At 48.5% G+C, this 230,686-nt stretch carries 178 protein-coding genes and 6 tRNA genes (2 of these 184 running past the window's edge); 93 read left to right on the top strand and 91 right to left on the bottom strand.

Going from position 1 to position 230,686, the window contains the following annotated elements:
- On the top strand, positions 1-1,253 hold the 3' portion of the coding sequence (locus CWC22_RS13840) for a helicase-related protein (protein WP_138537618.1). 1,078 nt of this gene lie to the left of the window's left edge; the window shows 1,253 of its 2,331 coding nt (coding positions 1,079-2,331); its start codon lies beyond the left edge, outside the window; it ends in the stop codon at positions 1,251-1,253.
- Positions 1,254-1,396: 143 nt separating this feature from the next.
- Here the strand turns inward: CWC22_RS13840 and CWC22_RS13845 are convergent, their stop codons facing one another.
- From CWC22_RS13845 to CWC22_RS13865, 5 genes are all read right to left on the bottom strand, one after another.
- Complete coding sequence (locus CWC22_RS13845; protein ID WP_125560003.1) at positions 1,397-1,645, bottom strand: hypothetical protein; 249 nt, start codon at positions 1,643-1,645, stop codon at positions 1,397-1,399.
- 496 nt (positions 1,646-2,141) lie between these two features.
- Entirely contained in the window at positions 2,142-5,012 is a 2,871-nt protein-coding gene (locus tag CWC22_RS13850; RefSeq protein WP_138537619.1) for a TonB-dependent receptor domain-containing protein, read from the bottom strand.
- Between the two features lie 482 nt (positions 5,013-5,494).
- On the bottom strand, positions 5,495-8,308 hold the full coding sequence (locus tag CWC22_RS13855) for a TonB-dependent receptor (RefSeq protein WP_138537620.1): 2,814 nt from the start codon (positions 8,306-8,308) through the stop codon (positions 5,495-5,497).
- Between the two features lie 491 nt (positions 8,309-8,799).
- On the bottom strand, positions 8,800-11,433 hold the full coding sequence (locus tag CWC22_RS13860) for a TonB-dependent receptor plug domain-containing protein (RefSeq protein WP_138537621.1): 2,634 nt from the start codon (positions 11,431-11,433) through the stop codon (positions 8,800-8,802).
- Between the two features lie 516 nt (positions 11,434-11,949).
- On the bottom strand, positions 11,950-14,292 hold the full coding sequence (locus CWC22_RS13865; RefSeq protein WP_138537622.1) for a DNA polymerase II: 2,343 nt from the start codon (positions 14,290-14,292) through the stop codon (positions 11,950-11,952).
- Positions 14,293-14,359: 67 nt separating this feature from the next.
- On the opposite strand from CWC22_RS13865, the gene dinG reads away from it, so the two are divergent.
- From dinG to CWC22_RS13900, 7 genes are all read left to right on the top strand, one after another.
- Positions 14,360-16,429 (top strand): ATP-dependent DNA helicase DinG, encoded by a 2,070-nt coding sequence (dinG, locus tag CWC22_RS13870; protein WP_138537623.1) that lies wholly within the window; start codon positions 14,360-14,362, stop codon positions 16,427-16,429.
- 3 nt (positions 16,430-16,432) lie between these two features.
- Positions 16,433-17,212, top strand: coding sequence for a TSUP family transporter (locus CWC22_RS13875; protein WP_125559993.1), 780 nt, complete (start codon positions 16,433-16,435; stop codon positions 17,210-17,212).
- Positions 17,209-17,808, top strand: coding sequence for a primosomal replication protein (locus tag CWC22_RS13880; protein WP_138537624.1), 600 nt, complete (start codon positions 17,209-17,211; stop codon positions 17,806-17,808). The genes CWC22_RS13875 and CWC22_RS13880 overlap by 4 nt, the downstream gene beginning before the upstream one ends.
- A 16-nt stretch (positions 17,809-17,824) precedes the next feature.
- Complete coding sequence (locus tag CWC22_RS13885; RefSeq protein ID WP_138537625.1) at positions 17,825-18,751, top strand: histone deacetylase; 927 nt, start codon at positions 17,825-17,827, stop codon at positions 18,749-18,751.
- Positions 18,752-18,855: 104 nt separating this feature from the next.
- Entirely contained in the window at positions 18,856-19,128 is a 273-nt protein-coding gene (locus tag CWC22_RS13890) for a late competence development ComFB family protein (protein ID WP_125559987.1), read from the top strand.
- Positions 19,125-19,289 (top strand): YbaM family protein, encoded by a 165-nt coding sequence (locus CWC22_RS13895; RefSeq protein ID WP_138537626.1) that lies wholly within the window; start codon positions 19,125-19,127, stop codon positions 19,287-19,289. Before CWC22_RS13890 ends, CWC22_RS13895 begins: the two co-directional genes overlap by 4 nt.
- Positions 19,290-19,373: 84 nt before the next feature.
- Positions 19,374-20,168, top strand: coding sequence for an NPP1 family protein (locus CWC22_RS13900; protein ID WP_125559983.1), 795 nt, complete (start codon positions 19,374-19,376; stop codon positions 20,166-20,168).
- A gap of 38 nt (positions 20,169-20,206) precedes the next feature.
- On the opposite strand, the gene CWC22_RS13905 is transcribed toward CWC22_RS13900, so the two are convergent.
- Positions 20,207-20,665, bottom strand: a complete 459-nt coding sequence (locus CWC22_RS13905) for a hypothetical protein (RefSeq protein WP_125559981.1) — start codon at positions 20,663-20,665, stop codon at positions 20,207-20,209.
- Positions 20,666-21,096: 431 nt separating this feature from the next.
- On the opposite strand from CWC22_RS13905, the gene CWC22_RS13910 reads away from it, so the two are divergent.
- From CWC22_RS13910 to CWC22_RS13920, 3 genes are all read left to right on the top strand, one after another.
- Entirely contained in the window at positions 21,097-24,219 is a 3,123-nt protein-coding gene (locus CWC22_RS13910; protein ID WP_138537627.1) for an efflux RND transporter permease subunit, read from the top strand.
- A gap of 9 nt (positions 24,220-24,228) precedes the next feature.
- Positions 24,229-25,317: an efflux RND transporter periplasmic adaptor subunit gene (locus CWC22_RS13915; protein WP_138537628.1), complete on the top strand. Its 1,089-nt coding sequence runs from the start codon at positions 24,229-24,231 to the stop codon at positions 25,315-25,317.
- 187 nt (positions 25,318-25,504) lie between these two features.
- Positions 25,505-26,422: a glycoside hydrolase family 16 protein gene (locus CWC22_RS13920; protein ID WP_138537629.1), complete on the top strand. Its 918-nt coding sequence runs from the start codon at positions 25,505-25,507 to the stop codon at positions 26,420-26,422.
- Between the two features lie 18 nt (positions 26,423-26,440).
- On the opposite strand, the gene CWC22_RS13925 is transcribed toward CWC22_RS13920, so the two are convergent.
- On the bottom strand, positions 26,441-28,072 hold the full coding sequence (locus CWC22_RS13925) for a winged helix-turn-helix domain-containing protein (RefSeq protein WP_171045029.1): 1,632 nt from the start codon (positions 28,070-28,072) through the stop codon (positions 26,441-26,443).
- Positions 28,073-28,477: 405 nt separating this feature from the next.
- Between CWC22_RS13925 and CWC22_RS13930 the strand changes: the two genes are divergently transcribed.
- From CWC22_RS13930 to CWC22_RS13945, 4 genes are all read left to right on the top strand, one after another.
- Entirely contained in the window at positions 28,478-30,439 is a 1,962-nt protein-coding gene (locus CWC22_RS13930; protein ID WP_138537631.1) for an FAD-dependent L-amino acid oxidase, read from the top strand.
- An 82-nt stretch (positions 30,440-30,521) separates the two neighbouring features.
- A complete protein-coding gene (locus CWC22_RS13935; protein ID WP_138537632.1) occupies positions 30,522-32,312 on the top strand; it encodes an alpha-keto acid decarboxylase family protein in 1,791 nt (596 codons plus the stop codon).
- A gap of 213 nt (positions 32,313-32,525) precedes the next feature.
- The gene (locus tag CWC22_RS13940) at positions 32,526-35,216 is read left to right on the top strand and encodes a PAS domain-containing hybrid sensor histidine kinase/response regulator (RefSeq protein WP_138537633.1); all 2,691 of its coding nucleotides are present in this window, start codon (positions 32,526-32,528) and stop codon (positions 35,214-35,216) included.
- Entirely contained in the window at positions 35,206-35,550 is a 345-nt protein-coding gene (locus CWC22_RS13945) for an Hpt domain-containing protein (protein WP_138537634.1), read from the top strand. Before CWC22_RS13940 ends, CWC22_RS13945 begins: the two co-directional genes overlap by 11 nt.
- 202 nt (positions 35,551-35,752) lie before the next feature.
- Here CWC22_RS13945 and CWC22_RS13950 read toward each other — a convergent pair whose 3' ends face one another.
- Together CWC22_RS13950 and CWC22_RS13955 are read right to left on the bottom strand one after the other, a co-directional pair.
- Entirely contained in the window at positions 35,753-37,072 is a 1,320-nt protein-coding gene (locus tag CWC22_RS13950) for a response regulator (protein WP_171045030.1), read from the bottom strand.
- 118 nt (positions 37,073-37,190) lie between these two features.
- Positions 37,191-38,564, bottom strand: a complete 1,374-nt coding sequence (locus CWC22_RS13955) for an MATE family efflux transporter (RefSeq protein WP_138537635.1) — start codon at positions 38,562-38,564, stop codon at positions 37,191-37,193.
- Positions 38,565-38,744: 180 nt separating this feature from the next.
- Here CWC22_RS13955 and CWC22_RS13960 point away from each other — a divergent pair, with 180 nt between their 5' ends.
- Positions 38,745-39,467 (top strand): hypothetical protein, encoded by a 723-nt coding sequence (locus CWC22_RS13960; RefSeq protein WP_138537636.1) that lies wholly within the window; start codon positions 38,745-38,747, stop codon positions 39,465-39,467.
- Here the strand turns inward: CWC22_RS13960 and CWC22_RS13965 are convergent.
- The 3 genes from CWC22_RS13965 to CWC22_RS13975 all read right to left on the bottom strand — a co-directional run bounded on the left by CWC22_RS13965 (position 39,415) and on the right by CWC22_RS13975 (position 41,741).
- Positions 39,415-39,921 carry a proteasome subunit alpha gene (locus CWC22_RS13965; RefSeq protein ID WP_138537637.1) on the bottom strand — a complete coding sequence of 169 codons (507 nt, stop codon included), beginning with the start codon at positions 39,919-39,921 and terminating at the stop codon, positions 39,415-39,417. The genes CWC22_RS13960 and CWC22_RS13965 overlap by 53 nt on opposite strands.
- A 309-nt stretch (positions 39,922-40,230) precedes the next feature.
- Entirely contained in the window at positions 40,231-40,698 is a 468-nt protein-coding gene (locus CWC22_RS13970; RefSeq protein ID WP_138537638.1) for a winged helix-turn-helix domain-containing protein, read from the bottom strand.
- Between the two features lie 137 nt (positions 40,699-40,835).
- Positions 40,836-41,741 (bottom strand): DMT family transporter, encoded by a 906-nt coding sequence (locus CWC22_RS13975; RefSeq protein WP_138537639.1) that lies wholly within the window; start codon positions 41,739-41,741, stop codon positions 40,836-40,838.
- 652 nt (positions 41,742-42,393) lie between these two features.
- Here CWC22_RS13975 and CWC22_RS13980 point away from each other — a divergent pair.
- The 17 genes from CWC22_RS13980 to CWC22_RS14060 all read left to right on the top strand — a co-directional run bounded on the left by CWC22_RS13980 (position 42,394) and on the right by CWC22_RS14060 (position 68,037).
- Complete coding sequence (locus CWC22_RS13980; protein ID WP_125559952.1) at positions 42,394-43,548, top strand: acyl-CoA dehydrogenase family protein; 1,155 nt, start codon at positions 42,394-42,396, stop codon at positions 43,546-43,548.
- 2 nt (positions 43,549-43,550) lie between these two features.
- Entirely contained in the window at positions 43,551-45,575 is a 2,025-nt protein-coding gene (locus CWC22_RS13985) for a DUF6041 domain-containing protein (RefSeq protein ID WP_138537640.1), read from the top strand.
- A complete protein-coding gene (locus CWC22_RS13990; RefSeq protein WP_138537641.1) occupies positions 45,575-48,223 on the top strand; it encodes a PEP/pyruvate-binding domain-containing protein in 2,649 nt (882 codons plus the stop codon). Before CWC22_RS13985 ends, CWC22_RS13990 begins: the two co-directional genes overlap by 1 nt.
- Before the next feature lie 145 nt (positions 48,224-48,368).
- A complete protein-coding gene (locus CWC22_RS13995) occupies positions 48,369-50,921 on the top strand; it encodes a biosynthesis protein PigD (protein WP_138537642.1) in 2,553 nt (850 codons plus the stop codon).
- The gene (locus tag CWC22_RS14000) at positions 50,918-53,470 is read left to right on the top strand and encodes an aminotransferase class III-fold pyridoxal phosphate-dependent enzyme (RefSeq protein ID WP_138537643.1); all 2,553 of its coding nucleotides are present in this window, start codon (positions 50,918-50,920) and stop codon (positions 53,468-53,470) included. The genes CWC22_RS13995 and CWC22_RS14000 overlap by 4 nt, the downstream gene beginning before the upstream one ends.
- Positions 53,471-53,537: 67 nt before the next feature.
- On the top strand, positions 53,538-54,557 hold the full coding sequence (locus CWC22_RS14005) for a methyltransferase (protein WP_138537644.1): 1,020 nt from the start codon (positions 53,538-53,540) through the stop codon (positions 54,555-54,557).
- Between the two features lie 27 nt (positions 54,558-54,584).
- On the top strand, positions 54,585-54,833 hold the full coding sequence (locus CWC22_RS14010) for a hypothetical protein (RefSeq protein ID WP_049866001.1): 249 nt from the start codon (positions 54,585-54,587) through the stop codon (positions 54,831-54,833).
- Between the two features lie 11 nt (positions 54,834-54,844).
- A complete protein-coding gene (locus CWC22_RS14015) occupies positions 54,845-56,791 on the top strand; it encodes an aminotransferase class I/II-fold pyridoxal phosphate-dependent enzyme (RefSeq protein WP_138537645.1) in 1,947 nt (648 codons plus the stop codon).
- A gap of 2 nt (positions 56,792-56,793) precedes the next feature.
- Positions 56,794-58,290 carry an AMP-binding protein gene (locus tag CWC22_RS14020; protein WP_138537646.1) on the top strand — a complete coding sequence of 499 codons (1,497 nt, stop codon included), beginning with the start codon at positions 56,794-56,796 and terminating at the stop codon, positions 58,288-58,290.
- Positions 58,291-58,306: 16 nt separating this feature from the next.
- Positions 58,307-60,598 (top strand): polyketide synthase, encoded by a 2,292-nt coding sequence (locus CWC22_RS14025; protein ID WP_138537647.1) that lies wholly within the window; start codon positions 58,307-58,309, stop codon positions 60,596-60,598.
- On the top strand, positions 60,595-60,909 hold the full coding sequence (locus CWC22_RS14030) for a RedY (protein ID WP_010382568.1): 315 nt from the start codon (positions 60,595-60,597) through the stop codon (positions 60,907-60,909). Before CWC22_RS14025 ends, CWC22_RS14030 begins: the two co-directional genes overlap by 4 nt.
- Positions 60,906-61,565, top strand: coding sequence for a 4'-phosphopantetheinyl transferase family protein (locus tag CWC22_RS14035; RefSeq protein ID WP_138537648.1), 660 nt, complete (start codon positions 60,906-60,908; stop codon positions 61,563-61,565). The genes CWC22_RS14030 and CWC22_RS14035 overlap by 4 nt, the downstream gene beginning before the upstream one ends.
- Positions 61,562-62,647: a prodigiosin biosynthesis protein PigM gene (locus tag CWC22_RS14040; protein WP_138537649.1), complete on the top strand. Its 1,086-nt coding sequence runs from the start codon at positions 61,562-61,564 to the stop codon at positions 62,645-62,647. The genes CWC22_RS14035 and CWC22_RS14040 overlap by 4 nt, the downstream gene beginning before the upstream one ends.
- Positions 62,648-63,465: 818 nt before the next feature.
- Complete coding sequence (locus tag CWC22_RS14045; RefSeq protein ID WP_138537650.1) at positions 63,466-64,644, top strand: multidrug effflux MFS transporter; 1,179 nt, start codon at positions 63,466-63,468, stop codon at positions 64,642-64,644.
- Between the two features lie 278 nt (positions 64,645-64,922).
- A complete protein-coding gene (locus CWC22_RS14050) occupies positions 64,923-66,740 on the top strand; it encodes a S8 family serine peptidase (RefSeq protein WP_138537651.1) in 1,818 nt (605 codons plus the stop codon).
- Positions 66,741-66,932: 192 nt separating this feature from the next.
- A complete protein-coding gene (locus CWC22_RS14055) occupies positions 66,933-67,568 on the top strand; it encodes a LysE family translocator (RefSeq protein ID WP_049865688.1) in 636 nt (211 codons plus the stop codon).
- A gap of 7 nt (positions 67,569-67,575) precedes the next feature.
- Positions 67,576-68,037 carry a methylglyoxal synthase gene (locus CWC22_RS14060; protein ID WP_125559923.1) on the top strand — a complete coding sequence of 154 codons (462 nt, stop codon included), beginning with the start codon at positions 67,576-67,578 and terminating at the stop codon, positions 68,035-68,037.
- 11 nt (positions 68,038-68,048) lie between these two features.
- Here CWC22_RS14060 and yegD read toward each other — a convergent pair whose 3' ends face one another.
- From yegD to sixA, 6 genes are all read right to left on the bottom strand, one after another.
- Positions 68,049-69,413: a molecular chaperone gene (gene yegD / locus CWC22_RS14065; RefSeq protein WP_138537652.1), complete on the bottom strand. Its 1,365-nt coding sequence runs from the start codon at positions 69,411-69,413 to the stop codon at positions 68,049-68,051.
- 88 nt (positions 69,414-69,501) lie between these two features.
- Positions 69,502-70,341, bottom strand: a complete 840-nt coding sequence (locus tag CWC22_RS14070; RefSeq protein ID WP_138537653.1) for a DNA ligase — start codon at positions 70,339-70,341, stop codon at positions 69,502-69,504.
- 87 nt (positions 70,342-70,428) lie between these two features.
- Positions 70,429-71,094: an HAD family phosphatase gene (locus CWC22_RS14075; RefSeq protein WP_326385175.1), complete on the bottom strand. Its 666-nt coding sequence runs from the start codon at positions 71,092-71,094 to the stop codon at positions 70,429-70,431.
- A 27-nt stretch (positions 71,095-71,121) separates the two neighbouring features.
- Entirely contained in the window at positions 71,122-71,415 is a 294-nt protein-coding gene (locus CWC22_RS14080; RefSeq protein ID WP_138537655.1) for a hypothetical protein, read from the bottom strand.
- Positions 71,416-71,546: 131 nt separating this feature from the next.
- Complete coding sequence (locus CWC22_RS14085) at positions 71,547-73,850, bottom strand: TonB-dependent receptor (RefSeq protein ID WP_049866084.1); 2,304 nt, start codon at positions 73,848-73,850, stop codon at positions 71,547-71,549.
- A 642-nt stretch (positions 73,851-74,492) separates the two neighbouring features.
- Positions 74,493-74,960 carry a phosphohistidine phosphatase SixA gene (gene sixA, locus CWC22_RS14090; protein ID WP_138537656.1) on the bottom strand — a complete coding sequence of 156 codons (468 nt, stop codon included), beginning with the start codon at positions 74,958-74,960 and terminating at the stop codon, positions 74,493-74,495.
- A 211-nt stretch (positions 74,961-75,171) separates the two neighbouring features.
- Between sixA and CWC22_RS14095 the strand changes: the two genes are divergently transcribed.
- Positions 75,172-77,859: an insulinase family protein gene (locus tag CWC22_RS14095; RefSeq protein WP_138537657.1), complete on the top strand. Its 2,688-nt coding sequence runs from the start codon at positions 75,172-75,174 to the stop codon at positions 77,857-77,859.
- A 303-nt stretch (positions 77,860-78,162) separates the two neighbouring features.
- On the top strand, positions 78,163-80,340 hold the full coding sequence (locus CWC22_RS14100) for an EAL domain-containing protein (RefSeq protein WP_230090575.1): 2,178 nt from the start codon (positions 78,163-78,165) through the stop codon (positions 80,338-80,340).
- Positions 80,341-80,550: 210 nt separating this feature from the next.
- Here CWC22_RS14100 and CWC22_RS14105 read toward each other — a convergent pair whose 3' ends face one another.
- A complete protein-coding gene (locus tag CWC22_RS14105) occupies positions 80,551-80,775 on the bottom strand; it encodes a hypothetical protein (protein ID WP_138537659.1) in 225 nt (74 codons plus the stop codon).
- 763 nt (positions 80,776-81,538) lie between these two features.
- Here CWC22_RS14105 and CWC22_RS14110 point away from each other — a divergent pair.
- The 3 genes from CWC22_RS14110 (at position 81,539) to CWC22_RS14120 (ending at position 85,009) form a co-directional block, all read left to right on the top strand.
- Complete coding sequence (locus CWC22_RS14110; RefSeq protein ID WP_049865405.1) at positions 81,539-81,931, top strand: MmcQ/YjbR family DNA-binding protein; 393 nt, start codon at positions 81,539-81,541, stop codon at positions 81,929-81,931.
- A 142-nt stretch (positions 81,932-82,073) separates the two neighbouring features.
- Positions 82,074-83,918 carry a choice-of-anchor I family protein gene (locus CWC22_RS14115; RefSeq protein WP_138537660.1) on the top strand — a complete coding sequence of 615 codons (1,845 nt, stop codon included), beginning with the start codon at positions 82,074-82,076 and terminating at the stop codon, positions 83,916-83,918.
- Positions 83,919-83,998: 80 nt separating this feature from the next.
- A complete protein-coding gene (locus CWC22_RS14120) occupies positions 83,999-85,009 on the top strand; it encodes an ATP-dependent 6-phosphofructokinase (protein ID WP_138537661.1) in 1,011 nt (336 codons plus the stop codon).
- Here CWC22_RS14120 and nhaD read toward each other — a convergent pair.
- Both nhaD and CWC22_RS14130 read right to left on the bottom strand, forming a co-directional pair.
- Positions 84,989-86,446, bottom strand: coding sequence for a sodium:proton antiporter NhaD (gene nhaD / locus CWC22_RS14125; protein ID WP_171045031.1), 1,458 nt, complete (start codon positions 86,444-86,446; stop codon positions 84,989-84,991). The two genes, CWC22_RS14120 and nhaD, sit on opposite strands and share 21 nt — an antisense overlap.
- Positions 86,447-86,668: 222 nt before the next feature.
- Positions 86,669-87,622 (bottom strand): DUF368 domain-containing protein, encoded by a 954-nt coding sequence (locus CWC22_RS14130; RefSeq protein ID WP_138537693.1) that lies wholly within the window; start codon positions 87,620-87,622, stop codon positions 86,669-86,671.
- 122 nt (positions 87,623-87,744) lie between these two features.
- Between CWC22_RS14130 and CWC22_RS14135 the strand changes: the two genes are divergently transcribed.
- Complete coding sequence (locus tag CWC22_RS14135) at positions 87,745-88,605, top strand: DUF3530 family protein (RefSeq protein WP_171045032.1); 861 nt, start codon at positions 87,745-87,747, stop codon at positions 88,603-88,605.
- An 18-nt stretch (positions 88,606-88,623) separates the two neighbouring features.
- Here the strand turns inward: CWC22_RS14135 and djlA are convergent, their stop codons facing one another.
- Genes djlA through CWC22_RS14150 form a run of 3 tightly spaced genes read right to left on the bottom strand, consistent with a single transcriptional unit; the run spans position 88,624 to position 91,197 of the window.
- Positions 88,624-89,502 (bottom strand): co-chaperone DjlA, encoded by an 879-nt coding sequence (djlA, locus tag CWC22_RS14140; RefSeq protein ID WP_125559898.1) that lies wholly within the window; start codon positions 89,500-89,502, stop codon positions 88,624-88,626.
- Entirely contained in the window at positions 89,492-90,169 is a 678-nt protein-coding gene (gene murU / locus CWC22_RS14145) for an N-acetylmuramate alpha-1-phosphate uridylyltransferase MurU (RefSeq protein ID WP_138537663.1), read from the bottom strand. Before murU ends, djlA begins: the two co-directional genes overlap by 11 nt.
- Positions 90,166-91,197, bottom strand: coding sequence for an aminoglycoside phosphotransferase family protein (locus tag CWC22_RS14150; protein WP_138537664.1), 1,032 nt, complete (start codon positions 91,195-91,197; stop codon positions 90,166-90,168). The genes murU and CWC22_RS14150 overlap by 4 nt, the downstream gene beginning before the upstream one ends.
- 97 nt (positions 91,198-91,294) lie before the next feature.
- On the opposite strand from CWC22_RS14150, the gene lptD reads away from it, so the two are divergent.
- From lptD to CWC22_RS14190, 8 genes are all read left to right on the top strand, one after another.
- Entirely contained in the window at positions 91,295-93,577 is a 2,283-nt protein-coding gene (lptD, locus tag CWC22_RS14155; protein WP_125559892.1) for an LPS assembly protein LptD, read from the top strand.
- A gap of 14 nt (positions 93,578-93,591) precedes the next feature.
- Positions 93,592-94,878, top strand: a complete 1,287-nt coding sequence (gene surA, locus CWC22_RS14160; protein WP_138537665.1) for a peptidylprolyl isomerase SurA — start codon at positions 93,592-93,594, stop codon at positions 94,876-94,878.
- Positions 94,879-94,891: 13 nt separating this feature from the next.
- Positions 94,892-95,884: a 4-hydroxythreonine-4-phosphate dehydrogenase PdxA gene (gene pdxA / locus CWC22_RS14165; protein WP_138537666.1), complete on the top strand. Its 993-nt coding sequence runs from the start codon at positions 94,892-94,894 to the stop codon at positions 95,882-95,884.
- A complete protein-coding gene (rsmA, locus tag CWC22_RS14170) occupies positions 95,881-96,687 on the top strand; it encodes a 16S rRNA (adenine(1518)-N(6)/adenine(1519)-N(6))-dimethyltransferase RsmA (protein WP_125559886.1) in 807 nt (268 codons plus the stop codon). The genes pdxA and rsmA overlap by 4 nt, the downstream gene beginning before the upstream one ends.
- Positions 96,671-97,060, top strand: coding sequence for a Co2+/Mg2+ efflux protein ApaG (gene apaG, locus CWC22_RS14175; protein ID WP_010382612.1), 390 nt, complete (start codon positions 96,671-96,673; stop codon positions 97,058-97,060). The genes rsmA and apaG overlap by 17 nt, the downstream gene beginning before the upstream one ends.
- Positions 97,060-97,857 (top strand): symmetrical bis(5'-nucleosyl)-tetraphosphatase, encoded by a 798-nt coding sequence (locus tag CWC22_RS14180; protein WP_138537667.1) that lies wholly within the window; start codon positions 97,060-97,062, stop codon positions 97,855-97,857. The genes apaG and CWC22_RS14180 overlap by 1 nt, the downstream gene beginning before the upstream one ends.
- Before the next feature lie 113 nt (positions 97,858-97,970).
- Positions 97,971-99,986: a methyl-accepting chemotaxis protein gene (locus tag CWC22_RS14185; RefSeq protein ID WP_125559882.1), complete on the top strand. Its 2,016-nt coding sequence runs from the start codon at positions 97,971-97,973 to the stop codon at positions 99,984-99,986.
- 206 nt (positions 99,987-100,192) lie between these two features.
- Positions 100,193-100,945 (top strand): hypothetical protein, encoded by a 753-nt coding sequence (locus CWC22_RS14190; RefSeq protein ID WP_138537668.1) that lies wholly within the window; start codon positions 100,193-100,195, stop codon positions 100,943-100,945.
- 305 nt (positions 100,946-101,250) lie between these two features.
- On the opposite strand, the gene CWC22_RS14195 is transcribed toward CWC22_RS14190, so the two are convergent.
- Together CWC22_RS14195 and tkt are read right to left on the bottom strand one after the other, a co-directional pair.
- On the bottom strand, positions 101,251-103,497 hold the full coding sequence (locus tag CWC22_RS14195; protein WP_138537669.1) for a zinc dependent phospholipase C family protein: 2,247 nt from the start codon (positions 103,495-103,497) through the stop codon (positions 101,251-101,253).
- A 948-nt stretch (positions 103,498-104,445) separates the two neighbouring features.
- Positions 104,446-106,440 (bottom strand): transketolase, encoded by a 1,995-nt coding sequence (gene tkt, locus CWC22_RS14200; RefSeq protein ID WP_138537670.1) that lies wholly within the window; start codon positions 106,438-106,440, stop codon positions 104,446-104,448.
- Positions 106,441-106,801: 361 nt separating this feature from the next.
- Here tkt and metK point away from each other — a divergent pair, with 361 nt between their 5' ends.
- Entirely contained in the window at positions 106,802-107,953 is a 1,152-nt protein-coding gene (gene metK / locus CWC22_RS14205; protein WP_010382626.1) for a methionine adenosyltransferase, read from the top strand.
- A gap of 63 nt (positions 107,954-108,016) precedes the next feature.
- On the opposite strand, the gene CWC22_RS14210 is transcribed toward metK, so the two are convergent.
- Genes CWC22_RS14210 through CWC22_RS14220 form a run of 3 tightly spaced genes read right to left on the bottom strand, consistent with a single transcriptional unit; the run spans position 108,017 to position 111,112 of the window.
- Positions 108,017-108,868 (bottom strand): HDOD domain-containing protein, encoded by an 852-nt coding sequence (locus CWC22_RS14210; protein WP_138537671.1) that lies wholly within the window; start codon positions 108,866-108,868, stop codon positions 108,017-108,019.
- Positions 108,869-108,924: 56 nt separating this feature from the next.
- Positions 108,925-109,569 (bottom strand): START domain-containing protein, encoded by a 645-nt coding sequence (locus tag CWC22_RS14215; protein ID WP_138537672.1) that lies wholly within the window; start codon positions 109,567-109,569, stop codon positions 108,925-108,927.
- 25 nt (positions 109,570-109,594) lie between these two features.
- On the bottom strand, positions 109,595-111,112 hold the full coding sequence (locus CWC22_RS14220; protein ID WP_125559870.1) for a CYTH and CHAD domain-containing protein: 1,518 nt from the start codon (positions 111,110-111,112) through the stop codon (positions 109,595-109,597).
- A 287-nt stretch (positions 111,113-111,399) separates the two neighbouring features.
- Between CWC22_RS14220 and CWC22_RS14225 the strand changes: the two genes are divergently transcribed.
- On the top strand, positions 111,400-112,023 hold the full coding sequence (locus CWC22_RS14225; protein WP_125559868.1) for a TIGR04211 family SH3 domain-containing protein: 624 nt from the start codon (positions 111,400-111,402) through the stop codon (positions 112,021-112,023).
- Positions 112,024-112,067: 44 nt separating this feature from the next.
- On the opposite strand, the gene CWC22_RS14230 is transcribed toward CWC22_RS14225, so the two are convergent.
- The 3 genes from CWC22_RS14230 to CWC22_RS14240 are packed head-to-tail and all read right to left on the bottom strand — an operon-like array spanning position 112,068 to position 115,506.
- Positions 112,068-112,547, bottom strand: a complete 480-nt coding sequence (locus tag CWC22_RS14230; protein ID WP_125559866.1) for an FKBP-type peptidyl-prolyl cis-trans isomerase — start codon at positions 112,545-112,547, stop codon at positions 112,068-112,070.
- A 14-nt stretch (positions 112,548-112,561) separates the two neighbouring features.
- Positions 112,562-114,994, bottom strand: a complete 2,433-nt coding sequence (locus CWC22_RS14235; RefSeq protein WP_138537673.1) for a Lon protease family protein — start codon at positions 114,992-114,994, stop codon at positions 112,562-112,564.
- A 53-nt stretch (positions 114,995-115,047) separates the two neighbouring features.
- Positions 115,048-115,506 carry a zinc ribbon-containing protein gene (locus CWC22_RS14240; RefSeq protein ID WP_010382634.1) on the bottom strand — a complete coding sequence of 153 codons (459 nt, stop codon included), beginning with the start codon at positions 115,504-115,506 and terminating at the stop codon, positions 115,048-115,050.
- 209 nt (positions 115,507-115,715) lie between these two features.
- Here CWC22_RS14240 and leuS point away from each other — a divergent pair, with 209 nt between their 5' ends.
- The 17 genes from leuS (at position 115,716) to CWC22_RS14325 (ending at position 136,683) form a co-directional block, all read left to right on the top strand.
- On the top strand, positions 115,716-118,304 hold the full coding sequence (gene leuS / locus CWC22_RS14245) for a leucine--tRNA ligase (RefSeq protein WP_138537674.1): 2,589 nt from the start codon (positions 115,716-115,718) through the stop codon (positions 118,302-118,304).
- Positions 118,304-118,837 carry an LPS assembly lipoprotein LptE gene (gene lptE / locus CWC22_RS14250; RefSeq protein ID WP_418949203.1) on the top strand — a complete coding sequence of 178 codons (534 nt, stop codon included), beginning with the start codon at positions 118,304-118,306 and terminating at the stop codon, positions 118,835-118,837. The genes leuS and lptE overlap by 1 nt, the downstream gene beginning before the upstream one ends.
- Positions 118,837-119,874 carry a DNA polymerase III subunit delta gene (gene holA, locus CWC22_RS14255; RefSeq protein ID WP_138537675.1) on the top strand — a complete coding sequence of 346 codons (1,038 nt, stop codon included), beginning with the start codon at positions 118,837-118,839 and terminating at the stop codon, positions 119,872-119,874. Before lptE ends, holA begins: the two co-directional genes overlap by 1 nt.
- The gene (nadD, locus tag CWC22_RS14260) at positions 119,871-120,515 is read left to right on the top strand and encodes a nicotinate-nucleotide adenylyltransferase (RefSeq protein ID WP_125559858.1); all 645 of its coding nucleotides are present in this window, start codon (positions 119,871-119,873) and stop codon (positions 120,513-120,515) included. Before holA ends, nadD begins: the two co-directional genes overlap by 4 nt.
- A 99-nt stretch (positions 120,516-120,614) precedes the next feature.
- On the top strand, positions 120,615-120,932 hold the full coding sequence (gene rsfS, locus CWC22_RS14265) for a ribosome silencing factor (protein WP_010382639.1): 318 nt from the start codon (positions 120,615-120,617) through the stop codon (positions 120,930-120,932).
- A 1-nt stretch (position 120,933) separates the two neighbouring features.
- The gene (gene rlmH / locus CWC22_RS14270; RefSeq protein ID WP_010382641.1) at positions 120,934-121,404 is read left to right on the top strand and encodes a 23S rRNA (pseudouridine(1915)-N(3))-methyltransferase RlmH; all 471 of its coding nucleotides are present in this window, start codon (positions 120,934-120,936) and stop codon (positions 121,402-121,404) included.
- 8 nt (positions 121,405-121,412) lie between these two features.
- Complete coding sequence (mrdA, locus tag CWC22_RS14275) at positions 121,413-123,284, top strand: penicillin-binding protein 2 (protein WP_138537676.1); 1,872 nt, start codon at positions 121,413-121,415, stop codon at positions 123,282-123,284.
- Complete coding sequence (gene rodA / locus CWC22_RS14280; RefSeq protein ID WP_138537677.1) at positions 123,281-124,387, top strand: rod shape-determining protein RodA; 1,107 nt, start codon at positions 123,281-123,283, stop codon at positions 124,385-124,387. Before mrdA ends, rodA begins: the two co-directional genes overlap by 4 nt.
- Positions 124,387-125,148 carry a septal ring lytic transglycosylase RlpA family protein gene (locus CWC22_RS14285; RefSeq protein WP_416365155.1) on the top strand — a complete coding sequence of 254 codons (762 nt, stop codon included), beginning with the start codon at positions 124,387-124,389 and terminating at the stop codon, positions 125,146-125,148. Before rodA ends, CWC22_RS14285 begins: the two co-directional genes overlap by 1 nt.
- 53 nt (positions 125,149-125,201) lie before the next feature.
- Positions 125,202-126,365 carry a serine hydrolase gene (locus tag CWC22_RS14290; protein ID WP_040644641.1) on the top strand — a complete coding sequence of 388 codons (1,164 nt, stop codon included), beginning with the start codon at positions 125,202-125,204 and terminating at the stop codon, positions 126,363-126,365.
- 140 nt (positions 126,366-126,505) lie between these two features.
- A complete protein-coding gene (ybeD, locus tag CWC22_RS14295; protein WP_040644649.1) occupies positions 126,506-126,784 on the top strand; it encodes a DUF493 family protein YbeD in 279 nt (92 codons plus the stop codon).
- Positions 126,785-126,798: 14 nt separating this feature from the next.
- Positions 126,799-127,452: a lipoyl(octanoyl) transferase LipB gene (lipB, locus tag CWC22_RS14300; protein WP_058796031.1), complete on the top strand. Its 654-nt coding sequence runs from the start codon at positions 126,799-126,801 to the stop codon at positions 127,450-127,452.
- Positions 127,449-128,414: a lipoyl synthase gene (gene lipA, locus CWC22_RS14305; protein WP_010382649.1), complete on the top strand. Its 966-nt coding sequence runs from the start codon at positions 127,449-127,451 to the stop codon at positions 128,412-128,414. Before lipB ends, lipA begins: the two co-directional genes overlap by 4 nt.
- 1,384 nt (positions 128,415-129,798) lie before the next feature.
- A complete protein-coding gene (locus CWC22_RS14310; RefSeq protein WP_138537678.1) occupies positions 129,799-131,001 on the top strand; it encodes a cytochrome P450 in 1,203 nt (400 codons plus the stop codon).
- Positions 130,998-132,128, top strand: coding sequence for a cytochrome P450 (locus CWC22_RS14315; RefSeq protein WP_138537679.1), 1,131 nt, complete (start codon positions 130,998-131,000; stop codon positions 132,126-132,128). The genes CWC22_RS14310 and CWC22_RS14315 overlap by 4 nt, the downstream gene beginning before the upstream one ends.
- A 272-nt stretch (positions 132,129-132,400) precedes the next feature.
- The gene (locus CWC22_RS14320) at positions 132,401-135,520 is read left to right on the top strand and encodes a LodA/GoxA family CTQ-dependent oxidase (protein ID WP_138537680.1); all 3,120 of its coding nucleotides are present in this window, start codon (positions 132,401-132,403) and stop codon (positions 135,518-135,520) included.
- A gap of 11 nt (positions 135,521-135,531) precedes the next feature.
- A complete protein-coding gene (locus CWC22_RS14325; RefSeq protein WP_138537681.1) occupies positions 135,532-136,683 on the top strand; it encodes a tryptophan 7-halogenase in 1,152 nt (383 codons plus the stop codon).
- 85 nt (positions 136,684-136,768) lie between these two features.
- Here CWC22_RS14325 and CWC22_RS14330 read toward each other — a convergent pair whose 3' ends face one another.
- Together CWC22_RS14330 and CWC22_RS14335 are read right to left on the bottom strand one after the other, a co-directional pair.
- Entirely contained in the window at positions 136,769-137,551 is a 783-nt protein-coding gene (locus CWC22_RS14330) for a hypothetical protein (protein ID WP_125559838.1), read from the bottom strand.
- A gap of 406 nt (positions 137,552-137,957) precedes the next feature.
- Complete coding sequence (locus CWC22_RS14335) at positions 137,958-138,194, bottom strand: hypothetical protein (protein WP_230090576.1); 237 nt, start codon at positions 138,192-138,194, stop codon at positions 137,958-137,960.
- A gap of 64 nt (positions 138,195-138,258) precedes the next feature.
- Between CWC22_RS14335 and CWC22_RS14340 the strand changes: the two genes are divergently transcribed.
- Both CWC22_RS14340 and CWC22_RS14345 read left to right on the top strand, forming a co-directional pair.
- Positions 138,259-139,434 carry a type III PLP-dependent enzyme gene (locus CWC22_RS14340; protein ID WP_138537683.1) on the top strand — a complete coding sequence of 392 codons (1,176 nt, stop codon included), beginning with the start codon at positions 138,259-138,261 and terminating at the stop codon, positions 139,432-139,434.
- Between the two features lie 588 nt (positions 139,435-140,022).
- Complete coding sequence (locus tag CWC22_RS14345; protein WP_125559832.1) at positions 140,023-141,162, top strand: S8 family serine peptidase; 1,140 nt, start codon at positions 140,023-140,025, stop codon at positions 141,160-141,162.
- A gap of 89 nt (positions 141,163-141,251) precedes the next feature.
- On the opposite strand, the gene CWC22_RS14350 is transcribed toward CWC22_RS14345, so the two are convergent.
- A complete protein-coding gene (locus CWC22_RS14350; protein WP_230090577.1) occupies positions 141,252-141,602 on the bottom strand; it encodes a helix-turn-helix domain-containing protein in 351 nt (116 codons plus the stop codon).
- A 277-nt stretch (positions 141,603-141,879) separates the two neighbouring features.
- On the opposite strand from CWC22_RS14350, the gene CWC22_RS14355 reads away from it, so the two are divergent.
- The gene (locus CWC22_RS14355) at positions 141,880-142,584 is read left to right on the top strand and encodes an XRE family transcriptional regulator (RefSeq protein WP_125559830.1); all 705 of its coding nucleotides are present in this window, start codon (positions 141,880-141,882) and stop codon (positions 142,582-142,584) included.
- 66 nt (positions 142,585-142,650) lie between these two features.
- On the opposite strand, the gene CWC22_RS14360 is transcribed toward CWC22_RS14355, so the two are convergent.
- From CWC22_RS14360 to CWC22_RS14370, 3 genes are all read right to left on the bottom strand, one after another.
- A complete protein-coding gene (locus CWC22_RS14360; RefSeq protein ID WP_195879827.1) occupies positions 142,651-143,310 on the bottom strand; it encodes a calcium-binding protein in 660 nt (219 codons plus the stop codon).
- A 675-nt stretch (positions 143,311-143,985) separates the two neighbouring features.
- Positions 143,986-144,147 carry a hypothetical protein gene (locus tag CWC22_RS14365; protein WP_164487840.1) on the bottom strand — a complete coding sequence of 54 codons (162 nt, stop codon included), beginning with the start codon at positions 144,145-144,147 and terminating at the stop codon, positions 143,986-143,988.
- 98 nt (positions 144,148-144,245) lie between these two features.
- Positions 144,246-144,713 carry a VOC family protein gene (locus CWC22_RS14370; RefSeq protein ID WP_125559826.1) on the bottom strand — a complete coding sequence of 156 codons (468 nt, stop codon included), beginning with the start codon at positions 144,711-144,713 and terminating at the stop codon, positions 144,246-144,248.
- A gap of 238 nt (positions 144,714-144,951) precedes the next feature.
- Between CWC22_RS14370 and CWC22_RS14375 the strand changes: the two genes are divergently transcribed.
- Together CWC22_RS14375 and CWC22_RS14380 are read left to right on the top strand one after the other, a co-directional pair.
- Positions 144,952-145,707 (top strand): Nif3-like dinuclear metal center hexameric protein, encoded by a 756-nt coding sequence (locus tag CWC22_RS14375; RefSeq protein ID WP_125560227.1) that lies wholly within the window; start codon positions 144,952-144,954, stop codon positions 145,705-145,707.
- Between the two features lie 3 nt (positions 145,708-145,710).
- Entirely contained in the window at positions 145,711-146,532 is an 822-nt protein-coding gene (locus CWC22_RS14380) for a methyltransferase domain-containing protein (RefSeq protein ID WP_138539476.1), read from the top strand.
- 212 nt (positions 146,533-146,744) lie between these two features.
- Here the strand turns inward: CWC22_RS14380 and CWC22_RS14385 are convergent, their stop codons facing one another.
- The 3 genes from CWC22_RS14385 to CWC22_RS14395 form a co-directional block, all read right to left on the bottom strand.
- Entirely contained in the window at positions 146,745-147,626 is an 882-nt protein-coding gene (locus tag CWC22_RS14385) for a winged helix-turn-helix domain-containing protein (RefSeq protein WP_138539475.1), read from the bottom strand.
- Positions 147,627-147,788: 162 nt separating this feature from the next.
- Positions 147,789-148,475: a DUF4336 domain-containing protein gene (locus CWC22_RS14390; RefSeq protein ID WP_138539474.1), complete on the bottom strand. Its 687-nt coding sequence runs from the start codon at positions 148,473-148,475 to the stop codon at positions 147,789-147,791.
- A gap of 141 nt (positions 148,476-148,616) precedes the next feature.
- Positions 148,617-149,198 carry a TetR/AcrR family transcriptional regulator gene (locus tag CWC22_RS14395; protein WP_138539473.1) on the bottom strand — a complete coding sequence of 194 codons (582 nt, stop codon included), beginning with the start codon at positions 149,196-149,198 and terminating at the stop codon, positions 148,617-148,619.
- Between the two features lie 126 nt (positions 149,199-149,324).
- On the opposite strand from CWC22_RS14395, the gene CWC22_RS14400 reads away from it, so the two are divergent.
- Positions 149,325-150,368, top strand: a complete 1,044-nt coding sequence (locus CWC22_RS14400; RefSeq protein ID WP_138539472.1) for an alkene reductase — start codon at positions 149,325-149,327, stop codon at positions 150,366-150,368.
- A gap of 65 nt (positions 150,369-150,433) precedes the next feature.
- On the opposite strand, the gene CWC22_RS14405 is transcribed toward CWC22_RS14400, so the two are convergent.
- The gene (locus tag CWC22_RS14405) at positions 150,434-150,823 is read right to left on the bottom strand and encodes a rhodanese-like domain-containing protein (protein WP_138539471.1); all 390 of its coding nucleotides are present in this window, start codon (positions 150,821-150,823) and stop codon (positions 150,434-150,436) included.
- A gap of 608 nt (positions 150,824-151,431) precedes the next feature.
- Between CWC22_RS14405 and CWC22_RS14410 the strand changes: the two genes are divergently transcribed.
- The 3 genes from CWC22_RS14410 to phaC all read left to right on the top strand — a co-directional run bounded on the left by CWC22_RS14410 (position 151,432) and on the right by phaC (position 154,514).
- The gene (locus CWC22_RS14410; RefSeq protein ID WP_125559813.1) at positions 151,432-152,181 is read left to right on the top strand and encodes an SDR family oxidoreductase; all 750 of its coding nucleotides are present in this window, start codon (positions 151,432-151,434) and stop codon (positions 152,179-152,181) included.
- A 90-nt stretch (positions 152,182-152,271) separates the two neighbouring features.
- Entirely contained in the window at positions 152,272-152,619 is a 348-nt protein-coding gene (locus CWC22_RS14415; protein WP_010382711.1) for a phasin family protein, read from the top strand.
- Positions 152,620-152,744: 125 nt separating this feature from the next.
- Positions 152,745-154,514, top strand: a complete 1,770-nt coding sequence (gene phaC, locus CWC22_RS14420; protein WP_138539470.1) for a class I poly(R)-hydroxyalkanoic acid synthase — start codon at positions 152,745-152,747, stop codon at positions 154,512-154,514.
- A 29-nt stretch (positions 154,515-154,543) separates the two neighbouring features.
- Here the strand turns inward: phaC and CWC22_RS14425 are convergent, their stop codons facing one another.
- The gene (locus CWC22_RS14425) at positions 154,544-155,410 is read right to left on the bottom strand and encodes a M1 family metallopeptidase (RefSeq protein WP_138539469.1); all 867 of its coding nucleotides are present in this window, start codon (positions 155,408-155,410) and stop codon (positions 154,544-154,546) included.
- A gap of 304 nt (positions 155,411-155,714) precedes the next feature.
- Between CWC22_RS14425 and speA the strand changes: the two genes are divergently transcribed.
- The 3 genes from speA (at position 155,715) to CWC22_RS14440 (ending at position 161,218) form a co-directional block, all read left to right on the top strand.
- Complete coding sequence (speA, locus tag CWC22_RS14430) at positions 155,715-157,628, top strand: biosynthetic arginine decarboxylase (RefSeq protein WP_138539468.1); 1,914 nt, start codon at positions 155,715-155,717, stop codon at positions 157,626-157,628.
- Positions 157,629-158,549 carry an agmatinase gene (gene speB / locus CWC22_RS14435; RefSeq protein ID WP_138539467.1) on the top strand — a complete coding sequence of 307 codons (921 nt, stop codon included), beginning with the start codon at positions 157,629-157,631 and terminating at the stop codon, positions 158,547-158,549.
- A gap of 275 nt (positions 158,550-158,824) precedes the next feature.
- Positions 158,825-161,218, top strand: a complete 2,394-nt coding sequence (locus CWC22_RS14440; protein WP_138539466.1) for a hypothetical protein — start codon at positions 158,825-158,827, stop codon at positions 161,216-161,218.
- An 894-nt stretch (positions 161,219-162,112) separates the two neighbouring features.
- Here the strand turns inward: CWC22_RS14440 and CWC22_RS14445 are convergent.
- The 3 genes from CWC22_RS14445 to cysS form a co-directional block, all read right to left on the bottom strand.
- Positions 162,113-166,939, bottom strand: coding sequence for an RHS repeat-associated core domain-containing protein (locus tag CWC22_RS14445; protein WP_138539465.1), 4,827 nt, complete (start codon positions 166,937-166,939; stop codon positions 162,113-162,115).
- A gap of 2 nt (positions 166,940-166,941) precedes the next feature.
- Positions 166,942-167,406, bottom strand: a complete 465-nt coding sequence (locus CWC22_RS14450) for a hypothetical protein (RefSeq protein WP_138539464.1) — start codon at positions 167,404-167,406, stop codon at positions 166,942-166,944.
- Positions 167,407-167,576: 170 nt separating this feature from the next.
- Positions 167,577-168,956 carry a cysteine--tRNA ligase gene (gene cysS / locus CWC22_RS14455; RefSeq protein WP_138539463.1) on the bottom strand — a complete coding sequence of 460 codons (1,380 nt, stop codon included), beginning with the start codon at positions 168,954-168,956 and terminating at the stop codon, positions 167,577-167,579.
- A gap of 206 nt (positions 168,957-169,162) precedes the next feature.
- Here cysS and CWC22_RS14460 point away from each other — a divergent pair, with 206 nt between their 5' ends.
- Together CWC22_RS14460 and CWC22_RS14465 are read left to right on the top strand one after the other, a co-directional pair.
- On the top strand, positions 169,163-169,657 hold the full coding sequence (locus tag CWC22_RS14460; protein WP_125563452.1) for a peptidylprolyl isomerase: 495 nt from the start codon (positions 169,163-169,165) through the stop codon (positions 169,655-169,657).
- Positions 169,658-169,739: 82 nt separating this feature from the next.
- On the top strand, positions 169,740-170,462 hold the full coding sequence (locus CWC22_RS14465) for a UDP-2,3-diacylglucosamine diphosphatase (RefSeq protein ID WP_138539462.1): 723 nt from the start codon (positions 169,740-169,742) through the stop codon (positions 170,460-170,462).
- A 1-nt stretch (position 170,463) separates the two neighbouring features.
- Here the strand turns inward: CWC22_RS14465 and miaE are convergent, their stop codons facing one another.
- Complete coding sequence (miaE, locus tag CWC22_RS14470; protein ID WP_125563456.1) at positions 170,464-171,255, bottom strand: tRNA isopentenyl-2-thiomethyl-A-37 hydroxylase MiaE; 792 nt, start codon at positions 171,253-171,255, stop codon at positions 170,464-170,466.
- 340 nt (positions 171,256-171,595) lie between these two features.
- Between miaE and CWC22_RS14475 the strand changes: the two genes are divergently transcribed.
- On the top strand, positions 171,596-172,195 hold the full coding sequence (locus CWC22_RS14475; RefSeq protein ID WP_058796058.1) for a Yip1 family protein: 600 nt from the start codon (positions 171,596-171,598) through the stop codon (positions 172,193-172,195).
- Positions 172,196-172,315: 120 nt separating this feature from the next.
- Here the strand turns inward: CWC22_RS14475 and purF are convergent, their stop codons facing one another.
- The 10 genes from purF to CWC22_RS14525 form a co-directional block, all read right to left on the bottom strand.
- A complete protein-coding gene (gene purF / locus CWC22_RS14480; protein ID WP_125563458.1) occupies positions 172,316-173,842 on the bottom strand; it encodes an amidophosphoribosyltransferase in 1,527 nt (508 codons plus the stop codon).
- Positions 173,843-173,860: 18 nt separating this feature from the next.
- On the bottom strand, positions 173,861-174,355 hold the full coding sequence (locus tag CWC22_RS14485; RefSeq protein WP_010382727.1) for a CvpA family protein: 495 nt from the start codon (positions 174,353-174,355) through the stop codon (positions 173,861-173,863).
- Positions 174,356-174,416: 61 nt separating this feature from the next.
- Complete coding sequence (locus tag CWC22_RS14490; RefSeq protein WP_138539461.1) at positions 174,417-175,115, bottom strand: SPOR domain-containing protein; 699 nt, start codon at positions 175,113-175,115, stop codon at positions 174,417-174,419.
- 12 nt (positions 175,116-175,127) lie between these two features.
- On the bottom strand, positions 175,128-176,390 hold the full coding sequence (gene folC, locus CWC22_RS14495; protein WP_138539460.1) for a bifunctional tetrahydrofolate synthase/dihydrofolate synthase: 1,263 nt from the start codon (positions 176,388-176,390) through the stop codon (positions 175,128-175,130).
- A 21-nt stretch (positions 176,391-176,411) separates the two neighbouring features.
- Positions 176,412-177,287, bottom strand: coding sequence for an acetyl-CoA carboxylase, carboxyltransferase subunit beta (accD, locus tag CWC22_RS14500; RefSeq protein ID WP_125563464.1), 876 nt, complete (start codon positions 177,285-177,287; stop codon positions 176,412-176,414).
- 166 nt (positions 177,288-177,453) lie between these two features.
- Positions 177,454-178,251 (bottom strand): tRNA pseudouridine(38-40) synthase TruA, encoded by a 798-nt coding sequence (gene truA / locus CWC22_RS14505; protein WP_138539459.1) that lies wholly within the window; start codon positions 178,249-178,251, stop codon positions 177,454-177,456.
- A 94-nt stretch (positions 178,252-178,345) separates the two neighbouring features.
- The gene (locus CWC22_RS14510) at positions 178,346-184,399 is read right to left on the bottom strand and encodes a FimV/HubP family polar landmark protein (RefSeq protein WP_195879828.1); all 6,054 of its coding nucleotides are present in this window, start codon (positions 184,397-184,399) and stop codon (positions 178,346-178,348) included.
- A gap of 325 nt (positions 184,400-184,724) precedes the next feature.
- Positions 184,725-185,741 carry an aspartate-semialdehyde dehydrogenase gene (locus CWC22_RS14515; protein ID WP_049865004.1) on the bottom strand — a complete coding sequence of 339 codons (1,017 nt, stop codon included), beginning with the start codon at positions 185,739-185,741 and terminating at the stop codon, positions 184,725-184,727.
- Position 185,742: 1 nt separating this feature from the next.
- A complete protein-coding gene (locus CWC22_RS14520; RefSeq protein ID WP_138539823.1) occupies positions 185,743-186,876 on the bottom strand; it encodes a 4-phosphoerythronate dehydrogenase in 1,134 nt (377 codons plus the stop codon).
- A gap of 62 nt (positions 186,877-186,938) precedes the next feature.
- A complete protein-coding gene (locus tag CWC22_RS14525; protein ID WP_125563472.1) occupies positions 186,939-187,229 on the bottom strand; it encodes a DUF6419 family natural product biosynthesis protein in 291 nt (96 codons plus the stop codon).
- Positions 187,230-187,438: 209 nt separating this feature from the next.
- On the opposite strand from CWC22_RS14525, the gene fadE reads away from it, so the two are divergent.
- On the top strand, positions 187,439-189,889 hold the full coding sequence (gene fadE / locus CWC22_RS14530; RefSeq protein WP_138539824.1) for an acyl-CoA dehydrogenase FadE: 2,451 nt from the start codon (positions 187,439-187,441) through the stop codon (positions 189,887-189,889).
- Between the two features lie 61 nt (positions 189,890-189,950).
- Here the strand turns inward: fadE and CWC22_RS14535 are convergent, their stop codons facing one another.
- The 4 genes from CWC22_RS14535 to CWC22_RS14550 all read right to left on the bottom strand — a co-directional run bounded on the left by CWC22_RS14535 (position 189,951) and on the right by CWC22_RS14550 (position 194,946).
- On the bottom strand, positions 189,951-191,027 hold the full coding sequence (locus tag CWC22_RS14535) for a DUF6136 family protein (RefSeq protein ID WP_138539825.1): 1,077 nt from the start codon (positions 191,025-191,027) through the stop codon (positions 189,951-189,953).
- A gap of 7 nt (positions 191,028-191,034) precedes the next feature.
- Entirely contained in the window at positions 191,035-191,616 is a 582-nt protein-coding gene (locus CWC22_RS14540) for an ABC transporter ATP-binding protein (RefSeq protein WP_138539826.1), read from the bottom strand.
- Between the two features lie 67 nt (positions 191,617-191,683).
- On the bottom strand, positions 191,684-192,589 hold the full coding sequence (locus CWC22_RS14545; protein WP_138539827.1) for an SMP-30/gluconolactonase/LRE family protein: 906 nt from the start codon (positions 192,587-192,589) through the stop codon (positions 191,684-191,686).
- A 95-nt stretch (positions 192,590-192,684) separates the two neighbouring features.
- On the bottom strand, positions 192,685-194,946 hold the full coding sequence (locus CWC22_RS14550; protein WP_138539828.1) for a DUF5916 domain-containing protein: 2,262 nt from the start codon (positions 194,944-194,946) through the stop codon (positions 192,685-192,687).
- Between the two features lie 274 nt (positions 194,947-195,220).
- On the opposite strand from CWC22_RS14550, the gene CWC22_RS14555 reads away from it, so the two are divergent.
- The gene (locus tag CWC22_RS14555) at positions 195,221-197,248 is read left to right on the top strand and encodes a winged helix-turn-helix domain-containing protein (protein ID WP_138539829.1); all 2,028 of its coding nucleotides are present in this window, start codon (positions 195,221-195,223) and stop codon (positions 197,246-197,248) included.
- A gap of 10 nt (positions 197,249-197,258) precedes the next feature.
- Here the strand turns inward: CWC22_RS14555 and CWC22_RS14560 are convergent, their stop codons facing one another.
- From CWC22_RS14560 to dnaQ, 12 genes are all read right to left on the bottom strand, one after another.
- Positions 197,259-198,026 (bottom strand): substrate-binding periplasmic protein, encoded by a 768-nt coding sequence (locus CWC22_RS14560; protein WP_138539830.1) that lies wholly within the window; start codon positions 198,024-198,026, stop codon positions 197,259-197,261.
- Between the two features lie 303 nt (positions 198,027-198,329).
- A complete protein-coding gene (locus CWC22_RS14565) occupies positions 198,330-198,677 on the bottom strand; it encodes a hypothetical protein (protein ID WP_138539831.1) in 348 nt (115 codons plus the stop codon).
- A gap of 77 nt (positions 198,678-198,754) precedes the next feature.
- The gene (locus CWC22_RS14570) at positions 198,755-199,123 is read right to left on the bottom strand and encodes a hypothetical protein (RefSeq protein WP_138539832.1); all 369 of its coding nucleotides are present in this window, start codon (positions 199,121-199,123) and stop codon (positions 198,755-198,757) included.
- Positions 199,124-199,229: 106 nt separating this feature from the next.
- A complete protein-coding gene (locus tag CWC22_RS14575) occupies positions 199,230-199,631 on the bottom strand; it encodes a hypothetical protein (RefSeq protein ID WP_138539833.1) in 402 nt (133 codons plus the stop codon).
- A gap of 592 nt (positions 199,632-200,223) precedes the next feature.
- A tRNA-Asp gene (locus CWC22_RS14580) sits at positions 200,224-200,300 on the bottom strand.
- A gap of 37 nt (positions 200,301-200,337) precedes the next feature.
- Positions 200,338-200,414 (bottom strand) — tRNA-Asp (locus tag CWC22_RS14585).
- A gap of 87 nt (positions 200,415-200,501) precedes the next feature.
- Positions 200,502-200,578: transfer RNA gene (locus CWC22_RS14590), tRNA-Asp, on the bottom strand.
- 35 nt (positions 200,579-200,613) lie between these two features.
- Positions 200,614-200,690, bottom strand: a tRNA-Asp gene (locus CWC22_RS14595).
- A 27-nt stretch (positions 200,691-200,717) separates the two neighbouring features.
- A tRNA-Asp gene (locus tag CWC22_RS14600) sits at positions 200,718-200,794 on the bottom strand.
- Positions 200,795-200,821: 27 nt separating this feature from the next.
- Positions 200,822-200,898 (bottom strand) — tRNA-Asp (locus tag CWC22_RS14605).
- Between the two features lie 107 nt (positions 200,899-201,005).
- On the bottom strand, positions 201,006-202,352 hold the full coding sequence (locus CWC22_RS14610) for a TIGR03503 family protein (RefSeq protein ID WP_230090656.1): 1,347 nt from the start codon (positions 202,350-202,352) through the stop codon (positions 201,006-201,008).
- An 86-nt stretch (positions 202,353-202,438) separates the two neighbouring features.
- A complete protein-coding gene (dnaQ, locus tag CWC22_RS14615; RefSeq protein ID WP_138539769.1) occupies positions 202,439-203,149 on the bottom strand; it encodes a DNA polymerase III subunit epsilon in 711 nt (236 codons plus the stop codon).
- A gap of 69 nt (positions 203,150-203,218) precedes the next feature.
- Between dnaQ and rnhA the strand changes: the two genes are divergently transcribed.
- Entirely contained in the window at positions 203,219-203,686 is a 468-nt protein-coding gene (gene rnhA, locus CWC22_RS14620) for a ribonuclease HI (protein WP_138539768.1), read from the top strand.
- A gap of 4 nt (positions 203,687-203,690) precedes the next feature.
- Here the strand turns inward: rnhA and CWC22_RS14625 are convergent, their stop codons facing one another.
- Positions 203,691-204,443: a class I SAM-dependent methyltransferase gene (locus CWC22_RS14625; RefSeq protein ID WP_125563499.1), complete on the bottom strand. Its 753-nt coding sequence runs from the start codon at positions 204,441-204,443 to the stop codon at positions 203,691-203,693.
- A gap of 51 nt (positions 204,444-204,494) precedes the next feature.
- Between CWC22_RS14625 and gloB the strand changes: the two genes are divergently transcribed.
- Both gloB and CWC22_RS14635 read left to right on the top strand, forming a co-directional pair.
- Positions 204,495-205,274 (top strand): hydroxyacylglutathione hydrolase, encoded by a 780-nt coding sequence (gene gloB / locus CWC22_RS14630; protein WP_138539767.1) that lies wholly within the window; start codon positions 204,495-204,497, stop codon positions 205,272-205,274.
- Between the two features lie 102 nt (positions 205,275-205,376).
- Positions 205,377-206,939, top strand: coding sequence for a lytic transglycosylase (locus CWC22_RS14635; RefSeq protein ID WP_138539766.1), 1,563 nt, complete (start codon positions 205,377-205,379; stop codon positions 206,937-206,939).
- Between the two features lie 56 nt (positions 206,940-206,995).
- On the opposite strand, the gene CWC22_RS14640 is transcribed toward CWC22_RS14635, so the two are convergent.
- From CWC22_RS14640 to CWC22_RS14650, 3 genes are read right to left on the bottom strand one after another with little or no spacing between them, the layout of a single operon-like run.
- Positions 206,996-207,445, bottom strand: a complete 450-nt coding sequence (locus CWC22_RS14640) for a flavodoxin domain-containing protein (RefSeq protein WP_138539765.1) — start codon at positions 207,443-207,445, stop codon at positions 206,996-206,998.
- Complete coding sequence (gene truC / locus CWC22_RS14645; protein ID WP_138539764.1) at positions 207,445-208,179, bottom strand: tRNA pseudouridine(65) synthase TruC; 735 nt, start codon at positions 208,177-208,179, stop codon at positions 207,445-207,447. Before truC ends, CWC22_RS14640 begins: the two co-directional genes overlap by 1 nt.
- Positions 208,180-208,185: 6 nt before the next feature.
- Positions 208,186-208,497, bottom strand: a complete 312-nt coding sequence (locus CWC22_RS14650; RefSeq protein WP_138539763.1) for a YqcC family protein — start codon at positions 208,495-208,497, stop codon at positions 208,186-208,188.
- Between the two features lie 134 nt (positions 208,498-208,631).
- Between CWC22_RS14650 and CWC22_RS14655 the strand changes: the two genes are divergently transcribed.
- Positions 208,632-209,663, top strand: coding sequence for a DUF3549 family protein (locus CWC22_RS14655; RefSeq protein ID WP_138539762.1), 1,032 nt, complete (start codon positions 208,632-208,634; stop codon positions 209,661-209,663).
- Entirely contained in the window at positions 209,660-209,962 is a 303-nt protein-coding gene (locus CWC22_RS14660; RefSeq protein WP_010382772.1) for a DUF3301 domain-containing protein, read from the top strand. Before CWC22_RS14655 ends, CWC22_RS14660 begins: the two co-directional genes overlap by 4 nt.
- 1,212 nt (positions 209,963-211,174) lie before the next feature.
- On the opposite strand, the gene CWC22_RS14665 is transcribed toward CWC22_RS14660, so the two are convergent.
- The gene (locus CWC22_RS14665) at positions 211,175-211,831 is read right to left on the bottom strand and encodes a GNAT family N-acetyltransferase (protein ID WP_125563512.1); all 657 of its coding nucleotides are present in this window, start codon (positions 211,829-211,831) and stop codon (positions 211,175-211,177) included.
- Between the two features lie 105 nt (positions 211,832-211,936).
- On the opposite strand from CWC22_RS14665, the gene CWC22_RS14670 reads away from it, so the two are divergent.
- The 3 genes from CWC22_RS14670 (at position 211,937) to CWC22_RS14680 (ending at position 213,395) form a co-directional block, all read left to right on the top strand.
- Positions 211,937-212,164, top strand: coding sequence for a DUF2789 domain-containing protein (locus CWC22_RS14670; protein WP_138538639.1), 228 nt, complete (start codon positions 211,937-211,939; stop codon positions 212,162-212,164).
- A gap of 180 nt (positions 212,165-212,344) precedes the next feature.
- A complete protein-coding gene (locus CWC22_RS14675; protein ID WP_138538640.1) occupies positions 212,345-212,620 on the top strand; it encodes a hypothetical protein in 276 nt (91 codons plus the stop codon).
- Position 212,621: 1 nt separating this feature from the next.
- Positions 212,622-213,395 carry a Zn-ribbon-containing protein gene (locus tag CWC22_RS14680; RefSeq protein ID WP_138538641.1) on the top strand — a complete coding sequence of 258 codons (774 nt, stop codon included), beginning with the start codon at positions 212,622-212,624 and terminating at the stop codon, positions 213,393-213,395.
- A gap of 37 nt (positions 213,396-213,432) precedes the next feature.
- Here CWC22_RS14680 and syd read toward each other — a convergent pair whose 3' ends face one another.
- Positions 213,433-213,978, bottom strand: a complete 546-nt coding sequence (gene syd / locus CWC22_RS14685) for a SecY-interacting protein (protein ID WP_125563520.1) — start codon at positions 213,976-213,978, stop codon at positions 213,433-213,435.
- A 61-nt stretch (positions 213,979-214,039) separates the two neighbouring features.
- Here syd and queF point away from each other — a divergent pair, with 61 nt between their 5' ends.
- Positions 214,040-214,885, top strand: coding sequence for an NADPH-dependent 7-cyano-7-deazaguanine reductase QueF (gene queF / locus CWC22_RS14690; RefSeq protein ID WP_138538642.1), 846 nt, complete (start codon positions 214,040-214,042; stop codon positions 214,883-214,885).
- Here queF and CWC22_RS14695 read toward each other — a convergent pair.
- Genes CWC22_RS14695 through CWC22_RS14710 form a run of 4 tightly spaced genes read right to left on the bottom strand, consistent with a single transcriptional unit; the run spans position 214,872 to position 222,091 of the window.
- Complete coding sequence (locus tag CWC22_RS14695) at positions 214,872-215,765, bottom strand: peptidylprolyl isomerase (protein WP_125563524.1); 894 nt, start codon at positions 215,763-215,765, stop codon at positions 214,872-214,874. The genes queF and CWC22_RS14695 overlap by 14 nt on opposite strands.
- The gene (locus tag CWC22_RS14700) at positions 215,695-216,633 is read right to left on the bottom strand and encodes a transporter substrate-binding domain-containing protein (protein WP_164517613.1); all 939 of its coding nucleotides are present in this window, start codon (positions 216,631-216,633) and stop codon (positions 215,695-215,697) included. The genes CWC22_RS14695 and CWC22_RS14700 overlap by 71 nt, the downstream gene beginning before the upstream one ends.
- Positions 216,633-220,355 (bottom strand): translocation/assembly module TamB domain-containing protein, encoded by a 3,723-nt coding sequence (locus CWC22_RS14705; RefSeq protein WP_138538643.1) that lies wholly within the window; start codon positions 220,353-220,355, stop codon positions 216,633-216,635. The genes CWC22_RS14700 and CWC22_RS14705 overlap by 1 nt, the downstream gene beginning before the upstream one ends.
- Entirely contained in the window at positions 220,355-222,091 is a 1,737-nt protein-coding gene (locus CWC22_RS14710; RefSeq protein ID WP_138538644.1) for an autotransporter assembly complex protein TamA, read from the bottom strand. The genes CWC22_RS14705 and CWC22_RS14710 overlap by 1 nt, the downstream gene beginning before the upstream one ends.
- Positions 222,092-222,273: 182 nt before the next feature.
- Here CWC22_RS14710 and CWC22_RS14715 point away from each other — a divergent pair, with 182 nt between their 5' ends.
- Complete coding sequence (locus CWC22_RS14715; RefSeq protein ID WP_138538645.1) at positions 222,274-222,600, top strand: ribonuclease E inhibitor RraB; 327 nt, start codon at positions 222,274-222,276, stop codon at positions 222,598-222,600.
- 39 nt (positions 222,601-222,639) lie between these two features.
- Here the strand turns inward: CWC22_RS14715 and CWC22_RS14720 are convergent, their stop codons facing one another.
- The 8 genes from CWC22_RS14720 to ribBA form a co-directional block, all read right to left on the bottom strand.
- On the bottom strand, positions 222,640-224,376 hold the full coding sequence (locus tag CWC22_RS14720) for a DEAD/DEAH box helicase (protein WP_138538646.1): 1,737 nt from the start codon (positions 224,374-224,376) through the stop codon (positions 222,640-222,642).
- 145 nt (positions 224,377-224,521) lie between these two features.
- Complete coding sequence (locus CWC22_RS14725; protein ID WP_125563537.1) at positions 224,522-224,827, bottom strand: H-NS family nucleoid-associated regulatory protein; 306 nt, start codon at positions 224,825-224,827, stop codon at positions 224,522-224,524.
- A gap of 196 nt (positions 224,828-225,023) precedes the next feature.
- A complete protein-coding gene (locus tag CWC22_RS14730) occupies positions 225,024-228,101 on the bottom strand; it encodes a ligand-binding sensor domain-containing diguanylate cyclase (protein ID WP_138538647.1) in 3,078 nt (1,025 codons plus the stop codon).
- A gap of 27 nt (positions 228,102-228,128) precedes the next feature.
- The gene (locus tag CWC22_RS14735; protein ID WP_125563541.1) at positions 228,129-228,614 is read right to left on the bottom strand and encodes a phosphatidylglycerophosphatase A; all 486 of its coding nucleotides are present in this window, start codon (positions 228,612-228,614) and stop codon (positions 228,129-228,131) included.
- Positions 228,615-228,626: 12 nt separating this feature from the next.
- Positions 228,627-229,586, bottom strand: coding sequence for a thiamine-phosphate kinase (thiL, locus tag CWC22_RS14740; RefSeq protein WP_125563543.1), 960 nt, complete (start codon positions 229,584-229,586; stop codon positions 228,627-228,629).
- Between the two features lie 44 nt (positions 229,587-229,630).
- Positions 229,631-230,041: a transcription antitermination factor NusB gene (gene nusB, locus CWC22_RS14745; RefSeq protein ID WP_010382792.1), complete on the bottom strand. Its 411-nt coding sequence runs from the start codon at positions 230,039-230,041 to the stop codon at positions 229,631-229,633.
- A gap of 11 nt (positions 230,042-230,052) precedes the next feature.
- On the bottom strand, positions 230,053-230,517 hold the full coding sequence (gene ribE, locus CWC22_RS14750; protein ID WP_010382793.1) for a 6,7-dimethyl-8-ribityllumazine synthase: 465 nt from the start codon (positions 230,515-230,517) through the stop codon (positions 230,053-230,055).
- 116 nt (positions 230,518-230,633) lie between these two features.
- On the bottom strand, positions 230,634-230,686 hold the 3' end of the coding sequence (ribBA, locus tag CWC22_RS14755; protein ID WP_125563545.1) for a bifunctional 3,4-dihydroxy-2-butanone-4-phosphate synthase/GTP cyclohydrolase II. Its footprint extends 1,060 nt past the window's final position; the window shows 53 of its 1,113 coding nt (coding positions 1,061-1,113); its start codon lies off the right edge, out of view; the stop codon is at positions 230,634-230,636.

Raw genomic sequence — 230,686 nt, forward strand, 5'->3', positions numbered from 1 at the left:
TTGACCCGCTGCCTGCAAGCTCCGGGCAACGCGCACTCGACCTGCTCAGGAAAATAGGTGCGCTAGACGAACATAGCCGTGCAACTGAACTTGGCAGACAGCTCTACCCTTTGCCCGTCGATGTCGAATTGGGCCATCTCATCACCTGTATGCCGGATAACCGTCTACGTCAGGCGATGATTGATGCCGTGGCCATTATGTCGGTACCGGCACGCGTATACCGGCTGCCGGGGTCAACGGAGCAACTTGAGGCACTCAGTAAGGCACTGCCCCACAATTGCGACCTGGAGCTGGTCATTGCATTACTGCGCGGAAAAGCCCCTGGCGTGCTGATTGAGGACGAAGCCATTCGTGAAGCTCGGCTATTCAGCCAGCAACTCAGAGACGCCTTTGCGTTACCACCGCTAGATAAAGCCGCCAGTTATGACCGAAATGCGCTACTTAGCGCCATTGCATCTGTCCGCCCGGACTGGTTGTTTATTAAAAAGGATAACCGTCGCGGTGGTTTTGGTAATGGCCACAGCGAAGTGGTACCGGCAAAAGAATCTCGTATTTGTGACACGAGTGAAGCTATCCTGGTGCTTGATACCTATGCGCTGGCAGGAAAAGGCGTAAAGCAGGCAACCACGCTGGCGACTCTCGCAGCCCCTATTTCGAGCGCCTTGGTCTCCCAATATGCATCAACAGACGCCAGGCTTGAAGGCGCATACCTGGAAGACGGCAAAATATGGGCTGAACTGACACATAACTACGCGGGAGCAGTATTGTCGCGGCAACAGCAGCTTGCTGAAGGACCACACCTGATCCCCGCGTGTGTTAAATTAATCGAGCAAGCGCTGCTTTTTGACGGTGTCTGGCAACAAGTAAGTATGATGCTGGACTACCAACACCTTTACCACCAGTATGAACAAAGTGAATTACCGATACTCCCGAATACAACCCAGTGGCTAACACAAACCCTCATGGATTTAGGCGTTGAAACACAGGATGACCTTGAATTAATTGAAGCACAGGATTTATTTTATTTACCCATAGAGGCCTGGATAATCGACCCCTTTATTGAGAAATACCCTCTGAGAGTCACCTTGCCTGAACTGACGATGGCAGTCACCTACAGCTTTACCGCCAAACGCATTGTACTCGAGTATATACAGGGTAATCGTAAAGACGCCCCGAAACGCTGGGAGCTTCCTGCCTGGGCAGGATTTAAAATTCGCTATAAAAAGGCCAGTAAGGTAGTGGATGTAAGGTAACCGAGGAAAATTTTATGGCGAGTCTAATTTAACTAGTGGTATCAGGTTACTTAAAAAATGTGCTTCATCAGCACCGGTTTTTAATACATATACAGACTTATAAACTGCGTAAGCCTGTATATGTGCTGGGAATTACTGCGTTACTACTGTCGGTTATTTGTTAAGCCACGCTGATTTTCTCGCATTGCATCTTGTGCATTCTTACGAGCTTCTGTTCTTTGCTTGGCGGTTGAACAACTTGTTTTGGGAATATTTGACCCCAGAGAACGAACTTGCTTACAACGATACCCGTTATTTGCCTGACTGCCGTCGTCTTTCGAGCTGCTGGTACTATTACACCCTGTCAAAAGTAAACCCAATGTAGAAACGAGAATTAGTGCTTTGGTTTTCATGACTTCTCCTTGCTTTAAGCAATCTTTTATAATTTCATTACAAGGTATATAACAAGTACCCAAAAAAGTCAAACCATGTGAGGGTTATTAATATATTAATGTTTTTTGATGACTTTCACTACATGATAAGCGATTTTTTCTCAACCCCCCATATGTATACCGTTAAACCAAGCATTAACTATTAGCGTTGGAAATTTAATAAATATAATTTATAACCTTTAAGACCATTATAAACACAAAAACAACATAGATTTAAAAGCCATTAAATAATTAAATGAACCCATATAAATCAAAATAAACCAAATAAAAATAAACCGATATAAATACGAAAAGAGTTATAAGCTAGCAATGCTTTCTTATTATTAGGAATAAAGGCTATCCGACATAAATACATTCAGGTAAATAACGCGAAAAATAATCACTATCCTCGCAAGCAGGGATAAAAACTAGCAATAAAAAAAGGCCGCAAAAGCGGCCTTTTTTATCTCTATACTACTTAGAAGCTGTAATCTACGCTCAGGTAGTATGTACGTAGTAGCTGGTCATAGTAACGACCTTCGTAGCCTACTACGTGACCTTCTGGATCACCCAGTGAGAAAGGTGGCTCTCTGTCAAACAGGTTGTTGATACCGAATGTAATAACAGTGTTTTCAAAACCGAAGTAATCGATCTTGTAGTCTGTCTTAACATATGAAGGAATCTTCAACTGTACATGCTCTGTCACAAATGCTTGTGAACCTACACCTTCTTCGTTGTACACAGTTTCCATCACTGGATTAGCAATAGTACCACGAACAACTTCTACGCGGTCATCTGAATAGCTAGACTTGTAGCTAATACGAAGAGAGTGTGAGAAATCACCATGTGTCAGAGTATTTTGGATCTGAGCAACGTTGCGGAATACAACTTCTTCGTCAGTACCATACTTACCAAGGCTAGATTCCCACTCATAAGGTACAACACCCGGCGCTGTGTACTGTGAGTCAATGATATGAGTGCCCTGAAGTGTCGTCTTCAACTGACCAAAGCTCAGCTCATTGTTGAATTCGAATTTCCAGTCAATACCTGACGTTTCTGTTTTACCCAGGTTCAAGTACTCACGCTCAACCGACAGAAGTCTCTGAGTGTCATCCGCTGTACTAGTGTGGATCTGGAAGCTATCGTTAAACAGGTTAACATTTTCGAACATGTAGTCAAAGTCAGGTGCTTCTACCTTACCTTCGATTTCAATGCTCCAGTAGTCCAACTGAATCGTTGTATCTGACGTAGGCGAGTAAACAAAACCGATTGACGATTGCGTTGACTCTTCAGGTGCCAGAGTTGGGTTACCTTTCAGGAATGCTTGATACTGTGTACTACCTGTAGGACAGAACGCTTCACGGTTTGCATCACCCAGATTTGGACACGTATAGCTTGCACCGGTTACACCATTGTAAGCCAATGGTTGAGCGTAACTACGAAGAGACGCAACTTTGAAACCAGTACCGTATGAACCACGCAGAACCAGGTTATCGGTCGCGTTATAACGCAAGCTCAGCTTGTACGTAGTATCGCTGTTAGACTCATATGTTTGCGTGTCTGAAGGATCGTTATTCTTAACTTTACCGATGCTGTCGTAACGTAATGCCAGGTTTGCACTCAAGTCTTCCAGAATTGGTACCTGGAATTCGGTGAACGCACCGTACTGACTACGCTCCAGGTCATAACCTGTATCGTTTGCTGGTGCATTTGATTCACGATTGATCTGTGCTTCGGTCAGGATAAGTGCATAGCTGTTTTCACGGTAGTCAATACCGTAACCTACATACACTTCACCTGCAGGTAATTCAAACAGCGGCTGAGACGCACGAATATCGAAAGACAACATTTCTGTTTCTACGGTATCCCAAAGACCACGCCACTGAACGCTCTCGATTGCATCTTTTGACGCCTGGTCACCAGCAAATTCTTCTGCCGTGGCAAATACGTCAATAGAACCACCAGCGATTGTCGGTGCAAAAGTAGAACGGTTGTAGTAACCGTTTTTAACGTGATCTTCACGCTCGTTCTTCGAGTAAACAACAGCAGTGTTGAAGTCGATATCGTTCAATACCGTACCTTCAAGGCCTAAGATAACATTGATAGCAGTGTTATCGTATTGGTTGGTACGGTTACCACCTGGTAGAGCACGCCATGCAGCACGGAACTCTGATGCATTAGCTTTTTCTTCTTCTGTCAGGTGCTTTTCAACGTATTTTGTGTAAAGTACGCTGTTTGCTGAGTCACCATTAATCGCACCCAAGTTCAACTGACCTGTTGGGTTTGGAGCAATACGTGACGTCATTGTGAAGTCGGTATAAGAAAGAGTTGAGAACGCTTGGATATCGTCAGTGATTGCAAAATCACCTTGTAGGATGAAAGCTGTACGCTCTGTCTCAGGGTAGATCTCTAGTGTGCTTGTGAAGTCGAAAACACAGTCTACACCGCCGGCATTACCAAATGGAGAGGCTGCTGTGTCTGGTGCACAAGAACCATTTTCGGCATAGTACGGGCTGAAGCTTTTAGTGTAAGCGCCGTTAATTGGACGACCTTCTTCATCACGCTCACCAATGAAAACGTGCGCAATTGCAGGGATCGCGTTACCAGAACCATTCAGCTGGAAGTAAGAGTTACCATCTACTTCAAACTCAAGGAAACCTGTTTTAGCAAAATCACGATCTTTAGAGCGAAGCGTTTCAGATTTTTCATGGCTAAGTGAAGCTACTAAGCTGAAACCATCTCTGTCGAAGTCACCAAAACCAGTTGTGAAGCTCAGGTTGTAAGACTCTGCGCCGTCTTTTGGACGGTCCATACGTGCTGATACTGTAGACTCATCAGCCTGATCTTTAAGGATAAAGTTAATTACACCAGCGATCGCATCCGAACCGTATAGTGCTGATGCACCATCAGTTAGAACTTCAACACGCTCGATAGCAGCAAGAGGGATAGAGTTTAAGTCAACCGCGTTGCCTGAGTCAAGAGGTGCAAGACGACGACCATTTAGAAGTACTAGTGTGTAGTCTTCACCAATACCACGTAGTGATGCTGTAGCCTGACCAGTACCGCCGCCACCAACTGAAGAAGTTGGAGTTGTGAAACCCTGCATCGATGGGATTTGTGCAACCAGGTCACCAACATTAGTAACACCAGTGTTTTTAATATCTTCTGCAGAGATGATATCAACAGGAAGTGCACCCGCAAGGTCTGTGCCTTTGATGCTTGAACCTGTTACCTCGATTTTCTCGATTTTCTCTTCTGATTCTTCTGCATTTACTGCAAAAGCTGTAGCAGATACTGCACCGTACATCAGTGCTAAGCGGACCGCTTTCGAGATCTTGCTATTTAACATTTGTTTTCTCCCTGGCTTTAAATAAATCTTTTAAAGCATTGTTTTTATGTATTTTCTTGATTTTATATGGGTAACAAGTGCGTACACTTTTAGCCATATTGGTGAAACATACTAATCGCATGAAAAACAAAAGGTCAACAACCTTTTTTAAAACGGAAACAAAAAACCCAAAAAAGAAACAAAAAAACACATTAAAAACAAAGGGTTATAGGGATTAAATTATCTGGCTCATATCTGTAGTGATTTTAGAGCCTTATTACATGTTAATTTGACGTTTTTTTAATCGCACAGATGGTTTTAAGACGACGCATCTAAAAGTGAATGACTAGAACCGAACGGGGTGGAACTTGACTGAGCGTAAGCACTTTGTAAACTAAACACTATTGCAAAAAACACAACAAGTATAATTGCGATTATTTGCAACAAAAAAGCCCCTGCAATTAGCAGGGGCTTGTTAGTTGTGTCTACTTAGTCAGGCAGAATTAGAATGTGTAATCTGCTTGTAGGTAGAAAGTACGACCATACGGGTCAGCATAACGCGGGTCGTAACCAACCTGGTGACCAGCTGATGCGTTCAGAGTGAACGGAGGCTCTTTGTCAAACAGGTTCTTAATACCGAATGCAATGTTTGCATTGTCGCCCCAAGCGTAAGCAAGACGATAATCGAAAGTCATGTAAACAGGGATGTGTTTCTGGATAACACTACCGTCTACCTCTGAATCCCAATTTTCAGCCTTAGCAACATAGAAGCTCACGTTTGCGCTCGCATCAGTATAGCCGCTACGCGCTTTAAGGTTCAGGCTGTGCGTGAAGTCGCCGTGCGTGAACGTGTTGTTAAAGTTAATGATGTTGCGGAAAGCCACTTCTTCATCTGTACCTACTTTACCAAGGCTAGTATCCCAAGTGTCTGTAGTACCTACACGCAGACTCTCATCTTCGATTAGGTATGTACCCATCAGGCTAGACTTCAGCTCACCAAACGAGAAGTTGGTTGTGAAATCAACATGCCAGTCGATACCTGAAGTGCGAGACTCACCAACGTTACGCGCAGGCTGGATGATAGCAAGAACGGTATCGCCTGTACCTCTGTCAACTTTAGTTGTGAACAGCTCGTCGTAAGTTACCGGATCGTCGAAGATTTGGTTCTGAGTCAAACGGCGAACTTCGTTCTCCATCTTGATGTTCCAATAGTCAATACCAAAGCTTGTACCTGTGTCACCTGCCCATACAAAACCGAATGTGTACTGCTTAGATGTTTCAGGCTGAAGGTCTTTTTCACCTTCACGGTATACATCATATTGCAGCTTATCCTGGTGACAGTATTGCGCCTTTTCAGGGGCCAATTTATCCGGACAATCGTACGGTGATGCAGTTACACCAAACTCAAGACGAGGCGCAGCAATTTGACGCATGGTCGCAGCCTTAAAGCCAGTACCGTAGCTTGCACGTAGTAGCAACTCGTCAGTTGGGCGGTAAGAAAGACTTATTTTATAAGTTGTATCATCAGCACTGTCGTTAACAGTCTGGTTACCAGTGCGTTTTGAATCAGTGATTTCACCAATTTCATCGTAACGTAGTGAACCAGTTACTTCTAAGTTTTCCAGTACTGGCACGATTACTTCTGCAAATGCACCGTAGCTGTCACGCTCAAGGTCAAACTCAGTACCAGCAGCTTCAAACAGAACAATCTCAGCATTTTGACCCGCACCATTGGTCAGTGAATAGCTTGACTTGCGATAGTCGAAACCAACACCTAAATAAACAGTACCAGCATCCAGCTCAGCGATTGCGCCTGAAGTCTTACCTTCAATTGCGAACAAATCAGTGTCAGTGGTATCCCAAAGGCCATTAAACATGGTGTTTGCTACCATCTGGTTTTGCTCGTCAGAAAGGTTTTCTGGAGCATCAAAGATGTTAATCTGACCAGACGTGACCAGCTCCATGAACTCTTTCTCTAACGGATAACCAGTAAGACGAACCTGCTCACGCTCAGCGCCTGAGCTAGTGATGGCGAAGTCGTAAGACCATTCGTTAAATTCACCACGCAGACCAGCAACGATGTGTGACGTAGTTGCAGTCCACTCATCAGTACGGTTACCACCTGGAAGTACACGCCAGCGTGCAGACACACCACCTTCAACCATATCATCTTTAACAGCGTCAGGTAGGTGCGTAATTACGTTGTCTTGTACAAACTGGCTATTTTCATCAAGAGAGAAACCACCAGTTGGGTACGGAGCGATACGCGTAATCATTTCAAACTTAGATGCAGACGCAGTTACATATGCTTCCATATCGTCGTTAATGGCTGCAATCGCTTGTAGGAACAAGTTGTCACGAGTACTTTCTGGTTGAATTTCTAGCGTGCTGGTGTAGTCAAATTGACACGCGTTACCAGAAGGTGCACTTGTTGTGTGACATGAACCGTTCACTTCTTTGTACGGGTTCAAAGAGTACGTTGATGTTTTACGGTTACCGTTGTCATCCAATACATATGCACCAGCATCATCGCGCTGATAGTATTTGACGTAAGCATTACCTGGGATCGCGTTTGAAGAACCAGCGATCGCAACTAGGTCCTGACCAGCGTGCTCAAACTCAACGAAACCTGTTTTTGCGAAATCACGGTCAACTGAACGTAGGTTGTCCTGCTCATCGCGGCTGTAGCTCACCATAACATTGAAGCCATCACTGTCCAGGTCACCGAAACCTGTTGTGATAGAGAAGTTTGAGCTAGACGTATCTGAAGGCTTGTCATAACGAGCGCTTACAGTAGTCGCTTGAACGTCATCTTTCAGAATGAAGTTAACAACACCTGCGATAGCATCAGAACCATATAGTGCAGAAGCACCATCTTTCAGGATTTCTACACGCTTGATCGCAGATAGTGGAATTGAGTTGATGTCGATGCTCGAACCTGAATCCGAAGAAGCCATACGGCGACCGTTAACCAGAACCAGCGTGTATTCAGCACCAAGGTTACGAAGTGACGCAGTTTGAATACCACCACCACCACCACCTACTGACTCACCAGCAGCTGTGAAACCCTGCATCGCAGGCAGGTTAGCAATAAGGTCTGGTACACTAGTAACACCAGATTTTGCGATATCAGAAGCGTCGATTACATCGATAGGCAAAGCACCTTCCAGGTCTGTACGCTTGATAGCAGAACCGGTTACTTCAATCTTTTCGATTTTCTCTTCGCCTTGTTCAGCATTGGCTGCGAACGCAGTTGCTGACACAGCACCAAACGCGATCGCTAAGCGAACCGCTTTTGTTACTTTGTTATTTAACATTGGATTCTCCCTGGACCATACAAGATGGTTATATTTATTTTTTGCGTTAACAAACGCTTTGTATTTTTACCAAAACGGTAACTTAGTGATGCATCTTAAACAACAACTAGACACTAGGTCAACATAGTCTGATGTGTTTTTTGCAATTACCTGAGCGAGGAACGACCTTATTTAACATTTTTTATATCATTTAATGATCTTAAATACACAGATAAGCACATATTAAACATGGGTTTGTGAACGAAACGTGTGAAATGGGTACAATTTTTCCAACCCGTCACACAAGTATTAAAAATGGCAGATTTAGAGTAAACAGAGAGCACTTATCCGCCTGTCACAGGCCGCTTTATAACCAAAGAAGATGCGAACGAGAAATGTTCACGAAAGTAAGGGGCAGAATACCAGACTCGTAATTGACTTAAGAAGGTGGCAAAAAAAAAGCCCCTGACGGGGCTTTTACTAAACTTTTACTAAATTAGTTCATCTGCAAATTAGAAGCTGATGCGGTATCCACCGAAGATTTCACGACCAATGTGACCTGCGTTATACAGAGGGTAATCTACGTAGAAACCATTGTTATTGTACACTACACCTTTATCGAACAGGTTACGTGCACCCAATGTAAATGTACCGTAACCGTCGCTGAAGTATTTGATGTTCAGGTTATGTGTTACATAAGTAGGCAGAGTTCCAGAGTATTCTACTACATGTTGACCAGAATCAAGACGCTGCTTAGTCTCAGTTTGATACGTGTTGTCGATCAGATCTGTCGTCCAGTTAACAGAGTAGTTATCAACAGCATAGTTCACAGTGAACTGAGAACGAAGCTCTGGCTGCTCTGGTGCCTTCTTCGCATTGATTGTTGGACCACTGAAGTAAATATCTTCACCAACTTCTGTCAGAAGTGTTGTTACATTTCTGAATTTGAAGTCACCATATGCGGTCTCTAGCTTGTAAGATACATCAATGTCGAAACCTTTACGCGACATGAATGCACCGTTTGAATACTGTGTGTAACCTTTATCGATTGAACCGTCAGCATTACGAACCAGTTTAACTGCTGGTCTTTCAGCAACCAGTGCGTCATATGCACCTGCGGACTGTAGGTCAACTAAGTCCTGAACCTCAATAAGGCTAATCAAGTTTTCTACTTCAAGCTCGAAGTAATCTACTTTAATAGATACATTTTCAAAGCCAGAGTAAACAACACCCAGGTTCATGTAGCTTGATTCTTCTGGACCCAGCTCTTTATTGCCCTGACGTAGCTCTTCATAGCTTGCTTCAGTACAATCAGATGCAGCAATACCTTGCTGATCACAGAATACATAGTCAGTTGCTTTCGGGAAGCCTGTTGAATCAGCTGCATTTAGCTCTTTAAGAGATGGTGCACGGAAACCTTCTGAGTAAGAAGCACGAAGTAGCAAGTCGTCAATTGGACGGTAGTCAAGCTTCACGCTTGGGTTACCTTCACCACCAAAGTCACTGTAGTCATCATAACGGTATGCTGCGCTCAGTGTCAGGTTATCAAGGATAGGGAAAGCCACTTCATAGAACACGGCTGTTACATCACGCTCACCCGCACCTGAACTACCAGCGCTACCACCAATCAAGCCAGCTTCGTTTTGTGCATCATAACGAGAATTCAGCGTCATATCGAAATATTCACCACCCACATAGTGGGCAATAGCACCGCCTTCCAGCTCACCAAACTCAAAACCGATACCGGCAAACACGTGATCTAGTTCACTTTGGTTTTCTGTGTAAGTTGTGGCACGCATGTTGGCGATACCTTGCTCTGAATCAAGCGCAATATCATTTAGTGTATTGTGAGACAGACCCGCTTTGCTCAGATAAAAACGGCCAACATCGCGATAGTCCAGGCGTGCTTTGTGGTAAGAAACTTCCCACTCAGCCGTATCACCGAAGGCACCTTTAAGGCCTAAAGTGTAATCTTGCTGGTAATCCGTTACTTCACCGTCACGGTTACCCAGTTGATACCAACGGAAATAGCCTTTAGTTACTTCGCCAGTAGGGTTATGTTCATTGTCTGCTGCCATATCATTCCAGTTTGCAGCTGCTGGTGCATAACGACCAAAAGAATCGTTACGGCTGAACATTGCACGACCGAAAAGCTCCAGGTCATCAGTGAGTTCATAGGTAATGCTCGCCATCGCCGAGTCACGTTTAGTCGACGCCATGTTGGCAGAAACGTCAGCATATGCATAACCACAAACCTGGCCACCGCCAACACCGCCTAATGCACTACCTTGATCAAGTACGCCTACGAAGCCGTCTACATTCTTGGTTAGCTCGTCACACTTTGGAGATGCAAGCATGCCGTTAGGACCTTTAACAGTCGCGCCAGAATAGCTGATGCCGACAGTTTCATCATAAATAGAGATCAGGCCATCTTTGTTTTTATCTTCCATTGACGCGGCAGTATAGCTGCGGTCACGGTCAAAAATAGGGTTACGCTGTTGATGATCGTAAACAAAAGTAATGTTACCTTTGTCAGAGCTTACACCAAATGCCATTGACATTTGCTTAGAGTCAGCACCTTCTGCTTCAGGACGTCCTACCTGAATATCGAAAGACACCCCTTCGAAGTCTTTTTTCAGGATAACGTTGATAACACCCGCAATGGCGTCAGAACCATAGATAGCTGAAGCGCCATCTTTCAGAATTTCAATACGCTCTACCGCTGCCATCGGGATTGAGCTCAAGTTGGCACCACCACCGTTCAGTGAAGGAGAGCTACCCATGCGCTTACCGTCGATCAGTACCAGAGTACGACCAGCACCAGCACCCAGCAGGCTCACAGTTGATTGTGACTGTGCACTGTTACCTGAGCTTGGGATAATAGAGCCAAAGCTATTAGAAGTAACGCTTTGAAGTGCTTCGGCAACAGAGACACGGCCCTGGCCTTCGAATTCAGCGGTAGAGATTACTTCAACCGGGCTTGCACCTTCCATGTCGACACGCTTGATACGCGAGCCTGTGATTTCAATGCGTTCTACTTTTTCAGCACCTTCCTGAGCAGTTGCAGACTGTGCGATCACAGCCGTAGACGCAGCACCAAATGCCAGTGCTAAACGCACGGCCTTAGTTACTTTAGTGTTCAACATGTGTTTTCTCCCTGGGCTTACACGTGGCGGTAAGCATGAGTATTGTTGGTATTTATAACGAGCTTGCCGAGTAAATTTCAGCAGTCTCTGAATTTTCGCGACGGATACTAATCGCGACCTGTGTTAAGCGTCAAACCAACCAGACTTAACAGATAGGCACACCAATAAAACAATGAAAACCCAAGATTTTAACAGGGCTTTAAAGTTAATTACCACTCACTTCAAAATAAATGTATTTTTTAATTGAATTCACATGAAAACTGTACACAAAGAACACAAGGACCAATATCAGGAAAGAAATGCAAGTCGCATTTAAGTTAAAAAAAATATTTTTAAATTTGGTTTGTTTGCTGCTTTTTTATGCGAAAAATAGTACCCAAACAAACCGTTACCAATTTTGTTAGTATGTATTTACATTCAAATAAAGCTTTGTTTCACTTGATTTTCTGTGATGAGCGTCAAATAAACGGAAAAAAAAATTTGCTTACAAGCAGCTAAAAAACCGCTTGCACGCTATTACAAATCTGAGGACCAATCCAGCGTTCGCTGACCATTTAAGGTAATGGCATCCAGGTCAACATCCGGTAGCATCTGGTAAATGGGTAAAATCTGTTTTTCTATATAGTGGCTGTAATCCGGGTTAGATAACACCCCCTGTATCAGCCTCGGACCTGTTGTACTTATATAGTAGGCAACCTGACTCCCTTTACCCAGGTTTCTCGCAGACCCACGACTGTGAGCTTCTTTCGCTGCCCTTACATGAGGCGGGATATTTTTAACATAGGCATTCAGCGGTTTGCCCAGGCGTTTTTTATAGACCAACTTATTATCAACCTGACCGCTGTTGATCAATGCGATGTATTGCTCCGTTACCGCAACCACATCTTCATTATCAAATAAGGCCCGGATCACCGCCTGCTGATACTCTTTGGCAATCTCAGTCCAGTCACTGCGCACCGTCTCCAACCCTTTGAACACCAACTCAGCCCCCCGCTCGGTTTGGATCTGACCGACATAACGCTTTTTGGATCCCGTTTCCTGACCTCGGATGGTCGGCATAAAGAACGGGCTATAGTGGGTTTCAAACTCAATTTCCAGATAACTGGGTAAACTAAACTGGCTGTCAACCTGCTGCGTCCAGCGCTGATTAATCTCTTTCATCAGGCGCTCACCGAGCTGCTGGCACAGCGCAGGAGACAAAGACTCTGGTACGCATACAAAGGTTGAATCTGTATCACCGTAGATCACCTCGTAGCCCATTTCTTCAATCCAGCGACGTGTGGTCTGCATAATTTCGTGACCACGCAGGGTGATGGAGCTGGACAAACGCGGGTCATAGAATCGGCACCCCCGAGACCCCAGCACCCCATACAAGCTATTCATAATGATCTTGATGGCCTGTTGCAGCATTTTTTCGCCACGATCTTTGGCTTCCTGCCGGGCTTTTGCCAGCTGGGCTACCAGCTTAGGTAAATGATGATAGGTTCTGGAAAAAGTACCTTCATTGAACCCGCTAATTGCATTGTCAGGAGAGTTGAGCCCTTCGATGAGTCCCATAGGATCGATATGGAATGTACGTATAATAGAGGGGTAAAGGCTTTTAAAGTCCAGCACCAGCACATTTTGATATAACCCTGGCCGCGAATCCATCACGTATCCTCCAGGGCTGTCGAATGTCAGGCCATGCTCACCTAAATTGGGCGCGATATAACCGCTGCGATGTAATAATGGCAGATACAAGTTTGTAAATGCAGCTACGGAGCCACCCATACGTTCCAGCTCAAGGCCAGTTAACTGAGTCCGGGCAATAGCGAACTCAAGCAAAGACAACTGGGTAAAAATATCCCAGACCAATACACAATCTTGCAGATTATAGGCTGCAAGCGCAGGCTTATCATGATGGAACAGGCGGATGATCTCTTCCAGCCTTTCATCCTGAGTGAGTAACTTGCTTTCTCCAAGTACCTGCTGGGCAACATAGCTCAACTTAAAAGTTTCAAAATGGTAAGTGGCATTCTTCATCGTATCTATGCCATCCAGCACCACCCGACCTGCTACCAGCACGCGGGTAAAATTCCCTTTGGATACCTGTATCGGGGTGCCATCTCGACCAATACTCAATGAGATACCCAATGCTTCTGAGCGCTCATGAAGTACTACACAGTCGAACTCAATCACGTTCCAGCCAATGATCACGTCTGGATCAAGGCGGTTGAGTTCCTCGACTAATGCCTGCAACAGAGCCAATTCATCATCAACCCAGCGGACATCCACATCACTTTTCTGGGGACCTCCAATCATGATGACGCTCCGCTGCGTTTGCGTCACCAAGCCAACAGAAAACAACACCCCCTCACCACTACATTCTATATCCAGCGACAACATAGACAACTCAGGAACATAATGTGGTGCCGGTTTCAGGCGCGCTTGCTGGATCTCAATATAGCCGCCTTTGTTTACTGCATGACCGGATACCCAGGCACCACCGCGTATAAAGCGCTCCATCAGATAACGATCCGCATGACGAATGTCAGCTTCATATAAGGTCACCTGAGCGCCCAGATGCTCCTTGCACTGGTAGTAGCTACTCAATGTAGGACAATAGAGGCCCGTCACAGCAGATTGATCAAAGTGTTTAAGTGCAAGCGGTCGGAACTCCACCCCTTTGACTTGCCCAGCCAGGAGAGCCTGCGCCTTTTCAGCCTCCTCTGTGCGAAGAAACAGCACCGCTTGTTGTGCTTCGGTGATCACCTTTAACAAGCCTTCGGCAGATTTCAGCCAATAACAGAGGTGTAACCGGTTGTTAAGGTGGATTTGCTGCCGTGAAAGGATAAAGCCCTGATATACCGCTTGTGCCAAAGGGGATCCCCGCCTAGAATAGAATACCTGTAATTATATCCATACTTTTTTGCTTAAGCGATCCTACATGCTGTCAGATTCTTTAAAAAAAACCATCCGCCAGGCACACACCAACATTGCTGAACAACTGGAAGGCTATCGCCCTCGCGCCGGGCAAAATTATCTGGTCGCAGAAATCGCTAAAACGCTGGGAGGCGACTACCACAAGTCTCAGCGTGTTTGCGTCATTGAAGCAGGAACCGGCACAGGTAAATCGCTGGCTTACTGCCTGGGCGCACTTCCCATGGCATTGGCAAAAAAGAAAAAGCTGATCATCTCGACTGCAACGGTAGCGCTGCAGGAGCAGTTGCTGAATAAAGAGCTGCCTTTTTTTAGAGAGCACTCCGGGCTCGACTTCAAATTTGACCTGGTTAAAGGGCGCCAGCGCTACATCTGTGTACAAAAACTACTGGCTGCCGTGAGCGGCGAAGAAACACAAATGTCCCTGATGCCCACCACCAGTGCACCTCTATCTGCCATGGAACAACGCTGTTTACAGGAACTGGCGAAAGCCTATCAGGATAAACGCTGGCAGGGAGACAGAGATAGGTGGGCAGATACCATTCCCGACAAAGTCTGGAACCTCATTGCCTGTGATAAGCATGCCTGCCAACGACAATTGAAATCTCATAATCTGTGCCCTTTTCACCTTGCTAGACAAAAAATTGCCCAAATGGATGTATTGGTGATCAATCACGCCTTGTTACTGGCTGATCTGGAACTCGGAGGCGGTACAATTTTAAGCGATCCCGAAGATACCTTTTACGTCATTGATGAAGCCCACCATTTGCCGCATATTACCCGCGACTTTTCATCGGCTGCCGCAACCATTAAAGGCACCATAGAATGGCTCGATAAGCTACTCAAATTCAGCGGCAAAATGGCCAATGTCGTGGTCTCTCAAAAAGCCATCGGACAGAACTTTAAACTCAACGATGCCGCCAATGACGCCAATAAGGTGTTACGTCAGGTCAGAGACATGCTGGATCAATCTGACTACAGCTATAATGATGATGACACGCACCGCTTCTTACATGGTGAAGTGCCAGAGCAACTCAAAGCACGGGCCAAAGACATTGCCGATGCAACTCAGGATGCACTTCGGGCACTGAGCAAAATGCATGATGCGCTAACACTGGATGTGAATGACGGAGATGTACAGGGGTTCATTGCCGATCCCATCTTGGCCGAAAGCGGCCAGTATATTAATCGTCTGGAGCAGCTCAACAAGCTGTGGTTCAGCTACGCAACAAAAGGCGAAGGCACTCCTCATGCTCGCTGGATCAAACGTCTCGACTACAAACATCACCATGACTATCTATTGTGCGACTGCCCGATAGAAGTTGGATTTTACCTCAAAGATCACCTCTGGCGTGAGTGCGCCGGAGCCGTGCTGTGTTCTGCTACCCTCAGTGCCATGGGCAACTTTGATCACTTCGCGCGCGAAAGTGGGCTTAGTAATGAGCCCGGCGTCAAATACATCAAAGCCGACTCACCATTTGATTATGCTAAACAGGCGCAGCTGCATATTCCCCAAACTAAAACCGATCCCACCGATAAAGCGTTTAGCGACTATCTGGCCGAGGCTCTGCCTGATTTCCTGGACAAGAAGAAAGCCAATCTGGTGCTGTTTGCTTCCTACTGGCAGATGGATCACGTGGTAGCTAAGCTGCGAAAACAAGACTGGCAGATTCTGGTACAAGGCGAACTATCACGGGAAGAACTATTAAAGCGTCATCAGACATCTATCGACCTGGGCGCGGGCAGTATTTTATTTGGTACTCAAAGCCTGTCAGAAGGACTCGATTTGCCAGGCAAATATCTCGAAAACCTGGTAATCACTAAAATCCCCTTTGCCGTGCCAACCTCTCCGGTTGAAGAAGCGCAGGCTGAATTTATTCAGTCAAAGGGCGGCAACCCGTTTTTATCTATCACTGTGCCGGATGCTGCCAAGAAATTAGTCCAAAGCTGTGGTAGACTGCTGCGCAAAGAAACGGATTCTGGCCGCATCACCATACTTGACAGACGCCTGGTTACTAAACGATACGGCAAGGCGATGCTGGATACGCTGCCACCCTTTGCGAAACAAATAGACTAATCCATGCTCGAATTTGCTTTAGACCCAGCTACCTGGGCGTTACTATGTACAGTTGCACTAGCCGCTGGTTTTATTGATGCGATTGCCGGTGGTGGCGGCATGCTCACAGTACCTGCCTTACTCACAGCAGGCCTGCCACCTCACGTGGCACTGGGCACCAACAAATTGGCAGCCAGCTTCGGCTCGTTAACCGCCAGCTTCACCTATTACAAACAAAACCTCTTTAACCCAAGGTTTTGGGCCGCCTCCGTATTGGCCACGGCCATTGGTGCTGCACTGGGCACTTTACTGGTTGATTCACTGAGCATCGAATTTCTCAATAAGCTCATTCCGGTCATCATTTTGCTGGTTGCTTTGTACAGCCTGTTTGGCAAAATGAGTCACAGCGACTCCATCGACTTACCGAAAAAAACCGGTGTGCTGAAAGTCAAACAGTGGCTACAAGGCTTGTCTCTGGGCTTTTTCGATGGTCTCGCTGGGCCCGGCACCGGCACTTTTTGGACTGCATCTAATGACATGCTATACAAAATGAGTCTATTACTTAATTGTGGCCTGGCACGTTCGATGAACTTTGTCTCGAACTTCATTTCCCTGATCACGTTTGTCGCATTGGGCCATGTCAATTTTCTGCTGGGACTGACCATGGGCACATTTCTGATGCTGGGCGCCTGGCTTGGTGCACATTCAGCGATAAAATTTGGCAGCCGACTGATTAAACCCTTGTTTAATGCTGTGGTGATCGTGTTGACCGCTAAGTTGATATTTGAGGCATACATGGTATGAGTCAACCACTAGAGAAACTCAGACAACGCGTTAACGAGTTGCAACATCATGCTGAGCAGTTTGATAAAGCTAAGTGGTTTGATAAAAACCGCTATATTCAGTCGCAGCCCAGCTTGTTTGACAGCCATGTGTTTCGTAGTAAAAGCCTGAAGCTCGGTGACTATGTAGACGAAGTGAAAGAGGCGCTCGTAAACTTGCCCCCACAATCGCAGCGTCATGCTTTACAATATGCGGTGGAGCACATTGGCGAACAAATTGAAGCCATTATTAAAGTGCTTAAATCAACCCCAGTCTGGGCCAAGGAAAACCGCTTTCGGCCGCATAAAAAAGCAAAAGTGTACCGCCAGGCTGTGAAAAAGATCATGCAACCTTCTCATGAACTCTATCAGGAGTTGTCTCAAAATCATGAATTCGAGCGACGACTGCAAGAAATGATCTCACTGCGTCAGGACCAATTGATTAAAGCCTCGCCCGAGCAGGCAAGCCAGCTAAACAAAGAAATCCTTACCCTGCATGGTCGACTTGGACGGTGCCGAAAAGCCATCAGTGCGACCGAGGATAAGATTCAGCTACAAGAAAAGCAGAATCGCTCCTGATCTGGGTGGTGCCGTTATGTTGTTTTATCACCCCAGCTACAGTGCGCTCTCATTGCCCCCAAAGCACAGGTTTCCGATTGAGAAATATCGCCTGCTCTATCAACAACTGTTACAAACTCCTTGTGCTAGCTGGCTGACACAACCTAACTTAGTCGCCTCACCTGCACAAATCACGTTATGTCATGACCCCGAGTATGTCACAGCGTTTCTCAGTGGTACCTTACCCGACGGCGCAGTCAAACGAATGGGGTTTCCCTGGTCAGAGCAATTAGTGGAACGCACTTTACGCTCTGTGGGAGCAGCATTAGAAGCTGCTCAACAAGCACTCCGCGATGGCTTTGCAGCCAACCTGAGCGGTGGTTATCATCATGCTTTTAGCGACCGGGCTGCCGGTTTTTGTATTTTCAACGATTTGGCGATTGCTGCCAAATATCTCATTCAAACCGGACAGGTCGATACAGTGTTAGTGCTGGATTGCGATGTACACCAGGGTGACGGCAGTGCTGAAATTCTTGCTAACGATACACAAATAATCACGTGCTCGCTGCATTGTGAGCAGAACTTTCCCAAGCTGAAACGTCAATCCGACTACGACTTTGCCTTGCCTGTGGATTGCTCAGATGCCATCTATCTGGCAACACTCAACGACGCCCTGTCGCTTTGCACCCGACTCCATCAGCCAGACATCATCCTTTACAATGCTGGGGCAGATATATATCGCTTGGATGAACTTGGGCACTTAGCGGTTAGCCTTGACGGCGTGCTGGCAAGGGATACTCAAGTACTACGCCATGCCAGGCAGCTGGGGATTCCTTTGATGGCAGCACTTGGCGGCGGTTATCAACGTGCGGTTAGCCGTTTGGTCGATGTGCATATGCAGCTCTTTATCGCATTGCAGCAGGTCTGGCCAGAACGTTTTGTAGCCTCCCAGTCCCAAACATAACACCCCATATGCTTATGCACCAGCCGTTAAAAATTGCCGCTAGCATTAACCACTGAGGTGGTTTATGTTGTACAATTACAATAACTTCAAAATGGAGCATGACAATGAAACTTCATGATGATTTGCACAATTATTACGAAAAAATTGTGCTCGAAAATATTGAGGAACGCGGCCTTGACCACAAGTATGATGAAGATGTCATGGCTGACCTGTGTTGTACCGCGTTAAACCGGTTACCTGCCCGCTATATCCGCTTCGATGTAGACATGGAATTTTATCTGCCGACAGACGAAAGAACCGAGATGGAAGCACGCGTTAAGGACGCCGTTGATTATGCGCTTTCACAAATTTCGAAAAAGAAACAATTTCAGCCATGACTCAAAGCACCTTAGAACACGCACCTGAGCACATTAAACTGGCCGTCGATCTGATCATGTTGCTGGAAGAAAATAATGTCCCGGCAGAGCAGGTACTCGCCGCACTGGAAATCGTTCAGGCAGATTTTGCCAAAAAGCTGGATACAGACAACTTACTCTAAAAAACAAAAAACTTCACATCACATTTACCCTTGTGTCATATTATCGTCTCACAATGACGACAATTTATGATGTAAGGAACAAACATGACAACACTAAACTTACGTGCACTCACTCTGGTCACATCCAGCCTGTTGAGCGGCGGGGCGCTGGCAAATGACTTTGCGGCACTCGATCAAGCCTTACCTTCTGGCTATGCAATCAATGGGACCGAACCTGTATTTGATTTTGATGGTGACGGGTGCTTGCCCAGTGCTGGGATCAGCCGCAGCGGACAGCAAAATGCAGGGTTAAAAACCTCAGGCAGCCTGGGCGGCAATTGCCGTGACAGCCAATTCTTAAACACGTCAAACACGGTTCATCGCCATGCCTGTAAAGAAACCGACCAAGGTCGTTTCTGTGGTCACTTCTATGCCATGTATTTCAAAAAGGATCAGGTATTCCCATACTTCGGCGGTGGGCACCGCCATGACTGGGAATATGCAGCGGTATGGACTAAAGATGGTCAGGTAACCCATGGCAGCTACAGCGCCCATGGTGACCTATATACTAAACCAGCCAATGAATTACCTTTCGAAAACGGCCATCTGAAAATTGTCTACCACAAAGATGGCATTCTGACCCATGCATTTCGTTTCGCCAAATCGAATGAGGTGGCTGAGAACGGTTACAACCGCTTTGTGACACCAAATATCATCAGTTGGTATACCATGTCGGGAGATGGCATAGACAATCAGGGTTTGCGTGACAAGCTGAACCAATATGACTACGGCTCAGCAACTTTACCGGTAAAAGACAGCCGCTTTCTGACTAACCTCAATCGATTCAAGCCTTCAGGCTATCCGACCTATAGCACGGCTGACGTTTTAGCGGCTCAGTAACCTGAGCATCTGGCCCACGGCAAAGGTGGGCCACACCACTAGGCTGATTTCGCGAGTGTCTCAGCGGAAGTTTGTAGTTTATACTGGGCGAAAAAGCGACTGTCTGCCTCTGAGTCTTTTGGGCAGGCAAAATAGGCGATATCATCGCGTACCGGCTCTGGCCGGGCGTGCTTACCATCTTCCCAATACAATACCGCATGTTTGACCAGCTCTTCCAGATAAGTGTGATCCCAGCTGTAGTGGCAGAAACCATGGTGATCAGACAGATAGGGCGCGTAATCGCCACTGGTTTCAATACCGGTTACACCGTTTTTATAGTCAGCGAATGCTTTTGCGTCTTCCTCAGCAGTGGCAGGGTCGACAAAATAGGCGACATCACGACGCGGTGGCAGGGCCTGAGGCAAGCCAAATTTTTCTCTTACGGCCGAACACTCAACGACAATCCAGGAAACAAAATGGGCCCCTATTTGGTGATCCCACTTCAACGCAACAAACATCTCAACTCTCCTTCTAAGCTCAATTCATCTTGGTCCGTTCGGTCTATCCCATACTAAATTAGGATTGTACCTAGGAATGCGCGCGAAGCTTACCGGAAATTATTGTCAAAAAGTAGTCAATTCACAGATTTTTTCATGACATTTTCTGATCTGGATTAGGAAATCAATGACTCATTCAGTACAGTTTCACGCTCACAGAACGAAGTATGCTTCATCTGAACTCCGTTTAAAAAAACCCAAAGCCTACCCGGATGTGGTGGTTTGAAATGTGTCTAAATCGATGAAATCGTTACAAGGTATTACAGCTTGGTCAACCACCGCTAATATGTTGCTATTTGTCGTGAAATTCAAAAACTCCAGCTTACCTAACGCTAGCAGTTTTTTGTCATTTCATTAAACTGCACAGTGAAGCTCAACACTTGGACGTTGTTATGAACCTGACACGCAATTCACTGAAAAACCCCGCTGCTGTCGTCGTGATCCTGGTGCTGCTAATACTGTTTGGTATTCTCAGTATTTTTAAGTTACCGATCCAACTTACGCCGGATATAGAACAACCACAAATAACCATATTTTCTGGCTGGCGGGAAGCGGCTCCCGAAGAAATCGAATCAGTGATCATAGAACCACTGGAAAACGCAGTTAAAAATACGCCAGGCGCGCTGGAGGTAAACACCACCATCAATCGCGGCAACGGCTTTATCTCCTTAACCTTTGCCGTCGGAACTGACATGCAGCAAGCAATGCTGGATGTACTAACCAACCTAAATCAGGCGCCGCCACTACCATTAGATGCCATAGACCCGGTTGTCAGTGCCGGTGGTAATGGTGGTCCTGCCGGACCAAATGCCGCTTCTTTGCTCATCACCCCGCTACACTTCAAAGGTGATGGTTTAGACCTGGATATGGCACAATACCAAAAAACCATTGAAGAGCTCATCGAGCCACGCCTCGCAAGCATTCCGGGGGTTGCCCGAGTCAACCTTGCCAGCGAAAGGCCAAAAGAGCTTCGTATCACGTTTGACCCTCATAAAGCGGCTGCTTTGGGGCTCACTTTAGGTCAGATCCGACAAACTCTGGCCAGCTCCAGAGATACCTCAGGGGGTCTGGCCGATGTTGGGCGACGTCAATATACAGTGCGCTTTACCGGTCAGTACGATCTCCAAGATATGCTGCAAATGCGTATTGGCTATTCTCAGGATCGCCCCATTTACCTGGGTGATGTCGCCACCGTTGCCGAAACACACTCCGACCGACGGGCGATGAGTGGCCGTAACGGCAAACCGGCCTATTACATCACCGTCTCCCGGGCTAATGGTGCCAACACAGTGGCCCTACTTGACGGTATCAACCAGGCGATAGCCGAACTAAATGCAGGTCCACTGCCAGAAGCAGGCATTGCGATTGAGCTCAGCTACGATGCCTCTATCCATATTCGAAATGCGCTACTCTTGGTAAAAAGCAATCTAGGGCTAGGCGTACTGTTATCCCTTGCCATTCTCTGGCTGTTCTTTAGAGGGATAAAAACCACACTGATCATCGCAGCGACGATCCCAGTCTCTTTAATGGTCGCCTTTTTAGCACTCAATGCGTTCGAGCGCAGTCTGAATGTGATTTCTCTGGCAGGTCTGGCCTTTGCTGTCGGGCTCGTACTGGATGCAGCCATCATAGTGCAGGAGAATATCGCGCGTCTAAAGTCCAACGGGTTCGACGACTATAAGGCGGCTTTGCGTGGTGCAGGACAAGTTGCCGGTGCACTGTTTGCCTCAACGGCGACCAGCGTCGCCATCTTTCTACCCATCTTGTTCATGGCGGGTATTGAAGGGCAGTTATTTTCCGATCTGGCATTGACCCTTTCCATCGCCGTTGTTGCTTCATTGTTATGTGCCCTGACCATTATTCCGGTCGCTAACCGTTATTTGCCTGATAGCAAAACGCAAATCGACCCTTACAAACACTATTGGCACAAACTCACCGCACTTATCATGCATCTGACCAACAGCAAGTTGAAACAACTCAGCTGGGTTTGTGCTTTACTCGGCGGCTCCGCACTCGTCACATTGACTATGTTACCAAAAACCGACTTTATGCCGCGGGCCCCAACAGATGGCTTTTTCTTCAACCTGATCACGCCGCCAGGTGGCAATATGGCCTACATGGAAGAAGAGCTGCTAAAACGTGTCAGAGCACGACTGATGCCTTACTATCATGGCGACAAACAACCTGGGATAAAAGACTTCAACTTTTACATTTTTGGCGCCAATGCCGGTGGTTTTATTTACTCCGCAGATCCGCAGCGCGTTGAGGAGTTGATGCAAGTAGCCCGAGAAGAAATCTTTGTCGACCTGCCGGATACTCAGGTGTTCTTTTTCAGGGGATCTATGATTAACATCGCTAATGGCGGTGACGGTCGCGATATCAATATTGAACTCACCGGGCCAAATATGGACGACCTGGTTGCCGGGGCAGAAGTTGCGCTACAAGCAGTAAAAACAGCAATGCCTGATGCCACAGCTCGCCCACAGCCTCGTCTGGATATGGCAGAGCCAGAGCTCAGACTCCACCCCAATGACCGTCGAATTACGCAGGCGGGACTGACTCGTCAGGATGTCTCGCAGGCAGTACAAGCGTTTACCGGTGGGCTATTTATCAATGAGTACTTTAACGGTAATGAGCGAATGAACGTTATTTTACGTGGCCAGTCGTGGCAAACACCAGAAGAACTCAAAGCCTTACCTTTGTTTACGCCAGATGCCGGGATCCAGACACTAGGCGAGCTTGCGCAGGTCACCCGTACTGTAGGACCCAGCCAACTTCAAAGGATCAATGGCCGTCGCACAGTCAGCATCATAGTTACTCCACCAGCAGAGATGAGCCTGCAACAAGCACAGGCTATCCTGACCGAGCAAGTGATGCCCAAAATCAAAGCACAGTTGCCAGAAACGGCAGGTGTTATCCTTGGCGGTAATGCCCAAAAAATGAACAGCGCCATAGAAGAAATGACCCTCAACTTCTTCCTCGCTCTGTTTATTCTATTTTTATTGATGACCGCATTATTTAAATCAGTCCGGGACAGTGCATTGGTGCTGCTCGTGATGCCGCTGGCCATTGCCGGTGGTGTTGTCGCACTCTATGTGCTCAACCTGTTTGCTTTCCAGTCTTTAGACTTACTCACCATGATCGGCTTTATCATCTTGCTCGGCCTGGTGGTCAACAACGCTATTTTGCTGGTTGACCAGACCCGTCATGCACAAGCACAGGGCTTGAGTCGCCGCGATGCCGTCGAGCAGGCAGTGCTGATGCGCGCCCGACCTGTCTATCTCAGTACGCTGACCAGTCTATTCGGCATGTTACCACTGATGTTGATGCCCGGCGTTGGGTCAGAGATTTATCGTGGCCTTGCCACGGTTATCGTTGGTGGCATGGCCATCAGTGCCTTGTTTACGCTGGTCCTGATGCCCAGTCTGCTACAACTTGGCTCAGATAAGAAACCAACCCCCAAGGTCAATAACAATAACGACAAACCTCAGTTAAATCTGGTCGCGAATCAGTAGGAGCCCACTATGTTTGCAAGTCAATATAAACGCGCTTTAGTCACCGCCCTTGTAGCCAGTGCCGTCAGCTTCAGTCAGCTAGTTAACGCAGCCCAGCCCGTGACAGTTGAGCCTGTATCTCAGGGCCAGCTTACCAGTCAGCTGGCCGTCAATGGAACCTTACATGGCAAGCGTGATATGGTCATCACGGCTGGTGTATCAGGCCGATTACAATACGTTGCAGAGCCCGGTTTGGAGGTTGCGCAAGGTGATGTTCTGGTGCGTATGGATACCCTGCCGCTTGAGCTTGAAAAAGCACGCCAGCTAGAGATGCTCAAACGCGCTCGAGTGAATTTACGATTTCAGAAACAAGAACTCGCACGCCTGACTGAACTGGCTAAAACCAGCAGTGCTGCAGCCAGTCAGGTAGACAAAGTACAAAATGCCCATGATTTGGTGCTCTCAGATATCGCGCTGGCGCAAGTTGAGCTCAGGGTGATTGAAGATCAACTCAACCGGGCAACGGTAACAGCCCCATTCTCAGGCATCATTAGCAAACGTTACCATCGCGCCGGTCGAGACGTCAGCCGGGCTGATGAATTACTGAACCTGGTAGACATCCACCAGCTTGAAGCGCGCCTGTATGTACCCGTGAAATACCTCAGCTATGTGCGCACTGGCCAATTCTTACCTGTTAGTGCCGGTAATCTGGATGCCCCGCAAACCACAACCGCGCAGGTCAGTGCCGTGATCCCAGCCACCGATCCGCGCTCGCAAACCTTTGAAGTGCGTGCAATGCTCGACCAGCCGGGAGAGTCAGAGAACCAGCAACACTGGGCTGTCGGACAACTGGTAGATGTATCCGTGCCACTGGCAGCCAGCGACCGGGCATTATTAGTTAATCGCGATGCACTGATCTTGCGCAAGCAAGGTATTCACGTGGTGAAAATCGATGCCAGTAACACGGCAACACAAATCCCCGTAACAGTCGGTCAGGGTCAGGGTCAGCAAGTGGCCATTACCCCCAAGCCAAACCATCAGCTCATTGCAGGAGACAGAGTTGCTGTACGGGGCGCAGAACGACTGACCGATGGTCAGGAAGTTGAGGTACAAAATTAACACAGCTTACTAGCCCAATGAGCCTGCTTAAGGAAGAGCTAAGGCTCATTTTTAAATTCAATCTAACAAAATCAAACATTTAATATTTTTTAATAAACGCACTTTTATCAATTTAAGCGTTTTTAACTGGTATATCCTGTTGTTTCGGTCAACGCTGGTGCTGTCCAATAACAACAAGGAATACGCGATGAAAAACCCCGTCTTTTTTTCTTTTTCAGTCTTAGGTGCCAGTATGCTGATTGCCTGTACCAGCCAACCTCTGGGTGCTCAGCCGGTCCAAATCATGTTTGACGATTTCACTTATACGCGTTTTGAGCAAGCACAAGATAATGGCTGGCAACTGCGCTCAGATGTCGGCCATCCCGGCATAAAAAATGCCACCTGGTGGCATGAAGGCGTGAGCTTTCATGCTGATCCACATAATCCGGATAACCAGGTCATGCGCTTAACCTCAAAAACCGATGGCAGTGCCGAAAATACCCGTCATGTACAGGTATGCCATAAACGAAAATACCTTGAAGGGACATATGCCGCACGGGTCTTTTTTACCGATAGACCCCAATATGGACCAGACGGTGACGGGGTGATCCAGACTTTTTATGCGATCAGCCCACTGGCTGCCCCCATGGACAAGAACTACAGTGAAATGGATTTTGAGTACCTGCCAAATGGAGGATGGGGCACCGACCGCCATGCCTTATTCGCAACCTCCTGGGAAACGTTTCAGCTCACGCCCTGGACCAAGGTCAACGCCTATGACTACGACATCAATCCACTGCAAGGCTGGAACACGCTGGTGTTACAAGTTGGCAACGACACGCTGAAATACTACATTAACGGCAAACTGTACGCAGAGCATGGCAGCGACGTATACCCGGAAGTGGCGATGTCGATAAACTTCAACCAGTGGTTTGACCCCAATAAAATCGTCAATTCCAACGAAATGCGTCAGTACTATCAAGATGTCGACTGGGTTTACTTCGTCAAAGATAAGATTGTCGCAGTCAATGAGGTCGGCAAGCAGGTTGAGCAATTACGCAAACAGAATGTGCGCCACAAAGATACCGTGCCATCCTCTGGGTATGATGACTATTGCAGCCTGTAAAAGCGCGGCACTGTGCCTTTAGTTAACCGTGTAAATGGGGGCTTTGGCAAACCAGGCCTCAACCCGCTCAATCAGTACCGGATCATCTGCATTTTTAGCCAAGGCTTTGGCACGTAATGCAAGCTGATTTGCCTGCTCAACCTGACGAGCCTGGCGCAGCAAATCAGCCTGTGCCAGCCAGATCCAAATCTGGTTAGGAACGGCGTTACTGGCCTCAGCCACCTGGTGTGCCTGTGCAAATAAACGCGTTGCTTCCTGATGCTCTCCCTGCTCAGTTGCAATCCGGGCCAGCTCAATCAATGCATTGGTCTGGCCATAAATCGCATCAAAGCGTTGATGATAGCTCAGCGCTGCGTGCAATAAACGAGAAGCCTCGCTATAGCGACCCTGAATGCGTTTTATCTTACCCAGCTCTTCCAGCGCGTAAGCAATAAACAAATGATCCGAATTATCACTGGCCTGCTCACGCGCAGTCGCTATATACTTTTCCGCCCTGATCAGTTCCTGCTCACGATCTGTTTGCTGAGGCCAGTTAATGAGCAAATAACCCATCATAAGATTGGCACGCATGCGCTCTCGCTCAGTCACGACGTCATCGCCGGTTGCCACAATATTTTGCTGCAACAGGGACAGCGCTGCCGCTACGTCGCCATTATTTGCCAGACTTGCGGCAAGGTAACGCCTGACCGTCAAGGGATCAGCAGCGTGACGCAAGGCAGAGCGCAACAAAGCAATCGCTTCCTGATAGTTACGCAATAAATACATCTGCAAGCCCCGGGCAAAGGCCTCATTGCTGAAATCCAGATTGCTTTGTATGTCCAACCTCTGATCATGTTCGCCGTATCGCGTAGCGAGCCGTGCTATCAATGCCTGGTAGGCCAGTTCAGGCTCTGACGCAAAGACCACCCCTTGTTCAGCCCCGCGATTAAAGTGCAGCGTGTATTGCAACTGCATATCTTGTGGAAAGCCACTGAGGCGGGTTTCGACCAGTAAATCCGCCCCCAATCGCTCCTGGAGTTGCAACACATCCTGGCGTCGGGATATTCGGATCTTCGCAGTATCGTTAGAATACCAGGGGCTGTGAGATAACGTTGTTAACACATGCTCTGCCGCAACGACGGGCAACCCCCCTTCTGCCTGAGTGTGTTCACTTAAATAGGCAAGACCATGCAAAGGCACAGCAGCATGCACATCGTCGAGCATGGCATTCTCTACCGGCAGAAACGCAATGGTTGGATATCGCGTCTCAGGCTGATTGACTGCGCGCATCCCATTTAGCCACAACCCGCTGATGATAAGCACAAGCACGACTGACACCACAGCAAAACGCCACTTGTCGGTCACTTTAGACCCCTGAATGGGAATTGGCGCCACAGCCAGTTGATAACCAATTCTGGGATGTGTTTTGATGCAATCTGCGCCCAGAATTTCACGCAGTTCGCGGATAGACTGAACCAACACTTGTTCCTGAACCACCACGCCCTGCCAGACAGTTTCCAGCAGCTGTGTTTTGGTCACCACCTGATCTGAATGTTGGATCAATATTTTCAGCACTGCCAACGTCTTAGCACGAATATCGTGCGATGCTTCGTGTGTGGTTGCGGTGCCTTTAAGTAAGTCTATTTCAACCTGGTTGAGCAGATAACGCATCGTTCCTTCTCTTGCAAAAACAGTTCTGGCACCGGACAGCACGGTGTTCCCGTCATGAGTGTGCAATATTTCTTTAACGGGCTCAAGTCCCCTAAAAGCAGACATAGTGGATAGGGTTAGTGAGGTGACAAATTTAACTGTTTTATATTCAGCGACCTAGTGTAATTACTGTGATTTTTTGGACACAAACCATATAAAAATTAACCCCTGTGCTACATTTTATGTGGATTATGTCTTTTTGGTGTCAGCATTGTAATAAGGCTGCTCTCTATTTTTGGCTCATGCCTGTCAGGCCTTCACCAAAAGACAGCGATAACAAGCCCACACAACTGAACAGAAGTCGTCGTAAAGATTGTTGCCGTCGTTTGTGACAAAAAACGGTAAATAACGAATTAAGGAACTACTATGACGCATTATTCTTTTGGCAATGAGATCAGCGACAAAAGCCTCCCTAAGCATCTGAAAGTGGCCATTGTAGGGGCTGGTATGGCCGGATTATACAGTGCATGGCGGCTACAAAATGAATCAGACTGTGACAACCTGGCAATCTTTGAGCGATCTAATCGCACCGGCGGTCGACTGGATTCAGATTTAATTCAATTCAAAAATCAACGCAGTGATACGCCCCCCACGATTACAGTAAAAGAAGAACAAGGTGGCATGCGATTTTTATTCGATGGCATGGATGACTTGATGGCGCTGTTCCTTAACCTGGACCTCCAGGACCAGATAGTGCCCTTTCCCATGAACAGTGGCGGCGATAACCGATTATTTTTCCGCGGTAAAAGCTTCAGCGTTAACACCGCGGCGCAAGATAACTATCAGATTTGGTCTGAGCTTTACAATCTGGCGCCGTCTGAGCAGGGCGTTAATCCTAAGGACATTATCAATGTGGTCTTCAATCGCATTCTTCAGGCTAATCCTCAGTTTAAGGCCCGCCCAGAAGTAAGGGGCCCGGAATTCTGGCAGGCATTCAGACTGGAATGCCAATGGCAAGGCAAAACGCTCAATGAGTGGACGTTATGGGACCTTTACACGGCCATGGGTTACTCTCAGGAATGCATAAACATGCTGTACCGTGTACTTGGCTTCAATGGCACTTTTCTGTCACAGATGAATGCCGGGGTGGCCTATCAGCTACTGGAAGATTTTCCGGCAGGTGTGCAATTTAAAACCTTTAAAGATGGATTCAGCACACTGCCAAATTCACTAGTCGATAAAATAGGCACCGACAACATTCACTTGCAAACCAGTATTGAAGAGATCTCTTTTGTAGAAGAGAGCAATCACTACGAACTGCACTACCTTCACACAGACGACAGCGGACGCAGCCACAAAGGCAAAGTCACTGCCGAAAAAGTCATTCTTGCCCTGCCCAGATTAGCACTGGAGAAGCTTTTTGTTCGCTCTAACGCGTTTAACACGCTGGATAAAGAGCGCTCAGAACAATTATGGAACACTTTGCAATCCACCTCAAACCAGCCACTGTTGAAGATTAACCTCTATTACGACACTGCCTGGTGGGGACGCGGCACCACCGGACGTCCAGCCGTCGAATTTGGACCCAATTTTGCCGATCTACCGACCGGTTCGGTATACCCATTTTATGCTGTAAATGAAGAGTTGGTCGCGGCCCTGATGTATCAGGAGCGTAAAACCGAACCTTCACAAAGCACCCAGGCTAAACTGGATCACATTAGCAGTGAAAAATACGAGCGCCCCGCTGCATTGACGATATATTGTGACTACCTGAACATTAATTTCTGGAGCGCACTGCAAAATATTGGAGAGACCTATCACCACCCACATCAGGACGACTATGTCACTGACGTCCCGGGTGATATCTATCCCGCATCAACCGCTGTGGTTGAACAAGCCACTCGTTTCTTCAAAGACATTTTCAATACACACTATGTGCCAGAACCAATCCTGACCAGTGCGCGGATCTGGCAAGGCAGTGTCCGTTTTGATGTGCCACCAAGTCAACAATTTGGCTTTGGTGTACACCAATGGGCGGTGGGTGCTGATGACAAGCAAGTGATGGCTGAACTCACCGAGCCCCTGCCAAACTTATTTACTTGTGGTGAAGCCTTTTCTGACTACCAGGGTTGGGTAGAAGGTGCATTGCGCTCTACCGATCTCGCACTCAAGCAAGGATTTGGACTCCAGCCGCTAAGCGAAGTGTATGAGCAAACGACACACATCAGCTCATCTGAAGCCATTAAAGTTGCCTATGAGGAAAACGCCAGCAAGCTTATTAATCACTATATTGAGCCAAACTTCTCAGCAGGCAGCGCCCCGATTGAGAAGCCATCAGAGGTTGAAAACGTACTGGGTGTGAACCTCAGCTACTTCGACCTTAAGTGATCCTGCTTTGGGCACCTGTTTCGGGTGCCCTCACTACCTACTGGCAGAAGACAACCTGCCAAGCTTGCTCTGGAGAGAATAAATGACTCAAATAACGCACCATTTTACAGTCGCGGACTATTTCAAAGCACGACTGGAAGAAATTGGCGTCGATCAAATGTTTGGTGTCGCCGGTAACTACACCGCGGCTTTACTCGACACCATACTGGCTGACAGCCACTCACCAATTAGAATTAATGGCAATGCCAATGAGATTTGTGCCGGATTTGCTGCCGATGCATATGCCCGATTAAAAGGCCCAAGTGCCTTGTACGTTACTTACAGTGTAGGCGCATTCAGCCTGCTCAACACCATCGCCGGATCTTTCGTTGAACAAGTACCGGTGATCCTGATCAACGGCGCCCCTACTAACAAAGAAGATCAGATCTCAAAGAATGCCGGACTGCTCTACTCACACACGACCGGTTATGAATTTGTCGATATTCACATGTTCAGACCAATCACCGTCGCGGCTGAACGTATCACCAATGCCAATCAGGCGCCTTATCAGATTGACTCAGCCCTGGCGGCTCTGCTGTCAGAGCGCCGACCCGTGTATTTCGAAGTCAGTGAGGATGTCTGGCGGGCAGAGTGCATCAAACCTGGTCAGCCTCTTGCACTGAATAATCCAGCCAGCGTCACCGTCAGCGAAGCACAGCAAGCAGCTAAAGCGACAGTAGAGCTGATGCTTAGCCAGCCAAAAAGTATTTTTTGGGCAGGCGTAGAGCTGCAACGTTTTGGCCTGCAAAATACCTTTTTGGAATTGCTTGAAGTGATCAATCGCAGTCATACGGTGCCCGAAGGACATATTCACTTTGTCACCTCAGCCTTAAGCAAATCGGTTATTGCTGAAACCCACCCGTGGTTTGAAGGCTGTGTCACTATGAGTCCCTCCGAAGTAGACTCCTTGGTTGGAGACGACGGAGTTTTAGTTGGTGTTGGAGCCTGGACGACCGGCAAAGATACTGGCAATCAGGATATTCGCAGCAACCGCACTGTGCTCGCTGCGCAAGGAGGGGTATATGTTGGTGCCAACTACTACGCCTCTGCGACCCTTGAAGATTACTTACAGTGTCTGATTGAGGAGTTCACTGCACTGGCAAAGCAACAACCTGCCAGTTTAAGAGGGTTACGTATGCAACAACCACTGATGAAGCGCGCAACAGCGGATGCCCAACTGGGCTATGACAGCTTCTTTGCTACCCTCAGTCAATGGCTTGATGAAGATGATGTTCTGGTCGTCGATGCCGGCTTCCCGCTAATTGGCGCACAGAGTGTAAAAATACCAGCACAAGATGGCTTTGTTGCTCAGGCAGCCTGGCTGTCCATCGGCTACTCTGTACCTGCCGGCACGGGCATTAAATGTGCCTTCCCGGATAAACGTGCGGTTGTTGTCGTTGGTGATGGCGCTTTTCATGAAACCTGCCAGGCCGTTGCTGACCAACATGCTTATGGACAAAACACCGTCGTGTTTGTATTGGCAAACGGTATTTATGGTATCGAGCAATACCTGGTCAACCCTAACCCGTTCAGAACGCCGCCGGTTGATTATCAGGACAAGCTACTCGACACTGTCTACAGCTACAATGACTTACCAGCCTGGAAAATCGCCAATATTACCCAGGCTTTTGGTGGTGAAGGACGGCGAGCGAATACCCTGAGTGAGTTGATGGCTGTGATGGAGGAGATCAGGACCGATACACACAACAACTATGTTGTAGAAGTATCCATTCCTAAAACAGATACACCTCACTCTATCAGCGTTGAAGCTAACAGCGCCGTCGGGGAAGACGAAATCGCGAACTCACAGTGGCCACCTGCCAACAAGTTCTGAGTCAAGTAAGCATTGGCCTCCGGATGCGGGGGCCAATATCAGGGCACAGACATCATAAAGCCCACTCCCTATGAGGCACTTTATTAACATAGCGTACGCCAGATACGCCGAACACGCTCAGGAACAGTTAAACGCATTATCTGAGTCGATTTTTCCCCAATCGTCGCAAATTGAACAATAATAAAGTTAGGCAAAGTCAGGCAGGGAAAAGAAATGGATATCCAGAGTTTGGATCTCGCGATACTTACCGTAAATAGCCAATGGCAAGTAATTGATTTCAATGAGGCTACAGAAACACTCCTGCAATTGAGCAATCATAAAGCGCAACCTGTCTGCTTTTTTGATCTGTGCCAAATTGCAGAACGTGGCGAAGCAGACAGTGACTTTCTCAGCCAGACAGCTGGTAGCACTGCGCTAGCCATCTTACCCTCGGGCATGCGGCTCAATATTACTGTCAGTAACCACCTCAGCGCTGATACCTGCCTGATTATTAATCCTATTAGCCATCACCACCTGCCACAACTCGGTGAACTGGCTGAACTGGCACTACAATGTGGTGATATAGGGGTCTGGCAGGTTGATACCACCTTCGAACGTCCTTACTTTTCTCAGACTTTTTGCGCACTCCTACACTGCCCATCCTTAACCGACTGGCATGATTTTACCAATTTGATTTATGAAGATGACCGTCCACTGGCACTGAGTTTCATTGAGGAGCATATTCAGTCTAACGTCCGGCTAAAATTTGAATTTCGTGTATTAATAGACGCTGTGCCACACTGGTTTGAACTCAGTGGCGACCAGCGCCATGGCTGCGGTGATCATCTGAGCTTGTTTGGTACCTTGCGTGAGTGCACTCAGGAAAAACAGATGCTCATCCACCTTAACAGCGCCCATGAAAGCCGTCGTATTGCCCTGGAAGCTGGCAAGGTCGGCACCTGGAGTGTGCTCAGAAAAAGCGCTCAGTGGTATTGGGACTGGGACCCACAAACCAGTAGTATCTTTGATTTGGCTGCACAGGATACCGGCCGCTATGAGAAGTGGCTTGAACGCATTCATCCGAAAGACCGGGAGCGAGTCTCAAATGGACTCAAAGAAGCCCTTGAAAGCGGCGATGATTTTGAACAGGTATTTCGGGCTATCCTGCCCAGTAACGAGGAACTGCACATATTCGCTAAAGGCGTGGTTGCACAGGATGATTATGGTAACAACTATCGCCTTGATGGTGTCTGCGTCGATCAATCCGAAGTATATCGTGCCAACATGGAGCTATCCAAATTAAATGCCGAGTTGGAAACCCGCGTCAAAGCCCGCACGTCAGATCTGAAATGTGCCGTCACTAAAGCCGAGCGCGCAAGCCGTGCAAAGTCTGACTTTTTGGCGATGATGAGCCATGAGCTAAGAACACCGATGAATGCCATCATCGGCTCACTAGAGCTGCTCTCACTGCAAAAGCATGATCCTGAAGAGATGGAGCTGCTCGAAACCGCATCCGTCTCAGCAAAGAATCTGGTCGACATTCTGAACGATATTCTGGATATCAACAAAATTGAAGCGGGCAAGTTAGAATTAGAGTTCAGAGAGTTTGATATTTCAAAAACGCTGCATAACGTACTGCTGACCTTTGCCTCCAATGCCGAAAAACGCCATGTCAGTCTCAAAGTCGTTGAATCACCGCAGCTTCCCACAATGCTTTATTGCGACGAAAACCGGATCCGTCAGGTGCTCTTTAACCTGCTCAGCAATGCCATTAAGTTCAGTGGTCCCCCAGCCAAAGGCAGTGGTAATGTCGTCATTGAAGTAGATTGGCAGCTCCAAAGCCACAGTCAGGGCGAGCTCTCTATTCTAGTGAAAGACAATGGTATCGGTATTGATGAAAAAACCCAGAGAAAGCTCTTTCACCCTTTTACCCAGGCCGATAAATCAACCACTCGGGTATATGGTGGAACGGGTTTAGGGCTCGCCATTTCAAGAAACATAATCAACTTGATGGGTGGGCGAATAGGACTAAAAAGCAAAGTGGATCGCGGCAGTATTTTCAGAGTCAGTATTCCAATCCACCGATTCTCACATCACTGTGACACCGCTTTATTCCAGGACATTTATGTCACGCCAGATCACCATAATCCGCCAGAATCATACCCATATTCAGTACTAGAAAGGCTAGCGGTACACATGCACCAGGTGGACTTAGAACAGCTTCCTTCTCCTATACCGGACAAGGCACTTGTGTGCTGCTTTATTAAGTCAGAACAGGACCTTACGGAATTATGTAACTATCAGGAAACACTTAAAACGCATCGAGTATTAATCTGCCACCAAACAAGTTTTACCGAACAACTGAAACACTTGCTACCCGATGCAACATTTCTGAATATCGACCTGGCAACCCGCTATGGCATCACACGCCAGGCGATGCATTTACTCACCTATTTAGCAGATAAACAACCTGTCTCGAGTGTTCCCCAGTCATCAATTCCCAACAGTTCATGCTCAGGTACTGACGAAACTGGTGCGGTAGCTGACCTTCGCCCTGGAATTTTGCTGGTTGAAGATAACACTTTTAATCAAAACCTGATGGTGAAACAGCTGGCGAAGCTTGGCTACACCTGCACACTCGCAGAAAACGGCCAGCAAGGATTCGAAAGCTGGCGTCAGAAAGAGTACAAATTGATCCTCACCGACTGCCACATGCCTATCGTTGATGGATATGAAATGGCGAAGCGTATTCGCCAGACCGAAAAGCAATTGGCGCTCAAGGCCATTCCAATTGTGGCTGTGACTGGCGCAGCGGTTAAAAATGAATTAGAAAACTGCCACTTGTACGGCATTAATGATTGTATTGGCAAACCCGTTCAGCTCGAACGTTTTAAAACCGTCATAGAGAAATGGTATGGAAAGTAACAACACACACCTAACCAGACTGAATCAACAAACGCTGATAGACTTAATCGGCGAGGACCTGCCCACCATAGCAAAATTTCAACGCGATTTTGTCACTCAGGCAGAGTCCAGTTGCAAGCTATTTTTAAGCGCCTACAGCAACGCAGCATATTTAGAACTAAAAGAACATGCGCACTTTCTTAAAACGTCCGCCCGGGCCATAGGCGCAGAGCGGTGCAGTGAATATCTGGCTCAGCTAGAAGAGGCAGCCCTGTCAGCTGATCGTCAACATTGTCGCTCGCTGTTGATCAATATAGCGCAGGAAGTCAAAGCCCTTAACGCGTTAATTAATTGAACTCAATTACACAACTCAACATTTGAAACCTGACAGAGTATTATACCAATTTGCTTCATTAAGTGTTCTATTTTGAGGCGAGGAAATAGGCTCGATAATCAGGCAGAATTTTGCTATTTAGTTGTTCTAAATGAGAAATTTATAACGCCGTAAGCGTCATATTTACTCCTTCAAATAGAGCGGGTATTGAGTGAAATTGGTATTACGCACACTCCGTGCCTAACAACTTATTTACCGCATCCAGAATACTGCGCTTTGTTGATGGCTTCACAATATAGCCACCTAGGCCCAAAGAGGCCCATTTCCTGATCAGGTCTTTGTTGCGATTACTGGTGAGCGCCACAATGGGTATGCCATGGCAATGTTCGATAGCCCGGACATTCTTTGTGGTATTGTAACCATCTAGACCCGGCATAAATAAGTCCATGAAAATCATATCATAGCGATGCTTTCTTAGCTCTTTGATCGCGGCTAGCCCGTTTTCCATGCCATCCACCGAAAAGCCCTGCTCACGAAGTATGCCTGAGATCATTTCTCGATAGATTTCATTGTCTTCAACTATCATAATCCGTTTATCCGTGGGCATCACGGGCTGAGACACCTGCGCAGCATCAAAGGCGTGATCGTGCTCTGAGTGTTCGTCATGATGATTCCCCGACACATGAGACGGTGCTATGGACTCGTGTGCATCAGGCTCACGTACCTCATGCTCAATGTGCGCCTGCTCGGCGTGTTCTAGCGCTTCTTTGTGCGCACCACCGTGGTCCAGAACAGACGTAAATGCCGACGCCTGTGAGCCACTGAACATGTCAACAAGTTCATTGAGGGTAAAATGACTGTCATTAAGTTGCTGAGTGATCTGTTGAATGTCTTTGATCAACTGTTGCTGCAACATGTCCAGTAAAGGTAAGACGTGTTTTTCTTTTAACTGCTGCAACATTTGCGCTTTTATTTCGTCTTCTTCTTGCGCTTCGTTTAATGATGCTCTGGCTTGCAGAAAAGACTGTTCAGTGTTAACCCGGTAGTTAGCCGCCTGATCAATCAATTGTTTCAACCCGTTATCAATTCGGCCGAAGTGCTCTTCTTTTAGTTCAGTGATCTGCTGCGTGTCTTCGGCTTGCTGCAACATATTATGTAAGATCATCCTGAGCCGATAATTTTCATACATAGGTTTAAAAACAAAGTAATCATTAAATATGTCTTTGATGCAGCACCGAAAAGCGACCCCCGATTCTTTATTTTCGCATAACAAGATACTCTTATGCGGGTAATCTAGCACGCCCCTGCGCGCCAAAGCACTGTATGACTCGATGCTTGCCTTAACGTGCAACATAGCAAAAATAAGCACAGGCGGCTTACCCGATTGGATTACTTTATATGCGTCTTGGGTCCCCTCCAAGGTTCTAAACGCTGTAACCTGAGAACTGATAACCTTGCAAACACCCACCATTTCGTGCGCATCATCACAAATCATTATCACTTTTGGATGTCGCTCTCCGTAATCCACCTCACCTTTATGCATACCTGTCTCCTGAGCCTCGGTGACCATCAATTCATTGACTGCACTTTAAGGATAGTCCAAGCAGAGGTGTTTATACTAATGCCTGTGCACGGCATTCATATATGAGATGTTTGCGCGATCAGCTACGCACAGGTGGTGGCATTAACTCGGCTTCGTTCAGCACCAATTTTTTGTTCATTTCTCGACGCAGTAGCAGATAGCTGATGACAGCCTGACAATATACAGTCGTTACAGAAAATACCCAGATCTGCTCAATCTCAAAGTCGTGCTGCCCTGCCAGCCAGACAACGGGCACCGCAAACAACACAAATCGACTGGCGGTGCTGTATAACGCCGGCCAAGTATTACCCAGCGCCTGAAACATACCCGAGGCTGTAAAGGTGTAACCTGCTGGGACAAAGTTCAAACACACATATCCTAAAAACGTCGCGGCAACCAATATGACCTGAGGTTCATCACTGAATGGAGCAAAAAACCAGCTTGCATTAACCAGGCATGCAAGCGTGAGTATGGTCATCAGCACGCATGTCAGTATACTGGTATAGCGGTAGGTTTGCTGTACCCGGTCATATTTACCAGCAGCATAGTTTTGGGCGGCAATGGCAGGGGCTGCAAATGCAACGGCCATAACGGGTAAAAAAAGCACTTGCATGATCCGGACACCCAACCCAAATCCAGCCTGAGCGCTCGCGGCAAACTGACTAAGTGCCCAGTAAATCACTGACATGTACATGAAAGTAAGTAAAAACTCGCCGCCTGACGGTAACCCCAGATTAATTACCTGAAGGATCCGTTTGCGATCAGGGCGCAGTGCTTTATTCGGCAGACTCAGATAATCGACTTTACTGATGAAGTACCACAGTGTCATCACCATAGCAGCGAACGCAGACAGAGAACTGGCCAGTCCTGCCCCTGTCACACCCAGGGCATTGCCCGTCCCCCAACCGGATATCAAAATGGGCGACAAAATAATATTCAGGACCACCGCCAGCATCGAAATCAACATAACGGGCTTAACAACTCCCGCTCCGCGCAGTGCAGCTGCCGTGACGGTGAGCCCAAACTGTAGTAATAAAGCGGGCAGAAACCAGTAAAAGTATTCTGTTGCTGCTTGGCGAGTCGCGGTGTCAGGCGTCATAAACTCGAAAAAAATGTGCCCAAATACATAGCCAAGCAAGGCAAACGCCACGGTGCAAAATCCGGCAATTAACATACTCTGATGGAATAATGCGTTTGCCTCAGCACGGTCCTTTTTGCCAACCGCATGAGCCACTAAAGTGCCACACCCAATGTTTAGAACCTGAGTCAGGGCCATGATAAAAAAGAACACACTGCCCGCATTACTCACGCCTGCCAGCGCAGTTGCCCCCAACGCCCCAACAAAATACAGGTCAACCAGAAAATACAGCGTCTGGATAAACATGCCAATCGCCATCGGAACGGCCATAGTAATAAGGTGGGTAACGATTTTCCCCTGAGTCAGATCCTTCATTAAAATCATTCCTGTATGATTCATTTATCCATTGTACCGTTTATTTTTAACTCGTCATTGACTATTTTGCGTCTCATGTGGGATAGCAAAAGGTGTAGCAGGCAAACTATGTCACTGTCATATCTATACAGACGATGAGTATGTGGCATACTGAACACTCTGTTGGTAAAGGTAATATTTATGGCAAAGTACACTAACAAAGCGCACACATCTCAAGATACCACTGTGGCGGTGACAGACATGATCCAGGCGATACATAGTCACAATCTGGCGCGCATAAAACACTGCTATGAACAAGCCACTGATACGCAACGCACGGCTCAGCTCAGGCACTGCTTTGAAGCAGCCAGCAATCACACATCAAACTATGAACATTACCAAAATATCACTGCCCACTGTATCAGCCAACATGGCCTGCCGACAGGAGTGATTGCGGGGATCAATACCACAGAGCGAGTCGACTTTTTTATGCCAGCGCTGCAGGCTGCAAGTGCATTTAACGCAACAAATCATCAAGGCAATACATTTTTGCACTGCCTGTTTGCCAATCCTGCAAACCCGCTTCCCCCATTTAATTATATCCGCTCACTGCTCCTTTTTGAGCGCAATGAATCTTTGGCCGAAGCATTAATTGTACGCAATCATCAGGGATTCAATGCACTGGAAGTTTATTTGAGTTTCAACCCACTCCCCCACGAACTCCCTCAGCACGAACTGACTGCCTGGCTGGCGTTATGCGAGGCCCTGCGCACCTTAAATGGGGTAAACAATGACAACCTGAATAAAGTGATGGCTCACCTGAGTGGTCCAAACATGGAAGGGATGCCAGGTAACCAGCATCGCCTCACGCTTATCGCCAGTTATTACCAGGTGCCAGTGAGTTCACTATCAAGGATGAATTAGACGTTATCGGCGTGTGTAGCCAAAGTGATCTTTCATCATGACGGTAAGTCATGACAGTCCCACCACTGGATTTGTCACGCAGGCAGGCGTATTCCACGGCCTCAAATGCAGAGCGGCCAAAGTCCATCGCAGCGATTGCCCAGTTGGCCCCACTGCCAATTGCCCAGTTTAAAGACAAGGGCTCCAGAAAACGACGGCCATGGCGAATTTCGCCAAAGAATACAGCCCCCTCATCATCAACAAAAAAGAAGGTGCAAGTGATTTTATCAAACTGATTATCGTGCCAGTGAGCCAGCAAATGTTCAATTTCGGCGCAATTGCCTGATGCAAACACATAGCCATCGTCTACACGATGGCACTTGCGTGTTGCCCAGGACACAATAGTTTGGCTGGTCGAGGTAAGGCTGTCAGTGCAGATGGTTCTTGAGTCATGATGGTAGGCGATGGTTGTCAAATGCGCTCCTTAGTGATGTTCCTTCAATTCAAAAATAACCTAATCTTATTGCTATGACCGGGCCTTTTTGACCTGATAATCACAATAAATTGCTGAACATCCGGTTTAAACATCAATATAAGGAGTAAAAAATTAATACAACATTAACAACCAATACATCATTGAAGACGAGTTGTCTGCACTTGACTTCACAAGCCCTACACTAGGGTGCGGCCACACCTGCGTGACAACAGCAACCCCTCATCGCCCGGCTAGCTTAAAACGCAGCCATACAGCGCTGATAATCAAGGTAAAAGTATAAACTTACGCTTAAACCATCAGCGCAACAACACCTATCCCGACAATCAAAACTGCCAAAGGCGCCAACCATTTCCAGGGTAAACTCTGCACGTCTTCTGAAAGCTGTTCAGCGCTTGCAGCGCTCGGTTCAGTCACAGGTTGAGCTGGCTTTTGCTCGGCCTCGAGTTGTGCTTCAACGGGCTCGGATGGCTGTACAGGCAGTTGCCACTGATAACCCTTTTTGGAGAAAGTCTTAATCGCGTCATCACCAAACAGCGCTCGCAAGTGGCCAATATTCTGGAACACTACTTGCTCAGTGACCGTTCTGCCTGGCCATACATGCTCAAGGATCTCAGCTTTGCTATAGATCTTCTGAGGGTCAGACAAAAACAACCCCAGCAACATGGCTGGCTTTTCTTTTATACTTATTTTTCGGCCTTGTTTTGACAATGCCAGGTTCTGGCAGTCAAACTCAAAATCTTGGAATGTTAACTTCATCGTCCTTCAGCTTTATAATTATAATAATTGTCACATTACAGGGAGCACATGACCATCTGATCAACGACATGTCCCTTTTGTTAGTTCAACAAGCTTAACATGTTCCCAACCTCGGATCAGTACTCCAATGTAACGATTTATAACATTTGCCTTTTTAGCTTATTGGTCAGGCTTGCCCAGCCGCTTTCACCAAACTGAAATACTGCCAGACTTACCATAATCACTGATGCCCCGACCAGTAAAGTCAGTGTGATCTGTTCATTGTTGATCCAGGCACCTAACAGCATGGCAAACCCCGGAGTGATTAACGTAGTCAACGCAACTGTGCTGGCTTGAAGTTTCTGCAGCACGTGAAAATAAGCAATAAACCCAACCAAAGAGCCAAAGACACTGAGATACACAGTGGCCAAAACGGAGCTGACTTGCCAGCTTTGCACATTCAGTTGACCATCGCTGAACCACCACACCAAACCAAACATAGGTGTTACCAGTAGCAATGCACCAAAGGTAGAAGCCAGTGGATGGATCGACAGTTGCACGCGTTTTATCATCACACCACTGAGACTAAAACAGCTCACCGCCCCAAGTACATACATCAAACCTTGAGGTGCCAGAGCCAACTCATTGAGTTGTGACATACAGACCAGGTACAAACCAACCATAGACAGAGCTAATCCCAGCCACTTGATGATACTAAAACTGGCCTCCCTCAGTAATCGCTGTGCCAGCAAACCAGATAACACAGGCGCAAGACCAAATATCAAGGAGATCACACCCGATGGTACGGTTTGTGCGGCGAGGTAACTCAATAACATACCGCCAAAAATACCTAAACTTGAATAGCTATATAATGCCCAGGCCTGCCTGGATACGGGAACCCGGTAACGACCAATCAATACGATGATAAAACACAACACCAGAGCGATGGCCATGCGCAAGAAAACACTCAGCGTTGGTGACATTCCCGCGCTGCTGATCACAATGCCCAACGGCGTTGTGGACCAGATGATGATAACCAGAATGTAAGATGCCTGAACTGGCATAATGAACTCCCCAAATCGGGGCAGTATAAGAGGCTGGAAATACACAATGATGACTAACCGCTGATACTGCCGCGGTTAGTAAGTGACTCCTACAAACCGCAAACAACACGCCACACACAGGCCAAATTATTCAGCCAGGTAGTAAGCGATGTAGACACGGTGATAAGAGTCATGAATTTATTCTTATTTATTAATGAACAACCTTTTTATCATGCCAGATACCAAAGTCAATGGCTGATATCCAAAAATTATTGTCTGTCGGCTATCTCGCCAATCACAGTGGCAAAAAGTCAGCCTCCCACCTTTATACAAACTCAAAACCCAGAATAGCCCTACTGAACAAATTTTACTCGTTTCTCTAATCGCGCCACAGTTAAAAAAGCACAAAACAAACAATAATTTAACAATAAAAGTTTACAACCTAGTTCTGACCCTGTTATAAATACATATAACAATAAAATAAAATAACCTTAAAAAACATATTGTTGAAGCATTTACCATAAAACCATGTAGAAAATGTGAACCACAAAATTAAAACTTAAATAAAACATTTAAAAAACACAAGTTAACAGGATTGACAGGTACATTAACAAGTCTCCATAATAGCGTTTAATGCAAAAGCAGTATTTCAACCAACTCAAAGTGCAATATTATGGATTTTCAGCTTTCCGACTATCAAACCGAGTTATACGATTCCGCGCTTCGCTTTGCTTCAGAGGTGCTCGACAAGGATGCGCACCAGCGTCAGCGCAATCATCACTTCGCACCTGAGCTTTGGCTGCAGGCTGCCCAATTTGGCTTCACCGGGCTGGCAGTAGACGAAACCTATGGCGGTGCAGATCTGGGGGCACTCAACACCATGTTAATGGTAGAGGCACTGGGCAAAGGCAGCCGCGATCTCGGTTTATCATTCTCCCTGTGTGCTCATCTGTTTGCCTGCGTGATGCCCCTCGCACGTTTCGCTAGTGACCAATTGAAGCGGGACTTTCTTGAACCACTGGTTGCGGGAAAATTGATCGCAGCCAATGCGGCTACCGAACCTGGTGCTGGCTCAGATATCTACAGTATGAAAACGACTGCCGTCAAAGAAGCGGGTGGCTACCGGCTTAATGGCCAGAAAACCTACATCACCAATGCGCCTGTTGCCGACGTGTTCGTGGCCTACGCACGAACCAATCCCGACCACGGTTTTATGGGGGTGTCCGCTTTCATCATTCCCAAGGACACGCCTGGGCTGTCAACTGGTGCCAGTCAATCTAAAGACTGTCTGGCCAGTTGCCCGATGGGGGATGTGTTTTTTGACAACGTGTTTGTCAACGAATCACAACGCATCGGTTTTGAAGGAGCTGGCGGCGCTATCTTTCATGACTCTATGATCTGGGAAAAAGGCTGTCTGTTTGCACTGTTTGTTGGTGCCCTGGACAGGTTACTTGAGAGCACGCTGAACTATGCCACTGAGCGCAAGCAGTTTGGTAAAAAAATCGGTCATTTTCAGTCGGTTTCTAACCGTATTATTGATATCAAACTGCGCCTTGAGCAGTGTCGCCTGATGCTCTATCGCGCAGGCTGGAAATACGACCAGGGACAAGATGCTGAGATTGACATTGCTATGAGCAAGCTGTTGATTTCGGACTACGCCGTCCAGTCTTCACTGGATGCCATTGCCACTTTTGGTGGCGCTGCAATCGATGCGGATATGGGCATTGTCCAGGTGCTCCTGGATACGTTGCCCAGCCGTATTTTCTCCGGCACCAATGATATTCAACGCGAGATCATCGCCCGAAAACTTGGCTTAAGAGGAGCCTGAACATGCTAGTTCAACGGATCTTTGCAGTACTCTATATGCTGGCCGGACTGGCCAAAGCATTTCCACAATTAGAAAATGTCCCCGACATTCTGCGCCAAGCAGCCGCAGCCAATCAGGGCACCTGGTATGCTGGGATCAGTAATCTGTTAGCCCAGCATGGTGATATCACCAATGTAATTGTCGCAATCGCACTATTTGGCTCAGGTCTGGTGTTATGGCTCAATCCACGCTGGACGCGCTTTGTGATCTACGGCCAGCTTGTCATGATGGCAGTCTTCATCACCTTACTGCATCGCTCTCAGCCACAAGTGATCCCGCTGGATGCCATTTTTATCATCGCAGCACTGGCGATGTTACGTCAGCAATTTCGCCGTACTGCTACTAAACGTGTATTTGCCAGCCAGGATTTTGCCAAACCCAAAGCGCAAGCAAAGTCACCCGACAAACCGAAGCTGGCAGATGAGTATGACGTGATCATCATAGGTGCTGGTATCTCAGGCCTGACCGCCGCCAGCGAATTTACCACAGAGCGTGTACTGGTACTGGAGAAAAGCCCCACCTTCGGCGGTAATGCGCGCTGTAACAGTCATCGCTCACTATCGCATCCGATTGCCGGGGTGTGTTTCCAACAGCCCGTGCCAGGCTCAGATATGGATCAGCTGCTGACTAAACTGGACCTGCAAAATAAATTTAAAACCAATGCCGAAGATACGTTAGTTTTCTTCGATACAGTTCTACTGCTCAAGTGTCTCAATGAGATCACTTTAGGCTTTATAAAATTTCCCAGCTACCTGCTTAAACCATCAGTTTGGGGGTTAACAGGCCAGCTACTGCTGAACGCCTTGATTGGAAAGCCTTATGTTGTTGCCGCCAAGCAACTGGGCGATCCCATCTTCGCTGACCTGTATCAGTTTCTTGACGAATTTGCTGCCACTACAGATCGCTTCCCACACGTGCCCTGGCATGAACAAACTGGCTGGAGCAAAGAAGAAATGGTGCAGCTGGACTGCCTATCTTTATACAGTTATCTGTTCGAGCCGGAAAAAACCGCATCATTCCCAGCGCATTTACAACCACCTCGTAAGCTCGGCAAGCTGGTTGAAAATGCGGTAACAACCACGCTCAGAGTCGAGTGTCTGGATATCCATGAAGTTTCGGCCTACGTAGGCCTGCACTTTCTCGTTGGTTATCTGCGTGGCAATTTAGTCACCCTACCAGGCGGTAATGGCCATATCAGCGAAGCTTTGGTTGCCCACCTGCACAAACAAACGAACATCACACTATTGAGCGATGTGGTACTGACCAATCTGGACAATACCGAAGCGAGCGTGCAACTGACCGCCAAAGTACAGCACCATAATATCTCGGTCAAAGCCAAAAAGCTGATTTGGGCCGCGCCCAAGCATCACGTGACAGATTGGCTCCCAACGCTACCAGAAACCCAGATCAAGGCCATCAAAGCCATTCGTCACGAAGATTATTATCTCGCCAATGCACTGTTATCACGCCCGGTGCTCAGCCATTCCTTTGGCGGTTACCTGATTGAACCCGACCGCCCAGAGAAACCGTACGCCTGGTGTAAAGCTGGTACCTGCCTGGTCGCTAACTGGATGGACAGCGATAGCCGCAGCGAAGGCGGCGTGCTGACCTTGCTCAAACCAACGACACGCGAAGAACGACAAGGGCGCACAGCAGAAAACGACTTTACCGGATTGCAGCAGCAGACCTACCGCGAAATCTCACTGATGTTAAATAATATCGGTGTTGACCCGCGCATCGTTGAAGACATTCAGATCTGGTACTGGCCTGACGCCTTGGTCACTTCGGTCATTGGGCAACAGGCCAGCGGCCTATTTCAAAGTGCCTCACAACCACATTTTAGCGTGCACTTTGCCAATCAGGACAGCGTTGGGATAGGTAACCTTGAAAGTGCCATCTTTGCCGGCAAACAGGCTGCAACACAAATTAAACGCGCATTACAACATACGGATACAACCGCCATTTCGCGTAATAAGGAGACGGTATAATGAGCCAATCACTCGTCGTCGCCCTCAGTGGCAACGAACAACTGGAATTAGGTCACCTAGGCGGCAAAGGCCACTCACTGAATCATCTGATCCGTGCAGGCCTGCCCGTCCCACCTGCTTTTTGCATCACTGCAGAGGCCTATCAAACCTTTGTTAACACCGCATTGCCGGATGACTTGCTCAGTGCGCCTGAGCTGGATAAGGTGCGAGATACTATCCTCAGTGCCGATATTCCTGAGCAGTTACGTACTGCCATTGCATCAGCCTATCAGGGACTGGGCGACAATGCACAAATAGCCGTTCGTTCGTCGGCCCTCGACGAAGATGGCCAGAGCCAGAGTTTTGCTGGTCAGTACGAAACTTACCTGCATGTGCAGGGTAACGACAGTGTGATGGAAAAAGTTCGCGCATGCTGGGCTTCATTGTGGGCAGAACGTGCTGCCGGATATCGCAACAGCAGTGCTGCGGATACCGCCATTGCCGTGGTGTTACAAACTATGGTGGATGCTGATGCTGCCGGAGTCATGTTCACTCAGGACCCGCTCAGTGGCGACACCAATAAAGTGGTCATAGATAGCTGCTGGGGCCTGGGTGAAGGTGTGGTATCCGGACAAGTAAGTACCGACAGCTTTATCCTCGACAAAGACAGCGGTGAGCTGCTGCAACAAGAGATCCGCGTTAAGCCTCAATATTGTCAGCGCAACGCACAAGGCCAGGTTACCTTGCTAAGTACGCCAGAGGCGCAACAGCAGTCAGCCAGCCTGAACGAAGCTCAGCTCGCACAGTTGCTCACTTTGGCTAAGCAGGCACAGGCACTCTATCAGACCGAACTGGACATCGAGTGGGCCCTGAAGGATGACAAGATCTGGCTACTCCAGGCCCGCCCGGTCACCACTCAGGCCAGTAAAGCAGAACCCATTTATGCGAACCCCTGGGAGCAGGATCAACGTATTAAAGAGGGGGCATTTTTTTCTCGTATGGACACCGGTGAAATCGTCACTGGACTCATGACCCCACTCGGCCTGTCATTTTGTGAGTTCTATCAGAAGCACATTCATGGCCCGGCCATCAAAACCATGGGCCTGGCTGACATCAGCGACTGGCAAGTTTATATGGGCTACATTCAGGGTCAGGTATATCTGAATATCTCCGGCTCCGCACACATGCTGCGCCAGTGCCCGCCCACCCGGGATGAGATGAAGTTCACCACCCGCTATGCGACGTCAGATATCGATTTCAGCAACTACCGTAACCCTTATGGACCTGGTGTAGAGGGCTGGGATTATGCGAAAAGTGCCTGGCACTGGTTAAAACAGCAAGTTCACAATATGCGCAATGCCGGTAAAATCGTGGATGACATGATTGCACTGCGCGAAAGCGAAACGAAGCGCTTTTTGGCGCTGGATTTGCCCAGTATGTCACTCAGTGAGCTGGACAAAGAGCTGACCCGAATCGACACCTACTTTTTGGACTCCTGCGCCGCTTACATGCCTTTCTTTTTACAGTCATTTGCGCTGTACGATGCACTGGCTGAGACCTGTGAAGAACACTTCAAAGATCAAGGCGAAGGGCTGCAAAATCGCATTAAAGCCTCCATGAACAACCTGCGAACCATAGAAGTGACACGGGGGATCCTGGATCTTGTCGAACAGGTTCAGAGTAATCCTGAGCTAAAAGCCGTGTTTGAACGTTTTGAGGCTGAAGAACTGGTAAGCATCCTCCCCGCGCATCCGCTGGGGCAACCATTCTGGCAGGGGCCATTTGAAGCCTTTTTGCTCGAATTTGGCGCCCGTGGCCGTCAGGAGTTTGAATTGAGTATTCCACGCTGGCGTGACGATCCCAGTTACTTGTTACAGGTCATGAAAATGTACCTGAAACACCCGGTCGATCTGGAGAAGAAGCTCAAAGAGACCGAAAGCTTGCGCGAAGCCGACAGCGAGCAACTCTTTAAAGCTTTACCCGCCGGTGCGCGCTTTAAACTTAAGACCATTATCAAACTATATGGGGTTATGGCAGAGCGCCGTGAAGCGACTCGCCCTACCTTTATTACAGAGACCTGGTTCTATCGCTGCATCATTCTTGAAGTACTGTCGCGCCTGGAGCGAGACAATCTGGCGAAAGTAGCCGACTTGCCTTATATCGATTTCAACCGCCTGCGTGATTATGTCGCCGGACGCATGGGGGCCGCTGAGGCATTCAGCGAATCTCTGCTCAATGCCAATCGCCACAGTCACTTGTTCAACTTGCATGCTGAAGAGCCACCAATGGCAATCATTGGCCCATATACGCCAAAAATGAAGACCACGGCACAAACACACAGCGATTCGATGAGTGGCCTGGCCGCCAGCCCCGGCAAGATAGTCGCCAAGGCACGGGTTATTACCGATCTGCAAGCACAGGCTGGTGAATTGGAGCCTGGAGAGATTTTGGTCGCACGCTTTACCGATGCCAGCTGGACGCCTTTATTTGCACTCGCCAGCGGAGTTGTCACGGACATCGGGTCCACACTATCTCACAGCTGTATTGTGGCACGTGAATTTGGCATTCCGGCTGTCGTGAACTTACACAGTGCAACCCAGGCGATTAAAAGTGGCGACACGCTGATCCTCGACGGAGATCAGGGCACGGTGATCATTCAGCGGGAATAATCTAATCCATCGCGGGCCACAGGCCCGCATCTCAACATTTAACTTAACAATACAACGGCAAGTAGCGTGCTGCCGCCGTTGCGGGTCGTTGCGTGCAGTTTTTTATGACGAACCGAGTTTTAGCAGGCAGCAGAAGGAATAAATTATGACAAGCATTACAGGATTAAGCACTCAGTCGAGCGCATCCGGCTTTGAGCATATTTGGCAAGCCGAGACACAGCGCAGTGGTGCAAAGCAGGATACCATCACCGTGGGTGTAATTGTCGTAACCCGAGATGAGCAATTCTTTCATACCGGGTTAAGTGTACTCAGCGACATTCGGGAGTACGTCTTTAACCGAGTACATATTCAATCAGAGCTGGCGTTGAAAAACCCGTCTTTAGTACCTTGCTCGCTGTATGACGAAGTGAGAGACAAAGCCATCCACTTTTTAAAGGGACAAAAGAAAGCCATCAATATCCAGGTGATCCAATGTGCCAGCCTGGCTGAAGCGACCGGAAAAGTCATTCACAGTAACGCGCTCAATGAGCAGCCCGATTTTCAGGTCGGCATGCTGTTTTATGATCAAACCTCAATGGGGTTTCAGGACGACAGCATAGATCAGATAGACCGGGACCTGGATGCCTTTTACCGGGCGATGCAGAAAATCGGCATTCCTGCTTTTTATACCAGCTTCTCGACCGTCACCTTTATTCGCTCACTGCGCACGCCCTACAGCTACCTCCCTCAGCAATATAGAGAGATAGTGCGCAGTACCGATCCGGCGACATTCCAGACCGAACTATTGCGTCTGTGGATGGATTTTTTCGAAATGAACTATGCCAATCGGCGGGTCAAGCCTGTCGGCTCGCTGGCGCTACACAACACCCTGGGCGACCAGCTCATCAACTTCTTTGCCCGTACAGCACCAGAGCACTGGCTGATGTCTTATTATACCGGCTCCGTCGTATCTAATTTGATCGGTCACCTGGACCGCCACGCCGAACAACAAGGCGCACTGGTGCTACGTGGTCCAAATGAACATGCAATTGCCTGTGGTGCCATGGCGAACTGGCAACTCTACCGCATGCCATTTTTGGCGGTCGTCACCTCTGGCATGATGGACGAATTCAAAGGCACGCTGGCGAATCTGAAAGAAACCGCCGCGCAGGGGATCATCGTCGTTGCAGAAAATCGCCTGAGTCAATGGTATAGCTTTCAGGGCACCATCACGGCCAGCGAAGATATGCGCGATGTATTGGCTGCTAAGCGCATTCCCTATGTATATATGGATGAAATCGAGCAGATCGGTGAAAATCTGGCTGAGGTATATCGTCTCTATCACCAGGGTCAGGGACCAGTGGTGATCCTGGCAACGCAAAATGTGCTGGAATCTTCAATAGAGCTGGACCTGCCAGCACTTGAGGCCTTGCCAGCCAGCCCAAGCGATGAGCCTGTTGAAATCATGACAGAGGAACTCCGTCAGGCCATCGACCTCATCAATCACGGGCCTGAAAAATTGGTCTGGCAACTCGGGCCCGTCAGTGATGACGAGTATGCCCTGATCCATGAAATTGCCCAGCAAGCAGGTATTGCACTGGTAGACAGCCTCGCCCACCCAGGCACAGCCCCTAAATACTATCAGGGTAAGCGCAACGACAATTATCTCGGCACCCTGGCTATTTATGGTTATACCCCGAGGGTTTACAACTATTTTCATACCAATGACAAGCTTAACAGCACCGATGAACAGTGTTTGTTTATGCTCAAAAGCCGTGTCGCACAGATAGCCACACCATTTTCCGATGGTCGCCTTGAACGTAAGGTTCATCTGGTCCAGCTAACCCAAGAACAAAGCCATCTGTCACCCTTTGCTGACCTGCATTTACACATGCGCTGTCGCGATTTTCTGCAGGCGGTCAAAAAGCACCTGAATGTCAGTGAGTCATTACGTGCCAGGCGTATGGCTAAGATCATGGCTTACCCGGATACGCAATCTGATGTACTCAGTAAACTGCCCAGTCTGCCCATGTCGCCTAACTATTTCTTCTGTCAGCTTAACCGTGTGATAGAAGACTTAATCGAGCACGAGGACTATGACTACACCGGGGTGTACGATGTTGGCCGCTGTGGCATTTCTGCGGTGCGCAATGTGGCAAAAACACGTCGCGGCTTTTCCGGCTGGTATGGCCGAGCATTGATGGGCGATGCCCTGCTCGCCAGCGGTTATCTGGCTTACACCAGCCCAACCAATGTCATTGCCTTTATCGGCGACGGGGCCAAAGGCATAGTGCCGGATATCCTCCCGGCATTTATCGACAATATTCTGACCCACCCACAGCTACTCGATAAGAGCATCAGTGTGTTTTATTTCTGCAATGGTGGCCTGTCAGTCATTAACACTTATCAGGAGCGGATCCTGTTTAATCGCACCTCGCGCCAGATGCGCCTGGTTAACCTGGCGCAGTCACAATTTGAACAACAAATTGGCGACTTTGATATTTCTGCGCAAACCCTGACCCAGTTCGACGAAACTGCCGTTCGCACAGCACTCACGGCACAAAAACGGCTGACCCTATTCTCTGTGGTCCTCGGCCACAACAATGAAGGGGATGGCATTTCTCTGGCCACAGCCAAAGGCTGGCAACGCGACAGTGCCGATCCCGTTACGCATAACACAGACTCAGACATGCCACCAGCACAGGAAGTTAACTCATGAAGTTTGGATTTATCGCCCACCCGACCTCAGTCGGCCTGAAACGTTACGTGAAAATGCTCGATCTACTGCAACGTAACACCCAAGATCAGCATACCGGCTATAACCGCGAGCTATGGGGCAAAGCAAACCTGGTGCCCTTTATGAACTTTGCCAAGATCACGTCCGCCAGCGGCGCAACCTGTGAGGGCATGATCAAATACATGCCACTGATCGCTGAGGAGATGATAGCCGATCCCAGAGCCATTGCTGAGCGTGTCGTTGCGGGCGTAGAAGAGTTTGTCGCCGACGGTGCTGAATTAGTTGGCCTGGGTGGATTTACCTCGATAGTTGGTCGTCGTGGAGAAGCCACAGCCGCCAAATCCCCCATTCCCATCACCTCAGGGAATTCACTGACCACCTATGCCGGCTACAAAGCCCTGATGCAAATTAAAGAGTGGTTGGACATCAATCCGGAAAAAGAAACCGTCGCTATCGTGGGCTATCCGGGTTCCATTTGCCTGGCACTCAGCCGGTTACTGCTCGCCGAGGGCTTTAACCTGAAACTGCTGCACCGCGCCGGTCACAAAGACAAAGCGGAAATGCTCAGTCACCTGCCCGAGCAGTACCACCACCGAGTTACTCTGACTGGCGACCCGGACGATCTGTATGACGAGTGCAAATTATTTGCCGGTGCCACCTCAGCCGGTGGCGTGATTGATGTAGCCAAGCTACAACCTGGTTCCATTTTCATCGATGTGGCACTGCCACGCGACGTCAATGTCGATGCCCGTCCTGCCCGCGATGACATTTTGATCATCGATGGTGGCTGTGTCACAGCCACTGATGCAGTCAAATTGGGAGGCGAGTCACTGAATGTCACCATTAAACAGCAGCTCAATGGGTGTATGGCCGAGACCATTATCCTGGCCCTGGAGCAGCGCCGGGAGAATTACTCTCTGGGCCGTTATCTGGAACCGGTCAAAGTGCTTGAAATCGGTGAGCTGGCTGAGAAACATGGCTTTTATGCCTATCCACTTGCCTCATTTGGGGAACGTATTGACCGCCAGCATGTCACCAACCTGAAGCGCTATTATCATCAGGACATCTATGCCATCGACAAGGGCGACACCAGTCAGCGTCTGACCTTTATCGACAACATCATTGCCCAGGACCCGGCCAAAGAAGACACGCTGGACCGCCACCACCAGTTTATTAACCCAATGATGGTGGAGTTTTTAAAACAACAACGCTGCGACAATGTGTTCCGCAAGGCACAAGGCACCATGCTCTACGATAACGACGGCACAGGCTATCTCGATATGGTCGCGGGCTACGGCTGCCTTAATCTGGGTCACAATCCCAGCGCCGTCAGCCAGGCAGTCAAAACCTTCCTGGATGAGCAAGGTCCCAATTTCATTCAGTATATATCCGTGCCGGAGCACACCGCCAAACTGGCTGAGGTCCTTTGTCACCTGGCTCCCGGTGAGATGGGACGCGTGTTTTTCAGTAACTCAGGAACAGAGGCCGTAGAAGCCGCCATTAAACTGGCCAAAGCCGCCACCGGCAAGCCAGGCATTGCGTATCTGAAAAACAGCTACCACGGTAAAACACTCGGTGCCTTGTCTATCACAGGACGGGAAAAACACCGTAAATACTTCCAGCCGCTGATCCAGGCCATGGTCGAAGTACCCTTTGCCGACCTCGACGCTTTACGCGAAGCTCTGCAAAGAGACGATGTGGGTGCATTGATGCTGGAGCCCATTCAGGGGGAAGGCGGTGTCCACGTGCCACCAGCCGGATACCTGAGCGCAGTGCAACAGATCTGTCGCGATACCGGTACCTTGCTGATGGTGGATGAGATCCAGACTGGCCTGGCCCGCACCGGCAAACTCTTTGCCTGTGAATGGGAAGGCATTGAGCCTGACGTGCTGATGCTGTCCAAGTCACTGTCCGGTGGTTTACTGCCCATTGGCGCCACTTTGTGTCGCAGCGATGTCTGGCAGCGTGCCTACGGTACCTCAGATCGCTTCTTAGTCCATACCTCCACCTTTGGCGGCGGTAACCTGGCTTCTGTCGCCGCACTCACTGCACTGCGAGAGATAGTCGCGCAAGATTTGGCAGCCCGTGCTGATGAGCTGGGCAGCTATTTTAAATCTGAACTACAAACCATCGCCGACCAGTACCCCTTTATCGCCGAAATTCGGGGTCAGGGTCTGATGCTGGGGATCCAGTTTGAACAGACCTTTGACGGCGCTGTTGCGGCTTCTGCCAGAGAGTTTGCCACCCGTCTGCCGGGTGACTGGCATAGCACCTGGAAATTCTTACCCGACCCGGTGCGGGAGCATCTGCAAGCTGCCATGACACGCATGGAACAAACACTGGGAGAAATGTTCTGCCTGAAGTTTGTCACTAAGTTCTGCCTGGATCATCAGATCCTCACCTTTGTTACTGCCAACAGTTCAACGGTGATACGGATCCAGCCGCCATTGGTGATCAGCAAACCCGAGATTGACCGCTTCGTCAGCGCCTTCGCCAGTGTCTGCGAAGAACTTTCGACCTTTTTAGACTAAGGAAAACGGGTCGCGCAGCCGAGCAGGCCCGACCCTAAACGTAATACATGATTGATAAGGATTACTTATGACTCTCAACAAACAAGATGTCGTTAACCATATGATGGGCTTCTTTCAGGCCAAAGCGGTAACCGCTGCATTATCACTCAAACTGTTTGACCATTTTCGCGACACCGACCTGAGCGCTGAACAACTGGCCGACAAAATCGACGCGCCGCTACGCTCAACGGAGCAAATGCTGATTGCGCTGCACGCCATGGGTTATCTCACCAAACAAGATGACCTGTATCAATTACCAGCACAACACCATTCCTTTTTGTTAAGTGATGAACCCATGTGGCTGGGCTGGCTGGGTCGTCATATCGACACCTTCCTGTATCCGCTGTGGGGCGAGCTAAGCAGCGCCGTGAAGAGTGACACCAATCAGCGTGAAGCCGTCTTTGGTGACAACCGCAGCTGGTTCGACATCTTGTATCAAAACCCAGATGACGTCGCTGATTTTCAGGAGTTTTTGGGTAAATTTGCCGCACCGTTCATCGAAGGCTTTGTTAAAGACTATGATTTCTCGCAACACCACTCCTTTTTAGATATTGGCAGTGGCATTGGCACCTTACCCATTGCCGTAGCCAATGCACACCCGGGCGTGTCGCTGGCGATCTGTGAACTGCCGCAGGCGTCGGCTTTTTTACGAGATAAGCTGGGTGAGCAAGGCTACGGCGACCGCATTGAGGTGGTCGAAGGCGACGTGATCGCCGGCAACCTGCCAATTGGCAACTATGATCTCATCCACCTTGGCTGGATGTTGCATGACTATGCGCCAGAAACCCAGGTCACCATCCTCAAAAATATCTATAACGCCATGCCTGCCGGTGGCCGCTTTATTGCGTCAGAAACCCCGTTGAATGATGACAAGTCAGGCCCAGAGTTTACCGCTTTGCTGTCATTAAACATGCTGGTATCCACCGACGGCGGTATTGAAAGCAGCAGTGAAGAATATCTGGCGCGTTTCCATGAAGCCGGATTCAGCAATGCCCGTATTCTAGAGATCCCCGGGCCACGGACCCTGATTGTCGGCGAAAAAGCCTGATCAGACACGAACAGAAGGAGTAGCAGGATGTTAGTCACTAAATTACTAGAGCATATCGCCGAACAGTTTCTCGACGGCGAGCAAGACGGCCTTGAGTCGCAGACCCCCTTGTTTGAGCTGAATATCGTTGATTCGGCGGCCATTTTTGACCTGGTCGATTACCTCAAACAAGAAACCCAGTTAAACATAGGTATGCAGGAGATCCACCCAGGCAACTTTGCGTCAGTCGATGCCATGGTCACCCTGGTTGAACGCCTTCAAACAGAGCAAGCATAAGGAGGCTTGATATGAGTGCCACAAACCCAAAAGTAAACCCGGATATTATGGAAACTCTGCAACAGGAAGTTCTGAAGACCTTTACTGAACTGACTGAGTACCCTGCTAATACTCTGGATCTGACCAGCCACCTGGAGAACGACTTCGGGATAGATTCTATTGCGCTGGCCGAAGTCACCGCGGCATTGACCAAGCAGTTGCAACTCAAAAACCCCCTGTCCATTCAGAACATTCACTGTATCGCTGACGCGGTTAAGCAAATCGCCGCACAGGAATTTCACCTCAGTGAAACCAAAACAACAGGAAGCAGTGATGGTAAGCAAAATGCACACAGCTGGTTGCGCGAACAAGTGATTACTGTGTTTGCCAGTTTCAGTGGCTACAATGCCACGGAGCTGAGTATGGATGCCGAAATTGAAAGTGACTTGGGGATAGATTCAGTCACCGTGGTTTCAGCACAGGGCGAGCTGCTAAAAGCACTGGGACTGAGAGACAACCTGAGCATCCCGAATTGTAAAACCCTGGCGGAACTGGAACAGGCTTTTGCTAAGCTACTGGTTGAAGAAAAAGGCACACAGTGGGCCGATGAGCTGGTCACCAAAAACCCCTTAATTGACGAACTGCTCAACCCTGCGACCCGCAGTGAAGACGTGCAACATCAAATCGACAGTGATGATGGCGATAACCGCACCATGCGCGACTTTGTCGGGATCCAGCACGGCGATCTGTTTCACAAGGCCCGTGAGTTCAAATCCTTTTACGACAAGAAAAAAGCGCAGCAACTATACTGGTATGGTATGCCGCTGGAAACGCCCTGTAAAAATCGCGCCGTTATGTTCGATGAAGTCACTGGCACCAGTCGCGAATTTCTGATGTTTGGCTCCAACAGTTATCTGGGTTTGTCGAATCATCCGGAAGTGATCCAGGCGATCCAAGACGCCGCAGCTCAATATGGCGCAACCAATACCGGTTGTCGGATCATTGCAGGCAGTAACGTGCTACATCTAGAACTGGAACGTAAGCTGGCCAAACTAAAAGGCCGTGAAGCCTGCATCGTTTACCCTTCAGGTTACTCGGCTAACCTGGGCTGTATTTCTGCACTGACCTCTAAACATGACCTGATCTTTACCGATGCCATTAACCATATGAGTATCACCGATGGCTGTAAACTGGCAGGTGCCCAGCGCAAAATTTACAATCACTCGCTGAACAGCCTGGAAAAATCACTGGCCAAGTATGCCGACCATCCCGGTGGCAAGCTGATCGTCACCGATGGCGTCTTCAGTATGCACGGTGATATCGTCGACTTGCCGCGTCTGACTAAGCTTGCTAAGCGTTATGGCGCACGCGTGCTGGTTGATGATGCCCACTCAACTGGCGTACTGGGTAAAACTGGTTCCGGTACCACAGAGCATTTCAATATGAAAGGCGAAGTTGATCTGGAGTTAGGTACCATGAGTAAAGCCTTGTCCGGTCTCGGCGGATTTGTCTGTGGTGATGGTGATGTGGTGGAATTCCTGCGCTTCTATTCTAACTCTTATGTCTTTGCCGCAACCATTCCAGCCCATGTTGCAGCCGGTGTGATTGCCTCAATCGATGTGATGTTGCGCGAACCAGAGCGTTTGACCAAGCTGTGGGACAATATTTATTACTTCCGCAATCTGTTATTACAGGCAGGCTTTGATCTGGAAAACTCTGATTCTGCCATTGTGCCTGTGGTTGTCGGTGATGATGCTAAAACGCTGGCGCTTGGCCGTGCTGTACGTGCCCGAGGCCTGTACTGTCAGACCGTGGTCTTCCCGGGCGTGGCAGTTGGCGACGCACGATTACGTCTGAGCATCACCAGCGAACACACTCAGGCCGACCTGGATGAGGCCTATCGTATTTTGGTTGAAGGCGCGCTGGAAGTAGGCGTCCCACTCAATCAGGATGTTAAAGCGGGACTGGCGGAGGCCTGAGTATGACGAAAATTCCGTCATCAGCCCGTTTTGCACTGAACCTGCTGAGCCATGCTCAGCAGACCCCGCATAAAACGGCGCTGATCTGTGCCGATCAGCAATGGGATTATGCCCAACTCGCTGCACGCGCCTGCCAGATAGCCAATGCATTGTGCGCACTGGGACTGGATCAGGCACCGGTGCTGTTAAACCTGCCAAAGCATCCTGACACTGTTGCCGCCATCTACGCCTGCTGGCTCAGTGGAAACCATTATATTCCCATTGATTACAGCCAGCCTGAAGCCCGGGTTGAACGTATTATCTCTGCAGCAAAACCTGCATTAGTACTCGACCAGGATTGGCTGAATACACTCGATAGCCTGAGCCATAGCAGCGACTACGAGCAAGACCTGAGCGCATACATGTCACGTTTGCGTCAGTACCGGGATACCACGCTTGCCGCTGTCCTTTATACCTCGGGCTCTACTGGCACGCCCAAAGGGGTGCAGATCAGTCATGACATGTTGGACTTTTTCATTGACTGGGCGGCGCACACAACTTGCATTGACAACGAAGACATCCTGGCCAACCATGCCAGCTTTGCCTTTGACTTAAGTACTTTCGACCTCTTTGCCACCGTGCGCGCCGGTGCCTGTGTGTGGTTGATCACTGAACAGGAACAAAAAGATCCCCTGGCCCTGATCAGCGGGATCAAGAAGCATCAGGTGAGTATCTGGTACAGTGTGCCTTCAATCCTGTCTATGATGGTACGCAGTGGAGAACTGAACAGTCATTGCACCGCGACCCTGAAGCAGGTCATTTTTGCTGGTGAACCATTTGCCGTGGCGGCATTGCAACGCTTGATCACTTGCCTGCCCGCCGGTACCGCGCTGCATAACTGGTACGGCCCAACCGAAACCAATGTGTGCGTAGCTTGGCAAGTTAACCGCCCCCAGCTGGACGGGCTGCGTCATCTGCCTATCGGGTCCTTGCTACCCGAATTAAAAGGCTGGCTGGAAGATGATACAGGAAAGAGGACACCACTGACTGAAAGCCTGGGCCAGTGTGGCGAGCTCATTATTGGCGGACGCTGTGTTACACCGGGTTATGCCAATGTGGACCTGCCCAGAGCCACAGCACTACACCAACAAAACTGTCATGCGACCGGCGACCTGGTTGAACTGACCGAGGCGGGACTCATCTATCGTGGCCGCATCGACGATATGGTTAAGCTGAACGGTTATCGGGTTGAGCTAGGCGAAATCGAATCGCTGCTGCATCGGCACCCGGCCATAGATCAAGCTGCATTACATCTCTCGCTGGGCGAACAGCAGCATCAGCTTATTGCCGTGATCGTTCTCAAAGATGGTGCAGAAAAACCCTCGCTACTGGTATTAAAGCAATTTTTAAAACAGCAACTGCCAGCCTATATGTTGCCACACAAAGTGATAGTCACAGCACAGCTACCACTCAATGCCAATGGCAAAGTTGACCGTAAACAACTGGCTGAGCTGATGTAATTATGAGAGGCGTATTATGAGCAGACCCCCTACTTCCCCTTTAGCCATAGTCGGGATCGGCTGTGCTTTGCCCAACGGCATGAACTTTGCTGACCTGGCAAAACAGGGGACACTCAATCCGAGTCAGTTTACTCATCCGTTTGGCTGGTCGGTCGCTGCTGAGCCACTCAGAGGTGGGCAAGTGCACACCGATAGCTTTGATTACAAGAAGTTTTCTATTCCCCCCTTGTTTCGCAAGGCGGTCAGTCGCGAAACCCGAATGGCACTGCTTGCTGCTGAAGAAGCGCTGAGCCAGCTGACCCTCAGTGAAACGCTGCGCGATCATTGCGATCAACTCTGTGCAACACATATGGCCAGTGACGCGGCTTATCGTAATGCCACCAAAGTAACTGCATTGCGGACTTTGAGTGAACAATTGGCTGATACTGACAGTGCGCAAATGCGCATCGATGAGTACAAGCAGGCGCTGGCAGGTACCTTTGGGGCCACCTCTCACGATCGGGTTGGAGAAATGGCCTCAACCATACCCGCCCGGATAGCACATTTTGCCCACACACGAGGGAAATGCCAGACCCTGGATGGCGGTGATCTTGGCGGTTTGCGTCTGTTACAGGCAGCGCAGGACAACTTTCGCTATGCAGACAGCCAGCTCGCTGTCCTCACCAGTATTCAATGCTTTCACCACCAGCCACAAGCTGAAATTCTCCATCATCAGGGCATTTCAACTCAGCAACCCTGGCTCGAAGGTGCCATCTCTCTGGTGGTCTGCCCTGTGACCACGGCCGAACAACAAGGCTGGCCGGTACTGATGCAGCTAGGGACTATCACCACCACAGCCACAGAGCAGGAAGCCACGCGCTATTTCGCCGGTGCAAGTCAGGTCTTTTATCAGTTACTTGAGATGCACCTGGGCCAGGAAACTCACTGTGCCGGCGCCGCAACTTTTGGACCACACTGGCAAATAAATAAGGCTGTATCACACGAAGACACCGACGCGAGTGACGACCAGGTGGCAATCACTCAATATTGCCCCATCACTGCACTGGGTGACGACAAAGCCCGTTTCTGGCAAACATTGGCCAATGGGGATGACCTGTTGCGATCGCAATCGGCACAGCAACTCAATGCATCGGCATTTGTCAGGGCAACCCCTCAGAAACTGAGCACCTACATAGACCAAGCAATGAGCTTTGACAGCCATAATCCGTGCGACCAGGTCCTGAATAAACCTATGATGCCGGCCAAAAAAGCGCGCCTGGATGTGTCCCAACTGCGGCTGTTGAACGCCACAGAGTCTGTCGAGATTGGGGAATTCAAACGCCCGGCAGTGATCCTGGCATGTAACCTGTCTCTGAATGCCGATCGTCAATTAGGCGCGTGTGCACTGTGGGATCAGTTACCAGCAGCCCCGACACATTTACCTCAACCCACGCCACCGCCAATCAATCGCTGGAGCTGGTATGGCGCAACAGGATTAGGGGGTGCCCGGTTGTTGGCAGAGCATCTGAAGATCCCACATGCCGACTGTATCGCCATTGAGGCGGCCTGTGCCAGTTCTATGGCCGCACTGCACAATGCTGTCAGAGGGCTGCAATCCGGACGCTATGACGGCATTGTGCTGGCCGGGATTGAAACTGCCACATTAGAGCGAGATCTGGTGCTGTGCGGCGCACAGATGATGCTCTCAGCTACCCGCATTCGGCCTTTTGCTAAGGGGGCCGATGGCTTCACCCCTGGGGATGGCGGTGGTCTGTTTGTCCTGCAGGCTAAATCGGACGCACCCAATGCCATTGCCCATGTTGATGCCATTTCAGGTTCCTGCGACAGTCGCTCTATGACCGCGCCCGACCCACAAGGGCAGGCACTGGCCATGTATAAAACCTTACAACTGGCATCGGTCAACCCGGAACAAGTACAATATCTTGAAACCCATGGCACTGGCACCACGCTCGGCGACCAGGCTGAGCTGGAATCACTCTGTGCAGCCTATCGTCGTGAACACATGTCCCCCCTCTATCTGGGGTCTGGAAAATATAACTTTGGCCACTGTTTTGCCGGTGCCGGCGCCATTAGCCTGGCAAAAATGCTCGCAGCGCTGGAACATGGCTGCATGCCACCGACCCCAATTCTGGGGGAGCTCAATGATGCATTGCCATTCGAAAACATTCCGGCTGAGGTGCCACAACAGGCGCAACCCTGGCCCTTGCTGGACACCCAACAGCGCATTGGAGCCATCAATGCCTTTGGGACCGGCGGCATCAATTATCATCTGACTTTAATACACGCTCATTCACAGGAATCATTATGAAACTTATCGTACACAAAATTCGCCTTAAGCACATTCAGCACCTGGGCGCCTTTCGCGACTGGGTCGAAACCACGGACTACAAGGCCTGCGAACAGCTTGATTCAGTCAAAGCCTTCGCGGTGTTTGAAGCGTCCGCCGAGGCAGATGCCCCGTTCCACTTTGTAGAAACCATCTACTTAGAATCCGAGCAGGCGTTTGAGCAAGATATGACCACCCCGCTGTTCCAAAGTCTGGTCAGTCGCTTTGACGAGATGGCCGAAGTCGTCGAGGAGTTTAAAGGCGAGCGTATCGCACAGGGTTATCAGCAGTGATCACTGAGCACTGTATTACGCCTGAGGGAGAGACACTTGTCTCGCCCATTTTGTACATCAGGCAGTATACCGACGCTCTATTATCCGCCCGCGCTCGTCTGAGCCAGGGACTTGCTGTCAAGCAGCAGTGCCGGGCACTGGCCAATTTCGCACTACAAAGGGCCTGCGCCAACCCCTCAGTCAGGCTCAATCATACAAAGTACGGGCAACCTTATGGCGACCAGGGCCAGGGAAAACCTGCTCAGCCTGTGTCTACTAGCCACAGCCATAATTGGTATGCTGTCGCCACTGCCCCCGCTCCTCTTGGTATCGACATTCAGGTTTATCGCCGCTTTTCTGTCACCAACCAGCAGCGTCTGTTTCACCATAACGAGGTGTTGGCCGACATAATCCCCCAAACCACGCGATGGTCTTTATGCGAGGCCTATCTCAAATCCCATGGCCGGGGCCTGCCGTTTGATTTACGTACTATCCACATCCAGCAATATGCAAGCCAAGGTGCCACCTCATACGGACGCATAACAAGCAAAAATGATACGCTGGCACCTGTCAGTTACTGGCTCTGGCAAACACTCTATTTTTGCTGTGCCGTCTGTATTGCGAGCGACCAGGAGGTCGTCCCCATACTCTCTTTACACAATGGAAAACCATCATGACACACACTGCATTTGAACAGACACTGGCAGAGGCTGTCGCACTGGCACGACTCGCCCCGTCTTCACACAACTGCCAGCCCTGGGCCGTTCACTTCGACCCCGTAATACACTGTGGCTACCTGGCCATAGACAACCGCCGTAAACTCACCGGTCTGCCGTCATTAGAGCGGGAAATGCTGCTCAGCTGTGGTATTTTCTTCCACTTTCTTGAGCAGCTGATATGCCTGCGCGGGTATCAGCTGCACTGGCGCTGGTGCGATGAGCAAGAGCAACAAGTATTGGCGGGCGAAGACAGAGCGCTCATCCGCTTTATGCCTGGACCTGAGCAGGCGCATCAGGCAACTGCATTTGCCGCTTTATCTGAGCAACTACAACAGCGTCATACCGTACGTTCAGCCTACTGCAACACGACGCTTAGTGAACTACAGCGTAACGAGCTAAGCTCGGTGCTAAAACCCTATCCGGTGACACTCGGGATTTATTACCAGCAAACCCATGGCAAAGCGCTGAGTCAACTGACGCAAACTTATGCCGGACTTGATTTTGCAAACAAAGCCGCATGGCGCGAAACCTACAGCTATATTCGCTTTGATGAAAAACGCCAGTACGAGGACGGCTTTTACCTGCACAATCTGTTTGGGCCGGTTTCTGGCGGTTTCAAAACCTTTTTTAAAGTCGCCTTTCACCCTTACCTGAGTGGCCTGAACAAATTGCTCAGATTGCCAACCAAAATGGCTCAAGGTCTTGCTGAACTGGTTGAAGCCGGGCCGCACTACCTGTCGCTAAATATGAGTAAAGAAGGCGATGAAGCGCTTTTTCGTGCGGGCTTAGGATTAGGTGCTTTATGGCTTAAACTACAACAGTGGGGATGGGCTCTGCACCCAATCAGTGTGCTTGTGCAACACGATACTGCCAGGCAAGCTTTAGCAGCCAGTCTAAGCCTGTCAGAATTACCCGTTTTTTTTGCCCGATTCGGTGAACCTCAGCAATCCGGCAGCCCGGCTCCGAGGCGACATTGGCAGAGCATTCTGGTTTCAGACACCCATAGCCTGACTAAACCCCCACCTACCCAGCGCGGATAACAACAGGAAAAGAATAAAAACCAAATCAAAATGCTCTCTAAGGACACTGCGCATCTGCCCGTACTGATGACAGCAAATGTTGCAGGTGGCAGATGCCCCCGTGGCAATGAGATAGACAACACAGAAGAACGCATTTGCACCGCGAAAACACTTGTTTCTGCAAACGAAATCAAAAACTCTACCCAGAGCATTTGTGCGGCCTAACTGCAAATTACCACGCCATACATAACACAAAGGCGTCAGCGTAAGCATGCTTTGTGCACTACAAAAAAGCAGTTGACAAACAAAAATTATTTCAGGTAGTTTGTAGTTGACCCATTGTTAAAACAAAAATAATTCAACAGGATATGAATATGAAACTAGCACTTAAAAAGAAACAACTAAAACATCTAGACAACACTATGCTGCTGGACAATCAAGCCACACCTCAAATTGGCGGCGCCGGTGAGAGCTCACCACCGAGAGCATGCCTCCCAACCGGGCACATTTGTGATCGTCTAAGTGGCAAAAGCGACCATACTTGCTGGTGCTAATTAAATCGCGGCAGTGCTACTGCCGCACTCAAACCACTTAACTTAACCAAAAATGCGTCAGACGCAGCAAACGGACTAATATTCTAGTACCGTATTTTTCCTTCTTATTGCCCTCACTTCAACAAACAACATGACCAACACGGTTCCACTCACACTTTCCTGGCTACCATTTACATAGCGTATTTTAATGCCATCCGGGCATAGCAATAAAAAATTTCTTGTTCCGGCGCTTTGTCCTGTCTTTTTTTCTTAGGTTCCCTACAATACCCGCCATAAGGAGACAGCATGCAGCAAAAAACCAGCAAACTATTGATTTTTATACTCGCTCTACTAGTGGTGTTTTGTCCACTGGGGATCGATCTGTACTTACCCGCATTCGTCAATATGCAACAAGACCTGGCCGTCAGCGAGGCCCGTATTCAGCAAACAGTGGGTATTTATATGTTAGCAGTGGGCCTTGGACAACTACTTGCCGGTCCGCTCGCCGACAAATATGGCAGACGCCCGGTTGCTTTGTCCGGCATTCTGTTATTCGGCATTGGGGCGCTGCTGGCCACCTTGCTGGATGAATGGCACTGGATCATGCTTGCTCGTGTATTGCAGGGCTTGGGGGCTTGTGCCACCTTTGTCAGCGCCTTCGCAATTGTACGGGATAGTTTCGGTCATAAAGGCAGTGGTCAGATGATCACCTACCTTAACGGCATTGTCTGCTTTATTCCAGCACTGGCTCCTATCCTGGGTGCCTGGCTGACCATAGAGTTTGGCTGGCGCAGTAACTTTACTTTTCTGACGGGCTTTGCCGCAGTTGGTCTGGTATTGGTGCTCGCACTGTACCGGGAAACGAAACCCGACACCACCGTCTACTCTGGCCATTTACTTGATTTTCGCCGCTTCCATCCCATGCTGAGTAGTCCCCAGTTTATGTTCAACGCCAGCATTACTATGGTGTGCATGGCAGCTATGTTGGTCTTTGTCGTCGGCGCTCCGGGCTGGATCATGACCGGGCTTAATCGTCCCGTTGAGGAATTTACCATGTGGTTTACCATCAACGCCGCGATTAGTATTGCAGCCAGTTTTACTGCGCCCCACTTCATTAAACGTAACTCGCAGCAGGCACTGAGATTTGGCCTGAGTTTATTTACCCTTGGTGGGATCTTGTTGTTAATCACACCGCAAACTCACCCGCTGGCGTATCTGTTACCTATGTATATCGCCTCTATCGGTTTTGCCTTTACGCTGGGGGCTGCCGCTGGCAATGCCCTGGCTCCTTTTGCCAATCAGGCCGGGACAGCTTCCGCGCTGATCGGAGTTATGCAAATGAGTGGCGCCGGGCTATTAGCGATGATCAGCCAGCCACTGGCGTTACCCGCTCCGGAGCAGCTAGCCATGCATATGCTCATCGGACTGCCTTTCTTATGTTTACTGTTCAGTCGTTGCAAAGATAATTTGCATAACCCTACCTGATCAATACCCCGCGAACCTGGTATCATTATCCTCATATTAGTCACAAAATAGATAATGATACCAATTTTCATTATTATAAAAGAATAAAAAATTCTGCATATCCAGACTTCCGCTAATATTATTTAATTATAAATAAAGAATAATTCATTCCTATAAATTCCAACAGCGTGGATAATTTCTCTTTACGTTAGCGCAATATTACGTCTATCTTAATATGCGTTAACCAATAGTTAGCAATGTAACCAAGTTAAAATAATTAAAACCAAGAGATAATAATAATGAAATTCAACAAGTTTACGACGTCACTCCTACTTGCAGGTTTATGTGCCACAGCAACAGCTCAGGCGACCGAAGACAGATTCATCATCCAGGTTGATAACAATAAAAAGGGCATAGTCAAAGCACTAGCACAGAAGGTGGGCGCACAGCTGCACATAGACGGTGATGGCTTCCTCGCCGCCACATTTAGCGGCAAAGAGCTCAGTGAAGTTAAGGGATTGCTAAACAACCCGCATATCAAATTGATAGAAGTGGACCAAAAGCGTCAACTGATGGGTTTATATAATGATGATGCCGGCGACCCAATGCAGCAACAGGTTGCCCCTTACGCCTATTATCAGTCGCAGGCAAACCAGGTGACCTTTGATGCTAATGCTGGCATGAAAGTCTGCGTCATCGACTCAGGTCTGGATATGTCCAACCCGGATTTCATCTGGGGCAACATCACAGGAGATAATGACTCGGGTACTGGTAACTGGTATGAGCATGGTGGTCCACATGGCACGCACGTGGCGGGGACCGTGGGCGCTGCGGACAATAACATTGGTGTGATTGGTATGGCACCGGGTGTAGACATGCACATCATCAAAGTGTTCAATGCAGAAGGCTGGGGTTACTCCTCAGATCTGGCTCACGCAGCAAACCTGTGCAGTCAGGCGGGTGCCAATATCATCAGCATGAGCCTGGGTGGCGGTGGTGCAAACAGCACCGAAGAAAATGCTTTCGAAAGCTTTAATAATGCGGGCGGCCTGGTCGTTGCGGCTGCTGGTAACGATGGTAACAATGTCCGCTCTTACCCGGCGGGTTACCCGTCAGTCATGATGGTGGGTGCAAATGATGCCGACAATAACATTGCTGACTTTTCTCAGTTCCCAAGCTGTCAAAGTGGCAAAGGTAAAAATGCTGGTCAAGATGAAACTATCTGCGTTGAAGTCACCGCCGGTGGCGTTGACACTCTGTCTACGTACCCTGCAGGTCTTGCAACATCGTCGAGCCTGAGCGTTGATGGTGCAGCGTTTGCTTCATCTGCGATGGAAAACAGTGGCAGCGTTTCTTCGTCAGTATATTTCATGGGCACAGCAGAAGCGACCGACAGCTCGGCAAATGGCAAAGTGTGCCTAATCGATCGGGGCAATATTTCTTTCCATGACAAAGTCGCCAACTGTGAAAATTCAGGTGGTGTCGGCGCCATCATCATTAATAATGAAGCGGGCATGCTTTACGGCACGCTGGGTGATACCAACACCACAAGCATCCCGGCAATTGGCGCGGCATTTGAAGACCGCACAGCCCTGCTGGCATCTTCCAGCGCAAGCATTGTGATTGGCACAGCGGATTATGGTCTGATGAGCGGCACATCAATGGCAACCCCGGCCGTGTCAGGTATTGCAGCCCTGGTTTGGTCAAACCACCCTGAGTGTACTGGCCAGGAAATTCGTGCAGCGCTCAAAGCAACGGCACAAGATAGTGGTGCGGCTGGTAAAGACGTGTACTTTGGCTACGGCATTGTTAAAGCAGCAGATGCAGATGCGTATCTGACTGCCAATGGCTGTGCCGGTGGCGGTAATGGTGGCGACCTGCAACTCACAGCCAACGGGTACAAATCAAAAGGCAGTAAATATGTTGACCTGAACTGGCAAGGTGCCTCTACCTCGCAGGTCGATATTTTCCGAAATGGTAGCAAGATTGTCACAACCAGCAACGATAATAGCTACACAGATAGCATCAGTGGTAAAGGTGGCGGTAGCTACACTTATCAGGTTTGCGAGCAAAACAGCACATCTGCTTGCTCTGCAACTCAGACTGTTGTGTTCTGATACTGACCTGCTGGTGTTATGACGAGACACACAGGCACCCTGCGTGCCCATCTATCTCGCTGCACTGAGCCTGGTTGGTATCCCCCAACCAATTAATAACCAATTTTTATGCGGGCGTATGCCCGCATTTTTTATAGGTTTTTTTATTTAAGCTGGTTACACTAAGTGCAATTATGTTGAACAGAGCCCGTCATGCTAAACCCGGAATTACTCGCCTCTTTTTTATTTGCCAGCTTTATTATTGCCATTGCCCCAGGCCCTTCCAATGCCTTTTTAATGGCTCAGACCTTTACCAACGGCCGCACAGCCGGAATGCAAAGTGCTTTTGGCTTTGCGCTGGGGGGAGTAGTCCATACACTGTTTGCAGTGATTGGTTTGTCGGCTATCCTTAAGGCCTCAGAAACCGCCTATACCACAGTACAATACCTAGGTGCGGCCTACCTTGCCTACCTGGGGGTACGCACTTTCAAAGACACTCTGTCTCGGCCAGAGAACAACGACGAAGAAAAGCCTCATGTCAGCAATAAGAAGCAACAAAATGTCATGTTTCAGGCTATGATGACAGAAGTGCTCAACCCCAAAGTGGCATTATTCTTTATTGCCTTCATTCCTCAATTTGTGGATCAAAGCCTGACAACGTCTACCACAGTGCAGCTTGCCATGTTCGGGTTACTCTATCCAATTCTGGCCTTTCCCATTGATTGTGTGTATGTTTACAGCGGCGATAAAATCGCCGGCTATTTTCGCGCTCATCCCAGTGCACCGATTTGGATAGACAGGATCTCAGCCTTTATCTTCGTCGCACTGGCAATTAACTTATTATTATGAGGTAAGTATGGATACCAAGTCGCAGGTCATTCCGGCTAAAAAACGCATCGCACTGGTCGCGCATGATGGCAAAAAACAGGCTATGGTCAGCTGGTGTCAGGGGCACCTGGATAAACTTGCTATGCACCAACTCTATGCAACAGGAACAACCGGTCACCTCATTGAAAAAACCTCTGGGTTGGAAGTCACTAAGTTACTCAGCGGCCCCATGGGAGGCGACCAGCAACTCGGTGCTAAAATCGCTGAGAACGAAATTCACATGTTGATTTTCTTCTGGGATCCGCTTGCGTCACAGCCGCATGATCCGGATGTCAAAGCGCTGTTGAGGCTTGCGGCAGTGTGGAATATTCCGGTAGCTTGTAATGAGACCACCGCAGATATGTTGTTGTCATCCATGATGATGACCACTCCGATTGAGCGCCAACTCCCCGATTATGAGCAGTATCTGGCGCATCGTATGGCGCTATAGCACCCAATACACTAGCGGTATAATTGACTCGCCCACTTGGTCAGACCGGCGGTAACACTACCAAAATTATCGCCATTGACCATAGGGATATCGCCCAGGCGTTGCTGTAGTGCCAATTTTAACAGTGGAGACTGGGCGCTCCCGCCTGTCAGATAAATCACATCGGGACGCGTGCCTGCCTCAGCTATTGCCTGCTCAGCCAGCACCGCGGCTTGCTCAAGACAGCTTGCCACCGACTCAGCCATAGTCTGCGCACTAATATCGACGCTCAGCTCGCTATCCAGAAAGTCCAGTATTGCCGTATGTGAATCCTGATCAGACAGCGCAATTTTTGCCAGCTCGCCCTGGCGCACGAATTGATGCGTCATCTTGCTGCGCTGAATCTTCAACAATCGCTCGAGTTTTTCCGGCTCACGGACATCTCTCAGCATACCGCTCAGCTCGCGCGCCATTTGCGCACTGTAGAAGTCACTTTGCATCTGAATATCATTAATTTTACATGCCTGCCAGAACAAGGGGTTAGGTAAAGGCAGGCCAGATGTAAACTGACTGCCCAGCCCACATACTGGCATCAAGGTATGAAATGCCAGTGCAATATCGAGATCATTCCCACCTATTCGCTTACCGGTGTGGGCCAGAAAGTCATCACTGCGATCCGCCTTAGCACGAAAGCCCGGTCCCATCTGCACAAAAGAGCAGTCACTGGTACCACCGCCAATATCCACCACCAGCACTTTCTGATCCTGGGTAAGGCGGGACTCATAATCAATGCCCGCTGCCAACGGCTCATATAAAAAGGCCACATCTTTAAACCCGGCACGCTTCGCGGCGGTCGTCAAAATATCAATCGCCTGGCGGTTGCTGTCCTCACCCCCAATGGCCTGGAAGTTGACCGGCCGACCAATGACCGTTTGGCTGAGCGGCTGCTCCAGATGACGCTCAGCACGGCTTTTTAGCTCCATGATCATGGTCGTTGCAATGTCTTCGAAAAATGCCAGCTGAGCTGGTTTCAGACCAACCGCACCAAAAAAAGACTTGGGCGACTTCACGAAGTACCCTTCTTCAGGAAACGCGATGTATTCTTCTATGGCTTGCTGGCCGACAAACACCCCTTGCTCGTCAGCCGCCAGGTCAAGCTCACGCCGTGCCATAGCTGCACTGCCTAACAAAGGCTTACGCGCTGCCTGGTAGTCCGTAGCAAATGCAGAGCCTGCCAGATTGTGCGCGACATACTCACTCACCAGGCTGTTGTGTAACGCGTACAGAGTTGACGGCAGATAAGGTTTGCCCTGTTCCAGAGGCACCAATGTGACATCGCCTTCGCGCATTACACCGATTGCGCAATTAGAACTACCGTAATCAAATCCTGCTATCATTTGTCACCTCACAACCATAAAAAGGTCGCGCACTGTATCACAGCAAAGTGGCAAGTAAAAGTCTCAGCGTGCGTCTATCACACAATCCTTAAAGTGATTGCCTGACACGCAAAAAGCGGGCAAATCGTGGTTTACCAAATTTTGTGACTCCCTGATATCGGTAGGTCACCTGACTGCCAATTGGGGGAGGCTCGCGACGCTGGTCATCCGTGAACCCCGAGCCTATTTTAAAGACAATGCCCTGTGGCGTTTTAACCCGGATTGCGCCCATCATGCCCTGATATTTACCCTTACCGGGCAAATGTGCCAAGACCTCAGCTTCGGCGTCGAAATAAGGCTTGTACTTCAAAATGGCCGAACTACGGCCAGCCTGGTGCAGTGCCTGACGTTCATGAAGCATGACCCCTTCGCCACCGCGAGCCAATACCTGCTCAAAAAATTCATCCAGTTCAGCCTTGGTTGTAAACCGATACTGAGGTACCGCGCGGACATGGGGCTGTACCAGCTGATCGATAAGCTGAGAATAGACGTCATACCGCTGTGCAAAGGGCACAGCCACGCTGGGCGCATCAAAGATCAGATAGTGGATCTGCCGCCAGTCCTGCTCGGATGCCTCATGACGCCGCACCACCGCACTGACAAATTCAAAGTTCTGATAGCCAGCCCACAGCTCTCCGTCCAGTTCCATATCTGGCAATTCAGAGGTGAACCAGGCGGGCGCATGGATCACCTGACCCGTGCGGGTAAGCAGCTGCTGACCATTCCATACCGCTCTGACGCCATCAAACTTTTCACTTACCAGATAATGGGAGACCGGCTGCTGTGCCTGATACACTTTGGCTAATTGCACACTGGGGGCCGGACTTGCACAGGCTATTTGCAGGTAACACAGGCAGGCCAACAGCCAACCTGTCAGTTGAATGTTCATCGCTACGCTCCTTGTAGGCAGAGTTAAGATATCCTCCCTCAGAGCTTAGCGCGGCGTCAGGAAATCGCCAGTCGCAAATTGGTAGTACTAACCTTTTGCGAGCAGCCCCTCAATAACATCTTGCGCCGAGCGCAGCGATTGCACTTGCCAGGCAGCCTGAGAAAAGTCCTGCTTTGCTGAATGTTCATTGGGGATCACCATTACCTGCAAGCCTGCGGCGCTACCTGAGCTCAGCCCGGTTGTACTGTCTTCCAGCGCAATGGCGTTTTCTGGCTCAATCTGCAATGCGGACAGTGCCTGCAGGTATGGCTCAGGGTGTGGTTTTGGCTGAACCACGTCATCTTTAGTGACAATACACTCGAAGAAATGCGCCAATCCATAATGATTCAAGACCGGTATCGCTTCGGCGCGGGTACTCCCCGTCACCAGCGCTAACTTACAGTGCGCTGACGCATAACTTAAGATCTCGTCTGCATAAGGCATGAGCTTTGGCTGCATAGTCGCTGCGGTGTCAACAAAAAAGCGGTTTTTATCGTCGCATAACGCCTGCGCTGTGCTGGACAGTTTGTGACGTTCAAGGAGTATTTCAGCAGTTTTTAGCGTGGGTACGCCAGAAAATTCATCACAAAAAGCCAGCTCGCTATACTCAACACCAAACGGTGCCAGCACACGCAACCAGCTGTGATAGTGGAGCGCTTCAGAATCCACCAGCGTTCCATCAAAATCAAATAAGATAGCCTTTAAACTCATCATCGCTCCTTCTTTATAAATATAATGTTATTAGGCTTTGGCAGGTGGCTCTGCGTGTGCAAGTTCACCGCTGTCTTTTTCTACCAGCTCATAACCACGCGGTTTACGTACCACTTTCAAAACAGGCTTATCAAATGCTGTCTGTAAACGGGTAAAATCGGCTTTAAGATCATCAATGCTCTGACCATAAGGTGACTCACCCGTTTCAGACCAGTTAACCGCTTTGCCATTCTCATTGTACTCAACCGCATGTACCTGATACTGCTCTAGCGCATCTTTACTTGCTTCACAATAGATAACGCGATAATTCCAAAATGCGGACATAGTTTCTTCCTCTAAAAATCTGTATTTACCCGGGTACTTTACCAGTACTGGGGTCTGCTTGCATGACAGTATTAATAAAAAACCCGTGGATGGTAACCACCCACGGGTTTTCACTTTAAATTAGGGTGAAATTAAAAGAATTTCACTTTGAACTCAGCACCCACAAAGCGCTCTTCGTTCAGCATACCTGTGTTGTTGTTAAAGTCTACACCACCGATAACCACCTGCTCATCAAACAGGTTACGTACGAAGGCAGAAACTTCATAGTCGTTGTCGCCCGAGTTCCACGCGTAACCCGCACGCACACCAGCTTCAAATAGTGCTTCACCAGTGAACTCTACTGACTCATACAGGAAGAAGTCGATTTCACTGCGGTATGACAAGTCGGTGTATACAAAGAACTCACCGTTTTCCAGTTCTGTGGTGTAACGCAATGTCGCGTTAGAGATCCACTCTGGCGCGTGCGGCAGGCTATTGCCATCCAAGATTGCGCGCGCTTCAGGACCATTTGGCCCATCAACCATGTAGGTTGGATCAGTCACGGTACACTGCGCACACACTGCAACGGCAAGCGTATCGTCGTCTAGCTCAGTTTTGTTATAACTCAGGTTAAACGTCGCATTCAACTCATCCGTCAGTACCCACTCAGTATCTAACTCAAAGCCATAGCCAGTTGTTTTATCAGCGTTAATAAGACGGTTAAAGTTAGAGCCACCACCTACAGCAGTCAGCTGTTGGTCATCCATTTGGAAGTAAAACACGGTTGCGTTAACACGACCCTGGCCATCCAGAACGTCTGACTTAACACCGAATTCAATCGAGTTCGTGGTTTCTGACTCAGCAACTGTCACAACGTCACCGAACAAAATACGACCCTGAACACTCGGCGCACGGAAACCATTTGCCAAACGACCGAACAGGTTAACGTCATCAGTCAGTTTATAAGTTGCACTCAGGTCCCAGCTTACGTGGCTGTCACTTGGATTCGCACGACCTTCCAGGAAGTCAGGAGAGCCGTTCCAAGGTGTTGGATTATCTGTTCTTTTTGCGTAAAAATCTTTTTCGTCGTCTGAGTAACGTAAGCCCAGAGTCACGTCCAGCTGCTCAGACACACTGTAATCGAAAGAACCGAACACAGCCCATGCAGATGTCTCTTGCTCCTGCACAGCGTAACCATTTTGCAGGCCATAGCTACCAGCGGCTTCATCGTATACACCAGTGTCAAAACTGAAGCTCTCAATAGTCAGATCTTCTTCAAACAGGAACAAACCAACCTGATAGTTGAAGTCACCAGAGAAGTTGCTTGAAAGGCGAAGTTCTTGCGTATACTGGTCATGCTCTGGAATGGCATCAGCCGTTTCAGAAGAAAATGGAATGAAACCAGGACCCATGGTCGGTGCGAAGTTATTACCGTATCCACCATCAACGTCTGCACGCGAGTAGATCTCAGCGCTTTCCCAGCCGGTGATTGAAGTAATGGTGTGCTCTTTAAGGTCCCATTCCAGCTTCAGGCTCAGACCCTGTGTGTCTACTTGTTGAGTAGCACGAGACGCGGCATCCTGATAAACCACATCGTTATCGTACAATGGGTTAATGTTGTTCGAACCTTTTTCAATCAGGTTCGCACGGAACGGGATCGGGCGACCTTCCAAATCACGTACGTGGTAATTCAGCAAACCGGTGAAGTCATCACCTTCATATAAGAACTGTACACGTGCTGCTTTTTCATTGTAGCCACCCAGTGAATCTTCTTTCTCGAATCCAGGTGCTTTTACATCAATGTAGTCCGGCTTATCTTGTACCAATAAAGATACACGTGTAGAAATTTTGTCAGTTAAACCTGTACCGGCTGCACCTTCAAAGTCAATTGAGCTGTTGCTGCCGTATGAAACCGCTGCATACCCATCGAATTCCTGGCTTGGTTTAACGCTGTCGAACTTAACCAGACCGGCTGGGGTGTTACGACCGAACAGGGTTCCCTGAGGACCACGCAGCACTTCGATGCGCTCGATATCAAATACAGGGAAGCCTTTAAGAATAGGGTTTTCCTGAACAACTTCGTCAACAACCAGAGATACCGGCTGAGACGCGTTCAGATCGAAGTCGGTGTTACCCAGACCACGAACATAAAAGCGTGGGAATGTACGTCCGAATGAAGATTCAACCGACAGGCTCGGGATCTTCGCATTCATAAAGCGGATATCCATACCAGCTGAGCTGTATGCGTCCAAGTTATCGCCTTGCAAAGCAGACACAGAAACTGGCACTTCTTGTGCGTTCTCAACACGCTTACGCGCGGTGATTTGGATCACTTCCAGTTGATTACTTTTGGCTTGCGCTTCTTCTGCAAGCGTAGTGAATGAAGTACCTGCTACAGCAGAGAACAACGTCGCATTGATTAAAGTTGCTAACGTAGATCTTTTCATTGCTTTCATGTTTGGATTTAACCTTTTGTATGCACTCTTAAGTTCAACGGTTTTGATTTGGGCGCCGTATCACAATGGCTGGTTCGCTCAATTTTACGCGCAAATGACAAGCAGCGCGGACCTCACTAGCGAGAGTGCAAAACGACTATATGAGGCTGAACGAGACGGCCGTAATTATAGCAGCAAATTTTCAAATTGCTGCAATTATGCATATAAATTTTCCACATTTTTGTAAATATCGTGAAAGTTAGCTAAGAGTTAACAACTTTTCGCAACAAAAAGCCTCAATATAAGGACAATTGTCCTTACCAAACTCTTGCCTATATGATGGCAGGAAAAGGATTTACCGAATTGAAATACAGGTGTCACTATCTCGCTCTTATCAACAGCCAGCTCTTCATACCGCGAATAGATACTCTCTAATCACAAGATCTGCACACGAGCACATTACTTTTTTGGATTGCATAGCAAAACCAACCAGACACATGTGGTGTTGCGCATTTTATGACAAACAATAAGGTAGCACCGAAAACCATCCGCCCATAGATGGTAACCGGTGTCATGAAAGCGATGCTATTGTATTAAAGCATCGTAGTGAAAAGGAGGACATTAGACCGCACCGGGCCAACTTATCCTAAAATCGGTCTCAATTCAGGTAGTCGGTGTGGCGAGCTTAACCAATTCGCTTTTTAACGTCTCTGGGTCATACTGGATCACCGCAACGGCAGCCGTTGCAAAGATCGGCATTTCACCCGGCACCAATTGATCAACCAAATAACTGACTATCGGCATATGCGCAACAACTAACCAGGTGTCTAAGGTGTCATGCATACTGATTAAGGTTTCGAGATAATCGATCGCAACAGCGGCATTGCCACTGGGCACAATATCCTGGCATGTCTCTTCGAATGATACAGGGTTGCTTTGCAGGACAGCCTGAGCCGTCTGTTGCGCCCTGATATAGGGACTCACTAGTACAGCCTGTGGCGGATAATGTTCAGCAAACCATTGACCCATTTCAGCAGCCTGAGCGTGCCCGCGTGAAGTCAGAATTCTGGCCGCATCGTTGGCCTGCATAGGGCCCGCTTCGCCATGGCGCATGATCAGAATTGTTTTCATAGCACTCCGAAAGTTGGCAAGAAAATTAGAAGCAAGCAGTAGCTATTGCCCCAAATTGTCCGCTATATTAAAACAAAAGCACCTAAACCTTAAGTTTAAATACAGGCTAATTCAGAGGTGACCGGCTATCGCAACCGTCCTGGTGGGCGCTTGCCAGCAGTAGCCCGGAAACAGCAGCCACGTCTCTAACTAATATATCGGCGGCACACAATTGAAACTGAGTAATAATGATAAAAGAAATTATCGTCACCTGACACTGGACAATGGTCTAAAAGTGCTTCTTGTCGAAGATACATCAAGTAATAAGGCAGCAGCCTCCCTCGCAATAAACGTCGGCCATTTTGACGATCCACAGAGCCGGCAGGGCATGGCACACTTTGTTGAACATATGTTGTTTCTCGGTACTCAGAGCTTTCCTGTGCGCGGCGAATTTTCGCAGTTTGTCAGTCACGCCGGTGGACAAAGTAATGCCTGGACAGGCACCGAACACAGTTGCTACTTTTTTGATTGTCGTGCGACATTGTTTGCTGAGGCTTTGCAACGATTCAGTGAGTTTTTTTATGCACCACTGTTTAGTGAAGAGGCATTACAGGACGAACGCAACGCCATTGACTCAGAGTTTAATCTGAAGGTCAAAGATGATAATCGCCGAATTATTCAGGTGCACAAAGAAACCGTCAATCCGGCCCACCCTTTTGCCAAGTTTTCCGTCGGAAATCACAATACCCTGGCCGATCACAGCGGTCAGTTTAAACAAGAGATTGAAGCCTTTTTTGCCGCCCATTACCAGGCACAATGGATGACACTCGTGCTAGCCGGGCCGCACCCTTTAGATGAGCTGGCCGAGCTGGCACGTCGCAACTTTACGCCTGTAACCGGTCAAAACATACCCAAACCGGCCATTCAAGTCCCCTTATATCGCCAGCAAGATCTGGGGTTATTACTCCACATTGAACCGCGTAAGCACATGCAAAAGTTGATTGTCAGCTTTGCCATGCCCGATGTAGAGCGACTGTATAAGTTCAAAAGCCTGAGCTTTCTGGCACACCTGTTGGGTTATGAAGGAGACGGCTCACTTTATGCAATTTTAAAGAAAAATGGCTGGATAAACGCCCTGTCCGCGGGCGGTGGCGCAGACGGCAGTAATTTTAAAGATTTTAATATCAGTTTCGCGCTGACTGACGAGGGCATTGAGTACTACGAAGATATCGTAGAAATGCTGTTCGAGTATATTAGTCTGATCCGAGAACAGATTGGCGCTTTACCTGCACTCTATGAAGACAAAAAGCGCCTACTTGAGTTGGCATTCGAAAATCAGGAGCCCAGCAAACTACTCGACTGGGTCAGCGCGCTGAGCATCAATATGCACCATTACGAAGACGAAGACACCCTATATGGTGACTACTGTATGAGTGCCTTCAATCATTCACTGCATGAAGAACTCATGGAACTGCTATCGCCGCATAACATGCGTCTGATCTTGATCCACCCTGATATTACCTGCGAGAACGATGCCACCCGCAAGGTAGCACAATGGTACAATACGCCCTACCAGGTAGAGCGCATCAATACGGAGTGGTTACAAACACTCGAACACATTACCACGCCACTGCCCGAAATGCGCTTGCCTGCTGCGAACCCTTACCTGGCGTTTGAAAACCGTCTGTATGACATAGAGCCCGGACGTAAAACGCCCACCCTGCTCACAGACAGGCCAGGATTTGCCTTTTGGTTCAAACAAGACACCCGCTTTCGGGTTACAAAAGGCCATTTTTATTTAGAGATAGATTCCCTTTGTTCGGTCGTGAACCATAAGAGCATGGCCATGACCCGGCTGTTCGCCGATTTGTTTATGGACAGTGTCGCAGAGCAATTTTACGCTGCGGAGCTGGCCGGATTGAGCTATCACCTCAGCTCCCACCAGGGTGGTTTAACCTTACAAACCGCAGGCCTGTCTGCCAGCCAGCTCAAACTGGTGCTGCAACTGGTCGAAGCTCTGCTGAAACAACCGATCAGTGCCACCCGCTTTGCAGAATATAAAAAACAATTGATCCGGCACTGGAAAAACCACAACAAGAGTAAGCCTGTTAGTGAGCTGTTCAGTTTATTGGGTGCCCATCTGATGCCCTGGAACCCAACCCCAGAGCAACTGGCCAAAGCGCTCAAAAACATCAGCTTTAATGAGTTTTGCCTGTTTCGGGATAACTTTTTCAAAGAGATCCATATTAAGGCATTTATGCACGGTAACTGGCAACTGGACCATGCACTCGATATGCAAAAACAACTACATGCCCTGTTTGCCTACAGCGAAATCCTGGACGACCTGAAAAAACCACTCAACCTGGTTACATCAAATCAACACGTGCAAATTGAGAAGTCCGGGGCCGAACATGCTTTTGTCGAGTATATTCAGGCACCCACTAACAGCGTGGACGATAAAGTCAAAGTGATGGCTTTCAATCAGTTAGTCAGTCAAGATTACTTTGAGTCTTTGCGCACACAACAGCAGCTTGGTTATCTGGTTGGTGCAGGTTATGCCCCCTTTAATACCCGCGCCGGCATAGCATTTTATGTACAGTCGTCCAGCTATGACAGTGCCACCTTGCTACAACGTCATCACCAATACCTGGCCGATTTACTTGTTCAGCTGGATAGCTATGAAGCCACCCAATGGACTCAAGTGAAAGCGGCATTGCATGCCCAGATTGCGGAGAAGGACAAAAACCTGAGGCTACGCTCTCAACGTTTGTGGATAGCCATTGGCACTGACGATCACGCCTTTTCAATGCAGGAAAAGCTCATTGCAGCACTTGAGGCGCTCACGTTTGATGATCTGAAACAGTATATAGTCAAACTGATTTCTAACGATTTTGCGAAAGTCACACTTAGGTGTAATTAACTCCCCGATATATCAGTGGCGCATCTTTGCCAATGCGCGCCACTGAGCAAGGCTTCAGCTGCTGTAAAGTGATCACCTCTCTTCAATCTTACATTTTCATGTCGTAATTGCCGTCTCAATGCACAAAATACGCGCAGACATACCGCTTAGGTCCGAAATTAGGGATTTTTTCTGACTTTCTTTTTGACTCTGCCTGGGGCTTAGATTAGATTAGCAAATGTAATTGAATCTTTAAGCCTTATGACGAAAACAACAATTATAAAAACAATTACATCTGTTTTGTTGCTTCTGGCCTGGCCGACAATGAGTGCGCCCCTGCCAGCAGGCATTATACAAAATAATTCTTCGACACTGCTCGTTTTGGTGGGCTTTGTCACAGCCGCCACTTTGCTCTACTTGGTTATCTTAAACCGCCGAACCAAACACTCCCTGAGGGCACTCAGACATTCAGAGCAACGCCTCAAAAGCACCGTAGAAGGCAGTGGAGACACACTGTGGGACTGGAACATACGCAGTGGTGAAATTACCCGTATAAACGATAAGTTTATGTTGGACACAACGCCAGGCACCCATCTGATCCCCAATGCCAGCCAGATACACCCTCAAGATCTCCCGCTGGTAGAAAAACAGCTCAAACTTCACTTTGCAGAGAAAACCGCCTTTTTTGAGGCCACTTATCGGGTCAAAAACAGCCTCGATCAGTATCACTGGGTGCTGGACAAAGGCAAAATCATAGAAAAAGATGAAAACCTTAACCCACTGCGGATGACCGGTACTATCCGTGATATTAACCACCTTAAAAGTACGGAAGAGCGCCTGAACCTGTTCGCCAAGTGTGTCGAATCTCTGACCGACGCTATTGCTATTTATGATCATACCTTCCGCTTGGTTGACTTGAATCCGAGCTATATTCGAATCTTTGGTGGTGTGCGTGAACAGTATATCAATACCGAGTTTAAGCTCCCTGGATATGATGGCCAGTTTATCAATCAGATAAAAGCCGCCTTAAGGAAAAGCGAGCACTGGCAGGAAGAACTTAAACTCTACGACCAGACGGGCACTATGCTGCCAATCGAGATTTCCATTGATGAGATTAAAAATAACCATGGCCACATTACCAATTACGTGGTGGTATTCTCTGATCTAACCGAACGCAAAAAAGCAGAATCACAACTGCACAATTTGTCGAATCGAGACCGCACTACGGGCCTGCCCAATCGAAACCTATTCTTTACCAATCTAAAAAAACTCGTCGACCAAAAACGCGATCATGCTTTGCTGGTTTTTGACCTGGATAACTTTAAGAAAATTAATGACTCTCTTGGCCACCAGCTGGGAGACAGCCTGCTTGCTAAGCTCGCCATGCGCCTCAATAAACTGTGCCGTCAGCAAGACACATTTTACCGCCTGGGTGGCGATGAATTTGCCCTGGTGATGTCAGGTACGAATGACATTCACACCATCAGTAAAGCCGCGAAACAGTTTCTGGCTGTTATTGCGACCCCCTTTAAGATGGCTAACCACGAACTGGTGATCACCTCATCTGTGGGCATTGTGCTATTCCCGGAAGATGGCAGCACACCAGAGATTTTGCTGAAAAATGCAGACACAGCCATGTACCATGCCAAGCAAAAAGGTAACCACTACCTGTTCTTCAACGACTCAATGAATGAACAGGCCGTTAAACGTCTGCAAATTGAAAACCTGATGCGATTTGGCTTAAAAGAGGATCACTTTGTCGTTTACTATCAGCCCAAAATGGACATTGCCAGTGGCGCGTTAGTCGGTATGGAAGCCCTGGTCCGCTTCATCACGCCCAAAAAAGGGGTGATCAGCCCAGGCTTGTTTATTCCCATCGCAGAAGAGACAGGTCAGATTGTAGAAATCGGTGAAGTGGTACTGGACAAGGCCTGTAAAGATGTCAAACGCTGGGTTGATATGGGGCTATTCAACGGCCGAGTTGCGGTTAACCTGTCTGCCCGCCAGTTTAGCTTACCCGATCTCACCGCCCGTATAGATCTCATCTTGCAAAAGAATCAACTTCCATCTTATTTTCTCGAGCTGGAAATTACAGAGGGCACTGTTATGGATGATCCACAAGAAGCAATTTCAATTATGCGCTCTCTCAGCTCTCGCGGGATCCACCTGGCTATGGATGACTTTGGTACCGGCTACTCCTCACTCGCCTACCTGAAACAGTTCCCACTGAACACCCTCAAAGTAGACAAAGCGTTTGTAGATGATATGAACACAGAACGTGGCTGTAACATGGTGGACTCCATTGTCACGATTGCACACAATCTGGGTCTGCACGTTGTCGCGGAGGGGGTTGAGCAGGAACAGCAGCTGCTTCAGTTACAGCGCCTGAATTGCCAGACCATTCAGGGCTATTACTACGCTAAACCACTCTCGGCCGAAGAGTTCGAGCAATTCCTGCGCGCGCAGCTGTCTGAAAAACCCACACTACAGCTGGTAAACTAACGGCCGCCAGGGCCAGATTAATGGTTCTCAGCGGCAAAACCTATCTAGTTGGACCCTTCAGCCCAATCCAGGTTTATTAACACAGGTTTCATCCAAAACATATGGCTTAAGAGGCTGCGCAGGTATTTTTTCCTTAATCACGAGATTTTCGCACACCAGAGCAGACTAAGGACATGGCGCATTACGCGTTAGCGCACTTCAATGGTTTCTTCAGGCACGCAAGACACAATACTGCGGTCCCACCTGTTTGAGCCAGGCGAGCCGGTAGTGCGCACGAAACAGGATCCACACCATAGGTCCTGCAAACGCAGCTAATAGCACCCAGGAGCGCCTTGTGACGCCCGTACAGCGAAGCTCATTCAGCATCAGCAATCCACCCAGACACATTAAAACAGCATACAACACCAACACATTGCCTCCGTATTTGAGATCCAAACGTGGACGCCAGGTCAAACTGTGCGACACGTTAAGTAAATGGGTAACTTTTTTCCCGCGCAGTGTACAATAAGTCTAAAAAGCACGCAAAAACACTTAAATTGTTGCAAAATATTGCATTATTTAATTTAATACGTCCCCAGAAACAATTGGTTTCTCACTCAGGTACCCGAAACAATGAGTATCTGAAATCGCAAATAGCTACTAACTTATTATTTTAACAAGGTATTATTTGCGCTGACGTAAAAATAAGCGCAGCAAAGTATGCCTTCAGATCATGGGCCGGTCTGAACACAACTTACTTTCGCTGGCGATCCTGTTTGATTTTCCTACACTTAGGTTAAGCCGAACGGGATTGAAAGCTTATGCGTGCCAATTTGATTGCACTTTCACTGCATCCGGAGAGGTTCCTGTCTCCCCTGAAGCGCGTGAATGTTTAATGAAGTGGGCATTTGTCATTTGGTCATGGTGTGGTTAGCAGTCAAAGAGCGGGGGGAGGCTCCCCCTTGAGCAGATTTGAAATTGGAACTGTAAAGATAAATGGACTGGTTAACCTCTGTGCGTTTTAATACGTATTTTTCTCAGTAGGGTGAAATATACTTATATTGTTGCGCAGCTTAGATAAGGTTATTCAGTTATATTCTTATTTGGTCTTAACTGACTGATAATTTTTACTTATTCCCAATTACAGAAATCTCACAAAAGCTGCTAAAATCAGCCCCATGTTGTTTTAATTTAATTTGTTATTTCAAGGACACGGGCGATGGATCAGAAATTCGTACATGAGTATTTACAGGCTAAGCCTGGGACCTTTATCACAAAACCGTTTGCACAGGACGTGGACGTTTACAAGGTGCAGCACAAGATGTTTGCCACCTTATATGAAGGGAAAGAGGGTCAATTGGGTGAAAATGGTGAGCCAGTTTGGTGGCTTAACCTAAAATGTGATCCAGATGAAGCACTTTTGTTACGCGACAAGTACGCTGCAATAGTGCCTGGCTACCACATGAATAAACGATTATGGAACACCATCGTACTTGATGGCAGCATCCCGGAAGAAGAAATCAAACGCATGATTGATGATTCGTATCAGATTGTTGTTGATAACTTACCCAGCGCGCAACGCGCAGAGCTTGATCGCCTCACTCAATCTTAGAGTGACCGTCATCATTGGCTTCCCTCGCACCAAGTGCGAGGGCCATTTTATTTCTCCTTTTATCAAAACCCCTCCTTTGTCATTCTGATGTCAATTATCCCTGTTTTAATGACAGTGATTTTCTCAACTTAGAATAAAGACAATGAAAAAAACACTGATCTCTTTAACGCTACTGGGCTTACTCAGTGGCTGCAGCCTGGATGGCGACAACGGACAAACAGGTGAACAAGGCCTGCAAGGTGAGACGGGCCAGGCGGGCACGGCAGGTGAAAAAGGCGATAAAGGAGACGCTGGCGCACAAGGTGAAACCGGTGCACAAGGGCCACAAGGCGAGACCGGCGCTCGCATGACGGGTGATCTGTCAGCACAATTGGTAGGCCGTGCCGTTTTAAACGTAGCAAGCCCGGAAGGCGCTGCCGAAATCGTCGCTTATCACGCAACCAGTCAGCGTATCTTTGCACTGGACAGCTCTGGAGACAGGCCGCAAATCGCCGTAATTTCAGCCGCACAGCTTGATGCCGACAAGCTCAACAAAGACAATCAGGGTGTAATCACTAACACCAACCTCACCGTGACAGAGACGATTGCTGTCAGTGATGTGGTTGCCGCTGATGCAAACAGCCTGGCGATCCATGGTGACCTACTCGCCGTTGCCATGGCACGCGAAACCGGTGAAACCGGATTTGTGCTGGTCTACGATATTGCCGCACAAACACCTCAACTGCTGAAGTCAGTCGAGGTAGGTTACCTGCCTGATATGGTGACATTTAATCAGGATGGCAGCAAAATTTTGGTTGCCAATGAAGGCGAGCCAGCAGGCGATTATAGCGTTGATCCACAAGGCAGCATTGCCATTATAGAAGTCAATAACGGTCAGATTGCCGAACAGGCTGTCCTGTTAGGGTTTGAAGCCTTCAATGACCAACAAGCCGAGTTACAAGCCCAGGGCGTCGTCTTTGCCAGCCCAACCGGGCGCACCATCAAAGGGCAGGCAATCAATACCAGTGTTGCGATGGATCTTGAACCCGAGTACGTTACTGTCAGTAAAGATAATCGTTATGCCTATGTCTCGTTACAAGAGAATAATGCACTGGCCATTGTAGACTTAAGTGATAACTCACTAACAATAAAAGGCTTGGGTTACAAAGACTGGGGTAAATGGACTTTGGATGCATCCGACAAAGATGGCGGCATCAATCTGCGTAGCTATCCGGGCTTGTATGGCATGTACCAACCAGACACCATCGCTAGCTATCAATGGCAAGGCGCGAACTTCATCGTCACAGCTAACGAAGGAGATGGGCGGGAGTACTTCTTCCCAGCTGCCGATGAAGCCGAGTGTACCGCTAATGGTGGACTAGACTTCGATGAGGACGATGGTTGTCTGGCATATACCGATGAGATCCGAGCCAAAGACCTGACATTGGCGGATAACTTTGCTTACATCAACAATGACAACGACGACCTGGGTCGCCTGAAAGTGTCGACTGTGATGGGCGATCAGGACAACGATGGCCAGTACGAAAAACTCTACACTTATGGTGCTCGCTCATTCTCTATCTGGGATCAACGTGGTGCTCGAGTATTCGACTCTGGAGACGAAATCGTACGTATCACCACCGCGCTACATGGTGAACAGTTTAATAACGATGAAGACACCAACGAAGGAGATACGCGCTCAGACGCCAAAGGGGCTGAACCAGAAGCGCTGACATTAGGCCAGATAGGTGAACGTACCTATGCATTTGTCGGACTGGAGCGCATGGGCAGTATTTTGATCTATGATGTCACCAACCCGTTCAATGTCACCTTTACCACTTACCTCATTAACCGAGGTCTGGAAGAAGGGGCTGACATTTCGGGTGACCTGGCACCGGAAGGAATGACCTTTGTAAGTGCCGAGCACAGCCCGACCAACACCCCATTGCTGATCGTCGGCAATGAAATTTCCGGCAGCATTGCCGTCTGGTCGCTGACTCAGAAGTAAAGCGCCCTGTCTTGTACTGTGGCTGCTCTGTGCTGTACATTAATCAAGGTGTATAGCTCAGCCACAGTACAGGGAACTGAATGACCAAAATTGCAATACTCACCAGCGGGGGCGATGCGCCCGGGATGAATGCCGCTATCCGTGCAATCGTGCATAGCGCTCAGCACAACCAGTATGACTGCATCGGTTTTTTCCATGGCTACAACGGCCTGTTAAACGACGAGTGGCAAACCCTGACACATCAGGATGTAGCCAATGTGCTGCAATTTGGCGGCACTATTTTAAAAAGTGCCCGCTGCCGCGCAATGTGCGAGCCACAAGGTCCAAAGCAAGCCGTCAATACACTCAGAAAGCACCAGATTGACGCTTTGATCGTAATTGGAGGTGATGGCTCATTTAGGGGACTTGAAGCAATACAAGCCCACTGGGAAGGTCAGGTTATTGGCCTGCCCGGGACCATAGACAATGACTTGGCTGGCACAGACAACACCATAGGTTTTGCCACTGCGGTCACGACTGCCACCCATGCCATAGATAAGATCCGCGACACCGCAAACGCCTTTGAGCGCGTGTTTATTGTCGAAGTTATGGGCAGACACAGCGGCCATATTGCCTTTCATGTCGGACTGGCAACCGGTGCTGAGGCCATTTTGTCATTCGAAAATTGTGATTCTGCTGATACCAGACAACAACTGGATCGGCTGATAAACCAGATCCAGGTGCAACAGCAATACAACCACGACAGCTTTGTGATTGTATTGGCTGAAAACCTCTGGCCTGGCGGACCTCAGGCCCTCAAAACACAATTGGCTGAGCAGGCTGGTATCGAAAGCGCAGTCTGTGTACTTGGTCATATCCAGCGCGGTGGCAGCCCGGCGCCAGAAGACCGACTACTGGCCACAGAACTGGGACTGGAAGCCGTCAATGCCGTAACGGATAACCGAACTGGGATTATGATAGGCAAACAAGGGACGGCGTTACACAATGTGCCTCTGACCCATGCAATCGGCACCGCCAAGCCGGTTGACGCTCGCTGGATTAAGGCACAGCATGATGTACTCACCGAGTACTTAGTCAAACACCGTAAATAACTCGGCGTTTAACCATAAATGTACCAGGATACTGGCGGCGTAGCCCAGTGCTATCACTGGCGTCCATTTCAGGTGACCAAAGAAGGTATAATAGCCTCTGGCCTGTCCCATTAATGCTACGCCCGCCGCCGAGCCAATAGAAAGCAGACTGCCGCCAACCCCGGCAGTCAGCGTGATCAATAACCACTGGCCATGGGACATCTCAGGCTGCATTGACAATACGGCAAACATCACCGGAATATTGTCGACTACGGCCGAAACCACACCTAAGAACACATTGGCAGCCGTCGCAGACCAGTCTCCATACAACACTTCCGACATCAGGCTCAGATATCCCAGAAAACCCAGCCCCCCGACGCACATCACGATGCCGTAGAAAAACAGCAAGGTATCCCACTCGGCGCGTGACACTTTCGCAAAGACATCAAAAGGCACCACATTGCCCAGCGCCTTCAGACGTTCCTGGTCGCCGGCCTGCTCTGCCTCAGCGCGCTTTCTGTCCAATGAATTGGGTAAAGTGGTCCGTAAAAAATAGCCAAAAAACTGCAAATACCCTAGCCCCATCATCATACCCAGAACCGGTGGCAGGTGTAATAAGCTATGGCAAGAGACCGCTGTAGCAATGGTCACTAAAAACAACACCATGATGCGCCGCGCACCACGCTTAAGTTCAATGTGCTCATCACTGGCTGCTGGCTTCTTATTCTTTACGAACAAGCTCATGATCAAAGCGGGCACCAGGTAATTTGCCAGCGCCGGGAAAAACAGAGAGAAAAACTCAGCGAAATGCACGATACCGGCCTGCCATACCATCAGCGTGGTAATATCACCAAACGGGCTGAATGCGCCACCCGCGTTCGCCGCCACAACAATATTAATGCAGCTGAGGTTAATAAATTCCTTGTCACCCTGACCTACTTTCATGGCGACCGCACACATTAACAAAGCCGTCGTCAGGTTATCCGCTATCGGCGAGATGACGAACGCCAGAAAGCCGCTGAGCCAAAACAAAGTTCTGAAGTTAAACCCACGACGTACCATCCATACCCGTAAGGCATCAAATAAGCGCCGCTCTTCCATGGCATTGATATAGGTCATCGCCACCAGCAAAAATAACATCAGTTCTGAAAACTCAAGTAAATTATGCCGAAAAGCATGCTCAGTCAGCTCAGGTATATCATGCAGTACATAGTAGCCGCCGATCAGCATCCAGATCAGTCCGGCGGCCACCAGCACAGGTTTGGATTTACGCATATGAAGCTTCTCTTCTAGCATGACCAGAATATAAGCCAGTACAAAGATAGCAATGCAGATCCAGCCAAGGGCGGCCGAGGTGAGGTCGATGGGCGTTGCAACGTGGTTGGCCGCAGCTGATATCGCTGTCGGGTGCCAGAGCAGAAAAATTAAGGCGAGCAAAACGTAAAGCGAGTTTTTCATGTGTTATCAGGTCCGAAACAGGGTTAAAACGTGGTTAACTTGAGCGCGGCTACTTGATAGCACACTTTTCGCTCCATCTGCATTCGACACAAGTCTAAGCCCACCGCCTTACTTAGAGTTGCTCTCCCCCGCCAGACAACAAAAAACGGGTGTATGAACAGTGTCACACACCCGTATGATAAGATGATGAAATTTTATCAGTTGACCACAGTTCAGTGCCAACTAGGCGTCTTTACGACTGATCCGCTCAATCATCAAGATCAGGGCGAGGCCCGCCACAGCTAATAAAACGCAACCCAGTACGTAAGGTTCCTGGCCAGAAATACGAGCAAACTCTCCCGGTAACACATTGGCTTGCGTTAACGGCTTCTCTATGCCCTTAGAATTAGTGTAAGTGGTTAACACTTGCTTCCAGGGCCACAATAAGTTCAGTGAACCAAGCAAAAAACCACATAGCAAAGCAAAGGTGACCTGCTCGAAGCGACTAAGCAGCCATGACAATAGGCGTGAAAATGCCATCAGACCAACCACACATCCCCCCAAAAACAAAGCAATCAACATCACCTGCATCTCATTGACCGCGCTAAGTACATGGCCATACATTCCCAGTAACAACAAGATAAAACTACCGGAAATACCGGGTAAAATCATGGCACAAATTGCGATTGCACCAGCGGCAAAATAATACCAGGTCTGTGGCACCGCTTCGGCAGGCGCCAGAGATGTGATCACATAGGCAATCGCTGCACCTGCCAAGCACGCACTGATGGTCGGCAGGTCCCAGCGAGAGACTTGCTTACCGACATGAATAAACGAAGCTATGATCAGGCCAAAAAAGAACGACCAAACAAATAACTGATGGTGCTCAAGTAAATAAGTAATGAGTTTCGCCAAAGAAGCGGCGCTGGTCAGCAAGCCTGCAAATAACACCACCAAAAAAGTGCCGTCTATATGTTGCCACGCGGCCTTTAATCCATCGCTTCTGAGTGTTTTAATGGCGTCCAGATTGACACTTTTAATTGCCCCAAGCAGACGGGCATAAATACCGGTAATAAACGCAATGGTGCCACCGGACACACCCGGTACTACGTCGGCGGCGCCCATACCTGCCCCTTTGAAAAACAACCAGATAAAATCACGTTTGGTGTCAGTTTTATTGCTCAAAGCACTCTCCATCGATTTTTTCGGCACGAGTTTACCGAAATTTTGTGACGCTGCACATAGTGACAACCAGAATGTCCTCAAGCTTTGCGGTAAATTGCCGATACAAGGGCATTAGCAAGGTAAGGTGCGTAAACATGCTCAATTATTCCCGGTTTTTTCTGACAGTCAGCCTGATGATAAGCCTGGTCGTGACAACACCAACTCAGGCCGCAGAGCAACAGAACCCACCGAGTAGGTCCTCACAATTTGACAGCGATCTACGCTACTGGCTGAGCAGCGAAAAGCTACTGACGATTAAGGATGAAGAGCAGGAAATCTCAGTTTTATTCTCAGAGTATATGGCTGCACCAAAACGTGGCATTATTATTTTGTTGCCCGGGATGGAACAGAGCCAGCTTTACAATAATGGCTTAAGTTACTTGCATCAGGCACTAACGGACGATGGCTACGATACATATACCTTGCCGGTACCCGATCTCTCAAGCAACGGTGACCTTGCAGCGAACATCATTGACGCGCAGCCCAATGAAGTAAAAAGTTCGGCGATCCCGGTGCTCAGTGAACTGGCGCTAGATAATTACAAAGCCGCATTGATTGCCCGTTTTGAAGCCCTCTATAAAACTCTGGCGTTGCGTCAGCAGGAACACATTGCCATTGTGGCATTTGGCAACAGTGCAGGCCTGTTTGCAGAGTACCTGGCTACTTTGCCCAGCGTTCGGGTCGATGCGCTGATCACTGTCAGCGCTCAGCTGGCCAATGCACAGAGAAACAGCCACTTGCCAGCCAGCTTATCACTCGTCGCGCCAGCTTTGCTGGATGTCTTTTATACATTCGACAGCCCCCTGGTTCTGGAAACCATAGACGATCGCCGCCGCTGGGCCAGACGTAACAGCAAACTTGATTATCGCCAAAGAGAGCTTTTCGGGGAGCAGCACCAGCCCTTGCAACATCAACGACTGCGTAAAGAATTAACCGGTTTTTTGCGCCGGCTCTAGTCTGAATTGGAGACTGACTTAACTACTGCGTTTTTGTTTCAGTAATTCATACGCTGATTGAATACTCTGGCTTTTTCGCTTAGCAATTTCCATCATGTGCGCAGGCAGACCCTGAGACACCAACTTGTCAGGGTGGTGTTGTGCCATCAGTTTGCGATACGCGCGTTTGATGTCCTTGTCCGATGCACCATCACTGAGACCCAATACCGCAAGCGCTTCGCTGCGTGATACGGCTGATGACTGAGGTTCACGTGCAGACTCTCGCTGTTGCCTTTGCTGACCCCCACTCTGGCGCTGCTGAGATTGCTGAGACTGCCATTGCGCGCGCTGCTGACGAAAACGAAATTCGGCCTGATAGCGGCGCAGCAAGAAATTATACTGAGTCTGAGAAATCCCCAGGTACTTGCTCACTTCGCGCAGTAATGCCTGTTCCTGCTCAGACACATGGCCATCCGAAAACGCCATCTGAATTTGAATTTCCAAAAACAATTGCAGTAAATCGTAACGCCTGGCAAACGCTTCTCTGACTTCCCGCACCGCATCTTTCACCGAAAAGTCAGCTTCCTTGCCCGCTCTGAACGCATGTTGTGCTTCACGCCGATCATCACCGGTTAACGCCATTTCATCCATAAAGGCCGTTGCCGCACGAATATGCACCTCGCTGACTCTGCCATTTGACTTTGCAATATGGCCCATGACAGAAAAGCAGCTGGAGAAAAACAGCGCCTGGCGTTCACTGAGATCGTCACCATTTAAAAAGCCCTGGAATCCGCCCACTTTATCAAAATCTTGCTTTAGGCTTTTGTCGAACAAATGACCCAGATAAAACCCGAGAATAGCCCCCAGCCACTTGCCAAACATAAAGCCAAAACCAGCCCCCAACAACTTACCCCACATATGTGTGCTCCACTGCGTTGTTGATCTCAACTAACCGCTCAGGCGTGCCAATATCGTGCCATTGCCCCAGATAAAGTTCCGTTGAGACGCTCCCCTGCGCCAAACCTGCTCTGAGCATCGGACCCAGAGCAACAAATTGTTCCTGCACTCCATTAAAGAAATCTTTGTGATATAAGCCAATACCCGCAAACGTATAGGCCTGAGTATGGGTACTTTGATGTGCCAGCGGAAAATCTCCGTCCGGATTATGAGGTGGGTTTTCCACCAATACCAGGTGGGCCTCACCAGGTAACAGATGCAAACGCGACAAGTCATGCACTGCATAATCGGTAAAAATATCGCCGTTGATCACAATGAAGGTGTCTGTTTCAGTGCACAACGCAGGCAGAGCCCGGACAATGCCGCCCGCCGTTTCCAGCCCCCCTTCAGGTTCATCACTGTATTGAATAGACACACCAAATGCACTGCCATCGGCGAAGTATTCACGTATTTTTTCGCCTTGCCACGCCAGGTTAATGACTATGTCGGTGATGCCTGCGTCTGCCAACCGTTTTATGTGGTATTCCAGCAAGGGCTTGCCTGCAACCTCAAGCATGGGCTTTGGCATAGTCGCCGTCAGCGGCATCATACGCTTGCCTCGGCCTGCGGCCAAAATCATTGCTTTCATTTTTGTTGTTCCAGCTTAGCCTGTACCAGGGGTATTATCTCGGATTGCAGACTGGTTGCAAGCCATTGAAATGTATCAACACACTTTGCGGCCTCATAAATGTATTGCAAAGTTGGCAGAATGTTATGCAAATAACCTGGCTTGCCATCTCGCAAATATAAACGTGCAAAGATCCCCGCAGCCTTGATGTGACGTTGTAACCCAGTCCACGCCAGTTGCTGCTGATATTCCTCAAAAGAACTGTGTGGTGCCAGCAGGCCGGCTTTGCTCAATACCTCAAAACTATAACGTTGCAAATGGGCCAGCTGCGCCTCAGGTAATCGGTAATAACAGTCTTTAAGCAAAGATACTACGTCATACGTTACCGGGCCCTGGACTGCATCCTGATAATCTATCACCACCCACTGCTGGTTGTGCCACATCAGGTTACGGCTGTGAAAATCCCGATGCATGGTCACCTGCGTTTGTGCCAGCATATTTCTGATCAGCGCCTGCTTTAGCGCAGTCCATTGTTGGCACCAGGCCTTCTGGGGCTCGAAACCCAACCAGCGATTAAGTAACCACTCACTAAATATTTCCAATTCCATGTCAATGAAGGCCGCATCATAGGGCTTCATAAGTGGACTGGCTGGCAGACGGGCCATGTCAGGCAACATATCAATCAAGGATTCATAGTCTCCCTGCACCTCAGACGCTGTAGCCAGCCGGTCGGCCAGATGCTCAGAGCCGAGATCTTCTAACAACACAAACCCAAGCGCACAATCTGCGGCAATAATCTGTGGTACTCTTATTTTGCCTTGGCTAAAAATCGTGTTCAGCTCAACAAATGCCGTGACGTCACCCATCTCAGGAGCTACATCGAGCAAAATAGATGAGTTGCCCTGGTGGGTAACACGAAAATAACGACGAAAACTGGCGTCTCCGTCGAGGGCAGTTACCTGCTCCGGTAAGGCATGATAATGATTGTGCAAAAAGGCCGCGCGGGCCTGCGCTCTTAGCGCAACCTCTGGTGACAGGCTTGGGGTCATTTTTCTTACTATTTCCTATTCTTAACTACTGTAATTAACACGCTTTTCATTTATCATGTCTGGCTTGAAAATGAATTTCGGCAAACAAGGTTGATAAATGAGCAAAGCTTGGGGCCTCTTCGTGCTTCCCCTAATCAGTACAGCGACTTTTGCTAATTCGAACATTGATGGCCTTCAGTGTAAAGACTACTTTCAGCCTAAAAACTGGCAACCCATCGCTGATTTGCCCAGTGGCGCTATCGATATTCAGTCTGACAATGTTGAATTACAGGGCGTCGACAGTGCTGAATTCAGTGGCAATGTCGTCATTAGCTCCAATATCATGAGCTTGTCAGCTCAGGCTGCCCTGATAGACAAACAGCAAGGATTACTCAATGCCACCGGCCCACTCGTTTTTCAGGATAAGTACACCCTGGTTAACAGTACCGGAATGTTTGCCAATCTCCAGGAATACGAATTCAGCCTGCTCGGTGCAGATTATTGGCTGACCCAACAAAATGGCCATGGCAGCGCCGAAAAACTGCATGCCACCGCCAATCAGGTTGATTTGCTCAATTCCAGCTTTACCACGTGTCCAGGAGAAACCCCTTTTTGGTCAATCGAGGCCAGCAGTATTGTCATGAATCGTGACAGTGGCTGGGGTGAAACGCATCATACGATCCTCAAAATACTAGATACACCGATTGTCTATGTACCCTATTTTACATTTCCCATAGATGATCGCCGCAAATCCGGTGTGCTCACACCGACGATTAGCAGCTCCAGTCGTCGCGGCTTAGGAGTTGCAATACCGTACTATTTAAATTTGGCCCCGAATTACGACGCAACCATCACACCACGCTACATGTCTAAAAAAGGCACTCAGCTGATTTCGGAATTTCGTTACCTGACCAAACATCATCAGGGCCAACTGGCCATAGAGTTTTTGGAACAGGACGATTCTGCCAAGCAACTTGATGAGCGATATTTGGTCAACTGGACCCAAAACAGCTATTTTGATGAAAACTGGCGCGCCAGCGTCGACATCACCAATGTCAGTGATGACGCCTATATTTCAGATTTAGACTCCCAATACGCCAATGAAACAGACACTCAGCTATACCGTACCGGTCAGCTCAGCTATTTAGGTGATGAATGGGCCGTTGACCTGAAGCTACAAAACTTCGAAGTTTTGGGTAACCACACTGAGTCATACGCGGTGTTGCCCCAGCTCACAGTTAACCATGTGACGCAAAACTATCAAGGGTTCAATTGGGGACTCACAGGCCAAATCAGCCACTTTACTAACGATGAACTAACCGTCACAGACGCAACCCGAATTCACTTCGAGCCAAGTGTGTCTTATGACTACAACGCCTATGCCTGGTCATTTGCCTCTAACCTGAGCCTGATGCATACCTATTATGAGCAGGACGGAGATGAGGCGTTCTCACAATCTCAATATAAAAAATCAGTTTCCCGTACACTCCCTAAACTGCGCTTACATGGCCAGTTAAACCTGGAACGGCCAACAAACTTCATTTTGCAACAAGGTACGCAAACGCTGGAGCCACAGATCCAGTATTTGTACACACCCAGAAAAGACCAGTCCGGTATCGCATTGTATGACACCATAAAAATGCAGGACGACTTTTTTGGCTTATTCCGCGAGCAGCGCTTTTCTGGCGTCGACTTTATCGCGCAGGCAAACCAATTTACGCTGGGCGCAACGACCCGATTGTTCGACAGCAACAACAGCGAGCGCTTTAACTTCAGCATGGGCCAGATCCTCTATCTCAGTGACTCAGCTAAACCCACAGAGCAATCTTTGGAAACCAACCTACTGACACAAAACAGCCAGGAGTTTGGCAGTAAAAACTACAACGCCTTATTTGCAGCTGAAAGTATGTTGCATTGGCACCGTCGTTGGTACTTCTCCGCCGGTTTGCAGTATGATGCTGACGAAAAGGAGCTGATCCAGTCTCACATGACACTCGACTATCGAGGCAGCAATAAAAAGCTCGTTCAATTGAACCATCACTACGCCAGTGATGTCTCAGGATACGAAATTGATCAAATCGGTCTGTTCAGTAGCTTACCCATAGATGAAAACTGGCAGCTGGTTGCCAGCTATCATCGTGATATGACGGCTAACCGCAGCGTTGAAGTATTTGCTGGTTTGCAGTACGAATCATGCTGCTGGGCGGTGCGCATAACAGGTAAACGTCAAATACAAACTGACCTTAACCAAACGATTTCGCGTGATGACGCAATTTTTGACACAAGCTTTGGTATCAATTTTGTGTTAAAAGGGTTAGGCAGCAAATCAAGATATGATGCTAGCCAGTTACTACGTTCGGGTATCTTTGGTTACCGCAGACCGTTCTTTTTAAATAATTAACAACAAAGACTCTTATGAATTTAAAAAAGCTATTATTAGTTCCAATTTTAAGTATGACGCTGGCACAACCCGTTTGGGCTGAGCGTGTCCAGCTGGACAAAGTAGTCGCAACGGTTAACGACGGTGTGGTACTAAAAAGCGAAGTGGACAAGATCCTTAACCGCGTGAAAGAGCAAGCAGAGCAACAAAACACTGAGCTTCCGTCAGATAACGTACTACGTATCCAGGCCATTGAAAAACTCATTGATCAGGTGCTGATGGAGCAAATGGCTGCACGTATGGGTATGGAAATCTCCGATGCTCAGCTTGATCAGACACTAGCCAGCATGGCCAAAGATCAAGGTGGCAGCATTGCCGATCTACGTAACTCGATCGAAGCCACAGGCGAGAGCTTTCAGGCATATCGAGAAGAGATTCGTACTGAAATCATGGTCTCGCAAGTACAACGCGCCGCGGTAGATCGCCGTATCTATATCAGCCCGCAGGAAATCGCCAATTTACAACAAATTTTGGCACAACAAACTGGCCAGTCAGAAGAATATGATATCGGCCACATCCTGATCAAAGTTGACAGCAAAGCGAACCCGGAAGACATCGAAGATGCCCGTGAACGTGCCGAAAAAGTCATTGAATTTCTCAATGAAGGCCGAGAATTTAAGCGTATCGCCATCGCTTCATCTAGCGGCGCTAAAGCACTGGATGGTGGTCAGCTAGGCTGGATGGGCATCAACGAAATGCCAACGCTGTTTGCAGAAGCGGTAAAAGGCAAGAAAAAAGATGACATTATCGGCCCACTGCGTTCTGGTGCTGGCTTCCATATTCTAAAAGTACAAGACATCCGCGGACGTCAGGTCGTTGAGCGGGTGGAAATGCGCTCTCGCCATATCCTGATAAAGCCGTCGATCATCCTTAGCGAAGAAAAAGCACGAGATATGTTAGCAGGCTTTGTGACAGATCTGCGTAATGGCGATGCAGACTTTGCTGAGCTGGCTAAAGAGCATTCAGAAGATCCTGGTTCAGCGCTTAAAGGCGGTGAATATGACTGGACAGATCCGACTACTTACGTACCTGCATTTCGCGATGCTTTAATGTCGCTAGAGCAAAATGAGATTAGTGAGCCATTCAGAAGCACTTTTGGCTGGCACATCGTTCAGTTGCTAGATAAGCGTGTTGCTGATAAAACAGAGCAAGCGAAAGCAAATCGTGCCCACCAACTTCTGTTTCGTCGTAAGTTTAAAGAAGAGAGCTTTAAGTGGATGCGTGAAATGCGCGAGCAGGCGCACGTAGAAGTAATCGACTAATAGAAGAACTAAGATGAGTTTAAGAATCGCAATCACCCCCGGTGAGCCGGCAGGGATAGGGCCTGATTTGGTCATCAAACTTGCACAACACGACTGGCCTGCACAGCTAGTCGCGGTTGTGGATAAAGACATCATGCTACAGCGTGCCAGGGAGCTAAATACGACCATTAAGCTCATTCCGTTTGACCCTGATGCACCAGCCGTAGCCGCGCCGCCTGGCAGTATTTATTACCTCCAGGTAGACCGTGGCTGTGACGTCACCGCAGGTGAGCTGGATGAACGCAACGGTCAGTACGTCTTAGATACCTTACGTATCGCCTCGGAAAAAAATATGGACGGCACATTCGATGCCGTCGTGACAGGACCCGTGCACAAAGGGATTATCAATCGCGCTGGTATTTCCTTCAGTGGTCACACTGAATATTTTGCGCAGCAGTCCAATACCCCCGATGTGGTTATGATGCTGGCCACAGAGGGACTTCGTGTAGCGCTGGTCACGACCCACATTCCGCTTGCTTATGTATCTAAAGCCATTACCCATGACCGACTCACGAAAGTGGCACATATTCTTTATCAGGACTTGCAAACCAAGTTTGGGATTGAAAAGCCAAATGTTCTGGTATGCGGGCTAAACCCGCATGCTGGTGAAGGTGGCCACTTGGGCAATGAAGAAATTGATACCATAGAGCCGGTGTTAGCCGAGCTCAATGCGCAGGGTATGCATTTTGTTGGCCCGCTGCCCGCAGATACTCTATTTCAGGCGAAATATCTCGAAAATACCGATGCCGTATTGGCAATGTATCACGATCAGGGTTTACCTGTGTTAAAATACAAAGGATTTGGCAATTCGGTAAATATTACACTCGGATTGCCCTTCATCCGCACTTCTGTTGATCATGGCACGGCACTCGATCTTGCCGCCAGTGGCAACGCAGAAGTCGGTAGTTTCGAATTAGCGATCCGCGAAGCAATTAAGCTCGCCACCAAAAAAACACAGAGTTCATGACAGATAAAGTACATTTGGGCCACCGAGCCCGTAAACGCTTCGGCCAAAACTTCCTTAACGACAGCAACATCATCGATAAGATTGTGACGGCCATCGATCCCAAGCCTACAGACAATCTGGTAGAGATAGGTCCAGGCTTAGGCGCCATCACTGAGCCCGTGATAGAGCTGAGTGACCAGCTAACTGTTGTGGAACTGGATCGCGATCTGGCAGAGCGCCTGATCCACCACCCTTTTATGGGACCAAAACTCACGGTACATCAAGGCGACGCTATGAAGTTTGACTTTTCTACGCTCCTGAAAGGCGATGAAAAGCTCAAGATTTTTGGTAACTTACCTTATAACGTCTCTACGCCACTGCTGTTTCATTTATTTGAATTTGCAGATCAGGTTGAGCACATGCATTTCATGCTGCAAAAAGAGGTGGTAAACCGCATGGTAGCTGGACCAGGCAGTAAAGCCTATGGCCGCTTGAGTGTTATGACACAATACTATTGTCACGCTATTCCGGTGATCCAGGTCCCTCCCACGTGCTTTAAACCAGCACCCAAGGTTGACTCTGCGGTCGTGAGGTTGATCCCCAAAGATGCGCAACAACGCAGTGCAAAGAGCACCAAAGTGCTGAACACTGTGTGTCTTGAAGCCTTTAATCAAAGACGTAAAACATTGCGCAACAGTTTATCGAACTTAATGACTGCCGAGCAACTGAGTGACCTTGGGATAGACCCGGGTTTACGTGCCGAAAATATTTCCCTTTCGCAATTTATTGAGATAGCAAACTGGATCTATGACAACAAAGAGTGAGATCGGCTCACCGATCAAAGTATCTGTAGAAGCCTTTTATGTTGAAGGCCAATCTCAGCCAGAAAAAGACAAATATGTCTTTGCCTACACCATTACCATTAAAAATCACAGCTTGTGTAATGCCAAGCTGGAAAGCCGCTATTGGTTGATCACCGATGCCAACGGTAAAGAAACCGAAGTCGAAGGTGATGGCGTAGTCGGAGAGCAACCAACGATCCGTCCAGGAGAAAGTTACCAGTACACCAGCGGCGCAGTGTTAGATACGCCAGTTGGCACAATGGAAGGCTACTATGTGATGCGCAATGAATTTGGCACTGAATTTCGCGCACCAATTCAGGTATTCCGACTGAGCCGCCCGGATATCCTGCACTAATGGCCAATTATGTGGTCGGTGATCTGCAAGGCTGCTTTGCACCGTTAAAGCAGCTGTTGCAGGAAGTTGCCTTCAACCCAGCGTGTGACCACCTCTATCTGGTAGGCGATATTGTAGCTCGGGGCCCAGATTCACTCGGCTGTCTCGACTTTGTGTTTCGCCACCAGGATTGCGTCACTATTACCCTTGGCAATCACGACTTACACCTTATCTGCAATGTATTACTGGGCAAAACACCCAACCCTAAAGACAAGCTCGACGCCCTTTACCAGCACCCTCAATTACCAAATTATCTGGCCTTTTTGCGCCGTCAGCCATTGTGCGTGTATCTTGATAACTACCGCACCTTTATTTCTCATGCAGGTATTCACCCTGATTGGGAGATTGAACAAGCCCTGTCATTAGGTCGCTGGGCGCAACAAAAATATCAAGGCGATGAGGCCTGCCAGTTTCTGCCTGCGATGTACGGTAAAGAGCCCCGCCTGCTACTGGATACTGATGAGCAAAGCCGCTTTAATACCATAGTCAATGTATTTACCCGGATGCGCTTCTTGACTTCGCAGTGGCATCTCGATTTTGACAATAAAGGCACACTGGATGATGCCGGCGAGTTACGTCCCTGGTTTACTCATCCACGCTTCCAAAGTGACGCCAATCGTTACCTTTTTGGGCACTGGGCAGCCCTGCAAGGGATCACAAAAGTCCCCAATGTCACTGCTTTAGATACAGGGTGTGTGTGGGGAGGACCGATGACCCTGCTTGATTTAGACGCAAATGAGCAAATTTCGAGCAATTAACTGTTTCTCAGCCGATTTTACTGAATTTTGAATTCACATCTGCTATAAAATACTTAACTATCGCGCAATAAATCCGATAAGCATTCATTCAGCTTTAATTTGATGGTACCCGTATGAATTTGACTGTAAGCCAACGTATCTGGGGTGGTTTTATAATAATCACTCTACTCCTGTTGATGATCGGAGGAAACTCGCTGCTAAGGATCGCCAATATAGATAATTCCACAAGACTGGTTAATTCGCTTTCATTGCCCGCTCTGGACAGCAGTGCTGCGTTACAAATTGAGTTCACTCAGATGAGTAAACTCGCCCAGGGGAGTTACTTTACGCAATCACCCGATGAGCTGAACTCACTCAAGGCAAAATTCAATGAACGTCAGCAAGCGTTCAATAAAACCTTTTCTGAGTTAGGTGCTGTGGTTGATCAAGACCCAGGTTTGGCGCAAAGCAAACGCCAAGTCGAATCAAGCTTCAACCAATTCTCGACCTCTGTGCAGGACTTGTTGAGTAACAAGGCCCGCGAGCTAATGTTGGTAAAGACACTTAAGCAACAACTTGAAGACACAGAAATGGCCGCCGAGGATGCCACGACAGTGGTATTGGATATCCTCGATTTAGACGGCTTACAGGATAGTGACAGCCGCGCTTATCAGGCAGCAACAAAATTAGAAAACCTGTTTAGTTCTGCGGTAACAACCAGCACAGATATGATGACCATCAAAGAGCGCAACACGCTGGACATCGTTGATAAGGAACAGGCCTATGTACTGGAAGAGCTGGAACGCAATATGTCTTTAATGACAACCACAGTCGCGCAGCTCGACAGCACTTTAGTAGACGACTTACAACAATACTACGATGACCTGCTAACTCAGCTAAAGGGTGCTAACGGCATTTCCGGCAATGTTGGTCAGCTAATCGCGGCACGACAAACAACTCGTACAGAGTTAGACACCGCTGAAGCGACCACCAACACCGCCCTGAAACAGCTTGGTGAACTGGTTGCACAATCAAAGCAACTGGCGTTTGATATTCAGGATGAAGTACGTGCAGACGTCACCTCTGCAAATATGTGGACCTGGGTTGGTATGATCATGGCTGCCTTGTTAGCAATCGTCATCGCTTACCTTACTGTCAGTCGTATTACTAAACCCTTGTCTGAAGTTAATCGCGTCTTAAATATCGTCGCTCGTGGCGACATGACCCAGACACTGGATGACTCAGCAAAAGATGAGTTTGGTGAACTGGCGCGCAGCTGTAACAGCCTCATAGCCAGTTTGCGAGAGTTGATCACCGGTATCGTATCACGCTCAACTCAGCTTGCTGCTGCCTCGGAAGAGACCTCAGCCATTACCATTGAGTCTAGCCAGGCAATTAAGAGCCAGCAGTCTCAGGTTGAGCAAGCCGCGACGGCAACCACTGAGATGAGCAGCACAGCCCACGGCGTGAGCAACAGTGCCCATCAGGCATTGCAGGAAATCAAGAATGCCGATAAAGAGGCCGAGCGCGTTAAGGGCATTTCTCAGGATAACAAGCACACCATTGAACAGCTGGCTCATGAAGTCGAAGCGGTGTCTGAAGTAATCAACAAGCTACATCAGGACAGCTCAGCGATTGGCGGCATCCTGGATGTGATCCGTGGTATTGCAGAACAAACTAACCTGCTTGCCCTGAATGCCGCCATCGAAGCAGCACGTGCCGGTGAACAGGGTCGTGGATTTGCGGTGGTTGCCGACGAAGTGCGCTCCCTGGCCAGCAAAACGCAGGAGTCGACACAAGAGATCCAGGCCATGATCGAATCATTGCAAAGCGGTGCAGAAGAAGCCGTCAGCGCGATGTCGAAAGGCCAGCAACAAGCTGAATCTTGTGTTCACCAAAGTGATGTGGCCAATGAAGCACTTAATTCAATCACGGACGCCGTGTCTCGTGCACATGACGTAAGTGAAGAAATTGCCAACGCAGCCAATGAACAGCAACAAGTCTCTCAGGAGATCAGTGAACGTCTTGAATCCATTGTGACCATCGCCGAACAAACGGCTGAAGGGGCAAACCAGACGTCTATTTCAAGCTCAGAAGTGGCCAAACTAGCCGAAGAACTGAGACTGTCTGTTGACCAGTTCAGAGTCTGATATCTGTTAATGAGTAATGTCAAAGGCCCGCTCAGTGAGCGGGCCTTTCTGTTGCAATCAAGACAACATTTATACCAATTTTTTACTTAAGATAAATAGTGCTTTTCTGATCAGGACATACAGGCCCATCGTAACCACTCCGTCAACAGTTGTAATTTAAGGGACAATCCTGCACACTTACGCGGTTTTTAACGGAGTAAAAAATAATGAAAAAAATACTGTTTCTAATTGCACTTTCTACTTTACTGGGTGGCTGCTACTCCAGCCCTGAATCTGTCAATAGCACAGCGCGTTTTGCAAGCCCGGAGGTAAATAAATCCCCTTTTCACCTCAGTCTGTCTTTGAGCACAGATACCCTTAATGTCATCCCGCTGAACACCACCGAATACGTGACTGATGATTCGCATTTACGCGCTGCAGCAGAGCTGTCTTTGGGCAACGGTTTCGAATTAGGCTGGGCAGCCGGAGGAGAAGGAAAATACAGTCTGAAATACCAGTTTTACGGCAAAAGCAGAGAAGAGGCCAGCAGCGGCGATGTCTCCCATGCCGTGAGTATCAGCTATGTCAGTGGTGATGACTCTGGAGTTGAAGCAGGCAATTATATCGGCGGTAACGCGTATAATAACGCTCACTGGGAATTTGATAAAAACGCCATCGATGTGGCGTTGATTAGTGGCTATCGCCTGACCCCGGAGCTTTTGCTATATGGTAGCGTGTTCTATCAGGACGGCGACATTGACGGTCGTTATTACATCCCAAACTCCAGCACTTGCAAAACAAAATGTAAAACGGACCTCATCAACAGTGATGGTAAAAACTACGGTGTCAGTCTAGCGCTTGAGTATACTTTCACACGCAACCTATTTGGTACGCTTGAGGTCACTCAACATCACGCCGATTGGTTTAACAGAAGCCAGTCAAAGTCTACTGCAAACTTTAATTTAGGCTATCGGTTTTAACAACAAAATGGCTGGTATATGGCAGTCTATCTTATCAACCTGGCGATAAGATATGTCTGGATGACCCATGCAGTCATTGCCAGCCCAAATGCCTCTGCGATTCCTGTAAGCACAAAGAGGCGACAACTTGCAAGGCAGTCTGATTACACTAATTCAGCCACCTCACTAATTTCGTGACTCCGAATTACACCACCTGCATGTAGACAGTATCATTGAGGTGAAAGCGAAGTGAAGTCCAGCAATAGACCCAGTCAGGTCAGGCATAGCCATCACTAACAGGATCTATATCCTCACTTTTACTTTGGTTAGTTTATTACAGAAAGTATTGGTATTAACCAGGCTGCAATGGGTAAACATCGCTCAAAGTGTGTCTGGTCCAACTGAAATGCACTTTCATGGCAATTTCTTATTTTATAGTAATCAGGCAGGATATTGCTCTCACCAATTGTATCTGCCGCAACTAAACCGGGCGCCAACGGACCCTTAAATATTCTTAAGAAAATTTGATCTCTGGCCGCTTCCGCACCCCAAAAATAGAATGGCCTCACGCTATACTGACGTTCATAGTCTCGCTTTTGATCTTCATGACCATGCTGTCTAGGCAACTTCGGCGATCTTTCCATCCAAGCATGATTACCGTCTAAAGACGCTATCCAACCAAGCATAATATTACTATTTGGAACATGGCGAATATCAACCCCAGCGTTACGGGCGAGACGATTAAGCTCACCTTTACCTAACAGTGCTAACTTAGAGAGCTGAATTGCGTTATAAACAGGCGCAAACTCTTGAGGACTGAATTTCCCATTTTTTAAATGCATGTCCCCTTTTATTCTTTCAGAAACATCTGGAATTAGAAGTAGCTTCTTATTTAATCCATCCATTTTGAAAGCATTATTAATCACATCATCGGAAGGCGGATTGCTAATCCAGCGAAGCATTTTTTCCTGATCGTCATTGAGAATTTCTTTAACGACATGCTTACCAATCCTTTCAGATAACGCGTTAATATCCTTTTTTATCTGATTATACTGAGAGTAAATACTTGCCAAACCATTATGGTCTTTAGCTAGGTCTTTTAGAGATTCAGATAATTGGCTTTGTAAATTTTTAAGCTTCTTAGCCGCTTCACACATGTGAGGAGTAACAGTTCCTATTGGATCGCCCGTATAAATAGGACCGTAACAAGCCAGCCATTCTGTAATTGGCTTAGCACTAACTGTATAATTTTTACCATCCGCGATTAGTTTTGCCGTACTGATATTAGCGCTAATGTATGCTTCACCTGCTTTTTCTACTGAATACTTAAAAAACTGTGAATAGGCGGCATCCAACGCAATTGCTTTTACATCTAACTCATAGCCAAGGGCTAATGCGGTCGTAACCAAAGCAAGTGCCTGTACAGCTTCATTCTTTGACAGTTCTTTGATACCCAGCGCCTTAGCTGTTTTTTTAAGCTCAGGATTACTGTCCCAGATAGATTTAAGTTCAGATTTTAATCGTGCTAACTCGTCCTCTTTCTTTTTTAATTCATCAACTATACGTCTTGCATGATCGTCACTCCACAAACACAACCCTTTCCTTTCCTGCTCTTTACGATATTCATCAGCATCCTTACAATTCCTAAATGGGTCATCGAAAGAAGGACAAAAAGCAGATGGAGAGAATGGTAAGAGTTCACATACCACATAGTTACCTATGTTCCCCCGGTTAAGTTCTTTTATTTCTTCTTCAAGTCTTGAGATATTTCTTTGCTGCTCTTCGCGCTCGGCGCCCCCCTTTTCATACGCGGCAATCAGATCATTGTAATATTTTTGCCGCTGCTTCGAGATATTGATCCAACTCTCTAGTGTCCGTTTTAAAATACCAAGAGGCTTAGCTTGCTCAGCCGCTTCATCTTCAAATGCTTTCATACTTTGAAGGTGTTTTGAAAACGTTGACTTTTTATATTGAGCTGACACGCCATCGTTATCCAGCAATTTCTCTTTAATTGCCTTTATTTGATTGGACGACACATTAAGCACACTGCTTGCCTGTAAGCTGTAAGGTTGATACTTAGAAATATACATTTCTAGTAATTTATGTCTTATCTCTACAGCAAATGCATCAGAATCACCCAGATCAAACGCATCACCCGCGTAAGAGTTAACATAAGTATGGGCAAACACATCGCTGGCGGCATGGCTTAAATACCCTGAATAAAACGCGCTCCATTCGGAGGAAGATATGCCATCTGGCTTTGTCGACAAATAGGTTAACCACTGGTTACTATTCCAACCGGTGCCTGCATGAACAGTGACTTGTCCGCCAATAAAGTCAGGTAAAACATCGGGACCATTTGTACCCAGTAAGTACAAGTTTTGATTTGCCAGAATAGCACTTGCTAAATCTTTATTTACAGCAAAGTCACCATAAGGGGGGATTGATACTTTATGATCACGTAAGTCATTGATGACCTCTTTACCAACATACATATGCGTTTTTAGTTCGAAGGCAGCAACCATGTTGCTAACTAACGCAGACAGAAAAAATAAAAATTTAAAAAACTTCATAATTATTTTATATAATTACTTCTTAATAATGAGAAGCAACTCCTTTTTCGTTAAATTCGAGCGCATTATCCATTTATCGCGCAAGTTCTCAATTACTATTTCCACATTTAATAATTTAACAAAGTTAAAGGCAGGAATTATTAACAGAAAATCACAATCAAAATAAAAACAGAAATAAATTAAAAATATATCTTTTATTTATAATTTAAATATAACAAAGGTAAGGCCACTGTTTCACTCTCCCAATGGGCACTCCCTACAAGATTAAATTGCTCACAGCATATCTATCGACATAAGTAAATGTGTTACTCAGAAATATACCTGGAAGTAACTGGTTCTTCAGCACTGAATATAAGTCCCAAGCCTGCGAGGCCTGTAGTGAGCATAGTTTGAATAATGGATTAACGGTTATCTGTGGCTCAGACACTTACATAGATTAACGAGGAGCACTCCGGAAATGACAGTATCAGTTAACCAGTATGACTAAACTACAGCAGCCTAATTATCGCCCGTTTGTACCAATGGTTTGGTTACACTCTCGCGCTGACTTCATCTCTCACCACAAGTCTTTGTCCAGTGCTGTACAGCCAGCCCAGCGTAAACTCTCCACCCTAAGCGCAAGATTGAAAACGCTCGATTACCTTCATTGTAAGTTGGTCCATAGCCATGGCTTTTCTCATAACTGTGAATGGCCGCCTTGACTACGAGCACAGGCATGAGAGGTGACAAAAATATTCCCAATACCCGTGTGAATTTTTTCAGCAAAATGACTCTTAGATTGCTTAGCACCTCCCAGGATGGGTACTGTCACATATCCTGACACGCAATCACTCTAGATGATAAAAAGACTGTCAGCCATCATGTGAACCGTTATCCAGATCTTTTCACCTGACACAAAAAAGCCGCTTAAGTTTCCTTAAACGGCTTTTTCAATATTAGCGTTTGAGCTTAATTGAACAAGGCATTCGCCTTAGCAACCACATTCTCAACCGTGAAGCCAAAGTGCTTAAACAGCTCAGCAGCCGGCGCTGACTCACCAAAAGTGCTCATGCCTACTACTGCGCCATTCAAGCCTACATACTTGTACCAGTAGTCTTCAATACCCGCTTCAATCGCAACACGACGTGTCACAGCCGCTGGCAATACTGACTCTTTATACTCAGCAGATTGTGCATCGAACGCATCGGTAGATGGCATAGACACAACACGTACGCGCTTGCCACTGTCACGAAGCTTTGCAGCCGCTTCTACAGCCAGCTGAACTTCTGAACCAGTTGCAATCAGGATAAGCTCTGGCTCACCGTCACAGCTCAGCACATAACCACCTTGCTTAATGGCTGCTACCTGCTCGTCGCTACGCGCCTGTTGCTCAAGCCCCTGACGGGTAAATACCAGTGACGTAGGGCCATCTTTACGTTCGATAGCCTGCTGCCAGGCAACCGCAGATTCAACCTGGTCGCACGGACGCCAGTTAACCAGGTTTGGTGTCATGCGCATGCTCGCAAGCTGCTCTACCGGCTGGTGTGTCGGGCCATCTTCACCCAGACCGATTGAATCGTGGGTGTAAACGAAAATGCTTGGTTGCTTCATCAATGCAGCCATACGCACTGCGTTACGCGCGTATTCCATAAACATCAGGAAGGTCGCGCCGTAAGGAATGAAGCCTTTGTGCAGAGCAATACCATTCATGATGGCTGACATGCCGAATTCGCGTACACCATAGAAGATGTAGTTACCTGACGCATCGTCAGCGGTCAGACCTTTAGAGCCGTCCCATAAAGTCAGGTTTGAACCCGCCAGGTCCGCAGAACCACCCATAAATTCAGGTAGCAATGGACCAAACGCATTCAATGCATTTTGTGACGCTTTACGAGTTGCCGGATTGGCTGGGTTAGCTTGTAACTGTGCAATGTACTCTGCACTTTTCTGTGCCCAGTCAGCAGGTAACTCGCCTTTAGTACGACGTTCAAACTCTGCCGCCAACTCAGGGTAATGCATCTGGTACTCAGTGAATTTAACCAGCCACTCGCTCTGAATTTGCTGACCGTGCGCCGCAGCATCCCACTTAGCATATACAGACTCAGGAATATCAAACGCTTCGTGCTCCCAGCCAAGGAATTCACGTGCCGCTTTGATCTCGTCGTCACCCAAAGGTGCACCATGACAATCGTGGCTGCCCGACTTGTTTGGTGAGCCGTAACCAATCACTGTCTTACAGCAGATTAAGGTTGGCTTATCCGACTCAGCGCGCGCCGCTTCGATGGCAGCGGTGATCGCCTCGCTGTCATGACCATCCACATCTGCAATTACGTGCCAGCCATACGCTTCAAAACGCTTAGGTGTGTCGTCGCTGAACCAGCCTTCTACTTCACCATCAATAGAAATACCGTTGTCATCCCAAAATGCGATGAGCTTGCCCAGGCCCAGAGTGCCTGCCAAAGAACATGCTTCGTGAGAAATACCTTCCATCAAACAGCCATCGCCCAGGAAAGCATAGGTGTAGTGATTCACGATGTCATATTCATCACGGTTAAACTGTGCCGCCAGAGCCTTTTCAGCAATCGCCATACCTACCGCATTGGTAATCCCCTGGCCAAGTGGTCCAGTGGTTGTTTCGATGCCTGGAGCATAACCATACTCAGGGTGACCTGGTGTTTTAGAATGCATTTGGCGGAAGTTTTTTAGTTCATCAATTGACAGATCATAACCAGACAAATGCAATAGAGAATAAATGAGCATGGAGCCATGGCCATTTGATAATACAAAGCGGTCACGATCGACCCAGTCAGGGTTATTTGGGTTGTGCTTTAAATAATCGCGCCACAATACCTCTGCGATATCGGCCATACCCATTGGGGCACCCGGGTGACCGGATTTGGCCTTTTGAACTGCGTCCATGGACAGAACGCGTATGGCATTTGCAAGTTCTTTGCGAGATGGCATGAAGTCTCCTACTTTTTTTGTCATTTGAGTGGCAAATCTGTACCTAATATACCCGTGTGGCGACGTTGTCATGTTTACCTTAATGTGTGGCAATTCAATGCATGACACGCCGAAATGCAGGTAACTCGATTAGAAAATTGGTCCCCATTCTTACCTATTAGGGTAACCACTGCAATTAAAAATCAATGAATTCTTAGCGTCACCGGGGACTTTTTTACTGCGTTTTTCGCAAAGATTTAAAATTAGACGTCTAGGCGTAAAAAAGCTATGCAGCCGTGCGCGTTTTCGATAATATATCGCTCTGATTTTTTCGCGCTATTCCTGTTGTTTGTGAAGCGCAATATTTGTGAGCATAAATACAATGGCAAAACATTTATTTACTTCTGAATCTGTTTCTGAGGGTCATCCGGATAAAATCGCCGATCAGATCTCTGATGCGGTACTAGATGCTATCCTTGAGCAAGATCCAAAAGCACGTGTTGCGTGTGAAACTTACGTAAAAACCGGCATGGTGATGGTCGGTGGTGAAATCACCACTAGCGCCTGGGTTGATATTGAAGAACTAACGCGTAAAACGGTACGCGAGATTGGCTACACTCATTCAGATATGGGTTTCGACGCCGACTCATGTGCAATTCTGAACACCATTGGTAAACAATCACCAGACATCAACCAGGGTGTTGACCGTACTCGTCCCGAAGAGCAAGGCGCGGGTGACCAGGGTCTGATGTTTGGTTATGCCTGTAACGAAACCGACGTATTAATGCCGGCACCTATCACTTACTCACACCGCCTGGTTCAACGTCAGGCGCAGGTGCGTAAAGATGGCACTCTGCCTTGGTTGCGTCCTGATGCGAAGTCACAGGTAACATTTGCCTATGAAAATGGCAAAGCAGTGGGTATTGACGCGGTTGTTCTGTCAACTCAGCACTGTGATTCAGTTTCCCAGGATGACCTGGTTGAAGCAGTGATGGAAACCATCATCAAGCCAGTTCTACCAGCTGAACTTATCACTGAAGCGACCAAGTTCTTCATCAACCCTACTGGCCGTTTCGTTATCGGTGGCCCAATGGGTGACTGTGGTCTGACTGGCCGTAAAATCATCGTAGATACATACGGTGGTATGGCACGTCACGGTGGTGGTGCATTCTCAGGTAAAGATCCATCAAAAGTTGACCGTTCAGCCGCTTACGCAGCACGTTATGTTGCTAAGAACATTGTAGCAGCAGGCCTTGCGGACAAATGTGAAATCCAGGTGTCTTACGCAATTGGTGTTGCTGAGCCAACGTCTATCAGTGTTGAAACCTTCGGCACAGGTAAACTAGAAGAAGCACGCCTGATCGAATTGATCCGCGACCACTTCGACCTGCGTCCTTATGGCTTGATCACTATGCTGGACCTTGAACGTCCAATCTATCAGCCAACTGCGGCATACGGTCACTTCGGCCGAAATGAATTCCCGTGGGAAGCAACAGATAAAGCAGAAGCACTTAAAGCCGCTGCTGGTCTATAATTGTAAACTCAGATTTACAGACAAGGCGCCTTAGGGCGCCTTTTGTTTTACGGATTGAAATAATTAATTCCCAGAAATCAGAAACTCTTCAATATCTTCTTTAATATCCACATAATCATCATCGTGAATATTTAAGACAATCATTATCTTATCTTTAAATGCATGCCAGTCGGCACAATTGCGAAAGTACTTTCCTTCAAATGCGAGGTTTTCTGCCAGTTTAAGAATGGCAAAGGCCTGTTGTTCGCTCTCATCACGCTCTTCTTCCAGGTACTGCGGATCATGATGGCGTAAGATAATCTGACACATGGATTTGGGAATATTCCAGGAGTTCGCAAGATAGTAACCCACCACAGCGTGATTGGTCGGATACAGCTCCTCCTCATAGTGCGCCAGAGTATATTCGGGCCGCTGAATGGCGCGTGTCATAACCTCTTTGTAGTTGTCATAACGCATCGCCATGGCCGGTATTCCGGCATCATGAAACAAACCGAGTAACTGTAAGTTCTCAATGGGGACGTTCGCGCGTACCCGCTTGCCAATTAACATCGCTATCTGAGAAATATCAATGGCATTGTCCCAGAAGCGCTCTAACGAAATACAACAAAGACTCTGGTCGAACGCTTCTTTCAATAAGTAGCCAGTAACAATCTGTGTGATGCTATTGAGCCCCAAAAACATCACCGCCTGTTTAATGTCAGACACCGTCCTGGACATCCCATAGGCCGGAGAATTAATCACTTTTAGCACCGCGGCCGATGTTGCGACATCTTGTGAAATGATGTTCGCAACACGATTGAGCTCGGGCTCTTCACTATTGAGTTCATTCTGAATGTGTTCCAGAACTTCAGGCTTTGCAGGCAGATTAAAACCGGAGCGTAACTCCGCCAGTGTTTTTTCATCAATATTGAGCATAACAACAAACAAGTCAGGCTAGTTTGATTTTAGTGTAGACGATGATCCAGTGATGATCATTCGAACGGGCAGGTATTTGCGGGCGTAATGGCCCAAGCCTTGGCATTGCGCGCCTGTGCCTGCAGTAATGCGTATAGTGCGTTAAAAGAGGCGCGAGTGTTGCGCAATGCTACTTTGTCGACAAACCACTGCGGCGCATCGCCCTGAATATCTGCCGAGATCTGGTAGTTTATTTCAACGCCATCGTCTCGTTCCGTCAGAACCCATTGCACTATGACAGGTTGAATGCGGATCATTCCCGGTTCAGACGGATACTCGGTGACTGAGCGTATCGTTAGCACATAACTGGCGGGCGACTTTTGCAATAAGCAGGCATGCGTTACCATATCCCGCTTGCGCAGTGGCCAGGGCAAATCAAAGTGGGTCAAAACCAGCGTCTGATTTGGCGCAGGACGAGACAAAATCGTGACGGCGCTGACATGCTTAACCCACTCAGAAACACGGGTGGTATCATGTAGCAGGTTAATCACCGATTTTGCACTGACGCCAGGCCATTTTCCGGTGACACGGATCCTCAAAGGATGATCAGGCGACTTCTGATAACTGATAGAAAATAAAGAAGAGTGATACCAGGGCTGCCAGCTTGTCTGGCTCTGCACGCTGTGACCAGCAGCCGCAAAGCAGACTAGCCACAGCAGCATGCTCAGACATGCTAAACGCGGAGTATCACCAGTAAGGTTCACTGTTTAACGAAGCCTGACGACTTTGTTCCATCGCACTAACAAGGAAATCAGCCTTTTGCTGCAGCCAGACCAAGATATCCTGCAATGCCTCATTTGGCTGACCTTCACACAATTGGCGAAGATAAAACAGCGTTTCCAACTCATAAATACCATAGACAATATCAACCCAGGGCGCTCTAAACGCCTGACGGGTTTCTTTGTCGTATAACTTACCCAGACAATGACCGCTAAGCAGCATGTTTTCCAGCGGCTGGCGGCATTCCAGGTATTCTTTCACTGTCATGGTACGATCAGCCGGATAAAGCGTCGTAATCTTGTTCCAGTCGTGGTCGTAAGCACGCTTGGCCAAGGTCTCGACCGGACTTTGCGCAGCTGTTATCGCGTTTTGATCCCAGTTTTTGCGCCAGGATTTGTCCAGCAACCAGCGAGTCAGTGCCAGGATCAATCGGTTGTATCGCGAGCAATGGAACAGATCTTCAATATCAGTCACGGTTGGCTGAACGTCTTTCATATCGGCAATGACCTGAGCCAACTCAGGTGCATTGGAGATTCGTTTGAAATAGGCATGTCGCTTTGAAGTATAGGTTTTCAGATGAATAGCATTTTCCACCCAGCCCAGTTCTGACAATAGCCACTTGAGTTCTTTGCGTAAAAATTCCGTTGACGACTTATCAACAAACTCCTCGAACAACCAAAATGCATGGCGGATCAGGCTGACGCCGTCAATGACGCGCTTCAGCGTTTTGAGACTCGGCGCATCAAGATAACACTGCTCGTGTTTCTGAACAAACTGAATACCGTGGTTTACGGTGGCGACCAGTGCTTGCTCTTGTGAGCAACCACGAGGCAATTTAATCACGCCCAGAGTTTTATTCGCCTTGAGCGGTTTATCATCGGCGATACGATAGCCTCTTGCCGCCTTGGAGTATAATCCGAGCCTGAGCCCAATATGCTGTAACAAATGATCGGCCAGCAGAAATAAATCATCTCTGTCGCCATCAATTAACTCAATTTCAAGCTCAGAAATTGGCTCAACGACCCCCTGTGCACTGATCTCACCTTTATCCAGTACTACCTCAATTTCACTACCTGCCTCGGTCTCAATCAACCAGGTACGGCGAATAAAGTTGGTACTGAAGATCGGGAATAAATTACTGGCGATTGATTCCAGCTGCACACCCATAGGCCAAATACTGCTGTCAAAGGCATGAATATCTGGTCGACTGCCCTGAATGGGTAGATTGTATTCTGGACGCTGATGCAACCCTCCAACCACTTCACCCGCAAGTTTGATCGTCTGCTCGCAGTCGTCATCATTGCAGCGTGTGCGTAAGCCTATGTCCAATGCACGTAACTCCCGGCTAGGGGTATCAAAGTAGGCATTTTTCAGGTTTTTAGCGGGCTTGTTGCTGACTTTTTTAGCAAACTGGGTAATAAGGGCTGGGATCAGCGGAACTTCATTGTCTGAAACCAAAAATTTCAGTTCTATCTCAGTGTCCATCAGGGGTGTGATTTACCTATGTAATTTTCGAACCTTCAAAATATACAAAGGGTCCGCACTTTGCAAACCTTTTAGTAATTATTAGCGCATTATCACCACCAATCCCAACCGGTTTCGTCAATTACAGGTGTAAACATGTACACCTATCTTCACCATGAACGCCCTCACAACTGAGCTGAAAACCAACTGTTCACCCTTTTCCTGCAAAACCTGCCCCTTGCCTTTGCGCCGGGAAATCCCTACTATTTTGTTAACTTTATAACGATATCAATATTTAAGGCCTGTAAATGCTGAAAAATATCGCTTTGCCGCTGCTGCTGTCTGTGCTCTCATTGAGCGCAATGGCGGAGCAAACCGAGCTGCAAAATGAGCCCACAGAGGCACAGTCAGCAACTGACAATAATGGCTATATTGTCGACGATTTATACTTATTCATGCACACCGGACCGGGCAAGAATTATCGCATTCTGGGCTCTGTTGAAGCCGGAAGCCCGATCACCATCCTCAATGCAGAGCAAGACAACTTTATTCAAATCAGAGATGACAAAGCACGCGAAGGATGGGTAGAAAGCCAATTCGTCACATCAGAGCCAGGGTTGCGTCAACGACTCGACAGTGCCAACCTGGCACTCAGCGATAGCAGCAATGAGCTCAATACGTTACAGAGCCAAATTCCACAACTGGAACAAGCTAATCTGCAACTACAACAAGATAATGAGGCGCTGAAAAACAATATCACTGAGTTAGAAAAAGCGCTTGAAGCTCAGGTAGAGTCAAGTAAAAACAAAGCACAAACAGAACAACACATGCTATTGAGCTATGGTGGCGGTATTGCCATTGCAGGCATTCTGATTGGTGTCATATTAACCCTGGTGTTGTCACGGCGTAAGCGCTACGACGGCTGGGCGTAAACAATCACCAATTAAAAAGGCCTTTACGGCCTTTTTAATTTCTGTTACTCAATACCCAATAACTCAACTTCAAAAATCAACAGTGACCCCGGCGCTATTTTCCCGGCTGCTCTATCACCATAACCAAGATCAGGTCCGATAAAGAAACGATACTTATCACCCACCGTCATTAACTGAACGCCTTCTGTCCAGCCTGCTATCACCTGATTCAGACCAAAGCTAATTGACTCTCCGCGCACCACTGAGCTGTCAAACACGGAACCATCCAGTAAAGTGCCATGATAATGCACGGTCACTTTATCGGTGGGCCCTGGGTGAACGTCCCCATCCCCTTTGCTCATCACTTCATATTGCAGGCCTGATTGCGTGGTCGTGATCCCCGGCTTTTGGCCGTTTTGCGCCAAAAACTCAGCGGCTTCAATACGATTCCCTGCCGCCGCCTGCTTTTGCTGTTTACCGTTTTTGAAAATAAGCCATCCCAGCACAACGATGACCAGGACGAGAACAATATTGGTTATTGACATAGTGACTACCTAAATTATGAATGATCTTTATCTTGTTCAGTTGACGGGTCGCTCTCAGCGTCTTTGTCATCGCCATTAACCACGTCGGCAATTTGCGCAAGGCGAGCCAGTGCCAATGCGTTGATGCTTTGATCCGGATACTGGCCATTCACCAGCGCTCCTGCTTCTCGCTGCATCAGCAAAGACAATGCCTCGTCGACTGTCGCGACCGCGAAAATATGGAACCGACCTTGCTGTGCCGCAGCCAGCACTTCGTCATCCAGTACCAGGTTGATCAGGTTGGAGCGAGGAATGATCACGCCCTGACGCCCGGTCAGACCGCGCATTTTGCACAACTTAAAGAAGCCTTCGATCTTTTCATTGACCCCGCCAACAGCCTGCACTTCACCATGTTGGTTAATCGACCCTGTCAGAGCCAGAGACTGATCGATAGGCAGCTGAGTGATTGCAGAGAGTAAGCCACATAACTCGGCCAGAGACGCGCTGTCGCCGTCAATAAAACCATAACTTTGTTCAATGGCAATATTGGCACTGAGCGTCAGGCTAAAGCTTTGCGCATACTTGTTACCCAGATAACCGGTTAATAGCATCACCCCTTTAGAGTGGATAGACTTGCCCAGCTCTGCTTCACGTTCAACGTCTATCACGCCATCAGCGCCAGCATATACAGTTGCGGTAATACGCGCTGGGGTACCAAAAGCCGTATCGCCAATGTGCAGCACTGTCAGACCGTTGACTTTACCGACGGCTTCACCGTCAGTAGCAATAAGCGTGTGCCCCTCTTCAATGTCGCTGAGCATATTCTCACTCAGCTGGCCGGTTCGATACTGTTTGCCGACAATGGCTTCATCGATATGTGGCGCATCAATCTCGCTCAACCCGTCCTGTTTAGCGTAATAGCTTGCCTCTGCCACCAGTTCCAGCACGTCCGCAAACCGCGCTGACAGCTTGTTCTGATGCTCGGCCTGACGATAACTAAACTTCAGTAAACGCGCCAGCGCCTCGCCGGTCAGTGTGCACTTCAAAGTCTGCTCACAGTACTCCTGCACCTTAGTGACAAACTGGTATTGTAGTCGGTCACTGTCCGGCAGATAGTAGTCAAAATCGGCCAGCACCCGGAACAATTCTCCGAACTCTTCGTCGTACTCACCAATGGTGTAATACAAATCACGCGAGCCCAGCAAGATGATCTTCACGTCCAGCGGGATCAGCTGAGGTTTAAGGGTAAAGCTGCTGCCCACCGAGCTGTCCTGATAGGGCAAGTCGTTTTTAATCTGGTGCGTTTTCAAAGACAGTTTGAGTCCATCCCAGACCTGTGCATTGGCCAGCACTTTGTCAGCGTCCATGATCAGGTAACCACCGTTGGCACGGTGTAACGCACCCGGCTGAATAGAGCGGTAACTGGTGATCAGGGTTCCATGGGCGTTGGCATACTCTATTTTGCCAAAGATATTGCCAAAGGTCGGGTTAGGCTCGTACACCACTGGCGCGGCCTGCCCTTCTTTAAACTCCACCAGAATATTAGGCGCAAAGAAGTCGCTCAGCATGCCTTTGGCATCAAAATCGTCTTTGCTCTCTTCTGACGAACTATCGTCATCGAGCCAGTCGAGCACAGCATCGACAATTTCTACCCGTAAATCTTTGAGGTAGCGGATCACACCAATGTGGCTGGCATACTTATGCTCCAGTGCCTTCAGCAGAGGCTTAGTCGCCAGCTCAATGGTAGTTTTCTTGAGCTCACGGAGCTTTTCTGACGACTCCCGCTTCCAGCGCGGTAACTCAATCAAAGCCTCAATCAGGCAATCTTCGAGCTTTTCAATGGCATCGAAGAAGTGTTCCTGAACCGCCTCCTCCAGTGCCATAAATTCGGCATCATCAAGCGCTTTGCCATCCACCACAGGGGCAAAACTCACCACCCCTTTTTCTTCCATCATAGCGACGCTTTTCTTTGCGGCCAGTTCTTCCACCGCACTCAGGGCGGCGTTGTATTTGTTATCAAAGTCCCTGTCGAGCGACTTTTTCTTACGCTGATAACCTGGGTTATCAAATGCAGCCGGAAACGTATCCACAACTTCATCAAGGAAAGAATCAATGTCGTCAGCCAGTACCTTGCTTTCACCTGCCTGCATAAACAAGGCAATGGGCTCTCTGTGGTCGTCGTAATTATTGACATACAACCACTCTTTGGGGGTCGGGCGAGTTTTACAATGTGCTTCGAGTTTATCCTTCACCATAGTGAATCGACCCGTCGCCGCTTCGCCCATGACAAACACGTTGTAGCCGGGCAACTCCATACCCAGAGCAAAATCCAGCGCACTTTGCGCCCGATTCTGACCGATAAAAGGTAAAGGATCCGGATAGGGGTTTTGCATGCACGTGGAGATGTGTGGCAAAGACACACTGGGAGCCAGCTGTTCGCTGCTCAAAGGCTTAATGGTTTTCGTCATTCCTAACTTCTTTCTCTTGGCCGGCCGCACGACATCCGCGCGCAGGGCTGTGATTAAGGGGTAAGTGCCTTACGAGCAAACTCACCGTGCCCACATTCGCTGCACGACGGAATTTCCAACGCATAATAGACATTCGTTTTATGGCCGCAATTTTTACACACTAATTGCCCCAATGCTATCCATTCCCCTTGTTTGTAAATGCCATCGTGTTGAAAGTCCTGCACTAATGCCTGCCATTCGAGCTGAGTGCGATCTTCCAATTGGGCCAATTCATACATTACGCTGGCTTTAAGCTCTTCCCAGGCCACATCATCGTAATGGTCTTTGTGTTCACTCAGATGCGCCAGGTCACGCTTTAGAAAATAACGATAATCCGCCAGCTTGTCTTTTGACAGCTGCTTAACCGCCTCCTGGGCATCCATAAACTCCCTGAGCAATTTTTTTAGCTCGTGCTCTTTGACGTCTTTCAGCCATAATGAAAAGTCATCCAGCCAGCGCTTGTAATCCGCCATGTTTGCCTCCCGACTCACGCTATTTCGCAGCCTATTTTCAGTGTCTACTAGTCAGTATAGTTCAGCTAACGTCACAGTCCTGAAACAAATCATCATCACTGTACCAATTTGCGCTCATAAATCCGCTTTGAAGCGCTGTGATCAGCGCGTTTTTTCGGGTATGCTATCGGCAATTTTCTAATTAGTTTGCAAGAAGTCTGGAAACGTCAATGCAAGAGCAATACAACCCGCAAGAAATCGAACCTAAAGTTCAGTCCCATTGGGAACAAAATAACAGCTTCAAAGTTGTTGAAGACGAATCAAAAGAAAAATACTACTGTCTGTCCATGTTCCCATACCCAAGTGGTCGTCTCCACATGGGTCACGTTCGTAACTACACCATCGGTGATGTGGTCTCGCGTTTCCAACGACTCCAGGGCAAAAATGTGATGCAACCTATGGGTTGGGACGCATTCGGCCTGCCTGCGGAAAATGCTGCAATCAAGAACAACACGGCGCCAGCAAAATGGACCTACGAAAACATTGATTACATGCGTAACCAGTTAAAGCTGCTTGGCTTTGGTTATGACTGGGATCGTGAAATCGCAACCTGCCACCCGGATTACTACAAGTGGGAGCAATGGTTCTTCACTAAACTGTACGAAAAGGGCCTGGTTTACAAAAAAATGTCAACCGTAAACTGGGATCCGGTTGACCAAACCGTATTGGCTAACGAGCAGGTTATCGATGGTCGCGGCTGGCGTTCAGGTGCCATCGTTGAGCAAAAAGAAATTCCACAATGGTTTATTAAAATCACCGACTACGCGCAAGAACTACTGGACGATTTGGACCAGCTTGAACACTGGCCTGAGCAAGTAAAAACGATGCAGCGCAACTGGATCGGTCGCTCAGAAGGTCTGGAAATCGACTTTAAACGCGCCGACAACGATGAGCACTTCACTGTTTACACTACACGCCCGGATACCTTTATGGGTGTGACTTACGTTGCTGTAGCAGCCGGACACCCGATTGCTCAGGAAGCAGCGCAAAACAACGCAGACATCGCTGCGTTTGTTGAAGAATGCAAAAATACCAAAGTTGCTGAAGCCGACATGGCCACCATGGACAAAAAAGGCATCGCGACCGGTTTCTACGCTATCCACCCGCTTACCGGTAAGCAAGTGCCTATCTGGGTTGCGAACTTTGTTCTGATGGATTACGGCTCAGGTGCCGTGATGGCCGTACCAGGTCACGATCAGCGCGATTATGAATTTGCCAGCGCCTACGGCCTGGAAATCAAACAAGTGATTGCCCCGGCAGCTGACAGCGAACTACAAGCTGATTTAAATGAAGCGGCGTTTACCGAAAAAGGCGTGTTAATCAACTCTGGTGAGTTCGATGGCCTGAATTTTGAAGAAGCCTTCAATGCCATCGCTGAAAAGCTGGAAGGTATGAATGCGGGTAAGCGTAAAGTGAATTTCCGTCTGCGTGACTGGGGTGTAAGTCGTCAGCGCTACTGGGGTTCACCAATTCCAATGCTAAATAAAGCGGATGGCAGTGAGCTGGCTGCCAGCGCAGACATGCTGCCAGTGCGTCTGCCGGAAGACGTCGTAATGGACGGTGTAACATCACCGATTAAATCAGACCCTGAGTGGGCCAAGGCAACCGTTAATGGTGAGCAGGTATTCCACGAAACGGATACCTTTGACACCTTTATGGAGTCATCCTGGTACTACGCGCGCTACTGTAGCCCACGTTACGACGAAGGCATGCTGGAGCCAGGCGCAGCAAACTACTGGCTGCCGGTAAACCAATACATTGGCGGTATCGAGCACGCTATCCTGCACCTCTTGTATGCACGCTTCTTCCACAAACTATTGCGCGATTTTGGTCTGGTGAATTCAAGTGAGCCATTCGAGCGCCTGCTGTGTCAGGGCATGGTATTGGCTGAAACTTACTACCGCAAAGATGAAAAAGGCGGTGACATCTGGATTTCACCAACCGACGTAGAAACCGAAACCGACGACAAGGGCCGCATCACGAAAGCCTGGCACAAAGACGATGGTGAACCGGTATTCTCTGCGGGCATGAGCAAGATGTCGAAGTCAAAGAACAACGGTATCGATCCACAAATCGTTATCAAACAGTACGGTGCCGATACCGTACGCTTGTTTATGATGTTCACGGCACCACCAGAGCAGACGCTGGAATGGTCTGACTCAGGTGTAGAAGGTGCACATCGCTTCTTGCGCCGGGTTTGGAAATTTGCCGTAGACGTTAAAGCTGCTGGTACCGCTGAGCTGGATCTGAACGCCTTGAACAGTGCACAAAAGACGTTACGTCGTGAGATCCACAAAGCGATTGCTAAAGTAACGGATGACGTTGAGCGCCGTCAGACTTTCAACACCGCTATTGCTGCAATCATGGAGCTGTCAAATAAGCTGGCCAAAGCGCCTCTAAAAGACGCCCAGGACATTGCACTGGCCAATGAAGCACTGGAAGCCATGATCATTATGCTGGCGCCTATCACACCTCACCTATCACACGAGCTGTGGGAACAACTTGGCAAGCAAGGCGATATTCTGGATGCACGCTGGCCTCAGGTTGACGCCGCAGCCCTCGTAGAAGACGAGAAGCTGATCGTAGTACAGGTCAATGGTAAACTGCGTACTAAGCTGACTGTGGCGGCAGACGCAACCCAGGAGCAAATTGAAGCACTGGCATTTGCCGATGAAAACGTGCTGAAGTTTACCGAGGGTAAAACCATACGTAAGAAAATCTACGTACCAGGTAAACTGTTCAATGTGGTAGCCAACTAATGGCTGCCCTGCTGAATACCCCTTTATTCAGTATGACAAGGCGCTGGCATGGTTTCATGCTGGCGTTGTTTGCCTGTGTGGCGCTGTCGGGGTGTGGCTTTGCGCTTAAGAAAGCCTCGTACCTGCCTGATGACCTCAGGGTCCTGTATCTGAGTGGCACCGACAGTAAGTCAGCGCTTTACTCAAGCCTGAAACAGGCTCTGAGACGCGCCCAGGTTGAGCTGTTGCCCTCTCCCAAACTGGGTAATGGTCAGAAGGCCGTAGAGTTGCACCTGTATCGTGATTCCCTTGAACGCCAGACACTAAGTCTGTTCAAAAATGGTCAGGTCGCACAATATGAGCTGGCCTATAGTGTTCGCTACCGCCTCACGCGCCCAGGGTTTGAACCTGTCGAACAGGAATTTGAACTGTACCGCAACTATCAGGATGATCCGGACAATGCCCTGGGTAAAGCGCAAGAACGTGAAATCATCCTTAGCGAGTTACGAGAGCTTGCCAGTCGCCGTATTATTCGCGAATTATCTCAACTCTGATGCGTTGTTATGCCAATCAATTAGCAGGCCAGCTTAAACAAGGCCTGCATCCGTTTTATCTGATTTTTGGTGAAGAGCCTTTCCAGGAAGCCCAGTGCGTTACCTCGGTGCGCCAGGTGGCTAAACGACAGGGCTTTGATGAAGTGATAAAATTCAGCCTGCTGCCCGGTTTTGACTGGCAGGAGCTGGTCAATCAGTACAACAGTATGTCGCTGTTCAGCGCCCAGACACTGATTGAATTCGATCTTAATCAGCAGAAGCCACCCACCCAGGCCGTGGCCATCTTAAAAGAGCTGGCGGCAAACCCAAACCCGGATGTGATTTTAATCCTCAAAGGAGCCAAGGCCTCGCAGGATATTCAGCGTAGCGCTTGGTTTAAAGCACTGGATAAACAAGGTTTGTTTGTGCCCTGCTATGCCCTCACCGGCTACCATCTGCAACGCTGGCTCGACGATGAGTGCAAGCGGCTCAAGTTGAACCTCAATAATGATGCCAAACGCAGTCTGCTGCAGGCGACTGAAGGCAACCTGCTGGCAACCCATCAGGAGCTGGAAAAGCTATCTCTGTTGTATAAAAATACCCCCATCGATCAGGAAAAACTGCTCAGCGGTCTGCTCAATCAGGCTAAGTTTGATATCTTTGACCTAAACGATGGGCTATTACGTGGCAACCCTCGTACTTTAATCAAAGTATTGAATAAATTAGCTCACGATAATGTTGAGCCTGCCAGCATTGCCTGGACACTGCACAACCAGGCTCAGCTGTTGCTCAACCTTAAACACTTAATACAAGCAGGCACACCGACACCGGATGCATTCAAAAAACACAATGTGTGGAAAAATCAGCAGCAGAGCACCCAGCAAGCCCTTGATCGACTGAACACTGCGCAACTGGAACAATTGCTCGTGCTGCTGGCCGAATTTGATTCCGCTTATAAGCGCAATATTCTGGTTGCGCCTTACCAGGCGTTGGCACACATTGCACTGAGCTTTTGCCAGTCTCTGCCTTTTTCTCTGCCCTACGAGGAGTTGGCATGATAGCAGTGTTCGGCGGTACCTTTGATCCTGTGCATCTGGGTCACATCAATATGGCCACACAGTGCATGGCTGTACTCACACTTTCCGAACTGCGCTTTATCCCCAACGCCGTACCTGTTCACAAAAAAGGTCCTTCTATCAGTACCGAAGACAGGTTGGCCATGTTACAGCTGGCCACTGCGCATGACTCCAGATTCACCATTGACCGAAGGGAACTCGAGCGCGATACACCTTCGTATTCTTTGCTCACGCTGGAAGAGCTCAAAGCTGAGTATCCAGATCAGGCCCTGGTGTTTTTAATGGGCATGGACTCGTTTAACAGCCTGGACAAATGGTATCGCTGGCAGGATATCGTGTCATTATGTCACCTTGTGGTGTATCAGCGCCCGGGCGATGCCTTTGCGCCGTCAGCGGCGTTGCAGACTTACCTTGAACAAGCGCGCTGTAGCGGACCTGAGCAACTCAGCACGCTGCCTGCTGGCCTGTGTTATTTTTTGCCAGGCCAACCGTTTGAGGCTGCGTCCAGTACCATCAGAAATGCGATAAAACAGCGCCAAGCTGTTGAACCTTGGCTGAATAATGCAGTCCTAAAGTATATTCAGGCACATCAATTGTACCTAAGCAGTAGCGACGACACCTAACCCGGACAGCAATGGATAGACAACCTCAGTCACAGACTTGAGTTTCCCCCTGCTAACCGTGTTACAATTGCCGCTTATTTGTAGCAAAGAGACAGAGATTTGGATTCAAAACAATTACTAGATTTTGCATTAGACAAAGTCGACGACATGAAAGCCCGCGATATCGTTCACCTCGATGTAAGAAATACCTCTTCCGTCACCGATTACATGGTTATTTGCTCTGGTAACTCCAAGCGCCATGTGCAGTCGATTGCCGACCATGTGGCCAAAGAAGCCCGTCATGCCGGTGAAACCCCGCTAGGCCATGAGGGTCAGGATACAGGTGAATGGGTACTGGTTGATTTGGGCGATGTAATTGTTCACGTCATGCAAGACCAGACACGTGACTTCTATGACCTAGAGAAGCTCTGGGGTTAATGTGAAGATCCAGCTAATCGCAGTCGGTACAAAAATGCCTGGTTGGGTAGAAACTGGCTTCAAAGAATACCAGCGGCGTTTCCCTAAGGATATGCCGCTGGAGCTTATCGAGATTTCGGCGGGTAAACGCGGCAAAAACGCCGACATCAAGCGTATTTTGCAACAGGAAGGCGAAAAAACCCTGGCAGCCATTCCCAAGGGCAACCGCATCGTGACGCTGGAAGTAACAGGTAAGCCCTGGGACACGCACCAGCTCGCCAGCAATATGGAAAAGTGGCAGCTTGATGGCCGCGATGTCAGTTTGTTAATTGGCGGACCAGAAGGCTTAGCGCCGGAATGTATCGCCGCCTCGGAGCAAAAATGGTCACTGTCCAATCTGACACTGCCTCACCCACTGGTGCGCATTGTGGTAGCTGAAAGCCTCTATCGAGGCTGGAGTTTAAATAACAACCATCCTTACCACAGGGAATAAGCGCCATTATGCTCAATCATAGGCCGACGATCCGTGATCACAGCGCAGAAGCAAACCTGTTTGCGCGTCGCGCCTTTATTGGCTTTGTCTTCGTGGTTACTCTGATAGGTATCCTGCTACACAACGTGTACAAATTGCAGGTGACGGAGCACGAAACCTACCAGACCCGCTCCAATGATAACCGCATCAAAGTCATCCCGGTCGCACCAAACCGAGGTCTGATCTACGACCGCAACGGCATCATTTTGGCCGAAAACCGCCCGGTTTATAACCTGGAAGTCATTCCCGAAGACGTGGACGATCTCGAAACTGCGCTCACGCAGGTACGCACCCTTATCGACATCAGCGATCAGCAGGTCGAAGAGTTTCGTAAAGACATTCGCCACAATCGTCGCTTTAAAAGCCAGATCCTGAAAGGCCGTCTGAATGAGCAAGAAGTGGCCACGTTTTCCGTTAATCAGCACAAATTTCCCGGCTTCAGTATTGAGGCCCGGCTGGCACGCTATTACCCTTATGGCGATACTCTCACGCACGCGCTGGGGTATGTCGCCAAACTGAATAAAAAAGAACTCGCCGAGCTGGAATCAGAAGGTAATGCCAGCAACTATCGCGCAACCCGGGATATTGGTAAACTGGGCATTGAAAAGTTCTATGAGTCTCGTCTGCATGGCGTGGTCGGCTCACAACGCGTCGAAGTCAACAATCGCGGCCGTATCATTCGCACCCTGGGCGTGGAACCGCCACAACCCGGTGACGACCTGGTCCTCACCATGGATATTGGTTTGCAGCAAATAGCCCAAAAAGAACTCGAAGGTGTACGTGGTGCCATTGTTGTGCTCGATCCTAAAGATGGCGGCGTACTGGCCATGTACTCTAACCCCAGCTACGACCCTAACTTATTTGTCCACGGGATCAGCAGTAAAAAATATCGTGAATTGCTCAACCCCGACAGGCCCCTGATCAACCGAGTCACGCAGGGTCGCTATGCACCCGCATCCACAGTTAAACCGCATTTGGCCATCCTGGCATTGGAAGAAGGGCTGGTCACAGAACAAACTAAACTCTGGGATCCGGGCTTTTTTCAGATCCCCAATGTTGACCACCGCTGGCGTGACTGGAAACGCTGGGGACATGGCCACGTTGACGTCTACAAAGCCATTGAAGAATCGTGTGACACCTATTTTTACCATACTGCATATCAGCTGGGGATCACCAAGATCAGTAACTTTATGAGCCAGTTTGGCTTTGGTGATTTATCGGGCATAGATATCCATGAAGAGACCTCTGCCATTATGCCCACCACAGACTGGAAGCGTCAGCGCTTCAGAGAAAACTGGTGGCCAGGCGACACCATTTCGGTTGGTATCGGTCAGGGCTACTGGACCGCAACCCCGATCCAAATCGCCAACGCAGTGTCTATTTTGGTTAACAAAGGAGCACACAGACCGCCGCATCTGGCACAAGTTGCCCGTCATGACAATGAAGTTACCCAAATGTACATCGATGAGAAACCCCCTGTGGTATTAGAGAACCCTGATCACTGGCGTATTGCCCTGGAGGCGATGCACAACACGGTCTACAAAACCACAGGCACAGCGCACAAAGCGTTTAAAGGTGCAACTTACGATCCTGCCGGTAAAACCGGCACGGCGCAAATCGTCAGTATCGCTCAGGGTGAAGAATACGATGCGGAGAAGCTACAGGAAAGGCACCGCGACAATGCCATTTATACCGGCTTTGCCCCTTACAACGACCCACGTATTGTGGTTGCCATTGTGGTCGAAAACCAGGGCGGTGGTTCTGCCATCGCAGCTCCGATAGCCCGGCGCCTGATGGACTATTATTTTGCCACCTACCCTAGTGACACGGAGGGACAATGAGCCCGTTGAATCAACAACGCACAATCTGGCAACGGCTACATATCGACCTGCCGCTGTTGCTTGCCATGCTGGCGATGATGCTCGGTAGTATCACCATAGTCTACAGTGCCAGCGGCCAGGATATGGACATGGTGGTGCGCCACAGCAAACGCATGTTTGCCGCCTTTGCCGCTATGCTCATTGTGGCACAACTATCTCCCAACACCTTAAAAAGGCTGGTGTTTCCCATGTATACCATCGGCCTGCTGATGCTGGTTGCTGTGTTGTTTGTCGGGGTCAGTAGTAAAGGTGCGCAACGCTGGCTGGATCTGGGCATTACCCGCTTTCAGCCGTCCGAAATCATGAAGATCGCTGTGCCTATGATGGTTGCCTGGTACATTGGCCGTCACCATATGCCACCACGCTTTATCCATATTATTGTTGGCTTTGCCATGGTGCTGGTGCCGACTTTGCTGATCAAAGAGCAGCCCGACCTGGGTACGTCTATCCTGATCGCCAGCTCGGGGATTTTTGTACTGTTTCTTGGCGGGCTCAGCTGGAAGCTGATCGGCTCCGGTGTTCTGCTGGCCATTCCGGGCGGATTTGCCCTGTGGCATTTTGGTATGCACGCCTATCAAAAGCAGCGAGTACTGACCTTTTTAGACCCTGAAAGTGACCCGCTGGGGTCAGGCTATCACATCATACAATCAAAAATCGCCATCGGCTCAGGCGGCATTGAGGGCAAGGGCTGGCTGCAAGGTACGCAGTCCCAGCTGGAATTTCTGCCGGAGCGTCATACTGACTTCATTTTTTCCGTGTTAAGTGAAGAATTCGGACTGACAGGTGTGGTGATTTTACTCAGCCTGTACCTGTTTATTATTGGCCGCGGACTGTACGTTGCCGTGAATGCGCAAGATGCCTTCAGTAAATTATTGGCCGGCGCACTGACACTGACCTTTTTCGTATATATTTTTGTTAATATCGGCATGGTTTCGGGCCTGCTCCCCGTCGTCGGGGTGCCCCTGCCACTGATCAGTTATGGTGGCACCTCCATGGTGACCTTGATGGCCGGGTTTGGCATTATCATGTCGATAGCCACAGATAAGAGGATGTTATTGAAGTGATCAAGAGGACGTTTAAACAGGCCGCACTACTGGGTTTTGTTGTTGTATTAAGCGCCTGTAGCAGTCGCTATCATGTGAAACAGGACAAAGCCCCCGTGCGCGCGCCTACCGAGCTGGAAATGCAGGATGCGCTAGTGACCAGCGAAGCCAAAAGTGTCAGCGCAGGTCGCCCCTACGAGGTTTTGGGCAAGCGCTACACGCCGATGTCGGATGAAAAAGGCTATCAGGCTGAAGGCACCGCATCCTGGTACGGACGGAAATTTCATGGCTACTACACCTCAAATGGTGAAGTATTTAACATGTTCGATATGACGGCTGCACACAAAACGCTGCCGTTACCGAGCTTTGTCCGGGTCACCAATGTTGAAAATGGTAAAAGCGCAGTAGTACGCGTCAATGACCGTGGACCTTTTCACGAGGACCGCCTGATTGACTTATCCTATGCAGCAGCCTACAAGCTGGGCTTTCATCATCAGGGTACAGCACAGGTTAAGATTGAGGCCATTACCATAGCGCGCGATACGCCCAGGCTAACCTATGTGCAGGTGGCCGCTGCCAGCAACATCGAAAATGTGCAGGCACTGGCCAGCACTTTGTCGCAGCAATTTCAGCTCGACACACCCATTGCCTTTGAGGACAACTTATACAAGCTAAGATTAGGCCCGATCACCGACGATAACACGGCGCAACAACTCTTAGAGACATTGCGCCAGGGGGAATTTAATCGCGCCTTCTTGCTTTACACAGAACATGAACTTTAAAATGTTCTGTAATGACTTTAAACATGCCGATCAACAACCAAAAAGCGAGCATAATGACAGTTTTCAAACCTAAATTTATTAAACACTTAGTGGGTGCCGTGTGTTCGTTCACCCTGTTTTCGGCCAGCGCGCAGATCTTGCCTTCGCCACCTCAGGTCAGTGCTAAGGGCTATTTCCTGGTCGACTTTACCACAGGTAAGGTCATTGCCGAGGGTAACCCAGACACCAAACTGGCACCGGCCAGTCTGACCAAAATGATGACCAGCTATGTAATTGGTACTGAGCTATTGGCCGGTAACATCTCCAATGACGACATGGTCACTGTGAGTGAAAAAGCTTGGGCAAAAAACTTTCCGGAATCTTCTAAGATGTTCATCGAAGTGGGTAAACAAGTCAGCGTTAAAGATCTTAACTATGGCGTGATCATCCAATCAGGTAACGATGCCTGTGTGGCCATGGCCGAACATATCGCAGGCAGTGAAAGCGCCTTCACGGATCTGATGAACGCCCATGCCGAGAAGCTGGGTATGAGCAATTCACACTTTGCCAACAGTCATGGTTTGGACAGCACTGAGCAATTTACCACACCTCGAGATATGGCCACTCTGGGTGCCGCACTGATCCGTGACGTACCGGAAGAGTACGCCATCTATAAAGAGAAGTCGTTCACCTTTAATGGTATCAAACAATACAACCGTAACTCGCTACTGTGGGATGCCAGCCTGGACGTCGACGGGATTAAAACCGGTCACACTTCTGAAGCCGGCTACAGCCTGGTGACTTCTGCGACCAAAGGCGACATGCGTCTCATCGCCGTCGTCATGGGCACAGCCAGCGAGCGTGCACGTAAAGTAGAGAGTAAGAAACTCCTGAACTACGGTTTCCGCTTCTTCGAAACCATCACACCTTATAAAGCAGGCGACAGCTTTGCCGACCAGCGTATCTGGATGGGTAACAAAGAAACGGTTTCTCTGGGTATAGCTCAGGATACACCGATCACCATTCCACGTGGTCAGCGTAAAAACCTCAAAGCCCACTTTGAGCTAGACAAAACCCTCGAAGCACCACTGGCGAAAGGCAGCAAGGTCGGTACTTTATTCTTGCAACTGGAAGGCGAAGACATCGCTCAGTACCCACTGGTTACACTTGAAGAAGTGGAAGAAGGCAGCTTCTTCAGCAAGATTTACGACTACTTACGTTTACAGATCATGCAATAACCCCGGTTTTAGTGGGTTTATAATCCAGGACGCCTCCCACCGGAGGCGTTTTTTTTTGCCGCAAAAATGCTAGAATGCCCGCCAAGATATGTAGTGTGCCAGGGTCTGTTCAGACCCAGCCAAGTAGTGAGGATACCGTTGTGGTAACACCTGTAAAAAATACTAAGTTTGACGAGTACTTAGAGTTCCCTTGCCCGTTTACCTTCAAGATCATGGGTCTGGCGAACGTCAACCTGACCGATCAGGTTGTGGCAAAGATGCAAACTTTGGCACCCGGAGACTATGCGCCAAAGACCAAACCTAGCAGCAAAGGCAACTACGAATCCGTCACTTTAGTAGCCACTGTCACGTCAAAAGAGCACATTGAGCAAATCTATACCGAGATAGGCTCGCTGCCAGACGTCAGATACGTGCTATAAGGCGCAAGCGAGATATGAGCAACCGCAGTATCATAGTTCGTCAACTGGGCCGTCAGGCTTATGAGCCAATCTGGCAAAAAATGCAGTCGTTTACCGACACTCGTGATGATGACAGCCCGGATGAGATCTGGCTAGTTGAGCACGAGCCGGTATTTACTCAGGGCCAGGCTGGCAAAGCCGAGCACCTGTTAGCACCCGGTGACATTCCTGTCGTCAAGGTCGATCGGGGTGGTCAGGTAACCTACCATGGACCGGGACAGCAGATGATGTATGTGCTGTTTAATCTGCGCAGGCTAAAAATTGGTGTACGCGAGCTGGTGACCTGGCTTGAAGAAACCATCATAGACATGCTTCAGGAACACGGCATTGAGGCCTATGCCAAGCCAGACGCACCAGGTGTCTATGTCAATGATGCTAAAATTGCGTCTTTGGGACTGCGGGTCCGTCGGGGTTGCTCGTTTCATGGTCTGGCGCTAAACGTCAACATGGATATGAGTCCATTTTTACGCATCAACCCGTGCGGCTATGCCGGCATGGAAATGGTGCAAACCAGTCAACTTAATGGCCCTGCTACGCTTATCGAAGCGGGCAATGGCCTGGTAGAACATATGCTCAAGCGCCTCGCGGCCGAGCAGGTTATACACACCCAGGGGTTTGAAAACGAATGAGTAAACCAGTGAAAATTGAGCCAGGGGTAAAGCTCCGCGACGCAGAAAAAATGGCGTTGATCCCGGTTAAAGTAATGCCGACCGAGCGTGATGAAATGCTCCGTAAACCGGACTGGCTGAAGATCCGTCTGCCTAAATCCAGCGAGCGTATCGATGGCATTAAACAGGCAATGCGTAAACATGGCCTGCACTCCGTCTGTGAAGAAGCCTCGTGCCCTAACCTGTCTGAGTGTTTTAACCACGGTACTGCCACCTTTATGATCTTGGGTGCCATCTGTACCCGTCGTTGCCCGTTCTGTGACGTCGCACATGGTCGCCCACTGAAGCCGGATGCAGCAGAGCCGGAAAAACTGGCGTTAACTATCAAAGACATGAAGCTTAAATACGTGGTGATCACCTCGGTTGACCGGGATGATTTGCGTGATGGCGGTGCACAACACTTTGCGGACTGTATTCGCGAAATTCGCAAACACAATCCGGGTATTACCATTGAGATCCTGGTACCGGACTTCCGCGGCAGAATGGACCGCGCACTGGAAATCCTAACTGAAACACCACCGGATGTGTTTAACCATAACCTGGAAACTGCACCACGCCTGTACAAAATGGCGCGCCCGGGTGCCGACTACAAATGGTCACTGGAGCTATTACGTCGCTTTAAAGAAGCGCACCCTGAAGTAAAAACCAAGTCAGGCCTGATGGTTGGACTGGGCGAAGAGATGCCAGAAATCGAAGAAGTACTGCGCGACCTGCGTGAGCACAACGTCGACATGCTGACCGTTGGTCAATACCTGGCACCGTCTAAGCACCATCTGCCGGTAAAACGCTATGTGCCACCAGCTGAGTTCGATGCGCTGAAAGAATACGCCGACGAAATTGGCTTCAGCCACGCTGCCTGCGGCCCGTTCGTACGCTCCAGCTACCATGCTGATCAGCAAGCTGCGGGTAAAGAGGTAAAATAACGCCAAATTTGTCGTTACTCTTGCCAAAGAAAAGCCGCACTTTTGCGGCTTTTCTGCTTTTTACAGCTCAAAGTTCCATAATTAATAGCTAATACCAATTTCACTTAATACCTGTTCAATTTAAAGGAGCAAATATGACGCTAACGGCGTTATAAATTTCTCATTTAGAACAACTAAATAGCAAAGTCTTCGTCTCGCCTACATGAATGTAGATGGCTCAGCGATAGCAGGACACGAGCGTGATGTTATCACCCCTATTTTCTGACTTCAAAATAGAACATTTAATTAAGCAAATTGCTATAACTTGTTAAATCAGTCTCAATATCAAATTTGTACCTTACTCTACATATCTTTAACCTTAGTTTAAGGACCAGTTTCTACATACTTTTAAACCAGCGCTTTAGGGGCGCAGTCAACCTACTCCAAGTGGTCAAAGACATCTAGATCTTAAAAAACGATCCCCTTAAAAACCAGTGCAATACGATTAATGGCAATTACAACGTGTGTGTCGTTTTCAATCAGCGATGCTAAGTTAACAGCCAACACGTCAAAACACAGCGCAGTGGGGAGAAATATCTCCTCACTTATTAGACTAGGATGATCGTATCGATAGCTAAGCCAATTCGTATGATCGATTAAAAGTGAAAGTTGCAAACTCATCCCAAGTTACCAGTCATTCAACTCAAAACCCATCCTTTGTTCAAAAAACATTCTTGACATATTCACAATTCGTTAATACTGTGGAAATGCGACTTATTATTCGCAACAACAAACAATAGAAGGAATTAATTATGAAAACGATTAAAGCTAAGCTACTACGTGCACTCGGCGTTCGCAGTGCAAAACCATCCACCTCAGCGAAGTATTTCTGGCATCACTACAACAACATCTAATCAATGAAATAGAAGGAATTGACTATGAAAACACTGAAAAATAAGGTGCTTCGGGCACTGGGCGTTCGCGCAACATCCCCTTCTCAGTCCAAGCGTTACCTATGGATTATGTACAACAATATCTGATTGATATTGCCTGACTAACCACAACTTAGAAGGAATTGATTATGAAAACACTGAAAACTAAGGTGCTTCGTGCACTGGGCGTTCGCGCTACCTCTGCCTCTCAGTCCAAGCGTTATTTTTGGATTATGTACAATAATATCTGATTGATATGACCTGAATAACCGCAATCTAGAAGGAATTTAACTATGAAAGCACTTAAAACAAAAGTAATGCGCGCATTGGGCCTTCGCACCGCCACTCAGTCAAAGCGCTATCTGTGGAAGTTGTATAACAACATTTAATTCCGCTCTTCAGCCCATGACCTAACCCATGGGCTGTTTCACCACCTCTCCCCAGAATGGCAACCCACAGAGCGAATAATAACAATGATGATACCCAAAGAGCGCCCTGACATTGCGGCAATGAGAGAAGATTGCAGTAAGGGAAAAGAAGATTATCAGGTTGACGACCAGAGCTATGCCTTTTTTAACCCACAAAGTGCCCGGCTGGCGAATCAGCTGAACTTTGCCGACATGACCCTGCCGGAGTCCCTGTTTGATACCCAAGACGACGGTCAGCAGGCAATGAGCTGGCAGCATATTCGCAGCGGCTGGCTTAAAACCCTCAAAGAGTTAGACACTCAGGCCGCGCTCAGTCAGGTCAAACAGACAATGAAGACGCATTTACTGGGTGCCGCAGGCAAGCCTGCTAACCTGGACCTGCTGATCCAGGAATGTATTGCATTTTCTGTCCTGGACGTAATGATCTGCGATCTCACCATACAGCAGCGGGCACTGATAACCCGCCACATGCGCGCCCAGATCCAGGTGTTACTGAAACCCGAAACGCACACTCGACTGAGACAATATCCCTTGCTCTGGTATAACCTGCGTGCGGCTCAGGTGATCCGCAAGGCGATCCATAAACGCCGAATAAGCAAGGAGCCCAGGCTCGACCTGCTACAAAGTGTTGTCGATAACTACGCTGCGCTGGGTATCGACAGAGCACTGGACGCCATGATGACCCTGGTCACCGCGATTTCCGGCCCGCCCGGCGCGGTCGCCAGTTGTATGGCAGCGCAGCTGCTGCAATCTCCCCAATGGCAAGACAAGCTTCGCACAGAACTTAACGCAGCCCCCACTCAGGTGCCCGCTCTGCCCTTTAAACACACACCGCAGTTACACTGGTTTATCAAAGAATCGCTGCGCATGTGGAGTGTTCCAATTGTATTTCGTGAGGCACGCTGTCCGTTTAGCGTGGGTAAACTGACCGTGCAGGCTGGCGATACCTTTTTTAACAGCAGCTACTTTGTGCACCGTAACGAGCAGTACTGGCCCGAGCCTCATGTGTTCGATCCGCTGCGCTGGCAGCAGGCAAACGTGCAACCCAACACCTATGTGCCATTTGGCTGGAACCCACGCGCCTGTGTTGGTGCGCAGCTGGGCACCAACCAGCTGGCTATCTTGTGTCAGCTGTTATTGTGTGATCTCAACATCACCCTCACGAGTCCGTCGGCGCTCGCGTTTGAAAATATGAACATCCCCTCTGTAGCCGGTTTTGAGGGCACCATTAGCGAGCAACAGGCATGAGATTAGAAGACACCGAAGAAAAATTTAATAAGCCTTTTCAGGCGCTGGACCAGGCACTGTCCAAGTGTCCTGCACACATTGAGTTTGAGCAGGACAATTACTATGTGACTGACTTTGACTCCGCGAAACAGGCGATGGGCAACCCCGACGGCAATTATGTTGAACAATCCGATTTTTTTAGCGTTAACGGCGCGATGTTTTCGACCCGGGATGTACAAATTGCCATCGGCAAAGACGCCATCCTCAGCCTCAAACGTTACTATGAGCAGCGTCGGAGCAAGATAATTGAGCAATTCAAACATCAGATAAGCCTTGGCCAGCGCTGGCCGGATAGTGCCAATGACCTGATGTACAATGCGTTTTATGACTTTCTGGTCGATAACCAGCGCAGTCCCCAGCTACGCAAACTGCTCGATCAGGTGCTCGTTTATTCTCTCTACAGTGGTCAAAAAACCCATGGGGCTGGATGGCGACGCGCCTTTATCCGCATGCGGGTGCACCGGGCACTGCGCGCAGTATTTAAGGCACGCCGCCAGCAAAGTCCGTATCAGGGCAATAACCGCGATGTGATTGACATCTTGCTGGCATCGAGCCCGGAAAACGAGTCACCCAAAGCGCTGGCACAGATTTTTTTATCCTTCTTTTTTGCCATTAACAGCTCCATGGCGTTTACCCTGGCCTGGTCTTTGTATTTTTGTGCCAAAGAGGGCGGCGTTTTGCACCCGGCCCCCTGGATTGTCAAAGAAGCTTTGAGGCTCTGGCCCGTCGCCTGGAACCTGCCCCGCACACCCAGTAAAGCCCATACCCTGGGGGAGCTGGACATCAAGCAGACGGATACCGTTACAGTATGCCCATACGTGCTGCATCGCCACCCGGACAACTGGCCGCAACCCGAGCGCTTTTATCCGCCACGCTGGGAAGATGCCCCTGCTGACGCGCCTTATATGCCGTTTGGCTGGGGCACCCATAAGTGCATTGCCTCTGCCTTTGCACTGACCTTTACCGCAGATCTGATTGGCGCGATACAAGGCCAGCAACTGACATTTGAGCAGCTGTCAGACGAGCTGCATCCGGAGCCTGCCATCGCGCCGCCCGCTTTTACAGTCACGGCACATAACCCGGCCTGATCCTATCCTGAAAAAGCCCGCTCTGCGGGCCTGCTCGGGGACCCAACTCCCTCACGTAACCTGTTGTAATAGTTATTACACGACTTTGCATCTAGAGTTTCATCAGATACCGATCGGCACAGCGCAGCTATACTCTCAGTGGGTTGGCGTGAATCGTCATGCCCGGTCGGGACAGGTAAACGGCGTATCTGTGGATCACGCGTCAACTGGCGGGTGAGCATGTGCGCCATTGCAGTTACCTGACAAGGAAACATAGATAAGCGGAAACCGTTATGAGCGATAAGAAAAAACGTAGTAAGCAACAACAAGGTGAACTGGTTAACCCCAAGTATCTGGATAAAAACATCAAACATGCCCCAACCGCCAACAAGGTGCAGTGCTGGACCGGTGGCGATGACTACCAGCCTATTGAGCTGGCCACTCAACGTCTCAAAGAAATGTTTGTTGAAATGGGACAAAAAACCCGTATTGAGCGTGGTCAGAAACCCGCAGAGCGGGCCGTATTTCGAAAGCAACATGGCATCGCCTATGGTACCTTCGAAGTACATGGAAAACTCGATAAAGCCCTTCAGAAAGGGGTGTTTGCCAAACCTGCCAGTTACGACTGTGTAGTACGCTTTTCCAGTGATACAACACCAGATAGCCCGGATCTGCACACCACCTTAGGGGTCGGCATCAAACTGTTTGGCGTGAAAGGCCAGAAGCTGCTGGGCGACAACGACAATGTTGATTTTATCATGCAAAACATCGATCGCTTTTTTGCCCGCGATGCTTCACAAATGTGTGCCTTTACCACCGCAGGTGTCATCAACCGCGATTATCCGGCTTATCTTAAAAAACACCCAAAAACGGCCGCTGTGCTTGATGCCATGACCAAGGTCGAAGCCAGCTGTCTGAGTGCGCATTATTGGGCAATACTGCCCTTTAAACTTGGCGAGCAAAATGCCGTGAAATACCGTATTCGCCCTGTGGATACCTATCGCGGTGCGCCGGCACAAGGCAATAATTACCTGGCTGATGATCTACAGATCCGCCTGCGTCAGGGTGAAGCCAAATTTGTGTTTGAGATCCAACGTCGTCCAGCCAATGCCTCAGAAGAAGACTTTCCCATCGACAACGCCATGGTGGTGTGGCCGGAAGATCAGGCACCTTTTGAACCCGTTGCCACGCTAACGCTGCCACAGCAAGATATTTGCGCCATTGGCCAGGCCGAGTTTGGTCGCAACCTCGCCTTCAATATCTGGCGGACACTGGCCGACAATGAACCTCTGGGTTCCATCGCGCAGGCACGAAAAGTGGTGTATCAGGCCAGTGCCGATACCCGCCACCAGGCCAATGGTCAGCAAATGAATGAGCCCGATGCCATTGACCCAAAGTTCACTGGTAATACAGACGAAGACAGCACCTGTATTGTGCGTGCCGGCATTTACCCACCCATAGGTGTGATGCGGGTTGGTGGCAGTAACGAATACTTTATCGGCCCGCAAGTGCCTAACCCCAAACCCCGGCTGGAAAAAGATGCCTATCGTGATGGCAAAGGGCTGCTTAAACGTCAGGCGGCCGAATTCCGTATCTATGGTTTCAATGCCGCAGGTAAGGCTGTCAAAGAGCTGACCATGGATAATGCCAAAATCAGCTGGCAGGTGCATTTGGCCAATCAAAAGTCGTCCTGGTATGAATTTCAGCTAGCCCTGGATGTACCGGAAGCGGCCGATGCGCCACCTAGCCTGCTGCGTAACGCCAACGTTGCCGATCGCAACCGCTTGCTGATCGATGGCGGCAGCCACACGCTCGATAAGGCCAAAGTGAAAAAAGGCCCGCAATTCCATGGCGAGTTTATGGGAGAAGAAGTCTATCTGGGTGAGCTTAAATCCGACAAACAGGGCCGTTTGGTTGTCCTAGGCGGCAATGGTGTATCACGTAATATCAATGGCGATATCGCGATCACCTTTGCCAACAATGAAGGCTGGCACGACGACATTTCCGACGGTCCGGTCACTGCCGAGGTAGAATATGAGGGCGTTAAGCTCCAAGTTGACCCGGCCTGGGTGGTATGTGCCCCACCTGACTATGCGCCAATGCAAAAATCCGTGCGTACCATGTGGGACTTAATGCGCTCAGTGGCCGTCAATGCCGGTATGCTCACCCGCCCGGCTCGGCCTTCTTTCAGACAGGATATTTTGCCCATTTTCGAGCGTATGACCGACTTACAATGGGTCAATGCGGGGTTTGCCGCGGGGTTTGGATTTAAAGCCCCCTTTAACTACACCAGCGAAGAATGGAAAGCCAAACTCGGCAACCCTTCCCCGGCTTATAAAGAGCTGCGTCGCACGCTGTCGAACAATTTCCGTCGCTACGGACAACCTGGCGCTCAGGCAGCGCAACTGTGGCCCTGGCTTTATGGCGATGCGTTATCGATCCCGCCGGCGGGTTCTGAGCGACAGCACTCCACGTTATCAGCACTGCAATTGTCTTTCTTAGATCAGTGGGTTGAGGGCGACTTTACGGCCGATTATATCGATCCAGCAATTTGTCCGCATGCGGCTGAACCGGATGACATAGATAAAGTGCCGGTTGCCGAGCAACCCGATATGCTGACCCGTGGCGCATTGGATTTTTGTCTTGCTGATGCCTTCCACCCGGGGTGTGAAATGACCTGGCCTATGCGTACGGCCGGTATGTATTCAGCCCCGTTCCGTATCAAGCATGCTGACAAAGCGATCTGTAAAGACACCACCTATTATGGCGCGCAAATCAATGGCGATACCATTACTCTGGCACAGGGTCCCATTCTGGGCGGCCAAGTTGCCGGGGGTATTACGCGCTGGATGGCCATTCCCTGGCAAACAGACACAGCCAGTTGCCGAGACGGCTACACACCAGAATACGACCCTTACCTGCCTACCTTCTGGCCAGCGCGGGTACCCAATAATATTCTGGATGTCGCGCGCTACGAAGAAGCAATCAACCCAGCTCTGGATGCCCAAACCCGCGTCGAGGCATTCAATTATCGCAGTGACTGGCTGGATGCTCTGCCGCTCTATGGTCAGCCTGCAACCTACACCGCACAGATCAACAGCATGATCAAAAACTTCGACAAGCTCGCTGTGGTACAGGGTCGCCCGGGCGCAACCGACGACGTCGACCTGCCCGCTAATATGCAAGTCGGTATCACGGCTGAAGATCATCGCGAGGGGCTGGCCAGCGAAGCCGAAACCACCGAACTGGGCAAACTACAAACCATTGCTGAACTAGCTGCTAATCTGGTGCCCAGCCCCGATGGCCGCGATCCAGCTCAACCGGTAATGGCAACCTCGCGTTCTCGGGTCGATCTCGGGGTCATAGAAAAGGTCAGCCGCTTTGCGATGAACTTCCCCAAAGACTTTAAGTAAGGTCGAGCGCAATGACACAGGTAAAACACTGTCAAATTGCGATCATGGGTGCCGGGGTGGCAGGCTGTATCGCCGCCCTGGCACTGAGTCGCCACTTTCAGGTACTCTTGATTGATAAGCAAGCTGCCTGCCCCGACAAGGTTGGAGAATGCCTGCCGCCTGCTGCGGCGCGGATCCTTCGCAGCCTGGATCTGTTGCATGCTTTTGAACAGCGCCAGGATCTGCATATGCCAAACTATGGCATTCGAAGCCATTGGGGCAGTGAACATGGCCTTATCAACGATACCCTCAGTAACCCGGATGGAACGGGCTGGCAGCTTAACCGGGCCGGATTTGAAAACTGGTTACGCGAGCAGGTGACTGCGCGGGGCATAGAAACGCTCTGGCCTGCTAAGTTGCTGGATGCTCAGCCTGGCAGCGATGGTTGGCTACTGCATCTGGCTAAGCAAACACAAGTTCAGGCCAGTGCGCAAAGTATCGCGGTGCCCTGTCACTTTGTGATTGATGCAACCGGACGTCACAGTGCGTTTGCCACCAAACTCGGGCTCAAACGTAAAGTACTAGATAAGCAAATTGCACTGTGGGCCAGCCTAGATTGCGCTATGGAAAATCAACTGGCATGCATCAATACAAGCCCACAAGGGTGGTGGTATAGCGCCAAATTACCCGCGCAGCGTCGCATACTGGCACTACAAACAGACAGCGATTTACTCAAAAAAGGACTGCAACATGACCTAAGTCAGTTTTGCCGCCTGGCACGCTCACAGGCAGGGTTAAAAGCACTGCTACCAAAGGGGATTGAACAATCAGGGAGCATGCAGCTGCATGGTGTGGTATCAGCCAACAGCACCTGCCTGACCCAAACCGCAGGACATCGCTGGGCCGCTTTGGGCGATGCGGCATGTAGCTTCGATCCTTTGTCTTCGCAGGGGATGTTCAATGCCATGGCAACCGCCATGCAGCTGACCAATAGCCTGATAGGCCATGGCCTGACCGATCCCAGTGCCATGATTGACATTGCCCGCTTGCATCAGACGCAAATCGGCACAATCTGGCAGCACTATCTGTCTCATCGGGCGCATTATTATGGCCAGGAGCAACGCTGGCCCGATGCTCCCTACTGGCAACGTCGCCATACGCAAAAAAACGCCGAGTTCAGTTGAGCCCGGCGTGAGGTTCGCAATTCAAGTCCTTTTTAGATACCTGTCCATTTTTATATTTGCTCATTTGGGGGGGAGCAAAGTGGTATTATTTTACAATCAGCTGATCTTCATAGGTGTAGATGCTGTTTGGATCTGTCAGGTTAAAGACTTTCACCGCCATGGTCTTACCTACTGCGTTTTCACACTCAAGGATTTGATATAGCACTGGATTCTTAGCCTTGTTATCTACCACAGTGTCCAGAGTGAAAACGTCAGAATGGAATGGACCCTTGCGATCTTCACCATGGAATAAGCCCAAAGACACACCGCGGTCTGCAACTATGCTACAACGCGCGTCGTTGTTTTGGTTATCAATGACCAGACGGCTGCTGATGTGATAAGCCGTGTGATAGCCATATGAGTATGGTTGATTCACGAAGTCACCAGCGGGTGTCAGCTCGATTTGCCAATCGACAACAGGCGCTCCCGGCACGTTAACCAGTACCTTGTACCAGTCACCCGCCGCATCATAACAGCTGACATGCAGTACTTTCTTTTCGGTTAGCGTCGCTTCAGGAATAGCAACGCCCATTTCAACTGTATTGCGATCCGCAATCGTCTTCACACCCAGGTTAACAATATGACGACCGTCATTTGCAGAATACAGGTTTGCAGATTCACAGTAAGCACCTTCACCACGCAGGATCAATTGCGCTTCAAAGTTATGCGCAAACTCACCGGTTAGTAATGCTGAGCTTACCGGGCCTGAGGTATAGTTAGTCAAACGCTCGTATCCGTCAGTATCAAACACATTTTGATAAGCCGTAGCCTGGCTACCAAATGCACTGAACAAAGCGACTGCAGCAAATGACAAAGATAAGGTTTTCATGGTTATGTCCTTTTAGAAAGTAACGAGTAAAAAATATTAATGATTAAACAGCGCAGCGCAGATCAACGATTGACAATCATGCCTAACCTTTGCTGGCTAACTGAGGTCACCATAGCAAGAGAAATTCGCCCCGGACAAATTTCATAAACAAGTAGGGTTACTTATCGAAAATCAAAAAATATCAAATATAATCAAAACCATAAAAATCAAACCACCTACACTCCTAAGCATTGCTCAGGGTTTCAAAACCCACTCCTAAGAGACCCTGTTTTATTCTGTTCAAAAAATAATGAAACTTCATCTGAGTCACTTTATTCCCATTTTTATAAGCTGATAAAGCTTGATCTACGACAAAAAAATTTGTCACTCAGCAGCAAAATTTCTCGTCGAAGTAAAGCTTGCACGCCTACCCCATGCGCCCTACTATTTGCGTGTTTTCTGAAGATAGCCAATCCGAGTACATCGCGGTGGTGTGTTTAGCATGTCGAGTCAATGAGCCCGTCATGATGTGGTCACCCCGTGGCAAGGCAATAGAGCAACTATCCAGGATCTGTAACTGGTTCAGGTCAAGGTAATACGCTGATGCGTCATCAATACCTGAGTCACTTTGCTCAAGACCTGAGGCGTTGATCGTGTGCACCACAAACAAGCACAGATCACACTGACAGCCTGCCGGTCGTTATTCGCTGATACTATTTGGAGTCGCTATGCCTATTCAGCCGCAAGTACAAAATTTTGATATCGACGCAACTCTGGTCACCGACTTAGTTGCTCAGTACGGCTCCCCCTTATTAATGCTTGATTGTGCGCAAGTGCGTGAACACTATCAGGCCCTTGCTGATGCATTGCCCGGTGTACGTTTACACTATGCATTAAAGCCTTTGCCACACCCGTCGGTGGTGCACACTTTGCTTCAGCTTGGCGCCTGCTTTGATCTGGCAACCAGTGGCGAAGTCAATTTGGTCCGTGAGCAGGGTGTGCCGCCTGAGTGCACAATCCATACCCACCCGATCAAACGTCGCAGTGACATTGTCGATGCACTGGACTACGGTTGTCAGGTGTTCGTAGTTGACAACCTGAACGAACTGGCCAAGTTTCGCGAGTTCACCGAGCAGGCTGAAGTACTGGTCCGGCTGAGCTTTCGCAACAGCGAAGCCTATGCTGATCTATCGAAAAAGTTCGGTTGTAGCCCGGCCGATGCAATGACGTTCATACGCCAGGCACAACAATGGGGTATTCGGGTGAAAGGTCTGTCGTTTCATGTCGGCTCACAAACGGCCAATGCAGACAAATATGTCGCGGCTATTGAAGCGTGCAAACAGCTGATGGACGACGTGGTGGCTGCCGGATTACCGGCGCTAAGCTGCCTGGACATCGGGGGGGGATTTCCGGTCTCTTATGCGAGCAACCAGGTGGATATTCGTGCCTTTTGCGCACCGATCAATGCGGCACTGGCCGAGCTGCCAGAGACAGTACAGCGGATTGCCGAGCCAGGGCGCTTTATTGTTGCCGGCGCCATGACCTGTGTTGCCTCGGTCATGGGTCAGGCACAGCGTGAAGGCCGCACCTGGTATTATCTCGATGATGGAATTTATGGCTCTTTCAGTGGGCTAATGTTTGATATGGCCTGTTACCCGTTACGCACCTTAAAAGCCGCAGATGTGGTCTACCCCAGTGTGCTGGCGGGGCCGACCTGTGACAGCATAGATGTGATATGTGATGCCGTTGAACTGCCCAAACTGGAAGACGGCGATCTGGTGATCACCCGCATGATGGGTGCATACACCAGTGCAACAGCAACCGACTTCAATTTCTTCAAACGTGCCACCACTGTGGTACTCAATGAAGTGATCCAACTTCACCAGGCCGAATTCGGCAGCTAAACGCCCACCCTTCTGAGGCCCCCTCGGGCCTCTTCGCTTCATTATACCAATTTCACTTAATACCTTGTCTATTTGAAGGAGCAAATAGGACGCTAACAGTGTTAAAAATTTCTTATTTAGAACAACTAAATAGCAAAATTTTTGCCTCGCCTACATGGACGTAGGTGCCTCAGCGATAGCAGGACGCGAGAGCGGTGTTATCGACCCTATTTTCTCGCCTCAAAATAGACCACTTAATTAAGCAAATTGGTATTAATTTACGCACACACAGCTGCTGCGCAATCAAAACCGTGTTTTATCGGGAGAGTGGGCTGGGCATTTCAGGCAAGTGCAATAATTTACGCAACTGTATTTCATAAAAAGTAGCGTAACACAGGTACATGTAACTTAATCTAACACCGAAACAGAAAGAATAATCACTTCCATAAACACTAACAAAAAGCATTATATAGACCACATATCAGACCAGATAAGTTTTTTTATCCAAATCGTTTGACTTTTGTTCATTTAAACCTAACTTTTAAAACAACTCGACACACTGAGTTAACCAAATAAAAACAATTACCTTTATGACAACAGGAAAAACGAATGAAACATTCTTTAATTTGCTTATCGATTGTAAGTGCTCTATCCAGCGCCGCTGCGGCGGCGTCAGAACCCGACTACCAGGGTGCAGCCGCTGAGCTGACGATTAACAATACCTGTATCGTCAGATTCGACGACAAGACGGAAAAACTGGATGTTGAGGGCAAGGCCAGAGGGTTGCTGGCACGTGCAAACGCACAAGCAAAACACATCTATAAGCATGCAATGAAAGGCATGGCAGTTAATATGAGCTGCGATCAGGCACGTACCATGTTTGCCGCAGAATCGGCCATAATGCGCTTTACGCCAGACGGTGCTGTCTATGCCAGCCCGGCAAAAAAACTTGGTAAACCCGGTGGCGGCACACAAAACCAAACCATTCCATGGAGTGTCAGCCGCGTAGGTGGCCCGGTGGATGGCAACGGCTATACAGCCTGGGTTATAGATACCGGTATCGATGTTGATCATGCAGACCTGAATGTTGACAGCAGCCGGGGTTTCAGCGCATTTAGTAAAGGCAAGAATGCCGGCGTTGATGATGCCAATGGTCATGGCACCCATGTTGCGGGCACCATTGCTGCGCTGGATAATAGCCAGGATGTGGTTGGTGTCGCGGCCGGGGCCACCGTTATTCCGGTGAAAGTACTCGATTCACGCGGCTCTGGCAGCTGGTCTGGCGTATTGGCTGGTATTGACCATGTCGCAGCCAATGCATCACCGGGAGATTGTGTCAATATGAGCCTCGGTGGTGGCTTTAACCAGGAGCTGAATGATGCCGTTGAAAGTGCAGCGCAGCAGTCTGGTGCTTTCTTTGTGATTGCAGCAGGTAATGAAAGCCAACATGCCAGCAACGTCTCACCTGCCAGCGCTTCGCATCCGCGCGTATATACCATCTCAGCGACGGATGCCAATGACCGCTTCGCCAGCTTCTCGAATTATGGTAACCCACCTGTTGACTACGCGGCTCCGGGTGTCAGTATTTTGTCAACACGCAGCGGCGGTGGTACGACAACCATGTCGGGCACATCCATGGCATCACCTGCGGCCTGTGCCGTGATAATGATGAACAATGGTAACCCCAGAACTGATGGACGTGCATCCGGTGACCCAGATGGAAATGCCGACAGCATTATTCATTTGTAAGTGACTATCAGCAGTTCAGCCTTCGCGCTGAACTGCTGCCAAGTCAGACATGTTTAATTAACAAAACAGTCCTGACTGGCCTCACAGGTTCAGACCGATATCCCCTGCGCTTGCATCGATCTGACACCAGCAATCGCCTGCATAATATCCATAAAATACACATCCTCAAGCAGGGAAATCACATCATTCCATCTGGGGTTAAATTCGTTATTTTCCCAGCGTCTCAGGGTACGCTCCTCAATACCATAACTCGCGGCAGATTCGGCCTGAGTAAATCCTCTTAATTTACGCGCATACTTTAATAACTGTGCCCCCCGGGGAGCACGCAACAAATCAAATGCCTTTGCATTGTCTTGCTGCAATGATGGCACACCTCCTCCCAGAGCGAACGGGCTAATCATAGTGTCTGTTGGGATCTTGCAGTTTGCTGTGCTGGTCATATCCACTTCCTTACTTTTTTACGCAATCTTGTCTTGTTACCCATACATATTGGTGTAATTGGGTCATTATCTACTATCAGCAATGGCTGTTAACGCGGACTGAATCCTTAAAATACCGCCAATGCGTAATTTATGAAAGATGATAGTTTAGTTTTTTACGCAGATCAATGCGTAAATTTCAAATTTTTGCGTAAAAATTTGAATTGCGTTTTCCCGGTTAAGTTCCTATAATGCCTTACTGCTTAAAAATGGGACACCAGAGGCGTGGTATCAAACAATGGAAAAACAACAAAATACGGAAGCTGACAGCTCGGCATTCGCTGAACGCGTTGAATATGCAATAAAACCGCATAGCATTCGTGCCTTTGCGTCAAAAATTGATATTTCTGAAGGCACCTTAAGACGCATACTCAAAGGTGAAGATCCGAAACTGAGTATTGTTGAGCGCATTGCTCAGGTCGCCAATGTTGACCTGATGTGGCTGATCCAGGGGGAAACCGCAGCAGATTGCCCCCAATCCCCCATCATCACCCAACCTCTGGTCAAGCTCGATGAATTTAACGAAGCCTTTGTCTTAGTGCCTGGATATCATGTTTCGGTCAGTACCGGGTATGGTGCCTTTAATGATAATGCCCAGGTTGCGCGCCATCTGGCATTTAGAAAAAAGTGGATTGAGTATAAAAACCTCGATAAAAGCGAACTGGCTGTTGTGTTTGCCAAAGGTGACTCAATGGAACCGACCATCCACAACAACAACACCATTTTGGTCGATCTGAGCGATAAAAAGCTCAGCGAAGGCCTGATCTATGTGGTCCGGCTGGGTGAAGAGTTATATGCCAAACGGTTACAACAGTATCTGGATGGCTCAGTCAGACTGATCAGTGATAACAAAGAATACGTCGAACAGGTTGTCCGTGCAGACGAACTTGAGCAACTGGAAATCATCGGTAAAGTGGTGTGGATTGGTAAAGATTTGGCATAACGAAGCTACCAAAGGTCACTAACGCACCGAATTTCCTTACCTCAAAAAGAATACTGAAATATCAGGTCAGTACCAACGGCCCCGTTCTTTTTCGCTTGTGACTATGTCACCCTGATACAGTTGATTGCGCCCTGCGCCTCCGTTCAGGGTGTCGTAACCCGCACCACCGGCCAGGATATCATTGCCCTCTTTGCCTTCCAGTACATCTTTGTCACCGCCGCCGTTGAGGGTATCATCGCCAGGCCCACCCACCAGCTTATCACGCCCGGCAAAGCCACTTAATTCATCATTGCCAGCACCACCAAATAGCCTATCTCCGCTGCGGCCTCCCATGACCTCATCATCACCGTTACCTGCCCAGATATGCTGCGCTATCGTAATAGTACGACCATCGTAATTGTCATCACCGTCGCCCAGATAAACCTGAACTTGCTCAACCTGGCTGGCATAAATAAACACACAACTGGCCCTGTCTGACGTCGCCCGCATCACTTTAATACGCCGACCGTCTCGTGTCAGGCGGTATGTTTCGGCCTCAGCAGTGCCAACAATATTCAGTACAACCAGGTATTTTGCTGATTTCGCCGTTCTCAAAGCCATACGTTTGACCTCAACAACAGCGCCCCCACTGAGGCCGGTACACACACCATCTGATGCAATAGCAATGCGCGTATCAGCAAAACTCAACGCGCTCAGTAACAGTGCAAACAAACCATACTTATTCATATCCCTATCCCTCTCATAGTCCCACTCACTCGGGCTGGTTGACAGCGCAGCAGCGACATCAGCCAAAACTGTTGTTATTTTAACCATAGAGTGTGGACACAATGTGCAGATATCACACAGGGTTCAGGTTGTAGACCCGCTGTAAGTCATAGCTATACGATTAATACTTCCAGCCTCAGCAATGGCACCATACTGATAAGTAAACACTTCTAGCATAGCATCTAGTGGATGAGATGCTGTTCACACAAAGTGCCCAGATACTTGTGGCTATGACAGCGCCCTGAGAAGCGTTAACTGCGCCTTTCCTCATCACAAAATATTTTAATGCACAACCTTACGATTACTGATGCATGACGGTACACCGGAGCTTATAAAATCAATAACACGAGAAAATTTATGGACTTATTTCTAAAGTAGAAAATCAAAATGAGGGACTTTGATTCGCAATCTGGCAAACTGGCCCCACTGAATAAACAGGGTTTTCATTTGCTGCAATGGGAAGAACCTCTGCGCATAACCATTCGCAGAAACTTAACCTATAACCATCAACAATGAGTTCAAAGCGTTATCAGAACGCCATCCACATGATTCATATCCTTGTATGTGAGCACGGCTAACAACAAAAATGAGCCCTGATTTCAAGGGCTCAGGTGACATTACACAATGCAGCGTGTATTAACACATACACTGCCAGAATTGATTGCCCGTTTCAGACTCAGCCGGGCGACAACGGTAAGTATATGGAGCACCACCCGCGATGTTTGGCGTTTGTTGCTGTGCAAGCTGTTGTGTTTCTGTCAGACGTTTCAATGCAGACTTCTTAATTTGTAGTTTCATATTCATTTCCTTGAGTTGAATTTTTTATGATCATTAATGTGATGATCATAAATAAACTGACACCCGGCGGACAAAAAATCAACGAATTTATTACTTTTTCATGAATCATCTGTCATCCACTCAGCCATTCTGGCGATAACCTCCTCTTCACTCAAATCTTCCTGATGCGTCCCTATGGTCCAAACGTGGCCGAATGGATCCTGTAATGTACCCGCTCGGTCACCATAAAACTGATCGACCACAGGGCGAAGCTCTGTGGCACCAGCGGCAATCGCCTGGGCAAAGGTACTGTCAACGTCAGGCACATAAAACATCAAGCTCACGGGCGTACCACCGAGCTGCTTCGGGCTCTTGAAATGGGCATCCGGGCACATATCAGACAGCATCAGATGGGAGTCACCGATTTTAAGCTCAGCATGCGCCACACCACCGCCCGGCATAGGCAATTGCATTATCAGCTCAGCGGCGAAGGCTTTTCGGTAAAAGTCTATCGCCTGAGCCGCATTCTCGGTTATCAAATAGGGCGTCAGGGCATGATAACCATCCGGTATCGCTGAAACTGTCATGGTGATTTCCTCACAGGTTACGGGCAGTATCACACTTTGTCTGTTTGTCGTTACCTATCGCCGATAATCGCGATACTGCTCGTCAGGCAAACGGTACATTTAAAGCTAGCCTAGTTCAGTGAAATGTCGAATTGTGACAGCGTTGAGAGAATTCGCTTTACAGTGTGTTCATCGCTTTTTCAGCACGACAAAAAGCGCTAAACTAAGCGCTTTTGACGCCTTATACAGTGAGAGCATGATGCAACGTAAAAAGCTGGTAAACCACCTCAATGAATATCTTAAGCCGTTCCAGATCAAAGACTACTGCCCGAATGGCTTGCAGGTCGAAGGCAAGCCTGAGATCCGAAAGGTCATCACCGGCGTTACAGCCAGCCAGGCCCTCATCGATGCAGCCATTGAAAAACAAGCAGATGCCATACTGGTTCATCACGGCTACTTCTGGAAAGGCGAAGACCAAACCGTAACTGGTATGAAAAAACGCCGACTCCAGGCCCTGCTCGCACATGATATTAACCTGCTGGCCTATCATCTGCCGCTGGATGTGCACCCAGAAGTGGGCAATAACGCGCAGCTGGGTAAGTTGCTTGAGCTGACATTAGAACGTCCACTGGAGCCCTGGAACAGCAACAGTGTTGCGGTAAAAGGCAAACTCAGTGAACCCATGTCTGCAACCGACTTTGCTGCTTTAATTGAGCAAAAACTGGGACGCAAGCCGCTTGTAAATCAGGCAGGCGATCACCTGATAAAAACCATTGCCTGGTGCACAGGTGGTGGACAGAGCTTTATCGACCTGGCTGCCAGTCAGGGGGTCGATGCCTACCTGACCGGCGAGGCGTCAGAACAAACCATTCACTCATCCAATGAGCAGCAGATCCACTTCTTCGCAGCCGGACACCATGCAACGGAGCGTTACGGTGCCAAAGCACTGGGCGAGTATCTGGCCGCCCAGTTTAACCTGGACGTTGAGTTTGTTGATATCGATAACCCAGTGTGATCTATGGCTAAGCACAAACAACGGACCCTCAACCGAAATGAGGACCGCAATTTCGGCGAGCTCACTGGCAAATTTAAAAACAACATTTACGGCACCACAAAGGGTAAGCTGAGAGAGGCTGTGTTGCAGCGCGATCTCACTCAGCACGTGCCCTGGCTCGGAGTTGACCTGGATAAAACTGTACTTGATGTAGGTGGTGGCCAAGGTCAGCTAGCACTGTATCTGGCCCAGCTCGGGCACGCTGTAACACTCATCGATATCTCTGAAGAGATGCTGGCACAGGCACAACGTCAGGCCGACACAGCGGGCGTGAGCGAGCGGATAACCCTGATCCATGCACCGCTTCAGGCACTCCCGGATCTGGCACTCGGCCAGTTTGATCTCGTGATGTGTCATGCCGTGTTGGAGTGGTTGAGTGAGCAACAGCAAGCTTTATCACTGTTGACACAGCGACTGACGCCACGTGGGTTTTTATCACTGATGTACTACAATCGTGCCGCTCAGCGCATGGCCAATATGGTCTATGGTAATTTTGATTACGTGCGCAATGGACTCAAGGTAAAGCAAAAGGTCGGATTGAGCCCGAATCGTCCACTTGAACCGTCTGACGTCGAGCATTGGCTGAGCCAGCTACCGCTGCAAAAACAAGTGCAATCAGGGGTACGGTGTTTTCATGATTACTTGCGCGATACAAGTAAAGCCAGTGATGAATTTGATGCATTACTGGAGTTGGAGCTGAAGTACAACCAGCAGGAGCCTTATGCCTCACTCGGCAGATATACGCACCTGGTGCTAAAGCACCTCAGCACCCCATCAGATGCATAAAAAAGACCCTGGCACCGATTACAAGTGCCAGGGCCGAGACATGTGTCCAGGTCTTTAATCCTGTCGTCATACACTCACATTGCTCAGCAAGTGCATGTCAATGCCAAAGGTCGGGAGAGCAACAATTTAACCGTGGCACAGCACTGTAAAAAAGTCATCAATTATCCTTTGAATCATTTGGAAAAGCATTATTTTCATACACTTACAATGATTTATTTCTTTGCAAAGTGCGATAATATCTGGCCATACAACTGGGGCCGTTCAGTGGCAACCCCCTGCCCACCACTGGTTTTAATCACTTCAAGCATCTCCTGATTGTCAATCAGGGTATAAAAATAATAAGGCGTATGATCGCCCTCAGATCTAAGGTGTTGCAACAACTTCAATCCCGCCAGAGGCTCCTGTGCCCGACCCATATCTGAAATAATCAAATTGTATTCGTACATCTGCAATAGCAATAATGCTTCTTCACTGGATTTCACGGTATACACACCAATATGGTGGCGCTCAAAGTAGCGTTTTTCCTGCAGGTTATTCGTCGGATTGTCATCCACCCACAGTATTCGCCCAATCGCATCACTCGGCTCGCCGTAATGTAATCTCGGCGTCTGTTCTGTGCTGTGTGTCATCAACCCAACAAAGCACAGACAGGCAATCACCAATACAGGTAACCAATATCGTGCTGGTAAAGTGTTATCGCTGCTTTGGGGAGATACCACCTGCGTAGACTGCTCGTTCACCTGCGGCGTCTGTGCGCTCATTAAGGCGCTAGTTAACGGATGCTCACTGACCTCAATTGCGGGTGCAAACCGGTAGCCCTGACCACGCACGGTAACGATACAGTTTTGCTGTAAGCCTGCACGGTTTAACTGGCTGCGCAGATCGGAGACCAGCTTTGGTAGCGACCAGTCGGATACCACGGTATTTGGCCACAGCAATTTAACCAGATCGGCATGAGAACAAACCTGCGGCCGGCGCTGCAAAAGGCAGTGGAGAAGCATAAAGGCACGGTCGTCTAATTGTGTCGACCGCTCATCGATAATGACGCACTGCGTCGCAATATTCAAACGCGCGTTGGCGAATTGAAATTCCATAACCCTGACAATATTCTTGTTATTATCGCACCAGCCTAGCGGATTTTTTATTCACATGCTAGTTACATGCACTTGAATAGTTATCAACTTTGGTCTTACTGGTACTGTGATTTATACTGAAAAAATCAATTTATAATTATTAAAATCAAACAACTAAGTATTTTATTCAAGCCACTCAAAAGCACGCTTTAAAAAGGCAACAGCGTCTTTTTCAACGATCAAACCATGCGCCATGATCAGGCGCTCGGGTGCCCAATCCAGGATGGTGTTCAGGTGCGTCCTTGCCGTGTCATGATGAAAGATAAAACTTAATCGCCAGTCCAGTGGAGTATGCCCTTCGGGTGCCACTACGCCAGCGCCTTTCGCCACAAAACGCTGGAATGTATTCAGGCTGTTAGGATCAAAGTTCTCTATCAGGTCTGTGACCAGCAAAGTGCAACTTTGCGGGTGGAAAAACACCGCCTCTTCCATTGCTGGTGAGCCGGTAAAAAGCAGTGTTTTTAGGGTATTATCCCAGGGATAATGCTGTCCATTATCGAGGATCCCATCAAAGCTAAGTGTCTTGCACTTCTCTTTTACCTCTTGGGTGCCAAATGTTTGTGCTTCCGGGTAGGCCTCCTGCCAGGGCGACATGAACAAATGGTGCAGATGATTGGGTGCCAACAGGTAAAGTACAGGTCCAAGCGCATCCACTTGCGCTCGCAACTCAGGCGTAAGGCGGATTGGACTATGCACCCAAAGTCCACCGCATGGCAAACGTATTATGGTCATCCGGGTAGTGAAAGGCATGGTAAAAAACGACACGGCTTCACCGTCGAAGATCCAGATATTTTCGTCCAGCTGTCTCATATTAATCTCCCTGGGGACCTGATTTCCCCTTATCAAACTTATCTAATATAAGAAAAAATAATGAGATTAGAGACTAACACACCTGATGATATTTTACCCAACACACTTCATAGCAAGGCCAAATAACCCGTACATTTAACTTTACTGACAGACGTCTTTGAGTATTTGTGCCCCCAGATCTCGCATGATCTGTGGCTCCGGGTGGGTATGCGCAAAGGTACGTAATCCATAAATACTGACAATGAGGCTACGCGCCCTATCCAAAGCACTGCGCGTGCCCGCCAGTTCTCCCTGCTCAGCAATACGCTCAAATACTGCGCAAAGGGCATTACGCCACATCGCACATTGCTCACTGAGGATAGCTTGTGCCTCTTCATCTTGCTCGGCCAGTTCGTTTAGCGCTTTTTGTGTCAGGCATAATTTTTGTGGATCATAACTCACACATTCCTCCACAACATGCGTCAAATATGCTTCCAGTCCGACACTGGCAGAGGGGTGTTGTGAAAACAGCGCCTGTAACTCATCGCTGCGATCTCGGTTATATTGCTCCAGTGCAGCCAGCAACAGTCCTCGCTTGTTTTGAAACGCGCAGTAGATAGAACCCGGGTGCAATCCTGTTGCCGCTTTGAGATCCTGCATACTGGTTTTTGCATACCCCTTTTCCATAAAAGCCGTCATCGCGGCTCTGAGTACCTGCTCTTTATCAAATTCAGCACTGCGCATTCATTACTCTCCTCATCAAACGTAATGCATTTTACTCATTTTTGAACATTTGTTCAAAATATACTTGAACGATCGTTCAAACGATCATATCTTGAATAAGCATTCAAAAACTAACTGGGTCCGACTATGACAAGCAAACTGTTTGAAACTTATGCACTAAATGATCAAATTTCACTACAAAATCGTATTTTGATGGCGCCGCTTACCCGCTGTATGGCGGATGATAACTTGGTGCCAACTGATGCAATGGCCGACTATTATGCACGCCGGGCCGATGCTGGGCTTATTATCTCTGAAGCCACCATCATTCGTCCAGACGCTCAGGGTTATCCGAATACACCCGGCCTGTTTACGAGCGAGCAAATTGACGGATGGCGCAAAGTAACCGATGCGGTGCATGCCAAGGGGGGTAAGATTTTTGCACAGCTATGGCATACTGGCCGGGTCGCTCACCCGCACTTTTTTAATGGTGATAAAGTACTGGCACCCAGTGCCGAGAAAGTGGAAGGTACTGTGCCCCGAATGCGGGATCTGAGCTACATCACACCAACACCAGCCACACTTGATGACATCAAACAGCTCATTGCTGATTATTCGCAAGCCGCCAGCAATGCCATTGATGCCGGTTTTGATGGCATTGAAATTCACGCAGCCAACGGTTATCTGATAGACCAGTTTTTACATTATGAAAGTAACACACGTACTGATGAGTATGGTGGAACCCCTGAAAATATGAGTCGTTTTGCCCTGCAAGTTATCGACGCTATCGCAGATCGTATTGGTGCAGAGCGCACAGCCGTGCGTCTAACACCAGGCGCTTACTTCAATATGCAGGCTGATCCCCGTGATAAATCGGTCTTTGATTACCTGCTGGCACAACTGGAACAGCGTACACTGGCATTCGTGCACATAGGTATCTTTGATGATGCTATGGAATTTGACTTCCTAGGTGGGCGCGTTTCTGATTACGTCAGAGCAAACTACAGTAAAACGCTCGTCGGTGTGGGCGGCTTTACACCACAATCAGGTGAACAAGCGCTGCGTGACGAACGTTTTGACTTACTGGCTATAGGCAGGCCTTTTATTGCCAATCCGGATTATGTTGAAAAAGTCAGACAAGGCGAAACACTGACGCCCTATTCTGAAGAAATGTTGGCAACCTTAGTGTAACCAGCTGACAGAATATAAACAGGTGCGGATGATCATCTTCCGCACTGTTTCTCCGATTTCGGTGATTACTGCTCAGTCTTTGTGGTGCCGGGCATAATCACGGGAAGCTCAGCAGCTTGCCAGTCACGAAAGTCACCACTGAGGTGCAACAGGCTAAAGCCACGCTCAGCCAACGCTTGTTCAAAAATCGCTGCACGACGCCCGGAACGACAATAGACCACCAGCGTTTGAGGTTTTAGCGTATCCAGTAAAGATTGGTGTTGTGAGATCTGGTCAAACGGAATATTAATGGCTCCTTTGAGATGCCCAGCCTCGAACTCATTTGGGCTTCTGACATCGACTATGACATGCGCCCGGGCTGACATCTGATTACGCAGCAGTGCCTGCTGACTAATGATATCGGTTGCTGCTTGTGCAACGAAACAAAACACACTGAGCAACACAAAAATACTCATCCTTACCACATAACCCTCTCTACTTCTTAGACTTGCCAGTAATTGATAGCGTAGCAAAAAAGTCCGTTATCCACCTTAAGAATAATTTATATAAAAAAACAAAAAAACAGGAATAAAAACCTTTCTTAGTTTAGATTTACTCGCAACAGGCACATCGCGCAAGATGGGAATTTTTCATACAGAAGGCTTACCATTTATTTTACAATTACTTAGTTATTTGATCTGGCTCATTGGTAAGACAACTAAGGCTATAGTCTAATACTCAGCAGCTTGTTTTACTCCTATTACTAATACTTTAAAGATAGTGAGCACTTGGCAGATCAGTGAAAAAGAAACATCAGAGCAAAGCTTGAGCTTTTACTCTATTTTGCTATATTTTTTATCAAACCTGAGATAGCTATACCTTACCCCTCAATAAGGGACAGAACAAAAATAACGAATAAACAGATGAAAATTTGTCTTGGGAATTAAATATATCGGTTATGAATTCGTCACAATGGCGAATGACAATAACATCAGTTCGTAAACCTTTTCGGTTGTATTAAACCCAACCGGAAACGTGGCTTAGAAGTGCGATAGTTGAGCCGCCTTAAGTTCGGAAGAGCAATATGGAAAGCAAAAAAATCGCAGTCGTCACTGGTGCACTGGGTGGCATCGGTTCAGCTATCGTTAAAGAGCTGGTAAATGCAAACTGTTTTGTTGTGGCTGTTGCCAGCCCGCGACGTACCTCAGCGGATATTGACGCCTGGCTCAATGAGCAGTCGATCAACCCAGCTGCGGTACATGGCATATTCCTGGATGTAACTGATCATCAGGCGTGCCAGGAACAGCTCGATGACGTCATTGACCAGTTTGGTCATATCGATATTCTGGTCAATAATGCAGGCATCACACGGGATACCTCATTTAAAAAGATGACCCTGACACAGTGGCAGGAAGTTATCGACACCAACTTTAACTCTATGTTCAACATGACTCACCCGGTCTTTGCACACATGTGTGCAAACAAATCAGGCCGCATCATCAATATTTCCAGCGTGAACGGCCAAAAAGGCCAGTTTGGCCAGGCTAACTATTCAGCTGCCAAAGCTGGAATGATCGGCTTCAGCAAAGCGCTGGCTTACGAAGGCGCCCGCGCAGGCGTAACCGTAAACGTGGTTGCCCCTGGCTATACGGCCACCCCTATGGTTGAAAAAATGCGTGAAGATGTGCTCGAAAGCATCAAGGCACAAGTGCCGATGCAGCGCTTAGCCACGCCACTCGAAGTGGCTCAGTCGGTCGCTTACCTGGCGTCTGATCAGGCTGGCTATATCACAGGTGAAACGCTGGCGATTAACGGCGGACTTTATATGAACTAAGCGGCGTATATCAGGATTGAGCCTACGCTCTGAAGTACCTGGGCAGTAACGCTACCTATACGGACTTTTTTGATAAACAGGAAGCACACCATGTACAACGATCTAATGAAAACTTTTACTGAGCAAAGCGAGCAGTTTTTCTCTCCGGCAATCAAGTTCAACCAACTGGTTGCTAAAAACATTGAGCAACTGGCTCAGATCCAGCTTGATGCAACAGAGAGCTTTACTAAAACTTCTGTTGAGCAGCTGAAAACAGCCGCTGAAGTAAAAGATGTTAAATCTTTCATCGACTTCAATGCAAGCCAGCTCACAGCAATGAACAAGCTGAGCCAGCAAATGATCGACGATGGTCAGAAGCTGACTCAACTTGGCAACGAGTTCAAAGAGCACCTTGACGCAATTTCTAAAGACAGTGTTAAAACCACTGCAAAAGCTTAATCGCTGTCGTCTGCCCCTGCCTATTGCAGGGGCATTTTTTTAGCCTGTTTTTTGTAGTGGCTGATCCGCTATACCAAACACGACACAAGACACGTGCAATCAATTTGCCTATTAGGACACGAGTAATGGATACCGATAACACAGATCTTAATAAAACGCTGACGGCCTGGTGGCAGTACAATCAAGATCTCTACACTATATTCAGTAATAACCTGCTCAAAGAAAACCCCGTTCAACAAGCCCTGAACGAGCAAAGTGCCCGGGATTTTGGTGTCTGGTTGAACGAAATAGCGAAGCAGCCAGAAACCTTTGTTCAGCATCAGTTTGACTGGTGGCAGGAACAAATCAAAATTATGCAACAAACCTGGGGACAGGGGTTCGACACCGAACAACCTGATATCATCGAAACAGAGCGTGGGGATCGCCGTTTCAAGGCCGATGAATGGCGTGATAACCCTTGGTTTAATTACATTAAACAAAGCTATTTGCTATTTGGTCAGTCTTTACTGTCGTCTATCCGTGAAACACCGGGACTGGATGACAAACTCAAAGAGCGTCTGGAGTTTTTTGCCCGCCAGGTGGTGAACTCTATCTCCCCGAGCAACTTCATTTCCACTAACCCTGAGCTGCTTAAGCTGACGTTAGATTCAAAAGGTGAAAACCTGATCAAAGGGCTGGACATGTTTAAAAAAGACCTGGCCAAAAGCGGTGACATGCTGCGGATCAGCATGACTGACGAACACGCTTTTGAGCTGGGTAAAGACATCGCGACCACCCCAGGACGCGTGGTATTCCAGAATCATTTATTCGAACTTATTCAGTATGATGCCACCACCAAAGATGTATTCAAAACGCCTTTGCTGATCGTGCCGCCTTATGTCAATAAATACTATATTCTGGATCTGAAACAGCAGAACTCGCTGGTAAAATGGTCTGTTGATCAGGGCCATACAGTGTTTATGATTTCTTGGAAAAACCCGGATGCCAGTATGGCTGATGTGGGTTTTGAAGACTACATTGTAGATGGGGTCATTGCGGCACTGGATGCCATTGAAAAGCAAACCGGTGAAGCCTATGTCAATGCCGTAGGCTACTGCATTGCAGGTACTTTGGTCACCACAGCGATGGCGTACTTTGTTTCGAAACGTATGAAGCACCGTATTAAGAGTGCAACCTTATTAACGACCCTGTTGGATTTCTCACAACCAGGTGAGATTGGCGTGTTTGTCAATGAGCCAACGATTTCTGCGCTGGAAAAATACAACCTGCAAAATGGCATCATGCATGGTCACCTGCTGGGTGTTTCTTTCAGCATGCTGCGCGAAAACAGTCTGTACTGGAATTACTACGTTAATAACTACCTTAAAGGTGAGGCCCCCATGGATCTGGACCTGCTGTACTGGAACGGCGACAGCACCAACCTCACCGCAAAATGTCATAACTTCATGCTGCGCGACCTGTATCTGGAAAACCGCCTCGTACAACCTCGTGAAATTGAAGTCAGAGGCACCAAGATAGACCTCAGTAAAGTCAAACAGCCTGTGTACATGTTATCAACACGAGATGACCATATCGCCCTGTGGCAGGCTACTTTCCAGGGCATTCAGCACACCAGCGCAAAAACCACATTTGTACTGGGTGAATCTGGCCACATTGCTGGTGTGATCAACCCACCAGCCGCGGAAAAATATGGTTTCTGGTATGGCCCGGAAGCAACCGGTGAAGCCAATGCCTGGTTGGACAAGGCCAAGCATCAGAGTGGCTCATGGTGGCCACACTGGGGTAAATGGTTAAGCCAGTATACCGATGAGAAAGTGCCCAAGCGCGTCACCAGCAGCAAAACCAATCCAGGCATTTATGCTGCGCCCGGAGAATACGTTAAAGTTAAAATCTAACCGACTAAGAGGCTGCCAATTGGCAGCCTTTATTTTTGCCGGAGCAGCTCACTGTGTCTGGCTGACATCATATGTAAACCACTCAGCCTGACGGCCTGCTTGCTTAATCTTGGAAAATCCTGACGTAGCTTGTAACTGTGATAAAGATTACTGAAAATACTGCTGCGAGAGAGCCTGTCCAGCTGACTCAGAAACACCTTTGCGCTATCTGGCTGTCCTGCTGGTGCCTGGGCCCTGCAACAGGTCTGATAACGCTTTAGCAAACTCACCAAAGTCAGAGCAGGATCTTTTTGCCGCAATGCCAGCTCCGCTTCTATAAAAAATGCCGCACCACTCCAGTAAACACGCGCGTGAGCCCTGAGCCGCCACATATCCTCACTGACCCGGGCAAGTGGACCCGGTGTCTCCCAGGTGCCCAATCGGCCCCGCTCCAGACCCGCCATGATCCGCTGTACGTACTCATCAGTGGTGATCACACCGCCGTGCAGCATAATGACGTTTTGTAAATAGGTGGCAAGGCCTTCAGCTAACCAGAAGTCCGGATAATCGAGCAAAGGATGATACAGGTGGGCCAGCTCATGATACAGGGTCCAGTCGCTGATCAGTTGCTGCTGCGTTGCGAAATAGCTGATATGCAACTCAATTCCATCCACTTCGGAGCGGTTTACGGCCCCCCAGGGGACCGGTTCACTACTCAAATAAACATTCTGTAGCTTCACAGGCAGATGAGATTGTGCCAGGGGGCCCAAAGTCTGCTCAGTCGTTCTGAGCCCCTGGTTCAGCCAACTTTTAACAATGGCTTGCTGCTTGCCATCGAGCACATGCAAATCCTGATAAACCACTTCTGTGGCCCAGCACTGCGAGCACAGTAATACGGCCCCTATCAATCCGCGCATCACGCCTCCTGTTAGCCTATTTCTCTCACCATAACATACACCAGCTACTTGTTCCCCGCCTTGACAAAGTGGGCGTACGTAATTTTGTTTTATGGCCAAAAGCGCTGATTGAGATCACTGAGATCACTGAGATCACTGAGAACACTTACATCCTCTCCTGCCTGGCTCTGAGTCACACTCCTTCAGTGAAAAACTCACTCGTAAAGAGCAAAATTTCTTGTTAGACACACAAGTCGATTGTCCGTTTAATGCGACCCATCACCAAGACTTATTGAAATCACTTTTTACCTATTAAGGAAGTTTAATGACAGATTTGATCTCTTCTGAGCAGGCACGTGAATGCTACAACGTGCGCCACTGGAGCCAGGGCTTCTTTGGTATCAATGATCAGGGAGAGGTAACCGCCATGCCAACAGTAGATAACCCGGGGCACGCCGTTACTTTGACACACATTGCCGCGCAGATTAAAGCGCAGGGCTATGGTTTACCGGCTTTGGTGAGATTCCCGCAGATTCTTGAGCAACGTGTCAATGACATCTGTCAGGCGTTTAATACAGCAATTGCAGATTACCAGTATCCCAAAGACTATCTGCTGGTTTACCCGATCAAAGTAAACCAGCAAAGAGAAGTGGTTGAAGGGCTGATCGCCAGTCAGGCCGGCAAAGAGAAAAAACAGTTGGGCCTTGAAGCAGGCAGCAAAGCTGAGCTATTGACCGTGCTGGCATTGAGCGAAAAAACCAGTGCGGTGATCGTTTGTAACGGCTACAAAGACCGTGAGTACATTCGTCTGGCACTGATCGGAGAAAAACTGGGCCACAAGGTATATATCGTACTGGAAAAGCGCTCAGAGCTGGATCTGGTACTGGCCGAAGCCAAAGCTTTGAATGTAACGCCCAGACTGGGCCTGCGTGTACGTCTGGCTTCTCAGGGTAAAGGGAAGTGGCAAGCCAGCGGCGGTGAAAAGTCTAAGTTTGGCTTGTCCGCTTCTCAGGTGTTAACTGTGATCGAGCAGCTAAAACAAGCAGACATGCTGAGCGCATTGCAACTGGTGCATTTTCACCTGGGGTCGCAAATGGCCAATATCCGGGATGTACGTTTGGGCGTAAGCGAAGCCGCACGATTTTACTGTGAGCTGCGCAGATTAGGCGCAAACCTGGTCATCCTGGATGTGGGCGGCGGCCTGGCGGTGGACTATGACGGTACACGCAGCCAGTCACACAACTCAATGAACTACAGTCTGGCTGAGTACGCCAACAACGTAGTTTATACCATAGGTGATACCTGTCAGCAGTATAACCAGCCGATGCCGACGATTATTTCGGAATCGGGCCGGGCACTGACGGCACACCATGCGGTGCTGATCACCGATGTGGTAGGCACTGAGAGCTATCAGCCTGAGCAACTAACTGCGGTTACCAGCGATGCGCCTCAGCTGCTGCGCAATATGTGGCGTTCATGGCAGGCACTGAGCAAGCAAAGCGACGACAGAGCGCTGATTGAGCTCTATCACGACACGCAAGGCGACCTGGCGGAAGTACATGGACAATTTGCCATGGGCATGCTGTCGCTGGAGCAACGCGCCTGGGCTGAGCAGGTAAACTTGCGTATTTGCTACGAATTGCAGCAAAGAATGGACAACAAAAACCGTTTTCATCGTCCGATCATCGATGAGCTGGGCACCAAACTGGCCGACAAGTTCTTTGTGAACTTCTCCTTGTTCCAGTCACTGCCCGATGCCTGGGGCATAGATCAGGTATTTCCTGTGCTGCCGCTGAGCGGCCTGACACAGGCGCCCAAAAAGCGTGCGGTGCTGCTCGACATCACCTGTGACTCAGATGGGGCGGTGGATCATTATGTCGATGGTCAGGGTATTGAAAGTACCCTGCCTGTACCTGAATACACCGCAGATGCCCCCTACTTGCTGGGCTTTTTCCTGGTCGGTGCCTATCAGGAGATCCTGGGCGACATGCACAACCTGTTTGGCGACACCCACAGTGTGGTGGCCCGGGTGGATGCACAAGGTCAGCTACAAATGGATGATATTGATCCAGGCGACAGCGTGGCGGATATGATGCGTTACGTGCACCTGGATGTGGCGGCATTTAAGGAGAATTTTATTGCCCAGGTCAATACTCGACTGGAGCAAGCCGATCAGGCGATGTGTCTGACCGAGCTGGCGTCGGGTCTGGAAGGCTACACCTACCTGGAGGAGTGCTAAGTGAAGCAGTTGTTCGACCATTGCGATCACTCGTTATACTCAAACGGCATGACGTTTTTACGTCAGCCCATGGTGCGCGACATCGCCCATATTGAGTCCGACGTAGTGGTGCTGGGGTTGCCATTTGATTTGGCAACCTCGGGACGCCCTGGTGCCCGTCTAGGTCCGGATGCGATCCGTCGCGCCTCGGTCCACTTAGCCTGGGAAGGTAAACGTTACCCTTGGCAATTTGCGCTATGGGACAAAATTAGCCTGCACGATGCTGGCGACTTTACTTATCCGGTGGGGGATCCGGAATACTTTACCGCGCAGCTGGAGTTGGCGGCAGAGCAGATCCTCCATCAGGGTAAAGCCTTACTTGGATTGGGCGGCGACCACTTCGTCACCCTGCCCTTGTTGCGGGCGCATCAAAAGATACATGGCAAAATGGCATTGGTGCATTTCGATGCTCATACCGACACCTACAGCCAGGGCTCACGCTATGACCATGGCACTATGTTCTTTCATGCTCCCAGAGAAGGGCTGATCTGTCCCAAGCACTCCATTCAGCTTGGGATCCGCACAGAGTTCGAGCAAAGCAATCATGGCTTTGCCGTCGTTGATGCGATGCAGGCCAATGATATGGATGCACAGACCATTGCCGAGCAGATCAAGGCCAGAGTCGGCGACCTGCCGGTCTATCTGACCTTTGATATCGACTGCCTGGACCCGGCCTTTGCACCCGGTACTGGCACGCCGGTCTGTGGTGGTCTCAGCAGCAACAAAGTGCTGAAGATCCTGCGCGCACTGCAGGGGATTAATATCGTTGGTATGGATGTGGTGGAAGTCTCTCCCGCATATGACCAGAGCGAGCTGACGTCTATCGCCGCGGCCACCATCGCCTACGAATTGCTCCATTTATGGGCTATTCGCCACAAATAATTTGAGGCGCCTGCGGGCGCTTTTTTGTTGCTATCAGCACAAAACTTCCGCGCAAAAAACGTCCCAAACCATGCCTTTTTCGTATCCTCTTTGTTTACTATCACTGCTAATTTATTGCTGTGTGAAAGGCGGTTGCTCAGAACGTCGCCTTTTGCAGAGGTGCAGTGCGCTCTGTCACAAAGTGATGTGCACTTAACTCACAGCCACACAGCGTTGTATAGCACACTGCAACAAAATGGATGACGTCTTTTTGGTCAATTGGAATGGTCAAACTTATGAAAACACCTAATTATACAACACTCACTCTCGGAGCTTTATCACTCGCTTTTTCTCTTCCTCTGCTGGCAGCAACCAGCGATAACGCCAACTCAGGCGTGGGGATTAATCTTACCGGCATTAATTACTGGTCCAGTCAGTGGACCACGCTGAATGTCATGAAGCACGCTTCTAACGGCAGCGGTCAGCTATGGGCAACCAGTAATGCTCATACCTGGGAATACAACACCGGCCATCAAGCGTTACTGGACCTGGACGAGCAAGGCTGGCCGCGATCTTTACCTAGCGACTCACCCGATGCGCCTTTTCACTATGTCACCACCATTATTTATCACGATAACCCGCACCACCCAGTCGGTGAATTTGTGATCTTATATGAAGGTGAAGGGGAGCTCTATTACTCGGGCCCTGAACTCATCAGCTCAGAACCCGGACGCGACGTGGTACGTATGTCTGAAAATAGTTTCTTCCATTTACAGATCCACGCCACTGACCCAAACAATACCGGCAACCATATCCGCAATATCCGTATTATTGCGCCGGGCGGAAGCTGTAGTAACGCCGCTACGGATTACGCCGCCAATGCGGCAGACTGTGTTAACCCTGAGCAGTTTGTCGCGTTCGAGCAAAGCTATCAGGAACGGATATTCCATCCACTCTTTTTGGATGATATGCGCCAGTTCCGTACTTTGCGTTTTATGCAGCTGCTCAGCACCATAGATAACCCGATCCAGCACTGGGCGCAGAGAAACCATTACGATTACGCCAGCTGGGCCCTCAATGGCGGCAGCCCCTATGAAGTGGCCATTGCCATGAGTAACAAGCTGGGTGCCGAACCCTGGTACACGCTCCCAGTCCGGGTGGATGATGAGTATATCCGTCAGTTTGCGCAGCTGCTAAAAACGCAAAGCGAAGGCAACTCATCAATTTATGTAGAGTTTGGTAACGAGCTGTGGAACAACGCCTGGCCGTATATTTTCGATGGCCTGTATCTGGAGGAGCAAGGTAAAACCCTTTGGCCCGACACCAGCTACCACGACATTGAATATCGCATGAATTACTACGGGCTGCGCAGCGCGCAAATGTGCGACATCATTAAGACTGAGTTTGCAGAGGATGCCGGCCGTATACAATGCGTGATGGGCGGTCAGACTGGGGTACCCTGGATAAGCGAGCAAGCACTAAACTGCCCTATTCACGCAGCTGGCGTCGGTCAACGCTGCGCCGATAATATGGATGTACTGGCGGTGGGCAGTTACTTTGCCGGATACTTTGCCGATCAAAAGTATCTGCCTATTTTACGGGATTGGGCCAGTGACGGCGCTGAAGGCCTGAATAATCTGTTCGAGGAAATGGACTCGGGCATACTGCATGGCCTGACTTACAACCCCGATGAGCCACCCTGGTGGCAGGCTCCTGAACAGGGTGCACTGGCGCAGGCCAGAGACAACATTCAGGGCAACCTGGCACTGGCACAGCAAGATGGTTTGATGCTCGCAGCTTATGAAGGCGGCCAGCACCTCACCTATGCCGGAGATATTCGCGATGGGCGAGATACCATTAGCGAGGCTTTATTCCTGAGCGCCAATCGTGACCCGCGCATGGCGGCGGCATTTACCAACCACCTGAACGATTGGCAGGCATCCGGTGCTGGACTATATGTGGTGTTTGAAAGCATCGGTCGCTGGGACAGCTGGGGCGCATTTCCGCTCAAAGAATATCAGACTCAACCCCGTGAGCAGGCACATAAATACGATGCCGTGCTGAGCTTTATAGAGCAGACGCCCTGCTGGTGGACTGGGTGCGAGCAAAACATACAAAGTGGTAATATAGAGAGCGTCCCCGCAGGTGAGGGCTCACCCCAGGCCGCGATGTTGAACCTGAGCTCGTCAGCCTTGTTTAACAGCAATGGCGTTGGTCTGAGCTGGCAATTCAATGATGTTGCCGAGATACCGGTGAAGTTTCAGGTCTATCGCGATGCGCAACTGATCTGGCACACCACCGCCAACAGCTACGAAGATCACTGGCTCCCGCTTAATCAGGCCTACCAGTACCAGGTTCGTGCTATACACAGCGAAACGGGCACAGTGATAGCAGAGGCAAGCCTGAATACCAAAGCCGGTGACAGCGAACCACCCACTGCCCCCGCTCAGTTCAGTGTGCAGTCGGATGGGGCTTATGGCGCAACATTGCAATGGCAACCCAGCGCAGATAATCAGGGCATTCGCTTTTACAAGATTATCCGCAACGGCCAGCCCTATACCCTGAGTGATACAGCCCACTTTGACGACCCCTGGCCACCCAAAGGGGAAGTCAGCTATCAGGTTATCGCCATTGACCTGGCCGGCAATCAGTCCGATGCTTCGCCTGTCGGCACTTTGCTGATCCATTGATATATTTTGGTTGCCAGCCTCAACTGGCAACCAATGCCAACCGGCAAGGCCTCATTTATCACGCTTTAGGTGCCGTAAACTAGCCACACATGCCGACACAAGCCACCTAAATCATGCCTTATTGATTGATTTGTCATCAGTCTGACATTTTTTTAAATTTTTTGCTAAAGAAGTCGCACAGCCGGACGATACACTAATCATGGCAGGCAGCGACTATCTCTTCCATCGCCATGACTTTAAAAGCTTTATCAACTTATACCCCAAGATAGTGCAAATCGATACGGCTCGTTCCTGGTTTTTTGGCTTTGAACGAGCAATCCCCTTTTTCATACCAAAACAGCCGCAAATGGGACGTCCGTCTTGTCATTAAATCGACAATACATACAAAATTCACCAAGCTTAGGTTAAAGGTACGATTACAATGAAATATTAGTCGCTGTTGGCTCCGAGCACTGTTCAAGTAACATATCGCTTATATGCAGATGGTGCCTATGCCCTGAAAATAATGCGCTCAAACAACCACCCATATACATCTTAATATAAAAAAGCCCCACTCCGTGGGGCTCAATTTTAAATACCAAGCAAGTCACCGTAATGGGCGACCTGGCAAGCTAGCAGCCTATATCCTTAAGCGCTTAAAAATCCAAAGCAGAATTTTAAAGGATAACGCGTAAAGCGAGATGAATAAGACAAAGGCACATCCCAGCACACCCAAAACCAACTCTCCCGGGTGTTCACTTCCGGGTGTATTTGGATCAACCCCAAATGCTATCGCAATTTTATGGATCAAAATAATAGACACATAGGTTATGGCACTGCCATTAATTATATGAAATAAGGCCCGAAGCCTTTTTCCCCCTTCAGTTCTGGCATCTGAAATTTTTAATGAGTTCATTATTGGCACTCTGAATGATCTATACATATTTTATCCGCAGCGGTGACACCTGCTGCAGCCCCCGAGCTATAACCCGCCCCAACTTGTAAGTCTGCCACAGCAGATTTAGTTGTTGCATTGGTCAAAGACTGCGAATCTGACAGTACCCGCTGTGAGGTCGACGGTGTCATATTGTGTGACGCATTGGTGACCGAGTTATTAGGCAGGTTTTTCGTAACCGCTTTTTTAACGGCTTCCCCAGTATACTTGGCCAGCGCCCCCCCTGCCAGCCCCGAAGCACCGGCGGTCAATACCTTAACCGGCTCATAAGTCCCTGTCATAGTCTGGTTTGCCATCTCGCCAATCGCATTGGCTGAGCCCCCTAAGAATGCGGAAGAAGCAACCCCGGTGCCCAGTGAAGACCCCAGCCCTACAAGGCCTCCTACTGCCGATGCACGCCCCAGCGAGCCAATTGTCCATTGATCATTTGTAAAGTATTCCGTTGCTCCACCGATCACAGCGCCAATAACTGTGGCAGCGATCTGGACAGCAAACTCACCATCCGGATCGACATACTTATATGGGTTATTATTGGCATAGGTATAACGGTTAAACCCATGAACAGGATTGCCTCGCCCGATATGCCCCATCACATCAACAGGATCATTAGAATAAAAACGACCTATCGCTGGATCATAGTATCGAGCTTGCATATAACTCAGACCAAGCTCTTTATCGAACTTATGCCCAGTATAGCCTACGTCATCGTTATTGCTCTCTAGCGTCTCACCGTACGGCAAATAGTTTTGCTCATCAGCGAGCACTCCCTTCGGTGTTACGCTGCCATACTTGGCAATCAGTTTCTTGCCTAAATAGATATAATTTACGCCTTCGCCACTTACATGGTGATTTTCACGATACATCAACTGGCCAGCCTGACTGTACATGCTGTAACTGGTACCCTTCTGCTCTACCTGTTTAACGCGTCGGTTATGGCCATCGTAAACAAAATGATTGCCATTTGCTGAGGTCATCTGGTTGGCACGATTATATGCCAGAGAGAATTGACCATTGTGGGTAATATTTCCTCTGCTGTCATACTGAAACGTACCATACTTGCCGCTATAGCCAGACACACTCGTTAAGCGGTTAGTTGTGTCACTATAGGTATAGTTGAGCGTTCTCTTACGATTCTGATAGTACCGAATATTACCTAGCGCATCATAACGCATGGTACTGCTGCCAATTGAAGCGCCGCCACTCACCTCTACCAGCCTGTTTAAACCATCATAAACCAGGTCGTTCAAGCTATAGCTTAGGCTTGTAAGGTTTCGTATTGAGATGACATTTTCATTGTTATCAAAGCCATACTGTAGTGATACCACTTTACCCATGTTACCTTCATCTCTCACCCACTGAGGTAAAAGGGAATCTGCATCAAGTATAGTGTCGTGCTTTACACCGTTGCCGTAGTAAAAGCTACTAAGGGTGCCGTTAGGGTGATACTTGACCAACCTGGCGAAAGTCTGCTCCAAGGAACCATCTTGATTATAAGACCTTACCTGAGTAGGTTGCCCAAAAGCATTGGGCTTGTAAGACACGTTTGTGCCATCTGGATAAACGACTCGACTGATATGACCAAACTTGTCATAGCCATAATCCAACATTAATGGCGCATGGTTTTCTATGTAGAGCTGTTCATCTTCCAGCAAGCCACGGTTATTATAGCTGTACCTATGTTCTACATTACCAGCAGTCTGGGTGAGAACATTTCCGAGCTTGTCACGGGTAATTTCTAAATCAGGCGTACCTTCCGGGTAGTTGACTTTATGCAAATCACCCAGGTTGTCATAGGTGAATATGGTTGCATTACTGGGTCGAGATGACACACATGAAGTGTTCGAGGCTCCCTGGAGGTGCCAATTGAGCGCTCCCTGTGCATCTGTACTGACTAAAGTGTTACCTACATCCGTACGTTTAATCAGGCACAAACCCTGGTGTGCATCATATACACGAGTCTCTGTTAGTGACTTTCCAGCACCTTTTTGCGTGATGTGGGTGAGTTTATTGAATATATTATAAGTAAATTCAGTAATAACCCCTTCAGGTGAATCTATTGCTGTTGGCTTGTCCTGCTTTGGTGTACCTTTGGCATCATAACTTATAACCGTGACATTGCCGTTGGCGTCAGTTTTTTTCACCTTACTATTCGCCAAATAGCTAAAATTAGTAGTACCTAAATTGCTTTTTGACACAGACTTCAAACGTCCGAGCGTATCATATGTATAACGAACCCCCTTAGTTTCTGTCGAAGATGCTGACTTATATGATCGAAACACAATTTGATTTCTATGGTTATAGCTAAACTTCTGGTGTACAACTGAATGCCCAGAGACAGCGTGCTCTGAAAGATCCGTAAAGGTCACCTGCTTTAAACGGTTCAGAGCATCAAAATAGTGTACTTCACGAGACTTGGCTGGTCCGTCACATGTCTTAGTATCGGTATTCAATTGACACCGAACAACTGTACGCTTATTCGCAATATCATCCCAGGAAACTTGATAACCATACCAGCTCCCCAGAACAGGATCATTCTCAAAGAGTATTGCTGAAACCCTACCTACCTTATCAAAAGAATAATAAGATTTTACACCGTTATAATCCTCAACCCTGTAAATATTACCGTCATTATCGACATTTTGTACTTTTAGCATCACGCCTGAATCATAGCGGTTTTTTTTGTTTATTCTCCTTGGTATACCACGTTTGTAACCGTCATACTCAACATACTGAACGCCTAGCCCATTACTATTATATTCAACACGCTTAACATTCCCTCGGTCATGATACTCAGTATAACGCTTTATCCATCGTCCATAAGCTAACTCTTCATAAGGCTGCTTAGCTCCACTGCTATGGTATTTAATCTCTCGTACAGTCTTATATCCGTAGTCTGAATTCGAGACTTTCTCTGTTCTTAACTTTCCCAAATCCCATAAGTCAAGGTCATGCTGATAACTGTATGCACGATACTCTTTTTTTCCACTAAAGCTGTTACTCTCAACTTTCTTTGTGTAATAGCCATATTTATCATATCCTTTGTACTCAGTTGTATACACGGTATTTTGTTGAGAAGCGTCACTGGACAGCACTTCCACAGCTTTAGATAAATTCACCCTAAAATCTTCAGAACTTAAGTTGTTATTTAAATCACAGCGGATTGAGTTTCCATCTCTTAAACCTGACATCCTGTCACAGGTATTTAGTATTTCCCGGCCTTTAGCAAAGTAACTAAGCTCTTTCTTCTTGAGCTTACTACTAGACTCATCAATAGAGTATATGGCTTTTACTTTGCCTTCAGAATAAGAGTTTGAATTACGATCTATGTAATATATGATTTTTTCATTTTGCCCTGAGATAGTCGTGGTTTTAACATCCCGATTTTTTGACACTGACGCAGGTTTTCCGTAAGAAAAAGCAACTTCAATCGGCCTGGTTATACGACGATTTACCTCTTTTATTACATTACGACCATCATCATGATATAAACCAGCATTCTCAGAGTAACTGTACCTCCATGTCATTGCGTTAATTTTATCACCTGATATTTGTTTATAAACCAAGTTCCTTCTAGCAGAACAATTAGCTGGGTTAAAATAGGTCTCCAACCTTCCTGGCGAGTATTTATCTTCGATAAAAACCTTTACATCTTCACGCCCATGATATATTGTTTTTATTCCGTACTTTATATTTAATCCATTTGGTGTGGTGACTGTAAAGTACTTTGTTTTTCTATCATCTAGATCGCTAATTTCACATTTACCCGGGCTTTCACCAACACGGCTTTTGAATTTAGTTGTAGCACGATACTGTGCATCATAAAATTCAGCGGGATATTTCCACTCAGTTTTATTTGGCAGAATAACCCTTTCCAACTTATTATCATCTGAATAAATATATTGCCACACCTTGCCATTTGCCCTAGCTTTAGTGAGCATATTATTTGAGTAAATTAGATCAATAATTCGACTATCATTACTAAATACTCGTATAAGTTTACCGTTAGAGTATTGATACGTAATAGTATTACCATACTTATCTTCCACCTTAGTCGCCATCATCATCGCTCTACGACCCATATTACCAATCGGAAAGGGCAGACCGTTTGGTCTGACCACTTTATGGTCGAAGTAATATTTAGTGCCATCCGGAGAAGTCACTTCGAAACCTTGTCCCTGACCATCCGCTCGCTGATAACAATCAGTCACTTTGTAAAGGCTCTTAGTAATCTTCATACCGCTAAAGTCACCACTACCTTCACGGATATCTTCAGTTACTTGCCCCGGAATATGTAGCTTCACACCACTCCAGTAACCTCCTAATTCTTGGTGGCTAGCACTGCCATAAGCATAAGTGTACCACCTGGAGCTATCGCTACATTCATATCCATTTTCCCAGCCACGCCCATTTCCTTGAATACGAAAGCTGTGAGTAAGGTCACTTGAGTCAACATACGTAGCACGGATATAAGGCACATCCAATAGCCATGTACCCATTCCCGTGTTTCTAACATCTCCAAGCGCATTCATGAAAGAAAAAGGACTGTGTACACGTTTAAGTTCAACCGGAAGTGATGAGTTTCCAGGAATTGAGATGTCTGTAACCGCAAAACTTATGGTGCCTGATATAGGGTCATATGCATCCCCTTCGGAACTGGCTGCATTGACGCTGAGTGCGCGCGACTTTGTATCCTGTTCCAGGATATACTCATCAGCATACACAGAAGTGATCGAGAGACTGACAGATAAAAGTAACGAAGAAAAACCCTTTTTGAATGTCTTTTCCATGCTTATTGTTCCTCCATATAAGACTCTGCAACGGGGCTACCTAGCAAGTCAGTATGAATAAATACCACTTTCTTCCTAAAAGAATAACCCAGAGAATAAGTGCCGGTATTAGTACATGTATTATAATTACAGGCTACGACACGTACCTGAAAATATTCAGAGTTTTTTCCTGTATAACCACTATGAAGCTCGAAGAATGTCTTATCCGTGATAGCGACATCTACCCAAATACCTTTTTCATTAAGTACCTGGATTTTATATTTACTGGCATGCTTTATATCATCCCATGAAATAGTTTTCCCGCCACTAGAATCTGAAATTCGAATATTCTTTGGAGATGAAAACTTATCTTTGGGAATATATGGCAATATAATGGTGATTTTGCCTCTCTTAATAGGGATCCAAGTTGTACTTGCCGATGCAGAGCCTATAGATAGCAAAGCGAAAAGCAGAACTATTTTTTTCACATTTCTTCCTGATTTATATTGAAAATATCATTCCCCGAAAAAACAGTACGGTATCGGCTATAACCTATAGTCAAAGTTCGTATACTGAAGCAACGGGAAACATAAAAACAAAAAGGCATATGCAGTATGCATATGCCTTTTTTGACTGCGCAGTTAAGCGCGAATTGGAGTTAAGCTTTGCGCCAGGTCGTTTTACCGGCGCTGTCTTCCAGCACCACGCCCATTGCGGTCAAAGCATCACGCGCGGCGTCGGCTGCAGCCCAGTCTTTGTTAGCACGGGCATTTTTACGTTGCTCTATCAGGGCTTCTATTTTTGCCACTTCGTCTTCGTCCTGGTCACCATGTAAAAAGGCTTCCGGGTCTTGCTGAGCAATACCCAATACTTCTGCCAGTTTCACCAAAATAAAGGCATGTTCACCCGCCGCTTTGGCATCTGAGTCTTTCAGCAGATTCACTTCTTTGGCCAGTTCAAAAATCACCGGCAGCGCTTCCGGGGTGTTGAAGTCGTCGTTCATTGCTGCTTCAAAACGTGCAACGAACGGGTTGCCCTCCAGTTCCGTTTCAACCAGTTCAACGCCACGCAGTGCCGTGTAGATACGCTCTAATGATGAACGTGCCTGCTCAAGGTTTTCCTGTGAGTAGTTCAACTGACTGCGGTAGTGACCGTTGATCAGGAAATAACGCACGGTCTCGCGGTCATACGCTTTAAGCACTTCACGCACGGTAAAGAAGTTGCCCAATGATTTAGACATCTTCTCTTTATTGACCTGCACCATACCAGTATGGATCCAGGTATTCACATAACACCCATTATTGGCACAGCATGACTGAGCGATTTCGTTTTCATGGTGCGGGAATTGTAAGTCCGAGCCACCACCATGAATATCAAACAACTCACCCAGATGCTTAGAACTCATTGCGCTACACTCAATATGCCAGCCTGGGCGACCCTCACCCCAGGGTGATGTCCAGCTTGGCTCACCCGCTTTGGCTTTTTTCCATAACACAAAGTCCAACGGATCGTCTTTGCCTTCTGCCACTTCTACCCGGGCGCCGGCCTGGAGCATATCCAGATCCTGCTGAGACAGCTTGCCATAGTCTTCAAAAGTAGAGACATCAAACAGCACATCTCCATTACTGGCAACATAGGCATGGCCTTTTTCAATCAGGCGCTCAATCATTTCGATGATCTCGTCCATATGCCCCGTGACAGTCGGCTCAATATCTGCGGGCAGAATATTAAGCGCTTCAAAATCTTCGTGCATGGCCTTGGTCATACGCACGGTCAGTGCATTGATCTCTTCTTTATTTTCTGCGGCACGTTTAATGATTTTATCGTCCACATCCGTGATATTACGTACATAAGTTACTTCGTAGCCTAAATGACGTAGGTAACGATTCATGACGTCAAAAGAGACATAAGTACGAGCATGGCCTACATGGCAGAAGTCATAGATAGTGATACCACACACGTACATGCCTACTTTGCCTTCCACAATCGGTTTAAACTCAGTCTTTTGACGTGTTAGTGTATCGTAGATCTGCAACATGTAGCTTTTTTCCTAAAATTTATCCAAATTCCCAGCAATCATATCACTTGCACCGCTCTGGCTCTATAAAAAATCTTACTCTCATCGGATGAAAAAGTAACAGTTAGTTGACAATTTCGCCGCTCGTCCACTCTGGGACTTTGTAGTTATCGATTTGTGCTATAAAATAGGCTCCTAATATGAAACGTGTAAATCAAGGACCTGTTATGGTTGTTTTACAAACAAACTTTGGCGATATCAAAATCAACCTGTTTGCTGACAAAGCGCCGGCAACGGTTGAGAACTTCTTAAAGTACGTTGAATCTGGTTTTTACAACGGCACTATTTTCCACCGTGTCATTGATGGCTTTATGGTTCAGGGCGGCGGTTTCGAGCCTGGTATGAACCAAAAAGAAGTCGGTGCGCCAGTTAAAAACGAAGCCAATAATGGCGTAGCCAATAAAATAGGCACGCTGGCAATGGCGCGTACGCCTGATCCGCACTCTGCAACGGCACAGTTCTTTATCAATGTGAACGACAATGACTTTTTGAACTTCAGCAGTGAAACGGCACAGGGCTGGGGTTACTGTGTGTTCGGTGAAGTTGCTGAAGGCATGGACATCGTGAACAAGATTAAAGACGTAGCGACTGGCTCTGCGGGTTTCCACCAGGACGTACCGCTGGAAGATGTTGTGATTGAAAAAGCATTCGTTGCTGAGTAAACGACTGCTTTTACAGCTTGAGAGGGATGTACAACACATACGTCCCTCTTCTCCTTTCCAGCCCTAGCCTGAAGTTGTCTCCATGCGCAAAAGCTACTTTATTTCTGATCTGCATTTAACCGAACACCGCCCTGACATCACTGCCGCCTTTTATAGTTTCCTCAGTAAACATATGCAGGATGACGTCGATGCCTTGTATATTTTAGGTGACTTTTTTGAGGTCTGGATTGGCGATGACGAAGGCAATCCGCTGGCACTGGAAATTGCAACCAAGCTGCGCGCAATTTCCGAACGTGGTATTAAATTGTTCTTTATTCACGGTAACCGGGATTTTCTGGTGGGTCAGCACTACGCAAAGCTGTGCGGCATGACCTTACTGCCGGAGCAAACTGTGATTGACCTGTACGGCACCGCGACCGTCATTTTACACGGTGATGAAATGTGTACGCAGGACGAGGTGTATCAGAAATTTCGTAAAAAAAGTCGTGGCTGGTGGTGGCCGAAGCTCATGCTATCTATGCCCTTATGGTATCGTCGTCGGGTAGCACGTAATGCCAGGGAAAAGAGCAAGCAAAGCCAGATGGGAAAAGCACCGGAAATTTTAGATGTGACCGAAGAAGCCGTGCTGGCAATGTTTGCCCGTTACAAAGTCAGCAATATGATCCATGGCCACACACACAGGCCTGATGTCCATCATCATAATGGCCAGACCCGCACAGTACTGGGTGACTGGTATAGTCAAAGCTCTTATCTGGTGGCGACTGAGCAGGGTCAAACCCTCACTCAGCATTCTTTTTCAGACTAGTTCACGCAACCAGCTGTGGCGCTCCACTGTGAAATTTAAAATCACTGTCCGGAGCTAAGATCAGCGCGTTTTCGATCTCTTTGAATTCACCAACCCGGGCCACAATATCGAATCGCTGTGGATCCGTGGCGTCGGCAACTTGCTGTGCCAATTCCAGATAATCCTGATAATGACGTGCTTCTGAACGCAGCAGCGACACATAAAAGCGTCCAATGTCCGGCTCAAGATACGGGGCCAGTTTGGCAAACCGCTCACAGGAGCGCGCTTCGATGAAGGCACCGATGATCAGTTTATCAATCAATGCAGCAGGTTCGAACGTGCGCACATGCTTGATCATCCCAGACGCATAACGGGATGCGTTAAGGCTCTGGACCCGCAACCCTTTCTCGTTAATGATATCCAGCACCTGCTCAAAATGATGTAGCTCTTCTTTGATTAGTCGCACCATCTTATCCAGAATATCCTGATTGTAAGCATACTCAGGCTTTGCGGTTAAGCTACCAATGAGCTCATTCTTACTGGCACTAAACTGACCATCGCCAATTTTACGATAAACAAAGTCTTCATAGGGCTTGATCCAGCCCAGCAAAGTTTGTGCAGAGGCGTTATCTACCGCATATTTACGGATTAAAAAGGCGGCGCTTTGTGCGGCTTTCAGCTCACAATGCATGTGATCAACCAGCAAGGCTTGAAGATGTTCTGGTTTTTTCGCTTCGTCTATCCAGCTGTTGGGCGTTTCACATCCCAGAAACTGATAAATGGGTGCCAGCAGGTCGGCGTACTTCTCTAACATGTCTCAGGTAATCATTCGCAAAAATTGCCCCATTCTACCACAAGCGTGCCAGGGGGCACTATGAGAGGCTGCGAGTTAACACAAGTTTGTGCCAGATCAAAGACGCTGGGATTTCAGATTTGTTTCTTGACAAAAATTAACCAATCTTTCATAACTAAAGTGATGTTGTATAAATTTCATACTCACAGGCGTCGCCAGTGACCCCGTTTTTATGGTGATTACGCAGATTAGCCGCATCCGCTCATGATGTTACTAAGCTGTTATAAAAGACAAGGATTGCACCCGTGATCACCGGGCAACTTAGGCACGTCGGACAACAATCTTTTTTGAGGGGCTCGTTATGATTTTAAATCATCTGTGGGGCTTATATGCCCACCCAATTGAAGAGTGGCAAACCATAGACAACCGCCACGAAAGCGCTACCTACAGTCTATCTCACATTGCCTTGATTGCCCTGATCCCAAGTTTAATGGGCTATTATTCTTCCGTTTATCTTGGCTGGAAAATAGGTACCGGAGATGCCGTTTTCCTTACTCATAACAGTGCCGTATTGATTGGCATTGCGATGTATTTTGCTCTGATCATTGGTGTATTCGCACTGTCTTATCTGGCACACTGGATGGCCGTCACTTTTGGCGCTAAGCCAACCTACACACAAACGCTGGAACTGTCGGCGTATACTGCGACCCCCGTATTTATGTCGGCGTTTGCCGCCTTTTATCCGGAGTTATGGTTTGTGGTCTCGGTGGGTCTGGCGGCGCTTGCCTACTCAGTCTATCTACTCTATACCGGGGTACCTATTCTGATGCACATACCGGAAGAGCGTGGTTTTATCTACGCCAGCTCAGTGGTGACCTGTGGCCTGGTTTTATTGGTGATAATTCTGGCTGCAACCGCGATATTGTGGACGAATGGCATAATCAGTCCTACATTTACCTAGGGAGCGCGCTTATGCCCCGCTAAGGTGTATAGGTCAGCTCGCTTCCTTTGCTTTTATCCTATAGAAATCTAACAAAAAGGGCCGCAATTGCGGCCCTTTTTTTAAACCAATTTGGCTAGATTACTCACCTTCACCAGTTTCCTGATTATGCAGCTCAAGACTAGCCGACATCGCTTTTTCACGTGTCGATTTTGCCGAGTCATTACGCAGTGCATCGATGCGGTTCAGGTAATCCTGATTGACGTCACCAGTGATGTACTGGCCGTCAAACACCGAGGTTTCAAAGCGTGTGATACCCGGATTCTCAAGCGCAACCGCATCTTTCAGATCCGAAATAGACTGATAAATCAGGCCGTCTGAGCCGATACTGGCATTGATATCTTCCACGTCGCGGCCGTGCGCGATGAGTTCCGCTGCCGATGGCATGTCGATGCCATAGACATTCGGGAAACGTACTTCAGGGGCAGCCGATGCAAAGTACACATTTTTAGCGCCTGCATCACGTGCCATTTCAACGATCTGTGCAGACGTGGTACCGCGTACGATAGAGTCATCCACCAGCAGTACATTTTTACCGGCAAACTCTCTGTCAATGGCATTAAGCTTACGACGTACCGACTTTTTCCGTTGCTCCTGACCAGGCATAATGAAAGTACGGCCAATGTAACGGTTTTTCACAAAGCCCTGACGATAAGGCAAGTCCAGTACGGATGCGATTTCAAGCGCGATATCACAAGATGTTTCTGGGATAGGAATGACTACGTCAATGTCTTTATCAGCCCACTCACGCTTAATTTTTTCACCCAGCTTAGTACCCATGTTGACGCGAGTCGCGTAAACCGACATGTTGTCGATGTTCGAGTCCGGACGTGCAAAGTAAACAAACTCAAAAATACACGGCGCGTGCATGGTTTTGTCAGCACAGATCTGCGAGTAGAACTGACCGTCTTCAGTCACATAGATGGCTTCACCCGGCGCAACGTCACGAACAAATTCAAACCCGTCGATAGACAAGGCCACACTTTCGGATGCGAACATATACTCAACACCACGTTCCGTTTCGCGCTTACCAAATACCAATGGGCGAATACCGTGCGGGTCACGAAAAGCCAGAATACCATGACCAATGATCATCGCGATGGTCGCATAACCACCAGATGCCTGTTGGTTAACTTCGCTGATGGCGTTAAACATATCCGCCGCATCCAGCTTCATTTTATCGTTTCGACCTAACTCATAAGCCAGGATGTTCAGCAGCACTTCGGAGTCAGACGTTGTATTAACGTGACGACGTGCTTTAGTGAACAAACGCTCTTTTAGCTCTTCTGCATTGGTTAAATTACCGTTATGCGCCATCGCGATACCAAACGGTGAATTAACATAAAAAGGCTGTGCTTCTGCCGAACTGGAAGAACCCGCTGTAGGATAACGCACATGCCCGATGCCGATGTTACCCTGCAAACGCTTCATATGACGGGTATGAAACACGTCTTTTACCAGGCCATTGGCCTTGCGCAAGCTGAACGTATTGTTGTCAATGGTAATGATGCCGGCTGCATCTTGGCCACGGTGTTGCAAAACAGTTAAGCCGTCATAAATCGCCTGATTAACAGGAGATGTTCCGACTATCCCAACGATACCACACATTAAAAATTTCCTCGCCGATTAACGGTTTGCTGAATTCAAAAAGCTTGAGTTATGCTCTAGATAGGAAAAAAACCATTCTATTACAAAGCCAAATTCAGGGATTACTTGGGATGCCTGCCACCACGATGTATCGGGGGCTTTGGTGAAGGCATCCAGAAAAAACAACGTGGCGCTAACGACCAGCACGCCCCGCATCGCACCGAACACAATGCCAACCAGGCGATCGGTACCAGACAAGCCCGTACGCTGTACGAGTTCACCTAAGATATAATTGACAAACCCACCTAACACAAGTGTCGCAATGAAAAGTATGGCGATTGCGGCGGCATTTCTTAAAAGGGGTTCTGAAATGAAGGTCAGGAAGGTTGCAAGATATTGGTAAAATAAGCTGGATATGAAAAAGGCACCGATCCAAACCACGAGTGACATGGTTTCTTTTACAAAACCTCTCATCAGGCCAAACACTGTCGAAATACCGACAATTGCAAAGATGGCGTAATCAACCCAGATCATATAAACCAATAAGTCGTTAATTTGGGGCGCATTCTATAAGACACGCCCACCAATTACCAGATCATTTTACCACGGTAAATTGAGTCAGGCGGCCGTTCAACTTAGTTAATTTCTTTAATTCTGGGAGCTTAGCTTCGAGTTTTGCTTTATTTAAATCTGGTCCGACAAACACTTTAGTTAAGGTCCCATTAGGCGTTTTCACCGGGCGGGTAAAGGTCTTGAAACCATTTTGGGTAAGCTTTTTCGTCAATGCGTCGACATTGGACTTATGAGAGAAGCTGCCTAACTGGATCACATAGGCCATTTGCGTAAAGTTAGAGGACTCAGGACGCTTTAACGGCTCGCTTTTTACCTCAGGTGCGGCTGTTGGCGGCGGACTTGATTCAGCTGCTGGAGCAGTCGGCTCAGGCTGCACAGTGTCTTCTCTCGCAACTGCCGTTTGGTCACTCTCAGAGTTATTTGTTTGCGTGTTTTCGGACACTTCCTCGCTCGATTCAGGCAAAGATAAATCAGTACTTAACTTGGCATCATCCGCTTTGATGTCTTCAACCGTTTCTGCCATCGGCTCAGTGCTTAGTGATGCACGTTCATCGACCCGTGTTTTTAACTCTATGGTCGAGAACTCAGGACGTTCCGGGATAGGCTTAAATCCCTCCTTATAATGGACTTTTTCGCCATCCAGAATATTGGGTATAAACACCACCGCTGCAATCACAACAATGCTGGTGCCGACCAGTCGGTTAATAAATCCTGAGTTCACAACTATTGCTCTCTACTGTTCAAAGTACTGCATGGCCGCAGCCACAGTCACAAATGAGCCAAATACAATCAGTGCCGTGTCCTGATGTTGCTGAGGAAGCAGACTTTGCAGGGCCGAGTCGACACTCGGGAATACCTGACTGTGTTCACTATGCGCTGCAGGCAACAAGGTCAGTAATTGCTCAGCTTGCTCGCCACGGGGGCCTTCCAACGACGCACAGCTCCATTTTTCAACCACATCTGACAGGGCATCAATCACGCTCGCTTTATCCTTATCAGCAAGCATAGCGACTAAGGCATGAATTTTAAAGCCCTGATTTTTCAAACGCATTAATTGCGTTCTCAGGTAACGGGCCGATTCCGGGTTATGTGCCACATCGGTGTAAATCAAGGGTTGCTGGCTAAGCTGCATAAACCGCCCTTCGACTTGTAACGCATCCAAAGTTTGCTTTACAAGCTCGGCATCGGGCAATAAATTAAGCCTGGCAAGGACGGTTAATGCTGTTGCGACGTTTTGTGCAGGAATGGCAGGCTGCGCCAATGTCAGGTCGTGCTCACCATATTGCCAACGTAACCCATCGGGCAAGGGCGTAAAGTGGAAATCGCGTTTTGACAGAATAAGTTCAGCGTTAATTTCCTCACCATAGTCCGTCACCGTATGCGGAATGTTCAGGTCACCTACAATTGCAGGCGTGCCTGTGCGGAAAATACCCGCTTTGTCATAGCCCACGAGCTCACGTGTATCACCCAGGTACTCTTTATGATCGAGATCTATGGTGGTGATCACACTGGCATAAGGTGTAACAATATTGGTGGCATCAAAACGCCCACCCAAACCCACTTCAAGGAGCACGTAATCCACTGCGTGCTGCTTAAACAGCCATAATGCTCCCAATGTGCCGTACTCAAAGAACGTCAGCTCAACCTCTCCACGACCCTGATCCAATGCATAGAAGGCATCAACATGTGACTGATCAGGTAAGGTGTTACCATTGATCCGAACGCGCTCGTTATAGTGGATTAAGTGCGGGGAGGCATACGTACCAACACTATAACCTTGTGCCAGCAACATGGCTTCAAGGCAACGCGCCGTGGTGCCCTTGCCATTGGTGCCACCAATGAGAATGATTTTACTGCTGCTATTGAGCAGATCGATATTGTTGGCAGCCTGCGCTACGCGCTCCAGGCCCATTGCAATGTTGGCGGGATGTAACTGCTCTAAATAACAAAGCCAATCATTTAGAGTCGATGATTGGCTTGGTGTGGTCTTTGACATAGTGCGCTCAAATTAAAAAATTTACGCTACTCTATGCTCTTGTTCTGTAGAAGGCAAGTTCATGAACTTGGCCAGAATACGTGCCAGTGAGTCACGCATTTCACGACGGTCGATGATCATGTCGACAGCACCGTGCTCCAGCAGGAATTCGCTGCGCTGGAAACCTTCAGGTAGAGTTTCACGTACCGTTTGCTCGATAACGCGAGGGCCCGCAAAACCAATCAATGCTTTAGGTTCAGCCACGTTGATGTCGCCCAGCATAGCCAGTGACGCGGATACACCACCCATAGTCGGGTCAGTCATGACTGAAATAAACGGTAAGCCACGCTCACTCATCTTAGCCAAAGCTGCACTGGTTTTAGCCATCTGCATCAACGACATCAGAGCTTCCTGCATACGTGCACCACCTGACGCTGAAAAACAAACCAGCGGCATATTATGCTCAAGACACTCGTTCACAGCATCGACGAAGCGGGCACCAACAACAGAGGCCATTGATCCACCCATAAATGAAAACTCAAACGCGACGGCAGCAACCGGGATACCTTTAAGGGTACCTTTCATGGCCACCAGGGCATCTTTCTCGCCACTGACTTTTTGTGCCGAAGTAATACGATCTGAGTACTTTTTCGAATCTTTAAACTTGAGTACGTCCTTTGGTTCGTGCTGCGTACCCAGCTCGACGCGACCACCATCGTCTAAGAAACTCTCCAGACGCTTACGCGCACTGATCCGCATGTGATGATCACACTTAGGACAAACATGTAGTGACTTTTCCAACTCCGCTTTGTACAGGATTGAATCGCAGTCTGTACATTTTGCCCAAACGCCTTCAGGGATCTCTTTTTTGCCCGTCGATTTAGCCGTTTTAGGTAAGATTTTTTCTAACCAACTCATTTGCAACTCTCTTAGTGCTCAGTCTGTGTCGCTCTCTGCAGATAGCAGATATATTTTCTCAATTAAAACATGATTAAGACATCAGTGATATAAAAAACTGGTCTTAGTTGTATCAAATGATTAAGACGCTCGCGCTCAGTTTTGCTTTAGTCAATATTTAACTAAATTAACGAATAGTCACATCTGGTAAGAACAGCGGCCCGGCAGGCGTTGACGGGACCTGCCAACGTTCAGGGTAATCTACATCGACCAGGTACAAGCCATTCGGTTTCGCAGTCGCACTGGCCTGAGTACGGTCTTTAATACGTAATAACTCGGCCATCCACTCTGGCGGGTATTTGCCCACCCCAATATCCATCAAACATCCCGTGATATTGCGCACCATGTGATGCAAAAACGCATTGGCTTTAACATCAATAACAATATAGTCGCCAAACCGATCGACCTGTAAATGATGAATATTACGACACGGCGAATTTGATTGGCAATGCACTGCCCGAAAAGAGGAGAAATCATGCTCACCAATCATTACAGGGCAAGCTGCCTGCATAAGCTCTGCATTCAGCGGGTGGTAGTAATGGGTCACGCCACTGCGTAAAATGCCCGGACGATTGACACTGTTGTAAATCACATAACGATAGCGTCTGGCCGTTGCACTAAAACGGGCACTGAACTCTTCATGGACCGGTGTGGCGTAGCGCACAGCAATGTCGTCAGGTAGTTGAGAGTTCACTCCGAGTGTGAATGCTTTCATATCCCTTTCAGCATGGGTATCGAAATGGATGACCTGACCAGTGGCATGCACACCCGCATCGGTTCGCCCGGCACAGACCACGTCAACCTTGTGATTACAAATGTTAGACAGGGCTGTTTCCAGCTCCTCCTGAACACTATTTACATTGCACTGACGTTGCCAGCCACTATAATTTCCGCCATTGTATTCAATCCCCAAAGCTACACGCATAAACTACTCAAACTCTCATTTCGAACTTAGCCGCGCATTTTATGCGATCGCCGCCGATAATACCAACTTCATCGTCCCACTCGTGGCAAACGACTTATTTGATCTGCTGTTGGAGTGCCAGCGCTTCAGCCTGTACCGACTCAGGCCCATCAGAAAGAATTTCCTCGACCGCGTTTTGCGCTGAATCAAAATCACCAATTTCAATGTAGGCACGAACCAGGTCGAGCTTGGCAGCATAACCATCTTCTTCCAGATCAACATCGGTGGCATTTTCACCGGCTAGTAGCTCTTCAAAGTCCCCCAATCCCACATCCATATCCGGAGATTGATAAGGCTCTTCCTGTGCAGGTTCATCTTCGCTTTGTGAAAGCAAATCGTCTATCTCCAGGAAGTCCCCTTCTGCCGCAGCCGTTTCGGTGTCGACGAAATCACTGTCGGCTGGTTCATCGATATTCTCAATTTCCAGATCCTGTGCCAACTCTTCACTCAGTAACGCGTCAAAATCCAGCTCTGGTTCTTCTGACAAGGCCACTTCGGAGGTATCCGGTTCTGCCGATTCATCGAGTAAGGCACTGAAATCAGTGTCATTGAGCTCTGCAAGAAACTCATCTTCGATGGCCGCTTCGTCAATATTAATTTCGGGCTCAGGCGTTTCTTCTGTATCATCCTCGTCGGCCAGCTCTCCAAGCTCATCCAAAAATGCCTCAGGCTCTTGTGCGAGTGCCGGTTCTTCAGACGCTTCGGCTTCTTCTGGGTTGCTTTGGGCCAGTTCGGCTAAATCGTCATCCGTGAGCATCAGATCGGATAAATTATCCTCCAAATCTTCAAGTTCCAGTTCCCCTTCCGGCTCCGACGCCATGGCACTGAGCGCATCTTCTTCATTGAATTCAGGGAAGTCTTCTTCTGCCAGCACATCATTCGCAAGCTCCGCTTCTTCTGAGAGGGTCTCTTCTGCCGCTGCGGGCTCAGCCTCCATCGCTTCTAGCGCATCGTCTTCTTCGAATGCCGGGAAGTCTTCGTCTGCCAGCATGTCATCCGCTAACAACTCTTCTGCTTCGACTTCTTCTGAAAGAGCCTCTTCTGCCGCTGCTGGCTCGGCCTCCATCGCTTCAAGGGCATCGTCTTCTTCGAATGCCGGGAGGTCTTCGTCTGCCAACGTGTCATCCGCTAGCAATTCTTCTGGTGTTTCAACTTCTTCTGAAGGAGCCTCTTCTGCCGCTGCTGGCTCAGCCTCCGTTGCTTCTAGCGCATCGTCTTCTTCGAATGCCGGGAAGTCTTCGTCTGCCAGCGTGTCATCCGCAAGCTCCTCCGCTGCTGGCTCGGCCTCAATCGCTTCAAGGGCATCGTCTTCTTCGAATGCCGGGAAATCTTCGTCTGCCAACGTGTCTTCCGCTAGCAACTCTTCTTCTGCTTCGACTTCTTCTGAAAGCGCTTCTCCTGCCGTTGCTGGCTCAGCCTCCATTGCTTCTAGCGCATCGCCTTCTTCAAACGACGGGAAATCTCCGTCTGCCAGCGCATCATCCGCTAGCTCCGCTTCTTCTGCTTCGACTTCTTCTGAGAGGGTCTCTTCTGCCGCTGCGGGCTCAGCCTCCACCGCTTCTAGCGCATCGTCTTCTTCGAATGCCGGGAAGTCTTCGTCTGCCAGCGTATCATCCGCTAGCAACTCTTCTGGTGTTTCAGCTTCTTCTGAAGATACTTCTTCAGCCTCTGGCTCCGCCGCTGCTGGCTCTGCCTCCATCGCTTCTAGCGCATCGTCTTCTTCTAATGCCGGGAAGTCTTCCTCTTCCAGCGCGTCATCCGCCAGCAACTCTTCTGGTGTTTCGGCTGCTTCTGAAAGCGCTTCTTCTGCCGTTGCTGGCTCAGCCTCCATCGCTTCTAGCGCATCGTCTTCTTCTAATGCCGGGAAGTCTTCGTCTGCCAGCGTGTCATCTGCTAGCAACTCTTCTGATGTTTCAACTTCTTCTGAAGGAGCTTCTTCTGCCGTTGCTGGCTCAGCCTCCATTGCTTCTAGCGCATCGCCTTCTTCAAACGACGGGAAATCTCCGTCTGCCAGCGCATCATCCGCTAGCTCCGCTTCTTCTGCTTCGACTTTTTCTAAAGGTACCGCTTCTGCCTCGGGCTCCGCCGCTGCTGGCTCGGCCTCCATCGCTTCAAGGGCATCGTCTTCTTCGAATGCCGGGAATTCTTCATCTGCCAGCGCCTCATCCGCTAACAGCTCTTCTTGTGCTTCGATCTCTTCTGCTAGTGTGTCTTCTGCCGCAGATGGCTCTGCTTCCATCGCTTCAAGGGCGTCGCTCTCTTCGAATGCCGGGAGGTCTTCATCCGCCAGCACGTCATCCGCTAGCTCCGCTTGTTCTGCTTCGACTGCTTCTGAAGGGGCCTCTTCTGCCTCCGGCTCCGCCGCTGCTGGTTCAGCCTCCATTGCTTCGAGCGCTTCGCCTTCGTCAAACGCCGGGAAGTCTTCATCTGCCAGCGCCTCATCCATTAAATCGTCAGCCAGTGAGGTGTCTTCCCCTACACTCTCTGCGGCTGGGTCCACACTCTGCTCATTATCCCCTTCCAGCTCTATTTCGAAATCGGGTCCATCCAGATCATCAAAGTCACCACCGAAATCCAGTAAATCATCACCATCTTCGTCCAGTTCATCATCGAGTAAACCAGCTGTTTCATCTTGCTCCAGACTTTGCGCGAGTGCTCTTTCAGTCTCACTGACTGCCGACTCAAGGTCATCATCCAGAGAAATCACTTCCTCTTCTGATTCGTCCATCTGCAATTCAGGATAACTGCTCAGTTCTTCGCTGGGTGTGACGGGATCAAGTTCGGTGAGCTCTTCATCTTCGGACAAGTCTATATCTTCGTCGGCGAGTGGATCATCACCAAGGTCAATCTCTACGTCGTTGTCCAGCGCGGTGTCAAAGTCATCCGTTTCAGCTTCGAGCGCTTCCAGTAAGTCATCAACATTTTGCAACTGAGGCGGCGCCTGAGTTTCAGCTTCTTCTGATGGGTGCACCAACTCCTCGGCAAACTCATCAAGTAACTCATCTTCCGTTTCAGCTAACGCGGGTTCATCCGGTTCTGTAACTGAATCAGCGACCTCTAGATCTAATTCAACAGGGCCTTCGGCCTTATCGTGCAATGACTGAAGATCGGCTTCCTCTTCAAGCATACCATCCAGGTGACCCGCACCAGTCGACGAAATAGCCTCAGATTCGTCCTCTAGCAAGCTGTTCAGATCAACTGGCTCTTCTGTTAGCAGTTCATCTTCCAGCGCTGAGTCAGGTTCTTCTTCTAACAAACCATCGAGGTCATCCGGCTCTTCTGTTAGCAGCTCATCTTCCAGCGCTGCGTCAGGCTCTTCCTCTAACAAACCATTGAGGTCATCCGGTTCTTCCGTCAGCAATTCTTCTTCCGGCGCTGCGTCAGGCTCTTCTTCTAACAAACCATCCAGATCATCCGGTTCTTCTGCTAGTAGCTCGTCTTCTGGGGCTGTGTCAGGCTCTTCTTCTAGCAAACCATCGAGGTCATCCGGCTCTTCCGTCAGCAATGCTTCTTCCGGCGCTGCGTCAGGCTCTTCTTCTAGCAAACCATCGAGATCATCCGGCTCTTCCGTCAGCAATTCGTCTTCCGGCGCTGCGTCAGGCTCTTCTTCTAACAAACCATCGAGCTCATCCGGCTCTTCCGTCAGCAATCCTTCTTCCGACGCTGCGTCAGGCTCTTCTTCTAACAAACCATCGAGGTCATCCGGCTCTTCCGTCAGCAGCTCATCTTCCGGCGCTGCGTCAGGATCTTCTTCTAACAAACCATCGAGATCATCCGGCTCTTCTGCCAGCAATTCGTCTTCAGGCGCTGCGTCAGGCTCTTCTTCTAACAAACCATCGAGATCATCCGGCTCTTCCGTCAGCAATGCTTCTTCCGACGCAGCCTCAGGCTCTTCTTCTAACAAACCATCCAGGTCATCCGGCTCTTCTGCCAGCACTTCTTCTTCGAGAACCGGCTCAGCAACCTCTTCTAACAAGCTATCTATGTCATCAGGCTCTTCTGCCAGCATTTCTTCTTCAAGAACCGGCTCAGCAGCTTCTTCTAACAAGCTATCTATGTCATCCGGCTCTTCTGCCAGCATTTCTTCTTCGAGAACTGGCTCAGCAGCTTCTTCTAACAAGCTATCTATGTCATCCGGCTCTTCTGCCAGCACTTCTTCTTCGAGAACCGGCTCAGCAGCTTCTTCTAACAAGCTATCTATGTCATCCGGCTCTTCTGCCAGCACTTCTTCTTCGAGAACCGGTTCAGCAGCTTCTTCTAACAAGCTATCTATGTCATCCGGCTCTTCTGCCAGCACTTCTTCTTCGAGAACCGGCTCGGCAGCTTCTTCTAACAAGCTATCTATGTCATCCGGCACCTCAGCCTGCAAATCGTCTTGCGCAGCTGAATCAGAGACTTCCTCCAACAAGCTATCTATGTCATCCGGGACTTCCGCCTGCAAGTCGTCTTCTATATCAGTAACAGCGGCTTCGTCTATGAGACTATCTATATCATCAACATCGAAGTCGTCCTCTGCAATATCCGGTTCATCATCCAGCGCACCATCGAGCAAGTCATCGATGTCGTCCGCACTCAGAATACCGTCATCGGTTGCTGCTCCCTCAGCCGCTGGGGACTTTGGGGGCGACTCCCCGACTTCATCGATCAGACTGTCTATGTCATCAAGATCAAAGTCTTCATCAGCCGCTGTATCCGAATTATCACCCTCTTCAAGGCTTTCTTCGGCTAACTCCTCACTTAATGCCGCAAGCGCATCATCGCTGACATCCAGCGTATCGTCATCGGCCTCATCACCGACTTCATTAAACAAGTCGTCAATATCATCAGCACTGAGTATGTCGTTGTCGCCCTGCGTGACTTCTGCGTCAACATCCAGCGTAATTTCATCACCCAGGCTATCATCAGCTTCATCAAAATTCTGTTGCAAGAAGTCATCGAGGTCATCGGTACTGGCTTCTTCATTATTAACATCAGACTCATCGTCAAACACAATGTCGTCATTGAGTAAACTGTCCAGCTCGTCCTGTTCGAGCGTGTCGTTACCCTCTTCAAACCCATCGTCTTCGAGACTGTCAAAAACAATCTCGTCATCAGGCAGAATATCGTCATCCAGCTGCACACCTTCGTTTAAGGCATCTTCAGCACTGTCTTGCGGCATATCCAAATCGAGCGGGTCAACCGCTGCTGTTGCTGCGGCAGCAGCTGCCGCTGGTGCAGGTGATTGTGGTAAGAACTCATCGTCTTCCTCAACTTGCTTGGCCTTGCCTTTGCGCAAACGCATGACAACCGCACCGATGATCAGTAAAGCAGGAATAGTCGCGAGTAAAGCAACAACCAACGGGTTGGCGAATAACTTAGCAATGCTGAATTCAGCTTCTGCCTGTGCCTGCATTTGCTGCTGAGCAATTATCTCATTTTGCATGTCAATCACAGCTTTCAGCTGCTGTTGAATTTCGCTGTCTCTGCCGAGCTGGTCCTGTACATTTTTAAGCTCTTCAGAAATGTTATTCAGCTTTCTCTCAAGCTCGTTATTTTCTTCAAGGATTTCCTCAACGCTACGCACAGAGGTTTTAAACTGAGTTTGCAGTTCATGGAGCCGAGAATCTTGCTCCATCTTGAGCGATTTGAGCTCATTGGTTAACGCCTCTCGCGCCTCCTCTACATCAACCTTGCGCGCCTGAGTAACACGTTTGTCAGCAGCATCTATGGTGGCCTGATCAAGCTTACCGCTTTTTTTCAGCTCCCATAGTTCATCATCCTGATCCGATTTTTGTCTTGCCAGTTGCGGATTAACACGGCGGATCTCAGCCAGTGTAGGAATTTTAAGGTAAGCACCGTCACGCATGTGGTTAAGGTTATTGTCGAGAAAAGCCTGAGGGTTTTTCTCATACAAAGCTTGCATGACCTGATAGATTGAAACCGAGTCGCTCGGGCGAATTTTATGCGCGATACGCCATAAGGTATCTGTTGACTTGATTGGGCCAACTGATCGCCCCTGAAGACCGAGATCCACTCCCTTTGGACCTTTAAGAACGGTCCCATCTTGAGTGTGAACGGGCGCTGCAATAAGGGCCATTGCTAAGATACAAATAAAGGCTAAACCGCGCATGCTGTTCCTTTGTATACTCTTCTTGCGCTACCATGACGGCAACGCGACTACTGAATTGTGCTTAATAGGGCTTGTGCAAGCTCTGTTCCAATTGCCAACTATAAACCAGATAACAGCGAATATCCATCGCCAAAGTATTGAAAATTAACATTCTTATCATGCTTTTTGATGAGTTAGCTATGCATTATTTAAGCCGCTGAATACCCTCAAGGATAGTCGAAATACGTCAACTTGGCGGGACAGAAATCAAAAGAGGCAAATTGCTGCCGTTCAGGGACAGCCGAGGCGAAATGGGTCTGTCAGAATAAACAGACCCTGACAAAGATTATAAGTAGTGCGCAATCAACTCTTCAGCAATTTGTACGCTGTTCGTTGCGGCACCTTTGCGCGTATTATCAGATACAACCCATAGATTCAAACCATGCGGGTGAGAAATATCTGCTCTCAGACGGCCCACATAAACAGTGTCATTACCACTGGCATCACTGACCGGCGTAGGATAATCCTGTTCATCCTCAATCAGTTCAATACCCGGTGCATCATTTAATAGTTGCTTAATATGCTCCAGGTCGTAAGGCATGCGAGTTTCCAGATGAATGGCTTCGGCATGACCATAAAATACGGGCACACGAACTGCCGTAGGATTGACCATGACACTGCTGTCGCCCAGGATCTTTTGAGTTTCCCACACCATTTTCATTTCTTCTTTGGTGTAACCATTATCCTGAAACGCATCAATTTGCGGGATCACATTAAACGCGATCTGCTTGGTAAACACCTCGTTTTCTACTGGTCTGGCGTTCATCAGATTAGCCGTTTGCTTTGCCAGCTCTTCAACCGCTTCTTTACCTGCACCCGATACGGCCTGATAAGTAGACACATTGATACGGTCTATACCATAAGCATCGTAAATCGGTTTTAATGCCACCATCATTTGAATCGTCGAGCAGTTTGGGTTGGCGATGATGTTGCGATTGCGAAAATCTGCCAGACTGGCACTGTTTACTTCAGGCACCACCAGCGGCACGTCATAGTCATATCTAAAATGTGAGGTGTTATCAATCACAACACAGCCCGCTTCCGCTGCTATCGGAGCATATTGCTCAGACACGCTGCCACCGGCAGAAAATAAACCAATATGGGCCTGGCTAAAATCAAACTCAGCCACATCCAACACTGTGAGTGTTTCGCCGTTAAACTCTATTTCCTCACCCGCACTACGGCTACTCGCCAAAGGATACAGGTTGCCAACCGGGAACTTTCGCTCTGCCAGTGTTTCAATAATTTGCTTACCGACCAACCCGGTTGCACCGAGCACCGCCACATCGTATTTCTGCGACATATTATTCCTCATTCGAATTAACTACTTTAAAACCAAGCTGCTGTAACTGCTGCCCACATTGGGGGGCATTTTGTACCGTAAGGGTATTGAACTCGCGGCGAGGCGGATAGTTTTTGCGCAACATATCAAACCCCTGACTGGCGATATTACTGCGTATCAGACCATCGTCTCGACGAATATCATAGACCAGATGCACCAGTCTGCCGAGCTCCTGTTCACTCAGCGTATGCTCTGCATAGCAAGAAGTCAGTGCCGGAATAGGTAAAAATGACTCAAGTGATTTACTCGCCTCTACCCCCAACTGATTACACAGCGCCTGATATAACATTTGTGTACCGCGTGCCTTTCCTTCTAAGGTATGGCCGGCAATATGGACCGAGGCAAACAAGGTATGTTCTAACAGCGGCATCAGAATGTCTGGCTCGTTTTCCCAGACATCCAATACCAGATCAACTGCTTGCCCCGCTTCAAGCGCATTTAACAACGCCTGATTATCAATCACATCGCCACGACTTGCATTAATGACTAACATGCCTGGTTTCAGGTCTGTAATACGCTGCGCATTGAGCAGATGACGGGTCTGATGTGTACCAGTTCTAACCAAAGGCACATGGAAAGTAACTATGTCAGCCTGTGCCAACAAGTCATCTAGTGGCATATGCTGGTCTAAGCTACCGGCCTCATGACGAAGCGGGTCACACAGCAACAACTCAATGCCGCTAACAGCCAGTTTCTCACGTAAACACTGACCAATATTACCCACCCCAACTATGCCCAGCTTTTTGCCTTGCAGATTAATCGCTTTGTGTTGTGCGTAGGCATACAATGCACTGATCACATACTCGGCAACGGCAACCGCATTGCATCCAGGGGCACTGGCGAAACCAATATTACGCTCAGCCAACAAAGGTCTGTCGATATGATCAACACCTATAGTCGCAGTGCCAACAAACTTGAGCTGTGCTGCCTCAGCCAACAGTGTGCTGTTCACCTGAGTCACTGAGCGTGTCAGCAGCACATCTGCATCTGCCAGCTGGTGTGGAGTCAGACTGCGGCCATCAAAACGTTTTACTACCCCTAGCTCTGAGAAAAACTCTTCAACCAGGGGCATATTCTGATCTGCGAGGATCTTCATTTATACTTCCCAAACGATACACGGACCCCGTATTGTAACGCAGCCATCGTCCAGACAACAGGCTAACGTTTGCTGACACCAATACTGATAGCCGCAAACATCACGCAAAGTAAAAATATCACCAACACTTTAATACTGGGTTGCTCGGTCAGGTTAATCCATGGACTAACTAAAAATGCCTGCACATTGCACCAGGCTAAAAACATGGCAATGATACTGGCCCCCTGGTAACCATACATGGCGCACAGAACGCAGCTGGCAAGATTAAGAAATACAGCAGGTTGATAAAGATGTGCTGAAAGCAGCATCGAAAAAAAGGTCGCTGACGCGACACACAATGTTCCATATTGCATGACTATTCCCTCCTAGAATCATCTCTTCAACTATAGAAGAAAACGTTAAAATTACAAACTCATTACATAAAAACAACACCAAGGTGGCTAACTCGCGTGGCAAATAAATAGCAACTAAAATAAAGATAAGATGCTATTTAGGCTTGAAATCACTGGTCCAACAAGCTAGCCTAGCCAATGTGGTCAGACCTCTTACAAGGAATAACAACATGACACTATTATTTACACTCGCTTTAATCGCACTGGTGAGCGCTGCCTGCTACCACCGTGCGAGCTGGAACACCTGTCTGGGTGTTGCTGCGGCGACGTTGCTGATCGGCACCTTTGCCGGGGCCTTTGGCGCGTTTGCCTGGTTAATATTCTTAGCCATTGCAGTTCCTCTTTCGATGACCAACGTGCGTCAACAGTACATTGTTGCGCCTTTGTTCAAGGCGTTCAAAAAAGTGACGCCAAGCATGTCAGAAACAGAAAAATCGGCGATTGATGCCGGTACAACCTGGTGGGAAGCGGATCTATTCTGTGGTAATCCTAACTGGAATAAGTTGCACCAATATCAGGCTCCACGTCTTACTGCGGAAGAACAGGCCTTTATGGATGGCCCGGTTGAAGAAGTCTGTGCAATGCTGAATGACTGGGAAGCAACACACGAGCTAACCGACTTACCGCAAGAAGTATGGCAATATCTGAAAGACAACAAGTTCTTTGCCATGATCATCAAAAAGCAATACGGTGGTCTGGAATTTTCAGCGTACGCACAGTCTTGCGTATTACAAAAGCTGACCAGTAAGTCAACTTTGCTGTCTTCTATCGTTGGCGTACCTAATTCATTAGGTCCGGGCGAATTACTACAACACTATGGTACACAAGAACAGAAAGAACATTACCTGCCTCGTCTGGCAAAAGGTGATGAGATCCCTTGTTTTGCACTGACCTCTCCGGAAGCAGGCTCTGATGCGTCATCAATCCCGGATTTTGGTATCGTATGTAAAGGCGAATGGGAAGGTAAAGAAACCTTAGGTATCCGTCTGACCTGGAACAAGCGCTACATCACACTTGCACCAGTCGCCACCGTATTGGGTTTGGCGTTCAAAATGCGCGACCCGGATGGCCTGCTTGGCGACAAGAAAGAAATTGGTATTACCTGTGCGTTGATCCCAACTAACACACCGGGTGTTGAAATTGGCCGCCGTCACTTCCCGTTGAACGTGCCATTCCAAAATGGTCCAACGCAAGGCGAAGGCGTCTTTGTCCCTCTTGATTTTATCATTGGTGGCCCGAAAATGGCCGGCCAGGGCTGGCGTATGCTGGTTGAGTGTTTGTCAGTGGGTCGCGTGATCACCCTGCCATCTAATTCAACAGGCGGCATTAAGTCTCTGGCACTGGCCAGTGGTGCGTACAGCCGTATTCGCCGTCAGTTCAAACTGCCGATTGGTAAAATGGAAGGGGTTGAGGAAGCATTGGCTAAGCTTGGTGGCTATGCCTATAGCAGCGATGCGGCCGTGAGCATGTCAACCGGCGCTGTCGATTTAGGTGAAAAGCCGTCTGTTATTTCTGCCATTTTGAAATATCACCTGACTGAACAAATGCGTACCTCGACCATGCATGCAATGGATGTCCACGGTGGTAAAGGGATTTGCCTGGGTCCAAACAACTACCTGGGCCGTGGTTATCAGGGTGCCCCCATTGCTATCACAGTAGAAGGTGCAAACATTCTGACCCGTAACATGATCATCTACGGTCAGGGTGCTATCCGCTGCCATCCTTTTGTTTTGGCTGAGCTTAATGCCTGTACCATCAAAGATAAAGAAGAAGCCTTAAACAGCTTTGATAAAGCCTTGATGGGCCATGTAGGCTTCACCATTTCTAATCTGGTGCGCACTAAATGGCTGGCACTGACTGGAGGTCGCTTCAGCAAAGTACCATTTAACGATGAAACAGCAGATTACTACCGTGCTGCTGCCCGCTTCAGTGCGTCACTGGCACTCATGTCCGACATCTGCATGGCAGTGTTTGGTGGGTCTTTAAAACGTAAAGAACGCATTTCTGCGCGCCTTGGCGACTTACTGAGTTACCTGTACCTGGTTTCTGCGACGCTGAAACGTTATAACGACGAAGGTCGTCGCAAAGAAGATTTACCGTATGTTCAGTGGGCCTGTCAGGAACATTTGTACCTGTGTCAGCGTGCACTGGCAGATCTGATCAACAACATGCCGTCAATGGCATTGCGTGGTCTGCTTAAGCTCATCTTATTCCCATTCGGTCGCCCGGTTCGCAAACCAACAGATCAGATGGAGCATAAACTGGCGCAGCTACTGCAAACACCAAGTGCGGCCCGTGACCGTCTTGCCTCGCATATCTATCTGCGTGATGAGCCGCTTAACCTGATTGGTAAACAAGAGCAAACACTGAAAGACATTCTGGAAGTGGAACCGCTATTCGACAAAGTATGTCGTGCCAAAGGCGAAAAGCTGCCATTTATGCGCCTGGATAAAGTGGCTGAAATGGGTCGTGAATGTGGTGCGCTTAACAACGACGAAGCCGATAAACTGGCCGCCGTTGAAGCGAAGCGACTCGAGGTTATCAATGTGGATGACTTTGACCCCGCTGACCTGCTGGCTGGCAAAGCCAGAGTGGTTGCAAAAGATGCGGACGCCGCATAACTTGTCTCTAACCTAAAGGCCAGCCATGCTGGCCTTTTTTGTACCTGGTATTTTATCTGCACTAAAGAAATAACACTTTGAACATCATCAGTGCCACACTGATACTGCCCCAGACTACCGCTAAACGTCGCGGATGATGCGCAACAGCCCACATCAATAGTGGCGTGCTCACTATTACCGCCAAACTAAACAGCTCACCATTAAGCAATACAGCGACACCGAGCCAGCTTGTAAAGCACAAGCCGTAAATCAATAACGACTGACTGAGTATAACTTTAGGGTACAGCTCAAGGCTGCGCCAGAACTGCCTGCGCCCCGTAACGTGTTTATCGGTATCCAGATACAAACTACTCCACCACAATTGATTAATCAGCAAGATCACTAAGGTATAGTAATGCAGCAAATCGGGGCGCTCTTTGGCCATGATCAACCCTGCCCACAATGTGATCAATGATGCCCCTGCACGCCACACAATCATCCAGGGAGACGTCTTGATGACGTAATACCAAAAACTAGCAGGGGTTAGTGAGGGCTGTGGCAAAGCAAGCTTTATTTCTGGCCTGAACCAATCCAATGCCAGCCACAGTGTGATGACAGCCAGATAAATTGGCAGACTTGGCGCCAGCCACACGGCAATAAAGGCGACCAGCAAGGAACTCAATAAAGCCTGCGGGCGGTAAAGCAAAATTAATGCAAAACACCACTGCAAAAGCATAAATGCAGGCAGCTGTGGTGCCTGCCAGAGCTTGTCAAAGCCAATACTCATAGCCAGGATCAGCGCAGCAACAAAGAGCACATGACACCCCAGCAAGAGTATCCAATCTGCTGCAATTTGATGTAACCGGCCGCGCAGCAATGTGCTGTGATGAGCACGATGTGCTGAATCCATGATTGCAGGTTTCAGTGCCTGTAACAGCAAGCTCTGTAGAAGCAAAAAGCCAAATGCCACTTTGATGGCAAGGTGATGCGAATCAAACGAGACCAGCTTTCCCAAACCATAAAACACCCCAATGACCAGCTGGGGAATAAAAATAAAGAACAAGGTTATCAACATCATCGAGAACTGTTGCAGTTGCTTCATCAACACAGCCAGCTGAACACGACATGCCCGGTAACGATACTGATAATAATGTAACATTTGCCCCTCACCGAAACAGTGGTTGTGTCACAAAGCCAATTTCTATAAAGGGCTGAGGTTCATGGCAGCTGATGATCACTTGTGCCGGATGATGTTTCAGCCAGCCCAACAACACATCCAGGCTGGCGTGATCCAGTGCCGCACTTGGCTCATCCAACACCAGATAAGGCGTATTACGCATCATGGCGTTTATGAGCTGACACTTTTTCTGATTGCCGGATGATAACGCACCGTAACGGGTATCCAGGAATGGCTCAAAGGCCAGTTGGTGTATCATCAGTTCGGGCCAGGGACACGCCCAGCTCTTTACCGTCAATTGCAGTAACTGCCTGGCTGTCAAAAACTCGGGAAAGGGAATGGACTCGCTGGCAAGCGCAACGACTCTCTGGGCAGCTGGCTGGGGTTGGCCGTCAAATAGTACTTCGCCATGAAAGGCGTCGTCCAGACCTGAAATGATCCTGAATAAGGTGCTTTTCCCCAATCCGTTTGACGCTTCGATACAGAGCTTTTGCTCTGCCAGTACAGTACTATAGTCAGAGAAAACCGGGTCGTGCAGATACACTTTGGTAAGGTGTTTTATTTCTATCATACAGGTCCTTGTTCATTGCCTGTTCCGATATTAACAAAACACCCCGGCGCCGCATATGCGCCCGTCGTTACAAAGTATGTCGGTTAAAAGCGCGCCCAGCATACTCAGAGATAAAAGTTTCGATAGCGCCACGCTTTTGCATCGTCACAAAGACCTGCTTACCATCTTTCCCACCAAAAGCAATATTGGTCGGATACTGGCCCTTGAGTGCAACCTTGCGCAGCAACTTGCCCTGCGCTGAGAGTATCACCACTTCGCCTGCGCCATAGCGTGCAACATAAAGATTACCGGCTTCATCACAACGCATGCCGTCCAGGCCATGATCCTCAAACTCATAAAACAACTCAGGCTTACCTGTCATGCCCTGCTCATCGAGCGAAAAAGCCCAGATCCGGCGCTGCACACTCTCATTGACATACAAAGTACGATTATCCGGACTGACTTCGATACCATTTGTGGTGCCCATATTGGCGCGCAGCAACTGAGTTTGTCCATCGGGTGAGATGCGCCAGAGTTGCCCCTGACCATTTTGCCAATCCGGGTCACTGGCGAAGAGCACGCCATTATCGCTGATCGCCAAATCATTGGGCTGGTGCATTTTCGGATTATGCGCCAGCACAGAAACCGACTTGTCGGGAGCCACTTTCAGGACATTGTGACCCGTGTAGTCAGCGATATACATATTGTCCCGGGCGTCAAAGCGGATCCCATTGCCCGTGCTCCCTTCTGGTAAGGTCAGGTATAAGTTCGCCTCGTCGCGTCCGCTCACCTGGCCGACAGTGCCCTGTTGCGCAAAATTAACAGCAAATAGTACCCCATTACGATTAACTGCCGGACCTTCTACCCCCTCAGTGAATACCCCATCCGCCACCCAGTCCTGTGACTGATATAACGCAGGTCCCGATTGAGAAGAAACACAGGCAGCAAGCAAGCTCAATGTCGCACCCAGGATAAAAACATGTCTTATTGGCATAGCTTTGTCCCTAAATATAAAAGTCTGAGTATGCGGTTTCGCCCACGGGCTGTGAATTGAGAAATATTCACGCAGAACTAAGGGCAGAATGCCCCTCAGAACTTATAGCGCACTTTTAACAATACCGAATCCTGCATTGGGGCTTGCCAGAGCTGCTTTGCACTCTCCAGCCAGGCCTCTGAGCCAATCTGGCTGCGGGGCAACCTGTCACCTGTCGTTGCGCCACGGCGATAAACCAGAAACAAATCTGACAGCGCGCCCATCCGGTAACGAAGTTTAAACTGACTCGACAAGCGGCGATCTTCAAAGCTGGTGTCTACCCCATTTAATAACTGTCGCTGGTGGTCCTGTAGCGCAAAAACCTGATCACTGCGCGCTTCCAGTACCGCCCACTCTAGGGTTGAGGAGAACTCCAACTTATCCGTTATCAAGCCACTGACCTGAATTTTATTAACGAAAAAATCCCGTTCATACTGTGTGACCTGATCTGTATCGCTTGCCACCAGCCAGCCATCTCCGGTGCGATAAAAATTATTAAACTTAAGTGTCCAGTTTGGATGTGGCAACCAGGTCAAATCAACAGCATACTGTTGCGCACTCCCCTCAAACCCTTCCTGATCATATTCAAAGCTGGCAGCCCATGAGAATTTACCTATGTAGGGACTGATATACATGACTCGGGTTTCCCAATTACCCGGCACTTCGAATGCCTGGCTCTGGCGACCTATGTTGTCCTGCCAGCCACCATTGATCCGGTCAATATGAAAGTCAACCTGACCCCCATTTGCCAGCAACCATTGGCTGAGATAGGCCTGCCGGGCCGGTAATTTCAAACCCTCACTATCGGCTTCATAACGAACAGTAAGTGAGTGCTTAATACGAGCTAACCAATGACTCTGAGTATTGATTGCATGACTCAACTTCGCCTCACTATACTGCCAATTGTTCCGCTGGGAATACCCTAAATCACTGTTATTAAATCTTTTATTTAACTTAAGGTAACGCCCTTCCAGACTCGTATTTGGCGAGAACTGATATCCCAGCTGCATCGAGGCCCCATTGCCCGTTTGTTCGCTCACGTGTTCAACCTGGCTTGCCAGTAACGCCCCCTGAAACGACCAGGTTGCACTTTGATATTGGCTGTCCCAGGCCATAGTCAATGCGTTGCGATCCAGCCAGGGTCGATCGGTATAAGTGGCCAGTAATCCTGACTGCCAGTGCTTCTGGCGATATTTGGCCCGGGCGGCATAAAAGCGCTTACCGGCATCACTGTCTAAGTCCTTTTCTTTTACTGCAAACGCCCCCACTTGCAACGTCTCGCCCTGATGCACAAACCGGGTAGCCAGATCTATGGGTGTAATAAACTCACTGCCATCATCGCTGCCCGCACCAATTCGACGGGTGTGGATAAGCTTAGTATCCTGCAATGCCTGCACATTGAATACGGCAATGTCCTGGGTGAAGAAAGGCCGCTTGTCACTACGGAGTGTTTCAACCGCACTGTAATTGATATCCACTTCATCACTGTCCACCTGGCCAAAATCCGGATTCACCGCCACCGACAATTTCTGATGATGATTGGGCTTGTAAAACAAATCGAAACCCACGTCGCTGTTGTCCGTGGCCTGGTCGGCAAAATGTTGCTGATGACTAAAATAGGGCACAAAACTTAACTGACTATGGCTGGGGATCGCCGATGCCAGCTTAGGCATGGCAAGGAAAAAATCGCTATTACTGGTCGTTTGTTTTTGATTTGCATAGATATAATTTTTACTGAGGTCATAAAGCTGAATAGATACGCCGATTTCTCCTTGCTCACTGTCCGCATTATGTGCCGGATTATAAAACGACACCGTATGCCAGGGGATGAACACCTCTGTGGACCAGTAATCTTCCGCTTCAAATATTGCCGACTGCCAGTCTCCATCCCAGTCACTGTCCTTAGTCAGCTGTGGCGTAAGCACGGCGTCCTGGGTACCTCCGCCCAGTGTAACGGCAAACTCATACGCGCCACTGCCATCACCGGCAAAATCCACAACAATCCGGTTAAACTCAGCCTGCATAAAGGCATCCTGAATATTAAACTGCTTCTGCCTGCTTGCTTCATCCTGATAGTTGATGATGCCTATGTAAACACCTGATTGGTCGCTCAATACAAGGGCATGCACCTTATCAGTATGCTCAGTTAAGGTTGCCGGAACCACCTGGTAAAACCGATTAAATTGTCGGGCGGTTTGCCACAATGCTTCGTCCAGACGACCATCAAGCTTGATGTGCGTGTTGTGTGTTTGATTTGCCCATAGCGCCTGACTGCTCAATGCCCCACTGATGTATAGGGCGAGATAATACTGCTTCATATGACTGCTCCCGATATGAGTGACTGCACTCATTGCAACAGAAAAGCGCAACAGAAAAGCTGAAAGTTTCCTGAAGAAGCGTGATCAAGCTCTGATGATTATTGACTTTGTTCTGAACTAGGTTAGTTTCTGCTAATAATACGTGACCGGCTTAAGCTAACAGCTGCTGAGTTTTAAAAATAACAATGATTGCAATGAAAAAAGCCAGAGCCCAGAACCCGGTTGCAGCACAGATAAAGACTGCAGGCATGGAATCATCAACAAAGGATCCAATATGGAAACATCCACACGCGCTCAACATTATCACTTCCTGTCCTGGCAGTTTGATGCCAGCCAGGATGAATTGCGCGCGCCTGACAGCCAGGTTGCGATAAAATTAGAACCTCAGGTTGCCAGGCTGCTAGAGCTGTTTGTCTGCGCACCGGATCAGGTGTTGTCACGCTCGACGCTGAATGAGGCATTGTGGCCAGACACCATTGTCGAATCTAACAGCCTGTATCAGTTGCTGACTAAATTACGCCGGGTGCTGAATGACAGCGCCAGGCAACCCCGTTTTATCAAAACTGTGCCCAAACGTGGGTACGTGTTTATTGCGCCGGTAGAACGACATCAGCCGACCTCTCAACTGAACGTGCATACTGATACTGAGATCCAGCGCGCCGCCGGGAGCAATCCTCATATCAGATTCAAAAAGCGCGCATTGATGGCGGCAATACCAGTCGTCACCGCGTGCTTCAGTGCCATAGCCTACTTTTCCACAGTACCTGAGCCAATCACGCTTCCTCAGTATGAAGTCGAAGATATAACCTATGAACTGGGACTGGAATTTGATGTTGCAGCCCACACCACGCTGCCGCTATTGGCCTATGTTGACAATTTTAAAACCCTGGTCATCTCAGATAAACAAGGCAATGTCACTCAGCGCCTGCATTTTGATGACCGGGTCGCAAAACCAGCCTGGCACCCCACTAAAGGCTGGCTGGCATTTTGGCAATATCAGGGAGATGGCTGTACCCTATTGATTGTCAATGCGCATGGGCAACAACTAAATCAGTCGCAGGCCATCCCCTGTTATCATATTCAGGCACCAAGCTGGCAATCAGACACCCTGCTTATTGCCACGGTACGCACCCAAGCAGGGACACTTCCTTATCAGTATAATATTGATAGTAATAAATATATTTCTATTCCACTCAAGCTGAACGACGATGAAAAGCTCATCACAACACTACGAGGCTGGGACAACCAGACCTACTACCTGATCAAAGATGCCAGTCAACACAGCCGCCTGGTTACCCTCGATGGTAAAGTTCAGATGCGCTGGTCTTACCCTGTCTGGTTGATTGCCTACGATCCTAAGCATCACAGCATGATCACCAATGACAACAGCAAGCACCATAATCTGATTGCCACCACCCGCGATGGACATGAATACCCGGTTATTGCCACGCCGCAGGGGATCTTCAGTAGTCTAAGTGTTGATGGCGAGGGGAACATCTTTAGTGCCGCAGAAAGCTGGCAGGTGAATATTCGTGACAAAGACAATCTGCCAATTTTCTCGAGCTCAAGCCATGACTATCTGCCGGTTACCAATAGCCTCGGCGAAACCGCCTTTATGTCACGCCGCACTGGCGCCTGCGAGATTTATCTGCACAGTCATGATCGGGTTATTCAGCTCACGCATCACAAAGGCAGTGACTACGTGAACTTTGTCACCTGGAGCCCTGACAACGCTTACATCCTTGCCAATCGCGAAACACGATTATTACTGCTCGACCGCACCGGTGTGCAGAAAACCTTTACGCCTCAGCTTGTACTGCCTCTCAGACACTTTGGCTGGTTAGATACCGATACCCTGTGGGCCACAGATGGTCATGAGGTCGTTATTTACAGTAAAAGCGGGCAATTCAAACACCGTGTTGCTATCGCATCTGACCTGATACTGTACGACTATCAAACCCAAAACTGGCTGATTTTTAAAGACTCGATGATTTATCGCACAGCAGATCTGGCGAGCACGTTTGAAGATGAAATGCCGCTCACTACGCTTGAGCCCCAGGCTTATCATCAGGTGACAAACCCCAGGCTAAGAGATGGCTTCCTGTACTGGCAAAGTGCCTGGTCTAAGACAGATCATATCTGGCGCCTGGCGCTTGATGGCAAAACCCAGCCAGAACTCCTGAAAACGCAAAACTTGTTGTGGCACTACGATATCGCAGCGGATGGCACTTTACTGATTGCCAAAATGGAATCTGTCGAAGGAGACATTAAACGTCTGAGCCAAAAGTCCGACGCAAATTAGCGCCCACAGTTTAATCCTGCCGAGGAATGAACTCACCCTTGATCAGCCGTTGCCACTGACGCTCAAACTCACCTGACGCTTTGAGCTTTTTCAGGCTGGCATTAAAACGCTCGCGCAGCGCACTGCTGCTCGCTAGAGAGTTTGGAAACAGTACATGCGCCCGATAGTTTAAAAAAGGCTTAGAGTGCGCCTGTATTTGGTCTTTCGGCATAGATGGAAAGTGTTCTGCCAGTAAGCTTTGCATCGCTGTTTCACTGAGCAAAATCAAATCAACGCGATCATTAAGCAGCATGTTGAGGTTAAGCCGGTCATTGCTGACCATAATCACATCCAGCTCCCCCTTTTGCATCGCCTGATGAAACTCTGGTACATATTCGTATCCTAAAATCGCGCCTATCCGATAAGGCTTGAGATCATCAATGCTGTGCCATTGTGGCAACGGCGTCTCAGCCCTGAAATAGAGTAACAGCTGGCCACGATAGAGCTCATCGCTACAATAAAAGTGTTGTTGATATTCGCGCTCGCAAACCCAGTAAGACGCCATGTCATACATACCTTGCTGCGCAGCCTGAAAACTGCGCTTCCAGGGCAAATAAACAAACTCGGCGCTCAGCCCTGCCTCTGCAAGTACCTGACGTATGAGGTGATTGACAAAGCCATCGTCAACAAGCTTGCTGCCGGTAAACGGTGGATACTCCCCAGTTGCAATGCGAATGGACTCACTTGCCCGTGCAAAACTACAACCAACCAGCATTAATAAAACCAGGGTCCAGTGCATGTTGCTTCACGACAATAAACTAAGCCTTGCTGATACTATAGATGTACCTGACTGATCGCGCTATGTAGCTTGTCAGACTGAAACAACAAAGCACAAGGGCTTTTAACAGTGCCTAGACTGATTGTCTAAAATGTGTGAGGTGCAAGCACAAAAAAAGTGAGTGTGCTTTTAAACTCAAGCTCAGGAGACAGCTTTATGTGATATACACCAAAATAAAACAATGATCTATTAATGACATAGACTGTTGTTATAAGTCCTTATCTTGGCGCTTCTTAGCGAATTGCCAACCATATAAACAAGCAATCAGCATGCTAATGGCGCTAAAAAACGAGCTGACTTCTCTTTGCAGTATGGAAACGAAAACCAGCAAAATTGAGCATATTCCGAAAAAACACAACACATTTTAAGGCCATGATTGCTTAATAAACCTCCCCCTTTACGAGGTTTATTAAAAACCAATCGATAACCTGGTTTGCCAAACCACCAAGAGCACAAGGCCAACGCAAGTGAGCCTAAAACAGCAATAGAACCAAACGCAGAATTCGCGAAAACCACACCAATCAAAGCTGCAAAAACGAGCGCAATGAAAAGAAGTATTAAACCGACACAGACCTCTATACCTCTGCCTGATGATTGCTCATAAAAGTTCATGTAATTCCAAGGACATAACACCAGGCAAAATTGAGACACCAAGTGGAACTGAGCCTGGATTCAATCGCCTCTCTTAATTACTTTGCCCGGTGGCTTGTTGAGAAAACCACACAAGCGCGAACAAGTTCATAAAATAAAACGATAGCCGCAAATATTAAACAATGATCTGCGGTTGAAACATAAGAATCACCACAATCCCCGTTATATGCAGTTCTGGTGTAAACGAGTGAAGCAACTATCAGTGCAATAGTGACTACTGAAATATAAGCCTTGTTCCTAGTTCTGCATAATCGAACAAAGCTGGCGACAGTAATCAGAATAAGTGCAGTAGTTGCGTAAGGATCGGCATGCGCAAAACTTCGCTCATAGGCACTTCCATCAAAACAAGCTATTGATGAAAAAGGAAAAAAGCACAAGAAAATAGCGGAGAATTTAATCGTTTTCACTGTCGCTTAGTGACCTGTAGTTATGTTAAGGGGAAAGAAAAGCACTACCAAAGCTGTCACGCTCACCTCAGTTGCCAAAAACAACGCACGGTAAAGACGCCACGCATTACAACTTCTTATCAGTCATTTGCTGTCGTTCTTTTGCCCACAGTTTATCAGACCTAAATGCGTACATAAAAACGGGATAAGATATAAACAAAAGTAAGCCGAATGTCCCCAGAGAAAACACCAGCTGAATTAAACTAAAGTGATTAATTGTAAATGCAACTCCCCACAAAACAACCAAACTACCCGGAACTAAAATCGTAAGTACGAAGATTAGGATAGCTATCGCTTTGCTTCCAATTGCAACCCCGTAAGCATAACCATACATAGGTATGAGTATTGAACAGTACAATATGAGCGATACAAAAGTGTTGAAATCTATATGCTCTTTAAATGGTAAGCCAATAAACTCAAGTGCAGTGATGAAAGCTGAAAAGCCAAATAGTATTTTCCACTTTTTCACAACTATCCCCTTAATACATCACGCCTCAATCAACGGCAAAAAGTAGCGGGCAAAACTTTAATCAAGCGCCACCTGTAACCGCATTCTTCACAAAGTTCCAGTTTGGCAATAACATCTTTAATCTTTATCACCGCCCCCATATATTCAGCCTTAGCTGCCAGCGAATCAAAGTCACATTTTGCGTCCAGTTCTTTCTGTTGATTTTTAATACTTTAACTGCTGGATTCATCAATGCACTCAATACAGGCAACAACCAAATGTCCCTCAAATCATCAGGGCATAAACTGACAAGGCGCTTATATTATATGACTTTACCGCCAATATAAGTAAGTGATCACAAACTAAATGACAGACTACAAATAGGATACCAAGACAGATTAAGCGCAGGCTTTGGTGTAATTAAACACGGCACAAATAACCGACCTCACTAATGACAAATGGCGAACTTATCACACACTATTTTTTACTGGCCGGACAACGCGGTATTAAGGGTTTTTGGCTTTGGATCAAACAAGGGATAAGAAAATTATAAGCTTAAGTGAGAAATGATATTAGGGTGATAAAATAGAGTATTACTGAACTTTATAAAAAGTGGCGGAGTGGACGGGACTCGAACCCGCGACCCCCGGCGTGACAGGCCGGTATTCTAACCAACTGAACTACCACTCCGCAGAGATATAATGCAATTTTTTACTCGTTAAAATGTTGGCGGAGTGGACGGGACTCGAACCCGCGACCCCCGGCGTGACAGGCCGGTATTCTAACCAACTGAACTACCACTCCACGAGTAAATAACGATGTTAGTGACGTCGTTTTGTCATAAACTCAGACTACATTGAATCTGATAATCCAAACTAAACCCTGGCTAGATGGCGGAGTGGACGGGACTCGAACCCGCGACCCCCGGCGTGACAGGCCGGTATTCTAACCAACTGAACTACCACTCCACGGTGGTTTAGCTCGGTGTACTTCTTAAAGATCTTGGCGGAGTGGACGGGACTCGAACCCGCGACCCCCGGCGTGACAGGCCGGTATTCTAACCAACTGAACTACCACTCCAAAGAAGTACTGCACAGAATAAGCGATTGGCGGAGTGGACGGGACTCGAACCCGCGACCCCCGGCGTGACAGGCCGGTATTCTAACCAACTGAACTACCACTCCAGCGTGCGCTTATAGAGAAAAAGTATGTGGCGGAGTGGACGGGACTCGAACCCGCGACCCCCGGCGTGACAGGCCGGTATTCTAACCAACTGAACTACCACTCCGCAGCATCTTGTTCTCTCGCTGTTCAGGTGTGCTCCCTGACAGCGGCGTGAATAATACGAATGCCCCCCTTAAGAGTCAACACCTTTTTTGAAAAAATCGGGGATTTTTAGTCATCCGACATCGAAAGGTTCAAAATATCAGCTGATTTGTCATTTTTTGAACTTGGTTTGCCAGAGTTTTCTGCATTCTGATCTAACTCTTCCAAATCTAACTGCTTTTTCTTACCGATAAAGGGCAGGCTGATTTTTAATTTGATGGGCTTTTTCTGTACAAAAATGCGCACGGCCAGCCAACCCAACAGCAGGATCAGCAAATTACCAACAACCACAATGGCAACAATGGCACCGGTGCTGAGACCCGGTTCCGGTTCAGGCGGTGTGACCACACGCTGCGTTGGCCGCTCTGACTCAGGTAACTCCGGTACTTTTTCAATCGGGCGTTCTATTTCAAAGTTATAATCTGGCAGGCGGGCCATAAACTCTCGGCCGTTGATGTTTTCACCAAAGGCGGACAACTCCACACTGTATCGACCCCAATCATAATTTTTAATTGCCAGCTGGCGGTACAAACGCTCTTCGCCATTGAGGGTGAACATTTGCTCTTCACCATTGGGGTATAAGATTTTTCCCTGAAAGATCACAGTCTCCGGTTTCACCACCTCGGACTCCAACCTGATAGTCAACTGGTGCTCAAAGTCTTCCTGCCCTGCCAGCATCAATTCAAAAGAAAAAGGTGGCTCTGCAATAATGATAGGATCTTTCACTACACGACGTTTGAGGATGGGCGTTTCTATATAGAATTCGGGTTGCCACTCACCGGCTGGAAAATTCAGACGAAATTCACCAGTAAAGATGCCATCCAGAGGGCGCTCATCAAATTCCCGGCCATCATCTTTAAATTCGGCCACACTTTGCGTGCCCGCACCAAAGTTAGCGTACTGATCATTATTAGTGCTGACAAACTCGACATACAGAGTAACAACATCACGGAAGTAACCAATATCGACAGGCTGGCCATCGTTGGTGACTTGTCCCTGAATTTTCAGCATTTCACCACGGAAGATCAAAGGCGGTAAGGGGTCAACCTGCAACTCAATATCCCCCAACACCATAACCCGGCTGTCCTGGCGGATCTGACCTAGTACCTGCCAGGGGCCAGGCATAGGATCGGTCACTATCACCAGGTCATAACTGATCTCGTCATACCATTCGAGCTTTTCGTCAGCAATAGCATGCGTGGCGTAGTATTTACTGCCGTCGGGTTTAACCAGCACCACGGCAGGCGTACCCGGGGCACGAAAGAACAACAACGTAATTTTCTTAACATTGTGGTCAATGCGAAAGCGATTATCCAGTAAAGGGATCTCATTGACCTTGCCGTCTCGCTCAAGCAGCGTAATTTGCGGTGTGTCGGCCATCATCGTCGCGCTAAACACTGCGCAATATAACAACATCAATCCTGTTAAGCCGATCCGCATGCCACTTTACCTCATCATAAATTAATCGTTCTCTTGCACTACAGGTGCGAGCCTGAGTGCAGCTACTGCTGCCACAAACTCTGCCCGCAGGCTTTATTGACCAGCTCCATGCGCGCTTCATGCGCATCTAGCTCTTCTGCCGTCGCCAGCACCACATTCAGCGGCGCACGCTCAGCACTCAAGCGACGGATCCCCCCGCCACTACCCTGCTGTGCCTGTTCATTGTACTGAGCCAGATTAAGCTTCTTCTGGCCTCCTGTCATAGCCAGGTAGACATCCGATAAAATCTCGGAATCCAGTAAAGCGCCGTGCAATGTTCGTTTTGAGTTATCTATATCATAACGGCGACATAAAGCATCAAGGCTGTTCTTCTGACCCGGATGCAAGTCCCGCGCCATCACCAAAGTATCGAGTACCTCACATACCTCATGAGTTTTTGCAAACCCCTGATTAAGCATAGCAAACTCATGATCCATAAAGCCGACGTCGAACGGCGCGTTGTGGATCACCAGTTCGGCCCCCTGAATATAGTCATAAAACTCTTGCGCAACGTGATGGAAAAAAGGTTTGTCTCGCAGGAACTCATTGGTAATACCGTGAACGTCAATGGCCTCTTCTTCAATACTACGTTGTGGGTTGATGTAGACATGGAAATTGTTGCCAGTCAGGCGACGATTCACTAATTCCACACACCCGATCTCGATGATCCGGTGACCTTCTTTGGGGTCAATGCCCGTGGTTTCTGTATCCAGTACTATTTGTCTTTTATGCATATCGTCGATTGCCTAACTTTGCTATGGTTAGCGTCTATTGGAGTATTTTACATAAAAACAGGCAAATTCGTGCAAAAATCCGTAGAGATCTATACCGACGGCTCCTGCTTGGGCAACCCGGGTCCTGGCGGCTATGGTGTGTACCTCAGTTACCAAGGTCATGAAAAGACCCTCAACGCCGGATATCGGCTTACCACAAATAACCGCATGGAGATGCTGGCAGCGATAGTTGCACTCGAAACACTCAAGCGTCCATGCCAGGTGATCCTGTACACAGACAGTCAATATGTGAAACAAGGGATCGAATCCTGGCTGGCCAACTGGAAAAAGCGCAACTGGAAAACAGCCGCCAAAAAGCCAGTTAAAAATGTCGACCTATGGCAACGACTGGACGCTGCGGTTCAGCGTCACACCATTGAGTGGCGTTGGGTTAAGGGCCATGCAGGCAACAAATACAATGAGCTAGTGGACGACCTGGCACGCGAAGCCGCTGGCGGTGCGGTTCTGCAAGAAGATACCGGTTACCAGAGCGAGTAACCGACTAACTTTGTTCCTGATTACGACTGTGCTTCAGTCGCGCGCCTTTTACCGCTGGCGTCCATTTAGGACGCGCATGCCATTTGGGTTTAATCGGCGTTAAAGGTGCGACCCGTTTGCGGGCCACCAGCAAATAGACACTGCCCATCGGCTTCATGTAATGACGACAAAAACGTCGCCAGGGCGCAAAACGCGACAGCCGTGAACCTCTTGCCAGTGAGGCATGGACGAATCGCTCATCGGCAAGAATTTCAAACCCCAGCAGATCCAGCCAGTCCTTAACCCGGGACGGGGTAAAAAAGCGTCCCGACCAGGGCAGTTTTTCTTTGCTAAATGGCAGCAAATGCGCCAGTCCACACAAACTAAATGGATTAAACCCGCTGATCACGATATACCCACCCGGGATCAGTGTTCGGTGTGCCTCCCGTAAAATATGATGGGGATCAGAATGATATTCCAGACATTGACTGAGAATACATGCGTCTACGCTATGTTCATAAAAGGGTAATTCATCGATTTCTGCTAACACGCCAACATGCCCCCCCTCTGGCGCAACACAAATCTGATGACTGATCGGACTTTGTGACGTATCCAGCTGACCACTCAGGCAGCCCAGCTTGAGCATATGATAACCAAACATTCGCGGCAGCCAATGAGCCATCCGCCTTTCTATGCCTGCGCGCACATAATCTCCATGTGGAAAATCCTGCCACTGGTAGGGTTTCGGACCCTGCTGAAAACTTAGAGCTGGTTTCATGATACGCACTCGCTATACTTGTTACACCTTCACTTTATAGAGCAATGAGTTATGGCGCAAGTCGCAGTGCAAATCCACCCTATCAACGCCTTCAATGACAATTATATCTGGGCAATATGTCGGTCAGATAGCAATTTAATGTGGGTTGTGGACCCCGGGCAAAGCGAGCCCGTTATTGAATTCGCCACAGCACAACACAAACAACTGGCCGGCATCTTAGTCACGCACCATCACTGGGATCATACCGATGGCATCGCACCTTTGCTGGCACATTATGGCAACCTGCCCATCTATGGCCCCAAAAATACGCCATTTGGCGGCATCACACACCCTTTGAGTGACAGTGATAAGGTCACCATTGCCGGGCTGGACTTTACCATTGCGCATACACCTGGACATACACTGGACCACATCTGCTACCTGAGTACTGATTTGGCATTTACCGGAGATACCTTATTCAGCGCGGGCTGTGGCCGTTTATTTGAGGGTAGCCCGGCACAGATGTGGCGCGCTATGCAAGCTCTTGCCCAGCTCCCTCCCGAGTGCAAAATTTATTGCACGCATGAATATACGCAGGCTAACCTGACTTTTGCCGCTGCGGTAGAGCCTGGCAATCACGACATTACTACATGGCAGGAGTGGGGCCAGCAACAGCGCGCACAGGCGCTACCAACCTTACCGACAACCATCGCACGTGAGTTAAGCATTAACCCTTTTATGCGGGCAAATCTGCCACATATGCTCGATACTGTACCGTCTGAGTTACAAGCTGACTGTGATGAAGACTGGCAAAGGTTTGCCGTGCTCAGGCAATGGAAGGATAATTTTTAGGCACTGCTTTAATTTTTACAACTAAACAGTTAACATTGACGGGTTTTAGCTGTGGATTTTCTGCGGCACCGTACCCTGACAATGGATCAATGACCGAGTTTTATGAAAAAGCCTCTCTTGCTGCTGTTAGTATCAGCACTGTTGAGCGGTTGTCAAACCACGTTCGACAGCCCCACAATTGAACAAGCCGAACAACTGGACCACGCCAGTCCAGCCGAAATCAGCGACACTCTGATGAGTGCCATTCAGGAACCCGTGGAAGCCGATGAGCCACCACCTGTGTTCGACGACGTCTGGGAGCGGATCCGCTATCAGTTGTCTATTGACGTGCCACAAAACCGGCCCGTAGTTGCAGAACGTAACTACTACCAGCGCCACCAAGCTTACCTGGATCGGATTTCAAAGCGCGCCGAACCCTACCTGTACTATATTGTAGAGGAAGTTGAGAAACGCGAAATGCCGATTGAAATTGCATTGCTGCCAATCGTAGAAAGTGCGTTCGATCCGTTCGGTTATTCTCACCGCAGCGCGTCTGGGATCTGGCAGTTTATGCCACAAACCGGAGAGCGGTTCGATCTTAAACAAAACTGGTGGTATGACGGCCGTCGCGACATCGTTCAGTCAACTCGCGCCGCACTGGAATATCTCACTTACCTGCATAAGACACTCGAAGGCGACTGGCTCAATGCCATTGCGGCCTATAACTCAGGAGAAGGGCGACTACTCAAGGCGATCCGGAAAAATCGTAAGAAGCACTTACCAACCGATTTCTGGTCTTTAGATTTGCCACGTGAAACCACAGCCTATGTGCCTAAATTGCTCGCCCTGTCTGACTTGTTAAAACGCCAGGATGAGTTTAATGTTAAATGGAATAAGATCATTAATGCGCAGGTGGTTGATACCGTCGAAGTAGGATCACAAATCGATTTGGCGTTAGCCGCCGAAATGGCAGATATGTCGCTCACGGAGCTTTATCGTCTAAACCCGGGTTTTAACCGCTGGGCCACAGATCCGAACGGACCACATACCCTGTTGCTGCCAGCAGATAAAATCGAAGCATTTCAAACCCGCCTTGCCAGTACACCAGTCAAAGATCGCCTGCGCTGGCAATACTACACCGTTGCGCGCGGTGATAGTTTATCAGTGATTGCCAAGAAGTTTACCACCAGCACCAGTGCAATCCGTTCACTGAATAAATTGGATTCACATATGATCCGGGTTGGTCAGAAACTGCTGGTCCCACTGAGCGACGGCGAGTTACAAAGCGAGCATTTACCAGATGCCGTGCGCAGCGCTGCAAACAAAGCAACACGCAATAAAAAAACCCATACAGTCACCAGTGGCGATACCTTATGGGATATCAGCCGCGAGTATGACGTCACCGTGGCGCAGCTTGCCAAATGGAACAGACTCAAAGCCAACGCAGTACTTAAGCTGGGACAAAAACTCACCATTTATCAGAGCCAGAGTACCACTCAGCCTGTCGCAAACACGACCGAGCGCACCATTACCTATAAGGTACGTAAAGGAGATTCTCTGACACGGATTGCGGCCAAGTTTAATCTCACTGTCAGTGAAATCGTAAAGTGGAACAAGCTTGCCGGTCAGAAGTATCTCTATCCCGGTCAAAAGCTGAAACTGACCGTGGATGTCAAACGTTCATAACGTTAAAAGCCGCTGACAACAGCGGCTTTTTATTGGCTCTGGGCATCACGCCTTTGTCAAAGGTGTTGCAACCATTTCTGTAGCCAGGGCGCGACCGCTTCATAAGGCTCAAAATGCTCACACGCATCCACATCCAGCCTGGGCTCTGTCACTGTGGCATTGAGCTCCTGAACCAGCACATCGATCTGGCGCCCGGCACCACAAAAGGTATCACCGTAACTACTGTCGCCCAACGCAACAACCCCTACGGTTTTCCCCGTCAGCATGGGAAACTGACTTTGCATTTGCATTTGCAATACTAAGGGTAGCAGGTTTTCCGGAATATCGCCTTGTCCGGTTGTTGAAGAGATAAACAGTAAATTGTCCGCTGAATTGACATGTTCGAGCGTAGGTGCTTCAGCGATCACTGCGCTATGCCCTTGCTGCTCAATGTCGTTTTTAACTTCAGAGGCTAAGTTTTCTGCATTGCCAAATACTGAGCCAACAAAAAGCGTAATGGATGCCATTATAGATAGTCCTTTTCTGTGTCTGGCCAGCCCAGTTGTTTGCATAAGTTCAGCATTTCTTCTCCCAAACTGGCGCGAATGATGATGGGTTCTTGACTATAAGGATGCAAAAACTTGAGCTCAGTTGCAAATAACATCAAACGACGAATACCAAAATGCCCCTGAAAAAAGTGATTTTGCTTGTTATCGCCATGATTCACATCGCCAATTATCGGATGATTCAGGTGATTAAGGTGACGACGGATCTGGTGTTTACGACCCGTTTTTGGAAAACACTCCACCAAAGAGTATCGAATGCTGGGGTATTTACCCAGCGGTATATTGAGCGTAGCCTGATGCAGACAGTTGAACTGAGTTTGTGCTTCCTGTGGCGCTTTATCCTGATCCGCAAACTTATCAGCAATTTTATCAAGCTGCTCTTTCAAGGGTTTATCAACATACACATCTTGCGGTGCAAAGCCCCGTACCAAAGCCAAATAGCGCTTTTGCACCGTGCCGTCGATGAAGATCTGATTCATATCACGCGCAGCCTCGGAGCTCAGCGCAAACAACAAAACACCGGAGGTCGGCCGGTCAAGTCTGTGCACTGGGAACACATGCTGCCCCAGCTGGTCCCTGAGCATCTGCATCGCAAACTGCGTTTCACGTTTGTCTAGAAACGAGCGATGAACCAGTAAGCCTGATGGTTTATTAATGGCCACATAATGTTCATCCTGATAAATGATCTCTAACATCCAGGCCTACTCCGAAACAGCTGAGTCTAGGCGCTGTAACACACCCAGCAATGCGTTAAACTGGGGGTGTTGCGCTAAGTTGACTTCTGCCATGGGCGCGATGGCCATATTGGCAGGTAAAGGGGCGCCGTTTTGCAACAAAGTACGCATCTTGACGATAAAAACAAACTGTAACCATTGCTCAAACCGTAACGTATCGCAGCAAAATGGCTGAGTAGACTGTAACGCCTGTTCCGAAACGGGCTCTGCCTGCCAAAGTTTAGCCTGGCGTAACGTGTGTTCGAGCTCATCAAGCAGTTGCCATACTGGGTGATCCATAGTGCTTCCTCAGACAAATACAAAAGCCCCATTATACCCGATCCAACCCGGGCGTTTGTATCTTTATGGTCACCCTTATCAGTCACCAAGAATAAAGTTATAATCGCGCTTCAACGCAATTAAGTGAGATGAAAATGACAGCGCAAATTACGACTTTAGGTGAACTACTAACTTCAGCAGGCACGCAATGGCGCGCCTATGATATTGGCCGTCGCATAACCAAAATCGATAAAAAGCAGTTTGCGCAAATAGAAACCACTCAGGTGTCCTACCCTTACCCACTCGCTGGCCATGCATTATTAGCGATTCAATTTTGGGACAACCAAGCCACCCAGGATCCCTATGTGTGGTTTTTGAAGCTCCCCCTGGATGAACAGAGTAAACTGGTTGCTGCCAGCCGTGACCACTTTGCCTCTATGGTCATCGATGCCTTAGGCACTCAGCTCACCGGCGAAGCGGCGCAAGGTAAGCTGGATAACAATCCCTATGTCTATGCACCTAATGCCAATAAACTGGCCGCGTTTAATGCGTTGCTGAAAACCGAGCTCAAGCGCCCTGCGTCTCAGTATTATGAATATGCCGAGCTCTATATCGCTGGAAAACTGGGGTTAGATCAGTGGCAAAACCTGGCAGTACAAGGTCTGGCTGACTTTGCCATGCGCCTGGAGCATGGTAACAACCAGAACAATCTCAAGGCCCACTGGTCACAATTACCCAAGGAAGTTCAGTCACCTCTGGCGGCCATGTTAGAACATGTTGCCATTGGTGTTGAGCTAACCGAGCACTTATTGGCTGGCCTGAAACAAGCCGTGAACGATCAAGACTTGACTGCGTGTATCAATCATCTCAGAGCATTATCGGGTAGCCATAGTCTCGGGCTCATCGCTGATGCTGTTGACGCTATATTAGACTCACCACTGGCTACCCAGGCCGATCTGCAACTCACGATTACCGGGCGCTGCTGGGAAACACTGACTGACTCCACAAGGCTCGTTAAGCTCATGGACAGTGCGGCACATAACACTGAGGTGGACGGCTTATTTGAAAGCATTTTCGCCGATCTGGTTGCAATTCCGACATTGCGCCCACATGTCTTAGCTCTACTTAGAACAGAAAATCGCAGTGAAACACTGTCCAGAGCAATAGGCAGGCTATTTAAACGATGATCACTCTTTGGCTTTTTATTCTTATTGGCGCAATCATTGCGTCATTTTGGTTTGGCCGTCAGATTGCTGAAGCGGCACAACAACACGCTGTAGGACAAGCAGAAAAGCTCAATGTCCAGTTACTCAGTGTCGCCTGTGTTAAACGCAGGCTCGGTGTACTGAGTAATGGAAAACTGGGAATAAAAAGCCAATTTGCGTTTGAATTCAGCTCAGATCAGCAAAGTGCTTACACCGGCACTATGCACCTTGAGAACCTCCGTCTGAAAAAAATGGATGTTCCACCCCACCGCATGCTGTAATTTCCATAGTCGGGTGACAGATTAAAGTGCGTTTTTCCGAACGGTCATACATGGTCAGCGTGATAATGGTGAGATGTGATAATGGTGAGATGTGAGATTAAAGAATGGTTTCGAGGTGTACTTTCACAAAGCAAAAAACCAAGGCGTAACCCTTGCGCTACGCCCCAATCTGACGAATTTCCTGGGAGGTATCCAATTCCTCTGCCTACAACAAACTAGCAAGCCGCCAAGCTTCATCATCCCCTGAACGGGTATACATCCTGACATACCCGATCTTCTTCCCTGACTTCATCCGATAGGTTACATCCTGTAGATATCCTTACCGCATCCAAGCACATCCTTTGTCGACTTGTGTAAACTCTGTCACACCGCTCGACTTGTCTTCCCTATTCCTTTTATAAACAACGTCCTTTTTGTGTCCTAAGCCATCCTGGCCTTGTCCACTTCGCTTATCCTAAGCGCTCCTGACTTCCGCTGTTAAACATCATCCTGATGTTACCCGAGTCTCCCTTGACTCTGTCCACTTCGCTTATCCTAAGCGCTCCTGACTTCCGCTGTTAAACATCATCCTGATGTTACCCGAGTCTCCCTTGACTCTGTCCACTTCGCTTACCCTAAGCGCTCCTGACTTCCGCTGTTAAACATCATCCTGATGTTTCCTGAGTCATCCTGACTCTGTCCACTTCGCTTATTCTAAGCGCTCCTGACTTCCGCTGTTAAACATCATCCTGATGTTTCCTGAGTCATCCTGACTCTATCCACTTCGCTTATCCTAAGCGCTCCTGACTTCCGCTGTTAAACATCATCCTGATGTTTCCTGAATCATCCTGACTCCATCCACTTCGCTTATCCTAAGCGCTCCTGACTTCCGCTGTTAAACATCATCCTGATGTTTCCTGAATCATCCTGACTCTATCCACTTCGCTTATCCTAAGCGCTCCTGACTTCCGCTGTTAAACATCATCCTGATGTTTCCTGAGTCATCCTGACTCTATCCACTTCACCCTTTCCTGGCACTGATGTCCTTCCGTCCTTGAACACGATTAAGTTTACGCAATCCTGAATAATGGAAAAGGCGCTTTTTCTCACACTTTTTTTCGTCATCTTCTTGAAACATTCACAAAAACAATAAATTTCAACAACTTAACTTATTGCAGAGGGTTAAAACACTGATACTAAAACGCCTTGACCTACATTCATGTGAGAAAAGTCTCACAGGCTTTTTTCCATAATGGCGGTTCGACTTTTAAACAGCAGTTCACCCTGTACTGATTTGAAGGTTAAAACCTGAAGTTTTTCATAGCCATGCTGACTAAAAAAGAAGTTCTGCTCGGCTTCAGACACAAATACCCCGAGACCACTGGCCAACGGATTTTCTTTAACTAATTCGTCCAATGCATCCAGTAAATGATGACCCAATCCTTGACCCTGATAGTGTGGCTCTACGGCAATAAACGAGAGAAAATAATAGTGCCCGCAATCTGCCAATGCTTCACGTATGGTTTTCTCTTTGTCTATTAATTGCTGAGTTTGTAAATATCCAGCGCTCATCATTAATCGCAAACGCCAGTCCCAACGTCGCGATGCTTGTAGCTCTGTCTGAGCTTCAAATACACAGGCAATCGCCAGTAAGTCTTCTTCCTGGTAAAGACCGATTAAAGGTTGAGCGGACTGGCCGAAACAGGATAACTCCTCACGGATCAAAGCACGGAGCCGAGATTCATAGGTTTGTTCATCCGCACCACCCAGTACATCTTTGAATAACTTGTCATCATGGTAGGCTCTGTATAGCAAGCTGGCCGCCACTCTGCTGTCTTCCGGGGATAAATGTTTAATGGTTAGCTGCGCACTGGTTGTCGAGTTTGTCATGGTAAGTCCTTGTGTTTTTTGTTGTGATTATCCGACGATTTTTTCTTGGTCGGTGTTGTAAATCTACTATAGTTATAGCGTACTTTTTAAACAACCAGAGGGCATATGGACACCAGTGCACATAACCTAAAAAACTTATTCGCTCAGCTTGGATTAGACAACAGTGATGCTGGCATCAAGGCATTTTTTAATCAGCACACACTGCCCAGCGATATGCTTTTGGCAGAAGCCCCGTTTTGGAACGAAGGACAAAAGCACTTCATTGAAGAGTCACTCAGAGAAGATGCTGACTGGAGTGAAATAATCGATGAGCTGGATGCAAGATTACGTTGAACAAAGCTGGCCACACTGGCGATAACCGGAGCATTACCCTGCATGTGCAGTGCTAAACACATGTGACATTGAAAAGCGCTATATGTCATCTCACAAACACGAGCTGCACCTTTTTACTGGTGATGTATTGGCAGCTTAGGTGATACAATGCGCTGAGTTTTAATTTCCAGAGGCCGCTTTATGCACCCCGCAGTTTTGAACGCAATTGCCGCACTCGTTGCGCAAGGCAAAACCCCCACCGTTGCCACCACCAAAGCCAAACTGGCCGAGCCCGTTGCAATGCCCTTGATCATTGCGGGTTTGACGGCTTATAAAAATAATCCAGATCTGCTGTCAACACTGGACGATCAACCAACGCAGAACGCACAACCAGCAGCACAGGATAACGCGCAGACACAGTTAGATCGCATTGAGGCGAAACTGGATAAATTACTCGCTCTGCTGGAGTCTCGTTAAGATGTTCGTTGTTGATCTCACTTTTGACTGTTATCAGGACACTACGCTTGAGCAAGCAGAGCAGGCTATCAACCGAGTGGTTAACGCGCTGCGTTTCAACGGCCAAATCATTGGCGATGAATTTCCCACCGTTTTGAAAGAAGGCTTTTTTATCACTCGGGTAATGTGTCCACTTGAAGATGCACTGCATCCTCTGCATCACAGCCCATTCGTTAAGCACGCCATTGATCAACTTCAGCAGGCGGGATTGTTAGCACCTAAAGTCAAAGTGATAGGTCAGGATATTCATGCCAATGGCGCTGATCAGTGCCAGTCTCCGTCCAGCTATATTCTCTATACAACCTATGTGCACACCTGTAGTCCGTTGTATTGTGGTGATGATTTTCAGCCAGTGCCTCTGTATAAGATCCCGGCCATCGCCAATGGCGATTATAAAGCACTAATAAAATGGCAAGAAGACTGGCAGGCCTGTGATCAGATCCAGATTAATGGTGCAACACGCTGCGAGTTTGCCGCTCTCAATGAATTGACCAGCCTGGATAGCGATCTCACCCGTCGGGGCCTGGATCTCAGTAAACGGATCCGTTATCTCACCAAAAAGCCGGTTTATTATTACTTGTACCGGGTTGGGGGTGAAAGCCTGGCACAGGAAAAAGCACGCTTGTGTCCGAGCTGCGGTGCACAGTGGGCATTAGATGAGCCCTGGTTTGGCATTTTCGATTTCAAATGTGATGCCTGTGAACTGGTTTCCAATATTTCCTGGGATTTCCAGTAAAGACGTAAGAGGTGGCCTCGCCACCTCCTGATATAGCTTAAAACTGCGAGATCAGCTGAGCCAGAAACGCACTCAGACTGGGCGCCAGCACTGTATGTGGCGCCTTACCCACGCGTTCAAGACATACTTCCCCCGTACTGAGTTGCACTGTAATTAAGACATCTTCCTGCGCAGTCAAACCAATAAAAACGGTATCAGCTTGCTTCAGGCGACGCTTCATTAACACATGCCCGGTGATATTCTGTTGCAAGCGCTCGAAATCTTCTTCATTCCAGGCCTGCAGCAGTTCAACCTCTTCTCCATCCAGCGTAGCCACAATATTGCCACCATACGCTGTGCCATAAAACGCATTTAACTCAGGGCTAAACTGAGTTTCCAGCGCACTGGCCAGTGCAGTCAAATCACCGCCCGGATTTCTGGACACGGCTTGCCAGGCAATCAGGCCATCGCCTCTTGGCTCACCGGTTTCACACGGGCTGGGCCATTGTGCATCATGCTCGATCAATGGCCAGTGACCGTGGGTCTGCTGTACCGAGTTGGCAAATTTATCATGAAGTTCGAGGATCAAAGTGCTCACGCTCATACTGCTATTTTCGCTCATTATTCGCTATAATCGGAGCCATTGTAACTACTAATGGATCAACATGACAGACTACAATAACGCCCCGGAGTTAAAAGCCTCTGTGCTGGGTAAAACCACCGAATACGCCAGTCAGTACGAGCCAAGCTTGCTTCACCCTATCGCGCGCAAGCTTAATCGTGATCAGATAGCCGTTGATGAGCAGGCATTGCTATTTTTTGGTGAAGATATCTGGCATGGTTATGAGCTGTCCTGGCTGAATACAAAAGGTAAACCCCAGGTGGCCATCGCCCGGTTTGTGTTCCCTTGCCAGAGCAGTCATATTATCGAGTCTAAGTCATTTAAACTTTATCTGAACAGCTTCAATCAGAGTCAATTCGCCAGCTTTGAGGCGGTACGTGACACATTACAGCAGGATCTCTCCAAAGCGGCCCAGTGCGATGTTACAGTGACCTTGTACGGCCCTGACGACCACAACTGCCTGCCATTTTCAGCCCTGCCTGGAGAGTGCATTGATGAACTAGACATTACTGTGGATGATTACAGCCCGCGCGATGGCTTATTAACTCAGGAAAACGACCAGCAAGTGAGTGAAACCCTGCACAGCCACTTGTTAAAGTCTAACTGCCTGATCACCTCTCAGCCAGACTGGGCAAGTATTGTTATCCGCTATGAAGGGGCGAAAATCTGTCGTGAATCATTGCTACGTTACCTGATCTCATTTCGTGACCACAATGAATTTCATGAACAGTGTGTAGAGCGCATCTACTGCGATCTGCTGCGCGCGCTCAACCCCGCCAAGCTGGAAGTGTATGCACGTTATACGCGTCGTGGTGGCCTGGACATCAATCCGTTCCGTTCCAGCGAACAAAATCAGACCACCTTTAATGTCCGGATCAATCGTCAGTAAACGCTTCAATCGGCACACTGACCGCGCAAACATCGGTGTGATTGGCCTGGTGTAAAAACCAGGCTTCAGGGCGATTCTTGCGCGCTTCAATCAAAGCCCGAAATGCGTGACTATGGGTATTGAACACCCGAAAACGTTGCTTGTCGGTACGCTGAATATCCGCCAATACCTCAACGCCAAGAATAGGGTTAAAAGGCTGGTTTTCTTCAGGTTGTCTGTGCAATCGTTGCACATGTTCCATACCAGCTAACACTCGGCCAAAAACCGTGGTATTTAAATCCAGATACCGTTGTGCTGTTAATGTGAAATAGAATTCACTGCCCCCGCTATCAGCGCTATTTTGCCGCGCCATCGCAAAAGTACCCGGACAATGGGTCTGCCAGGTACGTGTCCCTTTGTCGTTCTGTGCTACGGCAAACCCATTTAAAAACCCGGTCCGTGGTGCATAACCATCGACCAGGTTTAAGGGAGTGATCTCCTGAGGCTCTGCGGTTGCCAGGAAAAGCTCAGCCGGAATAGTTTTTGACCCCTTGAGTGGGTGTTTCTCGTCGCTCTGATCTCCGCCCTGTGCGACAAAACCTTCAACAAAGCGATACATAGTCAAGTCACGGTAAAAGTCCTCTCGCGCCAGCGCTTTAATATTTTCCACATGGCCTGGCGCCAGCTGCGGGTTTAGTTCGACATAAACGGGCCCCGTTGGCAAAGTGATCTTAAGGATGTGCTCCAATGGTACTGACCGCCAATCCGCATCGCCTGCCTGTGCGATGATCTCTGCAGGGGCTGGTGTCGTCTGAGGTACATTAACACTATCAGTTTGTGCCAGTTTGTCGGTTGCCTGACAGGCAGTGAGTGCGAGGAGCAACAGCGCTGCTGTGCTCATCCTTGATGTTATTTTGCGTATTATTATTGTCATTATATGTTCCTGGTTGATACCACAATTCGCTGCGCGACAAAGGTGTCTCGGCAGACAAGGTTGGATTCGGCAAGCGTAGGTGAGTGCGCCCAGCCAAATCGAGTTGTGTTAGCTGATCCGCGAAATGGCGACGAAATAGCTGCTCAAAACAGCCATCCGCAATCGCTTGCTCAAGGCCTGCTTGCAGCAAATCACGAAGCTGAATATTGGCTTTATCGACAAACAGATAAACTGCTGAGGGATAACTAATTAATAGACTGGGTTGCACCATAATATCAGTGCGTGAAGGAAAGTCATTGGCAGCCAGAATATCTAGCGGCACGACATCCAGGCGTTTGTTACTGAGCATAGTCATGGCCTTTTCGGTATCGTGGAAGGCCACCACCTGTAACCCGTTGCGTTCGAACACTGCTCTGTCAGGCCAGTCATGACGCAGCCCAAACAACAAAGGCTGCAACTGCCCCCAATGCTTAATATCCACAAAGTCCGCCGCTCGGCTGGCAGCAATGAACAACACACGATAGCCCAGCAAACCTTTAACCAGTGGGATACGCACAGCCAGGGCCTGCTGCTCACGCGCCTTACTGGTCACAGACCAAAACACATCAATGCCCGATGGTTTACCGAGCAAACGCAATGCCCGACTCTGTGTCGGGATCCCGACAATTGGCTTAAATGTCACAGGTCTGGGTTGATAAGATAGTGCCAATGCCAGTAACTCAGTCACATAAGGGTTGGCGCCCGCAGTGACACGTATCTCAAGCGGCCCAATAGCACGAGAGGCCGTGGCAGAGCCGGAGATACAGAGCATCAGTAGCAACAAAAAACGGCGCATCATTCGTCCCAGTCAAACTTATACAGCAGATCAATACTCTTATATAAACCGCTGGTGGCTTCAATATAAAACTTTGAAAAAATACGATACCGCACTGCCACTTCGCTGAGCGATGCAAATACCCCGACCCGGTAACTCACCTGTACACTGGGCGTCAGATAGCCAGATACTTCAACCTGAGTATCGTCTCCGCTGCCTTTGGCGGTCAAATTCACATCCTTCACCCCTATCGTCTCTCCCGCTTTGGCGAAATAACCCTTACTGCGATCGATACTCTGCGACAATAAAAACTGTGCCAGCATGGTATTGTTATTACTTTCCCCCTCACCCAATGGCTGCCCATTGAGCAAATAAGCCAGCGCCTGTGCCTGATCCATCGCGGGCTCTGAGTAAATCACCAGCTCCGGGCTGCGAATGCTGCCTTTCACTTCAACACCGGCAATCACGCCATTGGCTGTGGTATCTGGGTTGCGTATCGCACGCACATTGATATAAGGCTTATCCAATGGGCCATTAAAGCCCAGCTGACCAGTCTCTATGCTCAAATCCTGACCAAATGCCTTATATTGTCCTTCTCGCAGATTAATCTCGCCGCTGGCCAGCATGGCTGAAGCGAGTTGTTTTTCCAGCGATAACTCACCTGCCAGATAAGCATCCAGCCCCATCGCTTTGACTCTGACATCATCAAGCAAACTGACATCCAGGTCGAGCCGATAATCCACTATCTGAGCAGACTCACTGGCACTGGGATTAGCGCCATCAATGATGACCTGATCGTCACTCACAGTAACAACCCCTTCTGGCAGTTCTTCTATCTCGATACGTCCATAAGGGACACTGACCGATCCCAATAACTCAGCATACTGGCCGTTGTAGCTCAGTGACAAATCGGGCGAAATATCCAGTTCGATACCTGGCTGTGGCATCAGTGTCAGGCGCTCGCCATTGAGCCGCAATTTCGCCGCCATAGCGGCATGCCAATCGATCTCGCCGGTGAATGTAAGCTGACCTCGGGGCAACGTGTGTAGCTCACCATGGAGCAGAGCCTGCTGGCCACTCAATTGTATATCAAGGTCTAAATCGCTGATGGCCATCGGAATTTCACTGGCTTTTAGTTGAACATCCGTGACTCTGAGCTGCCCATTCAGCTGGGGCTGAGACAGTGCACCATCGATGCCTATCTGACCAGCGATAGTGCCAGCCAGTTCCAGATCGGGCCACAACAGACGGCGGAGCAAAGGCTTAAACTTATCAAGCTCTATGCCTGCGATGTTGACAAAACCGCGCATGGAACGTGTCTCTGCCTGTAATGGCATCGCCAGCTCGCCATTGAAATGACCTAACTTTTTGAGCGCCAGTTGCCAGGCCGTTTTGGCTTGTTGTGCATCACTGTTGAGTGTCAGTGAAAAGCGTTCTATTTCAAGAGGTAAGATCGGCGCAACGCTGTCCTCACCATCATCGAGCTGCTCAGCAACAGCGCCATGTAGAATAACCTGAGCGTCAGACATATCCAGCTGCCCATCCAACGCCTGTAACTGACCTTGTGACCAGTTTGCCTTTGCATGACCCGATAATAAGCCTTGTAGCTGCGCCACGTTACTAAGTAACGGATTAAAATGTGCCAGGTCTAGTTGCTGCAACTCTACGCTGGCTTGGCCCTGAGCCCCCTGCTGCGCCGCGAAGCAAAGCTGACCGGGTGCCAGTGTCCAGCATTGACGCCCTATCTCCACTTGCCCGTCTTTAGCCCGAATAGGCGCAGGTGCCACCAACGCCAGTTCGCTATTGTTTATGCGTAACAGGCCAGTATCAAGTTGACCTGCCCAGGCTTGCTGAGCATACTGCCCACTCAGGGCCAACTCGGCACTGCCGCCGCTATTGTTAACTTGCACCCTCAGCTGATGCTGACTTTGATCACCCTGCACCATCACACTAAGTGCCGTTTCGGGTAACTCACCCTGCGTCACAGCCGGCAAAGAGACACGCAAATCCGTCAACCAATTTTTGGCTATATCCACCGTCAGTGCCAGTGTACCGCCGTCAAGCGCAGTGTCCTCATAGACCAGTTTGTCGAGCTGGCTGTTCAATGTGAGCTTTGGCATATCAATCGGTCCGGTCGCCGTAAACAGCCCTGACAGGTGCGCATCCACAGGCAAAAGCGTATTTCGTTCATGGGCCAGGGTCAGCTCACCTTGCAAGTCCAGTTGTTTATCGGCTTTGCCTGACAACATAACCTGACTTTGCCCATAACTAAGCTGAGCAGCCTGGATCTCACCATGTAAGTTACTATTTACTTCGCCTCGGACCATCACTTTTAGAGGCAGTGCAGCCAGCTTGCCAGAAAGTGTGAGTTCATCGACCTGTGCCAGCCAGTGCTGATCCTGCCGAGTAAACTCGAGCTGATAAGCGCCCGACAGCTCAGTCTCATCCAGTTCAAGCCAGGCGCCTAAAGGCAGCCTGTATAGCTCCCCCTGTAACTGACTGCGAAGCCCTTCTTGCCAGCTCACCTGAGCATTCAGTTGCGTATACGCTTCTCCCAGTGCTACCTGAGCTTCTTCCAGCGTCAATGCTGTCAGGCCTCCATTGGCAGCCAGTTTCACAGTGAGCTGATTATCCGGCACGGCCAGCTGTTCGCTCAGCACCACATTGGCATTCGCTGTAAACTGATAGTCATCCGCTGTCCCCGAAGCACTTAGCATCAGCTGCTGCAGCGTGTTATCAGCATCAAACGCAAATTGCCCAGCCTGAACATCCAGTGAAAACGGCCAGTTTGGAACTGCTGGAGTCACACTTAATACGACTTTGCCTTGCACCAGACCTGTCGTATCCGCAACCAGTTCAAGTTGCTGCAAATCACCTTTAAATGAGGCCGCACTTTGATAATCCGGATGCTGATAGTCAAGCGTACCCGATACAGCCCAGCTGCTCAGGTCAGCCTGCGCTGTGGCTACCAGCTGATGTGCGAGATAAGCCATCGACAAGCGCTTTATCGATAATTCGGACTGCTGAGCACCTGCGCTTAATGCTAACTGATTCAGTACCTGAGTATCGCCCCCGTAAGATTGATAAACAAGCTCACCTATAGACAGTTGTTCAAGATCAACGGCCATTGGAAGGCGTATGGCTGGCAAGGATAGCGCTGGTATCTCTGTCGGTATAACGAAAGGCGCGGCAGGTGCTGGCGCTTCAGTTTGTGTGACTTGTATGCTGCGCAGTGCAAACTGACCAACCTGCATAACCTGCTCATCAATGCGCGCAGTCAGCATCAGTTCATTAAGATCTATCTGATATCCCGCTGCTTTGATATCTGCAACGTCCAGTGTCAATTGCTCGATGGCAACTGAGAAAGGCACGGTCACAGAAGCTAGCCCAGACGCTGGCTCAGTGCCTGTAGTGCCAGGCTGAGCATTCCCTTGCTCAGTCAGATGCAACGTCACCTCGTCGGCACGGCCAGAGAGGCACAGGGTTGCACAGCTAAACCATTCAAGCGACAGACTTAGCTGACGCGCGTCAAAAACAAGCTGTTCGTTTTCAAACCGGATATCCAGTACAGCATTAGACAACAAACGTGCCTGCGGCGAGCTGATCTGTAAACCGGAGACACTGTGGTTGGCCACCCAGATAACGAACTTGTGACCGGGTAAGGTAAATAGCAGGCAAAATGCGGTCACACATACACCAAGGACAGCATAGCTAATACGGCGCAGCCAGGTTTTCAATCCCATTACATCTCCGGTCCAATCACAATACTTAAACGGGTACTTTTGCTGTCTTTACTCAGCCCCCAGGCGTGGTCCAGCCGGATTGGCCCAACTGGTGTCAGATAACGCAGCCCGAAGCCGGCTCCCAATGCCCATTTCTCTTTAAAATCATCCGTCGCCGTACCGCTATCAACAAACAGCGCTACACGCCAGTTAGGCAATAACTGATAATTGTACTCAGCACTGGCGGTCGCCAGGTATTTGCCCCCCAGCAACTTACCATCCTCATCTCGAGGAGCAACCGACTGATAGGCGAACCCTCGTACGCTCTGATCGCCACCGGCGAAAAAGCGCATATTAAAAGGTACAGCCGCAATGTCATCTGCCACAATCGCACCGACTTCAAGACGCGTCAAAAAAAAGTGCCGCTGTTCCAGGTTTCGCAACCAGGCGTTTCTCCAGCGAACTTTGAGTAAAGACGTTGAAGAGATCACGGAGTCACTGGCCAGCTCGACCGAGATCAGTCGCTCATTCCCCCAGTAAGGCAACATTCCACCCAGCGTTTGCTTTTTCGCATAGCTAACCCCCGGGATCAGCATTTCAGTCTTAAGTACCTCACCATCTTGTTCACTGGTTTCATGTTCACGTTTTAAAAACGCAGTGCGCACCCAGTTGCCGGATGTCAGCCATTGACGCTGAACCTGGATATTCCAGGTTTTGGTATCCACCCCTTCGGTCAGATCATCTTGTAACTGATAACCACCAAGAACGCGAAATACATCGCTATTGGGGTCACTCATCGGGATAGTGTAAGCCGCACTGATATCCTGCTGACGCTGAGACACATTGAGATCTGAGGTCATCGAATGTCCCCCGTCAGTGATCCAGGGCTTACTCCATTTAAAGCGCGCTTTTGCCCCCAACTCAGTGCTATATCCCCCACCAACTTCATAGCTGTTGGCGGGTTTATCGACCAGCTCAACACGGATAGGGACCTCCCCCTCTTGCCTGGCTTTAAGCAAAGGATATACCCGAACACTTTGAAAATAGGGGGTTTCATTTAATGTCAGATTGTACTCAGACAATTTATCCGCAGCATACAACTCACCAGGCTGAAACGGGCTCAGCGCTCTGGCAAAGTCTATTGCTTTTGACTCAGATGACAAACGCAGCGCACCAAAGCGATAGCGGGGACCAGCTGAAAGGACTAAGGTAGCAGAAACCTGCTGCAACTCAGGCTCTACCGTCAGCTGCTTTTTCTGCCATTGAAAATCAAAATAGCCCAGCTCCAGCAGCAAGCTTTCTATTCGCGCTTTGGTGGCTTCATACTGATCATGTCTGACTTGCTCGCCCGCCTGGATTGCACCCGCGATTAAACGGCTGCGTAGGGTTTCATCTTCAACCCCCTGGAGGGAGATCTCGACTTTGTGCCAGGACAAGGGTGTCCCGGGATCCAGATGTAATGCGACACCGCGAGTCTGAGGGTCAAATACCACAGAGAGCGTATGGCGATAATATCCAAGTGCCTGCAATGCCTTAGTAACATCTTTATTTATAAGCTTAGTTCTGCGCGGCGTAAAAGGTTTACCCACATACGAAGCCATAAACCGTATGACATTGTCCCTTGCTTCATCAGTCAACTCAGCGCTGTCAGGGGCACTGTGGATGGTAAACTCTGAGATACCAGACGACGCTATAGCCAAGGAATGAAATGAAAAAAGTAGCACAACAAGAACGGTACTAAACGCAGATAAACGCACTAAATAACCCTATAAATCACAATGGCATTATAATACCACAGCAAGTTGACGCTGACATGGCGTGGTTAGGCTCATTACTGTGTTATTTTTATGCGCATGCATACAAATTTTTGTGGTCAGTGCTTTTTATTTTGTGTTGGATAGCGGACAATATCGCCAGCTATTTTAACTTGAGTACGATTATGCAATTCCCTGATGATGACAACGGCCAGCTTCTGTCTGAAATTGCTGCAGCCGGTGTAGATCTCACCCAGATGCACAGCATCGATTTTTTTATCTTGTTTGAACAAAAAGCCGACGCAGAACGCTTTATGAGTGCCATATCTGCTGATGAGTTGGCACCCAAAACTAAGCTGGATACCTGCCCGGATACTGGCGTGTGGGAAGTTGTGACGTCTGTGACTATGGTGCCAGATCACCAGCTTTTAAACCAAACCGAACAATACCTGGAGTCTATCGCGAACAGCCACGAAGGCTACGGTGATGGCTGGGGGATCCTCGCAGAGTAATGCTCGCGTGTTTTAGTCGCGGATAACAGCAAGCCCAGCTTAGCTCTTATCCGCGGTGCGATAACTGCCCTGATAATCAAAAATCTTCTCGCTCACCTGCCAGCCATACTTTTTATGTTGTCGCGCAATCACAAAATCCGGTGCCGATAACACAGTTGCATCCACCTGTGCTGCCTCTGTCCATGCCTTCACGTTAACGCCAGTCCGACAGTGCTTTTCAAACTGGCGAACAAAATAATGTCGACTTTTAGGGTTTGCAAAATCAAACACTTCACTGACGCTGGCTCCGTCTTCGTCGAAATAAGTGATTTTCAGCACTTGCGCCTTAATCACTTCACCACTTAATCCGCTACAACGTATCACCATGGCGTTTTTTAAGTTCAACGCCGCGCGCAGCTTGTCATCGGGATCTGCCAGCATCACCCCACAACTATGACACTGACGGGCAGCGATATCGTTCTCAGCGCCACAACTGTCACACTCCTTGAACTTAAAACGATAGTCACATTGTTGCTCGTTGCCTTCATCATCCTGCAACAACCCCTGGCAACGTCTGCCAAAATGCTCTATAACTCGCCCCTGTTCATCATATTTACCCCAGAAAACATTGCCGAAACCACAGCCAGGGCACAACACCTGAACAGGTTCATTGTCTGAGTTCGGTTTCTTACTGCCGACTTCAGGATGGAACAAATCAAATTCATTGGCTGCATAATCAATCACCAGACAGTCTTTTTTGCCCTCACTGAGGCGCAGACCTCTGCCCACAATTTGCTGATATAAACTGACAGACTCGGTGGGCCTTAAGATCGCAATGACGTCGACATGAGGTGCATCAAACCCCGTAGTTAATACAGACACATTCACCAAATACTTTATTTCTCGACGTTTAAAAGCAGCAATAATGTCATCCCGCTCCCGGTTATCCGTATCACCAATCACCAAAGCGGTTTGCTCTGTCGGTAAATAACCTATGATCTCTTTAGCATGTAATACGGTCGCAGCAAATATCATCACCCCATGACGCTCTTTACTCAATGATACGACGTGATTAATAATGCTTTTGGTGGCCCGTGTATTACTCTGCAACAGCTGATTCATATCCGCTTCACTGTAACGACCAAACGCATTGCTATTCAGCGCGGAGAAATCATAATTTTCTACTGCCGGATCGAGTTTATTAGGTGGAGTGAGATAACCATGCTTGATCATATAACGCAGTGGTAATTCATAAATACAACGGTGGAAAGGGCTATTTTCACTGCCCCGAACAAAGCCATGATAGTGATTTCGATACACCCAGCCACTGCCTAACCGATAAGGCGTTGCAGTCAGCCCTAAAAGCTTTAGAGCTGGGTTAAATTGTCGCAAGCGTTCAATCACCGCCATATACTGACTGTCTTCCTCACCGCTGACGCGATGACACTCATCGATAATCAGCAAAGAATAAAAAGTGTCTATCGCTTCTAAATTCCGAGCCAGAGATTGAACACTGGCAAACGTTACCTGATGAAGCGTCTCTTTTTGTTTTAAACCCGCTGAGTAAATACTCGCGTTTAAACCATAGCTTTGATATTTCTGGGCGTTTTGCTCAACCAGCTCTTTCACGTGTGTCATCACCAGAATTTTGTGTTTCGCCAATCGGGCTAACTGTGCAATCACCAGGCTTTTACCTGCTCCTGTTGGTAACACAATAACCGCACTGTCATCGGACTTTCTAAAATGCGCAATGGTATTAGCGACAGCTTCTTCTTGATAAGGTCTTAACGTGTAAATAGGAACACCTGAGAATATTAACGAATTAGGAAAAAGACAAAGGTGGAATAAGGCAGGATATGAGAGTGAACAGAATACTTGTCCACTTAAATAGTAGTAAGCCAGTCACCTTTGAAATACCGTGACTGGCCTTAGACGCTCACAATTAGATTTTGTGATCTTCTAAATTAACGCCAACAAACGCCTTTGGTGTTTTACCGCGACCAGTCCATTCAAATACTTCACCGTCTTTTTCAATTCGGTATTTTGGACGAACCTTGCTACGCTTATCTGTCGCACTTTCCGAAGCAAAATCTTCTAAAGACAATCCTTTTTCTTTAATCAGTGCCAAAACTTCTTTTTTGGCTTCTTCCTGTTTTGCTTGCTCATCAATAGCAGCTTGGATCAGCTCCAGCGCTTTATTCAAATCACTGTAACTTGCAGTCTTTATAAAAGATCTTATTTCACGCATTGGATTACTCTCATAGATTGTTGAATTTAGAATTTTCTAAGTTAATTAAGCTCGATATATAGAGAGTATATTATATTTATCTCATTTCAAATTAAAAGTGATTAAATTTATAATGCCTGTTGATAATTACTCAATATTAGACACAGCGCCAGAACATTTTCCACTCTTAGGCACAAAGACAGCATAGCAACCCAGGCTAACGCATCCACACTTTTACTTCTGCCAGACCATTCGACTGCAGCAACTGGAGTTGAGATTCCACATTTTGACTTTGCTCAAACTCAAAAGCATCCAGTTGTTCATCAAAAGTAATGGTCGCAGCGCCATCTCCACCGCGCTGTTTTACTTCATGTAATGCGATATCAGCCAGGTTAACCGAGGCCTCCCAGCCGATCACCTGTCCTCCCAGCAAGGGCAGTGGATAAAAAGACCATCCCACAGAGACACTCAGGTTTAGTGACTTACCATTGGGTAGCTTAAAGTCGAATTGGGCAATTGCTTTACATAACTCACTGACATATCGCTCAACCTCAGAACATTTAAAATCTCGCAAAAGCAGCAGAAACTCATCGCCGCTCCAACGCGCCACATAATCTGAGCCCTGCGTACGGGTATTGAGCAAGGTTGCAAGCTGCTGCAAACAGCTATCTCCGCCAATTGGACCATAGGCATCGTTGATTTTACTGAAACTATCTATGTTTAAGATCATCAGCACCAGGCTCTTATCCTGCTGACGCAATGACTGTGCATTGCGCTGATAGTGCTCAATGTCCTTAGGAAGCTGATCAAATAAGAAGCGACGACTGCGAAGCCCTGTCAGCTCATCTGAGTGGCTCACCAGTTTCAGTTGCGTATTCACCTGATTCAATTTGTCGTTGGCTTTTCTCAGTTCGGTCGTACGCTCAGCAACCAGCGCTTCCAGTGCAGCCTGTTTACGTCGCTCCTGAGTACGGAACACCCAGAACACCAGATAGAACAAAAACATGAAACCACAGGTGATAATCAAACGGAAAAACACCGTTTCATCAAACCGCTGAGGCAATTGCAAATTCAGCGACAGATTATGTGCCTGTTGCCAGTCCTGACCACGGCGCTTCACCTGTAATAAGAAGGTGAAATCGCCTGGCGGTAAATTCGTATATATGGCTTCGCGACGTGACTGTGCATCACGCCACAGGGCATCATGTCCTTCCAGTTTATAGCGAAACTCGATACTTTGCGGTGCATAAAAATCGATAGCCGTGTAGCGAATCGTCAAATCACGCTCGCTGGTGTCGAGTTCAACCGGGCCCTCAAGTCTGTCTGGTGTCAGGTTTCTGTATGCCGTAGAGATACTCTCAAATTTGGGTGCCAATTCAGCAGCACTAAACAATTGCACCTTTTTCGGGATCCGCACTATGCCTTGCAGGCTGGGATAGAGAAGATAATCATCCTGCTCAACCACAGCATCATGCCCAAGCCCGGTACAACATTGGCTCGGCACCCCATCCAGTTGCCTGTCAAAGGGGTTGATCACCTGTTCAACCTGCAGGTTCTGCACAGCTTCACTAAACTGTGCCACCGGCATCCGATACACCCCTTTCATGGTACTCACCCAAACGAGCTCCTGGGTTTTATCGAAATGCAATGACAGAATCGGGCCATAAGGTAGTCCGTGAGAAGCATCCAGCTGATGCCAGTCTCCATCCTGGCTTCTATAATAAAGGCCATCATAAAAGGTCCCCAACAGAGTGGCGCTGCCTTCTATGTGTAAAATGCTGGTGACATAAGCAGACTCAAGGGACGTCTGTCCGCCTATCTTCTCGATGCCACGTTCATTATATTTATAAGCCCCTTTGTCGGTGCCAATAAAACCAAAGCGAGGGAAGTCGACGACATAGGTAATAAACTGGCTACCAAGAAAGGCATTATAAGTGAAGGGTGTCAGTCCACTGTAATCGAGCCGATATAGACCACGCCCGGTGCCTAGCCATAATCCACCTTGATTGGAGGGGGTCAGTGTAAAGACCTGAGTCTGACGAAATTCTCGATTAGGGATAGCCAGTAATTTATCATCTTCATAAATAACCACACCACGACCGGTGCCAAGAAACAAACGTTCGCCAATAAACTCCATATCATGGATCTCAACCCCTTTGAGCTGCTCTGCACTGATCACCGGCTCAAAGTTATCGTTGCCATCCAACCGACCGACACCTTCACGGGTTGCAACCCAAACATTTCCCTGCAGGTCTTGCGTAATAGCAGAAACGGCCTGCTCGCGCTGCGTCCCAACGGCGAAACGCTCTACTCTGCCAGCATGCGCCAACCACAAGCCTTCATTGATACTGGCCATCCACACATTTGAGTCGTTGTCGATGAAGATATCTGTAAACCAGATCCCCTGATCCAGCTGTGCCAGCTCAACATATTGCCACTGACCACCACTTTCTTTGTACAACAGCCGTCCGTATGTGGAAACCCACATACCGCCTTGCTGATCGCTTAAAAACTTATAGGTCGCGTTATTGCCAATCTCATCGTAGCGCCGCAACACTTCATCGAAATCAAGAAAGTATGCTCCCAACTGAGAAGCCAGGAAAAGCTTACCGTCTATCCAGGCAAGGTCATGGATATTGGTCTGCGCTAACTGTCGGGGTAATGAAACTTTGCTCGACAGTTCCAGTCGCATATCATTGGAACCCATAGATTGCGATTCGCTGATCCGCAGTAAATGGCGCTCATTGATCAGCCAAATCCCTTGCGGCGAAGAGGTCATTTTGGTTACAGAGCCAACGATTTGGCTGATATGCGTCAGGGAGAGTTTTTTACTATCGAGGTTATTTTCGGCCAGAGTAAGGCGTTTGGCCGACACGTAATATAAGCCATTTGCCGCGACCCAGATATTGCCATTGTGGTCTTCGAGAATATCTCTGACTTCACCCTGAACGTCAAAACGCTCTGCGACCAGCGTCTGTGGATTTAAACGGGTCACACCCCGGCGGGTACCTATCCACAACATGCCAAATCGGTCTACGAAAATCTTATTGACCGCATTGCTGTCGAGAAACGTGCTGTTTTGGGTCGTATAATTGCTAAACTGCAAGCCATCAAAGCGACTTAAGCCGAACTGTGTCCCTAGCCAGATATAACCCTGCTGATCCTGTACAACACTTTTGATACTTTGCGACGGCAGCCCGTTTTGCATACTCCACTGTTTAACAACATAATCATTAATTGCCGCATTCACGCCGGTGGTAAATATACACAGCAACAGTAGAAGTATAAATCGCATAGGCTCCCTCTTCGTACCCGTAAAAAATTAGCCGCCCAGGACCCCTGTTTTAAACAAAGCTTGCAGACAAATCAATGAAAATATCCCGGCAAGCAGGTCATCCGCCATGATCCCAAGACCACCATGAAGTTTTCTATCTAATAATCTGATGGGACCAGGCTTTGCGATATCAAAAAAGCGAAACAGCAAGAAGCCAACCAACAGAGACTGCCAGCTGATTGCAGCACCCACCATGGTAATATAAAACCCGGCAACTTCATCCCATACAATGGCTGGATGGTCATGTACCCCGACATCCCGAGCGGTTTTACCACAAATCCAAAAACCAGCCAGGCTAATGACGACCGCCAGGGCCACTTGTAACCACAAGGGCTGTCCCATTGTCAGCAAAATAAATGGCAATGCTGCCAGGGTACCAAAAGTACCCGGCGCTTTGGGCGCCAGTCCTAAACCGAACCCCAAAGCTAAAAAGTGGTGCGGGCGTTTGAGGTTGAATGATAACGGCTTATTCAAACCTGCTCCTCATTAAAAATGTTGATAACCACTGCGCGGCAAGGGGCACTTTTCGCCCGCATTGAACAACTCAAGCTTACCCGCTGAAGCCGTGACCTGACCGATACACACAGGCTCAACGCCATACTGGCGCAGTCGTGCTTCGACAGCCCCTTTATTGCTGTCGTTGACGGTAAATAACAACTCATAGTCATCGCCATAAGCCAGACTTAGCTCATGACGCAAAGATTCAGGTTGCAATTGTTGCATAATTGGTGAAACAGGCACATCTTCGATATTAATGATGGCCCCGACTGCGGACTTATTCAGGATGTGCTGTAAGTCAGCCAGTAAGCCATCTGAAATATCAATACAGGCTGTTGCCATGCCACGTAAAACCTGCCCTGCCGCCACTCTGGGAGTCGGGAAATGCAACTTTTCTTCAAGCCGCTTTACTTGCTTATCCTCAAGTACCAGCTGCCGCTTACGTGCTTCGATAGCCAGCGCAGCATCACCTAGCTCGCCGGTCACGTAGATCCAGTCACCCACTTTAGCACCAGAGCGTGTCAGTGCTTTATCATTAGGAATAATCCCCTTGGCACAAATGGTGATGGTCAGCGGACCCTGTGTCGTATCACCGCCAATCAGCTGAACATTATAGTATTCAGCAATTTCATGCATCCCTTCGGTAAACGCTTCCAGCCAGTCCATATCAACCTCGGGTAAGGTCAGCCCAATGGAGATCCAGGTTGGCTCAGCGCCCATAGCAGCCAAATCACTGAGGTTAACGGCCAATGCACGATGACCAAGGGCTCTGGGTGGAATGTCTTCGAAAAAATGAACACCGGCAACCAAGGTGTCTGTCGTTATGGCAAGTTGGTGCTTTTCAGGAACCGTCACTATGGCACAATCATCACCAATGCCAACCTTTACATCACGACGCGCAATACCACGCCCCTTGAAGTAATGATTGATTAATTCAAATTCCTTCATACAATAAAAAAGCCGGCCTATGCCGGCTCTCCTCACGGTCTAGATTACTTGCGGATTATCTTAACCGCTTTGTCCAGTACGCCGTTGACAAATTTGTGACTGTCTTCGGCACCAAACATTTTCGCCAGCTCAATCCCTTCGTTAATGGCGACTTTGTAAGGGACGTCTTCGCGGAACTTTAACTCGTAAATGCTGACGCGTAATACGGCTTTTTCAACCATATCCAGGTCATCAAATGGACGAGATAAATGCGGCGTCATCAATTCATCTAGCTGCTTGCAGTTCACTGCAACACCACGAGCCAGATCCTTGAAGTACTCTACATCAACCTTTGAAACGTCATTTTCGATCAGCATCTGCTGCTCGATATCAGCAATGGGGTTGCCACTTAGCTGCCAAGAATATACTGCCTGAAGGGCAAGGACACGCGCCTTACGTCTAGCTGCTGGTTTCACTGAGATTCCTCTTAAATTTGCTCTAGCACGTTCACCATTTCTAGTGCACCAAGCGCGGCTTCGCCACCCTTATTGCCCATTTTGGTTCCCGCACGTTCGATGGCCTGCTCAATACTTTCGGTGGTTAACACACCAAAGGCAACCGGGATATCGTAGTCCAGAGACACGCTCGCCAGGCCTTTGTTAGACTCATTTGCAACCAAGTCGAAATGAGGCGTACCACCACGGATGATGACACCTAATGCAATGATGGCATCGTGTTCTTTCTTCATTGCAACACGTTTTGCCGCTAAAGGTAATTCTACCGCACCCGGTACATACACAACTGTGATGTCTTCATCCTTTACGCCACCTGTGCGCTTTAACTCATCAACCGCGCCTTCTAACAAGCTGCTGCCGATAAAGTCGTTAAAACGAGAGATGACAATGGCAAATTTCTTGCCTGGTGCGTATTTATTACCTTCGATGATTTTCATTAGATGATTCCTAATCTAGTATAAGCAATTGCCAAATTGAGGCGCATAATAGCATAGAAAAAGACGAAACGCCTACAGGGAAATCCCCAACAGGCGCTCGTGCTGTTATTCGTAAATTATTGAGGTTCGACGTAATCGACGACTTCTAAGTGGAAACCTGACAGGGCGT

Source organism: Pseudoalteromonas rubra, from assembly GCF_005886805.2.
Classification (GTDB): Bacteria; Pseudomonadota; Gammaproteobacteria; order Enterobacterales; family Alteromonadaceae; genus Pseudoalteromonas; species Pseudoalteromonas rubra_D.

What these genes read in the sequence shown, in the direction of transcription:
- CWC22_RS14195 (WP_138537669.1), bottom strand. Translation starts at nt 103,497, where the DNA reads ATGAAGTTTTTTAAATTTTTATTTTTTCTGTCTGCGTTAGTTAGCAAC.
- CWC22_RS14405 (WP_138539471.1), bottom strand. Translation starts at nt 150,823, where the DNA reads ATGAGTATTTTTGTGTTGCTCAGTGTGTTTTGTTTCGTTGCACAAGCA.
- CWC22_RS14000 (WP_138537643.1), top strand. Translation starts at nt 50,918, where the DNA reads ATGAAGTTTGGATTTATCGCCCACCCGACCTCAGTCGGCCTGAAACGT.
- CWC22_RS14085 (WP_049866084.1), bottom strand. Translation starts at nt 73,850, where the DNA reads ATGAAAGCAATGAAAAGATCTACGTTAGCAACTTTAATCAATGCGACG.
- CWC22_RS14465 (WP_138539462.1), top strand. Translation starts at nt 169,740, where the DNA reads ATGCGCAAAAGCTACTTTATTTCTGATCTGCATTTAACCGAACACCGC.
- CWC22_RS13980 (WP_125559952.1), top strand. Translation starts at nt 42,394, where the DNA reads ATGGATTTTCAGCTTTCCGACTATCAAACCGAGTTATACGATTCCGCG.
- CWC22_RS13900 (WP_125559983.1), top strand. Translation starts at nt 19,374, where the DNA reads ATGACAACACTAAACTTACGTGCACTCACTCTGGTCACATCCAGCCTG.
- CWC22_RS14610 (WP_230090656.1), bottom strand. Translation starts at nt 202,352, where the DNA reads ATGTTGTTATATTGCGCAGTGTTTAGCGCGACGATGATGGCCGACACA.
- purF (WP_125563458.1), bottom strand. Translation starts at nt 173,842, where the DNA reads ATGTGTGGTATCGTTGGGATAGTCGGAACATCTCCTGTTAATCAGGCG.
- CWC22_RS13855 (WP_138537620.1), bottom strand. Translation starts at nt 8,308, where the DNA reads ATGTTAAATAACAAAGTAACAAAAGCGGTTCGCTTAGCGATCGCGTTT.
- CWC22_RS14325 (WP_138537681.1), top strand. Translation starts at nt 135,532, where the DNA reads ATGACACAGGTAAAACACTGTCAAATTGCGATCATGGGTGCCGGGGTG.
- CWC22_RS14120 (WP_138537661.1), top strand. Translation starts at nt 83,999, where the DNA reads ATGACCAAAATTGCAATACTCACCAGCGGGGGCGATGCGCCCGGGATG.
- CWC22_RS14110 (WP_049865405.1), top strand. Translation starts at nt 81,539, where the DNA reads ATGGATCAGAAATTCGTACATGAGTATTTACAGGCTAAGCCTGGGACC.
- syd (WP_125563520.1), bottom strand. Translation starts at nt 213,978, where the DNA reads ATGAGCGTGAGCACTTTGATCCTCGAACTTCATGATAAATTTGCCAAC.
- CWC22_RS14545 (WP_138539827.1), bottom strand. Translation starts at nt 192,589, where the DNA reads ATGCCAATAAGACATGTTTTTATCCTGGGTGCGACATTGAGCTTGCTT.
- CWC22_RS14040 (WP_138537649.1), top strand. Translation starts at nt 61,562, where the DNA reads ATGACACACACTGCATTTGAACAGACACTGGCAGAGGCTGTCGCACTG.
- CWC22_RS13880 (WP_138537624.1), top strand. Translation starts at nt 17,209, where the DNA reads ATGAGTCAACCACTAGAGAAACTCAGACAACGCGTTAACGAGTTGCAA.
- CWC22_RS14350 (WP_230090577.1), bottom strand. Translation starts at nt 141,602, where the DNA reads ATGACCAGCACAGCAAACTGCAAGATCCCAACAGACACTATGATTAGC.
- sixA (WP_138537656.1), bottom strand. Translation starts at nt 74,960, where the DNA reads ATGAAAACAATTCTGATCATGCGCCATGGCGAAGCGGGCCCTATGCAG.
- CWC22_RS14485 (WP_010382727.1), bottom strand. Translation starts at nt 174,355, where the DNA reads ATGATCTGGGTTGATTACGCCATCTTTGCAATTGTCGGTATTTCGACA.
- CWC22_RS14025 (WP_138537647.1), top strand. Translation starts at nt 58,307, where the DNA reads ATGAGCAGACCCCCTACTTCCCCTTTAGCCATAGTCGGGATCGGCTGT.
- mrdA (WP_138537676.1), top strand. Translation starts at nt 121,413, where the DNA reads ATGCTCAATCATAGGCCGACGATCCGTGATCACAGCGCAGAAGCAAAC.
- holA (WP_138537675.1), top strand. Translation starts at nt 118,837, where the DNA reads ATGCGTTGTTATGCCAATCAATTAGCAGGCCAGCTTAAACAAGGCCTG.
- CWC22_RS14565 (WP_138539831.1), bottom strand. Translation starts at nt 198,677, where the DNA reads ATGAACTTTTATGAGCAATCATCAGGCAGAGGTATAGAGGTCTGTGTC.
- CWC22_RS14230 (WP_125559866.1), bottom strand. Translation starts at nt 112,547, where the DNA reads ATGTCAATAACCAATATTGTTCTCGTCCTGGTCATCGTTGTGCTGGGA.
- queF (WP_138538642.1), top strand. Translation starts at nt 214,040, where the DNA reads ATGACAGACTACAATAACGCCCCGGAGTTAAAAGCCTCTGTGCTGGGT.
- CWC22_RS14330 (WP_125559838.1), bottom strand. Translation starts at nt 137,551, where the DNA reads ATGAAAACCTTATCTTTGTCATTTGCTGCAGTCGCTTTGTTCAGTGCA.
- CWC22_RS14410 (WP_125559813.1), top strand. Translation starts at nt 151,432, where the DNA reads ATGGAAAGCAAAAAAATCGCAGTCGTCACTGGTGCACTGGGTGGCATC.
- ribE (WP_010382793.1), bottom strand. Translation starts at nt 230,517, where the DNA reads ATGAAAATCATCGAAGGTAATAAATACGCACCAGGCAAGAAATTTGCC.
- CWC22_RS14070 (WP_138537653.1), bottom strand. Translation starts at nt 70,341, where the DNA reads ATGAACATTCAACTGACAGGTTGGCTGTTGGCCTGCCTGTGTTACCTG.
- CWC22_RS14220 (WP_125559870.1), bottom strand. Translation starts at nt 111,112, where the DNA reads ATGGACACTGAGATAGAACTGAAATTTTTGGTTTCAGACAATGAAGTT.
- CWC22_RS14425 (WP_138539469.1), bottom strand. Translation starts at nt 155,410, where the DNA reads ATGCGCGGATTGATAGGGGCCGTATTACTGTGCTCGCAGTGCTGGGCC.
- nadD (WP_125559858.1), top strand. Translation starts at nt 119,871, where the DNA reads ATGATAGCAGTGTTCGGCGGTACCTTTGATCCTGTGCATCTGGGTCAC.
- CWC22_RS14705 (WP_138538643.1), bottom strand. Translation starts at nt 220,355, where the DNA reads ATGGGATTGAAAACCTGGCTGCGCCGTATTAGCTATGCTGTCCTTGGT.
- cysS (WP_138539463.1), bottom strand. Translation starts at nt 168,956, where the DNA reads ATGTTGCAGATCTACGATACACTAACACGTCAAAAGACTGAGTTTAAA.
- CWC22_RS13990 (WP_138537641.1), top strand. Translation starts at nt 45,575, where the DNA reads ATGAGCCAATCACTCGTCGTCGCCCTCAGTGGCAACGAACAACTGGAA.
- CWC22_RS14535 (WP_138539825.1), bottom strand. Translation starts at nt 191,027, where the DNA reads ATGTTACATTATTATCAGTATCGTTACCGGGCATGTCGTGTTCAGCTG.
- CWC22_RS14135 (WP_171045032.1), top strand. Translation starts at nt 87,745, where the DNA reads ATGCTCAATTATTCCCGGTTTTTTCTGACAGTCAGCCTGATGATAAGC.
- CWC22_RS14515 (WP_049865004.1), bottom strand. Translation starts at nt 185,741, where the DNA reads ATGTCGCAGAAATACGATGTGGCGGTGCTCGGTGCAACCGGGTTGGTC.
- CWC22_RS14315 (WP_138537679.1), top strand. Translation starts at nt 130,998, where the DNA reads ATGAGATTAGAAGACACCGAAGAAAAATTTAATAAGCCTTTTCAGGCG.
- CWC22_RS14415 (WP_010382711.1), top strand. Translation starts at nt 152,272, where the DNA reads ATGTACAACGATCTAATGAAAACTTTTACTGAGCAAAGCGAGCAGTTT.
- CWC22_RS13945 (WP_138537634.1), top strand. Translation starts at nt 35,206, where the DNA reads ATGGAAAGTAACAACACACACCTAACCAGACTGAATCAACAAACGCTG.
- phaC (WP_138539470.1), top strand. Translation starts at nt 152,745, where the DNA reads ATGGATACCGATAACACAGATCTTAATAAAACGCTGACGGCCTGGTGG.
- CWC22_RS13925 (WP_171045029.1), bottom strand. Translation starts at nt 28,072, where the DNA reads ATGCGTTATCTGCTCAACCAGGTTGAAATAGACTTACTTAAAGGCACC.
- CWC22_RS14635 (WP_138539766.1), top strand. Translation starts at nt 205,377, where the DNA reads ATGAAAAAGCCTCTCTTGCTGCTGTTAGTATCAGCACTGTTGAGCGGT.
- CWC22_RS14100 (WP_230090575.1), top strand. Translation starts at nt 78,163, where the DNA reads ATGAGTGCGCCCCTGCCAGCAGGCATTATACAAAATAATTCTTCGACA.
- CWC22_RS14375 (WP_125560227.1), top strand. Translation starts at nt 144,952, where the DNA reads ATGCAACGTAAAAAGCTGGTAAACCACCTCAATGAATATCTTAAGCCG.
- CWC22_RS14625 (WP_125563499.1), bottom strand. Translation starts at nt 204,443, where the DNA reads ATGAAACCAGCTCTAAGTTTTCAGCAGGGTCCGAAACCCTACCAGTGG.
- CWC22_RS13915 (WP_138537628.1), top strand. Translation starts at nt 24,229, where the DNA reads ATGTTTGCAAGTCAATATAAACGCGCTTTAGTCACCGCCCTTGTAGCC.
- CWC22_RS14650 (WP_138539763.1), bottom strand. Translation starts at nt 208,497, where the DNA reads ATGGATCACCCAGTATGGCAACTGCTTGATGAGCTCGAACACACGTTA.
- CWC22_RS14075 (WP_326385175.1), bottom strand. Translation starts at nt 71,094, where the DNA reads ATGATGAGTTTAAAGGCTATCTTATTTGATTTTGATGGAACGCTGGTG.
- dinG (WP_138537623.1), top strand. Translation starts at nt 14,360, where the DNA reads ATGCTGTCAGATTCTTTAAAAAAAACCATCCGCCAGGCACACACCAAC.
- djlA (WP_125559898.1), bottom strand. Translation starts at nt 89,502, where the DNA reads ATGTGGGGTAAGTTGTTGGGGGCTGGTTTTGGCTTTATGTTTGGCAAG.
- thiL (WP_125563543.1), bottom strand. Translation starts at nt 229,586, where the DNA reads ATGAAGGAATTTGAATTAATCAATCATTACTTCAAGGGGCGTGGTATT.
- CWC22_RS14730 (WP_138538647.1), bottom strand. Translation starts at nt 228,101, where the DNA reads ATGCGATTTATACTTCTACTGTTGCTGTGTATATTTACCACCGGCGTG.
- CWC22_RS14290 (WP_040644641.1), top strand. Translation starts at nt 125,202, where the DNA reads ATGACAGTTTTCAAACCTAAATTTATTAAACACTTAGTGGGTGCCGTG.
- speA (WP_138539468.1), top strand. Translation starts at nt 155,715, where the DNA reads ATGACAGATTTGATCTCTTCTGAGCAGGCACGTGAATGCTACAACGTG.
- CWC22_RS14115 (WP_138537660.1), top strand. Translation starts at nt 82,074, where the DNA reads ATGAAAAAAACACTGATCTCTTTAACGCTACTGGGCTTACTCAGTGGC.
- CWC22_RS14130 (WP_138537693.1), bottom strand. Translation starts at nt 87,622, where the DNA reads ATGGAGAGTGCTTTGAGCAATAAAACTGACACCAAACGTGATTTTATC.
- CWC22_RS14240 (WP_010382634.1), bottom strand. Translation starts at nt 115,506, where the DNA reads ATGGCGGATTACAAGCGCTGGCTGGATGACTTTTCATTATGGCTGAAA.
- CWC22_RS13960 (WP_138537636.1), top strand. Translation starts at nt 38,745, where the DNA reads ATGGCAAAGTACACTAACAAAGCGCACACATCTCAAGATACCACTGTG.
- CWC22_RS14660 (WP_010382772.1), top strand. Translation starts at nt 209,660, where the DNA reads ATGATCACTCTTTGGCTTTTTATTCTTATTGGCGCAATCATTGCGTCA.
- CWC22_RS13930 (WP_138537631.1), top strand. Translation starts at nt 28,478, where the DNA reads ATGACGCATTATTCTTTTGGCAATGAGATCAGCGACAAAAGCCTCCCT.
- CWC22_RS14400 (WP_138539472.1), top strand. Translation starts at nt 149,325, where the DNA reads ATGACAAGCAAACTGTTTGAAACTTATGCACTAAATGATCAAATTTCA.
- CWC22_RS14550 (WP_138539828.1), bottom strand. Translation starts at nt 194,946, where the DNA reads ATGAAGCAGTATTATCTCGCCCTATACATCAGTGGGGCATTGAGCAGT.
- CWC22_RS13935 (WP_138537632.1), top strand. Translation starts at nt 30,522, where the DNA reads ATGACTCAAATAACGCACCATTTTACAGTCGCGGACTATTTCAAAGCA.
- CWC22_RS14555 (WP_138539829.1), top strand. Translation starts at nt 195,221, where the DNA reads ATGGAAACATCCACACGCGCTCAACATTATCACTTCCTGTCCTGGCAG.
- CWC22_RS14320 (WP_138537680.1), top strand. Translation starts at nt 132,401, where the DNA reads ATGAGCGATAAGAAAAAACGTAGTAAGCAACAACAAGGTGAACTGGTT.
- CWC22_RS13890 (WP_125559987.1), top strand. Translation starts at nt 18,856, where the DNA reads ATGAAACTTCATGATGATTTGCACAATTATTACGAAAAAATTGTGCTC.
- CWC22_RS13985 (WP_138537640.1), top strand. Translation starts at nt 43,551, where the DNA reads ATGCTAGTTCAACGGATCTTTGCAGTACTCTATATGCTGGCCGGACTG.
- CWC22_RS14360 (WP_195879827.1), bottom strand. Translation starts at nt 143,310, where the DNA reads ATGAATAAGTATGGTTTGTTTGCACTGTTACTGAGCGCGTTGAGTTTT.
- CWC22_RS14310 (WP_138537678.1), top strand. Translation starts at nt 129,799, where the DNA reads ATGATGATACCCAAAGAGCGCCCTGACATTGCGGCAATGAGAGAAGAT.
- CWC22_RS14385 (WP_138539475.1), bottom strand. Translation starts at nt 147,626, where the DNA reads ATGGAATTTCAATTCGCCAACGCGCGTTTGAATATTGCGACGCAGTGC.
- lipA (WP_010382649.1), top strand. Translation starts at nt 127,449, where the DNA reads ATGAGTAAACCAGTGAAAATTGAGCCAGGGGTAAAGCTCCGCGACGCA.
- surA (WP_138537665.1), top strand. Translation starts at nt 93,592, where the DNA reads ATGAATTTAAAAAAGCTATTATTAGTTCCAATTTTAAGTATGACGCTG.
- CWC22_RS14680 (WP_138538641.1), top strand. Translation starts at nt 212,622, where the DNA reads ATGTTCGTTGTTGATCTCACTTTTGACTGTTATCAGGACACTACGCTT.
- CWC22_RS14015 (WP_138537645.1), top strand. Translation starts at nt 54,845, where the DNA reads ATGAGTGCCACAAACCCAAAAGTAAACCCGGATATTATGGAAACTCTG.
- CWC22_RS14560 (WP_138539830.1), bottom strand. Translation starts at nt 198,026, where the DNA reads ATGCACTGGACCCTGGTTTTATTAATGCTGGTTGGTTGTAGTTTTGCA.
- CWC22_RS14695 (WP_125563524.1), bottom strand. Translation starts at nt 215,765, where the DNA reads ATGAGCACAGCAGCGCTGTTGCTCCTCGCACTCACTGCCTGTCAGGCA.
- CWC22_RS14370 (WP_125559826.1), bottom strand. Translation starts at nt 144,713, where the DNA reads ATGACAGTTTCAGCGATACCGGATGGTTATCATGCCCTGACGCCCTAT.
- CWC22_RS14460 (WP_125563452.1), top strand. Translation starts at nt 169,163, where the DNA reads ATGGTTGTTTTACAAACAAACTTTGGCGATATCAAAATCAACCTGTTT.
- CWC22_RS14475 (WP_058796058.1), top strand. Translation starts at nt 171,596, where the DNA reads ATGATTTTAAATCATCTGTGGGGCTTATATGCCCACCCAATTGAAGAG.
- CWC22_RS13950 (WP_171045030.1), bottom strand. Translation starts at nt 37,072, where the DNA reads ATGCATAAAGGTGAGGTGGATTACGGAGAGCGACATCCAAAAGTGATA.
- metK (WP_010382626.1), top strand. Translation starts at nt 106,802, where the DNA reads ATGGCAAAACATTTATTTACTTCTGAATCTGTTTCTGAGGGTCATCCG.
- lptD (WP_125559892.1), top strand. Translation starts at nt 91,295, where the DNA reads ATGAGCAAAGCTTGGGGCCTCTTCGTGCTTCCCCTAATCAGTACAGCG.
- apaG (WP_010382612.1), top strand. Translation starts at nt 96,671, where the DNA reads ATGACAACAAAGAGTGAGATCGGCTCACCGATCAAAGTATCTGTAGAA.
- CWC22_RS13850 (WP_138537619.1), bottom strand. Translation starts at nt 5,012, where the DNA reads ATGTTAAATAGCAAGATCTCGAAAGCGGTCCGCTTAGCACTGATGTAC.
- dnaQ (WP_138539769.1), bottom strand. Translation starts at nt 203,149, where the DNA reads ATGCATAAAAGACAAATAGTACTGGATACAGAAACCACGGGCATTGAC.
- CWC22_RS14080 (WP_138537655.1), bottom strand. Translation starts at nt 71,415, where the DNA reads ATGTCCGCATTTTGGAATTATCGCGTTATCTATTGTGAAGCAAGTAAA.
- rsmA (WP_125559886.1), top strand. Translation starts at nt 95,881, where the DNA reads ATGACAGATAAAGTACATTTGGGCCACCGAGCCCGTAAACGCTTCGGC.
- murU (WP_138537663.1), bottom strand. Translation starts at nt 90,169, where the DNA reads ATGAAAGCAATGATTTTGGCCGCAGGCCGAGGCAAGCGTATGATGCCG.
- CWC22_RS14180 (WP_138537667.1), top strand. Translation starts at nt 97,060, where the DNA reads ATGGCCAATTATGTGGTCGGTGATCTGCAAGGCTGCTTTGCACCGTTA.
- CWC22_RS14055 (WP_049865688.1), top strand. Translation starts at nt 66,933, where the DNA reads ATGCTAAACCCGGAATTACTCGCCTCTTTTTTATTTGCCAGCTTTATT.
- CWC22_RS14655 (WP_138539762.1), top strand. Translation starts at nt 208,632, where the DNA reads ATGACAGCGCAAATTACGACTTTAGGTGAACTACTAACTTCAGCAGGC.
- CWC22_RS14640 (WP_138539765.1), bottom strand. Translation starts at nt 207,445, where the DNA reads ATGGCATCCATTACGCTTTTTGTTGGCTCAGTATTTGGCAATGCAGAA.
- CWC22_RS14045 (WP_138537650.1), top strand. Translation starts at nt 63,466, where the DNA reads ATGCAGCAAAAAACCAGCAAACTATTGATTTTTATACTCGCTCTACTA.
- miaE (WP_125563456.1), bottom strand. Translation starts at nt 171,255, where the DNA reads ATGTTAGAGAAGTACGCCGACCTGCTGGCACCCATTTATCAGTTTCTG.
- CWC22_RS14190 (WP_138537668.1), top strand. Translation starts at nt 100,193, where the DNA reads ATGAAAAAAATACTGTTTCTAATTGCACTTTCTACTTTACTGGGTGGC.
- CWC22_RS14725 (WP_125563537.1), bottom strand. Translation starts at nt 224,827, where the DNA reads ATGCGTGAAATAAGATCTTTTATAAAGACTGCAAGTTACAGTGATTTG.
- CWC22_RS14150 (WP_138537664.1), bottom strand. Translation starts at nt 91,197, where the DNA reads ATGACCCCAAGCCTGTCACCAGAGGTTGCGCTAAGAGCGCAGGCCCGC.
- CWC22_RS14540 (WP_138539826.1), bottom strand. Translation starts at nt 191,616, where the DNA reads ATGATAGAAATAAAACACCTTACCAAAGTGTATCTGCACGACCCGGTT.
- CWC22_RS14185 (WP_125559882.1), top strand. Translation starts at nt 97,971, where the DNA reads ATGAATTTGACTGTAAGCCAACGTATCTGGGGTGGTTTTATAATAATC.
- folC (WP_138539460.1), bottom strand. Translation starts at nt 176,390, where the DNA reads ATGTCAAAGACCACACCAAGCCAATCATCGACTCTAAATGATTGGCTT.
- CWC22_RS14215 (WP_138537672.1), bottom strand. Translation starts at nt 109,569, where the DNA reads ATGCTGCTGTGGCTAGTCTGCTTTGCGGCTGCTGGTCACAGCGTGCAG.
- CWC22_RS14390 (WP_138539474.1), bottom strand. Translation starts at nt 148,475, where the DNA reads ATGAGACAGCTGGACGAAAATATCTGGATCTTCGACGGTGAAGCCGTG.
- rodA (WP_138537677.1), top strand. Translation starts at nt 123,281, where the DNA reads ATGAGCCCGTTGAATCAACAACGCACAATCTGGCAACGGCTACATATC.
- CWC22_RS13995 (WP_138537642.1), top strand. Translation starts at nt 48,369, where the DNA reads ATGACAAGCATTACAGGATTAAGCACTCAGTCGAGCGCATCCGGCTTT.
- pdxA (WP_138537666.1), top strand. Translation starts at nt 94,892, where the DNA reads ATGAGTTTAAGAATCGCAATCACCCCCGGTGAGCCGGCAGGGATAGGG.
- CWC22_RS14225 (WP_125559868.1), top strand. Translation starts at nt 111,400, where the DNA reads ATGCTGAAAAATATCGCTTTGCCGCTGCTGCTGTCTGTGCTCTCATTG.
- CWC22_RS14010 (WP_049866001.1), top strand. Translation starts at nt 54,585, where the DNA reads ATGTTAGTCACTAAATTACTAGAGCATATCGCCGAACAGTTTCTCGAC.
- CWC22_RS14675 (WP_138538640.1), top strand. Translation starts at nt 212,345, where the DNA reads ATGCACCCCGCAGTTTTGAACGCAATTGCCGCACTCGTTGCGCAAGGC.
- gloB (WP_138539767.1), top strand. Translation starts at nt 204,495, where the DNA reads ATGGCGCAAGTCGCAGTGCAAATCCACCCTATCAACGCCTTCAATGAC.
- CWC22_RS13905 (WP_125559981.1), bottom strand. Translation starts at nt 20,665, where the DNA reads ATGTTTGTTGCGTTGAAGTGGGATCACCAAATAGGGGCCCATTTTGTT.
- CWC22_RS14520 (WP_138539823.1), bottom strand. Translation starts at nt 186,876, where the DNA reads ATGAAGATCCTCGCAGATCAGAATATGCCCCTGGTTGAAGAGTTTTTC.
- CWC22_RS14445 (WP_138539465.1), bottom strand. Translation starts at nt 166,939, where the DNA reads ATGGAAAAGACATTCAAAAAGGGTTTTTCTTCGTTACTTTTATCTGTC.
- CWC22_RS14340 (WP_138537683.1), top strand. Translation starts at nt 138,259, where the DNA reads ATGCCTATTCAGCCGCAAGTACAAAATTTTGATATCGACGCAACTCTG.
- CWC22_RS14355 (WP_125559830.1), top strand. Translation starts at nt 141,880, where the DNA reads ATGGAAAAACAACAAAATACGGAAGCTGACAGCTCGGCATTCGCTGAA.
- CWC22_RS14345 (WP_125559832.1), top strand. Translation starts at nt 140,023, where the DNA reads ATGAAACATTCTTTAATTTGCTTATCGATTGTAAGTGCTCTATCCAGC.
- yegD (WP_138537652.1), bottom strand. Translation starts at nt 69,413, where the DNA reads ATGATAGCAGGATTTGATTACGGTAGTTCTAATTGCGCAATCGGTGTA.
- CWC22_RS13920 (WP_138537629.1), top strand. Translation starts at nt 25,505, where the DNA reads ATGAAAAACCCCGTCTTTTTTTCTTTTTCAGTCTTAGGTGCCAGTATG.
- CWC22_RS13970 (WP_138537638.1), bottom strand. Translation starts at nt 40,698, where the DNA reads ATGAAGTTAACATTCCAAGATTTTGAGTTTGACTGCCAGAACCTGGCA.
- CWC22_RS14440 (WP_138539466.1), top strand. Translation starts at nt 158,825, where the DNA reads ATGAAAACACCTAATTATACAACACTCACTCTCGGAGCTTTATCACTC.
- CWC22_RS13885 (WP_138537625.1), top strand. Translation starts at nt 17,825, where the DNA reads ATGTTGTTTTATCACCCCAGCTACAGTGCGCTCTCATTGCCCCCAAAG.
- fadE (WP_138539824.1), top strand. Translation starts at nt 187,439, where the DNA reads ATGACACTATTATTTACACTCGCTTTAATCGCACTGGTGAGCGCTGCC.
- CWC22_RS14210 (WP_138537671.1), bottom strand. Translation starts at nt 108,868, where the DNA reads ATGCTCAATATTGATGAAAAAACACTGGCGGAGTTACGCTCCGGTTTT.
- CWC22_RS14030 (WP_010382568.1), top strand. Translation starts at nt 60,595, where the DNA reads ATGAAACTTATCGTACACAAAATTCGCCTTAAGCACATTCAGCACCTG.
- CWC22_RS14525 (WP_125563472.1), bottom strand. Translation starts at nt 187,229, where the DNA reads ATGCAATATGGAACATTGTGTGTCGCGTCAGCGACCTTTTTTTCGATG.
- CWC22_RS14005 (WP_138537644.1), top strand. Translation starts at nt 53,538, where the DNA reads ATGACTCTCAACAAACAAGATGTCGTTAACCATATGATGGGCTTCTTT.
- CWC22_RS13895 (WP_138537626.1), top strand. Translation starts at nt 19,125, where the DNA reads ATGACTCAAAGCACCTTAGAACACGCACCTGAGCACATTAAACTGGCC.
- leuS (WP_138537674.1), top strand. Translation starts at nt 115,716, where the DNA reads ATGCAAGAGCAATACAACCCGCAAGAAATCGAACCTAAAGTTCAGTCC.
- lptE (WP_418949203.1), top strand. Translation starts at nt 118,304, where the DNA reads ATGGCTGCCCTGCTGAATACCCCTTTATTCAGTATGACAAGGCGCTGG.
- truC (WP_138539764.1), bottom strand. Translation starts at nt 208,179, where the DNA reads ATGTTAGAGATCATTTATCAGGATGAACATTATGTGGCCATTAATAAA.
- lipB (WP_058796031.1), top strand. Translation starts at nt 126,799, where the DNA reads ATGAGCAACCGCAGTATCATAGTTCGTCAACTGGGCCGTCAGGCTTAT.
- CWC22_RS13940 (WP_138537633.1), top strand. Translation starts at nt 32,526, where the DNA reads ATGGATATCCAGAGTTTGGATCTCGCGATACTTACCGTAAATAGCCAA.
- accD (WP_125563464.1), bottom strand. Translation starts at nt 177,287, where the DNA reads ATGAGTTGGTTAGAAAAAATCTTACCTAAAACGGCTAAATCGACGGGC.
- CWC22_RS13875 (WP_125559993.1), top strand. Translation starts at nt 16,433, where the DNA reads ATGCTCGAATTTGCTTTAGACCCAGCTACCTGGGCGTTACTATGTACA.
- tkt (WP_138537670.1), bottom strand. Translation starts at nt 106,440, where the DNA reads ATGCCATCTCGCAAAGAACTTGCAAATGCCATACGCGTTCTGTCCATG.
- truA (WP_138539459.1), bottom strand. Translation starts at nt 178,251, where the DNA reads ATGCGTGTAGCTTTGGGGATTGAATACAATGGCGGAAATTATAGTGGC.
- CWC22_RS14380 (WP_138539476.1), top strand. Translation starts at nt 145,711, where the DNA reads ATGGCTAAGCACAAACAACGGACCCTCAACCGAAATGAGGACCGCAAT.
- CWC22_RS14670 (WP_138538639.1), top strand. Translation starts at nt 211,937, where the DNA reads ATGGACACCAGTGCACATAACCTAAAAAACTTATTCGCTCAGCTTGGA.
- CWC22_RS14715 (WP_138538645.1), top strand. Translation starts at nt 222,274, where the DNA reads ATGCAATTCCCTGATGATGACAACGGCCAGCTTCTGTCTGAAATTGCT.
- CWC22_RS14050 (WP_138537651.1), top strand. Translation starts at nt 64,923, where the DNA reads ATGAAATTCAACAAGTTTACGACGTCACTCCTACTTGCAGGTTTATGT.
- nhaD (WP_171045031.1), bottom strand. Translation starts at nt 86,446, where the DNA reads ATGAAAAACTCGCTTTACGTTTTGCTCGCCTTAATTTTTCTGCTCTGG.
- CWC22_RS14395 (WP_138539473.1), bottom strand. Translation starts at nt 149,198, where the DNA reads ATGCGCAGTGCTGAATTTGATAAAGAGCAGGTACTCAGAGCCGCGATG.
- CWC22_RS13975 (WP_138537639.1), bottom strand. Translation starts at nt 41,741, where the DNA reads ATGCCAGTTCAGGCATCTTACATTCTGGTTATCATCATCTGGTCCACA.
- CWC22_RS14700 (WP_164517613.1), bottom strand. Translation starts at nt 216,633, where the DNA reads ATGCGCCGTTTTTTGTTGCTACTGATGCTCTGTATCTCCGGCTCTGCC.
- CWC22_RS13860 (WP_138537621.1), bottom strand. Translation starts at nt 11,433, where the DNA reads ATGTTGAACACTAAAGTAACTAAGGCCGTGCGTTTAGCACTGGCATTT.
- CWC22_RS13910 (WP_138537627.1), top strand. Translation starts at nt 21,097, where the DNA reads ATGAACCTGACACGCAATTCACTGAAAAACCCCGCTGCTGTCGTCGTG.
- CWC22_RS13955 (WP_138537635.1), bottom strand. Translation starts at nt 38,564, where the DNA reads ATGAAGGATCTGACTCAGGGGAAAATCGTTACCCACCTTATTACTATG.
- CWC22_RS14365 (WP_164487840.1), bottom strand. Translation starts at nt 144,147, where the DNA reads ATGAAACTACAAATTAAGAAGTCTGCATTGAAACGTCTGACAGAAACA.
- CWC22_RS13845 (WP_125560003.1), bottom strand. Translation starts at nt 1,645, where the DNA reads ATGAAAACCAAAGCACTAATTCTCGTTTCTACATTGGGTTTACTTTTG.
- CWC22_RS14235 (WP_138537673.1), bottom strand. Translation starts at nt 114,994, where the DNA reads ATGACGAAAACCATTAAGCCTTTGAGCAGCGAACAGCTGGCTCCCAGT.
- CWC22_RS14665 (WP_125563512.1), bottom strand. Translation starts at nt 211,831, where the DNA reads ATGACAAACTCGACAACCAGTGCGCAGCTAACCATTAAACATTTATCC.
- CWC22_RS14510 (WP_195879828.1), bottom strand. Translation starts at nt 184,399, where the DNA reads ATGCGCGGTTTAGCCTTTATTTGTATCTTAGCAATGGCCCTTATTGCA.
- CWC22_RS14060 (WP_125559923.1), top strand. Translation starts at nt 67,576, where the DNA reads ATGGATACCAAGTCGCAGGTCATTCCGGCTAAAAAACGCATCGCACTG.
- CWC22_RS14020 (WP_138537646.1), top strand. Translation starts at nt 56,794, where the DNA reads ATGACGAAAATTCCGTCATCAGCCCGTTTTGCACTGAACCTGCTGAGC.